This is a genomic window from Tessaracoccus luoxuelianae (genome assembly GCF_054483915.1).
In genome coordinates, this window is record NZ_CM137013.1 from 2,057,902 (window position 1) to 2,284,433 (window position 226,532).

Genomic DNA, 226,532 nt, shown 5'->3' on the forward strand with positions numbered 1-226,532 from the left:
CTTCTCCGTCTCGGGAGTCACGCAGCTCAACGAGGGCTTCACGCCGAAGACCATGACGGTGAAGGCGGTCCGCCCGGACGGCACCGAGGTCGTCTTCGAGGCGGTCGTGCGCATCGACACGCCGGGGGAGCGCGGCTACTACGTCAACGGCGGCATCATGCAGTACGTGCTCCGAAATCTCGCCAGGAGCTGAGCCTGTCGTCGCGCAAACGAGGCGGTCCCCTTCGGGGGTCGCCTCGTTTGCGTCTCCCTGGTCTGGTCGAGGTCTTTACTTCTGTCGGGGGCATGAGATTCAATAGAACACATGTTCGATGATGACGAAATGATCCGGGTCTATGTGCCGCCTGGGTGGCCGGGCACGGTGCGGCCGCCCGGTTCGCAGGGGTGGCTCGCCTCGGCCGAGGGCTATCTTCTGGATTGCTGCCCCGCGGAGTATCGGGGATACCAGCTGCTACGTCGGCATCCGGTGGTACTGGCACGCCTGGCGGGGGAGTTCGTCGCCTCGCAGCTGCTGGCCACCAGGACGGGCCTCACGGGCCTGCGTTCTTCCCTGGCCGGCGTTGTGGACTCGTCCACCGCGGATCAGGCCGCAGCCCTCCTGCAGCAGGAGGAGGCACGGCTCACCCGGGTGGCCAGGGGAGTAGATCTGGTGGAACAGGCGCTCCGGGACGCGCGGTTCGTGCCCAGGCTGTAGCGGTTCGTAGCGGGGGTGCTCTGGTGTTAGGGCCTACTATTGTGCGCATGTCCTTGGTCGAATCGATCCAGAGCCCACGCGATCTTCGTGCGCTCTCCCGGCGGCAGCTCGTTCAGCTCGCCTCCGAGATCCGGTCCTTCCTCATCACGAAGGTGAGCCGGACGGGTGGCCACCTGGGGCCCAACCTCGGCGTCGTTGAGTTGACCATCGCCATCCATCGGGTGTTCGACTCGCCGTCGGACCCCGTCATCTTCGACACGGGCCACCAGAGCTACGTGCACAAGATCCTCACGGGCCGGGCGGCCGGGTTCGACACCTTGCGTCAGCGCGGCGGGCTGTCGGGCTACCCGGAGCCGGCCGAGTCCGAGCACGACTGGGTGGCCAATTCGCACGCGTCCACGGCCCTGTCGTGGGCCGAAGGTCTGGCGAAGGGATTCCGGCTCCGCGGCGAGCAGCGCACGGTGGTTGCCGTGGTGGGCGACGGCGCCCTCACCGGCGGCATGGCCTGGGAGGCGCTCAACAACATCGCGGCCACCCCCGGTCTCCGCCTCGTGGTGGTGGTCAACGACAACGGCCGTTCCTACACCCCAACGGTGGGCGGCCTCGCGAACCACCTCGCAGGGCTCCGCACGGACCAGCGCTACGAGAAGACGCTCAGCCTGATCAAGCGCACTGTGAACCGGATGCCGCTGGTGGGGCGTCCCGTCTATGACCTCATGCACGGCGTGAAGACCGGTATCAAGGACGTTGTCGCCCCGCAGTCGATGTTCTCGGACCTCGGGATCAAGTACATGGGCCCGCTCGACGGCCACGACATCACCTCCCTCACCAATCACCTTGAGCAGGCCCGCCACTTCGGGGGACCGGTTCTTGTCCACTGCGTCACCCGGAAGGGTCGCGGCTTTCAGGCTGCGGAGGAGCATGAGGAAGACAGGTTCCACGCCGTCGGCCGAATCAACGAGATCACCGGCGAGCCGCTGTCGGCCTCAGTGCAGGCCACCTGGACCGACGCCTTCGCCGAGGCGATGGTGCAGGTGGGTCAGCGTCGCCCCGACGTGGTGGCCGTCACAGCTGCGATGCTGTACCCCACGGGGCTCGGCCGGTTCGCCGCGGCCTTCCCGGACCGCACCTTCGACGTCGGCATCGCCGAGCAGCACGCCATCGTGTCAGCGGCCGGCATGGCGCGCTCCGGCCTGCACCCGGTGGTGGCGTTGTATGCCACGTTCCTCAACCGTGCCTTCGATCAGGTGCTCATGGACGCCTCGCTGCACGGTGTGGGCCTCACCATCGCCCTGGACAGGGCGGGTGTCACGGGGACGGACGGCCCGAGCCACAACGGGATGTGGGACATGAGCCTGATGGGCCTCGTGCCAGGGCTGCAGCTGGCGGCTCCGCGGGACCAGGCGCGGCTGGTGGCCGCCATTGACCGGGCCGTCGAGGTCGATGACGCCATCACGGTGGTGCGCTACTCCAAGGAGCGCCTCCCCGACGAGATCGCGGCTGTGGCCCATGTGGGCGAGGGACTGGCCCGCGTTGACATCCTCCGTCGAGCCGAGGGAGCCAGGGTGCTCATCGTCGGTTACGGCCAGTTCGCCGGGATGGGCCTGGGCGTGGCAGAGCGGCTGGGGGACCAGGGAGTGCCCGCCTCGGTTGCCGATCCGCTGTGGGCCCTGCCTGTCAGCCAGGATCTCGTCAGCCTCGCCGCCGGGCACGATCTCGTCGTGACCTTGGAGGACAACCTGGTGGAGGGTGGCGTCGGCCAGAAGCTCCGCTCAAGGCTCGCCGATACCGGCGCCGCCACGCGGGTCCTCACCTTCGGTATCCCGCAGCGCTTCCTTGCCCACGGATCACGCGACGAGGTGCTCGAGGAGATCGGACTGACGGCTGCCAAGACCTCCCTGCAGGTGTTGGGTGTGGTCCTGAGCGGATCAGAGCTGGAGGAGACTGCGGGGCGTCCGGCCTAGCTGTCGAGGGCCTCGGCTATCAGGGGCTCCAGGAAGTCCGCCTGCCAGGGCCTGGCACCCAGACCGATCAGCGCTTCCCGCGTCACGACGCTGTGCTCGAACAGCGCTCCGTGCAGTGCCGCAGGGGGAGCCACCAGACTCGGCTGTAGCCCGCCAAGGTCGCACGCCAACTCGTCGACGGCCGGACGCACCTTGGCCCACCGCTCGGCGGCCTCCGGGTTGATCCGGTCCCAGGTGCGGGGGTGGGGCACGCCGGTGTGCGGTCCGCGCCGGGGTGGGTAAAGGGCTTCCGGCATGGCCCTGACCTCATCCAGCGCCCCCATCCAGTTGGTGAGGAAGCGCTGCCCGGGCTGGGTGCTGAAGCCGGGGAGGGCCTGGGCCTGGGCGCGGGTGGGGACCGCCTCCCTGGCTCGGACGGCCAGTTCCAGGATTGCGGAGTCGTGCAGGATCCAGCCGGGAGGCCGGTCGCGTCGCTGCGCGATGGCGTCGCGCTCCAGCCACAAAGCTCGTGCCACGGCGTATTGCCGGGGCGTGCGAAGGGTGGTGATGCCGGTGAGGCGTCGCCATGGGTCCACCCTCGGTTCCGGCACCGCGGTGAACCGCGTGAGGGCGTCGTCGAATTCCTGGTGCGCCCAGGTGTCGCGGCCGGTGGCGCGGAGTTCATCGCCGAGGATGACGGCGAGTTCAAGCAGGTAGTCCACATCCAACGCTGCGTACGTCAGCCAGGAGTCGGGCAGCGGGCGCTTGGACCAGTTGTCCGCGGAGTGGGCCTTCCGGAGCCGCACCCCGAGTTCCGCGAGGAGGAGCGCGCCCAGGCTGGCACCCGGCTTCGCGAGGAGCCGTGCCGCCAGCTCGGTGTCGAAGAGCTGCGGGGGAATGATGCCGATCTCACGCATGCAGGGCAGGTCCTGGCTTGCGGCATGGATCAGCCAGGTGGCCTCGCCGCAGGCCTCAACCAGGCTGCTGAGGTCCGCCGGCCCGTCGTTCTCGAACGCGATGGGGTCGATCAGCCACGTGCCCGCTCCTTCCCGACGGATCTGGAGCAGATAGGCCTTCGACCAGTAGCGGTGCCCGTGGGCGCGCTCTGTGTCGAACGCGACTGGACCCGTGCCGGCGCTCAGCGCGGCCAGGCACGCAGCGAGGGAGGGCGCGTCCGCGACCACGGGCCGGAGCGGTTCGCGGCTCTGCTCGACGTAGGTCACGAGCGCCGGCCCAGGGGCAGTGTGGCCACGCCGGGGGGAAGGGGCGGCTGGCCCGCCACCTGGCCCACGAGGTCCTCCCATGCGGCAAGGTGGCTCGTCAGCGGGTGCCGGTCGTTCAGCGTGGGGGTCCAGGAACAGCGGAGCTCGACCTCGGCGCGGTCTTCGTCGGCCATCTCCCCGAAGCCCCTCCCGTAGGAAGCCGTGACCGTCCCGGCCAGCGCCTGCGCGAGGCAGCCGCGGCTCTCAACCGCCTCGGTGAACCACGACCATGCAACCTCGGGCAGCAGTGGATCGGTCACCATCTCCATCTCGACGTCGGCGCGGACGTAGGTGACGAGGCGGAAGGTTCCACCCCAGGACTCGTTCCCGGAGGGATCGTGCAGGAGGATGAGTCTCCCCGAGGCTAGGGGCTCGTCTGTGCCGGCGAGTTCGGCCTCGATGGCCACCGAGAAGGGCGCGATCCGCTGAGGGGACCCGATCTCGTCCGTGTTGAACCCGCGCCTCCAGGTCATGGACTCGAGCTCTCGCAGCGCCCGCGCGAACGGCTCCGGGGGGATGGGGGTCACGTTCGCTGGCACGGGTGATAGCCTAGGCCGGGGCGCATCCGATCCAGCGATGGCGCGCCGGGCGCGGTCCCGGCTAGGCGCGCCTGAGGCGCAGGCTGACCGAGTTGATGCAGTAGCGAAGGTCCGTGGGGGTCTCGTAGCCCTCGCCCTCGAAGACGTGGCCGAGGTGTCCGTCGCATGCGGCGCAGCGGACCTCCACCCGGGTCCGCCCGCGGATGGAATCGTCGCGCAGGTAGCGGACCCGTTCTTCGGCCAAGGGGGAGAAGAAGCTGGGCCATCCGCAGTGGGAGTGGAATTTCTCGGTGCTGCGGAAGAGCTCGGCGCCACACCCGCGGCACTCGTAGATGCCCTCATCCTCAGTGTCCGTGTATTCCCCTGTGTAGGCCATCTCGGTGCCGGCCTGGCGCAACACCTTGAACTCCAGCGGCGACAGCTCGGTGCGCCACTGGTCGTCGGTCTTGGACACGGGGGCGACGTAAGGCTCTGTCATGCATCGAGCTTAGGCACCCGAGTCAAGGCTCAGGAGTCGTCGCCGTCCAGGCCGTCGGGTAGGCGCGTTGGGGTCCCGTCGAGCAACTCCATGGCGCCGAAGGCGTAGCGCGCCAGGATGAGCTGGCAAAGGTGTGGGTTGTCCCCGATGGGGGCGGTGACGGCGACGGCGCCGGCCCGCAGCGCGGCCTGCGCGTGGGCGCGGTAGGCGGGCGTGGGAGTGAGATGGAGGCTGCCCACCGCGATGTGTCTCCGGCCCTGCATGCGCAGCGACTGGACGGCCGCAGCGGTTGCCGTTCCGTCTCCGTCCTCGACGGCGAGCTGGACAGGCAACCTGTGGTGGGCGGACCACTGCCGTGCCCTGCGTGCCAGAAGGGAGGAGCCACGCACGTCTCCACCACCCGGGGCGGTGAGGATGAGTCCGTCGATTTCCAGGGCGCCCCCTCGGTGAAGGGCCTCCCGCACCCGTTCGTCGAGGATGTTGAGCACCTCGCCCGCAGGGCCGACGGGGCGGCTCACCGCGAGGTGGATGTCCGAGGAGTGCGAGAAGGTGTCCAACTCCGGGGGGTGCGCAGCGGCGGAGACCAGGTCCAGGGGCACCAGAACGGCCTCCGCCACGTCGTCGGCAACCAGGCTCTTGATGACGTCCTCAAGCCTGGGGGAGACGCCACCCAGCCTGGCGAGGTGGATGCGTAGATCTGGCCGGGCTTCACGGAGGGCGGCAGCAATGGCCTGTAGCGCCTCCGACACCGGCACGTCGTCCGGGCCTTCAGCCACGAGCACGATTGCCGGCGCCGTCATCGACTCTCTCTCATCGGGCCACAGAGCATGGCGGTTCGAGGATCTAGAGTGGGCGATGGCGGTTTCGAACCGCCGACCTCTTCGGTGTGAACGAAGCGCGCTACCACTGCGCCAATCGCCCCTAGCGAAACGGGAGTCTAGTAGAATCTGCGGGAGAACGCGAACCGACCGGCGTCACGACGCACGTTCCGGGTTTCGTGTCGAACCGCAGTGCGGTGGCTGATCGTTTGATCATTTGGCATGCGACAGCGAGCGACAGGCCTTGATAGGCAGGCAATGTCAGGCGACGGGGTCGAGCCTGCGGACGGTGGGTAATCCGGCGGCACGCTCGGCAGCGAGGTCAAAAGCCGACTGCAGGGCCAGCCATGCACGGGCGGTACCAACGCCTGCTCCCTCCAGTCGAACAGCAAGGTTGGGGCTCACGCGGGCATGGCCGTGCAGGACTCGGCTCAACGTCACCCGGGAGATCCCGAGCCGGGACGCGGCCTCCCCAACACTCAGCCCGAGATCGGCCAGCACGTCCTCGCGAAGGATCTCGCCGGGATGGACCGGGGTCCTCATCACCATGTTGTCCACCTCCTGGTCAGTGGTAGTCCTGATAGTCGACGAGTTCGACGTCGCTCTCAACGAAGCGGAACGTCACTCGCCAGTTGCCGTTCACCCAGATCGACCAGTGCCCGGCCAGGTCCCCTGTGAGGGGGTGGGTCCGAAACGACGGGATCGCGAGGTCGTCGGGGGTCTGTGCCACGTCCAGAAGCGACAAGATGCGAAGCAACTTGGGGATGTGAGTCGCTTGAACACCCTTCTTCGAACCGTCGCGATACAGCCGCTCCAGACCCTTGTGCCGGAAGCTGACAATCACAAAAAGCATCGTATCGCGTAGCGCTACGCGATACAAGCCTTGATCCTCATCGTCAACGACCACCCGCGGCAGTTGCGGGCGTTCAGGCGGTGCCCCAAATGTGACTGAACGAAGGGTGTCGCTGATTTGTGTCCTCCCCGGGGGTGCGCTAATGTTTTCTACGCGCCAGCTGCTGCTGTCCCACAAGGGCAAATGCACACAGCGCATGCGGACGTGGCTCAGTTGGTAGAGCATCACCTTGCCAAGGTGAGGGTCGCGAGTTCGAATCTCGTCGTCCGCTCGGAGATGTAGTCTCTCCCAACCCGTTTGGGGAGGGTAATAGCTCCACCAGGTGGAGTGGCCGAGAGGCGAGGCAACGGACTGCAAATCCGTGTACACGGGTTCAAATCCCGTCTCCACCTCGGGCGGTTGGCGCAGTGGTAGCGCGCTTCCCTGACACGGAAGAGGTCGGCGGTTCGAAACCGCCATCGCCCACCAGACTGATTCAGCTCCTCGATCCATGATCGGGGAGCTGATCTGTTTCCGGCGCCTGTTGAGCCTCCACGCAATTGACCGATAAGCTGCATTATGTCACTTTGCCGTGATCGCGCCCCCTCGCACACCCCTTGACACCACTGGTGCATGCGCCGACAGTTGACGGATGCCAGCAGAAGCCGTCACCCGCCCCACCCCAGTGCCCGTCGAGGACTTCCTGGAGACCGTCACAGAGCGACGGCGCAACGAAGCCCACGAGCTCATGTCGATGATGCAGGACATCACCGGTGACAAGCCGACGATGTGGGGCCCGAGCATCATCGGCTTCGGGTCGCAGCACTACCGTTATGACACGGGCAGGGAGGGCGACATGCCCAGGCTGGGCTTCAGCCCCCGCAAGGCGACGCTCACCGTCTACTTCAACGAGGGCTTCGACCGCTACTACAGCGAACACCTGGCGAAGCTTGGCAAGCACAAGACCGGCGTATCGTGCCTCTATCTCACCAAACTCGCCGACGTCGACCTCGCCGTCCTGCGGCAGATGCTTGAGGCCTCCTACGCCCTGGGCGAATCACCGGCGGAGAAGGTGACCACCGTGGACCAGTACGTGGCTGCCGTCCCGGCAGATGCCCGGCCCATGTTCGACGAGCTGAGGGAGTTGGTGAAGGGAGCGCTCCCCCATGCCGACGAGGTGTTCAGCTACGGCATCATCGGCTACAAGCAAGGGAAAGGCCGGGCACAGGTCTTCGTATCCGGGTGGAAGGATCACGTGGCCGTCTATCCGGTCCCTGCGGACCCGGAGCTGGCTTCTGAGCTCGCATCCTACGTACGCGGGAAAGGGACCCTCTGGTTCCCGCTCACTGAGCCGCTCCCCCGTGACCTCATCCTGCGCCTAGTGGCCTCGCTGGCCGGCCCCGCGCCCGAAGGAAACAAGGCCCGCTCATGAGCGGGCCCGACCGCCCCGTCCTGGAGCCGCTGCCGGATGCCGGGTTCCGGCGCATCCTGTGCGTCGTGGCCCACCCCGACGACGTGGAATACGGACTGTCCGCGTGCGTGCATCACTGGGTAGCCCAAGGCGCGGAGGTGGCCTACCTTCTCCTCACCTCCGGTGAGGCGGGCATGCAGCGCCCGCCGGCCGAGGTGGGTCCACTGCGCGCGCTCGAGCAGCGCGCGGCCTGCGACGAAGTGGGCGTCACCGACCTCCAGATCCTCGACCATCCGGACGGCATGCTTGTCTACTCGCTCGATCTCCGCCGCGACGTGGCCCGCGCGATTCGCAGATTCAAGCCCGACGTTGTGGTGACGGGCTCCTGGGACGTGGAGGTGGGATGGGGACTCAACCAGGCAGACCACCGCGTGGCGGGCCTTGTCACCCTGGACGCGGTCCGTGACGCCGACAACACGTGGGTCCACCCCGAACTCGCCGCGGATGAAGGGTTGGCGAAGTGGGCCACCACGTGGCTGCTCGTCTCCGCCGACAACTCCCCCACGCACGGCGCCGTCCTGACCCGCGCCGATGTCGACGCGGGCGTGCGTTCCCTCGAAGCCCACGGCGCCTACCTGGCCGACATCCCGGACCACCCGGCCCCGGCGGACTTCATTCCGGAGATGCTGGCCGCCCAGGGCCGGGCGATGGGCACCGACTTCGCCTGCCTGTTCAGGGCCCACCGACTGACCCGGGACACTGCCTGATCGTCGCTACGCCCGGCCGCGACCACGGGTGTAAGCGAATCGGTCACAGCGACCGCCGCCGTCGCCTAGCTTTGGATGAGGCGCACCTCGCGCGCTGAATCTCTGACAAGGAGTTGTTGATGTTCGATTTCGACGAACTGCTGTCCACCCTCCCGATCGATCAACTGGCTCAGCGTGTCGGGGCGAGCCCGCAAGAGGTGGAGGCCGCAACGCGTAACGCACTCCCCGCACTTCTGATGGGCATGGGCGCCAACACGCGGGATCCTGACGGCGAGGCGTCGTTGGCCTCCGCGATCGGGCAGCACAGCCCTCAGCTCGTCCAGGGGGGCATCAACCTCGACGATGTGGACGAGGCGGACGGCGCCAAGATTGCCCACCACGTCTTCGGCGACAACGAGGAGCAGGTCGTCAACCAGCTGGGCGGCCTCGGCGGCGGCAACGCGTTGATTCAGAAGCTCCTGCCCATCCTCGCCCCCATCGTGATGTCGTGGCTGGCAGGAAAGCTGATGGGCCGTGACGAGGCCCAGGGCCAACCGCAGCAGCAATCGCCGACCGGTGGCGGTGGGCTGGGCGACATCCTGGGCCAGATCCTCGGTGGTGGTGCGGCGGCACCTCAGGCGCAGGCGCCGCGGGCGGAGCCGAGCGCCCAGCCGCAGTTCCGGGTGCCTACAGCAGGACCGGACGATGGCACCCTCCGGATGCCGGAGCCCGAGTCACGGCCCACGCAGACCCAGGCTCAACAGCAGCCGACGGTGCCCGGCGGACTCGGCGGCGGGATCCTCGGCGACATCCTGGGTGGTCTGCTCGGCGGAGGCCGTCGCTGAAACGCGGGTAGACCTCGTGTGCCCTGGGCCCTCCGCCCGGGGCACACCTGCGTCTGACCGCATTGGGCCCATCGTCAGGAGGCGCTCCGCCTCACAAAGCTGCAGCTCACTCGAACGGCGACGGGTCCCCGGCACCCACGCGGTCGACCACCGGCTCGTCGCCGCTCAGATCCACCACGGTTGTGGGCTCGACACCACAATCACCGGAGTCCAGCACCGCATCAATCTGATGGTCGAGCAGTTCCTTGATGCCCCAGCCGTCGGTGAGTGACTCGTCGTGGCCAGGCAGCAGCAGCGTCGACGACAGGAGTGGCGCACCCACTGTCTTGAGCAGGGCCAGGGTGGTGCGGTGATCCGGGATGCGCACACCGACGGTGCGCTTCTTCGGGTGCTGCATCATCTTCGGCACCTCGCGGGACGCCTTGAGGATGAACGTGTAAGGCCCGGGCGTGGCTGCCTTGACGGCGCGGAAAGCCCAGTTGTCCATCTCGACGTAGGCGCCGAGCTTGGCGAACTCGTCGACCACCAGGGTGAAGTGGTGCTTGTCGTCGAGCTGCCTGATCCGTCTGATCCGCTCGATCCCCTGCGCGTTGCCGAGCGCGCACCCCAGAGCGAAGCAGGAGTCCGTCGGGTAGGCGATGAGGCCCCCGCCCTCCAGGATCCTGGCGATCTGCGCCAGTGCCCTGGGTTGCGGGTTGTCTGGATGGACGTCGAAGTACTGGGCCATGGGCCCAGGCTACCGAAACCTCAGAGCACGGCGGCGGAGATGGCATCCACCTCATCGCCGGTGAGATCCAGGTCCATGGCGCCGGCGGAGTCGATGATGGATTCCGGCCGCGAGGCGCCCGGGATCACGATGACATGGTCCCCCAAGGCAAGCTCCCACGCCAGGGTCACCCGCTGAGGAGACACCCCGTGGGCAGCCGCGATCTCCGCCAGGACGGGGAATCGGGAACCGACCGCGGCTGCCCCGCCGCCGGTGCCGCCCAAGGGTGACCAGGGCAGGAATGCGATGCCGTGACGGGCGCAGAAGTCGAGCTCGGACTTGCTGGTGTCATTGAACCGGGGGGAGAACTCGTTCTGGACGGCGGCGAGCTCGCCTGCGCCCAGGACGTCGACGGCGATCTGGATCTCCTCGACGTTGGCGTTCGAGATGCCGATCTCCGCGATCAAGCCCTCCGCCTTGAACGCGGCGAGGGTCTCCATCACGCTCCCATAGACGCGAGTGCGGTCCGGGCGGTGCAGATAGAACAGGTCCAGCTTGTCCACCCCCAGCGTCGCCAGAGCGGACTCCAGCCGGCTGCGAAGATAGTCCGGCGCCGAGTTACGGCCCCAGGTCTCCCCCACGCCGCGCGTGATGCCGGCCTTCGTGGCCACCACGACGTTGCTCACATCGCCGTCGTAGCTGCGCAGCGCGTGGGCGACGATCCGCTCGTTGTGGCCCAGTGCATCCCAACTCGGCGCGTAGATGTCCGCGGTATCGATGAGGGTGACACCGGAGTCCAGGGCGGCGTGGACCGTGGCAATCGCCTGCTCCTCGGAGGGCTTCTCCGGCTTGTCGCTCATGGAGAATGGCATGGCTCCGAGGCCCACCGGGGAGACTGAGAACTGGCCGATACGGCGCTGCTTCGTTGTGGTCATGTCAGTCACTCTACTTCCCGCGCAGGGGGTCCACCGGGGAGGTGCGGGTGGCGGAGACCGCCACCTCACCCGGCATGAACGGGAGGCTGACGTCTCTCATCTCGATGAGGCAGCGGACCTCGGCGCTGACCGTGGCGCGCTCCCCCACGCTCCGACCCACCCCGTCGGCGTCGACGGTGACCCGGGTGTCGCGGCAGACGATGTTGCGCTGCGCCAGCGACGCGCGGGCCGAGTCCAGCGCCGCCGCCCGGGCGCTCGACGTGACCCGCTCCAGGGACGCTGCCCGCGCCGCCGCGGCCGCAGCCGAGCCGACGGCCTGATCCGCGATGGCCACCCGTGCCAGGGTGATGAGGAGGCCGATGAACAGCACCAGCACCGGCAGGATCACCACCGCCTCAACAGAGAGGGCCAACCCCCGCTGCGCACCCCTGCGAGCCTCACCGATCATGACCCGGTCAGCCGCTCGGTCTGCACGGTGACCGCCTTGCTGATCTCGCGGGGCCACACGACGACGACCGCGCGCCCGCGGACCGTGGCCGTGGTGCTCCGGGCGCCGCGGGCGATCTCGACCCGGACGCCGGACAGCGCCCCGTTGTCCGCCACCTCAGCGGCCGCTACCTCCCCGTCGGCCCGGGTCCCGTTGTATGCCGAGGCGACGGCCGCGCCCTGCTGTGCGGCGGCCAGCGCCGTAGCTTCGGCCCAGTACTGCAGCGACCACTGAAGCAGGCTGAACATGATCCCGATGCTGACCGGCAGCAGGACCACAGCCTGGACCGAGCCGCTCAATCCGCGCTCGTTTCGCCGCACTCTCATGGGGACATCGTGCCAAGTGTGGGGGTCATCCGCGAACGCCTGTGGACAACCCCGGTCCTGCGGTGCATCGTCGCCCCAGAGCCGCCGCTCCGGGGCGCGTGCAATAGGGTGGAATCCACACAGAACTCCACGAAAGGACCCTCATGGTCAAGAAGGTAGCCATCCTCACGGCCGGCGGATTCGCCCCCTGCCTTTCCTCCGCCATCGGTGGCCTGATCGAGCGTTACACGCAGGTGGCACCGGAGATCGAGATCATCGCCTACCGCCACGGGTACCAAGGCCTGCTCAAGGGCGAATCCTCGTCGTCGACGACACGGTGCGCGCCAACGCGGCACTTCTGCACAAGTTCGGCGGGTCTCCGGTGGGCAACTCCCGCGTCAAGCTGACCAACGCCAAGGACCTCGTCAAGCGCGGACTGGTCGCGGAGGGGGCCAACCCGCTCCAGGTGGCAGCGGACCGCCTGGTGGCAGACGGCGTAGATGTGCTGCACACCATCGGCGGCGACGACACCAACACCACCGCAGCAGACCTCGCCGCCTACCTCGCCGAACACGACTACGGCCTGACCGTCGTGGGCCTGCCCAAGACCATCGACAACGACGTCATCCCGATCAAGCAGTCCCTAGGCGCGTGGACCGCGGCCGAGCAGGGCGCCGTCTTCGCCAAGAACATCGTCGGTGAACACAACTCCGGCTCACGCATGCTCATCGTCCACGAGGTGATGGGCCGTCACTGCGGGTGGCTCACCGCCGCCACCGCGGCCGAGTACCGCGCCTGGCTGGACACGCAGGAGTGGCTGCCGGAGATCGGACTGTCGCGGGAGGCGTGGGACGTCCACGGCGTCTACGTGCCCGAAGGCGTCATCGACATCGCCAAGGAGGCCGAACGCCTTGGAAAGATCATGGACGAGGTGGGCAACGTCACCATCTTCCTGTCCGAGGGTGCCGGCCTGGACGCCATCGTCGCCGAGATGGAGGGCGCAGGCGAGGAGGTCCCGCGCGATCCGTTCGGGCACGTGAAGCTGGACAAGATCAACCCCGGCGCCTGGTTCGCGTCGAAGTTCGCTGACAAGCTGAACGCGGAGAAGGTCATGATCCAGAAGTCCGGATACTTCTCCCGCTCCGCCGCCGCCAACGACGCGGATCTCGCCCTCATCAAGGAGTGCACAGACCTCGCCGTCGACTCCGCCCTGAAGGGCGAGGCCGGTGTCATCGGCCACGACGAGGAGAACGGTGATGTGCTGAGCGCCATCGCGTTCGACCGGATCAAGGGCGGAAAGCCGTTCGACCTCAACCAGGACTGGTTCAAGGAGATGCTGGCCTCCATCGGCCAGGACTTCCCCACGGTCACCGCCGCCCACTGACCGCCCGCGTGCCGGCCCCGGCATGCTCGTGAACCCGCCGTCCGCACTCCTCCTTCCACCGGGGGCGGGCGGCGGGTCCGGTTCCCCCCCTCGGATGCAGAACGCAACCCAGAGAGGTGTTCCGCTGCTGGGCGGCTGCGTGTACTGTGAGCGCGTGAGCAGGATCGAATCGTTTCGACAGTTTCCCGACGCCGTGTGGTTCGGCGGCGACTACAACCCGGAGCAGTGGCCGTCGAGTGTTCTCGACGAGGACATGGACCTGATGGCCACCGCCCACGTCAACACCGCGACCGTCGGGGTGTTCGCCTGGTCGTCGCTGGAGCCGGCCGAGGGTCGCTACACCTTCGGCTGGCTGGACGATGCCATGGACAGGCTGCACGCGGCGGGCGCGCGGGCAATCCTGGCCACCCCCATCGCCTCTCCCCCGCCCTGGTTCACACGTGCCCACCCGGAGGCGCTGCCGGTCACAGCGGACGGGGTGCGCCTCATCCACGGCAGCCGCGACACCTACAATCCGGCTGCCCCCGCGTACCGAGAGGCGGCGGTGCGGATCACCCGCGTGCTCGCGGAGCGCTACGGCGCGCATCCCGCCCTGGCGATGTGGCACCTGCACAACGAGTACGGAACCCTCTCCCACGGTCCTGTCACCGACGAGGCCTTCCGGGCGTGGCTGCGGAGACGCTACGTCGATCTCGACGCCCTGAACGCGGCCTGGAACACGCCGTTCTGGTCCCAGATCTACAGCGACTGGCAGGACCTCCACACCCCGCAGGCCACCCAGTACCTCCCCAACCCCTCGCACGTCCTCGACTTCCGACGATTCAGCGCCGACGTGTTGCTGGACTGCCTCCGCGACCAGGTGGCCGTCGTGCGGGAGCTCACCCCGGGCGTTCCGACCACCACCAACTTCATGCTCCCCACCTGGAACCACTACGACCAGTGGGCCTTCGCCCGCGAGATCGACGTGGTCTCGATCGATCACTATCTCGACGATGCCGGCCCGGCGGGCGAGACCCACGTGGCCTTCGGCGCGGACCTTGCCCGGTCGTTCGCCGGCGGCAGGCCCTGGCTGCTGATGGAACAGGCGACCAGCCTCATTTACGACTATGCCGGCGGCCGGATGCTCCCCAAGGAGCCGGGCCGGATGCGCAGAAACACCTACCAGTACCTGGCCCGTGGCGCCATGGGCTCCCTGTTCTTCCAGTGGCGCTCCCCCCTGGTGGGCGCCGAGTTCTTTCACTCCGCGATGGTGCCGCACGTGGGCGCGGACTCGCGGATCTTCCGGGAGCTCGCCGAGTTGGGGGCGGAGCTGGAGTCGGTGGCCGAGGCGGTCGCGGATCCTGGGGAAGGTCCCGTCGTCGAGGCACGGGTGGCCATCGTGTGGAGCGCCGACGCCTGGTGGGCTGCCCAGACCCCGGCCCTGCCGTCGGCCGACGTGGAGTTCCTGCCGGCCGTGCGAGGCGTGCACACCGCGCTCTGGGAGCTGGGTGTGGTGGCCGATGTGGTGTCCCCCGATGGGGATCTGTCCGCCTACGACGTGGTCCTGGTGCCCTCCCTGCTCGCCGTCAGCGACGCTCAGGCCTCGGCCTTCGCCCGTCACGTCGAGCAGGGCGGCCACCTCGCCGTGTGGCACTTCGCGGGCTCCACCGACGAGCACCTCCGGGTGCGACAGGGCAGCTACTCGGGTGCGTTCGCTGAGCTAGCGGGTATCAGGGTCGAGGAGCATGTGCCCTTGCCCGACGCGTCGCGGGTCACCCTGTCCGACGGCTCTTCGGGTGGCTCCTGGACCGAGGTGCTCCAGCTGCGGGGCGCCGAGGCAGTGGCGAGCTACACCGCCGATGCCCATCCTGTCATCGGTGCCGGCGCACCGGCCGTCACCCGTCTTGTCCGGCCTGGCGGTGGGCACGTCCACTATGTGTCGACGCGGCTCGAGGCTGCGTCCCTGACAGTGTTCCTGGCGCGGGTCCTCGCGGAGTCGGGCCTGCCCACCGCACCCTACGACGGGCTGGAGCTGGTGCGCCGACGCGCGGGCGGCGCCAGCTACCTCTTCGCCATCAACCACACCGACACCCCCCGGGCAGTGGACGTGTCCGGGCTGAACCTGCTCAGCGGCGAGGAGATCCAGGGCCGGCACACGATCGCAGCGGGCGACGTCGCCGTGGTGCGCGAATCCAATCCCGGCGGTGGCGCAGCATGACCAGCCTGACCTACCGGCATGCCTCCAAGTCCTGGCTGGACCGACTGCCCCTGGGCAATGGGCGCCTGGGCGCGATGGTGGGCGTGGAACCGACCCGGGTGCGCATCGGGCTCAACGAGGCCACCGCCTGGTCAGGCGGGGTCGGCTCAGCGGCCCGGGGATTGGTCGATCCCCTGGACGCGTCCGCCGCTCTGTCCCGCGGCCGCGCCCTGATCGACGCGGACGATCCGGTGGGCGCCGAGGAGGCGCTGCGCCCCCTGCAGCACGGCTACTCGCAGGCCTTCCTGCCGGTGGGGGTAGTGGAAGTGCAGCTCCCCACCGCCGGTGCCGCCGTGACCCGGACCCTGGATCTGACCACCGGCGTCCACACCGCCGCCCTCACCGTCGACGGCGGCACCTGGGAGATGACCACCGCCACCTGCCTGGAGGATGACGTGCTGGTCCACACCGTGCGCTCCAGCACCCCGGGTGAGGTGAGGATCAGCCTGTCGACGCCGCTGAAGGTCGTGTCCACGGAGGTGGCGGCCGACGCCCTCACGCTGGTCGCGGCGCTCCCGGCGGACGTCGCGCCGAGTCACGAGCCCGACTCGCCGGCCCTGACCTGGGACCTGCCAGGCATCGAGCCGCTGCACGCCGTCGTGCGGCTGCGTGTCACCACGGACGGCGAGCCTGCTTCCGACGGGGAGGCCCTCCTGATCCGAGGCGCCACGTCCACGCACGTGGCGGTCGCCTTGGAAACCACCTTCACCAGCGCCACTCGACCACCCGAGGCGCTCCAGGACGCCATCGGCAGGGCAGTCATGCGCGCCACCGCCGTGCCCGACGAGGCCCTACGCCGGCACGTACTCGCCCATGCCGAGCGCGCCCGACGCTTCACGGTGCGCCTGGGCCCTGATTGCGCCTTCGACGGGGCGGCCGCGACCGGGCGGGATCCCGCTGAGCGCCTCCGCGCCGGGGCTGCGGGCGGCGACGTGCCCGCAACCGACCCGGCCCTGGTGGCGCTCCTCCTCGAGTACTGTCGCTACCTGCTGCTCAGCTCCAGCCGCGACGGTTGCCTGCCGGCGAACCTCCAGGGGATCTGGAACGCTGAGCTGCAGCCCCCCTGGTCGTCGGCCTACACGCTCAATATCAACCTGCCTATGAACTACTGGGGCGCCGAGAGCACTGGGGCCTCCGGTAGTCATCGAGCGCTCCTTCCTCTCCTGGAGGCATTGGCGGAGCGCGGGGAGGACACCGCACGTCGCCTCTACGGAGCGCGAGGCTGGGTGGCGCATCACAACTCGGACGCTTGGGCCTACACGCTCCCCACCAACGGCGACGCGTCCTGGTCGCAGTGGGCGATGGGTGGAGCGTGGCTGGTGCGCCAGTTCGACGAACAGCGACGCTTCGGTGGGATGGATGAGGACACGCTGCGGCGCTTCTGGCCCGTTGCCCGCGGCGCCTCGCGGTTCCTGCTGGACTTTCTGCGCCTGGACGCCGACGGGGTGCCCTTCACGAGCCCGTCGACCTCCCCGGAGAACCGCTACCTCCATCAGGGCCGGCCGGCATCGCTGACCCGGTCCTCGGCGATGGACCGCGCCCTGGTCCGGGACGTCCTCCTGCTCACCGCGAAGATCGCGGCCACGTGTGACCCGGAGGATCCGATCGCGCACGAGGCGCGGAAGATGGCCACCCGGATACCGGGGCCCCGGGTCTCGGCGGACGGCACGGTCGCGGAGTGGGGGGAGCCGCGCGAGCAGGAGGATGTGCAGCATCGGCACCTGTCTCACCTGTTCGGCTGGTACCCCGGGGCCGCTGAGCCCGGCCCGGTGGACGCCGCGGCCGCCGCGACACTCGACGCCCGCGGTGACGACTCAACGGGCTGGTCGTTGGCCTGGAAGATCGCGCTGCGCGCGCGCCTGGGCGACGGTGCGGCGGTGGGTCGTCTGCTCAACCTCGTGCTGAGGCCGGCCGACGATGGGGCGGGGATCGCGCACCGAGGTGGGCTCTACCCCAATCTGTTCGCGGCTCATCCCCCATTCCAGATCGACGGCAACCTCGGCTTCCTCGGCGCCTTCGTCGAGTCCCTGCTGCAGAGCCACCGCCCAGGCAGGATCGAGGTGCTGCCGGCGCTCGCCCCAGGCCTCGACGATGGTGCGGTCACCGGCCTGGTTGCGCGTCCCGGGATCCACGTGGACCTGGCCTGGCGGCACCGCCGGCCGACCCGGGTCTCACTCGCGGCGCGTTCACCGCAGCACGCGGGCAGGTACCTCCTTGCCCACTGCGGAGAGGAACTGGACGTCGAGGTGCCGGCACAGGGCCGGGTCCACGTCGACTTCGATCCCGCCCACTAGCGTCCTGGGTTCAGCGACGCCTCAGAGCGACCAGTCGACGCACCAGTGTGGCGAGGGCGGCGCCGAGGCCCAGACCGGTGGCCGCACCCACCCCGTAGCCCAGCGTGGCTCCGATCCGGACGCTCCTGCCTGCTACGTCCTGCCGGACACCTCGCTCAGGGTCCGTCGACAGGGGCGGCAGGGGCTCGGCGCGGCGCAGGTCATCGAGGGTTCGCGTGGCCGCCCACCGACGCGGCGCCCCGGCCGCCCCGGCGGGTCGGGTCTCGTCCACGTCGATGCGGCTCGCCTCAAGGAGGTCCGAGGTGTTGTCGGCCCGTTTGCGGGCGAGCTCGGCCGCCCACACGTCGTGCGTCCCCACCCATGCAGCCGACATGAGGATGATGGTGGCGAGGATGTTGAACACAAGCATCAGCACGATGGTGGAGCCGAAGACGGCGATCGCCGGATTCCGTGAGAACACTCCCACCAGCCGGCCCGCGATCTGCTGGAGCGCGGTGACCGAGACCGCACCGATCAGGGTGCCGGTCAGCCAGGCCTTTGGCGCTGCGGTGGCCCTGGGGAGCACCACAAAGAGGAAGGCGATCAGAATCCAGCTCGCCACCAGGCTCAGCGCGAGCCCCACGGCCTGGAACACGAACCCGATCCCTGGGAGATGGCTCCAGCCGAGCCACTCGATCACCTGCCTGGAAAAGCCGCCGCCGATCGAGGCGACGCCCAGGCTCAGCCCCACCGTCGCGAGCAGACCGACGAAGATGGCCAGGTTGATGGCGAGCTCGACGAAGAAGTTGCCCTTCAAGGCGCCGTCGCTGAACGAGTCGGCCCACATCACCCGCACGGCGCGTTTCAGGTTGCCCACCCAGTTCGAGCCGGAGTAGCCGGCGGTCGCGAGCGCCACGAGTGTGACCGAGGCCCAGTTGGAGAACGCGTCATCGACCACGGCCCTGAGGCTCTTGGCGAGGCTGCTGGTGCCGAGCTCTGCGTCGATGGTCTCCTTGATCTGGTCCAACAGGTCTGGCCGCAGCACGGTGAGCGTCAGGCCCAGCATCGAGAAGGCGAACATGAGGATGGGGACCATGGAGAGCACCGAGAAGTACGTGACTCCTGCGGCGAACTGGGGGCCGAGCCGCTTGTTGTACCGGTCCATCGCTGCCATGCCGTGGGCAACGACGGGGTGGGCGGTCACCTTCTCGATCCAGTCCTTCACGGACCAGACCTTACCCCCGTGCCTCGGACCGTGTGGGTGCTCAGACGACCCGGGCGCGGCGACGCTGTGCCAGCTCGTCGGAGGGATCCGACGGCTCGACGACGGTCGACTCCACGGTGCGCTCCCCCGGCAGGGACGCAAGGGTGCCCTCCAACTCGCGCCACACGCTGCTGACCGAGATCATGAACATGCCCTGACCGCCGCGGGTGAGGTCGAACAGTTCGTTGGCGGAGGTCACCTCGTAGACGCTGAACCCGTCGCTGACGAGGGTGAGTTCGGTGAGGTCGTCGACCCCCCGGGTGTGAAGGTGGTCGATGGCCACCCTGATCTGGTGCAGCGAGATCCCAATGTCGAGGAAGCGCTTCACCACGCGCAGCAGCAGGATGTCGCGGAAGGAGTAGAGACGCTGGGTACCGGAGCCTTCGGCGTTACGGATGGACGGGACTACCAAGCCGGTCCGAGCCCAGTAATCGAGCTGGCGGTAGGTGATTCCTGCCACGCGGTGGGCGATCGGGCCGCGGTAACCGGTGTCACTGGGAACGGGCGCGAAGTCGCCGTCGAAGAGCAGGGCTTGCAGCGGCTCGGCCTCTGGCGTCTCGGTCACGTTCCCTCACTTCCTACGGCGGCGATGGATCATCGACGTGGCTGACGCTAATCGGGCGCGCGGGCACCGGTCCGCGACACGCCCGAGCCGCCCTGAGAAAGTTGCCGGACCGACGACCGCACTCTGGTTGGCGGGACTCGCAGTGCCGCAGCAATCTGGCATCTGACTAGGCATTATTCGTCTTCGAAGTCGTCTGCGCTGACGCTGTCGAGGAACGCGCGGAAGGCCTCGACCTCGTCGGTCTGGGCTGCCTCAACCTCAACCCCTACTTCATCCATCAGCGCTGCAGGGCACTGGATCTCCCATCCCAGTCGCACCGCGATGGCCACGCAGTCGCTCGGCCTGGCGTCGACGACATGCTCGCCCAGGTGAAGTTGCGCCCGGTACACCCCGTCCTTGACGGCGAGGATCTCCACCCTGCCCTGTCCGGGGTCGATGAGTGGGAGCAGTGCCGCGAGGAGGTCGTGAGTCATCGGCCGCGCGGACTCGGGCCCCTCCATTCCGCTGGCGATGGCCGCGGCCTCGATCGTGCCGATCCAGATCGGCAGGCACCGCGAGCCACCGCGCTCCTGCAGCAGCAGGACGGCGGGTTCCTCCGTGGAGACCAGGCGGATGCCGAGCACGTCGAGATGGATCATGGTCACAGCCTACTCAGTGGATCTGGCCGTGGAGCAGGGCCGCGTGTGCCTGCATCACCACTCGATAGAGGTCCGTCACCACGTCCGGCGGCGGTCCCGAGCGGCGCTGATACTGCTCCAGCGCCTGCTCCACCACCGCGGCCTCCATCGCGGCGGCCTGTTGCATCACCCTGAGCTGGCGCAGGTCGATCCCGTAGCCGACGAGCTTCTTGGCGGCGGTGGCGATCGCCACCGCCTCACGTCCATACAGCTGGGACCCGCGGCGGGGTTGGACGATCTTGAGCCGCTCCAGATGGATGAGGGAGGCCTCCCCCAGACCGGACTCGCCCAAGACCTGGCGACGCGTCATGAGGCCGGGGCCCGAGGAGGAGCGCGACGTCTGGCGACGCTCGGCTGCGGGCTCCTCGTCAGCGCTCACCGAGGCCAGGGACTCGGGTTGCTCTCCGCGATCGAGCGCGTCGAGTTCCTCGCGGATGACCTTGAGCGGGAGGTAGCGGTCGCGTTGCGCGCGCAGCACATAGAGCAGCCGGTCCACGTCCTCCTGGCTGAACCTCCGGTAGCCCGAAGGCTGCTGGCGGTCCGGGGAGATCAGGCCTTCCGTCTCGAGATACCTCAGCTTGGATACGGAGATGTCCGGGAATTCGGCCCGGATCATCTCCAGTACGCGGCCGATGGTGCGCGCCGCGCCGGGCATCAGCTCAGACCGGGCTCGCTCAGCGAGATCGTGGCACGGTACTTCCCGATCTGGATCTCGTCGCCCTCGCGCAGCACGGTCCGACCGTCGAGCAGCGTGCGGTTGACGTAGGTGCCGTTCAGGCTTCCCAGGTCTTCCAGGTAGAGCTTCCCGCCGCTGCGGACGAACTTCGCATGGTGGCGCGAGACCGTGATGTCGTCGAGGAAGATGTCCGACTCCGGGTGCCGGCCCACGTTGGTGATGTCGCTGTCGATGAGGAATCGGCTGGAGTCACCGGGGCCGCGGTTGACGACGAGAAGGGCGTTCCCCTCGGCCAGCAACTTGGCCTCGGCGCGCTCCTGCTCGGTGAGTTCGACGCTCGGCCTGTCGTCAGCGGTGACGGGGATCATCGTGGTGGTGTCACCGGTGGGGTCCGTGAGTGGGGCGCCGCAGACACTGCAGAACCGCGCCTCCGACGGGCTTTCAGATCCACACTGTCGGCACTTCATGGGTGGGACTCCTCACTAGGACATCGGTGGGGCGCTGAGCGTACAACGCTACCTGAGGAACTTATCACCCGCTATCAACTGCGTTACCGCGGTCTGGCGAACTCGTTGTCCCCAGGTGCGGCCACGGAGTCGATATCGATGGCATCCAACTGTGTGATCTGGACACGGCCGCCCACCCGGTCGCCCTCGATCTCGCTAACCAGACCCCCACGGAACCGGGCGCCGGCCTCGAGGGTGGCGGGGTCGCCGATCGCCTCGATGACATAGGGCTCCTCCAGCGCGACACCGTCGGCGGTGACCCGTCCCGAGGGGTCGGTGCTGAACCACGAACGCATCACGAGCCGGACGGTGTCGTTGAGCTCGATGACCTCGGCGCCGGCGTCGCGAAGTTCCTCCACGGCGTCCAGGAGCAACTCGGCGCCCACACGGCCCTGCGGGTCCCTGATCTCGATCCGGATCCCTGGGCCGGTCACGGGGATGGTGCCGGCGATGATCTGGGCCTGCTCGAGGCGCCGGGCGGCCTCCAGGCGGGCGGCCTCGTCCCTGTCAGCGCCGCTGAGGAGCTCCGTCCTGGCCTGCTCAAGCTCACGCACCTCGTCCTCCAGCCGACGCGTCTCGACGGTGACGTTGTCCAGCAGCTGGATCAGGTCCGCCTGGCGCACGTTCGCGAACTCGGGCTGGTTGGCCTGGGAGCGAAGGGTGAGCACCACGATGAGGGCGGTGAGAAAGAGGGCAACGCCGGCCACCAACTGGCCCCGGCTGGGCCGGAAGAACGCCCGGAGGTGCCCGGTCGGTTGCTGCCTCGTGGCGCGACGCGCCTTGGTCTCAGGCATGCAGCAGCGCCCGTCGGATCGCGGCGGCGTTGGTGAAGATCCGGATTCCCAGGACGACGACCACTCCTGTCGACAGCTGCGAGCCCACGCCGATCTGGTCCCCGACAAAGACGATCAGCCCTGCGATCACCACGTTGGAGAGGAAGGAGACCAGGAACACCCGATCGGAGAAGATGCCTTCGAGATAGGCCCGGGTCGCGCCGAGGATGGCGTCGAAGGCCGCGACGATGGCAATGGGAAGGTACGGGGCCAGCACGGGAGGCAACGTGGGCTGCAGCAGTAGTCCCACGACCACCCCTGCCACCAGTCCCAAGATCGCAAACACGTCAGTTCTCCTCGTCGGTGCCGGCCGTGGTGGCATAGCGGATGGTCATTCCGGGATCGGCTTCCAGTTGAAGGTCCTCATCGGAGGCTTCGATGTCCATGGTCAGGCCGTAGTTCATGGTGAGGAACTGCCACCACGCCGCGGCGGCCGTCTCGTTGAAGCGGGCCGGGAGGGTGCGGGAGTCGCCAATGGCCTCCACCCGGTAGGGAGGGCTGAGGGAGACGAAGTCCACGGTGATGGCGGCCCCCGCCCCCCGGATGGGGGTCAGCGCACTCATCCGGCGCCCGTTGATGGAGACCGCCTCGGCGCCGGCTTCCCACAGGCCGTTGACCAGGCGGCTGAGGTCGCTGTCGAGCACCAGACCCTGCGACTGGGTGGCTTCGGGGGCATCATCGACGGTGACCACGATGCCGGGACCGCTCACCGGGAGGCTGCCTGCCGACAACTCGGCGTCGGCGAGGCGTTGCCGCTCGACCGGATCTCCCAGCGCACGCTCGCTGAGTTCGCGCACTTCGGCCCCCAACTCAGCTGAGAGGACGGCCAACTCGTCCTGACGGGCCCGAGCGGCCGCCACCCGGTCCAGGAGTTCTGTGCGTTGGGCGGCGATGTCTCCCGCGCCGCGGGTGGTCTGCAGGGCGGCGACCGTGACCAGGACGCTGACCAGGGCGACCGCGATGAGGAGCCGGCTGCGGCTGGGCCTCCGCTCCGTCTGCTGGCGATAACCGGGCTCCAGCGCGTCTGCCTGGATGTCGGTGAGGAGGCTCATGCTGGCGTCGGGACGCCTCACGAAGCGCCCCTGTGCAGCTGCAGCGTGGCGCGGACGTAGAGGAGTCCGGCGGCCCAGTAGACCACCGCGCCGAGCGCGCCGAGGATCCAACCCGCGTAGTGGGCCCAGACAAGGTTCAGGGAGGTGGCGGAGCCGAGCAGAATCAGGGGCAGCGCGAGAAGGAGGAGCATGGTGCCCGCCTTGCCCGCGAGGTTGACGGGAAGCGCCAGCATCCCGTGCCTACGGAGGACCGGTACCAGCGCGGCCAGCATGACGTCCCTGGCGAAGAGGATGAGGAGGAACCACCAGGGCACGATGCCGCGGACCAGGAGCACCGCCACTGCGGCGAGGATGTAGAGCCGATCCGCGATGGGGTCCAATCGGGTGCCCAGCCGGCTCCGCTGCTTGAGCCGACGCGCGAGGTAGCCGTCGAACCAGTCCGTGACGCCGAAGACCGCCAGCATGATGACGGCGGCGAGATCGTGGCCGGCCAGGATCAGCCAGCAGAAGACGGGGATTCCCAGCAACCTGATGAACGACAGCACGTTGGGCACCGTGAGGACGGCTTCGGTGTCCCACTCCTTGACCACTGGCGAGCTGTGCACGTCCTCAGCCTACGTCAGCGCCGGGTGCACCGGCCACGAGTGCGTACGCATCCAGGATCCGGGGACCGACGGCAGGCCAGGTGTAGCGACGGACGAGCGCACCTGCCGCCGTCGGGTCGACGGGTGCGGCGAGGCGGCGACGAAGCGCCACGCGGGCCGAGGCGACGTCGTCGACAGGGAACCAGGACACGAAGCCGGGATGGTCCACCACGTCACGGAACGCGGGCAGGTCCGTGGCCACGACGGCGCAGCCATAGGCCAGCGCTTCCACCAGGATCATGCCGAAGCTCTCCCCGAACCGGTTGGGCGCCACCAGCACGGAGGCTTTCTGCAGCACCAGGGCTTTGGCCGCGTCGTCGAGGCGTCCGAGCTGGCGCACCCGGCCCCCGGACCCCAGCCCCGGACCGATGGCGGCGAAATCGGCCTCGGGTACCTGGTCGGCCAGCGTCGCGAACAGTGGATAGCCCTTGCGTGGCTCGTCCAGCCGGCCCACGAAGACCACCAGTGGCCGACCTCCAGGTTCGCGGGTGTCGGCACGCGGCATCGTCGGCGCCGTGATGGCGTTGGGGATGATCAGGGGCTCGATGCCGGTGACGGCGTGTGCGGTCCTGGCGGCCGCCTCCGAGACCGCAACGGTGACCCGTTCGGGGAGGAGCGCGGCCCTGAGTCGGATCAGCGCGCCCGCCCGGCCCGGATCGAAGGAGGCGTGGTGCGTGACAACCAGGCGCCGCGACGCCCTGGCCGCAGCAAAGGCCGCCCCTGGCGTCAACGGCTCGTGGACGTGGACGACGTCGGAGCCCATCACCGCCTGAGCCGCCACCCGAGCCTGCGCGGGACGGATCGCCAGGTGGGCGACCGAGCCGTTGAACCGGATCCCGTGCGTCGCGCCGAGCAACGTCACCGGGACGCCCCACTCCTGGGCCCGCTCCCCCGGTGCCACCACGACGGGGCGGTGGCCCTCGTTCTGGAGCCAGCGGGCGAGGCCGAGCACGTGGGTGGCCACACCCCCTGGTTCGTCCAGGGAGTAGGGGCAGACGAGCGTCACCCGAAGGCTCACCTGAACATCCGGCGCAACATGAGCCAATTCTCCGGGCTGCGCCGCACGGCGTACGCGAACCGCTCCACGACGCCCTGCATCAATGCCTCAGGGCTGTCGCCGAGGATCGGGTCCGACACCTCCAGGCGGAGCCGGCCACCGTGGAAGCCGGTGGTGACCACCCGCAGGTCTGCGCCGGTGCGGGCTGCGAGCAGTGCGGGCCCGGCCGGCACGCCCACCTCACCGGCCTCTGGCCATGTGACACGGAGGCCGCGCGATGAGAGATCGCGGTCGCTCAGCAGACATACCAGTCGCCCGGCACGGATGTCGTCGGCGAGGGCGTGCATGAGCTCGGGTTGGTCCACGGGGTAGATCGTCATTCCCATGCCCTGCCGGGCGTCACGGAACCGCTCGAAGAGCCCGTCGGGAAGCCGCTCGGCCACGCTGACCACCCGGATGCCGACGCGGGCGGCCCAGGCGCCGGCAAAGTCCCAGGAACCCATGTGCGGCAGAGCCGCCACGAGACCCGGACCAGCGAGCGAGGAGTGGAGTTTGGCCTCATCCCCGGCGGAGATATCGATGACCGCCATGACCTCCTCGTCGGACCACCGCGCCAGACTCAACGACCACAGCAGATTGCGCAGCCAGTTCTCCACGAGCAGGCGACGCTGGGCGCGTGTGGGCTGTCTCCCGTTGGCCCGCTCGATGGTGGCTTCCCAGGAAGCAACTCCTCGGAGCGGCATCAGCGCGGCCACCGGTGCCACGACCCGCGCCAACTTGTCGCCGCATCGGCGCGGGAGCCGGCCACCGACCGCCCAGACCGCGCCGCTGAACCTCACCTCAGGCCCGCCAGGCCTCGGCGAGCAGGGAGCGGGCCTCACCGATGAGTTGCGGCAGCGCCCTGGTCTGCGCCACGATCGGCAGGAAATTCATATCGCCGGACCAGCGCGGCACGATGTGCTGGTGAAGGTGCATGCCGATGCCGGCGCCGGCCACAGCCCCCTGGTTGATACCGATGTTGAACCCGTCCGGCCGGGACACCCGCCGCACCACCGTCATCGCCCGCTGCGTGAGCGCGGCCACGTCCATGGCCTCTTCAGGAGTCAGGTCGGTGTAGTCGGCGACGTGACGGTACGGGCACACGAGGAGGTGGCCGGGCGCGTAGGGGAACAGGTTCATCACCACATAGGCATGCTCGCCGCGCGCCACGACGAGGCCCTCGGCATCGTCGCGGCGCGGTGAGGAGCAGAACGGGCACTCACCCTTGTTGCGTGGCTTGCCATCGCCCTTGATGTAGACCATCCGGTGCGGGGTCCACAGCCGCTGGAAGGCGTCCGGGACCCCGGCGAATTCGTCGCTGGTCTCTGGTTCGGACTCAGGCATCGGCTGTCGGGGAGGTGTTCGATCGCGAGGCGATGAAGTCCACGACGGTGGCCACCGCCTCCGCCACGGGCACGCCGTTGCGCTGAGAGCCGTCCCGGAACCGGAATGACACCGAGCCTGCGTCGCGATCATCGCCACCAGCGATGAGCACGAAGGGAGCCTTCTCCTTGGCCGCGTTGCGGATCTTCTTGCCGAAGCGGTCATCGGAGTCGTCGAAGTCCACCCGGACGCCACTGGCTCGGAGCTGGGCGACAACGCCGCCCAGGTACTCGTCGAACTCCGCGGCCACCGGGATGGCAATCACCTGAACCGGTGAGAGCCACGCCGGGAAGGCGCCGGCGTAGTGCTCGATGAGCACCCCCATGAACCGCTCGATGGAACCGAACTTGGCCGAATGGATCATCACCGGCTGCTGGCGGCTGCCGTCCGGGGCCGTGTATTCGAGCCCGAACCGCTCAGGTTGGTTGAAGTCGTACTGGATGGTCGACATCTGCCAGGTGCGCCCGATGGCGTCCTTGGCCTGGATGGAGATCTTGGGGCCGTAGTAGGCCGCGCCGCCGGGGTCCGCGACGATGGGGAGACCGGACTCGGCCGCGATCTCGTCCAGCACCGCCGTCGCCTCGGCCCACTGCTCGTCCGAGCCGATGAACTTGTCCTTCTTCTTGCCGTCCTCGTCGCGGGTGGAGACCTCCAGCACCGAGTCTGTGAGGCCGAAGTCGTTGAGGAGCGACAGCACGAACTTGAGCAGGTGGCGCACCTCGTCCGGCGCCTGTTCCTTGGCGCAGTAGCTGTGCGAATCATCCTGGGTGATCGACCGCACCCGGGTGAGGCCCTGGATGACGCCGGACTTCTCGTCGCGATAGACGGTGCCGAACTCGAAGAAACGCAGCGGCAGGTCACGGTAGGAGCGTCCGCGGGAGGCGAAGATCAGGTTGTGCATGGGGCAGTTCATCGCCTTGAGGCGGTAGGCCTGGCCCCCCCGGACGACGACACCCTGCTCGTCGCGCTCGGCGTCCTCCAGTAGCGGTGGGAACATGCCGTCGGCGTAGTAGGGCAGGTGTCCGGAGGTGTAGAACAGTTCTTCCTTGGCGATGTGCGGGGTGCCGACGTAGTCGAACCCCTCCTCGATGTGGCGGGCCCGGACGTAGTCCTCCATTTCCCGCTTGATGACGCCGCCGCGGGGGTGGAACAGGGGCAGGCCCGAGCCCACGATTTCGTGGAAGCTGAACAGGTCCAACTCCACACCCAGCTTGCGATGGTCACGCTTGGCTGCCTCCTCCAAGCGGTTCTTGTACGCCTGGAGCGCCTCCTTCGAGGGCCAGGCTGTGCCGTAGACGCGCTGCAGTCCTGCGTTGCGCTGGTCACCGCGCCAGTAGGCGGCAGAGGTGCGGGTCAGCGCCCAACCGTTTCCTAGATAGCCCGTGTGGGGGACGTGGGGTCCGCGGCACAGGTCCTTCCAGGCCACTGAGCCGTCTCGTCGGACGTTGTCGTAAATGGTGAGCTCGCCGGCGCCCACCTCGACGCTGGAGCCGTCCTCGTCCGACGACGAGCCCTTGTCCGCGACCAGTTCCAGCTTGAATGGCTCGGCCGCGAGCTCGGCGCGGGCCTCGTCGTCGGTGACGACTCGGCGGACGAAGCGCTGGCGTTCTTTGACGATCTGGCCCATCTGCTTCTCGATGGACTTGATGTCCTCCGGCGTGAGGGGGGCGGTGGCGAAGTCGTAGTAGAAGCCGTCCGTGATGGGAGGGCCGATGCCGAGCTTGGCGTCCGTGAAGAGGCCCTGCAGCGCCTGCGCGGTGACGTGCCCTGCGGAGTGGCGCAGGATGCTGAGGCCCTCAGGGCTGTCGATCAGCACCGGCTCCACCTCGTCCCCCTCCACCAGTTCGGCGGCCAGATCACGAAGTTCCCCGCTCACCCGCATGGCCACGACGCTGCGGTCATCACCGAACAGGTCCAGGCCCGTGGTAGTGGTGGTCAGCGTCACCTGTTGCGCGTCGTCGTTGCGGCGGATGGTGATGGCTCCACTCATCGGGGCTCCCTCGGGTGTGACGGTCAGTGTGAATCAGGGCCCATTGTGCCCCTCAGCGGCGTGGGCGTCACCTCAGGGGCGGGTCAGGCTCGGAGATCCCAGAAGTCCTCGTGCCGGTGGAGGTACTTGGCGACGAAGGGACAGGTGGGCCTGACCTTGAACCCCGCCTCGCGGGCGTCGTTCAGCGCGAACTCAACGATCCGGTTGCCGTGCCCGTTGCCCCCGTGGCCCGGGTCCACCTCGGTGTGGTGCATGTCCACCACGTCCCCGTCGATCCGGTAGTCGATCAGGCCGATGAGCTCGTGCCCGTGGTGGAGCTCGTAGCGGTTGGCGGCGGCGTTGTTGGTCAACGTGAGGTTCTCCGTCATGGCTCGAGACTACCCCGCCGCGATGACGGCGACCGAGGCCCCGGTCAGCCGGACCAGCTCGTGGGGCGACAGCTCCACATCCAGCCCTCGCCGTCCTCCGGAGACCAGCACGGTGTCGTGGTCCATGGCGGAGGCGTCGACGACGGTACGCAGGCTGCGCTTCTGCCCGAGCGGGCTGATGCCGCCGATGATCATGCCGGTGGAGCGCTCGGCGACGGCCGGAGCTGCCATGGCCAGGCGCTTGACCCCGACGGCGGTGGCGAGGGCCTTGAGGTCGAGGGTGGTGTCGACAGGAACGACCCCCACCACCAAGGCCGCGCCGTCGGAGGCGAGCAGCGTCTTGAACACCCGACGGGCCGGCACCCCGAGGGCGGTCGCGGCCTCGAGCCCGAAGCTGGTGGCCCGGGGATCGTGCACGTACTCATGCACCCGGTAGCTCACCCCGGCCGCGTCAAGCGCCTTCAACGCCGGTGTGGCTCCGTGTGGCTTGGTCATGTGTCCTCCTCCGGGCGGTGCGGATGGCCCCGATCGACGCGGCGATGACGGCGGCCATCGCCAACCACTCGATCGGGTGCAGCAATTCTCCCAGCACCACCCACGCGAACAGTGCCGCCGCTGCCGGTTCGAGGCTCATCAGGATGCCGAACGTGCCGGCCGCGATGCTGCGACGGGCACGCAGCTCCAGGCCGTAGGGGATGACGGTGCTGAGCAGCGCCACGAGCGAGATCACGACGAGCACCCGCGGGTCTCCCAGGGACCCGCCGGCGAGGGCGACGCCAGGACCCGCCAGGGCCGCGGCCCCGATCAGCGATCCGACCGTCAGCCCGCTGGTGCCCTCCCAGCGGCGGCCGAGCGGGCCGGCCAGGACGATGTAGCAGGCCCACAGTCCGCCCGCTCCCAGCGCGAGGGCGATGCCGATGAGGTCGGGCTCCGTCGGGCCTGAGCCCAGCAGCACGACGCCGCCGGCGGCCAGCGCCACCCAGATGAGATCCACCGCCCGCCGCGAGCCCAGCACCGCCAACCCGAGCGGGCCGACGAACTCGAGCGTGACGGCGAGGCCGATCGGGATCCGCGAGATGCTCAGGTAGATGAGGAGGTTCATCCCGGACAGGCACAACCCGTAGCCGGTGGCCACCAGCCAGTCCCCTCGGGACCGGCCCGAGACCCGCGGGCGGGCGATGAGCAGGAACACGAGGCTGGCGATGGCTGCACGCAGGAAGGCGAGCGTGGCGGGGTGTGCCGCGTCGAAGATGCCCTTCGCGAGGGCGGCCCCGAACTGCACCGACGCGATGGCGATCAACACCAGGACGACGGGGTGGATTCGGCTCACCCCGCGACACTATCGGGGCGCGTCTCAGCAGGTGAAGAGCGGGTTACCCGTCGCTACGGTGCCGCCTGCCACGTCGGAGACCGAGTCGGGCTCCGCGTCCATGACGACCACCACCACGGTCCTCGACATCGACGGGTCCGTCACGGAGGCCGGATCCCAGGCCACGATGGGTGTCCCTACCGTCACGTCGCTGCCCTGGTCGGCGAGCACCTCGAAACCCTGGCCGGCCAGCTTGACGGTGTTGATGCCGATGTGGACGAGGATCCCGATCTCCCCTCCCACGAGGAGGATGAAGGCGTGGGGACTGACCTTGAGCAGGGTTCCGTCAGCGGGGGCGACGACGACCTGGCGCCCTCCGTCGGGTTCGATCCCGACGCCCGGGCCTACGGTCTGGGCGCTGAACACGGGGTCCGCCACGTCGGTGATCGCGATGACCTGGCCGGCGCAGGGGGCGAGAATCTGCATCACACATGCTCCTTCGGATGTCGATGTGTTGCGCACCCTATCGCCGCCGGGGCCACGCTGCGCCGACGGGGGGCAACTCCCCTATCCTTGCCCGGAGCGGCTCGGCAGGGCCGGCCCCCCGATCGAGGACGATGGCGATGTACTACGGCGGAGATTACAACCCGGAGCAGTGGCCCGAGGAGGTGTGGCTCGAGGACGCCCGCCTCATGCGTGAGGCGCGGGTGAATCTGGTCAGCGTCGGGATCTTCTCCTGGGCCAGGATCCAGCCCAGCGAGGGCGTGTTCGACTTCGTCTGGCTGGACAGGGTGCTCGACATTCTCCACGCGCACGGGATCGGTGTGTGCCTGGCCACGGCCACGGCCTCGCCGCCGCCGTGGCTGGGCATCAGGTACCCGTCGGCGCTCCCCGAGGACCGTGACGGGTCCCGGTTCTGGCATGGCAGCCGCCAAGCCTATGCCCCCACCTCACCGGACTATCGGCGGCTGGCCGGGGAGTTGGTCGCCGCCATCGCCGAGCGCTACGCGTCGCACCCGGCGGTGCAGTTGTGGCACGTCAACAACGAGTTCGGCTGCCACCTCCCCGCGGACTACTCCGACAACGCAGCCCGCGGCTTCCGCGTGTGGCTGGCCGAGCGCTACGCGGGCATCGAGGATCTCAACCGCGCCTGGGGCACCGCCTTCTGGTCCCAGCGTTACGGATCCTTCGACGAGATCGTCCCCCCGCGCAAGGCGCCCTACAGCCTCAATCCGGCCGGGGTGCTGGACTTCAAGCGCTTCACCTCCGACGCCCTTCTGGACCTGTACCTCATGGAGAAGGGCATCATTCGGGACGCAGGGGCCACGCAGCCCGTGACCACCAACTTCATGGGGGCGTTCGAGCCGCTGGACTACCACCGCTGGGCACCCCATCTGGACGTGATCTCCGACGACAGCTACCCGGATCCCAACGACCCCGACGCGTGGCGCTCGGCGGCATTCACCAGGGATCTGATCCGCTCACTCAAGCCGGACACGCCCTGGATCCTCATGGAGCAGGCGAGCAACGCGGTGAACTGGCGGCCCAGCAATGCGCCCAAGGCGCCCGGTGAGATGTCCGCCCTGAGCATGCAGGCCGTGGCACGTGGGGCGGACGGCGTGATGTTCTTCCAGTGGCGGCAGTCGAGCGCGGGTTCGGAGAAGTTCCACTCCGCGATGCTTCCCCATGCGGGCACGGGAACGCGGACGTGGCGCGAGGTCGTCGGTTTGGGCGCGGCGCTGGAGGAGTTGCCGCCTCTCGGCCGGCTTCGGGCACGGGTGGCGCTGGTCTACGACTGGGAGAACAGGTGGGCGATCGAGCAGCCGGACCATCCGGTGACGCTGGACTATCTGGCCCAGATTCAGCGCTGGCACTCGGCACTTCTCGATCTGGGCGTGCTGGTGGACGTCGTCGACGCGGAGGCGGACCTCGGCCACTACGACACCGTCTTCGCCCCCCTGCTCTACCTGCTCACCGAGCACGCCGCCCAAGGCATACTGTCCGTGCTGGAGCGGGGAGGCACCGTGGTGACGGGGCCCTTCAGTGACATCGTGGACGAACACGACAGGTTCCGTGCCGGTGGCTTCACCACTCTCCTCGGCGAGAGTTTCGGGATGCGCGTGACCGATTTCGGTGCCTTGGCGCTGACTCCGCCTGGCCAGCAGAGCGCACCAGTGGCGGGGTCACTCGGAAGATTCGAGGGCACGCACTGTGCGGAGGAGTTGACGGTGGACACCGCCGAGGTCCTGGCGAGCTTCGAGGGAGGCCGCGCGGACGCCAGGCCGGCCGTCACGATGCGCACGCTGGGCGCGGGGAGGGCCATCTACGTGGCGACCATCCCCGACGACGAGGGCCTGCGCTCCCTTGCGCGCCTGGCTGCCAGGCCCGTGGAGGCCGCCCCGGAGCCCGGCACGGAAGTCGTCCAGCGGGGCGATGTGACCTTCGTCATCGACCACGTCTCCCACTCCGTGACCATCACGTCCCACTGAATCCGGTCAGGGGGCGAACATCTCGTCGACGGCGTCCAGCACCCCGTCCGGGACCGCGGCGGACCCGGCGGCGGCATTCTGCGCCACCTGCTCCACCAGCGTCGCGCCGGCGATCACCGAGGTGATGGACGGCTGGCCGAGCAGCCACTGGACGGTCACCTCCAGCATCGTGTGACCGGCGCGTTCGCACAACCGCCGGTAGCGCTCGAGCAGATCCCAGTCCACGCCCGCCAGCTGGGCGGACTTGATGGAACGCATCCGCCCCTCGCCGCCACCGTCGCGGGTGTACTTGCCCGTGAGGAGTCCGTTGGCCAGCGGGAAGTAGGGGAAGACGCCGAGCCCCAGGTCCACGGCCGCCGGAAGAAGGTCGTTTTCGATGTCGCGGGCCAGAAGCGAGTATTCGTTCTGGGCCGAGACGAAGGACTCGAGGCCCTCCGCCACGGCAATCTCTGCGGCCTCGCGCGCCATGTCCCCGGTGAAGTTGGAGTGCCCGATGAAGCGAACCTTGCCCTCGCCCACCAGGTCCGTCAGGACCTCCAGGGTCTCCTCAATGGGGGTCTCCGGATCCGGGGTGTGCATCTGCAGGAGGTCGATCCAGTCCGTCTGGAGCCGCGACAGGGAGGCCTCGACGGCCGAGCGGACATAGCGCCTCGCGCCCTTCGGGCCCCAAGCCTCGGAGCCGGGCATCGTGAAGTCCTGATGCCCGAATTTGGTGGCCATCACCACCTGATCCCGTTTGCCCCGCAGCGCAACGCCGAGGAACTCCTCGCTGCGTCCCGGGGCACCACCGTAGATGTCAGCGCCGTCGAAGAACGTGACTCCCTGGTCGATGGCTGCGCCGATGACCCGCACGCTCTGCTCAAGGGACTCCGTGGCGGTTCCCGGCCGGGAGAAGTTGTTGCACCCCATCCCGACGACGCTGACCTTCAACCCTGATGTGCCGACGCTGCGTTGCTCCATGGCCCCACCCTAGGCGCTGGTCGGCGGCTACCAGCAGCAGTAGCCTCCGTCGACCAGCAGGTCCGCACCTGTGATGTAGCTGGCTGCGGGACTCAGGAGGAACAGCACCGGACCGGCGATCTCTTCGGGGGTCGCCAACCGGCCCAGGGGTGTGCTGTCGGCGAACTCCAGCACAAGATCGGCCACCTCCGGGCGCTGGTTCATGGGCGTCAGTGTGTAGCCGGGGCTGACCGCGTTGACGCGGATCCCGAGGCCCGCCCACTCGACGGCGAGCGATTTCGTGAGGTGGATGACCGCTGCCTTGCCGGAGTTGTACTGCGCCTGCGTGAGGTTACGGTTGGCGATGTGGCCCGAGATCGAGGCGATGTTGACGATTCCTCCCCCCTCACCGTGTGCCTGCATGGCACGGGCCTGCGCCTGGCATGACCAGAACACGCCGTCGACATTGGTGGCGTAGACCGAGCGCCACTGGTCCGGTGTCAGCTCCAGCGCCGGGGTGCCCGCGCCGATGCCGGCGTTGTTGACGGCGAGGCGGAGCGGGCCCAGGCGCTCCTCCACGGAGGAAACGGCGGGCCCGGCCGCCTCAGGGTCACGGACATCCCACGCGACGGGGACCCCGAGGCCTCCGACGTCGGAGATGAGGCCCAGGGTCTCGGTGAGGCTCTCCTCGGCTCGCGCGCTGCAGGCGACGCGGGCGCCGGCCTCGGCGAGCGCCACGGCGATCGCCTGGCCGATGCCCTTGGAGGCACCGGTGACCAGGGCGACCTGGTCACGCAGGGAGAACGAGACGGTCACGATGTCAGTAGTTGATCATGTGACCGGCGATGCCCTCCACCGCCTCCTTGATGGCCTCCGACAGCGTGGGGTGAGCGTGGATGTTGCGGCTGATGTCTTCCGCCGTGAGGTCGTAGGCCTGCGCGAGCGTGAGCTCGGGCAGCAACTCGGTGACATCCGGGCCGATCATGTGGGCGCCCAGGAGCTCGTTGTAACGGGCGTCCGCGACGATCTTGACGAAGCCGACCCCCTCCCCCAGGCCCCACGCCTTGCCGTTGGCGGCGAAGGGGAACTTGGACACCTTGACGTCGTAGCCCTTGTCCTTGGCCTGCTGCTCGGTGTAGCCGAAGGAGGCGATCTGCGGCTGGCAGTAGGTGGCACGCGGGATCATGTCGTAGTTGATGGGATGGGTCTCCGCGCCGGCGATGGTTTCGGCGGCCACAACGCCCTGCGCCTCGGCGGTGTGGGCCAGCATCATCTTGCCGGTGCAGTCCCCGATGGCGTAGATGTGGGGCACCGAGGTGCGCATGTAGTCGTCGATGGCGATCGCCTTGCGATCCGTCAACGTCACGCCCGTGGCCTCGAGGCCGAAGCCGTCCACCCGGGGGGCGAAACCGATGGCCGAGAGGAACCGGTCAGCCTCCAGGACCTTCTGCTCTCCGCCGGCGGCGGGGCTGACCGTCACCTTGACTCCGGTTCCGGTGTCTTCGATCCCCTCGACCTTGGTGGAGGTCAGGACGGTGACGCCGAGCTTCTTGTATGCCTTGGCCAGCTCGGCGGAGATCTCCGCGTCCTCGGTGGGGACCATCCGGTCCAGGTACTCGACGATGGTCACCTTCGTGCCGAACTGGCTGAGCACGAACGCGAACTCGGTGCCGATGGCGCCCGAGCCGCCGATGATGATCGACCCCGGCACGTCGTCGGCGAGGATCTGCTCCTCGTAGGTCACCACGTTGGCGGAGAGCTGCGTGCCCGGGAGCAGCCGCGTGGTGGCGCCGGCCGCGATGATGGCGTTTGTGAAGGTGAGTGTCTGCTTCTGGCCGTCGTTGCCGGCCACCTCGATCCGGTGGTCGTCAAGGAAGGTGCCCCAGCCGTCGATCTCGGTGATCTTGTTCTTCTTCATCAGGTAGTGGATGCCCTTGGTCATGCGCTCCGAGACCTGACGGCTGCGCTTGAACGCCTTGCCGTAGTTGAAGCTCACCTGCCCCTCGATGCCGAAGGTGTCCGCCTCGTGGGTGAAGATGTGCGCCAGTTCGGCGTTGCGCAGGAGCGACTTGGTGGGGATGCAGCCGATGTTGAGGCACACCCCGCCCCAGTACTGCTTCTCGATCACGGCTACCTTGAGTCCCAGCTGGGAGGCGCGGATGGCGGCCACATAACCGCCGGGGCCGGCACCGAGGACGACGACGTCATATTCAGAGCTCATGGCGCCCACTCTAGTGCCCTGGTGGCACCCCACCGCTGCCCTCTTCTCCAAACCTGTGACGCTATCTCACCCGTGAGATAACCTGACCCGATGAGCGCAACGAGCAAGTCCATCGGACGCATGATCCGCGAGGCCCGCCTCGCCCGGGGATGGTCGCAGCAGAGGCTGGCAGACGAGCTGGGCACCGTCCAGAGCGCGGTCCACCGCATCGAGAACGGGCAGCAGAACCTCTCGCTCAGCATGATCACCCGCCTGGCGGAGGCGCTCGAGATGCCGTTGATCCAGACGGCCACTCAGGGCAACGTGAACTTCGAGATCCAGGGCCCGACAAAGCTGTCGGGCGACATCGACGTGCGGACCAGCAAGAACGCGGCCATGGCCATCCTGTGCGCCAGCCTGCTCAATCAGGGCCGCACGGTCCTGCGGGGCATCGCCAGGATCGAGGAGGTGGACCGCATCAGTGAGGTGCTGACCTCCATCGGGGTGAACCTCACCTGGATCGGCGACAACGACCTGGAGATCATCCGCCCGGCCGAACTCAGGCCGGAGAACATCGACGCCCGGGCCGCCAAGCGCACCCGCAGTATCCTGATGCTGCTGGGACCGCTGATGCACGACTTCGACCAGTTCCTCCTCCCGTACGCGGGCGGCTGCGACCTGGGTGCCCGAACCGTCCATCCGCACATGTCTGCGCTCCACAAGATGGGCCTGACGGTTGAAGCGACCGAGGGCAACTACCACGCCGTCGTCGAGAAGATCCCGGACGGCGAGCGCTCCATCACCCTGATCGAGCGCGGAGACACCGTCACCGAGAACGCCATCATGGCCGCCGCCCGCACCCCCGGAATCACCACGTTGCGCAACGCCTCCGGCAATTACATGGTCCAGGACCTGTGCTTCTACCTCCAGCAGTTGGGCGTCACCATCGAGGGGGTCGGCACCACCACCCTGACCGTCACGGGTCAGGAGCACATCGAGGCCGACGTCGAATACCACATCTCGGAGGACCCGATCGAGGCGATGAGCCTGCTCACCGCCGGAATCGTGACCAGGTCGGAGATCACGGTGCGGCGCTGCCCCATCGAGTTCCTCGAGGTGGAGTTCGCGATCCTGGACGAGATGGGCCAACGCCTGGAACTCTCCGAGGAGTACCGCAGCCGCAACGGCAAGACACGCCTTGTCGACGTGACGGTCAAGCCGTCGGACCTCACCGCCCCCCTGGACAAGATCCACCCGATGCCGTTCCCGGGGCTCAACATCGACAACCTGCCGTTCTTCGCAGTCATCTGCGCCACCGCGACGGGCCAGAGCGTCATCTACGACTGGGTCTACGACAACCGGGCCATCCACCTGAAGAAGCTCTCCGATCTGGGCGCCAACATCCAGCTGATGGACGCACATCGGCTGCTGATCCTGGGCCCCACCAAGTGGCGGGCCCGCGAGGTCGAGTCCCCGCCGGCGCTGCGGCCCGCGGTCTGCCTGTTGCTGGCCGCCCTGGCGGCCCGCGGGACCACGAACCTGATGGACGTCTATGTGATCAACCGGGGTTACGAGGATCTTCCCCAGAGGCTCAACAAGCTGGGCGCGAGCATCAATGTGTTCTGGGGCACGCCGGACACCAACGACTGAGGACTTCGCTCACCCCACGCGACGGGCCTCGAACACGTGCCGCGGGGCCACGATGTCAGACTGCGCATCCACCAGGCGGAGCTCGGGGTGCCCGGCGGTGGTGGTGGCCTCGAGGACCGAGTACACGATCGAGGCCGTGGCACCCAACGCGGCGCCCACATCGCGCGTGCGCAACCAGTGGGCCAGGAACATGGCGGTGGTGAGGTCACCCGATCCGGTGAACTTGCGGTCCAGGACCGGGGTCTCCACCTGCCACGCCCCGTCGGGGCCGACACCGATCATGCGCATGGCGTCCGCGGATGCGTCGGAGCCCACCACCGAGGTCACGACGACCACCTGAGGGCCGCGGGCTCGCAGTTCCGCGATCGCTGTGAGGACGTCCGCGGTGGTGTGCGTGGGATGTCCCGTGAGGAACTCCAGCTCGAACAGGTTGGGAGTCATGATGTCGGCGCGCTGGACCACGTGGTCGCGCCAGAACTCCGGGATCCCGGGCCGGGCATAGAAACCCCGGTCGACGTCGCCCATCACCGGATCCGCGCAGAAGACGGCCCCGGGGCTCTGCGCCTTGATCAGCTCGGCCGTGTCCAGGATGACCTGCCCCACCTCGGGTGTGCCCTGGTAGCCGCACAGCAGCGCGTCGACGACACCGAGGACGCCACGCTCGTCGATTCCCTGCACAACCTCCCACACGTCGGAGGCTGGGATCAGGGGTCCTCGCCACGACCCGTAGCCGGTGTGGTTGGAGAAGTTGACGGTGTAGACAGGCCAGACGTCGACCCCCGCGCGCTGGAGCGGGAAGACTGCGGAGGAGTTTCCGGCGTGGCCGTAGGCGACAGCGGACTGGATGGAGACAACCGTGGTCATTGGCACATCTTTGCACTCGTAGCGAAACCCACAGTCAGGACACTAAACTGCCACGCTATGGCCGGTGTGCACGAGGACTACCTGTCCCCCCAGTTCATCCCGATGGCCCACCGCGGCGGTGCACTGCTGACCGCGAACCTGGGCATCGAGAACACGGTGCGCGCCTTCACCAATGCCGTCGCCCTCGGCTTCCGCTATCTGGAGACCGATGTGCACGCCACCATCGACGGCCACCTCGTCGCGTTCCACGACGATGATGTCTCCCGCGTGACGGATGAGGCCGGCTCGCTGAGGTCCCTGCGGTTGAAGGAGCTGCAGAGCCTGAGGGTGGGCGGACGCGAGCCGATCCCCACGTTGGCCGAGTTGTTCGAGACGTTTCCCTCGTGCAGCTTCAACATCGACATCAAGCATGTGACGGCCGTGGTGCCCCTGGCCGAATGCATCCGCAGACATGGCGCGGAGCGGCGTGTCTGCGTGGGCTCCTTTTCCCGTTCGGCCATCCGCCGGTTCCGGTCGATACTCCCCCAGGTCCCCACGGCGGTGTCCCGCACGGGCGTGGCCGCCATGGCACTGACGGCCGTCATGCTGGGCGGCCCCGTGTTCCAGGTGCCGCTCAACCACCCGGTCGGGCCGGTGATGATGGACATCGTCACACCGCGGAACATCGCCAGAATCCACCGTGCAGGACGGAAGATCCACGTGTGGACCATCGACGAGCCGACTACGATGCACCGTCTGATCGACTGGGGCGTCGACGGCATCGTCACGGATCGGCCGGATTTGCTCAAAGAGGTTCTCCGGGCTCGGGGGATGTGGTCTACTCGATAACGGCTGAGGAACGAATCGGCGCCCCGGTTCGTTGGTGAAGCAGACGAAGGAGGCAAACATGGCTGATCGTGCGCTGCGCGGCATGGGGCTGGGCTCCAAGACGTTCGAAGACGAGCAGGGCATCGAATTCGCCGAGCGCCGGAAGCTGGCGTTCGACTGCCCGAAGGATCACCATTTCACGGTGACCTTCGCCCTGGAAGCGGAACTCCCCACCGAGTGGGAGTGCAAGAAGTGTGGATCGATCGCGGTGCGTTCTGACGGTGTGGTGGGCGAGGAGAAGCAGACCAAACCGGCACGCACCCACTGGGACATGCTGCGGGAGCGTCGCTCGATCCCGGAGCTCGAAGACATCCTCAACGAGCAGCTGACCAAGCTGCGCGAGTCCGACAGGATCTACTGACCCTTTCCCCGATCACGGTCCGCGGGCCGGTCGTCCTCGACGACCTCCCCGCGGATCGTGTCGTTTTCGTTGCTCGACGGGTCGATGACCGGGATCCAGGTCACCGTTTCGGTCACCACGTCGCCTCGGATGACGGTGGGCGCCGCGCCTGAGCGCTGCATCGTCTTGGAGGCCCACCACGCGATGCCCGACCGGATGAAGGGGCGCGTGAACGGCAGCAGCAGAAGCAGTCCGGCCACGTCCGTGAGCAGGCCCGGCACGACGAGCAGCACGCCGCCCATCAGCACCAGCGATGCGTCGGCCAACTGGCCAGATGGCAGCTGCCCAGAGGTCAGCGCCGCTGACAGGGCGCCCCAGGCCTTCCGCCATTCACGCTGAAGGAGGTAGATGCCCAGCACGGTGGTGGCCGAGAGGATGGCCAACGTCCACCAACCGATTTCGCCGGCGACCCACAGGATGGCGGCGATCTCCGCGAAGACGAGGCCGAAGACCGTCAGTCCCATGAGCGCGAGCCGTAGGGCTCCCTTGCGCGGATCCACGGCGCTCACGCGGCCCTTCGGCCGGTGATCGCACGCCTGACGCCCCCGGTGAGCTGACCCAGCCGGTGGTCGATGCCCCAGAGTGTGGTCCGGATCAACGCCTCGATCACGATGCTGCGGCTCATCTTGGAATCCCCGAACTCCCGCTCCACGAATTCGATCGGGACCTCGACGACGGTGAAGCCGGACTTGAGCGCGCGCCAGACCAGGTCGATCTGGAAGCAGTACCCGGCCGAGGCCACCTCGTCGAGGCTGATGCCGCGCAGCGTGGAGGCGCGGTAGGCGTTGAAGCCGCCGGTGGCGTCCTTGACCGGGATACCCAGCCACAACCGCGTCCACAGCGAGCCGCCCTTCGAGATGAACTCGCGCGACTTCGGCCAGTTGACCACAGAGCCGCCCTTGACCCAGCGCGAGCCCTTGACCATGTCCGCGCCCGCGCTGATGGCGCGCAGCAGCCTCGGCAACTCCTCGGGCTGGTGGGAGCCGTCGGCGTCGTGCGAGATCAGCACGCCGAAGCCCTCGTCGAGGCCCCAGTGGAAACCGGCCAGGTAGGCGGCGCCCAGGCCTTCCTTCCCCTTGCGGTGCATCACGTGGATCTGTTCGTCGGCCTCCGCCAGCCGGTCCGCAATAGCTCCGGTGCCGTCCGGGGAGTTGTCGTCCGCGACGAGGATGTGGGCCTGCGGGACGGCCCGGCGGATCCTGGTGGCGATGCTCTCGATGTTCTGTGACTCGTTGTAGGTCGGGATGATCACGAGAACTCGCTCGAGCGCGTCCTGACTGGTCATGGAACACTTCTTTCCTGTTGTGGTGTCTTTGCCATGCTACCGGGCCCCACCTCGGCGCGGCCCCAGGGCGGCGACGATGCCACCGGCGGTTGCTGCCACGGCAACCCACGCCAGCCAGGGGCTGAGCAGCACCGAGAGGTTGACGTTGGTGCGCAGCGGGAGGGAGGTGAGCACGCTGTCCGCCTGGTATTCGGCGGTGACCTCCTGCACGCGCCCACGGGTGTCGACGACCGCGGAGAGCGAGTTGAGTGTGGAGACCGCCACCTCACGGCCCAGTTCCATCGCCCGGACGCGGTTGATGACCAGCTGCTGGTGCGGCTCGAACGTGCCGGCGTAGGTGTTGGTGTTGGACTGCGACACGACCACCTGCGCCCCGTGCCGGACCAGGTCGTAGGAGGTGTCGTCGTAGGCCAGCTCGAAACAGATGATGGTGCCTACCACGAGGTCCGGGAACCGTTCCGTGGGGGCCGACACCACTCCGGGCCCCTCCCCCGGGATCGATTGCCGGCCGATCTGCTCAAGGATCGGGAGCCGGGGCAGCAGGACGTCGCGGAAGGGGATCCATTCGCCGAAGGGAACCAGGTCTCGTTTGTGGTAGACGGCACCCGGACCGGTGTCGGGATGCCACCAGATGCTGGAGGTCTGACGCGAGTCCGGTACCGGCCCGTCGGTGACGGCCCCCACGAAGACGGGCGCCCCAGCCAGCCGCACGGAGAGCTCGACGAGGCCTCGCGTGGCGGCGTCGGCCTCCGGATCCACATCGGTGGCGTTCTCGGGCCACAACACGAAGTCAACCTCGTGGCCGCCCGCGCGGGCCTCGGAAAGCGCGAAGATGGTCTCGCTGAGTGCATTGTTGGTGACGGAGCGGGCGTAGGTGCCAGTGCCCTTCTCGGCCCGGTTGACGGCCGGCTGAACCATGGCCACCGCGACCTCGTCGACCGGCTCGGACTGCGGTACCAGGTGCGCGAGTCCCCCCAGCGTGAACACACCGGCGACCCCCGCCATCGCCACCCTACGCCGGCTGGGCGACGAAACGGCCAGCAGCAGCGCTTGCGCCACCAACGCCACCAGGTAGCCGACCCCGGTGACGCCCACCCAGGCGAGCAGACCCGACATGGGTTGGTCCACCGTCGTGTAGCCGAGCCGCGCCCAGGAGAATCCGCCGAACGGCACCTTGCCGGAGACGAACTCCACCGCCACCCACGCGGCGGGTACCAGGAGCGGCCATGCGCGGAGCTTGAGCAGCCACGACACAGCGAGCGCGAGCACCCCCCACCACAGCGACAGGAACGCCACCAGCGCCACGCCCACCCATACCCCCAGGACGGAGACCCAGGACACGGTCAGCGTGTTCATCGCAAGGCCGGCGAGGTAGCCGAGGCCGAAGGCGGAGCGGGGCCGACGATCCACCATCAGCCAGGTGAACAGAGCCACGCCCACCAGGGTCGCCGGCCAGATCCCCATCGGCGCCTGTCCGGCGCCGGTGAGCAGCCCGGACCCGACGGCCAGCGCCGCGGACACCAGGAACGGCAGCGGCGGGCGGGTGATCACGAGGCCCAAGAGTACCCGGCCCGGGTCTGAGGACACTGTGTCAGGATGGCGGGATGAGCACGTTGATGGCCTTCGACACGTCCTACCTGTACTTCCGGGCGTTCTTCGGGGTGCCCTCCACCTTCCGGGCCCTCGACGGGAGGCCGGTCAACGCGGTGCGGGGCACGCTGGACTTCATCGCGCGTCTCGCCAACCAATACGCCCCTGACAGCCTTGTGTGCGCCTGGGACGACGACTGGCGACCCGACTGGCGGGTGGACCTGCTCCCGAGCTACAAGGCACACCGGGTCGTCCAGTTGGCCGACGGCGAGGCGGAGCTCGTTGACGACGACCTGAGCCGGCAGGTGCCGCTGATCCGCGACTGCCTCGAGTCGTTGGGCATCCCCGTCGTGGGCGTGGCGCAGCACGAGGCCGACGATGTGCTGGCCTCGTTGGCCCGTCAGCATGCGGGCACGAGTCTGGTGGTGACCGGGGACCGCGACCTCTTCCAACTCGTCGACGACCACACGAGCGTTGTCTATGTGGCGCGCGGGGTGGCCAGTCACGAGCTGGTCACGCCGGAGTGGATGGCGGCGAAGTACGCCCTGGCTCCGGAGAGGTATGTGGACTTCGCCGTCCTGCGCGGTGACCCCTCCGACGGGCTCCCTGGGGTCAAGGGCATCGGCGAGAAGAGTGCCACTACGCTCGTGGCCGCTTACCCCTCCCTGGAGGCGATGGTCGCGGCCGCCGTCGACCCGGGCTCAGGCATGTCGCCGTCGGTGCGCTCCAAGCTGTTGGCAGACGTCGACTACCTGGCGAGGGCACGCGAGGTGGTGACGTGCGTCGACACGCTCCCGCTGCCGGACCTCACCCGCTCCCCCGTGGACGATCAGCGGTGGGAGGCGCTGGCCGAGGGCCTGGCGCTCGGCGGCGCCGCGACCCGGATCCGGGCGCTCATCGCTTAGCGTGCAGCACGTAGAGCGACGAGCTGGCCAGCAGGTTGGCCGCCACATTGCCCAGCCGTCGTGCCCTCCCCGAGGCATCCAACGAGATGCGTGAATCGATCACCATGTCCAGCCCGGCGAAGAGTGGTTCCAGGTCCGGCAGCGACGAGTGATGCAGGTTCGGGGTGTCGTACCACTCGAACGGCAGGTCACGCGACATCGGCATGCGCCCCGAAAGCAGCCGCAGCCGGTTGCGCCAGTGGGCGAAGTTGGGCATGGAGACCACTGAATGGACGGCGATCCGGCCGATCTCCTGCAGGACCTCGCGCGGCTTGCGCACGGTCTGCAGCGTGCGCGAGAGGACCACGAAGTCGTAGCTGTCGTCGCCGAACTCCCCCAGTTGCGTGTCGAGGTTGAGCTGGATGACGTCGACGCCGCTGCGCATCGCCGCCACCAGGTTGCCCGGGTCCATGTCGACGCCGGTGCCGGAGCATCCCTTGAGAGTCAGCAGGCGCAGCAACTCGCCGTCCCCGCAGCCGAGATCCAGGACGCGGGAGCCCTCGGGGATCAGCTTCGTGATCAGCCACAGGTCCGGCCGCAGGGTGTTGCTCATCCCAGCTCCTCCGCGGCGCGCTCCAGGTAGGCCCGGACTGTGGCGTGATAGTCGGGCACGTCGAGCAGGAACGAGTCGTGGCCCCACCGGGAGGCGATCTCGCGGAACGAGGTGGGCAGCTTGGCGCCCTCCAGGTGCCTGACGATCCGACGGGAGTGCTCGGTGGAGAATCGCCAGTCCGTGTCGAAGCTCACGATGAGGAAGCGGACCGGATCGTCGATGAGCGCCGCCAGGGCGCCCGGGTCTGCGAAGGGATCGAAGTAGTCCATCACCCGGGTGAGATAGAGGTAGCTGAGGGCGTCGAATCGGGAGAGGAACCGCTCCCCCTGATGCTCGAGGTAGCTCTCGACGGCGAAGTCCACGCCGAAGTTCTTGGCGAGCTGGCCGCGCTGAGCGGTCCGCCCGAACTTCTCCTCGAATCCGGACTCCGACAGGTAGGTGATGTGGGCCATCATCCGCGCCACCGAGAGCCCCTTGCGCGGCGAGGTGCCCGCGGTGAGGAAGCGTCCGTCGAGGAAGTGGGAGTCGCGCATGATCGCCTGCCGCCCGACGGCGGAGAACGCGATGTTCTGGGCGGTGAGGCGCGACGAGGCGGCGAAAATCAGGGCCCGGCCCAGCTCCAACGGATGGGTCATCGCCCACTGCAGCACCTGCATGCCTCCCAGCGAGCCGCCCACGGCGGCGGCGAAGCGTTCGATGCCCAGGTGCCGGGCGAGGCCGCGGTGCACCTCGACGAAGTCCGCCATGTCCAGGAGGGGGAAGTCCAGGCCGTAGGGATCTCCGGTCTCCGGGTTGGTCGACGACGGCCCCGTGGTGCCCTGGCAGCCACCCAGCAGATTGGAGCAGACCACGAACCAGACGTTCGTGTCGATGGGCTTGCCGGGGCCGATCATCGTGTCCCACCAGCCCGGCCGGGTCTCACCCTCGTGATATCCGGCCGCGTGGGCGTCCCCGGTGAGCGCGTGACAGATGTAGACGGCGTTGCTGCGCTCAGCGTTGAGGGTGCCGTATGTCTCGTAGGCCACATCGACGACGCCCAGCGTGGCGCCGCTGCGGAGGATCAGCGGGCGATCCGGGTCGAAGACCCGGATCGACGACGTCTCCACCACGCCGAGGCTGGTTCCGAGGGGGCCGTTCACGCCCCCATTGTTGCGCAACCCGGAGGGGATCAGAGACCGGAGACGCCCATCAGGAGGCCGATCGAGTAGGTGGCGGCCAGGGCGAGCATCCCGCCGGTCACGACTCTGAGCACCGCGCGGCCGGCCGGCGCGCCGCCGAGCTTCGCGCCCACACCGCCCGTGGCGGCGAGGGCCACGAGCACCGCGACCACCGTCACGGGGATGCGCAGCGGGAGGGGGGCCAGGAGGATCGTCAGCAGCGGCAGGATCGCTCCGGCGAGGAACGCCACCGCGGATGCGAGGGCCGCGTGCCAGGGGTTGACGATCTCGTCCTCGGCGAGGTGGAAGCGCTGGGAGAGGTGGGCCTTGACGGCGTGTCCCTCGCCGATCTCCTCCACCACTTTCTCCGCCGTGGCCTTTGTGAGCCCCTGACGCTGATAGGCGGCCACGAGTTCCTCGTCGGCCGCCCGACGATCGGAGGTCAGCAGCGTGCGCAGGGACGCGATCAGCGAGCGCTGCGAATCTGCCGCGCTGGACACGGAGACGTATTCGCCCAACGCCATCGAGATGGCTCCTGCCACCACCGCGGCGACTCCGGCGAGCAGGACGGGCGTGACGGTGTTCGTCGCGGCCGCCACACCCACCACGGTGGCCGAGATGGACACGATGCCGTCGTTGGCTCCGAGGACCCCGGCGCGCAGCCAGTTCAGCCGGCCGGACAGTTCAGCCGACTCGACGGGGTTCGGGGCGACAGTCACACTCATGGCACCATTCGACACCCGTTTCGGCGGCGAGTCCATGCAGGAAAGGCTACCCTGACAAGCACGAGCGCACGTCTAGGAGGACCAATGAGCGACCCGATCACCAGCCCGGACGACGCCGACGTCGTCGACGACAGCGAGCTCTCCCCACGCCAGACCGAGGACCCGGACGGCGGTGAGCACCTGCACTCATCCGACCATTCGATCGCCGAGGAGGACATCGAGGCGGATCGGCGTCACCAGCAGGAGACGCCGACCCAGCCCTAGCGGTCATCTCAGTGGGCTCACCGGTGCAAGGGCAGCCGCCTCAGTGGGTCAGGGATTGCTTGTCAGGTCCAGATACAACCCTTCGAGACGGCCGTCGCCGCTTCGCGGGCGGCCCTCCTCAGGAAGCGATGGGGACGGGCCACGAGGCTTCGCGGGCGGCCCTCCTCAGGGAGCGATGGGGACGGGCCACGAGGCTTCGCGGGCGGCCCTCCTCAGGGAGCGATGGGGACGGGCCACGAGGCTTCGCGGGCGGCCCTCCTCAGGGAGCGATGGGGACGGGCCACGAGGCTTCGCGGGCGGTCCTCCTCAGGCGGCGAACTTGGACGGGTCACGCCGCTAGACAGGCCGCCTTAGCTCGGTCCCTGAGGGTCCCGCGTCGCGAAGCGACCGCAGGACGTCTCGAAGGGTCGAAAACCCGCGGCCAAACGCAAGGGTGAGGGACGGCAGGGCGGCACTGCGCAGCGGTGCCCAACCCAAGGATCACCCAACCGGCATCCCGCCTCAGCAGACCTGACCCCAAAGCCGCCCTGCCGGCCCGCACTCAGGACCTGGCAACGCCACAGGAGGACCGAGTGTGGGGAGACGGGAGACGATGCCCGGGCGGCCTCAACAACCCGACCCCAGATTGACCGGCGGCGATCAGCAAGACCCTGGACAACGGCCGCCCGGGCATCGACTCCCGACTCACCGCACCCGACCACAAGATTCGCGTGAAGGTGGTAGTCACAACCCTTCGAGACAGGCCACGCCGCTTCGCGGGCGGCCCTCCTCAGGGAGCGAAAGAGGGGCACGCCGGTTCGCGGGCGGCCCTCCTCAGGGAGCGAAAGAGGGGCACGCCGCTTCGCGGGCGGCCCTCCTCAGGGAGCGAAGAAAGAGGGGCACGCCGGTTCGCGGGCGGCCCTCCTCAGGGAGCGATGGGGACGGGCCACGCCGCTCCGCGGGCGGCCCTCCTCAGGGAGCGATGGGGACGGGACCCGCCGCTACGCGGACGGCCCTCCTCAGCTCAGGGAGCGGGTAGGGGGAGGGAACGGTACCCGCCCCCACTGCCCGCGGCTCACTCAGATGCGGTCCAACGCCTGGGTGAGATCCTCCAGGATGTCGTCGATGTGTTCGATGCCGACGGACAGCCGCACCATCTCGGCGGGCACGCCCGCGGAGAGAAGCTCCTCGTCGGAGAGCTGCGAGTGGGTGGTCGACGCGTTGTGGATGGCCAGCGACTTCGCGTCGCCGATGTTGGCGAGATGACTGAACAGCTCCAATGCCTCCACCAGTCGGGTGCCGGACTCGCGGCCTCCCTGCACGCCGAACGAGACGAGGCCGCCGAAGCCGCCCTTGAGGACGCGGGTGGCGATCTCGTGGGTGGGGCTGGACTCGAGGCCCGGGTAGTTGACCCAGGACACCTTGGGGTGTGCGGTCAGAAAGTTCGCAACCGCGAGCGCGTTCTCGCTGTGACGCTCCATCCTCAGGTGGAGAGTCTCGATGCCCTGCAGCAGGAGGAACGAGTTCATGGGGGCGATCGCCGCCCCTGTGTTGCGCAGCAGCACGGTCCGCGCCCTGATCACGTACGCGGCGGGGCCGGCCGCGTCGGTCCACACCACTCCGTGATAGGCCGCATCCGGCTGCGTCAGCCCGGGGAAGCGGTCGCTGTGCGCTGCCCAGTCGAAGCGCCCGGAGTCCACCAGCACGCCGCCCAGCGAGGTGCCGTGGCCGCCCAGGTACTTCGTGGCGGAGTGCACTGAGATGTCCACGCCGTGGTCGAACACCCGGGTGAGGTGGGGGGTGGGCACGGTGTTGTCGACGATGAACGGCAGGCCCAGGGCGTGCGCCGCCTCGGACCACGCGTCCAGATCGATGACGTTGAGGGCGGGATTGCCCACCGTCTCGCCGAACACCAGCTTGGTGTGGGCGTCGACGTGCTGGGCCAGGTCCTCCGGCTTGCCCGGATCGACGAAGCGGGCCTCGATGCCGAACTGCTTGAGCGTGTGCGCGAAGAGCGCGTAGGTGCCGCCGTAGAGCGTCGACAGCGCGACGATGTTGTCGCCCGAGTAGGTGAGGTTGAGCACGGCGTAGGTGATCGCGGCGGCGCCGGACGCGGTGGCCAGGGCCCCGACGCCGCCCTCGAGCGCGTTGACACGGGCCTCGAGGACGCTCTGGGTGGGGTTCATCAGGCGGGTGTAGATGTTGCCGGGGCGGGCGAGTGCGAAGAGGTCAGCGGCGTGCTGAGCGTCGTCGAAGACGTAGCTTGTGGTCTGGTAGATCGGCACTGCGCGGGCGTTCGTGGCCGAATCGGCGGTCTCCTGACCGGCGTGGACGGCGAGCGTTTCGGGGCGGTAGGTCATCGGTGACTCCTCGTGGGCCAAGTGTTCTGCCCCCAAAGTAGTGGCCGCGCCAATCTCCTGGGAGGGTGTCCGTTACGCCGTCAGCGCACGGTCGCGGCGCGGAGGATCACCTCGGCCAGGTCTCCGGCTCGGCTGACCTGGGGCCAGTGGCCGGACTCCAGATCCACATAGCCGGCGTGCTGGAGCTTGCGCAGCTCGCTGACGGGGGCGAAGCCCTGTTCGGTCCACGACCGCAGTTCGTCGGCGGAGTACTCGGTGCAGACGTTGACCACGGGGATCCGGTAGCGGCGATCGTCGCTCAGTTCCTGGACGCCCAGGGCGTACTGTCCAGGTGCGGGGGTCATGTAGCCCTCGAGCTCGGCCTTGGCGGACTCGTCGAGGTCTGCGGTGTCAGGCCCGTCGAACGCGGCCCACCCCACGAACGGGAGGACGCCGTCGACCGGCTCGAAACCGTCCAGGATGGGCGATCCGTGTGGGATCGGGAAGCCGCCCACCAGCACCACGCAGCCGACCCTGTCCGGCCGGCGGTCCGCGGCCGCCCAGGCCGCCGCGCACCCGGCGGAGTGGCCGACCAGGATGACGTGGTCCGCGGAGTTGTCGATCTCGGTGACCACAGCCGCCACCAGATCGCCGTAGGTCACCGTGGCCGGGTCCTGTCCGTCGTGGCCCGGCGGGGTCAGGGCCACGACGCGATGGCCCGCCTTCTCGAGGAACGGGACCACCCGGGACCACGACGAGCCGTCCAGCCAGAGGCCGGGAATGAGAATGATGTCCATGGGGCCACCTCCTGCAAGAACGCTAGCCGGGCGGCCGCGGGTCGTGTCGGTTTCTCCGGGATCGGGGGTGCCTCAGCACTCGACGACGTTGACGGCCAGGCCGCCCGTGCTGGTCTCCTTGTATTTGCTGTGCATGTCCAGACCGGTCTGGCGCATCGTCGCGATGACGGCGTCCAAGGAGACGATGTGGCGCCCGTCGCCGTGTAGTGCAAGCCGGGCCGCCGTCACGGCGGTGCTGGCGGCGATGGCGTTGCGCTCGATGCAGGGCACCTGGACCAGCCCGCCGATGGGATCGCAGGTGAGCCCGAGGTGGTGCTCCATCGCGATCTCCGCGGCGTTCTCCACCTGGGGGGCGGTTCCGCCCAGGACGGCGCACAGCCCGGCCGCGGCCATGGCGCACGCGGAACCCACTTCCGCCTGACAGCCCCCTTCCGCCCCGGATATCGAGGCGTTGGCCTTGATCAGGCTTCCGATGGCCGTGGCGGTGAGGAGGAACTGGCGGACCTCGGACGCCCCGGCGGCGGGGTGGGAGTCCAGGAAGTACTGGACCACTGCGGGAATGATCCCCGCCGCGCCGTTGGTGGGGGCGGTCACGACGCGCTCTCCGGAGGCGTTGGCCTCGTTGACCGCCAGCGCGTAGACCTGCAGCCATTCGGCGCCCCGCTGGTGCCCGAGCTCCTCCTTCTCGAGCTGCCGTTGGACCCCAGCCGCGCGGCGCGGGACCCGCAGCGGACCGGGCAGCGTCCCGTGGGCGGTCAGGCCCGCGTCGATGCAGCTCCTCATGGCCGCCCAGACGGAGTCGAGCCCGGCGTCGCTGTCGGGGTCAGGGCGGTGCGCGCGTTCGCATTCGCGGGCCACGTCGGCCACGCCCAGCCCGAACTCGCCGCAGATCCGCATCAGATCCGCGGCCGTCTCGAACGCCACGCCGCCGCCGGCGTCGCTGCCGCCGACGGAGGGCTCGCCCTCCCTGCGGATGAAACCGCCGCCGACCGAGTAGTAGATCTCCTCCAGGACCGGGCCGCCGCCTTGCCCCAGTGCCCTGAGGCTCAGCGCGTTGGCATGCGCCGGCTTGCGGGTCAGCGGCGCGAACCTCACCTCGTCGCGGCGGAAGGGCACCGGGCCGACGCCGGGGATGGCCAGCGGCCCCCCGTCGACGTGGCCGGACCACGCGCGCCGGACAGCGGCCGGGTCGCAGGTCTCCGGCCTCATGCCGAGCAGTCCTGCCACCACCGCGTCGGGTGTGCCGTGCCCGATCCCGGTGGCGCCCAGCGAGCCGTACAGGACCACCTCGAGCCGTGCGACGGAGGCGCCGATCGAAGCGAGGCGGCCCGCGAAGTCCGCGGCAGCGCGCATCGGGCCGACGGTGTGCGAAGACGACGGCCCGATCCCGATCGAGAACATGTCGAGCGCGGAGACGTAACAGCCCCGATCACCCACCAGCGGCTCCCTTCCCCGGTACACCTGTGTGCGGCCAGCCTAACCGCCCGTGGAGTCCTACGTCCGGTCGTAGAAAGTGGGTCCCCCAGCACACCGCATACCCCAACACGTATAGGCTATGTGGACCACCACTTCTTCGGAGGAGCCTCAATGAGGAGACTGGTCATCCTGGGCGGGGGTACCGCCGGCACCATGGTCGCCAACAAGCTGCGCTCTGCCTATCCGCCTGCCGAGCTGCAGATCACCGTCGTCGATCGCGACGACGACCATCATTACCAACCCGGGTACCTGTTCCTGCCCTTCGGGATCTACGACGAGGGCAAGATCGTGCGATCCCGGCACCACTTCATCCCCGATGGGGTGGAGTTGGTGCTGGCGGAGATCGATCGGGTCGACGCTCAGGCCAAGACCGTCCACCTGGCGGACGGCCGCGAGCTGGACTACGACACCCTGGTCATCGCCACCGGAGTGGAGCCGAGACCCGACCTCACCCCGGGCGCGGACGCGGACGACGTCCACCACTTCTACGACCTGCCGCGGTCCCTCGCCCTGGCGGAGGCGTTCAAGGAGTTCCGCGGCGGTCGGCTCGTGGTTCACCTGACGGACATGCCCATCAAGTGCCCTGTCGCCCCGCTCGAGTTCACGTTCCTTGCCGACGCCTACTTCCGTGAGCGGAAGACGCGGAAGAAGGTGGAGATCATCTACGTCACCCCGCTGGACGGCGCCTTCACCAAGCCGATCGCCTCGCGTGAACTGGGCACCATGTTCAAGGATCGCGACATCCGCCTCGAGGCGGACTTCGCCGTCGAGCGGGTGGACACCGAGGCCAAGGAACTGGTCTCGTTCGACGATCGGCACGTCCCCTACGATCTGCTGGTCTCGATCCCGCTGAACTTCGGCGCCGAGTACGTGGCCCGATCCGGGCTGGGCGACGACATGAACCTGGTGCCGTGTGACCAGCAGACCATGCGCTCCCTCGCTCACCCGGACATCTTCGTTCTCGGCGACGGCGGCACACTCCAGACGTCAAAGGCGGGCTCGGTGGCCCACTTCTCCGTGGACGTGTTCATGGAGAACTGGCCCTACTACATCGCCGGCCAGGAGCTGCCCCACCACTTCGACGGGCACGCCAACTGCTTCATCGAGACCGGGCACGGCAAGGGGATGCTGCTGGACTTCAACTACGGCACCCAGCCCTACACGGGCGGGTTCCCACTCCCCGGGGTGGGGCCGATGACGCTCCTGGGCGAGTCCCGTTCCAACCATCTGGCGAAGCTCGCGTTCCGGTTCGTGTACTGGGAGTTCCTGCTGCGCGGGCGCCCGCTCCCCTTCACCACGGACATGCACCTCCTGGGTAAGAACGTGGAGGGCGACGCCTCAGGCACCTCGAACAAGGACCTCTTCCTGAGGGCCCTCGGGAAGCGCGGGCACACCGCTCCTGCCAACAAGGCTCGCAAGTCGACGAAGGCCGTCTCCCGGGCGGCCGCTCCACGCAAGTCGGCGCCGCGCCCGGTGCCGCGCCCCACCGCCCCTGCCAGGGACGCCGCACCGGTGGCCGCGTACGTGCCTGCCAAGGGCGTCGACTCCCCCGCCGACCCCTCGTCGGTGCTGCCCAATCCGATCATCCCCAAGTTCTAAGGAGAATCCACGTGCCCACGACCCGCATCGGCGACAGAGCCATCGACGTCAACGACGAGGGCTTCCTCACCGAGTACAAGCAATGGGACGAGGACCTCGCCCCCATCCTCGCCGGCTACGCCGGCATCGACGAGCTGACGGACGAGCACTGGAAGGTGCTGCATTTCCTGCGGGCCGACTACCCGGCCCGCAAGGAAACCGCGACCCTGCGCCGCGTCGCCAGCGTCGGCGGCTTCGATATGAAGCAGCTGTTCAGGCTGTTCCCCGGCAAACCCGCCAAGAAGATGTCCTACATCGCTGGGCTGCCGAAGCCCAAGGGCTGCGTCTAGGAAGGACTGCCCCATGACCCAAATTTCTGAGACCCCGATCATCCCCGACTTCGGCGGCAGTGCCCGCCCGGCGTCGTCCCCCGCCCCGGCCGACCCGACGGCGAGCCACGCCAAGCCCAAGGTGTCCGACTTCGCGGCACCGTCGTCGGGTGAGGACCGGCCGCGCAAGATCTGCTTCATCGCCTCCAAGGGAAACCTGGACATGGCCTACCCGGCGCTGATCATGGCCAACGCCGCGCTCGGCGAGGGCATCGAGACCCACATCTTCTTCACGTTCTGGGGCTTCGACCTGGTCACCGAGCGCACGATGGACGATCTGAAGTTCACGATGCTCGGCAACACGGCGATGCACCTGCCCATGGCCAAGTCGCTTCCCCTGTGGGCCGGCATGGGAGCCATCCCCGGCATGACCAAGATGTCGACCGCGATGATGAAGAAGCAGCTGAGCGACCTGGAGATCCCCGACGTGCGCGAGATGCTCGACATCATCGTCGCCTCGGGTGGCCACCTGTGGGGCTGCAAGTTGAGCTTCGACATGAACGGCCTCACCCTGGCCGACCTCTACGACGGCGTCGAAGACGTGATCAGCGCCGCTGACTTCATCGAACTGTCAGAGGGCGCTCAGATCATCTTCGTCTAACGCGAGCACGGCGCCTCCCCGCAATTTGCGGGAAGGCGCCGTGGGGGGCTAGGTCAGGCTCAGGTGAAGAAGCTCACGCCGCCCGGACCGACGAGGAGGCCGAGAATGATCAGCACGATGCCCCACACCAGTTGGCTCCGGACGATGGCCAGGATGCCGGCGATGACAAGCACCGCGGCGATGATCCACAAGATGGTTCCCATGTCGTACTCCTTGTTCGTTGAAGGTGGTCGTCAGATCTGATCGCGGGTGTTCCGCAGGTCCGCTGTGGCGGGATCGCCGTGGTGCAGACCCTGGCCCATGTCGTCGCGAAGGTTGTCCCGGAGGGTGCCGTCGTCGCCGGGCGTCGCAGTGGGTGTGTCGGGCAGGACGTCGTGGACGCGGTCCTGGCCCATGTCGTCGCGGAGGTTGTCCCGCAGGGTTCCGTCGTCGCCAGGGCCGTCGGTACGCAGGTCGCCCGGTACGTGATCGGGACGATCCAGACGGGCGTCATCGAGGTCGTGGTGGGCGTGCCCGGCGTCGTCGCTCCGGTGCTGGGCCCTGCCCTCGGCCTCGAGCCGCTCGTTGTCCGTGGCGTCGCCCCACATCTCCTTGGCGCGACCGGCAACCTCGTCTGCGGCCTTGCGCATGCTGTCGTCGATTCCCATGATTTCCCTCCTCAGTTTCTTGAATCGGCTCCACGCGGGTGCGGAGGCCGTCTCACTGTCTTCGTACCCGATACCCGGAGTTTCAAACATCGAAGTTCCCGGCCGGGTGGCCGCTACGCGGCGGCGGGCTCCATCTCGTCGCGGAGTTCCCCGAGGACGCGGGCCAGGATGCGGGAGACCTGCATCTGACTGACCCCGACAAGGCGGCCGATCTCGGCCTGGGGAAGGTCGTCGACGAAGCGGAGATGCAGCACTCGGCGCTCCACGGGGCTGAGTCGGCGCATTGCCGAGTTCAGCGTGATGAGGTCCGGGATGAGGTCGAGGTCGTGGTCGGTGGCAGGAAGCTGTAGCCCGGGCCCGCCATCGTCGGCGCCTGTGGGGGCGTCGAGTGAGATCGGCCGGAATGCCAACGCCAGCGTCTCACGCTCACCAGAAGCCCTGCCGCCGCCTTCGGCTTCGTCAGGACGCAGTTCCTGCAAGCGGCGGGGCGGGCGCACCATCCAGCCGGCGCGGAAATGCCTCTTGATCTCCCCTGTGATGGTGGCCACCGCGAAGGGGACGAAGGCGCCGGCGTCGGGGCGGAAGCGCTGGACCGCACAGATCAGTCCGACGCGGGCCACCTGAATCAGGTCGTCGAGATCGAGTCCGCGGTTGGCGTAGCGCCGAGCCAGTGCCTCGCAGAGGTCCAGGTGCATCACCACCACCTCATCCAGGAGACTCTGACGGGCGGTGGCGGAGGTTTCGGCGCCCAGCTGCCGGAGCAGTTCAAGGGCGCGCTCGTCGCGCTCAATGATTTCTGAGGGCGAGGGGGTGTGGACAGTTGCCATGATTCAACTCACCTTTACGGAAGAGTCGGAGTCGGCACGTGGTTTGAACCGCTCTGTCTGACCTCACCTTGGCACGGCTCGTCGCCATTTGGCAAGCATTTCGGAATGAAAAGTGGCAGTCTCTGCTCATGACAGGTTCGGACATGTTTGCGCAGAAAGTGGTGGTGGCGGGGGCCTCAGGGCTGATCGGGAGGGCCTTGGTCCAGGCCCTCCGGGCAGACGGCGTCCAGGTGACGACGCTGGTGCGGCACGCGCCGCGAAGTTCCGACGAGGCGCAGTGGCTGAGGGGCGAGGAGCGGCTCGATCCCGGCCTGCTCGAGGGTGCCCGCGCCCTCGTGGTGCTCAACGGGGCGAGCATCGGCAGGCTGCCCTGGACGCGGAGCTACCGGCGCACGCTGTGGGAGTCGCGCCTGGGTCCCACGAGGGAAGCGGCCACGGCAGTGAGGGCGGTGGGCCCCGGAGGACCGGCGCTCATCTCCGCCTCGGCAGTGGGCTACTACGGCTCAGTTCCCGGGCGGGTGCTCACCGAGGCGTCTCCTCCTGGCGACACCTTCCTGGCGCGGCTGTGCGTCGCGTGGGAGGCGGAAGCGGCCCTCGCCGGTCCCCACGCCCGGGTGGCCGCCGTGCGGACGGCTCCGCTCGTGCACCCGGAGGCGGTGTTGAAGCCCCTGCTCCTTCTGACCAGGCTGGGGTTGGCTGGGCCCATCGGCCGAGGCACCCAGGTGTGGCCGTGGATCTCCCTCGAGGACGAGGTCCGGGCCATTCGGCACGTGATCGACCACGACCTCGCCGGGCCCGTGAACCTGGTCGGTCCCACGCCCGCCACCGCCAACGACCTGGGGCGGGCGTTGGCGAGGCACCTCAACCGTCCCTTCCTCGTCCCGGTGCCGGAGTTCGCACTCACCACCCTGTTGGGGCGGGACACGGCCGAGTCACTGCTGACCTCGGATGCCGACGTTCGTCCCGAGCGACTCCTGGCCGAAGGGTTCGAGTTCCGGCACCGCACCGTCGAGGAGGCGATCGCGGCCGCCCTCGAGGGGAACTGACCGCTGCCTGTCACCCTTGGCTCCATCCAGCTCAGGAGACCGGCTCCGGCGCCTCCCCCGCGAGCGCGATGTGCAGCGCTGCCCTGGCCTCCGCGAGCGCCAAGTCCGCCCGGCTGTCGGCGAGGTCCATCAGAGTGCCGACGGTGGGCCTGCCCAGGAGGCCCAACTCCTGCCGGGCGATCACGAGGTCCTGCACATCGCCGAAGGCGGAGGTGACCTCCTTCCAGGCGGATGCGCACTCCTCGTCTGCAGCACGGGAACGCGGGAGACCGGCCACCACGTCGTGTGCGTACCGGGCGGCCTTGGCGGCCTTGCGGACGTCGTGCCACAGGCTGACGTCTGCCGGGTGGGCTTGCGCCACCTCGAGGCGGCGTCGGACCCGGTCGTCTGCCCTAGCGGTGAGGCGCCGCAGCTCCGGGGCGGCATCCCTCCTCCCGGACCTCGAGGCCTTCGCCCGCAGCAGGTGACCGATGACGCGCTCGTGCAGCGCGTCCCACCGGGGGGTTGCCATGGCGTTGAGCAGAAGCCCGCGCACGTCGTCGTGGCGCCGAGTCAGGTGCGCACGGATCCGGGTGTGATCCTCCACGCTGAGCTGGACCTCGCCAACCAGATCGTCGATTAGGCTGAGGATGACCTCGGTGTCCCGAGGGCCACCCAGGAGGACCCCGGCCCATCTGAGCTCTCTCACCAGCCCTGGGAGATCCGGTGCTTCGAGGGTCCTGCCGAAGACCGTCAGGACGCTCCGGAGCCGTCTCAGCGCGACCCGTGCCTGGTGGACGGCGTCGTCCTCGTCCGCGGCGAGCGCCGTGTCCAGCGCCTGGAACTGGCCGTAGTGCCGCGTGAGCTCCGCTTGGACGGCGTGTGCGGCGGTGTCGCGGGCGGTGCCCCGGCGGACGCCGGAGGCCAGGGCCAGCTGAGCCTTGGACGCATGCGCCGCGGGCCGTAGGCCTGAACGCAGCAGCAGAGAGGCCACCTCGTCCAAGGTGGATTCAGGTTCACCGGTGGCAAGTTCCACCTCCACTTCGCGCCAGGACTTCGCGCCGTCTGACAGCTCCCCCAGGAGGCCTGATCGGACCCGGTCCACCGCCACCTCCGCCCGAATCCTGCCGCTCTCGCCGAAGAGGTGCGTGATGCGCCTGGTGGTCCGAAGCAGAAGGACCGGCAGGAGCGGATCCTCGCCCACGACGTCGGCCACCGTGGCGCGGAGGGAGGCTGGGACCCTGCACGCGGCTCCAAGAGGGAGGCTGTGCTCGAGCCGGGAACCGTGGGGGCCGGGCGTCTTGAGGTGCCACCCGTCGTCCTCACCGCCCGAGCGCCGCCTGAGGGTGATCCCGGCGCCCGCCAGGGCCCCGCCGGGGGTGTCGAAGTACTCAGCCCTCAACCGAAGCGTGCGCGTCGGCGAAACCGGTCCGAGGAGCCCGAGATCCGGCAGTGCTCCCCCCTCGGGCAGTGAGAACTTGCGCTCCCGCTCGAACGCCGTGCCCGCCTCGTCGCGACCATTCCGCATCAGGCGTCCAGCCTAGTGGCCGGATCGCGCCGGAGTGCCTTGCGTCGCTCATATGCTGGCGGGGTGATCGAGTTTCGCGGCGTCTCCAAGGTCTACCCGGATGGGACGGTCGCGGTCAGGGACTTCTCGCTGACGGTCCCCTCGCATCGCTGCGTCGTGCTCCTCGGCTCCTCTGGCAGCGGCAAGACCACGCTCATGCGCATGGTCAACCGGATGGTGGAGCCCAGCTCGGGCAGTGTCCTGATCGACGACGAGGACGTGCGCAGCGCAGACCCCGTCCGGCTTCGCCGATCCATCGGGTACGTCCTCCAAAGTGGCGGGCTGCTCCCTCACCGCACGGTCGCGGACAACGTGGCCACCGTGCCGATGCTCACCGGCGCCACCCGCCGCGACGCCCGCGCCCGGGCCGTCGGGCTGCTGGAGCGCGTGGGGCTGGACCCGGCGCTGGCCGGGCGCTACCCGTCGCAGCTCTCCGGCGGGCAGCAGCAGCGGGTTGGCGTGGCCAGGGCGCTGGCCTCGGATCCCAACATCATGCTCATGGACGAGCCGTTCGGGGCGGTGGACCCCATCGTGCGGCGGGAGCTGCAGGACGAACTGCTCCGCCTTCAAGCCGAGCTGGGCAAGACCATCGTGTTCGTCACCCACGACGTCGACGAGGCCTTCCGGTTGGGCGACGAGGTGGTCGTGCTGCGGCCGGAGGCCCAGATCGCCCAGCGTGGCACCCCCGTCGAGATCATGCTCTCCCCCGCCGACGACTTCGTCCGGGACTTCATCGGGGCCGACCGCGGGAGCCGCAGCCTCCGGGTGGAAGTGGTGCAGGGCCGCAGTGTCGCGGTGGACGGGGAGGGCCGGGCAGTGGGGATCATCGAGTGACCTGGCTGGTGAACAACTGGACGCAGGTGATCGAGCTGTCGATCGGACACCTGCTGCTCACCGTGCCGGCCGTCCTGATCAGCATCCTCGTAGCGCTTCCCCTCGGGAGGCTGGCCTTCCGCCGCCCCCGCCTCGGGGGACCGCTGCTCGGCGCCGCCAGCCTCCTGTACGCGGTGCCGGCCCTTCCCCTGCTCATCGTCATTCCAGTGATCCTCGGCACCCCGCTCCGCTCGGCGGCCACCATGATCACCGCGCTGAGCGCCTACGGCGTGGCGCTGCTGGTGCGCAGCGTCGCCGACGGTTTCGGCTCGGTCGACGAGCCGGTCCGCGACGCAGCCGTGGCCGTGGGCCACTCCCCGTCGAGCGTCTTCTGGCGGGTGGACCTTCCACTGTCGACGCCGGTCATCCTGGCCGGGGTGCGGGTGATGACCGTGTCGACCGTCGGCCTGGTGACCATCGGGGCCCTGATCGGCGTCCCGAGTCTCGGAACGCTTTTCACCGACGGGTTTCAGCGCGGCATCGTCGCCGAGGTGGGCACCGGCGTCGTGCTCACCGTGCTGCTCGCCCTCCTGCTTGATGGGCTTCTGATCCTGGCCGGCCACGCCCTGACGCCGTGGACCCGTGCCTCGGGCGCCAGACCGCCGGCCGTGGTGGAGGTGCGGCGATGAGTCTCTTCCTTGGGGCCCTGGCATGGTTGGGTGACGCGGCGAACTGGCGCGGCGCAGGAGGGATCCCGGTGAGGGTCGGCGAGCACCTCGCCATCACTGGGGTTGCGGTGGCGTTGGCTGCGCTGGCCGCGGTCCCCGCTGGTGTCGTCGTCGGTCACACGCGGCGCGGGGCGTCCGCCGTGGGCGCCGTCACGGGCGCCGCTCGAGCAATTCCCTCCCTGGGCCTCCTCACACTGTTCGGTCTGTGGTTGGGCATCGGCCTCGAGGCCCCCATCCTCACCCTCGTGGTCCTTGCCGTGCCGTCGCTCCTGGCAGGCGTGTACTCGGGGTTCCACGCCGTCGACCCCTCGGTCCCTGAGGCCGCGTCGGCCATCGGCTTCAGCCCGGCGCAGGTGGTGCTCCGCGTCGAGGCACCACTGGCGCTGCCCGTGATGCTCGGCGGCCTCCGTGCGGCCACCCTCCAGGTGGTGGCCACGGCCACCCTCGCCGCCTACACCTCGAACCACGGCCTGGGGCGGTACCTCTTCGCAGGTCTGAAGACCCGTGACTATGCCCAGATGCTGGGCGGCTCCATCGTGGTGATCGGCCTGGCCCTCATCCTGGAACTGACATTGGCCGCTTGCCAACGCTGGTCCCTCCGCATCGCCGACCCGGCCGGTGCTTCCACCCGTCGATCCACTGCCGCCCACTGATCCCTCAACAAAGGACTCACCCATGGCTCGCTCACTCCCCCGGTTCATCCCCCTCGCACTCGCCGCGACGCTCGTCCTGGCGGGTTGCGCCGCCAGCGACCCCCTGGCCAGCGAATCCGCGTCTCCAAGCGGCGCCTCGTCTCAGAGCGGCCCCATCGTTGTGGGATCTCAGGACTACTACTCCAACGAGATCGTCGCCGAGATCTACGCCCAGGCTCTTGAGGGGGGCGGGTTCGAGGTGGACCGTCAGCTTCGGATCGGGCAGCGGGAGGCCTACCTTCCGGAGATCGAGGCCGGCACCATCGACCTGTTCCCGGAGTACACCGGGCCGCTCCTGCAGTACTGGGCGCCCGACTCCGCGGCGCGACTGTCCGAGGATGTCTTCGCCGAACTGCAGGCGGTTGTCCCCGACGGGCTCCGCGTTCTGGCCCAGTCCGATGCCACAGACCAGGACTCTTACGTTGTGACCCGCGCCTTTGCCGAGGAATGGGAACTGGCCACCATCGCCGATCTCGCCAACGTGACCACACCCCTGACTCTGGGTGCCAACTCGGAGGCGGAGACCCGCCCCAACGGCCCCCTGGGCCTGGCCGAGAAGTACGGCCTGGAGGTGGGCTTCACGCCCATCGAGGACAGCGGCGGCCCGCTCACCGTCAAGGCGCTCCAGGACGGCGACATCCAGCTGGCCATCATCTACACAGCGGACCCCTCCATCGCCCAGAACGACCTGGTCTCGCTGGAGGACAACGAGGGGCTCTTCCTGGCCTCGCACCTGGTGCCGTTGGCCAGCGACGACGTCACCGCCGAGGCGGCCGCCATCATCGACGGCGTGAGCGCGGCCATGAGCCCCGACGAGCTCATCGCCCTCAACGACCGCAGCGTGACCGAGCAGCTTCCGGCCGCTGACATCGCCGCGGACTGGCTGGCGCAGGAGGGTCTCGCCTGACGCCCCCCGTTTCGGCCCCGGTCGATCCGGGCGTTCCCTTCCTGTTACAGGTCCGTTAATCGGCCCGAATGCCTTGTTGGGACCCTCTGGAGCCTCGTATGGTGCTGGTATGGCCTCACCGGACGCATCCGCGCTTCCCACGTCGAACGTGAACGTGGGGCGGGGCGGCCCTCTCGTCGTGGTGGATCACGTCGACAAGCACTTCGGTGCGCTGCACGTCCTCCGCGACATCAACACGGTGGTCCATCGCGGTGAGGTCGTCGTCGTCATCGGTCCGTCGGGCTCAGGGAAGTCGACGCTCTGCCGGGCCATCAACCGGCTCGAGACGATCGACTCCGGCACCATCTCCATCGACGGGAGCCCGTTGCCGGAAGAGGGCAAGGACCTGGCGAGGTTGCGCGCCGACGTCGGCATGGTCTTCCAGTCGTTCAATCTCTTCGCACACAAGACGGTCCTCGAGAACGTCACCCTCGGACCCATCCGGGTACGTGGCATGAGCAAGAAGGACGCCGACGACAAGGCGATGCGGCTCCTCGAACGGGTCGGGGTCGCCGATCAGGCCAAGAAGATGCCGAGCCAGCTCTCCGGCGGTCAGCAACAGCGGGTGGCGATCGCGCGCTCACTTGCGATGGACCCGAAGCTCATCCTCCTTGACGAGCCCACGAGCGCGCTCGACCCGGAGATGATCAACGAGGTACTCGACGTCATGGTCGGCCTCGCTGCTGAGGGGATGACGATGGTGGTCGTCACGCACGAGATGGGTTTCGCGCGCAAGGCCGCCGATCGGGTCCTCTTCATGGCCGACGGCGCCATCGTCGAAGAGGCAACACCGGAGGAGTTCTTCACGAACCCGCGGAGCGATAGGGCGAAGGACTTCCTGTCGAAGATCCTCCATCACTGACCAGACCCGCCCCAGGGCGGAGATCGAACGGCCGCCACCTAGGCGGACCGCACACTAGGAAAGGAAGAGGCATGAGAAGGACGAGAAACTCCCTGATCGCGTTCGCGGCCGCAGGCGCGTTCGCGCTTGCGGGCTGCGCCGGCGGCAGCTCCAGCGAGACCACCTCCCCAGCTGCCGGGACGAGCACGTCAGCGGCGCCCGAGGAGGTGACGTTCGAGGAGGGCACCACGATGGCCGAACTCAACAAGGCCGGCAAGATCACGATCGGCACCAAGTTCGACCAACCGCTGTTCGGCCTGATGGGCCCCTCCGGTGTCCCAGAGGGCTTCGACGTCGAGATCGCGAAGATCATAGCGTCACACCTGGGCATCTCCGAGGAGAACATCGAGTGGGTCGAGACCGTCTCGGCCAACCGCGAGCCGTTCATCGAGAACGGGCAGGTGGACTTCGTCGTGGCGACCTACACCATCAACGACAAGCGCAAGGAGGTCGTGTCCTTCGCCGGTCCGTACTTCATGGCCGGACAGTCGATCCTGGTCCTCGCCGACAATGAGGACATCACCAGCGATGCCGATCTTGTCGGCCAGCCGGTCTGCTCGGTGACCGGCTCCACCCCGGCCGCGAAGCTCGCGGAGATCGGGGCAGAACCCGTGCTCACCGACACCTACTCCAACTGCCTCGAGCCGCTGCGTAACGGCACAGTCGTGGCGGTGTCGACCGACAACGTGATCCTGGCCGGCCTTGCCGCCCAGAACGAGGGCGAGTTCAAGGTGGTCGGGGATCCGTTCACCTCCGAGCCCTACGGCATCGGTCTCGCACTGGAGGACACCGACTTCCGGATGTGGATCAACGACGTGCTCGAGGAGAGCTACGCCGACGGCACCTACGAGGCGGCCTGGAACGAGACGGCCGGCACGGTGCTGGAGTTCGTCGATCCGCCCACCCCGGACCGCTACTGATTCCGCGCTCGGCCCGTCCCGATTCCCCGGGCCGGGCCGAGCCGGGTCCACCGCACTACAACGAAGGGGGAGGCCATGACGCAGCTCTGGTCACTCATGCCGGAGTTCTGGGAGGGACTTCGGGTCACACTGCTGCTGCTCGTGGTCTCGGGTGGGCTCGCGCTCGTGCTCGGCACCGTGATCACGGCGATGAGGATCTCGCCAGTCCCCGTCCTGCGCTGGTTCGCGGCAGCCTGGACCGAGATTGCCCGCAACACTCCCCTCACGCTGGTATTCCTCTTCACCGCGTTCGTGCTGCCGATGCTGGGGGTACGCATTCCGTTCCTTCTGCTGGCCTTCGTCGCCCTCACCTACTACACCTCGCCGTTCGTGGCCGAGGCCCTCCGCTCGGGGATCAACGGCGTGCCGGTCGGTCAGGCGGAGGCGGCACGCAGCATCGGCCTCGGCTTCGGCCAGACGGTGTCGCTGGTCGTCCTGCCGCAGGCGTTCCGCATGACGATTCCCCCCCTGATCAACGTCTACATCGCCTTGACGAAGAACACCTCCGTCGCCGGCGGCTTCTTCGTGGTCGAGCTCTTCGCGACGACTCGCCAACTCGTCAACGACAACGGCAACATCGTCATCCCGATCCTCGTGCTGGCGGCGGCGCTCTACCTCGTGATCACGGTTCCGCTCGGTTTCGCGGCCGTACAACTCGAGAAGCGATGGGTTGTGTCGCGATGAGTGCCACCAGCGTCCTGTTCGACGCCCCCGGACCCCGCGCCCGCCGCGCCTCGCTCATCGGGTCGATCGTGTCGCTGGTGGCCATCGTCGCCGGCGCGGCCTGGATCATCGGCATCCTGGCGGCCCCGCGCCAGTCGGGCGGCATCACGCTGCCAGGGATGTTCGACGCCTCGCGATGGGACATCTTCGTCGATCCGCAGGTGTGGGACTTCATCGGCAACGGCGTCGTCGGCACTCTCCGGGCCGCGGGCGTCGCGGCGGTCGGCGCCGTCGCCCTGGGCGTGGTGTTCTCGCTGATGCGCAGTTCCGTCCTTCCGTGGGTGCGCATTCCGACCGCCGTGATGCTGGAGTTCTTCCGCGGCATGCCGGTGCTGCTGATGATGCTGTTCATCCTGCTGGTGGCCTCGACGGGCGCCTTCTGGGCCGTCGTCATCGCCCTCATCATCTACAACGGCACCCTGATCGGCGAGGCGCTGCGCGCCGGGCTCGCGGCCCTGCCCCGCGGACAGCGTGAGGCGGCGTTGAGCCTTGGCATGCGCGAGTTCCAGTCGAAGATCCTCGTGGAGTTCCCGCAGGCGTTCCGGCAGATGCTGCCGATCATCGTCGCCCAGCTGGTGGTGCTCCTCAAGGACACGTCGCTGGGCTACATCGTCGGTTACAACGAGATCATCCGCAGCAACATGAACAACCTGGCCAGCTTCTTCGGGAACCGCTACCTGTTCTCGCTCTTCATCGTCACCCTGGTGATCTACCTCACGATCAACCTGCTGCTCTCGTGGTTCGCCCGGTGGTTGTCGTGGCGGACGGGCAGCGGGGGTCACCTCCCCAAGGCTGGCGGGGCCGATCCCGGAATCGCCGATCCGACGTCGACGATCCGGCTCGCGCAGGCGAGCGCGATCGCCCGGCAGTCCGAGAGCTGGGAACGCCGCTGATCCCCGTGAGAATGGGTTCTGATCAGCGGAGCCGGCAGAAGGCGTCGACGTGGTTGACCCGCCCGGAGACGATCAGCTCGTCACCGGCCTCGATCACCATCTCCGGCACCGCGTAGATGAAGTCCTGACCAGGGCGCTTGGCGCCCACCACCGTGACCTTGTTGTTCGTGCGGACCAGCGTTTCGCGCAACGTCTTGTCCCAGGTCATTCTCGGTGCCCGCGTGCGGGCGATGGCGAAGCCGTCCTCGAACTCGAAGTAGTCGATCATGTACCCCGACACGGCATGGGCGACGCGCCGTCCGGTGGATGCCTCGGAGTACACGACGTGGTGGGCGCCGATGCGTTCCAGGATCGCCCCGTGCTCGCGGGTGGCGGCGCGGGCCCAGATCTCCTGGACCCCCATCTCGGAGAGCGCAAGGACCGTCATGATGGACAGTTCCACCTTGCTCAGCCCCACGACCGCCTTGTGGATCTGCTCGATGCCGATCTGCTGCAGCGCCTCGCGATCGGAGGGGTCCATCTCGATGACGTGGGCGAAGTCGTCGGCGTGACGGACCGCCTGGGTGTGATCGTCGGTGACCGCGATCAAGGGGACACCCATTTCAGCCAGCGCTTTCGCGGTGGCCGTGCCGAACAGGCCCAGTCCGACGACGAGCACAGTGTCGTCCGTGATCCGACGATCACCCGATCTACCCAACAATTGGCTGCTCCTCTGGGAGGACGTAATGGCGGTGGTGGGTCCGCAGGGCCAGCGCGGCCGCAACCGATACCGTCCCGACCCGCCCCAGGTACATCAACAGCATAAGGACCATCAGGGACTCCGGACGCAGGTGCGGGGTGATGCCGGTGGACACTCCAACCGTTCCGAAGGCCGAGATCGTCTCGAAGAGGACCTGCTGCAGCGTGAACTCGTCATCGACGACGATGAAGAGGGTGGCCAGGGCAACCACTCCGGCGCCGAGCATGACGACGGCGAGGGCCGCGCGCTGCACGGTCGCGGGGATGGCGCGATGACCGACCACCACCTGGTTCTCGCCGCGAAGCTCCGCGACGACGGTGGCAAGGATGATGCCGATGGTGCCGATCTTGATGCCACCCGCGGTGCCGGCCGATCCCCCGCCGACGAACATCAGCAGGTAGTAGAGACCAAGCGTGGTCTCGCTCGCCTGGCCGTAGTCGATGGAGTTGAACCCGGCCGTCCGCGGGAACACCGCACCGGCCAGCACGGCAAGGGCCCGGTCGTCGAACGGCATGGAGCCGATGGTGCGGGGGTTGTTCCATTCGGCGATCCCGAAGACCAGCGCCCCCAGCAGCAGGAGCGAGACGGTGCCCGCCACGGTGAGCCTCGTGTGGGTGCTCCACCCGAGGGCCCGGTTCCCGCGGCGGAAAACCCGGCGCCCCACCTCGAGAAGCACCGGGAACCCGAGGCCTCCCACCACGACGGCGACACAGATCGGCACGATGATGGCGGGATCCCCCACGAAACTCATCAGGTTGTCGCTGTAGAGCGCGAAGCCGGCGTTGTTGAACGCCGAGATGGCGTGGAAGACGCCCTGCCAGGCAGCCGAGGCCCAGCTCTCGGTGTAGGGACGGAACGAGACGGTGAGCACCGCGGCGGTGACGGCCTCTGCCGCCAGCATCACGGCGGCAATCATCTTCGGGATGCGCAGAACCCCTCCGAACCCCGTGCGGAGTTCCTGACCGGCCAACAGTGACCCCTGCAGGGAGATCCGCCCAGTGGCGAGCAGCGTGAGCAGACTCGCCAGCGTAACGATGCCGAAGCCACCCACCTGGATGAGTGCCATGATGATGAACTGCCCGAAAGGGCTCCAGAAGGTGGCGGTGTCCACGGTGGTCAGCCCGGTGATGCAGATCGCCGACACGGCGGTGAACGAGGCGTGCAGGAGAGGCGCCGACTCCCCGGTGGTGGTGGCGGCCGGAAGCATGAGCAGCCCGGTGCCGAGAACGATGGCCAAGAGGTACACGGACGGCACCACACGGGCCGGATGGCCCAGCCACCGAGTGAGCCGCATGGGCCGATCCTAGATCAGTCTGGGGCCGGAATGCCGACATCCTGGGCTCGATGGCCTAAGATCGTAGAACGACCACACAGTGTGGTCCAGAAATAAGAAGGAATGACGTTATGGCCACTGGCACCGTCAAATGGTTCAACTCCGACAAGGGCTACGGCTTCATCGCTCCCGATGACGGCACGGCCGATGTGTTCGCGCACTTCAGCGCGATCGCTGGTGCGGGACACCGCAACCTCGAAGAGAACCAGAAGGTTGAGTACGAGACCGAGCGCGGCCCGAAGGGCCTCCAAGCTGCGAACATCCGCCCCCTCTGAGTGAGGTGCCGGTAGGCATCTCCTAGGGCTTGAGAACCGCGACCCCCCGTCTGGATACAGACGGGGGGTCGCGGCGTTTCCGGGCCAGGTGGGCGGAGGGCAACGCGGTCAGTCCGATCAGTTGCACTGTCTCCTCCTCCCGGTTCACCCGCAGCGGGTGACCTCCCGCCGGATGTACCTCCCGATACTGGTGTCACGCACAACAGAGGGAGCCCCATGACGTCGACCACGACAGCTTCGGCGAAGAGGACGGCCTGGGATGTCATCCTCGGCATCGTCCTCGTCCTGGCAGGCTTCTTCCTGTTGGGCAACGCGGTTTTCGCCACAGCCATCTCCGTGTGGGTCATCGGTTGGACCACCCTGATCTCCGGTGTCGTCCTTCTGGTTGGATCGGTCTTCCGAATAAGGTCCGGCGGATTCTGGTCGGCGGTCCTGGGTGGCGCCATCCTCACCGTGATCGGGCTGTTCGTGCTGCGCAACCCCGTGGTCGGGGCGGTCGCCCTCACCCTCGGCGCTGGAGTGACATTCTTCGTGAGTGGCCTGACCCGGATTGCGTGGGCGTTCGGCACCGAGAAGGGCCGCATCCTGCTCATCATCAGTGGACTGGTGTCCCTGGGACTCGGGTTCTTCGTCCTGCTCAACCTCGGTGCCGCGACACTCACGCTGTTGGGCACGCTGTTGGGCATCCAGACACTCCTGGAGGGCCTGAACCTCATGATGATCGGCAGGGCCCGCCCCGAGGGCAAGAAGGACTGACGATGTCGGTCCTGCCTGGCGGCGCGCCGAAGACACGCTACGAGTTTCTGATCGCCGGCACGGCGCGGACGTGGTGCGCTCCGCCTTTCCCGAACTGACCACGATCCCCGGCCCGCTCGGTGGGGCTGTGCTCTACGGTCCAGTGCGGGACCGCAGCGACCTCGACGGACTGCTTGCGCGCTTCGCCGACCTCGGCCTTCCAGTCGTCGAGAACGACCTCATTGGCGAGGAGAACGTCTTCCCAGCAAAACCCTCGGTGGGAGCCGCGGTCAGCGCGGCCCTCGATCACGCACGGGTGCTCATCGGTGGCGACAACGCCCAGGATCACCCGTCGGATGAGGCCCCGGGAGACTAGCCGAGGCGTAGGCGGGTTCCGGCAAGAAGCCTTCCATGGAGGCCTGATGAACGATCCGGTCAGTGGCCCGCGGCACCATCGCCCCGGGGTCTGGGCCACCGTCCTCGCCGTGTCCATCGCAGTGACGTTAGTGCTGCCGGTTGCCCTGCTTCCTCTGACGCCCGCCGTGCCGCCGCTGGTCTGGGTTCCGCTGCCCGGGGCACAGCTGGCACTCGTCGCGTGGTTGATCGCACGTCGCGCCGTGGTCGAGCCGTCCGCCCTCTGGCGGTGTGTACTCATCGCCTGCGGTGGTCGCCTCATGGGGCAACCGCGGATGTCCCTCATCAACCCCTTCCTCGCCCCGAGTACGGGTGTGGCTGACAAGGTCAACCACACCCGTGGGCTGATCGACTCGTTCAACACGGTCTACCCACAACTGGAGAGAACCTCGACTTCGTGGACCAGGCACCCACTCTGCAGGCGTGGCCGCACCCGTTGGAGCTGGCAGTAGTCAGGCGCCAACTCTGCGTCCACGTGTCTTTCGTCCTCGGCCCGACTGAGGTGATACTGGATCATGCGGGAACGTAGACCCGGTGACTCCTTCGACGATCTGTTCGACGAAGACCTCCACGCTGCGCTGGATGCGGCTGCGGCGGAGCATCATGCGGCACTCACAAGCCATCTGTATGCCGCGCTCAGCCGCGTGTCGAACCGCGGAACGCCCCTGCGCGGCGCCGAGCGCTACGGCTCGGACGGCGCCGTCCGGCTGCGGTTCGCGGACGGGACCACCGTCCTGGCGCGGGGCGACGGGAAGGGCGGCCTCGGCTTCGCAGCCGTCGCTGTCATCCGTGGCTCTGCTGTGTTGTTGACCGACGTCCACGACGACGGGTCCGGCGTGCACGCAGTCCTGGTGTGGGATCGGCGCCATCACGTTGCGATCGAGGTCCTCGGAGGCGACCAACCGGACTGACTCCGGCGATGAAGCTCCCTCAACTGCGAGCGCGTCACACCCGGCTGAGGACCAGGCTGAGGTCCCGACATCTCGCCACGCCCCGAACCGCGCAGGGCCGCGAGCATCTGGTCAGTCCGGCCCGGAGTTGAGCAGTTGGACAAGTCGGGTCGGCACGGGTTGACTGAGGCGGTGCTACGCGGACGCAACCCCATGATCGTGACTCTTCTCGGGCTCCGCGGCAACGGCCGCGCATCGGTCTACACCGAGCCCCTGTGGGGGCTCTCCATGATGCTGGTGTTGCCGTACGCGTCGGTGTTCATGCTGGCCTTGGGGGTGCGCGACGCGCAGATCGGCCTGCTCGCCACCATCTCGATGTTGTCCCAAGTGGTCTTCGGGCTGCTCAGCGGCGTCATCACCGACAAGCTCGGCCGAAGGATGACCACCGCTGTCTTCGACATCATCGCCTGGGCCATCCCCTGCCTGATCTGGGCCTTCGCGCAGAACTTCTGGTGGTTCCTCGTCGCATCCGTGGTCAACGGCGCCTGGCAGGTCACGCAGAACTCGTGGGACTGCCTGCTGGTTGAGGACGTCGACCGCGCCGAGATCCCGAAGGTCTACTCGCTCATCAAGGTCGCGGCCGAGTTCTCCGCCCTGTTCGCGCCCATCGCAGCCGTCCTAGTCTCCGGCCTGGGCCTCGAACTCGCGGTGCGGATCCTCTACCTCAACGCCTTCTTCATCATGTCTATCAAGATCTGGCTCCTGTACCGCTACACGACGGAGACCGCGACGGGAGTTGTCCGCATGGAGCGGACGCGCGGCGTGAGCATCTGGACATCCCTGTCGGAGTATCGGGGCGTCCTCGGGCTCATCCTCCGATCCAAGGGCACGATGTTCTCGCTCAGCATCGCCGCGATCGTGGGCGCCGTCACGCTGGTCAATGCCACGTTCTGGCAGGTGGTGATCAATCAGCGTCTGGGCGTTCCCGACGCGCTGCTGCCGTTCTTCCCGATGGTGCGGTCGCTGCTGTCGGTGCTGTTCTTCTTCACGCTCATCCCCCTGCTCACCCACTCCAAGCACCTGAAGGCGCCGACGCTGATCGGATTCGGCGTCTACTTCGCCGGCCAGGCGCTCCTGGTGGGGATCCCCTCCCCCGACGGCGCGGCCAGCCTCTCAACCTACGCGCTGCTCGGCGTCTGCCTGATCCTGGATGCCTTCGGCGGTGGGATCCTCTTCATGCTGGCCGAGTCGTTGGTGGCGCTTCACGTGGACCAGGCTGAGCGGTCCCGGGTGATGGCCATCCAGCGCACCTGCGTGATGCTGGTCACCGCCCCCTTCGGCTGGATCAGCGGGTGGCTGTCCAGCATGGACCGCAGCTGGCCCTTCGTTCTGACGTCGGCGCTGTTGGTACTCGGCCTTCTCGTCGCCGGGCTCTTCTGGGTGACGACGCACGACGATCTTAACGAAGCCTCTCAACCGGCCTGAGCGGGCCGCGTTCACCCGTCACGGGTGGTTCGGCACTGGGGCGACGGGAGAACGATGACGCCATGATCCCGAACTACAACGAGGCCCGGTGGGTCCCCTGGAGCGCGTTCGCCCTCCTGTGGCTGATGCCGCGCATCCATCCCACCCACTGGTTCGAGCACGGCATCGCCGACTTCGGACAGTCATTGGGCAATGTCGCCACAGGGTTCGTCCTCGTCGACATAGCCGGTCCCGACCACCGCACCCGTCGGCGCGGGCCTAAGTGCGCCCTCGGGTAAGTTCGTCGACGGCTGACTCGACGGGTTGGCGACTCTCTGGCCTGACCACGCGCGCCACCTCTTGGCCGTCCCGCAGAAAGATCAGGGTGGGCCACAGCTTGACGTGGTACGAACGCCCCAAGGGCCGTCCTCTGCCGTCCTCCGCCTTGATGCGTCGGACATGAGGTGCCGCCGCGAGGACCGGTTCGATCACCCGCTCAGCCGCTCGGCAGTAGCCACACCAATTGGTGCCGAACTGGAGAACGGTGAAACCTTCCGACTGGTCGATCTCGTCTCGTGTGGGCTGTGTGGTGCGGTATCCCAGAGTCATCCGTCAAGCGTAGGCGCGATGCCAGGAACGCCAGCGCCGGATCACACACCCTCCGGAGTCGCCTCGGCGATCAGCGTCGCCGGTCGACCCTGTGGCCCCAATCCGCCTGATATCGTCGCCGCCAGCACCTCCTCCGGATCTGGCCGTTTGAACCACGACCTCGCGAAAGAAGACCAGCGTGTCGAACCTTGCCGAACCCGAACGGGAGACAGCCCAGCGAGGCTGGTGGCTGCAGCGTGCAGTGCTCAGCTGGACGCAACTCATCGCACTCGCAGCTCTTGCCGCGGTGGCTGGGGGCGCCGTCGGAGCGGGCTTGGCGGTCCAACTCTCCCCTACCTCGAGAGCGTGCGACATCGTGCGGGTGGCTACCACCGCGCTGCCCTCTGTGGTGACGGTCTTCGTCGAAGGCCAGGGCGGTGCAGGCTCAGGGAGTGGCGCGATCATCAGTGCCGACGGGCTCATCCTCACCAACGACCACGTGATCGCCGCGGCTGCCGACACCGGCACCATCGAGGTCCTTCTCGACAGCGGAGCTCGTCACCCTGCGGAGCTCATCGGAACCGACCCGGTGACGGACCTTGCCGTTCTCCAGATCGAAGGCGACAACCTGCCAACGCTCCGCCTCGCGCCACGCGCGGACCTCAGCGTCGGTCAGCCTGTCGTCGCGCTGGGCGCACCCCTCGGACTCTCGGGGACGGTGACCAGCGGAATCGTCAGCGCGGTCGGTCGGAATGTACCCGCACCGAAGGCAGCCGGGGGCTCCACCGTGTTGGTGGGGTCGATCCAGACCGACGCGTCGATCAACCCCGGGAACTCCGGAGGTCCGCTGGTGACCTGTGAGGGGGATCTGGTCGGCGTCAACACCGCGATCGCGACGGCTCCGAACGTCGACGGAGTGGCCGGAGGCGGCAGCGTGGGCATCGGGTTCGCCGTGCCTGCGAGCATCGCCCAGCGGATCGTTGACCAGATGGTGGCCGACGGCCGCGCGACCCACCCATGGATCGGTGCGCAGACCGCCGAGATCACCCAGGAATCCGCGGACCGATTCGGAACCCAGGCCGGCCTGTTCGTTCAAGCAATCGCCCCCGACGGACCGGCCGCGAGGGCTGGCCTCAGACCCGGCGATGTGATCACCGAGCTCGACGGCGGCGCCGCCACAAGCTTCTCGATCGCATGGCTTCTGGCCACTGCGCAGGTCGGCGACGAGGTGCCAGTGGTCTATCTGCGCGCAGAGTCGCCTCTCCAGGCCACGATCACCCTGACCGAGCAGCCCTGATCCTGGGTCCCGGGGTATGGAAAGGTCCTGCTGCACCCATACGGCCGCGTCGGGATCACCTTCATGAGGGGGCTGGACGGTGTACCCGTTGCTGAAGGTAGGGCAATCCAGGGTGGAGAAAGGCGCTGCTGTCCAGGATGAGCCGTTGACACCCACGATCCATTGCCACAGCCTCGAGCAGGTCCAGCAGCTGGCTTCCGATGGACAACTCTCCCGGACCACGGGGCAGCAGACTCAGCCGCGTCGCCTGCGCCACCGGCCCTGACACCGACATCACGGTCCCACCAACCGGATGCTCCCTTTCGATCACCATCGCCACGACCTCCGACGGCGCAACCGACCACCCTGATCGCCACGCCGGGTAGTCCAGCCGCCGCGATGGGCCACGTCATGAGCCGGGGACGCACCCTGGGCGGGCAGAGGGCCCGGCGGCCTGCCGGTGAGAGAGGGCCGCACCTCCCAGCACCCGACCAGGAAAGGTGCGGTTGACCCGCTGGGTCGAGAACCCGGTCGTGGGATCGGAGGGTCGTGCGCTCATCGGCGCCCTCATGGACCAGAAGTGCGCCGTCATCCAGAACTCGCCGGCCACGCACGCACTTGCTCCTGCCACTGGGCACCCTGCCCGACGGCGACTACCGGCTTGAGATGTCCACCGCGAGACCATGGTTCGACACCCTCGACCCCATCGGGCCCGGGGACGCCTACCTTGACGACGCGGCCATCGAGTGCACGATTCCCGGGTGACAGCCCCCATCCCCCTGGCGATCTGGAGTCAGCTCGTAGGAGACTTCTCCACCCTGAGAGCGCGCAACTCGTGGCTGTCCACCGACAGCACCTGGAGGGTGAAGGCGCGGCCGTCCTCAAGCTCGACCGCCAAGCCATCCGGGGTCGGCTGCCAACGCCCGGCCACCGGGACCGGGCCGTCCCCGGGGGCGTCGTGGATGGCGACGAACGTGCCATCCTCCTCGACGGAGAACCCGGCCACCGAGCGCGACACCGGAGCCCCCTCCCGCGGGATGTAGACGCCGACACCGTCGTGCTCCATGCGAATCGGGCCACGCCAGTCCTGGAACAGGGCGGCCGGGACGTCGGCGTTCCCCGCACGGTAGAAGAACGCGTGACCGAACCGCGACGACCGGACAGCGTGGAAGGGGCAGGTGACCGTTGCGCCGCCGAGCTCATCCTCGACCTCGAGGTAGTGGACATCCGCGGTCCCCCCGCGGATCCCGTGGGTGAAGAGCCGGATCTCCTCGATGGTGACCCTGGCTCCCCCGCGCCGTTGGCCCAGCGCGACGACAGTCACCACCTCCGTGTCCCAGTCGACAGGCTGCCCGGTCGGCGGCTCGCCCTGGAAGAAGTCGAGGAAGGCGGGTTGGTCGCGCAGCACTGTGGCGACGGCCTCCAGGGGCCCGTCGTCGCCCTGGGCCACGCTCGTGAACTCGAGGGGCTCTGTGTCCGGGGTCGGGATGTCCATGAATGCTCCTTCTCCGTGAGGCCGAGGATGGCGCCCACAGTAGCCGGGAGTGCCCGGCTGTGACAGTGGCCTTTGGTCTCTTCCCTTCTCGGAGGGGAATCATTAAAGTCACCACACACTGGAAGCGTCTCAAGCCCACCCAAGGAGCGCCCATGACCGACCTTGACCACCCCGCCCTTTCCGCACTCTCAGCCGCACTCAAGGACGCCGCCAACCTGCTTCGCGTCCCCGTCGACGGAGTGGCACTGGAACGCATGGAGGCCCACGAGTGGCCCGACTCGTGCCTGGGCCTCCCGGAAGACGACGACGCATGCGCAGACGTCGTCACCCCTGGATACCTCATCCATCTGAGCGACGGCTTCACCTACCACGCGGACCAACTGGGCAGCATTCGCCGGGCCCGGAAGCAAGCTCCGCAGCCGGACACCGAGATCAGGCTGCGCTACTCGATCTCGGGTGGGATCACCGGCGGCTCCACGCTCTACGAAACGGACAGCTACCAGCTCTCGGACGCCGAGCAGGACGAGCTCCGCCGCCTGATCACTGAGGCCGATTTCTTCAACGTCGCGAACGTCCTGCCGGAGTCGCCGGTCAACGACGGAATGACTATGCGGCTCTGGATCGCGGTCGGTCGGCGTAGCCATGAGGTGATCCGTGGCGACGGCATCGACGTGGACGACTCCGAGGCCTTCCACGCACTGGTGGAGTGGGCAGCCGTCCGGACGCCTTCGCGCTTCCCGGGCCTCCTCGATAACCTGGGCTGAGCTCACGGCACGGGGGGGATCGCAGTGGAGACGAGCGCGACCTCACACTCCAGGACGCAGTTCGACAGTTCGCTGAGTCCTCTGTCCAGGTGGCCGACTTTCACCAGGTCCGCTGCGGCGTCCCCCGCGCCGTCGGTGAGGAACACCACCAACGACCGCTCAACCGGTGCGTAGCCGACGTCGCCGGCCTCGTAGTGCTTCATCGGATCACCCGCGATGTTGAGCGCCTCCGGCAGTCTGGCGACCTGCGCGGTTCCCATGCGGTCGCTGAAGGACAGGGTGCCCGGGAGCTGGGCGACCATCGACGGCGAGGTGCTCAGTGAGAGGTCCAGAGTCACCTCAGCCCCGCCCGCTGTTGAGCAGGCGGACACGGTCGCGGCGACGGCGGTGAGGGCGAGTGCGGTCAGGATTCGAAGCGTCATAGGACCAGTGAATCGGCGCCGGTAGCGGTTGGGGAGTCCCTGGCGTGACGTGCCCTGGCAGGGTATCCCTCCAGCAGCAGTGTCGGTGGTGTCGACCGGTGGCCTGGAGGGGCCGATGTCGGGAGTGGTCTGCGCCTGCCCGTCGTAGCCCGAGCACGCGTGGCCGCGGCTTCCAGGACTCGGGAGCTTCGACCCGGAGCGTCAAAGCGTACGCTCAGCATCATCGCCAGGGGGCGTTGGTACCGGCTACCGAACGACAGGAACCCTAGGATTCGTGAGGGATGCAACTCCCCGGTGATTGCGGTTAATCACGTTTGACAAGGTGTTTCACTTGTCGGGCTGACAGGATTTGAACCTGCGACCCCTTGACCCCCAGAACGGCCGAAGGGTGCTGACCAGTGCGGGTTCATGCTGTTCCGGAGCGACGACTGTCTCCGCTCGGTTCGCTGGCGGTGCCTCAGTGTCGTGTTGTGTGGAACCGTTTGTGAGAGGTCCTGTGAGAGGGCGCTTCCGTCTGCTCCGCCGCTGCGTAGAAGGGCACTGGTGTCATGGTCGCGTTGCTCGCGCGGACGGTTCATCGCTGGTTCAGCGGTTCACTTCGAACTGTTGTGCGGGACGCGCCACCTTCTCGACGGCGCTTGAAGGTTGGGCGATAGCGTTGTTGCCGGTGTTGGTGATGACCGGCAGCCCACTCCAGGCTCACGGTCGCCAGGATGATCCCGATCAGGGAAGACCGAGCACCTGCTGCTCGGCCCTTGGGAGTTACTGCGATAGCTCGGCGCGGGACCGCGCCGAGCTGCGTGCGAGGCTCAGCGTTCACCGCAGCGCGAACTCAACCCCTGCTCTTGACGAGTCTTCGCCAAGCAGGAGCGATGGGCTCTAGGACAGTTCGTATTCGATCCGGTCGAGAGTCATTCCGCCGCCATTGGCGAAGGCGGATACGGCTTCCTGTCCGCCGTAGCGACCGTAACGGTTGCCTGCGGTATCCCCAGCCAAGAAGTACAACCCGACGTCCTCTGCCAACGGATCGCGTCGGCGGCTCTTGACGAGCATGAAGCCCTTGCCCTTCGCGAGGCGGCGGAGGCGGTTCTCACGGTTCTTGATTTCTCGGTCGGTCATGGCAATCACCCTTCAGGGTCGAAACTAAAGCCCGAATCGATTGATCGGACTCCATGCCAAGCCATGCCTGCCACACCACGCTCAGGCCGGGTCGTTGGTGGGGGCTCACCTCTCCGGCTACACCAGTCTACTCCCCAAATGATTGAACCTGAAGTGGTTCTGCGCCTCTTACGGCGGCAACTTGACGGGCGGATCGTCGAGAGTGGTTGTCCCACGGGTGGTCGTCCTGCGCCACCAACTCGCCTGTTCCGATGCGCTGCGCACCGGCATGCAACGCGATCCAGGGTCAACCTTGGGTCGCACGGGGCGCGGATGAGCCGTCGTCATGGCAGATCGGCGGCGACCAGACCAACGAGGAGGAAGGGGCGAGGCTGCACATCGCGTACAGTGAACGCTTCTCCGGAGGAGATCTGACCTCCGGGGATGGATGAGCTGCCTCAGCCGCGCCGGTCGGCTGCCTAGAGTTGGCTAAGCAGATTCGCCTTCTGGGCCGCGAACTCCTCGTCCGTCAAAACACCTGCAGTGTGAAGTTCCCCCAGTTCCCGGAGCAGAGCGACGACACTCTGCTTCGAGGTTCCCGACGAACCAGGGTCGAGAGCAGGGGGGAACGAATCTCCGGCGAGGGGTTGGTCCCTCGGCGCCGGCGGGTTTGCTCGCTGCTGGTCGATCGCCATCTGCAAGGTGCTCGAGTTCCTCGACATCGCCGCTACCCGAAGCGTGGAACCATCCGGTGACTCGATCGTCAGCGCGCCGCCCGGGAAGCCCCCCGACTGATAGGTCAGCTTCGCGTCGGCCTGTGCCCGGTAGTCAATACGCATGGCGGTGTCGCGAGTGTCGTGCTTGCGGACGACGCGAAGCCACTGGTCGGTCAGGACGACGAGCGTGGACACGGGCAAGAACTTGCCCTGGATCGAGATGCTGCCGGTGCAGACCAACACCGCAGTCTCATTATCGTCGAGCAGGAAGGGCAGCGCCTCCAGCGGCTGGCGGTTGAGCGACACCTCGCCCTCAGAGAGACCAGCGGCGGCCTCCTGGAGCCCGTGCGCCGCTGGCACACCCGGATGCGCCGCCGACGCGACCGCAGACGCAGGCGCGGATTGGGGCTGGTTGCTGCTGGTGAGGATCTTCTCGTTCTGGTGGAGACTCAGCGCATGCCCGCACTGACGGCACGTCTTCGTTGCCAGGAACCCCACCTCGGACATGCCGAGGGTCATGATTCCCGCCATCGCTCGACCTGAGTTCCTGCCGAGGTTGGCAACCTCACTGTTGGTGCATTTCTTGCAGTCCCGACACGCGAGACGTACGTCCTTCTTGCCCACGATGCGCTCCTTTGCTTCACGGTGGTCCCTTCAGGCTACGCCTGCCATTGCGGTCAGACCGGGAATAGAGGGCACCGCCAAGCTTGGTCCAACCCCGTTCGATGGGCAGGGCGGGCGGGCCCAGGCACGCTTCTCGACGGCGCTTGAAGGTTGGGCCGTAACGGCGCTTGAAAAGTGAGCACTCTTCGACGATTGGAGTGTGATCACTATGGAGGACTGGGCACTGATCAGGAGGCTGGCGGCGGAGGGTATGCCGAAAGCGAGGATCGCTGCGAGGTTGGGGATCTCGCGGAACACGGTGGCGAAGGCGATCGTGTCGGATGGGCCGCCGAAGTACGAGCGGAAGCCGAGGCCGACGTCGTTCACGCCGGTCGAGGCGAGGGTGCGGCAGTTGTTGGCTGACACCCCGGACATGCCGGCCACGGTGGTTGCTGAGCGGGTGGGCTGGACGGGGTCGATCCGCTGGTTCCGCGACAACGTGAACCAGCTGCGGGTCGAGCAGCGGCCGGTCGATCCGGCGGATCGGCTGGTGTGGGCTCCTGGGGATGCCGCGCAGTGTGATCTGTGGTTCCCGCCGCGCAAGATCCTCCTCGAGGACGGTTCGCGGACGTTGTTGCCGGTGCTGGTGCTGACCGCGGCTCACTCCAGGTTCACGGTGGCCAGGATGATCCCGACCCGGGTGGTGCTGCTGCGCCCGCGTGATCAGCGGCCAGCGGCCACTGATCTGGGAGCGTTCGTGACACCGCCATCAGAGCATGCCCTATCGCATCATTCGTCCGTGCGCCCTAGTGGGGTCCTGCGTCGCAAGCACTACCGGTTGCCCTTTCGAGCGGTGTGCACAGTATGGATGGTTGGTCCACCCGCCTAAGCCAGCAAGGCTGTTGGACGATCGTGTCGATGTCGCAAACCCTCGCCCAATGATGACAGGGGGTGATGTGTCTGCGGACTTGGGGTAGCAGTGTCACCGTGGCGTCCAGATCGCGTTCGCCTCCACCCGCGCGACCTACAGTGTGGTCCGGGCGACATCCGCCGCCTTCATTCAGGAACTCGATCGACTCCAAGGCGGACTAGGCAGCTCACTCACTCCGGGCGATCACCTACCGAGCGAACGCAGGGAGCGCGTGGGCTCTCACCTCGTTCAAGGTGTCGAAGATGATGTCGAGGTCCTTGCCGGTGAAGACCATGTCCGGCCCGTGGGGTGCGTGGTCGGTGAAGGGTGACTCGTAGAGCCGGCTGGGTTCCATTGCCCCGTTCGCCGTGAGCTCGGTGATGATGAGGTTGATGAAGTCGATCTGTGCGGCGGTGTAGGTGGAGTTGCCCAGGTAGCGGGTGAAGGCCTGAGCAGCTGCCTGACGGTCCAACCCGACCAGGGACCTGACGAACAGACCCAGCCCGTGGGCTTCTTCCTCAGCCCGCTTGATGTCGTCCTCTCCTCCCGCGCCACTGGCCAGCAACAGCTTCTCCAGCTCCGAGAGGTCCGCCGCCGAAAGTTGCAGGTTGCCTCGCAGGCGTCGTAGCGAGGCGTTGTTGTCGTGCTCCGCGAGGTAGGCGCGGGCCTTCGCCTTGAACCTGGCCCAGTTCGTGCCCGCTGCTACCCACGGGAGCACCACGGCGGTCTTCTCCCCGAGTGTGTCCTCGAAGTCCGTGTAGACGATGGCCCGCTTGGTCTTCTCGATGAACTGGACCAGGCCCCGGAGTCGTCGTCGGGCGAGTTCGAGCATGGGCAGGGTGACATCGATCCACCACTCGTCGCTGGCGACTTCGTCGAGCAGTTGCTGCTGGGCGGCAACCGTAGGGATGGCGGTCTGTCCCAGCAGCGCCGTCGCGATCTGTTGAACCTGTTCGCGGAGGCGTTCGGCCAGCAGATTGTCGCCTTCGAGCTGAGCCAGTTGGCGGCGCAGGATCAGCAGGTCGAAGCGTTTAGCCTGTTCATCGTCGTCGCGCACCGCCGATGGCAAGCCCGCCAAGTGCCCGGCGATGTCGGCGGCGGTGTCAGGGGACACCTTCGTCCAGCGTTCCCAGTCGCGGTAGGTCTCAACCCATTGCCTGTGGGGCCGGACGACGAAGTTGTCCAGGTTCATCCCGGACACGATCTCGTGAAGCAGCTTCGCGGTGCCCGACCGCACCCCCGACAGGCTGCTCGTTCCGTCGTCATCCTTGCTGCCGTCGGTGACTTGATGGTGGCCATGCGCGTCGAGCGCGGCGACCAGACCGAGGCGGGTCTCGAAGAGGCGCTGCCACAGCGATTTCTGGAGAGCGCCCTCCGAGGTCGCGCCGTTCTGGCTGAAGTACTCCAGGTTCCCGCAGAAGTCGAACAGGTAGAAGTTGGCCTTGTCCTCCCCGGGCCCGTACAGGTCGGGGCGCAGTCGGGTGCCGCGACCCAGCATCTGCCAGAACTTGGTCTTGGAGCGGATCTGCTTGAAGAACACCAGGTTCACGACCTCCGGCACGTCGATGCCCGTGTCGAGCATGTCCACCGAGAGCGCGATGTGAGGGGCCTTGTCGGGGTCGGAGAAGTCGTCGATGAGGGTCTGGGCGTACTCGGTGGCGTACGTGATGACCTGGGCCAGTTCGCCGCCGTATTCGGGGTAAGCCCGGTCGAAGCGCTGCCGGATGTACTGGGCGTGATGCTGGTTCTTGGCGAAGATGATGGTCTTGCCGATCCGGTCGCCTCCGGCGACTTGGTGGCCGTTAGTCATCAGCGTGGCCAGGACCTTGTCCACGGTGTCGGCGTTGAACAGCCATGAGTTCACCTCTGCGGCGTCCACCTCGTTGGGGATGAGGCCGTCCTCGGACCACTCCAGAGCGTCCCAGGCGTCCTTCTCGTCCTCGGGCAGGTCGTCGTAGTGGATGCCATGGCGCAGAAACTTCAACGGCACCGACACGGTGACGGGCGGGACCAGGAAGCCCTCGGCGACCGCGTCCTCCAGGCTATAGACGGCGGTGGGCACGCCCTCTTCGAGATGGAACAGGCCGTAGGTGTTGCGGTCCACCTCGTCCTTAGGTGTGGCGGTCAGCCCTACCAGGAAGGCGTCGAACCAGTCAAGGATGGCCCCGTACTTCGCGTACAGCGAGCGGTGCGCCTCATCGACAACGACCAGGTCGAAGTAGCCGGGCCCGAACCGCCGCAGCCCCTCCTCGGTTTCGTTGATCAACCCCATCATCGTCGGATAGGTGGAGACGAACACCCGACCGTCAGTGACCTTCTCCGTCACCAGGTTCACGGTGGTCGCCGAGGGAAGGTGGGCCTTGAACGCGTTGACCGCCTGGTTCACCAATGCAACCCGGTCAGCCAGGAACAACACCCGCTTCACCCACCCGGCCCGCATCAACTGATCCACCAGCGCAATGACCGTCCGGGTCTTCCCCGAACCAGTGGCCATCACCAGCAGAGCCCGGCGCTGGCGCGCCTCCAAGGCAGCGTCCACCGCCCGGATCGCGTGCTGCTGGTAGTGCCGCCCGGCGATCTTGGGGTCAACCGTGGCCGAGGCCAGTGGCTTCCGCGCCGTGCGGCGCTGCACCATCAGCGCCAACTCGGCCTTGGTGTAGAAGCCCTGCACCCGCCGGGGAGGGTACCCGGCGGCGTCGTCCCACATCCAGTGCTCGTACCCATCGGCATAGAAGATCACCGGACGCTGGCCGGTCATTGCCTCCAGGCAGTCGGCGTAGAGCTTGGCCTGCTGCTGGCCCACCTGCGCACCCCTACTGGTCCGCTTCGCCTCGACCACCGCCAGCGGAAGCCCGTCATCACCCCACAGGACGTAATCGACATAGCCCTTGCCGCCAGCGGTCGGCATCCCGATTACCTCGAACTCACGATCACGCGGATCGTCCAACGCCCACCCGGCCTCACCGAGAAGTAGATCGATGAAAAGGTCCCGTGTCGCGGCCTCGTCGTAGTCGTGGGTGTCCGGGACACCAGCCTTCGCGGCCTGCGCGGCAGCGATCTGCTCCCTCAGTTGTTCCAGCTCGGCCTCCAGCGCCAGGTTGGTCGCCTTCGCTGCCGCGATGAGCACGTCCTGGTCGTCGAACTTCTTCAGCAGGGCGTTCAGCTCGGCGTTCGTCAGTGGGTTGGCACCAACATCAGCCGCGTTGACCAACGCCGGGTCGAACTTGAGACTCGGCGAAACGGTGGCCGAGTTGGTCGAGTACCGGAACGCCACCCAGTACACAAGGTGGTGAACCTCGCGCAACACCTGCAATGCGCCGTGCTCGAAGACCTTCGCGGAGGCGTGGGTAGCGGCGTTGCCCGCCTTGCGGACAGCGTTCGCCTTCAACACCATGTCCGAACCCAGCAAGTTCCTGAACTCGGGAGCGTTCATCTTCGCCGCTAGATCGTCCTGGTACGGCAACGGCAGCCCAGCAACGTCGTACACGAACCCGACCAACTGCTCCACCACCCGCCGGGCGTAAATCACCGAGGCACGCGGGTCCGAACGCACATACCGCTCCGCCCGCACGCACTCATGGAATAGTTCGGGCCATTCGCCGGCGATGAAGTCGAAGTTGCTCATTCGAACCATCCCCTCCGCCTATCCCACCATCGAGGTGTCAGTCGCTACAGCGAATCCAGAATCGTATGCTCTCCCCTGGAGAGCTTTCACCAGCAGTTGCAGAGACCAGTCGGACTCCTCAAGGTCGTCACGATGAGCACTCACCCGCAGGAGCCGATGTTCGAACCTCTCCTGCGCCGCCATCGGAGGAATCGCCAGAGCAATGTCCTTGACGATGCTTGCATTGAGGTTGGGCAACGTCGCGCCAAGAGCACGACGCTCCAACATGCTCTTCACGCTGGGCTGTCGTAGCGCCGCCCACAGGTATATGGGGCTGGCGTACCCAATGCGAGGTCGAACGATGAGGGATCCGGTTCCGCAGAGCATGCCCGCATGTTCTGGCGCGGCGACAGCACAACGGCCCATTTCACCTCGGCGACCCATCACGACGTCGCCCTCTCTGATGCGATAGAGCGTCAACGTGTCGGCCATATCTGAGGGAATGGAGTAGGAGGGATCCGGTGCGATCAAGCCACCCACGATGTGCATCGGATTGATGAGCGGCACACCGCCTTCGACATAATCCTCGCGATGCAGCAGAGAACCGAACGGTCCGATTTGGATGTCCGCGACCTCCCCGAGGCGCATCAGAGGGTAGCTACCATGCTTGACGGGGTCACCGAACATGTCCAGGAAGACAGCCTGTCCTAGGTCGTCGAGGAGGGCGAGGGTCTGACGACGCTTGGTCCGGAGTGCGTCCGCCTGGTCCAGAATCGTCGCAACGCGCCGCTGCTCAGTCAACGATGGCAAAGGGATCTTCGTGGCAAGAAACTCGCCCCGATTGACGTGCTGCATCGTCGCCCCATGGAGGTGGCGTCTCATGTCGTTGAGTGCCCCGGCGAGCATGTAACCGAGGTAGTCCTTCTCGACCAACCCGTCCTTCGGGAGCACCCGGAATATGTGTTGATTGAGCAGCCCGACCTCAGGCCCTGGCCATACGAAAACTCCAAGAGTGGCAGACCAAGAGACCAACAGGTCACCGGGCTGAACGTGCAGTTTTTCCCCAACCGACCTGCTGGTTCGGTTGAAGGGCTTTTCAGGCGAGGTTAGATTCTGGATACGGATGATCGGTGCTCCGGTCTCCCCCCAGTCTCCCGGCTTGAAGGCCACCCCATTGACGAACTCCGCGACTTCGCCAAGTGGAACCGAAGCTGTCATGCGAGCAGCGCCTTTAGGCTAGCCAGACCCCGGACAATGTCGCCTTCGAGCTCTTCGATGTCGGCGATGATGTCCAGCGGTGCCCGGTGCTCCACCTCGTCGTGGACGACCTCCCGGTACCGGTTGAGGGAAAGGTCGTAGCCCTGAGCGGCGATGTCGGCCTTGGGTACGCAGAAGCTCTGTTCGGTCCGGGCACGGTCCCGTTCCGTGGCGGCGCGCTCGTTCCAGCGAGCGAGGGCGTCCGGCAGGTTATTCTTGTTGTGCTCGTCATTGGTGAGGCGAGTGCTCGGATGGCATCCGAGTTGATCCGCAGCCAGCAGGGGTGTGCGCTTGTCGTCCAAGCTCCAGCCGTCGGCCTGGATGTCGTAGAACCACACGTTGTCGGTGCCGCCGCTGTTGGTCTTGGTGAACACCAGGATGGCCGTGGAAACGCCCGCGTACGGGCGGAACACCCCGGAGGGCAGCTTGATGACGGCGTCGAGCTTCTGGTCCTCCACCAGCGATTTCCGCAGGGTCTTATGCGCGTTGCTGGAGCCGAACAGGACCCCATCAGGGACGATGACAGCTGCCCGACCGCCAGGCTTGAGGAGTCGCACGAATCGGGCCAGGAACAGCAGCTCGGTCTTCTTGGTCTTGACCATGGCCAGGAGTGCCTTCGCGGTGGACTCGTAGTCCAGGCTCCCCGCGAAGGGCGGGTTGGCCAGGATCAACGAGTAGGCCCCCTCATCGACACTGGCATCCTCCGACAAGCTGTCCTTGTAGGAGATGTCGGGATTCTCCACACCGTGCATCAGCATGTTCATCGACCCGATCCGCAGCATCGTGGTGTCGAAGTCGTAGCCGTGGAACGTGCTGTGATGGAAGTGACGGCGCTGTTCACCGTCGGTCATCACCGACGGATGCTCCCGACGCAGGTACTCGGCGGCAACGACAAGGAACCCGGCGGTACCGCAGGCCGGGTCGCAGATCTCGTCGGTCGGAGTCGGCGCGGTGAGCTCCACCATGAGCTGGATGATGTGGCGGGGGGTGCGGAACTGCCCGTTCTGCCCGGCGGAGGCGATCTTCGACAGCATGTACTCGTACAGGTCACCGTTGGTGTCCCGGTCGGCCATCGGCACGTCATCGAGCAGGTCGATCACCCGCGCCAGTAGCGCGGGCGTCGGGATGGTGAAGCGGGCGTCCTTCATGTGGTGGCTGTAGGTGGAGCCGTCCGTGCCCAGCCTGCGCAGAAACGGGAAAACCGCCTCACCGACGAGCTTGTGCATCTCGACCGGTTCCAGGTTCTTGAACTGCGACCAGCGCAGGTGATGCTCTCCCAGGCCGAAGACGGGGTTCTCCACCGGGCGGCCCAAGCGGTTGGCCTTCTTCTCGGCAAGCGTCTGGAGATCATCCAGGCGGCGCATGAAGAGCAGGTAGGTGATCTGCTCCATCACCTCCAGCGGATTCGCGATACCGCCAGACCAGAATGCGTCCCACACCCGGTCGATCTTGCTCTTCAGTGCCCCTGTGATCACCCAGGCAGGCTATCGGGTTCCCTCGGCAGGGTTGGGCCTGGCTCGCGGAATCATCGTGGGCGAAGGCCGTCGTCGGTGGGGAGGGCCTAGTCCTGCCCCCGCAGCTGCTTGCGGAGGGCGTCCAGCTTCGGCACGTCCACCAACAGGACGACGGTGTTTGGTGACGCGCCCGGGCCGCTGACACGGAAGGCGTCAGGAGATGGAGGCCGACCATGTAACGGCATGGTCAAAGGGCGCGCGACCCGCCACCCGTCCGGCCTCAGGGAGACTCCAGACCCTTCTAGGCCAGCCCCATGCCCTTGAGGTAGTTCCTTGCCCAAAGCCAGTCGGTAGGTACTCGATCACGATGCGGGGGAGGTGGGACTGGGCCCCGCGACATTGGGCTTTGGAGCATGACGAGCTCGCACTGGTCCGGTCCGCCGGCCTCACCGTTCAGCGCATCTCAAGGAGCCTCTTCACAAGGAGGTCCTTGGCCTCCTGAGGAGTCATGCTGCGCCGTGGCAGCTCATCCTGGCCCTTCCAGCGCACCACGTTTGCCACTAGTTCGGTAGCGCACTTGACGCGCAGCGACAAGGTCGCGTTATCGTCATCTCGCACTTCCGCGAGGAAGGTCAGCGACTTCTCGGCTTCGGACATTGACCTCACAAGCAGCGTATCGACATCGACAGCGCGCCAGCGGTCGCGTTCTGCGCGCAGGGCCGGGTCCTGCATCCGCCTGTAGATGGTTGCCTTGCTCAGCCCTAGAACTTCACCCGCCTCGCCATATGTGTAGCCGCGCGCCAGCAGCCGAACGAGGTGTTGATCGGCCTTCGTCAGTCGAGCCGGCGTCTCGGCGGCGTCGTCATCCGTCGTCATTGTCATCACGCCTGTTCCCCTCCTTCAACTGTGTTGGGGCCGCGTTGCGCCCAACGGTGATGGGCTCGTGGGATTCATTGGTCAGGTAGAACCGGCAGGTACCCCATGACCCGGGCCGGGGTGCGCCCCGGGCGCAGACGGCAGCGTCCAACACGTATCTCATGAACCACAGCCGGCACGTTCTCATCCATGTCCAAGGGGTCACTTCGGTCCTCTCTTTCAATAGAGACGTGGGGCTGATCGGTGCTCCGGTGTGAGGGAAACTGTGATTTGGCCTGCCCGTTACGCGTTTGACTAGGGCATTCAGGCTGAAACCCCTTGTCCGGGCCTCAAGTGCGGGGCCCGTTCTCGGACCCCGAGGGACGTTGGTGGGGCACCCCTCGGTTCGAGGTGCTCCCCCTTCCCCGGCGTCGCGGCAGAGGTCGAGCACCACCCACTGCGCCATCGCGCGGCGCCATCGCGCGGTCGGGCATCCTCCGATGTCCCCCGATCCGGCTCGTGGATTGTCGGGCAGGGGATTTCGTCGCGCCCGCGAGGATGGGGTCCAATGTCGAATGGGTCCGCTTTCGCGCTCCCCGCGTCGCCTTCTGGTGGCTCCGGGCTCCCGGGCTCCGTCTGGTGCCTCACTGGTGCCCCACTGGGGCCCGGCACCGGTCGGTTTGCCTGGTGCCCGGTGCCCCTCCCTATAGGGGCACCGGTCCAGACACCGAATCACTCCGGTTGCGCTCATGTGACTGGTGCCCCCGGATCGGTGGCCTCAGTGAACGGCCTTACGCTGGTATACACGGTCGAGCCCCGAACGCCCAGCGATGCGCGCATGTATCCTTCCGCCACCAGCAGGTTGGCCGCCGCGATCACCGCGCGCTCCTTGCCGGACACGTTCGCGCGAATCTGCCGAGCGGTGCGATCCGCATCGCCCGGATGGTCCTGAACGTAACGGCTCACCCGCTCCATGAGCAGGGTCGGGCGGAAGGGCGTGGGGCCACCCGCGTCACCGACCGGCAGGAGGGTCAGGTTCACCACGTGCAGACTCGCACCAGCAGCCTCGGCGGCGGTGTCGGCGTCATCGGCCCGCAGATCCATCACTGGGTCAACGTGCAGCTCCGCCACGGTCTGGCTGAGCCGGTAGTTGCCGCCCCGGTCCTTCGCGCACAGAAGCTTGGCGAAGCCCGGCACGCCCCGCGAGAAGGGGCGCACCGTCTTCTGCATGTACTGGGCCCCGTCGATGGCGGCGCGCTTGCGCTGGGAGCCGATGGGCCAGAGTCCGCCGCCATCATCCGACTTCGGCACGTGATCGAGCACCACGACGGCGGGCTCGGATTGGTGGGCGGCCACGCGACGCGCCAGCATCCTGAACCAGCGGGCCACCTCATCGTCGGCATTGGGATTGGCGCCCTCCAAAGAGAGACCTTCGCCCGTGGAGTCGATGACTACGAGCGAGGGACGAACAGCGTCAAGGGTCGCCCACAGTGCTGCCCGGGCCGTCTCCCCTAGACGTTCCTGAGGTGACACATAAGCAAGGTGCCTGCTGATGAGGTAAGGCGGTACCCCCATCTCGAGGAATCGCCCCACGATGCCGACGAGGGAGTCCTCAAGGTCGATATAGACAACCGAGTTTCCTAAGGCGAACTCCTGAGCGGCCGCGACGAGGACGGTCCACGTCTTGCCTGCCCCGGACTCCCCCGCAACACCGTTGACCCTTCCGCGATAGAACAAGGCGGCCTCCACACCCTGCAGCAAGCCAACCGTCGGCACGGGGCGAGGATCGCCACCAGCGACCAGCGCCTTCACCACGGACGAGACGTCCACCGGCCACCACGAGGAGGCCGGCCTCTCCATCTCACCACCAGGTACGGCGAGCCCTAGAGCGTCACGAATGGCATCGGCGGCACGCTTCGCACACTCGACTACCCCGTTAGGATTCGGGTCCGTCAGGAGCGCAGCCAGGGCCGTCCACCCGGTCACGGCCTCGTCGCGGGACAGTCGCATCACTGTCGTCGGAACAGACTCCACGACGCGAGCGTCGGCTCCATCGGCATCATTGGTGACGATGGCCAGGGCCCGGATCACCTTCTCCGCGAGCTGGACCAGCTCGGCGGAATCATGGTTGCAGCGAAGCAGGGCTCCGGCCAGGGCTAGGTAGGCATCGTGACGAGCACCCGGCCCCGGCCACGCCTCCGCCAGAATCGAGACCAAGGCGATGGCGGAAACACGAGAGCGAAGCTCAACTCCGCTCACCGCAGCGGCGGCGTCCCAGTCACCCACAACCTTCTCTGAAGCTGCTCCGCTCCATTCCAGCGGCTCTCCGCTGGGATGAATCGACGGGGGGATCACCGTCTGGTGACCGGAGTCGGCGCGCAGCTCAACCACCGTCGAGCCGTCGGGGCCGGTGAACTTCAAGTACGGCAATTCTTTGCAGTCAGTCAGCCGAAACCACCAGTGAGAATCAGCCGACGACTTCCTGCCGTGCTTCAGCCCCGTCGGCGACAGCAGCATCGGCGCGGCCCGGCGAGCCATCGGCTTGTCGAGATCGACGTCTGCCAGCCCGTCTCCGAGCCGTAAGCCGACGCCACTGCCATCGACCATCGAGGAGAACATCTTCTGGACGTCGGCGGCGTCCAGGTACGTGGTCTGACGCCAACCCGACTGGGCCGGGCGCTTGCTGCCGGGGGCAACTGGCAGCGGCACGCGGCCCTCGGCGTGTAGTCCGAGTGCCGCCACCATTACGGGCGACTCCGAGCTGAGCGTGGCGGCGGTCATGGCTGCATCGCCGCCAACACACCGGTTTGCAGCGAATGCGAAATGACCGCGAGCTGAGCATCGTTCACCAGATCGATCCGCCCCTCGTTCGGTGGCGCCCTTCTGACGAGGGTGGGATCGAAGATCGTCTCGGTCGCTTCGGCGCGCCGCTTCTGCCAGCGTGTGTACCTGCCGGGGGCGTCGTCGCCGTACGCCCGCTCACGCGGGTCAGTTCCCCTCGATGTAGCTGGAACCGCCGCCCCCATCTGAGCGGAAGGGCGGCAGCTGTTGCTGTTCCTGAACATAGGAGTCTCCTAGAGCGTTGCTTCTGTGCAGCAGCTCCGGGCCCTTCTGCCACCGCGAGCGAGCCTGAAAATGTGCGTGCTAGAGGTCTCCTACGAGCTTCCGAAGCGCCGGAACGGGCACGCGGACGCGGCCGCCGAATCGGAGGGTCGGAAGGCCATCGTTCTTGGCGAGCTGGTAGGCGTGCCATCGGCTAAGCCCCAGCAAACCCGCAGCGCTCGGCTCAGTCGCGGACCACACAGGGAGGGTCGCTAGGTGCCTGATTTCGTCCAACGTGGTGATCCGCGCCGGGGGCGGGTTGGTGGTCGCAGTCGGCATGCCATGCTCCTTGTGTGAGTTCGTTGCGCGTGGTTACACCCACAGGGTACGCGTCTTGGGCAGAGTTCCTTGGTCTGATAAACTAGGGAATGTGAAGCCAAAACATCGTAGTTGGTCGGCAGTCCCGTGGAACCGGCAGGAGTGGATCGTCCCGTCACACAATGGACCCCCCATGGATGCGCTCGTCCGGGGTGCAGAGGTGAGCGATCCTGACGCGGGTGTCGCCTACCGAGTGACCATCCGACGTAGCGCGGAGGGTCCCGTCCTCCGAACGCTCGAGATCGAGCCCCGAAATGGCCAACCCATCGACCCTGCGACCCTTCGCCGGGTCCCGGTCGCGACGCTGGCGCAGTACGTCCATGAGTTCTTGATCCTCCTAGAGGAGACGAACGGCGCGGGAGAACTCTTGATGTTCGTGGGGCCAGGAGGTGTCCTTCTCCCCCAAGAGAAGACAAGCCTCAACGCAGAGACCGTCGCCGAGCTACTGCGCCAAGGCCACACACGGCACACGATCGCTGCGAAGGGGTACGCCCTCAGCACGGCCGATGAATGGATCAGGAAAGCTCGCGCCGAGTACGCCGATGATCCGTCGGTCCCGAAGGCCAAGCGGGGCCCGAGGCCCAAGACGAGCAGGTCAAAGGAAGGAAGACAGTGATGAGTCCCTCAGGAAATCGAATCGCACTACCCGACAATCCGCAGCGCGTCTGCGCCTCGTGCGGCGTCGAGCGGCGCAACGTCAGGCGCGGATGGGAGCCCATCACCCGTGCCGGGCTCGTTGTCGGCTGGACGTGCGGGGGGTGCCCGAACGTGAGCGAGCCAATTCGACGTGTCGAGACCAAGGTGGGCGGCGTCCGATTCCGCGTTGTCATGGACACCACCGCCACGGGTGGAAAGCGGCGGCAAGTGACCATGACCTTGAGCACCTTGGAGGAGGCCCGCGCGCGCGTCGAGGAAGTGCGCTCCATCATCGCCAGGGAAGGTCAGTACGCTCCGGTCCCTGCCGATTCTCTAGAGTCGCTCGCAGGCCGCTGGCTGGCCTCCCGAGTCGATGTTCGGGCGATCACAGTCGAGGGATACCGGGGCGCGCTCGCGCCCGTCCTGAGACGGTTGGGGGGCCGGCGAGCCGAGTCCTTGACCCCCGCTGATATGCGTGATCTTGTGTCATGGCTTTCGGGGGGCGGGGGGCGGATCTCCGCCTCACACCCGGAAGGCCGTCCGTTGAGCCCTCGGTCCGTCCGCGCAGCGCTCGTAGCGCTCGGGCAGGTGCTCGATATGGGTGTGGCCGATGGCACCCTAACCCGGAACGTGGCCCGGGGAGTCAAGAGGCCCCGGCAGGCGACTAAGCTCGGCCGGGATCTCGAGCACTGGCAGCCGTCGGTGCTCCCCAAGTTCAGGGCGTTCACCGACCGAGATGGATTAGCGGCGGCGTGGCGGCTTACCCTCTCCGGGCTCACCCGGGCGGATGTGTTGGGCCTCCGATGGTCGGATATCGACCTTGAGGCCGGGACAGTCACGGTTGCGCAGGGGCGTGTGCAGCTACAGGATGGCGGTCAGCGCTCACACGTCGATGAGCCCAAGAGTGCGCAACGGCGGAGGACAGTTCCGGTTGAGGTGATCCACCCCGGCACAGTCGTACTCCTCAAGGCCCTCCGCAGGCAGCAGGCGGCCGACAAGCTGAGGGCGGGCGAGGTCTACATCGATTCGGGTTTCGTGGCAGTTGACGCGCTCGGCCGGCCGGTGCGCCCCGAGTGGTACTCGGACAGGTTTCACGCCTTATGCAGTCAGGCGGGCGTACCAGTGATCCGGCTGCACTCGGTGCGCCACTCATTGGCGTTCTGGCTTCACTCGGTGGGAGTCGCCCCCGCCGATGCGGCAGCGCTGCTCGGTCACACCGTCGAGGTACACCTCAGCACGTACCTCCCAGACTCAGGCTCAGCGGGCATCGCCGCCGCAGCTCGCGCGTTGGGTCGGGCGGTTGCAGCGGCAGAGTGATAGCTGCCGCTGCGCCAGCGCTCGAAAGCAAACCGTACCCGGATCGCCCGGTGGACCGGTGTCTCAGCCTGGAGGGAGTTGTCGCGTTGGGTCGGCGAGGCGAGCCTCAAGGATTCGGTAGGTGACCTTCTCTATGCCTGATGCGAGCAGCCATTCTGTGTGACGTTCAGCGACAATCTCGACCTGCTGAGCCAGCCACTTGCCCAACTGGATCCCAGTGTCCGGATCTGCCTTTAGCTTGACCGTCGAGTTGTCACCAAGTGTGAGTTTCACGGAATCCACGTCGCTCGATGTGTTCAGGTGACCGACGAGCGTCACATTCTTGTCGTCCTTTCGATTGCGATCAACCGCCTCGCGCAGAACCATGCAACCACGTTCACCCAAGCTCGCGCGGCGCCTGTGGCCTGATGCGAGCGAGTGACTCAGTGCGAGCTGATACTCGTTGGCTTCGAGGGCGGTCACCAACTTCGCCAGGTGCGACGCCGTGCGTGCGCCCAAGGGCCGCACCTGTTCAACCACAGCGCCAATGCTCTCGGCGCTGTCCCTCTCCGCCTCGCCTAGCACTTCGAGGAGACGATTCACCGACATCTCCGCGAGGGAGCCGCTCTCCTTGGACTCAACCAGCGTTTCGGTCCCCTCGCGATCCAAATGGAAGACGACCGACCCCGGCCACGCGTTGGTAGTGACACAGAAGCGCGTTGCCTTCTTGACGCCTCCGCTAGGAGTCTTTGACTTCCCCTCCCGGATGAGCGCCGAGCCGATGTTCGTCACGAGACCTTGCACCGCGTGCAGGATCGCGGTCATCGACTCCACCGGAAGACGATGGTCGTCAAGCGTTTGCCCAGCCACGTGGATGAAGAGGTCTGTCCGTGGTCTGGGCGCGGCGCCCCTTACCCAAGAGGTGTGCGCGGCTTGGTCCGCGACATCCCATTCCCATTCCTCGACAGGGGGGTCTCCAGCGCTCTCTAGGATCGAGGCGCGTAAAGCGGCGATGCGCTCAGCAGGAGTAGTCATTGACCATCAACTCCAGGTATCCCCGTCGGGGGATCGAGTCTTCGCGAACGGGCGGGTCCGACTTCATGCCTGTGCGGATGCGGCACCAAAAGTCATCCCAGTACCCCCTCCAGTTGGTGTACTGCCGATGTCCCGGTGCGTCGTAGTTCCATTCTGCGATTGGTCGCCACCGGAGAATGAACGAGTCCAGGCGAAGGCCATGACTCCGTTCCTGGAACGCGTTCACCACTTGCCGGTCTGCATCCGTCCGATGCGTCAAGTCAGTGTTGTTGACGACGAACACCGCATCAATATCACTTGGGTCGATCTTGTTCGAGAAGAACGACCCCCCTAGCCAAACGGCGTGCACAAGGACCGCACCCGACAACAAGCCGAGCCCAGACTCGAACTCATCCCAGAGCTCCTTACGCGTCGTGGATGTAGCGAACTCGGGGGCAGTGACGAAGGCGGCCTCAATCTCGTCCTTTGTCGCGCGGTGACGCCCGATGGGCGGAACGCCCGTAGCCACGTCTAGCAGTGTCACCATCACTCCCTCGTGCTTCCCGTGCTCCGAGACTATACGGCCCCCCTCCGACAGAAGCCGGAGGCCCGACTATCCACGCTTCTCGGGTGGCGAGCTGCTTGCCCACTTGTGAGAGCTCCCTGTGAGAGGCCACAGAGAAGCCCCTTCCCGGTGATAGTCGAGAAGGGGCTTCGTTCCTGCAAGATGCCTTGTGGGCAACACATATGCGGCCAACCTCACACGGTCGGGCTGACAGGATTTGAACCTGCGACCCCTTGACCCCCAGCCATCGGCAGCCGGTCCGCGATGATCCGCTGATGACCGACTCCCCTAGTCAGAAGCCGTTACGGACGACCGAGGATATCGGCGGACAAACGCAAAAGGTGTGCGGAATGGTGTGCGGAATCCGCGACCCCTTGACCGAATCTAACTGTCAGACGAGGAACATCATCGGTTCGACGGTCTCCGTTGCTGCGGCTCTTTCGTGGGCCATGACTGCGGCGACGGCGAGGTCGATCCTGCGGGCAGAGGTCTTGTGTTCCTTGACGATCCGGGTTCCTCGGCTGTCGGTCTTCACGATCGCGTTGCAGACGTGGCGGGCGAGGTCGGGGTCGCCGGAGTGGGTCAGGGCTTGGTTCTGGACGGCCTCGAAGAAGCGGGTCGTCGCGGGGGTCATGCGGGCGGGGGTCTGTGGGAACTCGACGATCGGGAGCCCTTCGGCCTCCAGGACTTGGTAGGTGCGTGCCCAGCGGAACGGGTCGCAGACGATCTCGCGGACCTGCCAGCGGCGACAGGCGGCGCGGATCGTCTCCTCGACGTCGAGGATCGGGACTTGCCACTCCGGGCGGGCTCCGTCAGGTCGCTCCCAGACATGGACGACGTCGATGTGAGGAAGGTCCGCGATCGTGCAGACGACCAGTGCGGTCGCGTCTCCGTTGAAGGAGCCGTCGAAGCCGAGGATGACCTCGGTACCGTCGGGGATCTCGCGGGCGGCCTCGCATGCGCCCCAGGCCGGACGGGGCATCCATGCGTTGTCGTCCTGGACCCACTGGCCGAGGCGGTAGCGGCGGAAGCTGGCGTCGCGGGAGGTCTTCAGGGTGGCTCTGAGTGCGTCGCGGTGAAGGAAGTCGTCGAGGGCCGGGTTCGCGATCGCCCACCCCTCCTCGTCGTCGAGCCTGCAGCCGGCCGGCGCTGCGAACTCGCGGAAGAAGAAGGCGGGGTCGGTGCCTTCGCGGCCGTGACCGACGAGCCTCCACATGATCGAGTCAGCGTCGCCTGCAGGGGTCGAGATCGCCAGCACCAGGGAGCGGTCGCGCTTGCCTGACGCGAGGGAGATCGCCTCCCAGACCGACTCGGTGACGACGTGCAGCTCGTCGACGATCGCGAGGCTCGGATCGTAGCCTTGCAGGGCTCCGGGCTCGGCTGGGAGCGGGTAGAGGGTGGAGTCGGTCTCGGGGACGTACAGGCGGTTCTGGAAGATCTGAGTTTGCTCGAGGAGGCGAGGTTCGAGCTCGACCATGCGTCGGGCGGCGTTGAAGACGATCCGGGCTTGTCGCTCGTCGGAGGCGACGCATAGGACCTGGGCTCCCTCGACCCCGTCGGCGAACAGACCGTACAGGCCGAGGGCCGCGGCGAGGGTGGACTTGCCGTTGCCCCTGGGCAGGCTCAGCAGGCCCTGACGCGGTCGCTGATCGCCGAAGAGCGCCTCGATGATCTCTCGTTGCCAGGGGCGAAGCCGTAGCCTCCTGCGGGCTCCTGTGCCCTTGGGGACGAAGAGGAAGGTCTCACAGAAGGCGATGACGCGGGCAGCTCCGGACTTCGGGAGGCAGGAGAGGTCGAGGGGGCCTGCGGTGATCGCCGCCTTCGGTCCTGCCCTCACCTCACATACCCCCGGGGGTATGTAACTGAAACTTCGACTGTGTGGGTCATCTGGATGCGCCTAGTCAAAGAATCGGCGGAGCTTGCCGCGTCGGTTGTTGCATCCTCGGCAGACGACCTCGACGTCGTCGAGGCTGTGGGCAGGCCAGTGCAGGTGGTCGACAGTGAGGTCGTCCTCGGCTCCGCAGTCGGTGCACCAGGGCTGGATCTCGCGGGCCTGCAGGGACAGGGCTTGCCACGAGGAGCCGTAGCCGCGTGCTGTGGTGCCGGGTCGTGCGTGGTCAGGGCAGCGTGAGCCGGACCTGACGAGCTGCGGGCAGCCGGGCTGGATGCAGGGTCGAGGGGCCATGGTCAGCGCCTCCGAAGCTGGATCGTCATCGAGGCCTTCTGGCGAGAGCGAGCCGAGGCCGGGCGAGGAGCTGGTCGTCGAGGCTGCGGACCGCTTCGACACGGGCTCCGGGGTAGGCGGGGACGCCGACGACGGAGATCTCGGCGAGGCGTGCTCGGACGCGGACGACCTGGGTCCGGTCTGCGTTCCAGCGGTCCTCGGTGGGGACGAAGCCGACGGACAGACCGAGGGGGACGCCGGCCCGGGCGAGGGCCAGGACCTCCTGTCCCTTCCCGCTGTCGGCGACGACGAAGGTCCCGATCAGGCCTCGGTCTTCTTCGGTGAGGTCGACGACGCGGCCGATCGGAAGCTCGGCGTGGGCATGGGCGGCGAGCAGCGGGATCTGGTCGATCTCGACCCCGTCGAAGGCTCCGCGGGCGAAGCTCTCGAAGTAGCGTCCGACGCGGGTCTGGACGCCGTAGGGGACGACGACCCCGACGAGGGTCTTCGCGTCCTCGCGGAGTTCGAGGCCGGAGATCAGTCGGGTCTCAGTCATGGGTCGGTCCTTCGATGGGTGGGAGGTTCTCCAGGGCGCGGACCTCGTCGATCGTGAGGAAGCCGCTGTCGAGTGCGATCTTGTGGGCGGCGTAGCGCTCCGAGGTGGTGGCGCGAAGGAGTGCGTCGGGGTTGAACTTGACGTAGTGGGCACGCGGGAGCAGCTTCGAGAGCGAAGCTTCCAGGCGGACCAGCCACGGCGCGACGCTGTAGCGCATGAAGTCCAGGGCGCGGGCCTCGGTGTTGCTGTAGGTGAGCGAGCCTCCCGAGTCGCCTCCGATCATCTCGGCGGGGACCCCGAAGATCCTCGCGATCTGCGACACGCTGAAGCGCTGCGTCTCGATGAACTGAGACTCCTCGGGGACGACGCTGATCGGTTGGAAGGACAGGCCCTTCGACAGGACGGCGACCCTATGCCGGCCCTCGTGCAGGGAGCGCCAGCGAGCGCCGATCGACTCGGCGGCGTCGGGGGTCAGGTTGACGTCGGCCTGCAGGACGCCGGAGGGGATCGAGCCACCCCCGAAGAACTGTGCCCCGAACTTCTCCGCGGCGATCCCGAGTCCGATCGACTGGCGGGCGTACTCGACCGGGGACAGGCCCGCGACCTGACCGGCGACAGGGTAGGCCCGGCAGTGCCAGACGTCTTCGGCGTCGAAGGCGACCCCGGCGATCCGGTACGTCGTGACCCCGTCGACGCGAGCGATCTGGACCTTGTCGGGGTCGACCAGCTCGATCTGCGACGGAAGCAGAGTCGCTCCGCTGCGGGCGGTGATCAGACCAAAGGCGTTCCCGCGCAGCAGCAACGAGACCATGACCGAGTAGAGCCAGTCATGCCGGGGTTGGCCGGCCGCGGGCTCGACCAGCAGCGGCGGAGTGGTGATCGGCTTCCCATCGCGGTACACGTCGAGCGGGAGTGTGCTGATCGTGTCGGCGAGCAGCCGGACGCACGACCAGACCGCGGACAGCCGCATGGCCTGATCGGGGGTCACGGCGACGCCGGAGTCTGTGGCCGCACCGGGGGCGAGGAACGCGGCCTCGAAGCCGCGTCCCTCCACTCCCAGCAGGCGTGAGAAGAAGCTCACGATCAGGCCCGGACACCCTGGATGCGGACGATCCCAGCAGCGTGCGCTGCGACGACGTCGGCGCGCATGATCGCTCGCAGCTCGGACTGGTCAGAGTTGAACAGTCGGCTCCGGTCGACCTCGACGCGGACATCCTCACGGATGACGGCGACCAGCGAGGCGGGGTCGAAGACGTAGATCGAGGAGCAGTCGGCGTTCGCTCCCTTGGTCTCGGTGATCGAGAGCTGCGAGGAGAGGTAGACCGGGCGGCCGAAGATCTGCCGAGGAGCCGACGCGGTCGCGTCGCTCAGGAGCGGCTTGTTCGAGCCGGCCGCGAGGTCCTTCAGCTTCAGCAGGGTTCCCCAGGTGCGGGGATGCATGGCGATGACCGGATCGCCGGAGTTCGCCGACAGGAGGGTTCCGATCGCGCCCGCGATCGTGTCCAGGTTGGCCGGGACGGAGCCGTCGACACCGAGGGACGAGTCGAGGGTGATCCCGACGACGTTCTTCAGTCCGCGGATCTCGGGGGCCACGCCGGAGCCCTCGAAGAAGCCGAGGTCGAAGGACAGACCGACCGAGCGCACCAGGCCCGCGGATACGGCGTCCAGGAGTGACGGGTTCGAGTCGGAGATCGCCTCGTTGCTGACGGCCTGCAGCGCGGCGAGCTTGCGGACGGTCGCGGTGATGCTCGACGCGGCGGCGTCGGTGCTCACGATCGCGTCGCCTTCAGCGGTCCAGGCCGAGGTCGTGTCGGTCGTCCAGGTGGGGATCACCAGCGAGTCGCGGGTCGTGCGGACGACGCGAACACCGGCCTTCAGCGCGATCGACTGGGCGGACAGCTTGTCGATGAAGTAGCTCGCGTACTCCGACGGCGAGAAGCTCGACGGGGTGCCCGTGGTCAGGGCGCGGATCTCGGTCGCGAGGAGTTCGCCTCCGCGGTTCTCGATCGTCGAAGAGGCACGGACGGTCGCGGCGCGAAGCTCGCGGACCTGATCGGAGAGGAGTTCCTCGATCCGATCGTCGAGGTCGCGCAGCTCGGCGACGCGGGCCTGGTGCTCGGTGCTCTCGTCGGAGGACAGGTCGCGGGCCTCGTCGGCGGCGCGGGTGAGGATGGAATCGACGGCGGCGCGGGTCTCGGTGCGCTTCGCTCGGAGGGTGTCGATCAGGGACATGCGGGGCAGCTCTCTACTAGAGGTTGCCGCCTCACAGAGAGCATAGCACAATACCCCTGGGGGTATACAGGAGACCCCGCCCACAAGGGACGGGGTCTCCGGGGGCGACAGCAGGATCGAGGCGGCAGACTCACCCTGCGGTCGCGGTCTGTGGGGTCAGGCTCCGTTGAGCAACTCGGCGAGTTGGCTGTCCTCGTCGTCGAGGCCGAGCCGGGACGCGTGGATCTTCGCCAGCGGCGCGTAACCCTCGGCGGTGCCGATGCTGACGACGTAGTTCAGACCGTCGTCGAGGAAGTGGCTGGAGATGTTGAGCAGCCGATCAGCGAGGGCCTGAATGAAGCCTTCGAAGGTGCAGCCGATCTCACGGTCGAGCGACTCGCGGACGTGCTCGGACTGACGGGCGACCGCGTCCAGGTAGCAGCGGTGAGCGACCTTCCACGCCGGGTGATCGAGGGACATGTTGGGGGTCTGGATCATGGGAGTCCTTCCGAGGGTCAGGCGACGACAGGGGGATAAGTGGGGGTGTCCGGTGTGTCCGATGTGTCCGGTCCGTCGAACTCAAACCGGACACTCCGGACACTCCGGACAGGCATATAGAGACCTGGCTTCGGCCTGTCGAGCCGACTCGACTCGAAGGCGCGCCTGAGATAGCGACCGGCGTCGTCCTTGGTCATATGGAGGGCAGCCGCGACCTCCTCGGCCCGGACCCCTCCGCGCTGGCCGTTGACGTAGGCGACGAGCTCCGCCATGCGATCACCGAGGCCGGCGGTCTGCTGACTGGTGCCTGCAGCCTCCGCGGCCTCGGCGAGCGTGGTCCCGAGAAGACTCCAGCGACCGGAGTCGTCGAGGGTCAGACCGTAGCTTCCTTCCCTGGCGTCGCGGGAGGTGACGTTGAGGATCGCCGAGGACTCCTCCCTGTCGCGTCGGAGGACCATGATCGTGTCGGCTGCGCCTGCGATCCCGTTGGTCCCAGAGACGGCCTCCAGGAAGTCTGCGGTGTCCGCCTTCCGGGTGTGGTGAATGGCGATCAGGGACGATCCGGGGACTCGGTCGACGACGCTCTTCAGGGCTCCCGTCACGCGGTAGTCGCGCCCGTACTGGGTTTCGTTGGGCATGGCAGGCGGCATGGACTTGCCCAGCGTGTCGAGCATGACCATCGGATGATCGGCGGCGTAGGTCTCGACAAACTCGGAGATCGTGGCCAGAGTTCGGCCCGGCTGCAACTCCGTGATGAAGTGCAGCCGCGAGGGCGGCTCGGTCACTCCGAGAGATCGCAGTCGACCCTGCAGTCGCGTCCTGCCGTCCTCCAGGGCGAGGTACAGGACAGGCCGCTGATCGACTTCGAGCTGATCGAAGGCGAAGCCACCACCAGCAGCCGCGACGCCGAGTCCAAGCGCCATCCAGGACTTCCCGATCTTCGGAGCTGCGACCAGCAGCGACAGGCCCTCGGGAATCAGTCCGGGGACCACGTACTCCACTGGAGGGAAGCTCTGCGCCATGAGCCAGTCCGCCGAGAACATGCCATGCAGAAGCGAGGGCGGCGACTCCTCCTCGTCGAAGTCGCGACTCACCACTGGGCACTCCTGAGTGCCTGGATCCAGGCCCCGGACGTCGCGGCGTCGTCGCACTCGACCGTGATCGAGCCGAGATGACCGCACTCCTCGCGGACCCACACGACCCCCGGCCACGGTGGGCGCTGGCCCTCGGCGACGAGGAGGACGACGTCCACTCCCCTGGGAGCCCAAGAAAGCGACTGCAGACGACGAGTGACCCGCTGGTCGTGGTCCTCGCGGGAGTAGCGGACGAAGAGCTTCGACAGATCGAGACGCACTCGTCCGAAGACCGCTTCAGGCGCTAGAATGGGCTTGGAATTGTGGTTCTCCTGAATCGCCTCGACCTGCCAGTCGGGGCGATTCTTCATGTCCTGGGTCATCGCGCCGAGGCCTCCGTGAGGCTTGCGACGTAGCGCTGAAGCTCCGTCTCGGCGATCAGTGAGCGCCTGCCGATCTTGATCACCCGTAGGCGGCCGGCGGCGATCTCCTCGTAACCCTTCGATCGTCCGATGCCCAGCCGGTTGAAGGAGTCGGTGAGCGAGTGAAGCAGCGGGAGCGTTTCTGCCATGAGTCCTCCTCGGGACCTTGTGTCTTGTGCGATCCGTCGGCGTCCGCCGTGATCTATTGCTAGTTTCGCGTATCCGTGCAACACTTTCCACGTAAGTACGAACCGAGCGGTTGCGCGGTTTCAAGGAAGTGAGGGGCCATGAACGACGACTCGCGTTCGATCAGGGAGCTGTTGCTGGACAAACGCATGGAAGAGGCGGGGCGCGCATCCAACCAGCTCCCCGGCCTCCCCCAGGGCGTGGCCGCGTGGCATGCAAACATCCCGATGGGTGGCGGGAAGTACAAAGTGCTCGACGGGAACGTCTATCCCGAACGCTTCCAGGTGACCTACATCGGGCCGAGTTTCGGCTCGGTCACCATGTCGTTCAGGTGGGACGAGGACCGTCTGGTGTGCCACGGCTGCGAGTTTGCGTCCACCGAGTTGCACACCGAGCTGCGAGCGCGCGATCTCCGTGAGTTCCCCTTCCACGCGCTCTTCGAGGACGCGATCACGCGGGTCGCGCTGGCCGAGGGCCATTGGGCGATGGCAGCCATTGGACCCTTGCCCAGTGAGGCGTCCACCTTCCCGGCGCCACGGGACAGGGTCCTTCCGTCTGTCAACAGGCGGCGCCAGAAGGTAACTTTCGAGAGCCTCCAGCGGGTCGCCGAGATCGTCCGGGCACACCCGAAGGCCTCGTTCGAGCGCGCCGACGCGACGGCGAGCAGGGAAGCCTATGCGGCGATCTGCGACGAGTTCGACCTCGGCTCGATCCGAACCGCCCAACTATGGGTCAAGCGTGCGAAGGATAAGGGGCTCCTGAAATGACGACCGCGGCTAGGCGAGGCAACCACGAGGGCTCGAAGCCCATCCAGCGCAAGGACGGCCGTTGGCAGATCGCGCTGCGGTACATCGACGCGGAGGGACTCTCGAAGAGGACGACGGTAACAGGGAAGACTCAGAAGGAGGTCAGGGACCGGGCGAAGGAGGTTCGCCAGCGACTCGACAAGAATCAGCCGCCCAAGGACGCGAAGGTGACGGTCGCGGCGTTCACTCGAGAGTGGATTGAGTCGACCCTCGAAGCGTCCGAGCGCAAGGAGTCCACCAAGTCGCTCTATCGCACGCTGGCGACGAAGCACATCGCCGGCAACAAGCTGGGTACGGTCCCCCTCGATCGAATGACTCCTCGTCGGATCGAGGCGTGGGTCGCGGATCTCCGTCGATCCGGTCTTTCCCAGTCGTCGATCCGGTCGATCTATACCGTCCTGCGAGCGATCCTCGACACTGCGGTTCGCGACCGGGTGATCGCAGAGAATCCGGCGGCAGTGGTGACGCGACCCAAGGTCGAGCATCATGAAGCGGCGTATCTGACCCCCGACCAGGCGAAGGCACTCCTCGCAGCCTCGGACTCGACGAGGTACCGACCCTTGTTTGAGCTGATGGTGAACACCGGGCTGCGACGGGGCGAGGCCCTCGCGCTGACGTGGGACAGGGTCGACGAGAAGAAGGACCTTCTGAAGGTCGCGGGGACCCTGGCAAGGGTCGGCGGCGACCTGGTCGTGACCGAGCCGAAGACCCAGAAGTCGCGCCGGGTTGTCCCGATGTCGGCGACCGTGCAGGAGCTGATGCGCCAACTACGGCAGCGACAGCGCCTCGAACGTCTTCAGGCGGGCTCACAGTGGCAGCAGACCGACTATGTCTTCACGACTGAGTTCGGACAGCCCAGCGACCCGCGCAACGCGCTGAGAGCCTTGAAGGCGTCCGCAAAGAAGGCCGGACTCCCCTCGACCGTCGGCCTCCACACGCTGCGACACTCCGCGGCCTCGGTGATGTTGAGCAACGGCGTTCCGCTGAAGGTCGTGTCGGAGATCCTGGGCCACTCCTCGATCTCGATCACTGGTGACGTCTACGGGCACGTATCGCCGGAGGTCGCGACGGACGCTCTCGCGACGCTCGGAGCAGCGCTCTCCTGACAAAAGGTGTGCGGAAAAGGTGTGCAGGGCCTGAACAGAACGACGAGAGCCGCCTTCGGATTACCTCCGAAAGCGGCTCTCACTACGTCTTATTCACTTGTCGGGCTGACAGGATTTGAACCTGCGACCCCTTGACCCCCAGTCAAGTGCGCTACCAAGCTGCGCTACAGCCCGCCGTCGCCATCTCTGGCAACTCGCACAGCTTAGCGACTTTGCCGGGACTTGGCACATCGGCCCATCCTGTCAGTTCCGATGCGACGGGCAGCCGTCAGGGATGACGGCTGCCCGCTCGCCTCAAGCAGCCCAGCTCACTCCTCGAAACTGCCCTCCATCGTGATCGCGACACCGGCCAGCGCCTTGGACACGGGGCATTCGGCCTTGGCCGTCGCCGCGAATGAGAGGAACTCGTCCGCAGTCAGCCCGGGCACCCGCCCGACGACCGTGATGTGGCTGCCGGTGATGCCCGTCCCCGGCACGAACGTCACGTCGGCCTTCGTATCCAGGGACGCCGGGGGCGTGTCGTTCTTGGCCAGGATGTTCGACAGCGCCATCGAGAAGCACGTGGCGTGTGCGGCTGCGATGAGCTCTTCTGGGTTGGTGGTCCCTGGGCCAGACTCCGCGCGAGCGCCCCATGCGACGTCGAACGTCGCGAGGCCGGAAGTCACCAATTCGACCTGTCCAGAGCCTTCGAAGAGGCTGCCTTCCCAATGTGCCTGCGCGGTGCTGGTGGTTGCCATGATGGTCTCCTACTGTCGGCCCCGGAGGGGTCAAGTGCGTTGGACCTCCACCCAACCACACCGTCGGCCTCCTCGGGAAGACTCACCAGGACGATCAGACGCGGTCCTTGCGCTTCTCCCGCGCACGGACCTCAACCTGCACGGGTGACCCGACGAAGCCGAAGTCCTCCCGCAACCGGCGCTCGACGAAGCGCTTGTACTGCTCGTCCATGAGCCCGCTCGTGAACAGCACGAACATGGGCGGGCAGTTGTGGGCCTGCGTGCCGAAGAGGATGCGCGGCTGCTTGCCGCCCCGAACCGGGTGCGGGTGCGCAGCGGCGAGCCGGCCGAGGAAGGCGTTCAGCTTGCCGGTGGAGATCCTGGTCTCCCACCCTGCCGCCGCGGCCTCGATGGCCTTGCTCAGCTTGTCCACGTTGCGCCCCGTCAGCGCCGAGATGTTCACGGTGGGCGCCCAGCGCCAACCTGTCAGGTCGCGGTCGATCTCGCGCTCGAGATACTTGCGGCGCTCCTCGTCGGTGAGATCCCACTTGTTGAACGCGATGACCATCGCGCGCCCGGCGTCCTCGATGGAGTTGAGGATGCGCAGGTCCTGGTCCGTGAGCGGCTCGGAGGCGTCGATCACCATGATGCAGACCTCGGCGCGCTCGATGGCCGCCTGGGTGCGGAGGCTGGCGTAGTACTCGTGCCCGCTGGCCTCCTTGACGCGGCGGCGGATGCCGGCCGTGTCGATGAGCCGGTACACCTGCCCGCCCACCTCGACGATCTCGTCGACGGGGTCCACGGTGGTGCCGGAGATGTCCGAGACCACGACCCTCTGCTGGTCGGCCAGCTTGTTCAGCAGGGACGATTTCCCGACGTTGGGCTTTCCGACGATGGCCACCCGACGCGGCCCCGCCTCCTCGACCTCGGCCTCCCGAGGCGCCTCAGGCAGCGCGGCGAGGAGGGCATCGAGAAGATCCCCGGACCCGCGACCGTGCATGGCCGAGACGGGGTAGGGCTCCCCCAGCCCCAGGTTCCACATCGTGGCGGCCATCACCTCGTGGCGTTGATCGTCGACTTTGTTGGCCGCCAGGACCACGGGCTTGTTCGATCTGCGCAGCACGCGGACCACGGCCTCATCCTCGTCGAGGGTGCCGACGTGGGCGTCCACGACGAACAGCACGGCGTCGGCCAACGAGATGGCCAGTTCTGCCTGCTCCGCGATCTGCGCTGCCATGCCCTGGGCGTCGGAAAGCCAACCGCCTGTGTCGACGAGCACGAACTCGCGGCCGTTCCAGTTGGCGTCGTAGGACACACGGTCTCGTGTGACGCCGGGCTGATCCTGCACCACCGCCTCGCGGCGGCCAAGGATGCGGTTGACCAGCATCGACTTGCCGACGTTGGGCCGCCCGACGACGGCAACGATCGGCTTGCGCAGCTCGCTCACAGTGGCTCCTTGGTCTTGGTGCGGACTCTCCATCCTACTGGGAGCCGACAAGAGCGACGATTCGCTCAACCACCTCGTCGGGGCTGAGCCACGTCGAGTCGATCACCGTGACCCCGTCGGCGGCCTCCGTGAAGTTGGCCACCGTCGAGTCGTCGCGGTCCCGGCGGAGCACCTGGTCCGTCACCTCTTCGGCCGTGGCGAGGTCCGCCACCTCGGCCGCGCGGCGCGCCACCCGTGCCGCCGGGTCCGCAACCAGGAGTACCCTCACATCGGCGTCCGGTGCGACGACGGTGGTGATGTCGCGGCCCTCGACGACCATCCGGCCGCCGTGCTCGTCGATGATGCGGCGCATCAGGGAGGTCAGCAGCCGACGGACCTCCAGGTTCGTGGCGATCTGGGACACGGCCGCCGAGATCCGGGGCTCGCGGATCTCGAGCGTCACATCCGTCCCGTCGATGACGAACGTCGGCGCGTCGGGCGACGTCTCCACCACCAGGTCGCAGCCCGCCACCAGCGCCGCGGCTTCCTCGCTCGAGGCGCCGTCAGGGTAGCGGCGCAGATACTCGGTGGTGGCCGCGCGGTACATGGCGCCGGTGTCCAGGTAGCCGAGCCCCAGACGGCCGGCCAGGAGCTTCGCGGTGGTGGACTTCCCCGACCCGCTGGGCCCGTCGATCGCGATCAGCAAGCTCATTGAACGCCTCCCCTAACGGCCCAGCCGGTCCACCCGCGGGCCACGATGTCTGCCCGCAGCTGTTCCGCCATCTCACGCTCCACCGAGATCGACAGGTAGCCCACCTCGCGGACCGGGTCGTGCGTGAGCTCGAAGTCTTCCACGTTGAACCCGGCCTCGCCGATGTCGGTGAACAGCCGACCCAGCGCTCGGGGCTCGTCCGGGATCTCGACGGTGACCGACACCGTGTCCAGCGGGCCGTGGCCGTGCTTACCCACCAGCGAGTGGGCGCCGGCCTGGCCCATCGCCAGGAACTGCTCAAGCTCCTCCGGCTGGTCCAGCACGCCGATGAGGTGGCTCAGGTCCTGCGCCACTTCACTCAGCTCGTGCCGGACCGCGCCCGCGTTCGCGGTGAGGATCTGGCGCCACAGAGCCGGGTCGGAGCCGGCGATGCGCGTGACGTCACGGATCCCCTGCCCCGCCAGCCTCAGGTTCTCCGCCGGCACCTCCCGCAGGTGGCTGGCCGTCAGGATGCTCATCAGATGCGGAACGTGGCTGACCTGCGCCACCGCCTCGTCGTGCGCAGCCGGGGGCATGGTCACCACCAGCGCGCCCACGTCCCGGGCCAGCTGCTCGACGGCGGCCACATCCGCCGGCGCGTTCCCCTCGACGGGGGTCACCACCCAGGTGCGGTCGCGGAACAGGTCTCCCGACGCCGTGAGCGGTCCGGTGAACTGTGAGCCGGCCATCGGATGCGAGCCCACGTAGCGGCGGTGTTCGGGCGCCAGGGTGGCGACGGCGGCGAGGATGGGTGCCTTCACGGACCCGACGTCGGTCACCACCGCGTCAGGAAACTTACCGAGCACCTCGGCCACCAGCGTGGGGATCACTGCGGGCGGGGTGGCCACCACCACGATGTCCGGGTTGTCCGTGGACTCGTCGCTGATGCGTCCGGCGCCGAGCCCAGCGGCAACCAGGGAGTGCGAGGAGACGATGTCCCATAGCATCACGTCGTAGCCGGCACGGGTCAGCGCCAGGCCCAGCGACGACCCCACCAGGCCGGCGCCCAGGATCAGCACCCGCCGCGTCATGCCCTGCCGCCGAGCTCGGCGGGGATGTTCGCCGGCCGGGGGCCCTGATAGTCGGGTCCGTAGGCACCGGGGGCGGGGCGCCGCTTGCGCATCGGCGCCGCGACCCCGGGCGCCAACCGTCGGGAGGTGATGAGGAAGCCGGTATGCCCCGAGGTGCCGTGGCCCGGCCTGATGGCGAGGCCCTCGGCGTGCCAGTCCCGCACCGTGGTCTCGGTGGCGTGCGGCTCGGTGAATCCCCCGTGGGCCCGGAACGTGTCGGCCACCTTGCCGAGCTGGGTGGCTGTCGCCACGTAGCAGGTGAGCACCCCGCCGGCGACGAGGCGCTCCCCCACGGCGTCGATGCACTCCCACGGCGCCAGCATGTCCAGCACCGCACGGTCGATGGGCTCGTCGTCGATGGCCTCCACGAGGTCCCCGACGGTCAGCCGCCAGGCGGGGTGCGGCCCCCCGAGGAAGGCCTCGACGTTGCCGCGGGCCACGTCGGCGAACTGCTGGCGGCGCTCGTAGGAGTGCAGCGAACCCTCAGGCCCGATGGCGCGCAGCAGCGCGATCGACAACGCGCCCGACCCGACGCCTGCCTCCAGTACGCGGGCGCCCGGGTAGATGTCGGTCCACATGAGGATCTGCGCGGCGTCCTTGGGATAGATGACGGCGGCGTCCCGCGGCATCGAGACCATGAACTCACTCATGAGCGGCCGGAACGCCAGATACTGCTGCCCTCCGGCGGAGGTCACCGTGACGCCCTCAGGTCCGCCGATCAGCTCGTCGTGGCTGACGGCACCCTTGGTGGTGTGCCAGACCCCGCCGTCCTTCAGGAGGATCGACTTGCGGCGGCCCTTGCCGTCGGTGAGAGTGACCCGGTCCCCCGCCTTGAGCGGGCCTGTGTTCACGCCGGAAAGGTTCATCTGACTTCCTTCAACTCACGCCACACGCTGGCCAGCTCCGGCCACGTGGTGGTGGTCAGCCCGCGGGAGGAGACATGCATGCGGGGATGCGGCGGCAGGTCCACCATCGACGGGACAGCGTAGACCACCGCACCCGCGGCCAGCGCGGCGGTGGTCCCGGGGACGGAGTCCTCCAGGACCACAGCATCCTCGGCGGCCACGCCCAACCTGGAGGCCGCCGTCAGGTAGCCCTCGGGATGCGGTTTCGCCCGCGACACCTCGTCGACGGTCACGATGACCTCCACGTTGCCGGGCAGCCGCTCGCGGGCCGCCTCCAGGATGATGCGGTCGCTGGCGGTGACGATGGCGCACGGCACGCCCGCGTCGGCCAGCTCGGCCATCAGCTCCCGCGCCCCGGCCATCCACGGCAGGTCGTGGGCGCGGATGTGGGCGGCGATGCGCTCATGGAGCTCCTGCCACACCGAGGCCGCCTCCTCCGGGATTCCCATGTCGTCGGCCATCATCTGCGCGGTGATCATGGCGTGCTGCCCGTGGCAGGCCAGCATCATGTCCTCACCCCACTCGACGCCGTACCCGGCCAGCATCTCGCGCTCTGTGGCGGCCCACAGCGGCTCGGTGTCCACCAGGGTGCCGTCGAAGTCCCAGAGGACCGCCTTCGGCTCAGCCTGCATTGAAGTACTTCGCCTCGGGGTGGTGCACGACGATGGCGTCGGTGGACTGCTCGGGGTGCAGCTGAAGCTCCTCGCTCAGCTCCACGCCGATGCGCGACGGATCGAGCAGCGCCACCAACTTCGCGCGGTCCTCGAGATCCGGGCAGGCGGGGTAGCCGAATGAGTAGCGCGACCCGCGGTACGCCTGGTCCCGGATGGCGGCGGTGATGTCGGGGCTGGCGGCGAAGCCGAGGTCCTCGCGGATGCGGCTGTGCCACAGCTCTGCCAGCGCCTCGGTGAGTTGCACGGAGAGTCCGTGCAGTTCCAGGTAGTCACGGTAGGCGTTGGCCTCGAAGATTCGTTGCGTTGCCTTGGCGACCTCCGCCCCCATGGTGACCAGCTGCATCGCCAGGACGTCCGGGCCGTGGGCGGCGGCCTCCTCCTCGTCGCGGAAGAAGTCCGCCAGGCACAGCCGCTTGTCGCGGCGCTGCCGCGGGAACGTGAACCGGGCCACCTCGCGTGCCGTATCCTCCGGCGACCCGACGATCAGCGTCTCGCCAGCCGAGTGCACCGGGAAGTAGCCGTAGACCACGCCGAAGTTGGCCAGGTTGTCGGTCTTGATCCGGTCCAGCCACATCCGCAGCTGCGGCATGGCCTCGGTCTCGACGAGCTCCTCGTAGGAGGCGCCGTCGCGCAGCGGCTTGAGCCCCCATTGCCCCAGGAACGTGGCCCGGTGGTCCAGCCAGGCTGCCACCTCGGCCAGGGCGATGCCCTTCACCACGCGGGTGCCCCAGAACGGGGGCGTGGGCACGTCGACGCCACGGGCGACCTCCGAGCGGACCCCCAGCTCCGGCTCCACGACCTCCACCAGGGAGGTCTTGGCGTAGCGGCGCTTCCGCGGCGCGGGCAGCGCCGCACCCGGAATGCCCTGTTTGACGGCCATCACGGCGTCCATCAGCGCCAGGCCCTCGAAGGCGTCCTTGGCGTAGCGCACCTCGCCGTCGAACATGTCGCCGAGGTCGTGCTCGACGAAGGTTCTGGTCAGCGCCGCGCCGCCGAGGAGCACCGGGTACTTCTCCGCCAGACCGAGGCGGTTGAGCTCGGCGAGGTTGTCCTTCATCACCAGCGTGGACTTCACCAGGAGCCCGGACATGCCGATCGCGTCCGCCCCGTGCTGCTGGGCGGCCTCGACGATGGCCTGGATGGGCTGCTTGATGCCGATGTTGATCACCGTGTAGCCGTTGTTGCTGACGATGATGTCGACGAGATTCTTGCCGATGTCGTGCACGTCGCCGCGGACCGTCGCCAGCACCAGGGTGCCCTTCCCGGCATCGTCGTCGGCCTTCTCCATGTGGGGCTCGAGATAGGCCACCGACTGCTTCATCACCTCGGCGGACTGCAGCACGAACGGGAGCTGCATCTGGCCGGACCCGAACAGCTCCCCCACCACCTTCATGCCCGCCAGGAGGTCCTCGTTGATGATGTCCAGCGCGGCCTTGCCCTGGAGGGCCTCATCCAGGTCCGCGGCGAGGCCCTTGCCCTCACCATCGATGATGCGGCGCTGCAGCCGCTCGGCCAGCGGGAGCGCGGCCAGCTCGGCGGCACGCGAAGCCCGCACCGAGGCCGCCGTCACGCCCTCGAACAGGTCCAGGAACTTCGTCAGAGGATCGTAGTCACCGTCCCGGCGGTCGTAGACGAGGTCCAGCGCGACCAGGCGCTGCTCCTCAGGGATGCGGTCCATGGGGATGATCTTGGCGCTGTGAACGATGGCCGAGTCCAGGCCGGCGACGACGCACTCGTGCAGGAACACCGAGTTGAGCACCATGCGCGCCGCTGGGTTGAGGCCGAAGGACACGTTGGACACGCCCAAGGTGGTGCGTACCCCGGGATAGCGGCGTTTGAGCTCGGAGATGGCCTCGATGGTCTCAATGCCGTCGCGCCTGGTCTCCTCCTGGCCCGTGGCGATGGGGAACGTGAGGCAGTCGACGAGGATGTCGCCGACGTCCATCCCCCAGTTGCCCACCAGGTCGTCGATGAGGCGGGACGCCACCCGCACCTTCCACTCGGCCGTGCGCGCCTGGCCCTCCTCGTCGATGGTGAGCGCCACCACGGCGGCACCGTGTTCGCGCACCATCGGCATGATGCGCCCGAATCGCGATTCCGGCCCGTCCCCGTCCTCGTAGTTGACCGAGTTGATGATGCTGCGGCCCGCCAGCCGCTCCAACCCGGCCTGGAGGACGGGCGGCTCGGTGGAGTCGAGGACGACCGGAAGGGTCACCGAGGTGGAGAGCCGGGCGGCGAGCACCGCCATGTCGGCGGCACCGTCGCGCCCCACGTAGTCCACGCACAGGTCCAGCACGTGGGCCCCGTCACGGGCCTGCGCCTTCGCGATGTCCACACACTCGTCCCAGTTCTCCGCCAGCATGGCGTCGCGGAACGCCTTGGAGCCGTTGGCGTTGGTGCGCTCCCCGATGCTGAGGTAGCTCGCGTCCTGCGCGAACGGCACCTCGATGTACAGCGACGACGCCGCCCGCTCGGTCTCCGGGTGCCTGGGCACCACCTCGCGGCCGGCGTAACGCTCAGCCAGCAGCCGGATGTGCTCGGGCGTGGTGCCGCAGCAGCCCCCGATCATGGCAAGGCCGAACTCCTCGACGTAGGCCCCGAGTGCGTCGGCCAACCCGTCGGGGCCGAGGGGGTAACGGGCGCCGTCGGCGGTCAACTCCGGGAGCCCGGCGTTGGGCATGGCTCCGATGGCGATGCCGGCGCGCCGCGACAGATGCCTGAGGTGCTCGCTCATCTCCGCCGGGCCGGTGGCACAGTTGAGGCCGATGCAGTCCACGCCCAACGCCTCGAGAGTGGTCAGCGCAGCGCCGATCTCCGAGCCGAGCAGCATGGTGCCGGTGGTCTCGACGGTGACGTTGATCAGGATCGGCAGCTCCACCCCCATCCGCTCGCGCGCGCGCTTGGCGGCGATGACGGCCGCCTTGGCCTGAAGCAGGTCCTGGCAGGTCTCAATCTGCACCGCGTCGATGCCGCCGCGGATCATCGCCTCCACCTGCCGCTGGTAGGCGTCCCGGATGTCGGCGAACGCGATGTGGCCCAGCGTAGGCAGCTTGGTGCCCGGGCCCATGGAGCCGAGCACGAAGCGGGGCCACTCGTCGGTGCTGAACTCGTCCGCGACACCGCGCGCGATCCTGGCCGCAGCCTCAGCCAACTCCTCGAGGCGGTCCACGATGTCGTACTCGGCCAGCGCCGCCAGGTTGGTGCCGAACGAGTTGGTCTCCACCGCGTCCGCGCCGGCCTCGAAGTAGGCGCGGTGCACGGAGGCCACCACATCCGGGCGGGTCACGGACAGGATCTCGTTGCAGCCCTCAAGCCCCAGGAAGTCCTCATCGACGGACAGCTCGCCGAAGGACTGCAGCATGGTCCCCATCGCCCCATCGGCGACTAGGACGCGACGGTTCAACAGGTCAGAGAGGGTTTTCGACACCCGCACAGGCTACCTGCCCCACTGTAGGGTGGAACAATGCAGTTCACGCCGCTGGAGGGTCTTCGGGAGCCAGCCGTCGTCATCGCCTTCTCGGGCTGGAACGACGCGGGCAATGCCGCCAGCGACCTGATGCGCCACCTCATCGACGCCTACCCCGGCACGGACGCGGGCATCATCGACGACGAGCGGTACTACGACTTCCAACACACCCGTCCACTCCTGCAACGCGCGGTGGACGGACCATGGGTGGAGTGGCCCGCCGTGCGGATCCGGGTAGTCCATCACCCCGAGCGCGACATCGTGGTCATGCTGGGTCCCGAGCCCAACCTGCTGTGGCGCACGTTCGCCGCCGAGCTGATCGGGCGGATCAAGCAGATCGAGCCGGAGATCGTCCTGTTCCTCGGCGCGATGCTGAGCGACACCCCCCACTCGCGCCCGCTCCCGGTGGGGCTCTACACCTCGGATCCGATGGTGGAGCGCACCTTCCACATGCAGAACAACGACTACACGGGACCAACCGGGATGATCGGAGTGGCGAGCCAGCTGATGATCCACGAGCGGATTCCCGCGGCGTCCCTGTGGGTCTCGGTGCCGCACTATGTGTCCACACCACCCAACCCCAAGGCCCAGGACGCACTGCTGACCGAGTTGGAGGGCGTCCTCAAGATCTCCGTGGACCACAAGAGCATCCCCGAGGAGGCGGTGCGCTGGTCCTCTGCCGTGGATCAGCTGAGCCAGCAGGACCCGGACATCGCCGAGTACATCGAGCAGCTCGAGGAGGCCCGGGACCAGGAGGAGGTCAAGGAGGCCACCGGCGACACGATCGCGGCCGAGCTGGAGAAGTTCCTCCGACGCCAGATCGAGGACGAGGAGTCCGACGGAGGCTAGGGAACCACTGATCAATCATGTCCTGGCTGCGGCGCACCGGATCGGGCGATCTGACACCCCTCCATCTGGATATGGACGCTAGTGGGCGCAGGCCGCCACAGCGGCCTCGCGCAGCTCGCGCACCATGACGTCGGGATCCGGGGCGCTGTAGACCGCGGACCCGGCGACGAACGTGTCCGCCCCGGCCTCCGCGCAGCGCCCGATCGTCTCGGGGCTGACGCCCCCGTCGACCTGCAGCCAGATGGGTCGATCCCCGATGAGCGCCCGGGTCCGGCGAATCTTGGGCAGCACCACGTCCAGGAACTTCTGTCCCCCGAAGCCAGGCTCCACCGTCATGAGCAGGACCATGTCCACCTCGCCGAGGATGTCGGCGTAGCCCTCGATGGCGGTCGCGGGCTTGAGCGCCATCGAGGCGCGGGCTCCGAGCCGGCGCAGCTCCCGGGCCAAGCGGATGGGCGCCCCTGCGGCCTCGATGTGGAACGTCACGGACTCCGCGCCCGCCTCGGCGTAAGCCGGCGCCCACCGGTCCGGATCCTGGATCATGAGGTGGATGTCCAGCATCTGTCCAGTGACCTTGCGCAGCGCCTCCACCACCGGCAGGCCGATGGTGAGGTTGGGCACGAAGTGGTTGTCCATGACGTCGACGTGGATCATGTCGGCGCCGGGGATCCGGCCGATCTCGACGGCCAGGTTCGCGAAGTCCGCGTTGAGGATGCTGGGCGTGATGCGCATGCCCGACAGCCTATCCTCCGGTCAGCCGCGCAGGAGCGCGAGGTACATCGCGTCGGTGCCGTGCCGGTGCGGCCACAGCTGCACGTCCTCGCCCAGCTCGCAATCCGGCACGCCCGGCAGTGAGTCAGCCGCCCTGAGGCGGCGCACGTGGGGGCGTTCCCGCAACACGTCGTCGACCACCTCGACCGTCTCCGCGCGGTGGGGGGAACACGTGACGTAGGCCACCACCCCACCGGGCACGACGGAGTCAAGCGCGTGCCGCAGCAGCGAGCGCTGAAGCTCGCCCAGGGCAGTGACGTCCTCGGGGCGACGGCGCCAGCGCGATTCCGGGCGGCGCCGCAGCGCTCCCAGTCCGCTGCACGGCACGTCCACCATCACGCGGGCAAACGATCGGCCCCACGCGGGGGCGGTGCCGTCCGCGGCGATGGTGACGTGCCCGGTCGGATAGGCAGACAGCGCCTGGCGCACCAGGCGGGCCCGGTGCTCCTGCGCCTCGCTCGCCAGCAGCCACTCCCCCGCCTCCACGGCCAGCCCGGCCAGCAGTGCGGCCTTGCCGCCCGGGCCGGCGCAGGTGTCCAGCCACGGCCCGACGGGGGCGTCGGTGAGGGCCAGAGCCCACGCCACCAGCTGGGAGCCCTCGTCCTGCACCCCGGCGCGACCCTCGCGGACCGCGGCCTGATCCGCCGGCGCTCCCTGGGCCACGGCACCGAACGGCGAATACCTGGTGGGCGTGGCGCCTTCAAACTCCGCAGGGCTGGCGAGCCCGGGCCGCACCACCAGCGTGGGCCTGGGGTTCACGTTGTTGGCCGCGAGGGCCTCCGGCAACTCCTCGGGGGGCAGGAGGTCGGCATAGGCCTCGACGATCCACCGCGGATGGTGGCCCGTGATGGCCAGTGCCCCGATCTCGTCGGCATCGGCGGACAGCTGCGCGGTCCATTCGTCCAGGCTCCTTGCGGAGATTTTGCGCAGCACCGCGTTGACCACTCCCGTCACACGCTGCCCCACGGTGGAGCGGGCCAGGTCAACGGTGGCCCCGACGGCGGCGTAGCGCTTGATGCCCATCGACAGCACCTGGTGGGCGCCCAGCCTGAGCAGGTCCACCACGGCCGGTTGAAGCGAGGACAGCGGCCGCCCTGCGGCGGCCTCGATGATGGCGTCGTAGGTGCCCATCAGCCGGCAGGTGCCGGCCACGAGTTCCGTGACAAGGGCGGCATCGCGTGAGTCAAGGCCGGCCACAGCGAGCCGCTTGGCCAGGGCGAGGTTGGCGTAGGCGTCCTCGCCGGTGACCTGGCGCAGGACATCGAACGCGACGCGACGGGCGCTCACGCGAGCACCGTGGACTCGACGCCGCCGCGCGCCCAGTCCGCCGCCGGGATCCGGCGCTTCCCGGGGGCCTGGACCTCCAGGAGTTCCAGCGCCACCGAGCCGGTGCCGACGAGGACCCGTCGTTTCGTGGCGGAGAGCTCTCCCGGGCCCAGGGAGGGGGCGTCCGGCGCGGGCGCGGACCGGTACACCTTGAACCGCTGTCCGTCCAGCTCGCACCACGCTCCGGGGTCCGGCGAGCAACCCATGATCAGGCGGTGGATCTCCCTGGCCGGGCGGCTCCAGTCGATCCGCGCCTCCTCGACGCCGATCTTGGGCGCGATCGTGACGCCGTCGGTGAGCTGCGGCGTGGGGGCGAGACCCGCCTGGACGAGGTCCATGGCGGTGACCAGCTGGCGGGCGCCGGTCTCGGCGAGCAACGCCAGGATCTCCCCGGCGGTGCCCTCAGGCATCGGCAGCGACTCCATCAGGTACACGTCCCCGGCATCGAGCTCCTTGACGATCCGGAAGCAGCTGGTCCCGATCTCGTCGTCGCCGGCCATGATTGCCCGCTGCACGGGGGCGGCGCCGCGCCAGCGCGGCAGCAGCGAGAAGTGCAGGTTGACCCAGCCGTGGAGGGGGATCTCGAGCGCGGACTGCGGCAGCAGGGCACCGTAGGCAACCACCGCGCAAGCGTCGGGCGCGATCTCCCGGAGACGGGCCTGGAAGTCCTCGTCTCGCGGATGGCCGGGCTTCAGCACCTCGATGCCCAGCTCCACCGCCCGTGCCGCCACCGGTGAGGCGGTCATCCGCCGCCCGCGACCCGACGGCGCGTCCGGGCGCGTCACCACCGCCACCACGTCGTGATCCGACGCCACCAGTGCGTCCAACGACGCGACCGCCACCTCGGGGGTCCCCGCGAACACGAGCCTCATCTGTCCTCCAACGTCTCAGGGTCGACATGTATGCCGAGCAGCCCACGCTCCTTGCGCGCCGAGCGGATTGCCGCCGCGCTCTTCACCCGGACGGTGAGGTCCCTGGCCCGCTCGACGGGGACCCGCAGCAGCGCCGCCCACCTCTCGGGCCCCACCTCTGTGGGACCGAGGATATCGACTCCTGCCCAGTCGTCGTTGTCCAGGAACTCGCGCACGCCCTCAGGCTCCCCGACGATCCGGGCCAGCTTCACCGCGGGGCTGAGGCCCGCCTCTGCGCGGTCCTCGAGCTCACGCGATGCGAAACCCGCCAGATCTGCCCGCAGCAGCGCCTGCACAGCGGGGTGCGGCGAGGGGCCGACGATGAGAATCGATCCGCCCTCGCGAGGGCCCCGGGCAAGGGCGGCCGCGTTGGCCCATCGCCGCACCGACTCCTCCGGGGCGCGAAGCTCCGCCCGGTTGAGTGCCACCTCGGCGTCCAGGATCAGCACACCCGCGTAGCCGGTGGGAGCGATCGGCTCGGCTCCTGGCGTCGACACCACGATGGCGGGTTCGTCCGGGGCCTCGTCGCGGATCCGATCGGCCGAGCTGTTGAGCGCCAACACGCCGGGGAAAGCCCGGGCCAGTTCCTCGGCAGTCCTCGCGGCCCCGGGCAGCGGGGTGCGGAGAGCCGACGTGTGGCAGTGGGGGCAGGACCAGCGCACAGGCGTGTGCCCGCACAGCGCACACTCCGGCACGCCTCGCCGCCGCTCCCGCATCGGCCCCCCGCACTTGTCGCAGACGGCGCGGTTGAAGCAGCGGGCACAGCTCAGCGCCCCGGCGTAGCCGCTCATCGGCACCTGCACGAGCACGGGCCCCTGCGCGAGATGGTCGCGGAGGAAGCGGAAGGCCACGGACGGGATCCTCAGCCGGGCCGCCGACGGGTCGCGCTCCCGGTCCTCCTCGGCCACCACCCGCACAGGCGTGGAGACGCGCCGCGCCTGCGCCGGGGGCAACGAGAGCTCCCGCAGCCAGCCCCGTTCCACAAGCGCCTGCGCGTCGGTGGAGCGGCCGTGACCGGCGATCAGCAGGGCGGGCCCCTGACGGGCGGAGCGGACGACGGCGACGGCCCGGGTGTGCGGATGGGGGGCCCGAGGCTCGGCGTGGGCGTCGTTGCCGTCGTCGACCACCACCAGCAGGCCGAGGTCACGCATGGGCGCGTAGACGGCGCTGCGGGTGCCTACCATGATGCGCGCCTCCCCCCTGGACGCTGCCAGGAAGGCGCGATACCGGGCGGATCGCCCACTCTCCGCGGCGAGCGTGCCGACGGAGCCGTGCCCGAACACCGTGCGCAGGCGGGCGGCCGCCACCGCGAGTTCGCGCATGGTGGGGACCACCACCAGGGCCGAACGGCCGGAGCGCAGGGTGGCGTCGACGGCCTCCGTCACCCCACCGACCAGGTCTCCCACCCCGCCGAAGACGGCCGCCACCTGCCACAGCACCCTCGGCGAGCGGCCCTCCGCGAGCGCCTCCAGCAGGGCCTGTCCGTCGGGGTACCCGGGCAGCACCGTGGCCTGCTCCAATGGCTTGGGCTCGGACCAGGCGCGCTGGGGGGCCTTCTCGGTGGCGGCGTGGCGCGGGGGGATGGCCAGCCGTGCCGCGTCAGGCCAGGTGCCCGCGTAGTGGTCCGCGACGGCGCGGATCAGCCCGTAGACCTCGGGCGTCACGATGGGCTCGGAGGAGACCACCTTGCCCAGTTTCGCCAAGGTGGACACCTCGGACTCGTCGACCAGCTCGATGAGCCACCCGTCCCGGGTGGTGCCGGCGAACGGCACCTTGACCCGCGACCCGGGCACGGCCGCCTCCGCGAGCGCCTCGGGTACCTCGTAGTCGAAGAGCCGGTCCAGGTGGGCCAGCGGCACGTCGACGGCGACCCGCGCCACCCGCGGGGGCATGGTCAGCCCTTGACGGCTGCGGCCAGGGCCGCTGCGCGGTCCGTGCGCTCCCACGTGGCGGTGGGGAGTTCGCGCCCGAAGTGGCCGTAGACGGTGACGTTGCTGTAGATGGGGCGCAACAGGTCCAGGTCCCGCACGATCGCGCCGGGGCGAAGGTCGAAGGTGGCCAGCACCGCGTCGCGGATCTGCTCCTCGGGCACTACGGAGGTGCCGAAGGTGTCCAGGTAGAAGCCGACGGGGTGAGCGGTGCCGATCGCGTAGGCGACCTGCACCTCACAACGCCCGGCCAGCCCCGCGGCCACCACGTTCTTGGCCACCCAGCGCATTGCGTAGGAGGCCGAGCGGTCCACCTTGGAGGGGTCCTTCCCGGAGAAGGCGCCGCCGCCGTGACGGGCCATGCCGCCATAGGTGTCGACGATGATCTTGCGCCCTGTCAGGCCAGCGTCGCCCATGGGGCCACCGATGACGAACTTGCCGGTGGGGTTGACCAGAACCCGCCGCGGGGCGTGGAAGCCGTAGCGCTGCAGCACCGGCTCGATGACCTCGCGGGTGATGTCCGGCTGGATGCGCTCGAGGCTGACGTCCGCGCTGTGCTGGGAGGAGACCACCACTGTGTCGATGCCCACCGGGCGGCCGTCGTCGCCGTACTCGACGGTGACCTGCGTCTTGCCGTCCGGGCGCAGGTAGTCCAGCACGCCAGTCTTGCGGACCTCGGTGAGCCGCTCGGCGAGGCGATGGGCCAGATCGATGGGCAGCGGCATGAGGGTGGGGGTCTCTGTGCAGGCGAACCCGAACATCAGCCCCTGGTCGCCGGCTCCCTGGAGGCTGATCAGGTCCTGCTCGGCTCCGGTGCGGTGCTCGAAGGCGTCGTCGACGCCCTGGGCGATGTCCGGCGACTGCGCCCCGATTGCCACCGACACACCACAGGAGGCGCCGTCGAACCCCTTGCGCGAGGAGTCGTAGCCGATGTCGAGGATCCGCTGCCGGGCCAGTCCGGCCACGTCCACGTAGCCGGTGGTGGAGACCTCGCCCGCCAGGACGACGAGTCCGGTGGTGACGAGGGTCTCCACAGCGACGCGGGCGACGGGATCCTGCTCGAGCAACGCGTCGAGGACGGCGTCGGAGATGGAGTCCGCGATCTTGTCGGGATGACCCTCGGTCACCGATTCGGAGGTGAACAGACGGCTCATGCGAGCACTCCTAGCGCGGCGACAAGCCGCATCGTGGGGTTGTCAACGGCGGCAACAAGCCGCCCCCTGGAGGTGGGACGTTCGGTCAGGACGCGGAGTCGGGCTCCGGCGCGGTGTCGGCGAAGGGATCCACGAACGAGAACGCCGGATCCGCCTCTGCGGTGCGGGCGGCCTCGGCCTCGGCCTCGGGATCGATCTGGGTGAACTGCAGCATGCCCTCGTTCATCTCACGCAGGGCGATGGACAGCGGCTTCTCCTCCGGCGCGGCGGCGACCATGGGGCCGACATTCTCGAGCAGGCCCTCGCCGAGCTGCGAGTAGTAGGCGTTGATCTGCCGGGCGCGCTTGGCCGCGAACAGGACGAGCCGGTACTTGGAGTCGATATTCTCCAGCAGCGAATCGATCGGCGGGTAGGTGATGCCTTCTGGCTGACTGTTCAAGGTGTTCCTTCTGAAAGAGTGCGGCCCGATCACAGGCCCATCAAGCTTACCAAAGCCGCCACGGTTTCCTCGATCTCGGTGTTTTCGATCACGACATCGGCCTCCGCCTGGGCCTCCAGCTCCAGTTTGGCTGTGTTCAGCCTACGCTCCTGGGCCGCCTCGTCCTCTGTGCCGCGCCCGCGCAGCCGGGATACCAGCTCGTCCCAGGTGGGCGGGGTGAGGAACACAAGCCGGGCCGACGGGAGGTTTCGTTTGACCTGGCGGGCGCCTTGGAGGTCGATCTCCAGGACGACGGGGCGGCCGGCCGCGACGGCCTCGACCACCGGCCGGCGAGGAGTCCCGTAGTAGTGCGTGCCGTGAACCACGGCCCACTCCAGCAGTTCGCCCGCCTCGATCAGCCGCCGGAACTCGTCCTCGTCGACGAAGTGGTAGCTGACGCCGTCGGTCTCGCCTGCTCTGGGCGGGCGCGTGGTCAGGGAAACCGAGTAGAACAGCTCCGGGTGCAGGGCCCGCAGCCGAGCGCACACTGTGCCCTTGCCGACCGCGCTCGGGCCGGAGATCACCCAGACATTCGCAGCGCCACTCACCCGCCCGAGCTTAGGGCAGCCGAGCGTTACTTGAACAACTCGTTGAGGCGGTCCACCTGGTGCCGGCCGAGGCCGCGGATGCGGCGGTTGGGAGCGATCTGGAGGTTCTCCATGATTTCCGAGGCGCGGGTGATTCCCACTCGGGGCATGGCGCGGAGCAGGTCCACCACCTTGATGCGGGAGAGCGTGTCGTCACCCACCGACTTGTTCAGGGCCTCTGTGAAGGAGACCGTGCCGGTCTTCACCTGCTCCTTCAGCTCGGCGCGTGCACGCCTGGCCTGGGTGGCCGCCTCTCGGGCAGCTTCGAGCTGAGCACTGCTCAATTGAGGAATCGCCATCGGAAGTCCCCTTCACGTCAATGACCTTGACAACCCCAGTTTGGGGCCCTCCGTGAAATGTACCGCGCAGCGGCTCGCCGCGACGCGAAATTGCCGACGAATCAGGTCAGCGCGGCGGTCGATTCGAGCAGCCGCTCAAGGCGCCCGGACAGGGCCGCCTCCCCCGCTCCGATGACCTCGCGGCTCGCCGTCGGCAGCACGTGGCCGAGCGCCCGCCCGAACGTGGACCGCAGCCCCTCGATGGTGCCCCCCTGTGCGCCGATGCCGGGCACCAGGATGGAGGCGTTGAAGTGGTCCAGGCGGCAGCCGAGCTCTGCATGGGTGCCCCCGACCACCAGCCCCACCGCGTGGTCTGCCGCGGGGTTGAGCCCCGCGACCGTGTCCACCACGTGCTGGGCGACGCTGACATCCCCGCTGCGCGCCAGCTGGATGGGTGCCCCGTCGGGGTTGGACGTGCGGGCCAGCACGTAGAGCCCCTGACCGCCGGCGACGGCGGCGTCGATGGCCGGCCGAAGCGCGCCCACCCCCAGATAGGGGTTCAGCGTGATCGCGTCGGCGCGGGTGGGGGCGTCGTCACCGAGGAACGCGGCGGCGTAGCCGGCCATGGATGATCCGATATCGCCACGCTTGACATCAAGGATGCTGAGCGCCCCGGCGTCGCGGATGTCGCTGAGCACCCGCTCCAGGACCGCGACCCCGCGCGATCCGAACGCCTCGAAGAACGCCGACTGCGGCTTGAACACCGCCACCCGTCCGCCGAGGACCGCCACGATCCCGCGCGCGCAGCGCTCCAGGCCGGACAGGTCGTGCGGCAGGCCCCAGGCATCCAGGACGCTGGGCATCGGGTCGATCCCGACGCACAGCCGGCCGCGCTCGGCGGTGGCGGCGGCGAGGCTGGCGGCATAGGTCACTGTGTGGTCCTCTCCAGTTGCTGCAGGGCGCGCACGAGCGCCACGCCCTCGTAGATGAACCCGGTGTACAGCTGCAGGAGGGTGGCCCCGGCGTCAAACATGCGGGCCCCGTCGCGCGGGCTCATCACCCCGCCGACTCCCATCACCGGGAGCGCCGTCGACGAGGCCAGCCGCTGGACGAAGCCGAGCGCCTTGGCGGTCAGTGGTGCGCCGCTGAGGCCTCCCGCCTCGCGAGCCAGGTGGGCGTCCTCCGGGGCGAGGCTGTCGCGGGCCAGCGTGGTGTTGGTGGCGATGACTCCGGCGGCAGCTGAGTCGTTGAGCACGGCCAGGGTCTCGGTGAGGTCCGGGCCGGTGAGGTCCGGTGCCAGCTTGACGAAGATCGGAACCGGGCGCGCGGGATCCAGCACGGCCGCCTCGTCGGTCAATGCCCGCAGGAGTGCCGACAGCTCGGTGGCGGCCTGCAGGCTGCGCAGCCCCGGCGTGTTGGGGCTGGAGACGTTGACGGCCACGTAATCGGCGAGCGGGGCCAGGAGCCGCAACGAGGAGAGGTAGTCGTCGACGGCGTGGTCCAGCTCGACCACCTTTGACTTGCCGATCGAGATCCCCAACGGGATCCCCAGCGCCCCGTTGCCGCGCGCCACGCCTTTGGCGCGGAGGGTGTCCGCCAGCGCCGCGGCCCCGTGGTTGTTGAAGCCCATCCGGTTGACGATCCCGCGCGACGCCACCGCCCGGAAGACCCGGGGCTTCGGGTTGCCCGGCTGGGGCAGCGCTGTGACGGTGCCGAGCTCGGCGAATCCGAACCCCAACCAGGACCATGCCTGGGCGGCCGCACCGTCCTTGTCCAGGCCGGCCGCCACGCCGACCCGGTTGGGGAACCTGACGCCGGACACCGTCACGGGATCCGCGACGGTGGCGCGCCGGCCGGCGGGCACCCGGGCGAGCAGGGCGATCATGTCCTCGTGGACCCGCTCCGGGTCCCCTCCCGCGTAGCGGAACAGCCCCGCCCGGAGGGCGTGGTAGCCGACACGAAGCGCCCGCGTGCCCGGCGAGGTCACCTGCGGGCCCAGTCCTGCAGCGAGCGGACGTCCACCTCGCCGCGCTGGAGCGCCTCAATGCCCTGGGTGGCGGCGGCCAGGCCCGGGACGGTGGTGACGACAGGAACGTCCGCGAGCACCGCGGCTGTGCGGATGAGGTAACCGTCCTCACGTGTGCTGGCGCCCGAGGAGGAGCCCTCCGGGGTGTTGAAGATGAGGTCGATCCCGCCGGAGGTGATCAGGTCGACGATGCTCGGCCTGTCGTCGCCCTCGATCATCTCGGAGAGCTTGAGCACCTCTTCGGCGGCCACGCCGTTGCGGCGCAGCACCGAGGCGGTGCCTTTGGTGGCGAGCACCTGGAAGCCCAGGTCCACCAGCCGCTTGATGGGCCAGATCGCGTGACGCTTGTCGCGGTCCGCGATCGAAACGAACAGCTTCCCGGAGGTGGGCAGCGGACCGCCACCCGCGTCCTGCGACTTCGCGTAGGCGGTGCCGAAGTTGTCCGACAGGCCCATCACCTCACCGGTGGAGCGCATCTCGGGGCCGAGCAGCGTGTCGACGAAAGCGCCCGTGGCGGTGCGGAAGCGGTTGAACGGCATCACGGCCTCCTTGACCGCGATGGGGGCGCCTGGCAGGGGCGTGGACCCGTCCCCCTCTGCCCTGAGCTTCCCGTCGGCCCTCAGCTCGGCGATGGTGCGGCCGAGCATGATGAGGGCCGCCGCCTTCGCCAGCGCCGTGTTGGTGGCCTTGGACACGAACGGCACCGTGCGCGACGCGCGGGGATTGGCCTCCAACACGTAGAGGGTGTCGGCGTGCAGAGCGAACTGGATGTTGAGCAGGCCGCGCACCCCTACGCCGTCGGCGATGGCGAGGGTGTGGTGCCGGATCTGGTCGATGATCGCGTCGCCCAGCGTGATCGGGGGCAGCGCGCAGGCGGAGTCCCCGGAATGGATGCCCGCCTCCTCGATGTGCTCCATGATGCCGCCGATGTACAGCTCGGTGCCGTCGTAGAGTGCGTCGACGTCGATCTCCACGGCGTCGTCCAGGAAGCGGTCCACCAGGACCGGCTGGTTCTCGTTGACGTCGGTGGCCTTGTCGATGTAGCTCTCGAGCGCGTCGTCGGAATAGACGATCTGCATGCCGCGGCCGCCCAGCACGTAGCTGGGCCGCACCAGAACCGGGTAGCCGATCTCTCCGGCGATGGCCTTGGCCTCCTCAGCAGTGGTGGCCATGCCGTGCTTCGGGGCGGCGAGCCCGGCCCGCGCCAGCACCCGCCCGAACGCGCCCCGCTCCTCAGCCAGGTGGATGGCCTCCGGGGAGGTGCCCACGATCGGCACCCCGGCGTCCTTGAGGGTCTGGGCCAGCTTGAGCGGCGTCTGCCCGCCGAGCTGGCAGATGACGCCCGCCACCGGGCCGGCCTTCAGCTCCGCGTGGTAGATCTCCAGCACGTCCTCGGCGGTCAGCGGCTCGAAGTAGAGGCGGTCCGAGGTGTCGTAGTCGGTCGAGACCGTCTCCGGGTTGCAGTTGACCATCACCGTCTCGTAGCCGGCCTCGCGGAGCGCCATGGTGGCGTGCACGCACGAGTAGTCGAACTCGATGCCCTGGCCGATGCGGTTGGGGCCGGAGCCCAGGATGAGCACCGCCTCCTTGGTGCGGGGCGGCACCTCCGTCTCCTCGTCGTAGGAGGAGTACATGTAGGGGGTCGAGGCCGCGAACTCGGCCGCGCAGGTGTCCACCGATTTGTAGACGGGCCGGATACCCAACGCCCAGCGGACACCGCGCACCACCTCGGTGCTGAGGTTGCGCAGCGAGGCCACTTGGGGATCGGAGAGGCCGTGGCGCTTGGCGTAGCGCAGCACCTCCGGGGTGAGCTCGGGCGCCGCCTGCACCTCGCGGGCCACGTCCAGGATGAGGGCCATCTGGTCCAGGAACCATGGGTCGATCTTCGTGGCCGTGAACACCTGCTCCACGCTGGCACCGGCGCGGAGGGCCTGCATGACGAGCTGGATGCGGCCGTCGGTGGGCTTCGATGCGAGCGCGAGCAGCTCGTCGACCTCCCGCAGGGGGGCGGTGAAGTCGAATGGCGCCGTGGGGTCCTCCAGGGACCGCAGGGCCTTGCCCAGCGCCTCGGTGAAGTTGCGGCCGATGCCCATCGCCTCGCCCACGGACTTCATGTGGGTAGTGAGGATGGGGTCTGCCGCCGGGAACTTCTCGAACGCGAACCGGGGCATCTTGACGATGACGTAGTCCAGGCTGGGCTCGAAGCTGGCGGGCGTTTCGAGGGTGATGTCGTTGGGGATCTCGTCGAGGGTGTAACCCACCGCGACCTTGGCCGCGATCTTGGCGATCGGGAAGCCGGTGGCCTTCGACGCCAAGGCCGAGGAGCGCGACACCCGAGGGTTCATCTCGATCACGATCATGCGTCCGTCGTCGGGGTTGACGGCGAACTGGATGTTGCAGCCGCCCGTGTCCACCCCGACGGCGCGGATCACGCCGATGGCCACGTCGCGCATGCGCTGATACTCGCGGTCCGTCAGCGTCATCGCCGGCGCCACGGTGATGGAGTCGCCGGTGTGGACGCCCATCGGGTCGAAGTTCTCGATCGAGCAGATGATCACGACGTTGTCGGCCTTGTCGCGCATCACCTCCAGCTCGTACTCCTTCCACCCGAGGATGGACTCCTCGATGAGGACCTCCGTCACCGGCGAGGCCGACAGGCCTGCGCCGGCGATCTGGCGCAGCTCCGACTCGTCGTGGGCGAAGCCCGAGCCGACGCCGCCCATGGTGAAGCTGGGTCGCACCACGACCGGGTAGCCGAGCACCTCGGCGGCGGCCAGCACCTCGTCCATCGAGTGGCAGATCTGCGACTTGGCCACCTCCGGCACACCGCCGGGGATGTCGGTCATCGAGACGACGATCTCCTTGAACCGCTCGCGGTCCTCGCCCTTCTGGATGGCGTCGATCGAGGCGCCGATCAGCTCCACGCCGTACCTGGCCAGCACCCCGTTGTCGTGCAGCGACACGGCGGTGTTGAGCGCGGTCTGGCCGCCTAGAGTGGCCAGCACCGCGTCCGGGCGCTCCTTGGCGATGACCCTCTCGACGAACTCCGGCGTGATGGGCTCGACGTAGGTGGCGTCGGCGAAGTCCGGGTCAGTCATGATGGTGGCCGGGTTGGAGTTGACCAGGATGACGCGGAACCCCTCCTCGCGCAGTACCCGGCAGGCCTGCGTGCCGGAATAGTCGAACTCACAGGCCTGCCCGATGACGATCGGGCCGGAGCCGATGACGAGGATCGAGGAGATGTCGGTGCGACGGGGCATCAGGCGTCCTTTGCTTTCATGACGTCGACGAAACGGTCGAAGAGGTAGTTGGCGTCGTGCGGGCCGGCGGCGGCCTCGGGGTGGTACTGCACGGAGAAGGCCGTCAGGCGGCCGTCGCGGTGCAGCTCAAGGCCCTCCACCACATCGTCGTTGAGGCACACGTGGCTGACCGTGGCCTGGCCGTAGGGCGTTTCCGCAGCCCCCTCCAGGGGCGCGTCGACGGCGAAGCCGTGGTTGTGCGCCGTGACCTCGACCTTCCCCGTGGTGCGGTCCATCACGGGCTGGTTGATGCCGCGGTGGCCGAACTTCAGCTTGTAGGTGCCCAGCCCGAGGGCGCGCCCGAACAGCTGATTACCGAAGCAGATGCCGAAGTACGGGATGCCGGCGTCGAGAACCTGCCGCAGCACGGAGACCGGCCCGTCAGCGGTGGCGGGATCGCCTGGGCCGTTGGAGAAGAAGACGCCATCGGGGTTGAGGGCGCGGATCTGCTCGAAGGTGGTGTGTGCCGGCACGACGTGGACGTCCAGACCCCGGGCCGCGAGCTGCACCGGCGTCATGGACTTGATGCCCAGGTCAACCGCCACGACGGTGAACCGGCGCTGCCCCACCGCGGGGACCAGGTAGGGCTCAGCCGTGGTGACGTCCGCGGTGAGGTCGCGGCCCGCCATCTGCGGCTGCTGCACCACCCGGGCGAGCAGCTCGCCGGCGTCGGCCGTCAGGGTGGAGATGCCCACGCGCATGGCGCCGCGGTCGCGGATGTGGCGGGTCAGCGCACGGGTGTCGATGTCACTGATGCCGACGACCCGCTGGGCGTCGAGCTCAGCGTCGAGGCTGCGCCGCGACCGCCAGTTGGAGGGACGCGGCGACGGGTCGCGCACGATGTATCCGGCCACCCAGATGCGGCCCGACTCGTCGTCCTCGTCGTTCCACCCGGTGTTGCCGATGTGGGGGGCGGTGGCGAGCACCACCTGTCCCCGGTAGCTGGGATCGGTCAGGGTCTCCTGGTAGCCGGACATGCCGGTCGAGAAGACCAGCTCGCCGAAGGTCTCACCAGTGGCGCCGAAGGACCGGCCACGAAACACGCGCCCATCCTCCAATACCAGAATCGCAGGAAGGGAACTCATGCGCACCTCGCTTGTTAGTCAGTTCGTGGTCGGCTTGGCCGCCAGGGCCGTGGAGAGCAGGCCGTTGAGGAAGGCCGGTGATTCGTCGGTGGACAGGTCCCCCGCGAGGCGGACGGCCTCCGAGATGACCGCCGCCGGCGGGACGTCCGAGTAGTCGAGTTCGTAGATGGCGATCCGGGCCAGGTTACGGTCCACGGCCGGCATCCGTTCAAGAGGCCATCCGTCGGAGGTGCACTGCGAGATCCTCCGGTCGATGTCACGCAGGTGTTCGGCGACGCCCAGGACGATCCGGGTGGTGAGCTCGCGCGTCACCCCGCCGGAGAGTGACCGCTGTTCGGTGAACGTTTCGGCCAGCGAGTCCCCGCGCAGCTCCGCCTGGAACAGGATGTCCAGGGCAGCCTTGCGGGCCTTCGTCTGGGCCGTGTAGTGGGGCGCCGTGACCACTAGGAGCTGACGCGGCCCTGGTAGGAGCCGTCTCGGGTGTCAACCTTGATGCGCTCGCCGGTGGTGATGAACAGCGGCACCTGGATGACCTTGCCGGTCTCCAGCGTGGCGGGCTTGGTGCCACCGGTGGAGCGGTCCCCCTGCAGGCCGGGCTCGGTGTAGGTGACCTCGAGCTCGACGGCGGCCGGCAGCTCCACGAACAGGGGGGTGCCCTCGTGGGTGGCGACGACGGCCGTCTGGTTCTCCAGCAGGTAGTCCTTGGCCTCGCCCAGCGTCTCCACGGAGACGTGGAACTGCTCGAATGAGGTGTTGTCCATGAAGACGTAGTCATCACCGTCCAGATACAGGTACTGCATCTCGCGGCGGTCCACGGTGGCGGTGTCGACCTTGGTGTCGGAGTTGAACGTCCGGTCGATGATCTTGCCGGTCATCACGTGCTTGAGCTTCGAACGCACCACCGTGTTGCCCTTGCCCGGCTTGTGGTGCTGGAACCACAGCACCTGCCACAGCTGACCGTCGAGGTCGAGCACCATTCCGTTCTTCAGGTCGTTGGTTGACGCCATGCAGGGGTCTCCTTCGCGGGTTCTTCGGGGGCTGTCAGGCCAACGCGGAAGTCTACCCGACGCCGCTGGGATGTTCCCCATCGTGCCCGAGGGTCGAGAGGATGGCCACCACCTCGTCGCGGGTGGTCTCGGCGTGGGTCCGGCCGTCGGCCCCCATCGCCCGCCGCCCGAAGTAGGCCTCCCCGCCGTCGTGGCGCATGTCGCCGATGGTGCGCAACGTCACCCGTCCCTCGCGCTTCGCCCGTCCCCACGAGGACAACGGGGCAGTGGGCCACCGCCCGGAGAAGGCGACCGAACCGATCAACTGCACGCGGTCCTGGGCGCCGATGAGGTGCCACAGGTGCTCGATCCGGTCCAGGCCGGGTTCGTCGCCGAAGACACCTCCGATCGAGATCACCGACACGGGGACCCCGGCTCGGCTGAGGAACCAGGCCGCCCCGAGCGACATCTGGGCGCCGCCGGAGTAGCCGACAAGGACCACCGGCCGACCGCTGCCTGGCCGGTAGCCGTGGCGTTGCAACGACCGCCAGATCTCCTGCGCAAGCCCGATGTTGTGTGCTGGGCCGTAGCGCGGGTCCGCGGAGATCAGCACGTACAGCACGTTGCGCAGGTTGATCAGGAAGTGGAGGATCCTGATCCGACGCGCGCGGCGCCCGTGGTCCAGCCAAGACCAAAGCCGCACCGTGGTGCGCTGCAGCAGGCCCCGGTTGTCCACGGAATAGGGGAAGACGTCCGAGACCACGGTGACTTCGGGGAGCGCCTCGTCCAGGGTGACCAGCCAGGAGCTTTCGCGATCCAGGAGCCGGTTGCCGCCCACATCGCCGATCCCCGACAGGTAGACAAGATGCGCACGCGCCCCGTCCTCGGCGGGCACGATCTCGCGGGGCAACTCCTCGAACGTGCGCCTCAGCTCCGCCTCGCCCCTGTCGGCCCACCACCGCGCGGACTCGAGCGGCGACAGCAGGGCGAGCACCACGAGTGCGATCAGCAGGATCCCGACCACCCACTCGATCACGGCCTGCCCCCGTCGGCTTCGATCGGCATCAGCGGGGTGCCGGCCAGGATGTCGCGGGAGGTCACCATGGTGGGTCGCCCGGTGGCGAGCGTCCAGAGCTTCGACCCCAGCCAGCTCACCGGCGCCTTGAGCAACCGAGACGCCATCTGCATGATGATCCACCCCGCCAGGCTCACTCCCAGCGCCAGCGGCAGCCTGATGTCGAAGGCGGCGCTCACCCCGACGACCAGCACCAGGTAGCCCCACGCCTCCAGCGCGCGGCCGATGAACAGCCCGACGTGCGGGAGCGCCGTGACCACGGCGAACACCTGTGGGGCCAGGGACAGCAGCCCGACGATGACCAGGGGCACGAACGGCAGCGGGCGGCCCAGGACCAGGCTGGCGACGACCCAGGTGATGGAGACCTGCAGGAGCCGCAGCGTCGCCAGCACGGTGGCGTTGAGCAGGAGGGTGGACAGCAGCCGGAGGCCGCCGATGCGGTTGAGCGTCAGGACCGCGCTGTAGCCCAGCATCGTCGACAGGCCCGCCAATGCCGCGACTCCGATCGCGGCCCATGCGCCGGCCCCGGCGAGGCCGGCCGGGCTCAGCGTGAGCGCCGCGGTCAGGGCATCCAGGACGTCGACCATGGGTTCAGCCGAGCTCGCGGTAGGCGGCGCTGAGCACGTCCTCGGGCGGGTCGTCGATGATCCTGGGACTGCCCAGCGCCTCCAGGCCCACCAGGCGGAGCCGCGAGCCCCGGGCCTTCTTGTCGAGGCTCATCAGCTCGCGCAGCCTCGGGTAGGCGTCGGGCTGGTAGCGCAGCGGGAGGCCGAGGCCGCCGAGCAGCTCGTCGTGCAGGCCCACGGCCTCCGCGGGCAGGCCGAGGATCTCCCGCGACACCCGCCCCACCCACGCCATGCCCACGCTGATCGCGTCGCCGTGCCGCCAGGAGAAGTGCGCGTGCGCCTCGATGGCGTGCCCGAGGGTGTGGCCGTAGTTGAGCGCCTCCCGGCCGACGCTGGCCCCCGTCGAGGTGGCCTCGCGGAAGTCGACGGCCACGACGGTGGCCTTCACCGCGACCGCGCGCTCCACCAGCTCGGCGAAGCGCGCGCCGGCGACGTCGGCGCTGTCGGCCAGGTCCTCGGAGGCGAGCTCCAGGATGCGGGCATCGGCGATGAAGCCACACTTGACCACTTCGGCGAGGCCGGCTCGGACGTCGCGGGAGGGGAGGGTGTCCAGCAGGGCCAGGTCGCACAGAACGGCGCGCGGCTCGTAGAAGGACCCCACAAGGTTCTTACCCGCGCCGAGGTTGATCCCGGTCTTCCCGCCGACGGCGGCGTCCACCATCGCCAGCACGGTCGTCGGCACGCTCACGTAGGCCACGCCGCGCAGCCAGGTGGCGGCGACGAATCCCGCCAGGTCCGTGGTGGTGCCGCCGCCCACTCCGACGATGAGGTCGTTGCGGGTGAGTCCGGCCGCAGCCACCGCGTCCCAGCATCTGGCCAGTACTTCGGGTGTCTTGGCCCGCTCCGCGTCCGGGACCTCGATCAGGGTGACCGGAACCTCGAGGCGGAGCGCGATGTCCCGGGCGGTGGCGGAGACGGACGGTGCGTGGATCAGCGCCACGCGGTCCGCGTCGCGTAGCAGGCCTGGCAGCCGGTCGACGGCGCCGCGTTCGATGTGCACGTCGTAGGGGCCCAGCGCGGAATCGACGCGGACGCTCACGGGGCACCCCGCTCCGCGGCCAGGGTGTCTGCCAGCTCGGAGCTTCCGCGGCCGTCGGTGTCGAGGATCTGGGTGGCGAGCGCCTCGTAGACGGGGGTGCGCTCGCGCAGCAGCTCGATCAACCTGCCGCGCACGTTGCCGAGAAGGAGCGGCCGGACCGTGTTCATGCCCACGCGCCTGGTGGCCTGGCCGATGGAGACCTTGAGCCAGATCACGTCGTGCCCGTCGAGTGCCTGGCGGATGGCCGGGTTCATCACCGCTCCCCCGCCCAGCGCGATCACGTCGTAGGTCTGGAGCAGCTCAAGGGTGGCGTCCTGCTCGAGCGCACGGAAGTGCGCCTCGCCCTCGTCGGCGAAGATCTCCGCCACGGGCTTGCCCACGACGTCCTCGATGCGCTGGTCCACGTCGACGAACGTCTTCCCGAGCTTCTTGGCCAGGCGTCGACCAACCGTGGACTTGCCGGCGCCGGGAGCGCCGATGAGCACGATGGTCATCGGTCGATCCTGAGCCCGCGCGCCGCGACATCGGCCAGGTAGCCGTCGGCGTTGCGGCGGGTCTCACCCACCGAGTCCCCGCCGAACTTCTCCAGCACCGCCTCGGCGAGGACCAGTGCCACCATCGCCTCGGCGACCACCCCCGCCGCGGGGACGGCGCAGACGTCGGAGCGCTGGTGGTGCGCGGCGGCGGCCTCGCCGGTGGAGGTGTCGATGGTGCGCAGGGCCCTGGGCACGGTGGCGATGGGCTTCATGGCGGCCCGCACCCGCAGCACCTCGCCTGTGGACATGCCGCCCTCCGTGCCGCCGGAGTGGTGGGTGGCTCGCTGGATTCCGTCCGCGCCCGGCAGGATCTCGTCGTGGGCGGCCGAGCCCCGGCGGCGCGCCAGGCCGAAGCCGTCGCCCAGCTCGACTCCCTTGATGGCCTGGATGCCCATCAGCGCGCCGGCGAGGCGCGCGTCGAGGCGGCGGTCTCCCTGGGAGTGCGAGCCCAGGCCTGGGGGCAGCCCCCAGGCCACCACCTCCACCACGCCGCCGAGGGTGTCGCCGTCGCGGTGGCACGCCTCCACCTCTGCCAGCATCGCCTGGGCGGCCTCCGGGTCGAAGCAGCGCGTGGGGTCCGCGTCGATCGCGGCCAGATCCGATGCGGTGGGCAGGTCGGCACGGGTGGCCCGGACGGGGCCGAGTTCGACGACGTGGCTCAGCACCTCGATGCCCAGCGCCTGGCGCAGGAAGGCCTGGGCGACGGTGCCGAGCGCCACCCGCGCCGCGGTCTCCCGTGCGGAGGCGCGTTCGAGGATGGGCCGGGCCTCGTCGAAGTCGTACTTCTGCATGCCCGCGAGGTCCGCGTGCCCGGGGCGGGGCCGGGTGAGCGGGGCGTTGCGGGCCAGGGCCGCGAGTTCGTCGGCGTCCACCTCACCGGGGGCCATCACCTGCTGCCACTTGGGCCACTCGGTGTTGCCGACCATGATGGCGATCGGTGAGCCCATCGTCTCCCCGTGGCGGAAGCCTCCCAGGAGGGTCACCTCGTCCGCCTCGAACTTCATCCGGGCACCCCGGCCCACTCCGAGCCGGCGGCGGGCCAGGTTCGTGGAGATCTCGTCGACGCCCACGCGCACGTGGGCGGGGATGCCCTCCATGGTCGCGATGAGCGCTTGGCCGTGGGACTCGCCGGCGGTGAGGTAACGAAGCATGCGCGCCATTGTGTCAGAGACCGGCGCGGCGCCTCAGTTCCTGCTCGGCGGCGGACCGGCACGCCTCGAAGCTCACGCGGGCGCCGGTCAGGAGGAAGAACTGGTCCACCGCCTGACCCGCCAACAGGTCCAGACCGTTCAACGCGACGCGTCCTGCCGTGGCGGCCGCCTCACCCAGGGGCGTCGGCCATGGGTCGTAGACAGCGTCGAAAATCACCTTCGCCGCCCCGGCCAGGGCGGGGGCGTGCGGCCTCGTGGCGGCGGCGGGGATGGTGTTGGCGAGCAGATCCACATCGACGGGGGCCTCGTCCAGGCCGTGTACCTCGGCGAAGACCCCCAGGGTGGCAGCCAGTTCCAGGATCCCGGCGGCGCGCTCCGGGCGTCTGGCCAGGATCCGCACCTCCCGGATGCCGAGCCCGGCCAGCGCCAGGAGGATCGAGCGGGCGGTGGCGCCGTTGCCGAGGATGGCTGCCGTGGTGGGCGAGTCCAGCCCATGCGCACGCCACGCGCGGACGAAGCCGGGCACGTCGGTGTTGAACACCCGCGCACCCTCGCCGCCGAAAACGATCGTGTTGCCCGCGCCCAGCAGCCGGGTGGGCTCGTCGGCCTCCCCGAAGGCGAGGATGGCCTCCTTGTGCGGGGCGGTCACGCTCAGGCCCGCCCAGACCGGATCCTGGATCCGCGCCCGGACGAAGCCGTCAAGCTCCGCGGGGGGAACGCTGTAGGCCTCGTAGGCCCACACCAGTGAGTTCGCTTCATAGCCGGCGCGGTGGATGGCCGGCGAGAGCGAGTGCCCGGCCGGATCCCCGATCACCCCGCAGCGTCTCCTCAGCATCGGCCCGTGTTGGCCTGACACCACGCCTGGAAGAGCGCGACGTTGGCGTTGTGCTCCTCGAGCGTGTCCGCGAAGCGGGTCTCGCCCGTGTCCAGGTCCACCGTCACGAAGAACAGGGAGGCGATGTCTGCCGGGGCCAGCGCCGCCTCCAAAGCCGTCTGGCCAGGGTTGCTGATCGGTCCCGGCGGGAGGCCGGTGTTGAGGTAGGTGTTGTAGGGCGACTCGGTGGCCCGGTCCTCGGCCGTGGTGGTGACCCGGCCGGACTTCCCCACCGCGTAATGGACGGTGGAGTCCATCTGAAGCGGCATTCCCTGCTCCAGGCGGTTGTAGATGACGGCCGCCACCTTCGGCTGATCCTCAGCCTGGTTGACCTCGCTGGCGATGATCGAGGCGATGGTCACCACGCTGAGGGGTTCCACCGCCATCTCGGCAGCGCGTCCCTCCAGGCTGATCGCCTCGGCGATGACGTTGAACTGCTTCACCTGACTGGCGAGGATGGCCGCCGCCTGAGGTGGCTCCTGCACCGCGTAGGTCGAGGGGAAGAGGAAACCCTCCAGCCTTCCAGCGGCATAGGCAGGGAGCGGGAAGGCGCTGGTGTCCGTGGCCGCCGCGGTGAGCTCTTCCGCGGTGAGCCCCGTCTTCTCGGTGATGTAGGAGATCTGTTCGAGGGTCGTGGTTCCCTCCGGCAGCGTCACCATCAGGCGCTGCTGGTTGGCTGGATCCAGCAGCATGTCGAACGCGGTCTGGGCAGGCAGCTGCGTCTTCAGGTTGAAGCGGCCTGCCTGCAGCTGGTTCGACTCGCCGCTGCGCTGGGCCACCTGCCGGAAGGTGCGGGTGGACTTCACCACGTCCGCCTCCACCAGGAGGTCGCCGATCTGGGTGATGGTGGCACCGCTGGGGATGACGACCTGCACCGGCTCCAGGCCCTCGCCGAGGTAGTCGTCCTCGGTGCGCCAGGCGATGTAGGCGTCGTTGACCTTGTCGTAGACGAACCAGCCGCCGCCCACCAGGACCGCGAGCGACAGCAGCACGGCGAACGCGCTGCGGCCGTAGTAACCGATCTTGCGCCAGTTCAGCGCGCTGTCGTTGTCGACCAAACGTGGGCTCACGATTCCTCCTCCAGCGCGGGCTCCCCGACCGGTGCCCCCTGGCGCTCCTCGGCGTCGATGGCCCTCTGGAGGATCTCGACGGCCGCGGCCTGATCGATCACGCTGCGCTGGTGCTTGGCCCGGCGGCCCGCGCTCCCCAGACTACGTGATGCCGACACCGTGCTCATCCGCTCGTCGACGAGCAGCACCGGGATGGGAGAGACCGCCGCGGCCAAGGCTGCTGCCTTCGCCGAGACGTACTCGGCGGCCAGGGCGTGAGTCCCGGCGAGCGTCAGCGGAAGCCCGATGTAGACAACGTCGGCGTCGTGCTCGGCGATCAGGGCCGCGAGCCTGCGCAACTCGTCGGGACCGGCGACGACCGTCTCGACGGGATAGGCGAAGGAGGTGCGCCGGTTGCTGGCCGCCACACCGATCCGTGCCTTGCCCCAGTCGATGCCCAGCCTGGCGCCCTCAGGCACGCGTCTCCAGGGCTCGCCGCACAGCGGCGATCGCCTCGGGGGCCGCCGACGGGTTCGTGCCGCCGCCCTGGGCGAGGTCGTCCTTGCCGCCGCCCTTACCGCCCAGCGCCGCGCACGCGACTCCGATCAGCTGGCCGGCCCGCAGCCCGAGTCCGCGCGCCGCGTCGTTGGTGGCGACGATGGCGCTCGGCTTGTCAGTCCCGCCCACGAGCGCCACCACCGCGGCGGCCGAACCCAGGCGTTCGCGCAGGTCCAGCGTCAGGGTGCGCAGGTCCGCGCCCGCGACACCGGGCACCTCGAGTCCGAGGAACCGCACGCCGGCGACGTCCTGCACGCGCTCGGCCAGCGACGACGCGGTGGCAAGCAGGCGCTCCGAGTTGAGAGCGGCGATGTGCTTCTCCGCCTCCTTCAGCTGGGCGACGAGGCGCTCCACCCTCCCGACGAGCTGGTCAGGCTGAACCCGCAGGGTGTCGGTCAGCTGCGAGACCAGCGCCCGCTCGGCCGCGAACTTCGCGAACGCGTCGTGGGCCACCAGGGCCTCCACCCGCCGGACACCCGAGCCGATCGAGGACTCGGTGAGGAGGTTGAGCACGCCGATCTCGGCTGTGGTGGCCACGTGGGTGCCGCCGCACAGCTCACGCGACCATGGGCCGGAGAGCTCCACCATGCGCACCATCGGGGGGTACTTCTCGCCGAACATGGCCATGGCGCCCAGCGCCTTGGCCTGCTCCAGCGGCATCTGCTGCGCTGTGACGGCGAAGTTGTCCGCGATGGCCTGGTTGGCGCGGGCCTCCACCTCGGACTTCAGCTGCTCGGAGAGCCCCTTGGCCGAGGAGAAGTCGAAGCGCATGTAGCCGGGCTTGTTGTAGGACCCGGCCTGGGTGGCGGTGGGGCCGACCAGCTCCCGCAGCGCCGCGTGCACGATGTGGGTGGCCGTGTGGGCCTGGCTGGCGCCGTGCCTGGCTGCGGCGTCGACCCGCGCGTCCGCGGCGGAGCCGAGGGTGAGTTCCCCGAAGACCTCCACGCGGTGCACCGTCAACCCGGGCACCGGCTTCTGGACGTCGAGCACCTCGAGGGTGAAGCCCTCGCCGACAATGGTGCCGCGGTCCGCGTCCTGGCCTCCGGCCTCAGCGTAGAAGGGGGTCTCCTCCAGCACGATCTCGACGGTGGTGCCGTCGAGGGCCCTGTCAGCGGCGGTCCCGTCCGCGATGATGCCACGGATGCGGGTGGACACGTCCAGGTCTGTGTAGCCGAGGAACGGAACCTCGCCGCGGTCGCGCTGCGCCCGGTACGCGTCCATGGAGGTGGCCGCGCCCTTCTTGGCCTTCGCGTCGGCCCGAGCGCGTTCCTTCTGCTCTTTCATGAGCTCGTCGAACTTCGCCCGGTCCACGTTCAGGCCCTGTTCGGAGGCCATCTCCATGGTCAGATCGATCGGGAAGCCGTAGGTGTCGTGCAGCTGGAACGCCTGGGGCCCGGCCAGCGACGACGCCGCGCGTCCCTTGGCCTCGGCGACCGCCGTGTCGAACATGACCGTGCCGGCTTGGAGGGTGCGGCGGAAGGACTCCTCCTCCGCTGCCGCGGCCTGGGACACGCGGGTCCAGTTCTCGTCGATTTCGGGGTAGGAGACGCGCATGAGATCCCGCGACACCGGCAGCAGCTCACCCAACACTGGATCGCCGACGCCGAGGAGGCGCATGGAGCGGATCACCCGGCGCAGCAGGCGGCGAAGCACGTAGCCGCGCGCCTCGTTGCCGGGGGTGACGCCGTCGGTCATCAACATGAGGGAGGACCGCACGTGGTCCGCCACCACGCGGAAGCGCACGTCGTCTGCCGGGTCCGCGCCGTAAGCGCGCCCGGAGAGCTCGGCGGCCTTGGCGATGACCGGGAACACCTCGTCGATCTCGTACATGTTGGCCACCCCCTGCTTGAGGAGGGCGACGCGCTCAAGGCCGGAGCCGGTGTCGATGTTCTGGCTGGGCAGGGGCCGGAGGACGTCGAAGTCGTCCTTCTTGCGCACCGCGGAGAGCTCCTCCTGCTGGAAGACGAGATTCCAGATCTCGAGGAAGCGGTCCTCGTCCGCCTCGGGCCCGCCGTCGGCGCCGAAGGCCGGTCCGCGATCGATGTAGATCTCGGAGCAGGGCCCACCGGGGCCGGGGACGCCCATGTGCCAGTAGTTGTCCTTCAGGCCACGCTCCTGGATGTGCTCGCGGGGCACGCCCACCTGCTGCCAGAGGTCGATGGTCTCCTGATCGCCGTAGAGCGCGGTCACCCACACCTTGTCCGGGTCGAAGCCCCAGCAGCCGTCGGCCTCGGAACCTGTGACCAGCTCCCAGGCGTAGTTGATGGCGCCTTCCTTGAAGTAGTCGCCGAACGCGAAGTTGCCCAGCATCTGGAAGAACGTGCCGTGTCGGGTGGTCTTGCCCACCTCGTCGATGTCCAGCGTCCGGACGCACTTCTGCGACGACACGGCCCGCTTGAACGGTGCAGGCTCGTCCCCGAGGAAGTACGGCTTGAAGGGAACCATGCCTGCGTTGACGAACAGCAGCGTGGGGTCGTTGTAGAGCAGCGACGCGCTGGGCACCACCGTGTGGCCGTTCGCGGCGAAGAAGTCGACGAAACGGCTCCGGATCTCGGAGGTCTTCATTGAGGGGTCCCTTGAGTGGTCAGTGGGTGGTGGCGGGGATGTTGAGCTCGTGGCGGAGCTCGGCCTCGCGCTGGGACATGGCGGTGCGGAATGTCCCCATGAAGTCACCGAAGCTTGCTGCGGCTTCGTGACCCTTTTCGACGACCTGCTCCTGGACGCCCTTGGGGGTCAGCCGATGGAGCAGTTCTTTGCCGCGGAGCATCAGGAAGACGGCCAGCCCGGCGCCGACGATGATCCAGAACAGGCGGCTCATTTCTTCTTCCGTCCATGGAAGGCCTTGCGGATGCCGTAGCTGAAGGCAGCTGTCTTGACGAGCGGGCCGCCGAGGGTGGCCGCGAACAGGGTGGACATCTGGGCGGCGTTCTCGGTGACCACCGTGGCGTGACCGGAGGCCTTGCTCACGTCGTCGGTCACCAGGCTGAGCTTGGCGAGCTCCTCGTTGGTGGCCACGACGGTGCCCTTGAGCTCCTGCAGGATGGGCACCGAGTTGTGGCCGACGTCGCGCACCGTCAGGCGCGCCTCGTCCAGCACGCGGCTCAGCTTGAGCAGCGGCACGGCCAACAGTGCCACCAGCACGCACAGCGCGATCGCGGCGATCAGAGCGGCGATGTCTCCAACGGTCATGGTCCTGTCCTCCTTGGATCTACGGACGGCGTAACTCTAGCCGACGGCTCTCCCGCCAGCAGCCCGCGCAGCAGCGAGACGCGCTCAGCGATGGCGGCCTCCTGGCCGTGGGCCGTGGGCCGGTAGTACTCGGTGCCCTCAAGGTCCTCGGGCAGGTAGGCCTGGGCGACGACGCCGTGCGGGAAGTCGTGCGGGTAGCGGTAGCCCTGGCCGTGGCCCAGCTTCTCCGCACCGGCGTAGTGGGCGTCGCGGAGGTGGGCGGGGACGAGCCCGCCCTTGCCGCGCCTGACGTCTGCGATGGCCTCGTCGAGAGCGAGATAGGCCGCGTTGGACTTCGGCGCGGTGGCCGCCGCGACCGTGGCGTGCGCCAGGGTGATCCGAGCCTCCGGCATCCCCAGCAGCTGCACGGACTGGGCGGCCGCCACACACGTCTGCAGCACCCCCGAGGCGGCCATGCCGATGTCCTCCGAGGCGGAGATCATCAGCCGCCTCGCGATGAAGCGGGGGTCCTCGCCGGCCTCCAGCATGCGGGCCAGGTAGTGCAGCGCCGCGTCGACGTCCGAGCCCCTGATGGACTTGATGAACGCCGAGATGATGTCGTAGTGCTGGTCCCCGTCGCGGTCGTAGCGCACGGCCGCCCTGTCCGCGGAGGACTCGACGGCGGCCTCGTCGATCTCCTCTCGTCCCAGGGCGACAGCGGCCGCGGCGGACTCCTCCAGGTAGGTCAACGCGCGCCGCGCGTCACCGCCGGAGAGCCGGAGGATGAGGTCCCTGCCCTCGCCGGTCAACACGAACGGCTCCCCCGAGGCGCGACGGAGCCCGCGCTCGTCGGTCAACGCCCGATCGAGCAACGCGCCCAGGTCTGCGGCGGTGAGTGGCTGGAGCCGCAGCAGCAGCGAACGCGACAGCAGCGGCGAGATGACCGAGAACGAGGGGTTCTCAGTGGTGGCGGCGATCAGGGTGACCAGCCGGTTCTCCACCGCCGGCAACAGCACGTCCTGTTGCGCCTTGGAGAAGCGGTGCACCTCGTCGACGAACAGCACCGTGGCGTGCCCACGGGCCAGCTCCCGGCGGGCGGTCTCCAGCTCGGCGCGGACCTCCTTGATGCCTGCGGTGACGGCGGACAGTTCGACGAAGCGGCGGTTCGTGGCCTGAGAGACCACCGAGGCGATGGTCGTCTTCCCCACCCCGGGGGGCCCCCACAGGAACACCGACATCGGCTGCCCGTCGGCCAGCCGCCTCAGCGGCGAGCCCGCAGCGAGGAGCTGCTGCTGCCCGACGATCTCGTCCAGGGTCCGTGGCCGCAGCCGCACGGCGAGCGGCGCCTGCGGGTTGGTGGCGTCGCTCAGCGAGCCGCCCCGCGTGGGCGGGGTGGGGTCCGGGTTGCCGAAAAGGTCGAAGCTCATCGCCCGCCACTCTAGCCCGGCCGAGTTTGTTTGAATCCCAAACCATCCTAGGATGATCCGTTGTGGCTTCCCACCTCGGCAACACATTCTCGCGACGTCGTCGCATAGCGATCATCGTCACCCTCGGCATGCTGACGGGCCTCGGTCCGTTCACCATCGACCTCTATCTTCCCGCCTTCCCGGCGCTCAAAACTGACCTCGGGATCTCCGACGCGCAGGTCCAGCTGACCCTGTCGGCCACCACGCTGGGGTTCGCCACCGGGCAGCTGCTGGTCGGCCCCCTCAGTGACCGACTGGGCCGGCGACTCCCTCTCATCGTCTGCTCGATCCTGCACGTGGTGTCCTCCGTGCTGGTGGCGGTGGCTCCCAGCATCGAGTTCCTCACGGCCATGCGGCTGCTGCAGGGCGTGGGCGCGGCGGGTGGCGCGGTGGTGGCGATGGCGATGGCACGCGACCTGTTCAGCGGGCGCCCGCTCGTGGTGATGCTGTCGAGACTTGCCCTGATCTCCGGCCTTGCGCCGATCGTCGCGCCCATCGTCGGCTCCTGGATGGTCAGCTTCACGGACTGGCGGGGAGTGTTCTGGGGGCTCGCGGCCTACGGCTCCGTCGTGATCGTGCTCATCGTCGTGATGACGGTGGAGACGCGGCCGCCGTCGGAGCGGGCCCGCGGTGGGCTGAAGCCGGTCGGCCTGGCCTTCCGGGCGGTGTTCGCCGACCGGATGGCGCTGGGAGCCATCCTCGTGGCGGCATTCTCCTTCGGCGCGCTGTTCTCCTACGTGGCCAGCTCGTCGGTGCTCCTGCAGGAGGTGTACGGCCTCTCCCCGAGAGGCTTCGGCACGGTCTTCGCGATCTGCTCCTTCGGCGTCTTCGTCGGCGTCCAACTCGGCAGCCGGCTGGCGCAGCGCTGGGGTCCGCAGTGGGTGCTGGTCCTGGCCACGTCGTTGATGGTGACGTCGGGTGTCGCGGTGCTGGTGGTTGACGCCGCGAACGTCGGCTTCGTGCCCCTGGTGCCCGCGCTGTGGATCCTGACCTTCGGGTTCGGCCTGTCCGCGCCCTGTGGGCAGATCCTCCTGCTGCACAACCATCGCCAGCACTCCGGGACTGCAGCCTCCCTGATGGGTGCCGTCACTCAGGTGGTCGGGTCGACGGTGGGCCCGCTGATCGGGCTGTTCGCGATGACCAGCGCCGTGCCGATGGGCATGGGGATCCTGATCTGCGCGCTGCTGGCCACCTCCGCGCTGTGGCTCGTCCTTCGCCCGCGCAGCGTCCCCAACATCCTCGGCGGCTGACCGAATTCCTGTCGGGTCACGCCGGTCCTGAAACTCAACTGGGTCCTGCTACACCCTCGCGTCGACGCGGGCTGCGCCGCTTCGCGGCTCGGCCCGGCTCAACCCAAGTCGACGCGGGCTGCGCCGCTTCGCGGCTCGGCCCGGCTCAACCCGCGGGAGAGCCGCAGATGAGGGCGCGACTCGTGGGGGCGGCTCGGCGCAGTGATGCCCAGCCCGACGATCGCCCAACTGGCGTCCCGCTTGGACGAACTTGCGCCAGGGCCGCCCTGACGAGGCGCACCCGGACCGGGCCGCGCCACCGCCGAACCAGTGCGGGGAGGCGCAAGCCGATGCCCGGGCGGCCTCAACCACCCGAGCCCCGCGAGGCCAGAGCAGCAGCAAGATCCGTCGATCGCGGCCGCCCGGGCATCGGCTTTCGACTCCGCGCATCGAAAGACCGAGCCCGAGACGGTTTGGGTGGTCAAAGACCCCAGGGGCGCTGCGTCGACCGCGGCCGCCCGGGCATCGACTCGCGGTCCGCGCACCGGAGCGTCGCTGTCAGGCAGTGACGCCCTTCGCCTCGGGCTTCGCGTCGACTCCCGCTTCCTTGCGCTGCTGCACGGAGATCGGGGCCGGCGCCTGGGTCAGCGGGTCGAAGCCGCCGCCGCTCTTCGGGAACGCGATGACGTCACGGATCGAGTCCGACCTGCTGAGCAGCGCGACGATCCGGTCCCAGCCGAAGGCGATTCCACCGTGCGGCGGCGCACCGAACTGGAAGGCGTCGAGGAGGAAGCCGAACTTCTCCTGGGCCTCCTCGGCGCCGATGCCCATCACCTTGAACACGCGCTCCTGCACGTCACGGCGATGGATACGGATCGACCCTCCGCCGATCTCGTTGCCGTTGCACACGATGTCGTAGGCGTAGGCCAACGCCTCGCCGGGGGCCGTGTCGAACGTGTCCAGGTGCTCCGGCTTGGGGGAGGTGAAGGCGTGGTGGACCGCCGTCCAGGCGCCCTCACCCACCGCGACATCACCCTCTGCCTTCGCATCGGAGGTTGGCTTGAACAGCGGCGCGTCAACCACCCACAGGAAGCTCCAGGCATCCGCGTCGATGAGTCCGCAGCGCTCACCGATCTCGTTGCGGGCTGCACCGAGCAGCGCCTGGGATGCGGCCCGGGCGCCGGCGGCGAAGAAGATGCAGTCCCCCGGCTTGGCGCCGGTCTTCTCCGCGAGCCCGGCGCGCTCCGCGTCGGAGAGGTTCTTCGCGACGGGCCCGCCCAGCTCGCCGTTCTCGTCGAGGGTGACGTAGGCCAGGCCCTTGGCGCCGCGCTGCTTGGCCCATTCCTGCCAGGCGTCGAAGGTGCGGCGGGGCTGCGAGCCGCCGCCGGGCATCACGATGGCGCCCACGTAGGGGGCCTGGAACACGCGGAAGGTGGTGTCGGCGAAGTACTGGGTGAGCTCCGTGAGCTCGAGGTCGAAGCGGAGGTCCGGCTTGTCGGAGCCGTACCGGTCCATGGAGTCCAGGTAGGTGATCCGCGGGAACGGAGTCTCCAGCTCCGCCCCGATCAGCGCCCAGATCTCCTTGATGAGGGCCTCGCCCAGCTCGATCACGTCGTCCTGGTCCACGAAGCTCATCTCGACGTCGAGCTGGGTGAACTCCGGCTGGCGGTCGGCGCGGAAGTCCTCGTCGCGGTAGCAGCGCGCGATCTGGTAGTAGCGCTCCATGCCCGCCACCATGAGCAACTGCTTGAACAGCTGGGGGGACTGCGGGAGCGCGTACCAGGATCCGGGCGCCAGGCGGGCGGGGACGATGAAGTCGCGGGCGCCCTCGGGGGTGGAGCGGGTGAGGGTGGGGGTTTCGATCTCGACGAAGTCGCGATCCCCCAGAACGCGCCGCGCGGCCTTGTTGACCTCGGAGCGCAGCCGGATGGCCGCACCCGGGGCCGGACGGCGGAGGTCCAGGTAGCGGTACTTCAGCCTGGCCTCCTCGCCGACGGTGACCCGCTCGTCGATCTGGAACGGCAGCGGAGCCGACGTGTTGAGGACCTCGAGCTCGGTGATGGCCACCTCGATCTCGCCGGTGGGGAGGTCCGGGTTGTTGTTGCCCTCGGGGCGGATCTCGACGACGCCGGTGACCTTGATGCAGTACTCGTTGCGCAGGTCATGGGCGCCGGTGGCCTCGAGGAGTTCGTCGCGGATGACCACCTGGACGCGCCCGGAGGCGTCGCGCAGGTCGATGAAGGCCAGACCGCCGTGGTCGCGGCGCTTGGCCACCCATCCGGCGAGTACGACCTGGTTTCCTGCGTGCCCGGCGCGGAGCGCCCCTGCGTCGTGGGTGCGGATCACGGTATTCCTCTCGTTGCGCTGCATAGACAGTGCAGCTGGCCCCGACATCGTAACGGCTCGCCGCCCGGGCCCGGTACCTGGTGAGGCCCGGTTCAGTCCTCCGGGGCCCCGACTGAGGGCCGGAGGTCCTCCAGGGGTGGCTGCCACGTGTCCGGCGAGGCGGCCACCTGTGCGCCGGTGCGGATGTCCTTGACGGAGTCCTCGTAGCCGGCGCCGAACCACACGAACGGGATGCCCCTGCGCTCGGCGAAGCGGATCTGCTTGCCGAACTTGTCCGCCTTCGGGGCGACCTCCACCGCGATCCCCCGCGACCTCAGCAGCGCCGCGACCGCGATGGCCCGCTCACGCGACTCCTCGTCGTCGACGGCGACCAGGACCGCGCTCGGCACGCTGCGCGAGGAGACGAGCCGTCCCTTGCCGATCAGCGGGACGAGTATGCGGGTGATGCCGAAGGAGTAGCCGACGCCGGGGAAGGTCACCTTGCCGTCGCTGGCGAGCGAGTCGTAGCGGCCGCCGGAGGCGACGGAGCCGAGCCTCTCGGAGCCCACCAGGAACGTCTCGTAGACGGTGCCGGTGTAGTAGTCCAGCCCGCGGGCGATCTTGAGGTCGGCGACGACGCGGTCGGGCACGGACCGGCGCGCCACACGGACCAGGGCGGAGAGCTCCTCCAGGCCGACCTCCAGGAGCTCGTGCGTCACGCCGAGGGCGCGCACATCGTCGACGAAGGACTCGTCGCTGGCGGAGATGCCCGCCAGGGCGACGCAGGCGCGGGCCTGGGCCTCGGAGAGACCCACCTCGGCCGTCAGCAGCTCCGCGACGGCCGCAGGCCCGATCTTGTCGTACTTGTCCACCCGCTGCAGCACGGCAGCGGTGTCCTCGATCCCCAGGCCCAGGTAGAAGCCCTCGGAGAGCTTCCGGTTGTTGACGTGGAGGGAGACCGGCGGGAGGCCGAGGTCTCGGTGCAGCTTCTCGAAGACGTCGACGGCCACCAGCGGGATCTCGACGTCGTGGTGCGCCGCGAGCGCGTCCTGCCCCACGATGTCGATGTCCGCCTGGGTGAACTCGCGGTACCGGCCCTCCTGCGGGCGCTCCCCGCGCCACACCTTCTGCACCTGGTAGCGGCGGAACGGGAACGCCAGGTGGCCGGCGTTCTCCAGCACGTAGCGCGCGAAGGGGACGGTGAGATCGAAGTGAAGGCCCAACTCGTCGGCGTCGCCGGCCTCGGCGTGGAGCCGGCGCACCACGTAGATCTCCTTCTCGATCTCTCCCTTGCGGGCCAGCTGCGCCAGCGGTTCGACGGCGCGGGTCTCGATGGGCGCGAAGCCGTGCAGTTCGAAGGTGCTGGTCACGACGTCGAGGACGCGGTTCTCGATGATCCGTCCGGAGGGGAGGAACTCGGGGTAACCGCTGAGCGGCTTGGGGCGGGACACAGGGTTCCTCACAAGGGGTTCGGCTGCAGGAAGGGGTTCGAGTTGAGCTCCTGGCCGATGCTGGTGGGCTGGCCGTGGCCGGGCAGCAGCGGCGTCTCGGCCGGGAAGTGCGTGGCGATGCGCCGAAGCGACTCGCGCATCTCCGACATGCTACCGCCGGGCAGGTCGGTGCGCCCGATCGTGCCCGCGAACAGCACGTCGCCGGTGAACACCACGGAGGTGCGCGCGGACGTGAACTCCAGGAGGGTGGAGCCCGACGTGTGGCCGGGGGCCGGGAACGGTGTCACCAGGATCCGCGCCAGCGTGATCGGGCCCTCGAAGTCACGCACGTCGGCCACGGGCGGCAGCGTGTCCGAGCCGGTGAGCTGACGCATGAGCTGACCCCCCTGGGCACCGAGGCCGTCGCCTGGCCGTACCAGCAGGTGCTGATCGGCCTTCGCCAGGTACAGAGGAATGCTCCAGTGGGACGCCAGGAGGTGCGCGTCTCCAACGTGGTCCAGATGGCCGTGGGTGGCCACCAGCGCCACCGGACTCAGCCCACGTTCGGCCACTGCCGCCAGCACCGGCTCGGCCGCCGTGATGCCCGGATCGACGATGATGCACTCCGCCGTGTCCTCGTGCGGCGAGACGAGATAACAGTTGGACTGCCAGGGCGACACCTGGATGGGCTGGATGAGCACGACGACACCCTATACGGCTAGATTGGGCCCATGAGCGAATCGCAAGCGCCCTCCGATTTTGGCCGTGTCGATGCCGACGGCACGGTCTACGTCCGCGTGGGTGACACCGAACGAAGTGTCGGGCAGATCCCCGACTCCACCCCTGATGAAGCCATGGCGTTCTACGTTCGGCGCTTCCAGAATCTGGCCGCGGAGGTGGGCCTCCTCGAATCGCGGGTGGCCGCCCAGGCCATGTCTCCGGAGGAGGCGCGCTCCGCGATCGGCACCGCACGCACGAACGTGACCGGGGCCAACGCCGTCGGGAACCTGGAGGCCCTGATCCGCCGCCTCGACGCCCTGCTGGAGGTGCTCCCGGCCCAGATCGAGGCCAGGAAGGCGCAGCGTGCGGAGCAGAACTCCGTCACGGTGGCCGCCAAGGAGGCCATGGTCGAGGAGGCCGAGAAGCTGGCTGAGGGTGACGACTGGCGCGGCGGCGTGGACAGGTTCCGCGTGCTGCTCGAGGAGTGGAAGGCCCTCCCCCGTGTGGACCGCGCCACGGACAACGAGCTGTGGCACCGCTTCTCCTCCGCCCGCACGCAGTACACGCGCCGACGCAAGACCCACTTCGGCGAGCTGAACCAGCGCCGCGACGGGGCGAAGGAGGCCAAGGAGGCCATCATCGCCGAGGCCGAGCCGCTGGCCACCTCAACGGACTGGGGCGCCACGTCGGCCGCGTTCCGCGACCTGATGCAGCGCTGGAAGGCAGCCGGGAGCGCCCGCCGCGCCGAGGACGACGCCCTCTGGGCGAAGTTCCGCGCCATCCAGGACTCCTTCTTCGACGCGCGCACGGCGGCGCAGAGCGCCGTCGACGGCGAGCAGGCGGAGAATCTCGCGGCCCGGTTGGCGTTGGTCGAGCAGGCGGAGAAGGACCTGGAGGGTGTCACGGACGTGGAGGCCGCCAAGACCATCCACCGGGACTTCCTGGCCAAGCTCAACCTGCTCGGTCACGTGCCGCGGAACGCGATGCGCGACCTGGACGCCCGGGTGCGTGCGCTCGGGGACAAGATGGCCACGATGGAGGCCGACGAGTGGCGCCGGACGGATCCGGAGGCGCGCAGGCGAGCCCAGGACACCGTCGCCATGTTCGAGGCGCAGATCGCCAAGCTCGAGAAGGACCTGGCCGCGGCCGAGTCCAAGGGCGACGCGAAGCGGGCCAAGGACGCCAAGCAGTCCATCGAGACGTACCAGAGCTGGCTGGAGCAGGCCCGCGAGACCCTCGCGGACTTCACGGGCTAACCGGCCACCCGATACACGTCGTAGACACCCGGGACCCGGCGCACCTGACGGATCACATGCTGCAGGTGCGTCGGATCTGCCGATTCAAACGTCATCCGGCCGCTGAACTGGCGCTGCTTATTGGTGGTGATGTTGACCGCGAGGATGTCGACGTGCTGCTCGGACAGCACCGACGAGACGTCCGACAGGAGACGTGCCCTGTCGATTCCCTCGATCTGGATGGTCACCAGGAAACTCGCACCCTGCTCGTGGCCGGACCACGCAACGTCGACGATGCGCTCCGGCTCCTTCATCAGCGCAGGCACGTTGGAACAGTCCGCGCGGTGCACGGAGACCCCCTCGCTGCGGGTGACGAATCCGATGATCTCGTCCCCGGGCAACGGATAGCAGCACTTGGCGAACTTCGCGGCAACCGAGCTGTCGCCGTCGACCAGGATATGCGCGCCGTCGCGCACCGGGCGTCTGCGCTGCCGCACCACGACGTCCTCGGTGACCGTGTCTACGGTCTCCTCCTCGCCACCGTGCAGCACGATGAGCTTCTCCACCACGCCCTGGGAGCCGAGGTGCCCCTCCCCGATGGCCGCGTACAGGTTGGGAACGTCCTTGAGGCCCAGCTCGTTGGCCACGGCCGTCAGGTTCTCCAGCGTCAGGAGGCGCTGCATCGGGATGCCGGTGCGGCGCAGGTCCTTGGCCAGCGCATCCTTGCCCTGCTCGATCGCCACGTCGCGGCGCTCGCGCGAGAAGTGCGCCTTGATCTTCTGCCGGGCGCGGCTGGAGACGACGAAGCCAAGCCAGTCACGGCTCGGGCCCGCACCCTCGGCCTTCGAGGTGAGGATCTCTACCTTGTCGCCCTGGGCCAGCCGTGTGCTGAGCGCGACCAGCCGGCCGTTGACGCGCGCGCCGATGCACCGGTAACCCACCTCGGTGTGGACGGCGAACGCGAAGTCCACGGGCGTGGCACCCAGCGGCAGGGCGATCACCTCGCCCTTGGGCGTGAAGACGTAGATCTCGTCGGAGTTGATCTCGAACATCACCGAGTCGAGGAACTCGCTGGGGTCCTCGGTCTCCTTCGACATCACGCCAAGCTGGTGCATGGCGCGCAGGCCGGCCTCCTCAGGCGTGACGCCCTCGCGGAGGTCCGCCTTGTACTTCCAGTGCGCCGCGACGCCGTACTCGGCACGACGGTGCATCTCGTGGGTGCGGATCTGCAGCTCGACGGGCTCGTTGTTGGCGCCCAGCACGGTGGTGTGGAGCGACTGGTACAGGTTGAACTTCGGCCCGGCGATGTAGTCCTTGAACCGGCCGGGGATGGGCTTCCACGCCGCATGCGCCACCCCGAGCACCGCGTAGCAGGTGGCGGTGTCCTGGACGAGGACCCGCAGCCCGATGAGATCGTAGATCTCCTTGAAGTCGCGGCCGCGAACCATCATCTTCTGGTAGATCGAGTAGTAGTGCTTGGGCCGGCCGTAGACGGTGGCGGTGATCTTCGCCTCGCTGAGCAGATTCTGGAACTCGGCGATCAGTTCCCTCAGGTACCGCTCGCGGTAGGGGGCCTGCTGGGCCACCATGTCCACGATCTCCGAATAGACCTTGGGCTCGATGACGGAGAACGACAGGTCCTCCAGTTCCCACTTGATGGTGTTCATGCCCAGCCGGTGGGCGAGGGGGGCGAAGATGTTGAGCGTCTCGGTGGCGATCCGGACCTGCTTGTCCGGCCTCAGGAAGCCGATCGTGCGCATGTTGTGCAGCCGGTCAGCCAGCTTGATCACCAGGACCCGCACCTCCTCGGAGGTGGCCATGATCATCTTGCGGATCGTCTCGGCCTTGGCCGTCTCCCCGTAGGTCAGCTTGTCCAGCTTCGTGACGCCGTCGACCATCCGCGCGACTTCGTCGGAGAAGTCCAGGCGCAGCTGCTCCAGCGAATAGGGCGTGTCCTCGACGGTGTCGTGCAGGAGCGCGGCAACCAGCACCGGTTCGGTCATCCCGAGCTCGGCCAGGATGGTGGCCACGGCCAGCGGGTGGGTGATGTACGGGTCCCCCGACTTCCGCTTCTGCCCCTCGTGGCACTGATCGGCCACCCGGTAGGCGCGCTCGATCACGTCGAGATCCGCCTTGGGATGGTTGGACTTCACGATCCTGAACAGCGGGTCCAGCACGGCGGACTTGGAGCGCACCGCGCCGAGACGGGCCAGCCTGTGCCGCATCCGCAACCGCGGCTGCTCGGGGCCGGTCACCAGCCGCGACACGCCGGTCAGCGAATCCTCTGACATGGGTCGCCTCCCTTCGCGCCGCTAAAGCCCAATCGTAGCCGCCTACTCGTCGTAGGGGCGCGACAGCAGCCCGTGTGAATCCTTGGCCGGCGGCTGCGCGCGACGCACGACGATCAGCTCGTCCCCGATCTCGATCTTGGTGGCCGTCTGATCGTAGAAGCGGCGCAGGGTTCCGTTGCGGATGATGCCGATGACGCGTTCACCCTGCACGGCCGACGGCGGCTGCCCGGCCTCCTGCGGCTCGGCCAGCCTCTGGTGAACCTCGAGACCCTCGGCCCCGGTGAGCATGTCCTGCATGATGGTGCCCAGCTCTGGTCCGATGGCCGAGAGCCCGAGGAGCCGGCCGACGGTCTCGGAGCTGGTCACCACCGACGACGCACCTGACTGCCGCACCAGCGGGACGTTCTCGTGCTCGCGCACCGCGACGACCACGCCTGCGGTGGGGTTGAGTTGCCGGACGGTGAGCGTGGCCAGGATGGCTGTGTCGTCGCGGTCCAGGGAGATGATGACCTGCTTGGCCTTGCTGATCTCGGCACGGCGCAGCAGCTCACGGCGGGTGGCGTCGCCCTGGAACGCGGCGAGCCCGTCGAAGTTGGCGTCAGCCACAGCGCTGGCGTGCGCGTCGATGACCAGAATCTTGTCCGCGGCCTCACCGTGGCGGCGCAGCGTGTTGACGGCGCTGCGGCCCTTGGTGCCGTAACCGATCACGACGACGTGGTTGCGCATCTTCCTCCTCCAGAACGTGTCTTTGATGCTCCGGCTCCCCTCCTTCGTCAGCACCTCGATGGTGGTGCCGACGAGGAGGACGAGGAAGCCGATGCGCAGCGGGGTGACCACGAGCACGTTGATCAGGCGGGCATGCGCAGCGAACGGCGTGATGTCACCGTAGCCCGTGGTTGTCAGCGTGACAGTGGAGTAGTACAGCGCGTCCAGCAGGGACACGCCGTCGGCAGCGGTGTTGTCGGCGTAGCTGTCGCGGTCCAGCCACACGATCATCGTGCTGACCATCAGGAGCAGCAGCGCCAGCAGTGCCCGCCGTGCGAGCTCCTTGAACGGCGAGGAGGTGATCCGCGGCAGGCTGACCAGCGACAGCACCCCGCCCCGTCCGCCGGGCTCCAACTTGGCCATGGCTCAGACTGTCAGGACTGCGGTGAGATTGTCGATCCCCAGCTCAGCGAGCCGTTGGCGACCCCCCAGGAAGCTCAGTTCCATCAGGACGCTGACGTGCACCAGCTCGGCGCCCATCTGCTTCACCAGGGCGGCTGTGGCCCCCACAGTGCCGCCGGTGGCGAGGACGTCGTCGACCACCAGCACCCGCGCCCCCTCCCGGATGGCGTCGCGGTGCATCGACAGGGTCTCGAACCCGTACTCCAGCTCGAAGGACTCGGAGATGGTCTCGCCGGGCAGCTTGCCGGGCTTGCGCACCGGGACGAAGCCGGCGCCCAGCGCCAGCGCGACGGGTGCGGCGAAGATGAACCCGCGCGCCTCCATGCCGACCACCACGTCGATACCGCGCGGCGCCGTGGTGACGAGCTCGGTGACCGCCGCCTGGAACCCCTGCGGGGACGCCAGCAGCGGAGTGATGTCCTTGAACACCACACCGGGGCGTGGGAAGTCCGGCACGTCGGAGATCAGTCCGCCCACCAGCTCGCGGCGCTTGGCGGATTCGTTGACGATCATCGCTTGCCCTTCCGCTCCGCACGGGACCCGCCGGTGCGCCTCTGCTGACGCACGCCGGCGGCCAGGAATGCCTCGCCGTCGACGAGGGCCATCGGCTCTGCTGCGGCGTCCAACTGCTGCTTGTGTGCGCCGGCGCGCTGCGCGGCGCGGGCCTTGCGACGGGCCAGCTGCTCACGGTGCTCCACCATGACCGGTTCGCGTTCCCGCAGCCACGCCAGCACGGGCATGGCGATGAACAGCGACGAGTAGGCGCCGGCGATCATGCCGATGAGCAGCGCGAGGCCGAGATCGGCCAGGGGCCCGCTCTGCAGCGTGGCGCCGGCGATGAACAGGGCCAGGACGGGCAGCACGCCGATCACGGTGGTGTTGAGCGAGCGCACCAGGACCTGGTTCACGGCCAGGTTGGCCTGCTCCGAGTAGGTGTGGCTCGTGTGCTCGATGCCCTTGACGTTCTCGCGGATCTTGTCGAACACCACGACGGTGTCGTACAGCGAGTAGGCGAGGATGGTCAGCACGCCGATCACCGTCGACGGGGTGACGGTGAAGCCCACCGCCGCGTAGACACCCACCGTGACGAGAAGGTCGTGGAAGACGGCCACCACCGCGGCCACGGACATCTTCCAGTCCCGGAAGTAGACGGCGATCAGCGCCATCACCAGCACGATGAACACCACCAGCGCGATGGTGCCCTGGCGGGTGATCTGCTCACCCCAGGAGCCGCTGATCGCGTTGTAGGTGACGTCGTTGACCGGCGAACCCGCGATGCGGGCCACCTCGGCGCGAACGACGTTGGTCTCGTCGGGGCTGAGCGCCCGGGTCTGCACGCGGATCGCGTCCTCGCCGAGGGCGAAGACCTGCGGGGCAAGGTCCTTGACGGCGACGTCGGCCATCTGCGCGCGCACCTCGTCGACGGTGCCCTGCTGGATGCTCATCGGGGCCTGGAAGTCGGTGCCCCCGCTGAACTCGATGCCGAGGGTGAGACCGCGCAACACGAGCAGCAGCAGGGAGACGCCGATGATGACGGCCGACACGATGAACCACAGGCGCCGGTGCTTGATGAAGTCGTAGCTGGTCTGGCCCGTGTAGAGCCGCTCGGCGATCCCGAGCTTCCTGGTGGACATCAGGCCTCCTGCGGGACGGTTGGGGCGGCGGCCGTGGCGCGCCTGGTGCGGCGCCCGAGCAGGGAGTCCCGGGTGACGCCCATGCGGTGGGCGTCGAGCCCGGACCACTTGTGACCCTCCCCGAAGAACTTCGTGCGGCTGAGCAGTTCGACCAGGGGCTTGGTGAAGAAGAACACCACGGCCAGGTCGATGAGCGTGGTGAGGCCGAGCGTGAACGCGAAGCCCTTGACCGCGCCGACGGCCAGGACGAACAGCACCACGGCCGAGAGGAGCGACACCGCGTCGGAGATGACGATGGTGCCGCGCGCCTTCGCCCAACCGGCCGAGAGTGCGGACTTGAGACTGCGCCCCTCCCGGATCTCGTCGCGGATCCGCTCGAAGTAGATGATGAACGAGTCGGCGGTGACGGCGATGCCGACGATGGCACCTGCGATGCCGGGAAGGTTGAGCGCGAAGCCCATCACGGAACCCAGTAGCACCATCATCGCGTAGGTGGCCGAGGCCGCCACCGCGAGCGAGAGCACCACGACGATGCCCATGCCCCGGTAGTAGAGGAAGCTGTAGAGCATGACCACGAGGAGCCCGATCATGCCGGCGATGATGCCGACCCGGAGCTGCTCGCCGCCCAGCGTGGCCGAGACGGTCTCCACCTGGGACGGCTCGAAGGACAGCGGGAGGGAGCCGTACTTCAGCACGTTGGCCAGGCCGGCAGCCGACTCTGCGGTGAACCCGCCGCGGATGATCGCGTCACCGTTGGTGATCCGGCTCTCGGCCGTGGCCGCCGACTCGACCTTGCCGTCGAGGACGATCGCGAACATGTTGCGCGGTTCGGCTGCACCCACCAGGGCGCCCGTCAGCTCAGACATGCTGGCGGTGCCCTCGGCGTCGAAGCTGAGCGTCACCGCGTACTGCAACTCGCCTTGCGGAATCCCGAACGAGGCGGTGGACAGGTCCTGACCACGCACCGCGACGGGGGCCAGGAGGTACTTCTGAAAGCCCTCCGTGTCACAGGCCACTTGGGAGGTCAGCGGATCGTCGGCCACCTCGTCGCCGCACGTGAAGTCCAGGAACGCCTGGTACTCGGCCTCCGTAGGCTCAAAAGCGAGCACCTCGGCGATGGGCAGCTGATCCACCGGCTCGCCGTCCGGGCCGGGCGACGGGGAGGGCGTGGGGCTGGGGGCGGGTTCGGGGAGACCTGGCAGCGGCGACTCGGACGGGTCCGGAGAGGCCGACGGGTCCGTGCCGGTGCCCGCGGCCACCTGGAGCACGGGGCGGAACTCGAGCTGGGCGGTGGCTCCCACGAGCTGGACCAGATCGTCGCGCTCGACGTTGGGCGCCGAGACAACGATGTTGCGCTCGCCCTGGATGACCACTGAGGCCTCACCGACACCGAGGCCGTCGACGCGCTGCTGCATGATGTCGCGGGCCAACTCGAGCGACTCCATGGGCACTGCGTCGTTCGTGGCCGTCAGGGTGATCGTCTGCCCGCCCTTGAGGTCAAGGCCGAGCTTCGGGGTCCACGTGTTGGTGGCCGCCATGATGGTGTAGAGACCCGCGATGATGAGCAGGAAGACAGTGAGGACGACGCCGGGGCGCCCCCTCTTCGCTGAGGTGGCCACCGTTACTTGGTGTCCTCCGCACGCGGCTCCGCGGTGCGATCCTGGAAGAACGTGTCATCGGCTGAAGCACCGTTGTCGACGGGGGTGGCCGCGTCGTCGGAGGGCGTCTCGGCCAGGGCCGGGGTGAGGTCCGCGTCGTCGCCGATGACGTCGTCGCCCTCGGCGGCCTCATCGGTGAATTCGAACTCTTCGTCCTCAGGCAGGACCTTGCGCGCCACGTTGCCCTTCAGCACCGTGACCTCGACCCCAGGGGCGAGCTCGATGATCAGTTGACGCTCACCGACGTAGGCGACGGTCCCGAACATGCCCGAGGTGAGGAGGACGCGTTCACCGACGCTGAGCCCTGACTGCATCTCCTGGTGCTGCTTGGCGCGCTTCTGCTGCGGGCGGATCATGAGGAAGTACATGACCGCGAACAGCGCGATCATCATGAGGATGAGGTCCATAGTTCGTTTCACTCCGTACGTGGGTAAGCCATCGATCAGGATAGCGGTGCCTGCAAGGATAACCGCGCCGAGGCGCGTCAGGCCCCATCGTCGGTCGGCGTGGCCCCAGCCAGCATCTGGTGGACGCCGTCGAGGATCTCCACCGGGCGATAGGGGAACTGTGTCATCGAGGAGGTGGTGGAGATGCCGGTGAGCACCAGCACCGTGTGCAGGCCCGCCTCCATGCCCGCGACGATATCAGTGTCCATCCGGTCCCCGATCATGCCCGTCTCCTCGGAGTGGGCACCGATCTTGTTCAACGCGGAGCGGAACATCATCGGATTGGGCTTGCCCACCACGTAGGGCTCGCGGCCGGTGGCCTTGGTGATCAGCGCCGCCACCGCGCCGGTGGCCGGGACCACCCCCGAGGGCGTCGGCCCCGTCGCGTCGGGGTTGGTGGCGATGAACCGCGCCCCGCCGTCGATGAGCCGGATGGCGGTGGTGATGGCCTCGAACGAGTAGGTGCGGGTGTCGCCGATGACGACGAAGTCCGGGGCCCGGTCGGAGAGGACCATGCCGGCGTCGTGGAGGGCGGTCGACAGGCCTGCCTCCCCCACCATGAAGCAGGTCCCGCCGGGCTTCTGCTCGGCGAGGAACTTGGCGGTGGCCATGGCCGAGGTCCAGATCCTCTCCTCCGGCACGTTGAGGCCCGAATCCCTGAGGCGCGCGGAGAGGTCCCGCGGCGTGTAGGTGGCGTTGTTGGTGAGTACCAGGAACGGGGTCCCCGATGACACCCAGTGGTCGATGAGCTCCTGCGCGCCCGGCAGCGCCCGGTTGTCGTGCACCAGCACGCCGTCCATGTCCGTGAGCCAGGCCTTGATGTCCGCACGCGTCCGCATGGCAGAAAGGCTACCGGTCCGCGGCCGCGGCACGGCGTGGCCCGTCCCCACCGCTCCCTGAGGAGGGCCGCCCGCGAAGCGGCGTGGACCGTCCCCACCGCTCCCTGAGGAGGGCCGCCCGCGAAGCGGCGTGGCCCGTCCCCACCGCTCCCTGAGGAGGGCCGCCCGCGAAGCGGCGTGGCCCGTCCCCACCGCTCCCTGAGGAGGCGCGCCGCCGAAGGCGCGGGTGCCGTCTCGAAGGGTCGTGACTACCACCTTCACGCCAATCTCGTTGTCGGGTGCGGGGAGCCGTGAGTCGATGCCCGGGCGGCCATTGTCAAACGTCTTGCTGCCGGGTGCTGGTCCGGTCGGTGGTCGCGTTGTGGAGGCCGCCCGGGCATCGTCTCCCGTCTCCCCGCACTCGTTCCCCCTGTGGCGTTGACTTGTCCCGGTGCGGGCCGGCAGGGCGGCGTCGGGGTCGGGTCCGCTTGGGCGGGATGCCGGTTGGGTGACCGTCGGGTTGGGCACCGCTGCGCAGTGCCGCCCTGCCGTCCCCCACCCTTGCTGTCAGCTGAGGGTTTTCGACCCTTCGAGACTCCCACGGTCGCTTCGCGACGCGGGACCCTCAGGGACCGAGCTTTCGCTCCCTGAGGAGGGCCGCCCGCGAAGCGGCGTGGACCGTCCCCACCGCTCCCTGAGGAGGGCCGCCCGCGAAGCGGCGTGGACCGTCTCGAAGGGTCGCAACTCAAGCTGACAAGCATATGTGCCCACTCGATGGGCCACTGCTACACCCTTGGTGGACTACTTGACCCTGGTGAATTCACGGAGAGGACCGCTAGTCGAACAGGGCGGGGTTGGCCGAGGGCACCGACATGCCGAGGTGGGCGTAGGCAGCCCGGGTGGCGACGCGGCCGCGGGGGGTGCGCACCATGAGTCCTTCCCGGATGAGGAACGGCTCGGCCACCTCCGCGATGGTCTCGATCTCCTCCCCCACGCTGAGCGCCAGCGTGGAGAGCCCGACGGGGCCGCCGTCGAACAGGCGGCACAACGCCACGAGGACCGAGCGGTCCAGCCGGTCCAGGCCGCGCTCGTCCACCTCATAGAGTTCCAGCGCAGCCCGCGCGACGGAGCGGTCCACGTCCGGGTGACCCTTGACCTGCGCGAAGTCCCGCACCCGCCTCAGCAGACGGTTGGAGATCCGCGGCGTGCCGCGGGAGCGGGTCGCGATCTCCCGGCGCGCGGCGTCGTCGATCCGCACCCCGAGCTTCCCTGCCGAGCCCGCGACGATTCCCTCCAGGTCTTCTGAGGCGTAGAAGTCCAGCTGCGCGGTGAACCCGAACCGATCCCGGAGAGGCCCGGGAAGGAGCCCCGCACGGGTGGTGGCTCCCACGAGGGTGAACGGCGGCAGCTCGATGGGGATGGCCGTGGCGCCGGGCCCTTTGCCGACGATCACGTCCACGCGGAAGTCCTCCATGGCCAGGTACAGCAGTTCCTCGGCGGGGCGGGACAGCCGGTGGATCTCGTCGAGAAAGAGCACCTCACCCTCGTCCAGACCGGACAGGATCGCGGCGAGGTCGCCCGCGTGCTGGATGGCTGGGCCTGAGGAGATCCGCAGCCCGGTACCGAGCTCGGCCGCGATGATCATGGCCAGGGTGGTCTTCCCCAGGCCGGGGGGGCCGGACAGCAGGACGTGGTCCGGGGCGCTGCCGCGGTGGCGCGCGGCGTCCAGGACCAGCGCCAGCTGCTCCCGCACCCGCGGTTGGCCTTCGAACTCCGCCAGCCGCTTGGGGCGCAGGGCCGCCTCGTAGTCGCGGTCCTCGAAGTCTGCCGTCGGGTCCACCTCCGTGTGGTCCATCACCGCCTCGCCAGCGAGTTGAGGGCGGCGCGCAACAGCTTCGCCACCCCGATCCCGGGATCTGACTCGACGAGGTGGGCGACGTTGTCACAAGCCGCCTCGGCGTCCCGCGACGACCATCCGAGGCCCTGGAGGCCCTCGCTGACCTGCGCGCGCCACGCGTCTGTGTCCGCCGGGCCGGAGGCGTCGCCGGCGGGCGTGTCCGCCAGGACCATCACCCTGTCCTTCAGCTCGATGACCAGTTTCTGCGCGCCCTTGAGCCCGATGCCGGGCACCGCGCACAGGCGCTTGAGGTCCTCCGTCAGCACCGCGCGCCGGAGCTCGCCCGGGGTGAGCACCGACACGATGGCCAGGGCCAACTTCGGACCGACCCCGGTGGCCGTCTGGGCCAGCTCGAAGGCCTGCCGCTCCCCCTCCTCGCCGAAGGCGAACAGCGTCATCGAGTCTTCCCGCACCACGAGAGTGGTGTGCAGGGTGGCGCGCTCCCCCACGCGGAGCCCGGCGGCGGTCTGAGGGGTGGTGAGCACCCGGTAGCCGACGCCGCCGACGTCGAGGACGCCGAAGGTGGCGCCGGCCGACAGGACGGTGCCGGTGAGGAGGGCGATCATCGGGTCCCCTTGGCTGCCGCGACTGCCGCGGCGTAACGGTTGGTGGCGCCCCCGCGCCAGGCGTGGCACACCGCCACGGCCAGGGCATCCGCGGCGTCGGCCGGCCTGGGCGGCTCGGTGAGCCTCAGGATGCGGGTGATCATGAGGGCCACCTGTGCCTTGTCGGCGGAGCCGGAGCCGGTGACGGCGGCCTTCACCTCCGAGGGCGTGTGGAAGGTCACGGGCAGGCCGCGGCGGGCGCCGTTGAGCGCCGCGACACCGGCGGCCTGCGCCGTATCCATGGCGGAGTTGACGTTGTGCTGGGAGAAGACGCGCTCGATGGCCACCGCCTCCGGCGCGTAGTCGTCGAACCAGCCCGCCAGGCCTGCTTCGAGCGCCAGCAGGCGCTGCGCGATGTCCAGCCCGACAGGCGTGCGCACCACCCCCACGGCCACCAGCCGCGGCGGTTTCCCGACTGTGCCGTCGACGATCCCTATGCCGCAGCGGGTGAGGCCGGGGTCGATGCCGATGATGCGCATGCCCGGCGGATCAGTCCTCGGCCTCGAGGGCCTCGGCGACCTCGGGGGTCACGTCGAGGTTGGTGAAGACGTTCTGCACGTCGTCGGAGTCGTCGAGGGCGTCCATGATGCGGAACACCTTCTGCGCCACGTCGAGGGAGTCGACCTCCTGGTCGAAGGACGGCACGAACTGCACCTCGGAGGAGTCGTAGTCCAGCCCCGCCGCCTCGATGGCCTTGCGGACCTCGACGGTGTCGTTGGGGTCGCAGACCGCCTCCCACACGTCGCCGTCGTCGTCGACCTCCTCGACTCCGGCCTCCAGCGCCGCCTCGAGCAGGTCGTCCTCCGAGATGTCCCTTCCGCCCTGCTGCTTGGGAACGGTCACCACGCCCTTCCGGGCGAACAGGCGCTGCACCGAGCCGACGTCTGCCATGGTGCCGCCGTTGCGGGTGACCGCCACGCGCACGTCCGAGGCCGAGCGGTTGCGGTTGTCGGTGAGGCATTCGATGAGGATCGCCACGCCTGCCGGGCCGTAGGCCTCGTACATGATGGTCTCGTAGTCCGCGCCCCCGGACTCGGCGCCGGAGCCGCGCTTGACGGCGCGGTCGATGTTGTCGTTGGGCACCGACGACTTCTTGGCCTTCTGGACCGCGTCGTAGAGGGTGGGGTTACCGGCGAGGTCACCGCCGCCCAGCCGGGCCGCGACCTCGATGTTCTTGATCAGCTTGGCGAACAGCTTGCCCCGCTTGGCGTCAATGACCGCCTTCTTGTGCTTGGTCGTCGCCCACTTGGAATGGCCGCTCATCCTTGTCCCACCTTCTTGCGCTCCGTCGTCTGTACTGGCCGACAGCCTATCGCGGGCTCAGGGAACCACCTTCGTGAGGAGTGCCACCGCGTCGCGTGTCGTCCAGCTGAGCTCCGCGGAGAGCCGCTGCACGCCCACCCCGTCCGGGGTGTCGATGCCGATGCCGGCCTCGTGGCAGCCGGCTTCCCGCATCGCCTGCAGGCAGCGACCCATCAGGGCCAGGGAGATCTTGTGGCCGCGGTGCTCCGGGTGGACCCCGAAACGCTCGATCCAGCCCACAGGGGCCCCATCGTCGTCGGTGTCCGCCACGCCGCTCATGGCGTACCCCACCACCTGGCCATCGACGCTGGCCAGGAACGACCAGTCCGGGCGGAAGTCCGGATCGTGGAGACGCGCCGCCCACACGTCCGTGGTGACCTCATGGCCCATGCCGTTGAAGCACAGGTTGTGCAACTGCCGTACCCCTTCGGAGTGCATGGGGGTGAAGGCCTCCAGCTGCACGTCCTCGAGTGCCGGTGACGCGACGGGCCGGGTGAGGTCGCGGTGGAGATCGTAGTAGTAGCGCTCGATCGTGAAGCCGAGGCTGTGGGCCACGCGCTCGAGGCCGGGGCGCCCGAGTTCCGCGTAGCAGCCCAGCCACAGCGGCTGACCGGGCCGGAACTCGTCCCGCCACGCGGCGGCGTGAGTGACCTGCCAGTGCAGCAGCGCGGTGCCGATGTGCAGGTGCCGGTGGGTGGGGTGAACTCCGCCCATGAGGTACATGCGCAGCGGGTCCGTCTCGGCGATGTAGGCCACCGCGTAGGCCGAGAGGGACTGGTAGGCGTCGTAGCCGCCGACGGCGTGCGCCACCTGCAGGTTGCGCTGCGTGATCGATGCCGCCACGCCGGACAGCACCGAATCTTCCAAGGCGTCGAGCTGGCTGCGGAAATGATCGAGATCGGCAGCGTCGTCCGGGCCGAGGAGTCGCCACGCGAGGTGCGGCTCCACATAGACGTCCATTCCCCGCGCTACCGCCAGATCCTGTGCTCGGGGGCCGGCTTGGGTGCGGCCTGGTCCCAGAGCCTGCGCCAACGCGGCGCGGACAGGGTGGTGCCCGAGCTGGCTCCGCCGCGGCGGCGCTGCACCGTCCACCACGACAGATCGCCCTCGTGGACGAGCTCCTCGACGCGGGCCTGCACCTCGGCCGTGGCCTCGGCGAGGGAGCGTCCCCGGGTGTAGAGGGGGGCGCCGAAGCGGATGGAGACCTTCGGCCGGCTGCGGAGCGCCAGCTTCAGGATGTCCTGAAGCTTGAACGTGCCGACGATGCCGACCGGCACGATGGGCACGTTGTGCTGGTTGGCCAGTGCCGCGGGGACGGTTGAGAACTCGCCGACAAGGCGGCGCTTGACGGGCTCGTCGGCGAACACCACCACGTTGCGCCCGCCCGCGATCGCCCGAGACGGGGCGATCATCGTCGGCCGCACCCTTGACGGGAGGGCGAAGCGGAGCAGGTGGTAGTCCATCGCACCCTGCTCGTTGGCGGCGAACACGACTGGCGGCTGAAGGCCGGCGACGCTGTCGGCTGAGACCAGCTCGATGTCGAGGCGAAGGTTCAGCAGCCTCAGCATCAGGTGTCGCCCAGACAGGGCGGCGCGGAGGCTGAGTCTGTCGCGGGCCACGGGGGGCCGCGGGGGCGCGCCCGCGGGTGTGCCGGTGTGCAGCATCCCGGACGCGATCTGCCTCAGGTCACGGGGCCAGGTCAGCTTGGGCCGCTGGCGTCCGCGCCCGCTCTGCGCCCAGGACGGGAGCAGGCGGCTCATCGCACATCGCCCAGCGCGAGCCCGGGACTGCGCAGCACCGTGATGGAAGGGGCGCGTCCCACGGTGTTCGACGCGATCTCGAGGGCGTCAGCGTAGGTGGTCGCGCTGCGGTGCCCGAGGATCGCGGCGCTGCGCCGGTCCCCGCCCACCCAGATCACGTCGGAGAACCGCTCAGCCGCCCGGGCGGTGGCGTACCAGCGGTGGAACACGTGCAGCGGGTGCTCGGCGAACTGCTTGCGGTACAGGTCCAGGTACCACTCGTCGTCGATGGCGCGCGCCTCGTAGGTGGCGGCGATCTCGGCCGGGTCCGTGGTCTGCGGCAGCACCGTCGCGAAGAAGTCGGCGGCCGCGGACTGACGGCGGTTCGAGAACCGCCTCCGCAGCGGATGGAACGCGATCAGCGCCCCTCCCTCGCGGGCGTAGGGGGTGCCCAGGTGGGTTCCCGCCCGGGTCACCAGGGCGTGGTGCGCCGCGCCGAGCGGGGAACCCACCGGGTCGCCCTCATCGAAGGAGGCGCCCCAGACCGATGTGACCAGGACATCCGCCTGCCCCTTCACCTCGACAGCGTTGGCCGCCTTCCACACCAGGCGTGAGTCCGCCATCACGCGCTGGTAGTCACCGCTGAGGACGTCGACGATGGCGTAATCGGCTCGCGGGTTGCCGTGTAGCAGTTGGGCGCCCTGTCGCGGCAGGGCCGCGACGATCTGGCGGGCGCTGGCCAGCGACAGCTTGTCGGCCAGGTTCCACTCCCATTCGCGGCGGGAGGCGAAGCGCAGTGACCGGCCCAGCAGGGGCTGCCCGAGCACCGCAACCACGGCGAAGGTGCGGATCTTCCCGTGCACCAGCGACTCGACGCCGGCGCAGTACCGATCCTCGCTCTGCGCCCCCGCGAGCCGGTTGATCGTCTCCACGTCCACCAGACCAGAGACGAACGGGCACCGCTCCCCCGAGTCCGCCCGGGCTGAGACCAGCACCACGAGGTCCGAGGAGGCGACCCGGCGATTGAACTTCACCGGGACCCCGTCCACGTCGCCGAGGTGCACCAGGTCCGGCGAGGTGACGTCGTGGCTGCTGACCAGCCCGTCCGGCAGGAAGGAGGTGGCCACGCGGTCGCCCAGCACCTCGGTGACGGCGGCCGCATTCCACTTCTGCTTGAGGCCGGTGGCGATCACCAGCTCCACGTCGTCGACCCCCACCCGGGCGGCCGTCTCGAGGACGCGCTCGACGAGGGTGCGGCGGACCTCGAACTCGGGGCGGGGCAGCGGGCTGTCGGAGTCCACCACGACGATGGTCAGGCGGGTGTCAGGCTTGAGCTGCGAGGCCAGCGGGTCGGCGCCGAGCGGAGCGGCCAGGGCCGAATCCACCAGCGCCACCGGGTCCGTGGAGGGCGCGGCGTCGGCGGGGTAGATCACCCTGGTGCCCAGCCCCAGGCGCTCCAGGCGCAGATCAGAGCCGGCCATGGTGAGCAGCGGCGGGGTCTGGTCGTCCACCTCGAGGACAAATCCGGGTCGAGACATCAGTCTTCCTTTCCGTTCACGACATCCTCCAGCGGGGCAGCGGAGACATGGCAGGCCACTCGACGATGGACCAGCCCTTGGCCTTTGCCGCTCGCATGAGGCCGATATCGGGGCTGACCGCCACCGGGTTGCCCACGGTGGTGAGCATGGGGAGGTCCACGTGGCTGTCTGCGTATCCGTAGCACTGCGTGAGATCGATGTCGTGCAGCGACGCGTAGTGCGTGAGCCAGGCCGAGCGGGACTCGCCCACCATGGGCGGTCCGCTGAGGAACCCGGTGCAGCGGCCGTTCTCGTCAGTGGCCAGTTCGGCCGCCACGATGGTGTCGAACAGGCCCTCGAACGGGCGGGTGAGGGGCCGGATCACGCCGGTCATCAGGATGGTCGTGTGGCCGGCGTCGCGGTGCTCGCGGATGCGCCGGATGGCGTCCGGGGACATCCGGTCCAGGATGAGGGGCGCCAGCTTCTCGTCGACGAACTGCTCCAGCGCCGCCAGGTCCGCCCCGGCGTAGCGGCGGTAGATGGAACGCAGGAAAACGCCCCGGTCACGTCGCTCAGCGCCCAGGTAGACGGGCAGCTGGGCGGTGACCCGGGCCACCTCCAGCGCCCGTCTCATCGGGGAGAGCTCGGGCAGGCGCGCCCACAGATAGGTCTCGACGACGTTGGTGGCCATGACGGTGCCGTCCAGGTCGAAGGCCGCCACCACGGTGCCCGGCTCCGCCGGCTTCAGCTCCCTGAAGGTGGCCGATCGGGCCTGCCGGCGCTTCCGGGCCGCCTCGAGTCGGCGCACAGGGTCCGTGATGGCCGGGATGTGCACCTCCTCCATGTAGTGCGTCCAGGTGTAGGAGGCCGAGTCGAACCCGAAGATGTCCAAGTCCTGAGGGTGCAGGGAGTTGTGCAGCGCAAGGGCGGCGTCGTCGACGAAGTGCAGCTCGGACTGCAGGTACTCGCCGTACAGGGTGAGGTACTTGCTGAGGAAGTCCAGCTGCTTGGCGGACTTGTCCAGCTGGGTGGCCCAGGCCCGGGTTGACTTTCCGCGCGGCGCGAAGCTGAGCAGCTTGTTGGCCGCCGTCACGCCCTTGCCCGCGACCCACATGAACTTCTCGATGGGTTCGGCGCCGGGGAAGGTCCAGGTGGCCAGCGGCGTCGAGCCCTGGCCGAACGTGTAGGGGTGAGCCTCGAAGTAGCTGCGGACGTGCTCGTAGACCCCGCGGAAGGTGAGCGGGTTCCTGGCCCCGGAGCTGCCGTGGTAGTACTCCGGCCGGCCCACCTCTGGGGTGGTGGCGCAAACCGCGACGATGCCGTTGACGATGAAATCGCAGGGGATGATGTCGATGACCGCATCCGGGGAGGCCGGGAACTCAGGCAGCTGACCCCGGCCGTAGGCCAGGATCAACGGCTCCGCCATCTTGAACCCCTCGATCCAGCCCGGATAGGGGTGCTTCAGGGAGGACTCAACGATGGCGGGACGGTAGATGGAGATCCGGAAATCCTGCCCCAGGTCCGCCACCACCCGCTCCCCCAGCGCCTTGGCGAAGGTGTAGACGTCGGTCCAGCCCAGGGAACGGGCTCGCTCGGTGCCGGCCTGGACCAGCTCGGTCTTGACCCACTCCTGGCGGCGCCGCTCGGTGTCGCGGGAGGTGGTCAGGTAGCCGGCCTTCGCGTGGAGCGCCTCGGCCTCCCTGCGGAGCTTCGTCAGCTGCCCCGCCTCGCGGGAGCGGGCCTCGATGTGCTCCTTCATCGCCATCGCCGCGACAGTCTCAGCCTCGTAGTCCACGTCGTGGACGTGCGCTGCCTCGGGGATGGCGCCGCGCCGACGACCCGCGGTGTAGGCGGTCGAGACGTGCACGTAGTGGGGCACCTTGACCAGCGTGCCGTCTTCGTCCGAGCAGGCCTCGCGCAGCTTCGTCAGGAGGGCCTTGGTGCCGATGACGTTGGTCATGAAGGCCTGGTCGATGGGCGGATCGAAGGACACGTCGCCCGCGCAGTGCAGGAGCACGTCGAGGTCGCGCGGGAGGTCCGGCACGTTGGGCAGGTCACCCTCGATGACGGAGACCCGCTCTGCCATCAGCTTCTCGACGCCGCCGGCAGCCTCGACGATGGGCTTGAAGATCTTCTTGCCCAGGAGGCCGACGACGCGCTGCTCGGCCGTGACCGAGCCTTTCCGGCGCACCAGGACGGCGGTGGTGGTGTCCGGGCATTCGGTGAGCACCTTCCACAGGAGCTGCTCGCCGATGAACCCGGTGACGCCGGTCATCACGATCTTCTTGCCGGCGAGCAGGTCCGCGATCCGGCCGTTCAGCAGCGGCGGGACGTGCACGCGGGCCGAGTTGACCTCGCCGAACGTACTCGCGGGTGGCTTGGGCATCAGAGGTCTCCTTCGGCCACGGCGAGTGCCTCCTCGATGGTGAACCGGCCGAGGTAGAGGGCCGTGCCGATGATGGCGCCCTCGATCCCGCGGTCCACGAGGCCGCGCAGAGCCCGGAGGTTCTCCAGCGTGGCGATCCCGCCGGAGGCGATCACCTTCTGGCCGCTGCGCTGCGCGACGGCGGTGAGCAGTTCGATGTTGGGGCCGGTGAGCATGCCGTCGGAGTTGACGTCGGTGACGACGAACCGCTCACATCCGGCGGCGACGAGCCGGTCCAGAGTCTCGGGCCAGGGGCCCCCCTCTGTGGTCCAGCCGCGGGCGGCGAGGTTCTCGCCGCGCACGTCGAGGCCGATGGCGACCCGGTCCCCGTACTGGCCGATGATCCGCTCGCACCATTGGGGGTTCTCCAGGGCAGCGGTGCCGATGTTGACCCGCCTGGCGCCGGTGGACAGCGCCCGCTCAAGGGACTCGTCGTCGCGGATCCCGCCGGACAGCTCGACGTTCATCTCGAGGCTGCCGACGATGGAGCGCAGCAGCTCAGCGTTGCTGCCGCGGCCGAAGGCGGCGTCCAGGTCCACGAGGTGCAGCCATTCGGCTCCCCCGTGCTGCCATCTGAGGGCAGCGGCGAGGGGGTCGCCGAACTCCTTCTGTGACCCCGCGATCCCCTGCACGAGCTGGACGGCCTGGCCGTCCTGCACGTCGACGGCTGGCAACAGCTGCAACTTCTCCACGACGCCCAACCCTAGCTGAAACGGGGCTACCAGGACCCGAGCCAGTTCGCGATGAGCCGCGCACCGGCGGCCCCGGACTTCTCAGGATGGAACTGGGTGGAGCTCACCGGCCCCTGCTCGACGGCGGCCACGAACGTGGCGTCCTCGTGGCGGGAGAGCGTCACCAGCGCGTCCGGGGGCGGTGCGATCGCCGCGTAGCTGTGCACGAAGTAGAAGCGCTCCGCCGCCAACCCGTCGAAGAGCACGCTGCCCTCCGGCGGGGTCACGGTGTTCCAGCCCATGTGCGGCAGCCGGTGGGCGTCCAGTTCCACGACCCGTCCGTGGAACAGCCCAAGCCCTGGCGTGTCGACCCCGTGCTCGGTGCCGCCGTCGAACAGGACCTGGTGACCCACGCAGATGCCGAACAGTGGCCGTCCGGCCTCCACCCACCCGGAGATGAGCTCGACGCCCCCGGCGGCCCGCAGCCCCGCCATGCAGGCCGCGAAGGCGCCCACACCGGGCACGACGAGCGCGTCCTGGCGGCGCAGCTCTGCCAGGTCCGAGGTCACGACGAGGTCCGCGCCCGCGTTGGCGAACGCGCGGGCGGCCGAATGCAGGTTGCCCGAGCCGTAGTCGAGCAGACCCACCCGGCGGCTCAGAGCGCGCCCTTGGTGCTGGGAATGCCCTGGACCCGAGGGTCCAGCTCCACGGCGTCGCGCAGGGCGCGGGCCAGGGCCTTGAACTGGGCCTCGACGATGTGGTGGGGGTCACGGCCGGACAGCAGCCGCAGGTGGACGCAGAGGCCTGCGTTGAGGGCCAGCGCCTCCACCACGTGGTAGGTCATGGAGCCGGCGTAGGGCACTCCCGAGCCGCCGATCTGTGCGTACACCTGTCCGTCCGGCTCTCCGGAGCACACCACGTACGGGCGGCCGGCCACGTCGACGACGCAGTCCGCCACCGCCTCGTCGAGGGGCACCACGGCGTGCCCGAAGCGACGGATGCCGGACTTGTCCCCCAGCGCCTGCTTCAGCGCCTGGCCGAGGCAGATGGCGGTGTCCTCGATGGTGTGGTGCCCGTCGATGTGCAGGTCTCCCGTGGCCTCGACGGTGAGGTCGATGAGGGAGTGCTTGGACAGGGCGGTCAACATGTGGTCGTAGAACCCCACGCCGGTGCTGATGCTGGAGGCTCCTGTGCCGTCCAGGTCCACGGTGACCGTGATCCTCGATTCGCTGGTGGAGCGTTCGACGGTGGCGGTGCGGGTCACAGCGTGGTCCCTTCGATGGGTGGATTCAGGTCCTCCAGCGCGTCGCGGAGGGTGGCCATCTCGGTCGGCGTGCCCGCCGAGACGCGTAGGAAGCCGGCGGGTCCGGTCTCGCGGATCAGGATGCCACGGTCCAGCAGGTCCTGCCAGACCCGGTGCCGGTCCGCGAACCGCCCGACGAGGGTGAAGTTGGCCTCGGAGTCGATCACCGCGTAGCCGCGGCCCCTCGCCCAGGCCTCGAAGCCGCGGGCCTCCGCGGCCAGCTGACGCACCTGGGCCAGTAGCTCGTCTGCGTGGGCCAGCGCCACCCTGGCCACCGCCTGCGTCTGCGCGCTCAGGTGGTAGGGCAGCCGGACGATCCGGCACGCGTCGACGATGGCCGACGCCGCAGCCAGGTACCCCACGCGCCCGCCGGCCAGGGCGAAGGCCTTCGACATGGTCCGCGACACCACCATCCGGGGATGCCTGTCCAGCAGCTCCAGCGCCGACGGCTTGGCCGAGAACTCCTGGTAGGCCTCGTCGATCACCACGATGGCCTCGGTGCCCGAGCAGATCTCGTCGATCACCTCCACCGGCACCACGGTGCCGGTGGGGTTGTTGGGGGTGGCGATGATCACGACGGTGGGCTCCGTCTCGCGGACAGCGTCGAGGACGAGGTCCGCGGTGAGCGTGAAGTCCGGGTGCCGGGGCACGGTGACGTACTCGGTGCAGGTGTTGCGGGCGTACTCGGGGTACATCGAGTAGGTGGGGGTGAACGCCAGCACGCGGCGCCCCGGTCCGCCGAAGGCGGTGAGCAGGTGCGCCATGATCTCGTTGGACCCGTTGGCGGCCCAGATCCGCTCCGCCGTCAGCCCGTGCCCGAGGTAGGCCGCGAGATCCTCGCGCAGCGCGAGCGCCTCACGGTCCGGGTACCGGTTGAGGGTGCCGGCCGCGGTGACGATGGCCGCGGCCATCTCGTGGCGGATCAGCGGGGAGGGCGGGTACGGGTTCTCGTTGACGTTGAGCACCACGGGGACGTCCAGCTGCGGGGCACCGTAAGGCTCCTGGCCCACCAGGTCCGCCCGCAATGGCAGATCCTCCAGCGTGATCACTGCGGCCTCCGCACGGTGATGGCGTTGGCGTGCCCGGGCAGGTCCTCGGCCAGCGCGAAGCGCTCAACCCCGTCGGCGATCGCCAGCAGCGCCTCGGCCGTATAGCCGATGACGTGGACCGTCTTGATGAACGACCGCACGGTCAGCCCCGACGAGTGGCAGGCGCAGCCCGCAGTCGGCAGCACGTGGGTGGAGCCGGCCGAGTAGTCGCCCAGCGACACCGGCGCGTAGTCGCCGACGAAGATCGCGCCCGCGTTGCGGATCCTGTTGGCCACGGCCTCCGCGTTCTCGGTCTGGATCTCGAGGTGCTCGGCGGCGTAGGCGTCCGCCACGGCGACGGCCTGATCGATGTCGCGGACCATCACGACCGCCGACTGCTGGCCGCCGAGAGCGGTGCGGACCCGCTCCACGTGCCTGGTGGCGGCCACCTGCACCGCCAGCTCCTCCTGCACCCGCTGCGCAAGCTCCGCCGAGTCCGTGATGAGGACCGACGCCGCGATGGGGTCGTGCTCAGCCTGCGAGATGAGGTCCGCGGCCACGAACGCCGGGGTGGCGGTGTGGTCGGCGATGATGGCGATCTCGGTGGGGCCGGCCTCGGAGTCGATGCCCACCAGCCCGCGCACCAGGCGCTTGGCGGCCACCACGTAGATGTTGCCGGGGCCGGTGATGAGGGAGACGGGCTCGCAGAGCCCCGCGACGCCGTGCGCGAACATGGCGATGGCCTGCGCCCCGCCCACGGCGTAGACCTCCTCCACGCCGAGGATGTGACACAGGGCGAGGATGTTGGGGTGCGGGAGGCCGCCGAAGTCCTTCTGCGGCGGGGAGGCAACCGCGATCGACGCGACGCCCGCCACCTGGGCCGGCACCACGTTCATGATGACGCTGGAGGACAGGGGCGCGAGACCTCCGGGCACGTAGAGCCCCACCCGATCGACGGGGATGTTGCGCAACCCCACCCGGGCGCCCGCGGCCAGCAGCGCAGGGGCCGGGTTGCCGTCGAGTTCCAGCGCCTCGGCCACGTGGCGGCGGCGCCGGATGGCCTCGGCGAACGCGGCGGCCAGCTCCGGGTCCAGCTCCTCGGCCGCCCTGGCCAGCGCCTCCGCCGGCACCCTGAGGTGGGTGGGGTCCACCCCGTCGAAGCGCTGGGAGAACTCGCGCAGCGCGTCCTCACCGCGATGGGCCACGGCCTCGACGATGGGAGCCACGACGGAGACCGCGGCCTCCACGTCGAATTGGCCACGCGGAAGGTGGTCACGGTAGGCGTCGTTGACGCCGGTCAGGTCAAGAACTCGCAGCACGCTGCCCAAGTCTAGACCGTGCCGACGGGCTCCTCCGTGGGCCGGTCCACGCGGGGCTCCGGCCAGAAGGCGGCCATCAGCATGATGGGCGTGATAGCCGCGAAGGGCGCCACCAGCAGCGCCGACATCGACCGCAACGCCAGGTCCACGCGTACCACGTCGCCGGCCTGGGCGGCGGCGAGCCGGTCAACGAAACCGGATTCGCCCACGAGCAGCCCTGTCTGCCACGCCGTGAGGGCTGCCGCCAGCGCCGCGATCAGCGGGACAGCGATCACCACCCAGCCCTTGGGGTGCAGAATCACCCAGCCGACGGCCCCCAGGACAAGCCCGACAACGCCGGTGAGCACCGTGAACGTGACGTCCGCAGCCACCATCGCCGTCTGGCTGCGCTCGTTGATCGAGGCCGTCATGTCGTTGTTGATGGTGAAGGCGGGCAGCGGGGACAGCGAGGACCACAGCAGGCCTGCGATCACGCCCAGCGCCACCGCCGCGGCGAGGTAGGCCGCGACGCGCCAGGCGGTGCTGTCCCACAGCTCCGACAACCTGCCCCGGCGGGAGATGACCAGCACATCCTCGGCCATCAGTCCTGCCTTCCGACGCCGACGCAGCTGGGCCCGAGGACCGCCTTCAGGTCCGCGAACAGCGCCGAGGTGAGCTCCACCCGGAAACCGTCGCCCAACCTGAAGGTTTTGACCTGGTCTCCGGTGCGCAGCTGCAGGTGCACCTCCGCGGCCCCCGGGTACTGGGCGAGGATCTCCTTGATCCGGGCCACCACGCCGGGGGTGCAGCGCACGGCCGGGAGCGTCAGGGCCAGCGGCCCGACGTTGCCCTCCGCGCTGACGTGGGGCGAGACGAGGTGCTGGGCGCGCATCCGGCCGCGGTCCTCGCCGGATTCCACCGTGCCCTCCACCGCGACAATCGTGTCCGGCGCGAGGTGGGCGGCCACCTGGTCGTAGACGCGGGGGAAGACCGTCACCTCGATGGAGCTGGTCAGATCCTCCAGCACCACCTGCGCCCAGATGTTGCCGGCCTTGTTCACCCGACGGTTCACCGAGGTGATGAGGCCGCACAGCTTGGTCTGCCCGCGGAAGCCCTCGCCTGCGGCCGCTGACGCGATGGGGCGGTCACTGTTGGCCTGCAGCACGTGTTCGAGGCCGTTGAGGGGGTGGTCCGAGACGTAGAGGCCCAGCATCTCCCGCTCGAAGGCGAGCCTGGTGCGACGGTCCCATTCGTCGACCTGCGGCACCTGGGCGTGCAGGGCGGGGCCGGATGAGTCGTCGGGGAGGCTCAGTCCGAAGTCGAAGCCGTCCTGGCCGTTCTCGGCGTTGCGCTTGACGTCGATGATGGAGTCGACGGCGGTCTCGAAGATGCCCATCAGCGCGCGCCGAGCGTGGCCGAGTTCGTCGAAGGCCCCCGCCTTGATCAGCGACTCGATGGTGCGCTTGTTGCACATCAGCAGCGGGGACTTGTCCAGGAAGTCGTGGAAGTCCGTGGCCGGGCCCTTCCGCTGGCGCTCGACGATCCAGGCGCTGACAACCTTGTCGCCCACGTTGCGGACCGCGCCGAGGCCGAACCGGATGTGGTCACCCACGGGGGTGAACGCGGACTCGGAGGAGTTGACGTCCGGCGGCAGGACCTGGATGCCCATCCGGCGGCACTCGGCGAGGTAGAGGCCGGACTTGTCCTTGTCGTCGCGGACGGACTGCAGCAGGGCGGCCATGTACTCGACGGGGTGGTTGGCCTTCAGCCACGCCGTCCAGTAGGAGACCAGGCCGTAGGCGGCGGAGTGTGCCTTGTTGAACGCGTAGTCCGAGAACGGCAGCAGGATGTCCCACACGGTGCGGACCGCGTCCTGCGAGTAGCCCCGCTCCTGCATCCCGCCGGAGAAGATCTCGTACTGGGCGTCCAGTTCGGACTTCTTCTTCTTGCCCATGGCGCGGCGCAGCATGTCCGCGCTGCCGAGCGAGTATCCGGCCAGCTGCTGGGCGATGGCCATCACCTGCTCCTGATACACGATCAGGCCGTAGGTCTCCCCCAGGATGGGCTCCAGCGCCTCGGCGAGCTCCGGATGGATGGGCTCCACCGGCTCGCGGCCGGTCTTGCGACGCGCGTACTTGTTGTGCGAGTCGGCGCCCATGGGGCCGGGTCGGTACAGGGCGCCCACGGCGGAGATGTCCTCGAAGCAGTCCGGCTGCATCTGGCGCAGCAGGGCCCGCATGGGTCCGCCGTCGAGCTGGAACACCCCCAGCGTGTCTCCGGCCTGGAGCAGCGCGTAGGTGGCCGGGTCGTCGAGGGTGAGGGTGTCGAGGTCCACGTCGATGCCCTTGTTGAGCTTGACGTTGCGCACCGCGTCGTCGAGCACCGTGAGGTTGCGCAGGCCCAGGAAGTCCATCTTGATCAGCCCGAGGGACTCGCAGCCGGGGTAGTCGAACTGGGTGATGATGGCCCCGTCGGCCTCCCGCTTCATGAGCGGGATGATGTCGATCAGCGGGGAGGCGGACATGATGACACCGGCGGCGTGCACGCCCCACTGGCGTTTCAGCCCCTCCAGCCCCATGGCTGTGTCCACGACGGTGCGCACGTCCGGGGAGCCCTGGTACAGCTCGCGGAACTCGCTGCCCTCGTTGTAGCGCTTGTGGTTCTCGTTGAACAGGTCCGCCAGCGGGACCCCCTTGCCCATCACGTCGGCGGGCATGGCCTTGGTGATCTGCTCGCCGATGGCGAAGGGCATGTCCAGCACGCGCGCGGCGTCCTTGACGGCGGCCTTGGCCTTGATGGAGCCGTAGGTGACGATCTGCGCCACCTTGTCCGAGCCGTACTTCTCGGTGACGTAGGCGATCACCTCGCCGCGGCGGCGGTCGTCGAAGTCGATGTCGAAGTCCGGCATGGAGACGCGCTCGGGGTTGAGGAAGCGCTCGAACAGAAGACCGTGCTCGATGGGGTCCAGGTCTGTGATGCGCATCGCGTAGGCCACCATGGAGCCTGCGCCCGAGCCTCGGCCGGGGCCGACACGGACCCCGTTCTTCTTCGCCCAGTTGATGAAGTCCGCCACCACCAGGAAGTAGCCGGTGAAGCCCATCTGCGTGATGATGCCCATCTCGAAGTGCGCCCGGTCCGCGACCTCGGCGGACACTCCCCCGGGATAGCGCGCGGCGAGCCCGCGCTGGACCTCCTTGAGGAACCAGGTGTCCTCGGTCTCCCCCTCGGGGCAGGGGAACTTCGGCATGTAGGTGCCGGAGCCCTCGTCGAAGGTGGTCTCGATGCGTTCGGCGATGGCCAGCGTGTTGTCGCAAGCCTCGGGCAGTTCGTGGAAGAGGGCGCGCATCTCCGCGGGCGACTTCATGTAGTAGCCGTTGCCGTCGAACTTGAACCTGTCCGTCTGCGCCTTGCGGGAGCCCGCGGAGACGCACAGCAGCGTGTCGTGGGCGTCGGCGTCGTCGGCGTGGACGTAGTGCGAGTCGTTGGTGGCCACCAGCGGCAGCCGCAGGTCCTTGGCGAGCCTGAGCAGGTCGTGCCGGACCCGGGTCTCGATCTCCAGCCCGTGATCCATCAGCTCGACGAAGAAGTTGCCCTCGCCGAAGATGTCGCGGAACTCGGCGGCGGTGGCGAGCGCGTTGTCGTACTGGCCGAGCCGCAGGAACGTCTGCACCTCCCCTGAGGGGCAGCCGGTGGTGGCGATGAGGCCCTTCCCGTACAGGTTGAGCAGTTCCCGGTCCGCGCGCGGCTTGTAGAAGAACCCCTCCAGCGAGCTGCGTGTGCTGAGCCGGAAGAGGTTGTGCATGCCTTCCTGGTTGGAGGCCCACATCGTCATGTGGGTGTAGGCGCCCTTGGAGGCCACGTCGTCGCCGGTCCCGTCTCCGAACTGGACCCGCTTGCGCTCGGAGCGGTGGGTGCGGGGAGTGAGGTAGGCCTCGAGCCCGATGATGGGCTTGACGGCGAATTCCTTCGAAGCCTTGTAGAACTCGTAGGCGCCGAACAGGTTGCCGTGGTCCGTGATGGCCAGCGCCGTCATGCCGAGCTTCTCGGCCTGCTTGAACATGTCCTTGACGCGGGCGGCGCCGTCGAGCATGGAGAACTCGGAGTGGTTGTGGAGGTGAACGAAGGTATCGGCCATCTGTCATCTCCTCCATCCGTCAGCGGGCGACGGGACCCCACCATACTCGCCCCTGGCCGCGCCGGCCCTGTGGCGCGGCCGGTGGGTCACGCCACCGCCCCCAGCACCTGCACGGCGACGATCTTGGCGATGATCCCCAACGCGAACAGGGCGGCGTAGCCCGCGTCGAGACGCCCGTCGCTGACCCGTGAGGTGGCGAACGACAGGATGGCCGGCTGGCCGATGTAACCCGCGAAGCCCCCGGCGGCGCGAGGGGCGCTGAGCCCCAGGAACCTGGCGCCCGCGAGGAAGACGACGGCGGAGAACGCGACGATGATGGCCGCCAGGAGCCCGGCCCGGAGCCCGGTGGCGGTGAGCGCCTGGTCGGCGAACAGCGGCCCCGAGGCCAGGCCGACGCTGGCGAGGAACAGCAGCAGGCCCAGTTGCCGGATGGTGAGGTTGACGGTGAGCGGCATGGCCCAGATCAGCGGGCCGGTGCGGTGGGTGGCGCCCAGCACCATGCCCACCAGGAGAGGTCCGGCTGCGGAGCCGAGGGAGAACACGGCCTCTCCGGGCATGGGGACCGCGATCGTGCCGATCAGCAGGCCGGCCACCAGCCCCAGGCCGAGCGCGAGGGCATCCACCTCTGCGACTCGTCGCTCGGAGTCCCCCAGGAACGTCGACAGGTCGTCCAACTCCTCCTGGGGTGCCACCGCCAGGACCCGGTCGCCGAGCTGCAGGACGAGGTCGTCACGGGCGAGGAGATCCGAGTCGCCGCGGCGCACCCGGGTGATCACCGCCCCGAAGCGCCCCGGGAGGTTGAGCTGCGCCACGGTACGCCCCGCCACCGACGGCGAGGACACCACGAACCGCGTGAAGTCCACGAAGGCGCGGTCGTCGGTCAGCTCCCGGGACAGCCGGTGCCCGAGGTAGGCGATCGCCTCCTCAACGGCGGCCGGTGCGCCCACCACGAGCACCTCGTCCCCGGCCTGCAGGTCCTCACCGGGGGCCAGGACCCGGGTGCGGGCGTCGCGGACGAGGTAGCTCATCTTGATGCTCTCGTCCGCCCAGCCGGGCACGCCCCGCTGGGAGGTGGGCCTCTTGACGTGCACGGACTCGGCCACGATGGCGTCGGCCGAGGCGGGCGCCGGGTCGTTCCGGCCGGGCCACTTCCGTCCCACCACGAGCGCCACCACGACGATGGCCAGGATCACGCCCACCGGGTAGCCGAGGGCGTAGCCGACGGCGGCGTCGGGGCTGCCGGTGGCTGCGGTGGCGGCGGCGAGTGCCGGAGTCGAGGTGAGCGCGCCCGCGATGAGCCCGGCCACCATGCCGGTGCCGAGGCCCAGCCAGGAGCCGATCATCGAGGCTAGGGCCGTCACGGCGGCAATGGCCGCCACCGCGAGGATCATCAGCGGGAGTTGGCGCCGGAGGTCTGAGAAGAAGGTCTCCCCCGCCGCGATGCCCACGGTGTAGACGAACAGGGCGAGCCCGAGTGTGGAGATCAGGGCCAGTCCGTCGCCGAGCGCGGGGTCAAGCGCGCCCACGGCGAGGCCGACGAACAAGGCCCCCGCGGCGCCGAGCTTGAGGGGCCCGAAGGGAATCATGCCGAACGCGGCGCCCAACGCCACGACCAGCATGATGGTCAGCAGGGGCGACGACGCGAGCAGGCCCAGCACGGTGACTCCTCCCCCGCCCGTTCACTCGTCCGGGCAGTCAGCAGGCTAGCGCTTCACGAAACGCGGGCGGCTCAGGGCTCGTTCAACCAGGTGAGGTGCGAGCCGTCCTCCACGATGTGGTGGACCAGCTCCGCGTTGAACTCAGCGCCGTACTCGGCCGTGATGTGTGCCTGGAAGGCGTCGTCGTCGCGGTACTGCTCGAAGACGAACCAGCGGCGCGGGTGGTCCTCCCGGGTGAACGGGAGGAACACCACGTTGCCGGGCTCCTGGCGGACCTTCTCGGTGAGGCCAGCCATCAACTCGGCGACCCGATCCTCGTGTCCGGGCAGCGCGGTGAACTCGGCGAACAGTGTCTTCATCTGCCGAGCCTATCCCTGTGGGACCCTCCCGGTGCGAGACAGCCCCATCGGCCTGACGCAGGACACCAATGGTCGTCTCCGCTGGCTTGTCGGGGGTTCAGGTCCAAAGGGTCCCGCTCCCGAGCGCAAGGGTGGGGGACGGCAGGGCGGCACTGCGCAGCGGTGCCCAACCCGACGACCACCCAACCGGCATCCCGCCCAAGCAGACCCACCCCCAACGCCGCCCCGCCGGCCCACACCCGGAGCAGACAACGCCACAAGCCAGACGAGTGCGGGGAGAAACGCGTGAAGGTGATAGTCACGACCCTTCGAGACGGCACCCGCGCCTTCGGCGGCGCGCCTCCTCAGGGAGCGATGGGGACAGGCCACGCCGCTACGCGGGCGGCCCTCCTCAGGGAGCGATGGGGACAGGCCACGCCGCTCCGCGGGCGGCCCCACCTCAGGGACCGAAACCCCGACTGACAATCGAAGATGACCGCTAGACCAGCAGCTGGCGCTCCTGGGGCCCGATCGGCCGTGGGAGCTTCGACGAGCCGCTGAGGTGCTCGTCGACGCCCTGCGCGCAGGACCGACCCTCCGCGATCGCCCACACGATCAGCGACTGCCCGCGGCCCGCGTCGCCGCACACGAACACGTGCTCCACGCTGGTGCGGTACTTGTCATCGCGCACGATGTTGCCGCGGGGATCGAGCTCCACCCCGAGCTCCTCGACCAGGCCGGTCTGCTGGGGCCCGGTGAACCCCATCGCCAGCAGCACCAACTGGGCCGGGATGTGCCGCTCGGTGCCCTCGACCGGCACGAAGCGGCCGGCGTCGAAGCGGACCTCGACGATGTCCAGGCCGGCGACCCGGCCCTGGTCGTCGCCCACGAACCGGTTGGTGGACACGGAGTACACCCGGTCCCCGGCCTCCTCGTGCGCCGAGGTGATCTTGAACGTCATCGGGTAGGTGGGCCACGGCTGGCCCGCGGGGCGGTCCCCCGGGGGCATGGGCAGGATCTCAAGCTGGGTGATGGATCGTGCGCCCTGCCGGGTGGAGGTGCCGAGGCAGTCGGCGCCGGTGTCACCGCCGCCGATGATCACCACGTCCTTGCCCTCGGCGGTGATCTGGTCCGCCACCTCTTCGCCGAGCGCGGCGCGGTTGGCCTGGGGCAGGAACTCCATGGCCTGATGGATGCCTGCGAGCTCGCGCCCGGGGACGGGCAGGTCGCGGGGAACGGTGGAGCCGACGGCGAGCACCACGGCCTCGTAGCGGTCCAGGAGTTCCTTGCCCGTGATGTCGACGCCCACGTTGACGCCGGTCTTGAACTGGGTCCCTTCCAGCACCATCTGCTTGAGGCGGCGGTTGAGGACGGCCTTCTCCATCTTGAACTCGGGGATGCCGTACCGCAGCAGGCCGCCGATGGCGTCGGCACGCTCGTAGACCACGACGGTGTGCCCGGCGCGGGTCAGCTGCTGCGCCGCGGCGAGGCCGGCCGGCCCGGAGCCGACGACGGCCACCGTCTTGGCGGTGTGCCACTCAGGCTGTTGCGGGAAGACGCGGGAGTCCTCCCACGCCTTGTCGATGATGGCCACCTCGACGTTCTTGATGGTCACCGCGTCCATGTTGATCGCCACCACGCAGGCCGTCTCGCAGGGCGCCGGGCAGAGGCGGCCGGTGAACTCCGGGAAGTTGTTGGTGGCGTGCAGCCGGTCCAGCGCGGCCTGCCACTCGTCGCGCCAGACCAGGTCGTTCCACTCGGGGATGAGGTTGCCCAGCGGGCAGCCGTTGTGGCAGAACGGGATGCCGCAGTCCATGCAGCGGCCGGCCTGCTGGGAGATGATCGGCAGGAGGGCCTTGCCCGGGGTGCCCGGGTAGACCTCCTTCCAGTCGTGCACGCGCTCCTCCACGGGGCGACGCTCGGCCACCTGCCGTGGCGTGGTCATGAAACCCTTGGGATCAGCCATGAGCGGCCTCCATCATCAGTGTGGTGGTGTCCTCGTCGGACAGCCCGTCGGAGACGGACTGGGCCTTGACGGCCATGATGCGGGCGAAGTCGCGCGGTTGCACCTTCGTGAAGCGGAGGCGCAGGTCCTCGTCGCTGAGCTGGAGCAGCTCGTCGGCGACCAGGGAGCCTGTCTCGGCGCGGTGCTCGTCCATCAGCTCCCGGATCCGTGCCACGTCCTCAGGCTCCGGGTCGACCGGGTCCGCCAACTCGGTGTTGAGGCGCAGCGGGTTCAGATCCAGCACCCAGGCCACGCCACCGGACATGCCGGCGGCGAAGTTGCGGCCGGTGGGCCCGATGACGAGGACCTCGCCGCCGGTCATGTACTCGCAGCCGTGGTCCCCCACGCCCTCGACGACGGCGGTGGCCCCGGAGTTGCGCACGCAGAAGCGCTCGCCCACCAGGCCGCGCAGGAACATAGCCCCTGAGGTGGCGCCGTAGCCGATGACGTTGCCTGCGACGATCTGCTCGGCGGGGTCGAAGCGCACCCCCTGCGGCGGGGTGACGACGAGGCGTCCGCCCGAGAGTCCCTTGCCGAAGTAGTCGTTGGAGTCACCGATGAGCCGCAGCGTGATGCCGCGGGGCAGGAAGGCGCCGAAGCTCTGGCCGCCGGTGCCGGTGAGCGTGAACTCGATGGTGCCTGGCTCCAGGCCCTTGCCCTCGGTGGCCTTGGTCACCTCGTGGCCCAGCATGGTGCCGACGGTGCGGTCCACGTTGCGCACCGGCAACGACTGGCGCACCTGCTCGCCGCGGGCGAGCGCGGGCTCCGACAGCCGGATCAGCTCGACATCCAGCTTCGAGTCCAGGCCGTGGTCCTGGACCGTGGTGCAGTGGCGCTGCGTGCCCTCGGGGACGTCGATCTGCGTAAGGATGGGCGAGAGGTTGAGGCCGTGGGTCTTCCAGTGGCCAACCGCCTTGCCGACGTCCAGCAGGTCCGCCCGTCCGACGGCCTCTTCGAGGGAGCGCAGCCCGAGGGAGGCGAGCAGCTCGCGCACCTCGCGCGCCATGAACATGAAGAAGTTGACCACGTGGTCCGGGTCCCCGTGGAACTTGCCCCGGAGGAACGGGTTCTGCGTGGCCACACCCACCGGGCAGGTGTCCTTGTGGCAGACGCGCATCATGATGCAGCCGGCCACCACGAGGGGCGCAGTCGCGAACCCGAACTCCTCGGCGCCGAGCAGCGCTGCGATGAGCACGTCCCGGCCGGTCTTGAGCTGGCCGTCGCACTGGACGACGATGCGGTCACGCAGCCCGTTGAGCAGCAGCGTCTGCTGCGTCTCGGCCAGGCCGAGCTCCCACGGGGCGCCGGCGTGCTTGAGCGAGGTCAGGGGCGCCGCGCCGGTGCCGCCGTCGTGGCCGGAGATCAGCACCACGTCCGCCTTGGCCTTGCTGACGCCCGCCGCGACCGTGCCGACGCCGATCTCGGAGACCAGCTTGACGTGCACCCGCGCCGAGGGGTTGGCGCACTTGAGGTCGTGGATCAGCTGCTTGAGGTCCTCGATGGAGTAGATGTCGTGGTGCGGCGGCGGGGAGATGAGGCCCACGCCGGGCGTCGAGTGACGCGTCTTGGCCACCCACGGGTAGACCTTCGGGCCGGGCAGCTGGCCGCCCTCGCCAGGCTTGGCGCCCTGGGCCATCTTGATCTGGATGTCGTCGGCGTAGGTGAGGTACTCCGAGGTCACGCCGAAGCGGCCGGAGGCCACCTGCTTGATGGCGGAGCGGCGGGCCGGGTCGTGGAGCCGCTCCGGGTCCTCGCCGCCCTCGCCGGTATTGGACTTGCCGCCGATGCGGTTCATCGCGACGGCGAGGGTCTGGTGGGCCTCCATGGAGATGGAGCCGTAGCTCATGGCGCCGGTGGAGAACCGCCTGACGATGCTCTCGACGGGCTCCACCTCGTCGATGCTGATCGGCTCTGTGGGCTTGAAGTCCATCAGAGAGCGCAGCGTCATGATCCGCGAGGAGTTGTCGTTGACCAGCGAGGTGTAGCGCTGGAACATCGTGTAGTCGCCGGTGGAGGTGGCGTGCTGGAGGCGGAAGACCGTCTCCGGGTCGAACAGGTGCGGCTCACCCTCGCGGCGCCACTGGTACTCGCCGCCCACCAGGAGGTTGCGGTGCGCGAGCGGGATGCCATCCGTGGGGTAGGCGGTCGTGTGCCGGGCCTGGATCTCGTCTGCCAGCTGGCCCAGGCCGAGGCCTCCGAGCCGGCTCGTGGTGCCGGTGAAATAGCGGTCCACCACGTCCTGGCTGAGGCCGACGCACTCGAAGATCTGCGCGCCGGTGTACGAGGCGATGGTGGAGACGCCCATCTTGCTCATCACCTTCAGCACGCCCTTGGACAGCGCCTTGGCGACGTTGGCGATGGCCTTCTCGGCGCTCACCTCGACGTACATCTCCCGGCGGGCCAGGTCCTCCGCGGACTCGAACACCAGGTACGGATTGATGGCGGCGGCTCCGAAGCCGATCAGGAGCGCCATGTGGTGAACCTCGCGCACGTCGCCGGCCTCCACCACGAGGCCCACCTGGGTGCGGGTCTTCTCCCGCACCAGGTGATGGTGCACGGCCGCGGTGAGCAGCAGCGACGGGATGGGCGCCAGCTGGGCGGTGGCGTGCCGGTCCGACAGGACGATCGCGCGGGCTCCGCCGCGGATGGCCGCGGACACCTCGTGGCAGATCTCCTCGATCTTCTTCTCCAGCGCCCTGCCGCCGCCGGCCACCTTGTACAGGCCGTGCACCACGTGGGTGCCGTACCCGGGCAGTTCGCCGTCCTTGTTGAGGCGCACGATCTTGGCCAGCTGCTCGGAATCCAGGACCGGCCGGTTCATGGTGAGCTGCCTGGCCGCCTCCGGGGTGGGCTCCAGCAGGTTGCGCTCGGGTCCGATCTTGGTGGTCAGCGAGGTGACGAGCTCCTCGCGGATCGCGTCCAGCGGCGGGTTGGTCACCTGCGCGAACAGCTGCTTGAAGTAGTCGAAGATCAGCCGCGGCCGGCTACTCAGCACCGCGATCGGCGAGTCCGTGCCCATGGAGCCGATCGGCTCGGTGCCGGTGTTGGCCATGGGGGCGATGATGAGGCGGAGTTCCTCTTCGGTGTAGCCGAACACCTGCTGGCGGCGGATCACGGAGGCGTGGGAGTGCACGATGTGCGCACGACCCGGAAGGGCGTCGAGCTCGATCTTGTTCTCCGCCACCCACTTCTCGTAGGGGTGCTCAGCGGCGAGCGAGCCCTTCACCTCGTCGTCGGAGAGGATCGTGTGCTTCTCCAGGTCCACCAGGAGCATGCGGCCCGGCTGGAGGCGCCCCTTGCGGATCACGTCTCCGGCCTCGATGGGCAGCACTCCGGCCTCCGAGGCGAACACCACGAGTCCGTCGGCGGTCTCCCAGAAGCGTCCCGGGCGCAGGCCGTTGCGGTCCAGGCAGCCACCGATGATGGTGCCGTCGGTGAACGTCATGCAGGCGGGCCCGTCCCAGGGCTCCATGATCATCGAGTGGTACTCGTAGAACGCGCGGCGCTGCGGGTCCATCTCGGCGTGGCCCTCCCACGCCTCGGGGATCATCATGAGGACGGCGTGCGGCAGGGAGCGCCCGCCGAGGTGCAGCAGCTCGAGCACCTCGTCGAACGAGGCCGAATCCGAGCCGTCGGGGGTGCAGATCGGGAACAGCTTCTCCAGGGTTCCGGGGAACTTGTCCGACGTGAGCAGCGCCTCCCTGGCGCGCATCCAGTTGCGGTTGCCGCGCACGGTATTGATCTCGCCGTTGTGGGCGATCATGCGGTAAGGGTGCGCCAGCTCCCAGGCCGGGAACGTGTTGGTGGAGAAGCGTGAGTGGACCAGGGCAAGCGCTGACTCGATCCGCTCGTCGTGAAGCTCCGGGAACACCTCCTCCAGCTGCGCGGTGGTGAGCATGCCCTTGTAGACCAGTGTCCGCGCCGACAGCGAGGCGAAGTAGAGGCCTGTCTCGTGCTGGGCGCGGCGGCGAAGGACGTAGGCCACCCGGTCCAGGTCGATCCCCGTCTGCCCCTCGCGGCCTGCCACGATCAGGTGCTCGAAGCGTGGCATCGCGCCGATCGAGATGGGCGAGAGCGTCGAGGTCTCCACGGGCACCTCACGCCAGGCGAGCACGTCGAGCTCCAGCTCCCCGGCGATCGCCTCGACGGCGGCCTTGACCTCGGCGCGTCGCGCGTCGTCGGTGGGCAGGAAGGCCAGGCCGACGGCGTACTCGCCGGCCTCCGGCAGGTGGACCCCCGCCACGGCACGCAGGAACCGGTCCGGGACCTGGATCAGGATGCCGGCGCCGTCACCGGCTGCCTCGTCGGCGCCGGTGGCGCCGCGGTGGTCCAGATTGCGCAGAGCCTCGAGCCCCTGGGCCACGATCCGGTGCCGGGGCACGCCGTCGAGTTGGGCCACGAAGGCGACACCGCAGGCGTCGTGCTCGTAGGACGGGTCGTAGAGACCCACCTTTTCGCGGTGCGGGAACACGCTCTGAGCCATCTACTGGTCCTCCTCGAAGTCATTCAGGACATGCTGCGGCCGGGCCACAGCGAGGAAACAGTATGCGGGCGGCCTGCGCCGAGCAACTGAATCCATGCCCGGTGGCAGAGCGTAAGGCAATTGTTACCTGGCCGAAACATCAGTCCAGAATGAGCGAGTCGTGGCCTGAGCGCACGGCGACGATCCCCGCCCCGAGGTCCACGCGGAACTCGGCCGCGCCCTCGGCGGAGGAGCAGCGGTAGACCAGCTCGGTGTTGCTTCGGTGGAGAACCTCCAGTGAGGCCGTGGCCAGCCAGGGGTGACGACGGCGGAACGCGATCGCGGCCTGATAGCGGCGGTGGAGGGGCTCACCCAGCGCGGACAGCTCGTCGGGCGTGGCGGGCAGCGGCGGGCGGACCTCGTCGTCGCCATGCCAGGCCTCGGTCTTCGTGCCGGTGAATCCCTGCTCGTCGCCGTAGTAGACGCTGGGCATGCCGGGCAGCGTCATCAGGATGGTCGCCGCGAGGCCGGCCCGCTGGGCGCCCACGGTGGTGGCGATGCGGGTGACGTCGTGGTTGCCGACGAAGATCTGGGGCAGGAACTCGGCGCAGAACACGGCGTGACGCTCAAACGCGTGAGCCAGCTCCCAGAGGTTCTCGTCCTTGAGCGAGCTCCAGATCGCCTTCCACAGCTCGTACTGGGTCAGCGAGTCCAGCGTCGATTCGCGGACGAAGGCGGAGTAGTCGCCGTGGATGACCTCGCCGAGGAGGACGGCGTCAGGGAACTCGGCCCGGACGCGCTCGGCGACGTCGCGCCAGAATCGGGTGGGGACGGCGTAGGCCACGTCCAGGCGCCATCCGGCGATGCCGCGCCGGAGCCAGTGGAGCATGGCGTCGGCGACCAGGTCCAGGACCGCCGGATTGTCGTGATTGAGCTCCACGAGGGAGTCGTGCCCCTCCCAGCCCTTGGGGTGGCCGTTCTCCTGACGGATCAGCTCCGGGCGCTCGGCCACCAGCGGGTGTTCACGGGCAACATGGTTGAACACCCCGTCGAGCATGACGTTGATCCCGCGGGCGCGGGCTCCGGCGATCAAGCGGTCGAAGTCTGCGTCGTCGCCCAGCCGGGAATCGATGCGGAAGTGGTCCAGCGTGTCGTAACCGTGGGAGACCGACGCGAACACAGGACCGAGCAGGAGCCCGTTGCAGCCGAGCTCGACGAGGTAGTCCAGCCATCCCTCCAGCCGGGTCAGCCGGTGCGCGGGATCGCCATGCTCGTTTCGGATCGGCGCCCCCGTCGCTCCCAGGGGATAGACCTGCCACCAGATCGCGTGCTCCATCAGGCCCATGCGGGGTCCTCCTCGTCGGCTCTGCCCCAGGCTACTCCCAGCGCCCGTCAGGCGGCGATCAGGCGCTCGAAGTCGTCCTTCATCTCACCGGCCGACAGCCCGTTCCACACCACTCGCATCAGGCGGTCCTCGCCGAAGCCCAGCACGTAGGTGCCGTGGTCCACCTCGTAGCCGCCTGAGGGCAGCTGCTTGCCCTCGGCGATGTCGATGCCGAGGCTCATCGCGGCGGGCATGATGTCCTCCAGCGGGCCGCTGAGGCCAACAAACGAGTCATCCACGCGCGCCAGGTACTCCCGGAGCACCTCGGGGGTGTCGCGGGCGGGGTCCGTGGTGACCACGATGAGGGTGATGTCGTCGATGAGGTCCTCGGGGAGGCGACGCTTGGCGGTGGCCATGTCCGCCATGATCCCCGGGCACACGTCGGGGCAGTTGGTGTAGCCGAAGAACAGCGCCACCGCGCTGGTGGTGGGCCCCGTGGCCAGGTTGTAAGGCTGCCCGAACTGGTCGGTCAGCGTCACGTCAGGAAGCGGGTTGCCGCCGTCGGCCAGCATGGTTCCGTTCCACTCACTCTGGCCCATGTTGACGCTGGCCACGGGCCCCTCGTCGGGGGTGCAGCCGGCCAGGAGCCCCACCGCGCCGACGCCGAGGAGTCCGCGCCGAGAGATCACCGGCGGGCCCTCTCGACGCCACCGGCGAGCTCGTCGGCGAGCCTGCGGAGGCGGCCGAGGTCTGTCTGCAGGTCCAGCCCGTCGGAGTCCAGGCACTTCAGGAGGGCCGATCCCACGATGACCAGGTCCGCGTAGCGACCCACCTCGGCAGCCTGGTCCCCGTTCGAGACGCCCAGGCCGATGCCGATGGGGAGCCCCTGGTCCACGGCCCGGGCCCGGGCCGTGATGATGGGGGCCGCGTCCGAGGTGGCGGTGCGGGTGCCGGTGACGCCCATCACGCTGGAGGCGTAGACCCAGCCGCGACACGACGCCATGGTGAGCGCGATCCGCTCCTCCGTCGACGACGGCGCGATCAGGAACACCCGGTCCAGGCCGTAGTTGTCCGTGGCCTCATGCCATTCCGGGCAGTCGTCCGGCGGCAGGTCCGGGGTGATCACACCTGCCCCGCCGGCGGCGGCGAGGTCGCGGGCGAACGCGTCAGGGCCGTAGGCCTCGATGAGGTTCCAGTACGTCATCACCATGGGCGTGGCGGTTGTCTGCGCCACGGCTTCGACGGCGAGGAACGCGTCGCGGGTGCGCACGCCCCTGGCGCGGGCCTTGGCGGTGGCGTGCTGGATGACCAGACCGTCCATCAGCGGGTCCGAGTACGGCATGCCGATCTCGACGATGTCCACCCCGCGACCCTCGACGCCCTCGGTGATGGCCTTCACCGCGGTGATCGAATCCGCGACACTCGGGTACCCCACCGGCAGGTACCCCACCAGCGCCGGGCGTCCCGCGTCCAGTGCGCGGGCGACGACCTGGCCGGAGATTCCGAGCCGGTCAGCGTCTGTGAACTGGCTCATTCCATGCCCCCGACGGTCTGGTCCGGCTGGCCCGACAACCCGAAGTACTCGAACGCCGTGGCCACGTCCTTGTCCCCGCGACCCGACAGGTTCACCAGGATCGTGGGGCGGGCCGACGGGTCCTCCTCCGCAATCCTCAGACCCAGCCGTCGGGCTCCCGCCAGGGCGTGGGCGGACTCGATGGCCGGGATGATGCCCTCGGTGCGGCTCAGCAGCCGGAAGGCGTCCATGGCCTCGTCGTCGGTGATGCCCTCGTAGACCGCGCGCCCGGTGTCGGCCAGCCAGGCGTGCTCCGGCCCGACTCCTGGGTAGTCCAGCCCGGCGGAGATGGAGTGCGACTCGATGGTCTGCCCGTCCTCGTCCTGCAGGACGTAGGTGCGGGCGCCGTGCAGCACGCCCGGGGTGCCCGCGACGATGGTGGCCGCGTGCCTGCCCGTCGCGATTCCCTCCCCCTCGGCCTCGAAGCCGTAGAGCTTGACGTTCTCGTCGGGGATGAAGTCGAAGAACATGCCGATGGCGTTGGAGCCGCCGCCCACACACGCCGCGACATAGTCGGGCAGGGCGCCGTGGTCGTCCAACATCTGCTGGCGCGCCTCGGTGGAGATGATCCGCTGCAGCTCGCGCACCATGTACGGGAACGGGTGCGGTCCGCCGACGGTGCCGATCAGGTAGTGCGTGGACTCGACGGTGGTGACCCAGTCCCGCATCGCCTCGTTCATGGCGTCCTTCAGCGTCCGCGAGCCTGACGCCACGGCGTACACCTCGGCGCCGAGCAGCTGCATGCGCGCCACGTTGAGGGCCTGGCGCTTGGTGTCCACCTCGCCCATGTAGACGCGACACTCCAGCCCCAGCAGCGCGGCCGCGGTGGCGGTGGCCACGCCGTGCTGGCCGGCGCCGGTCTCGGCGATCACGCGGGTCTTGCCCATCCGCTTGGTGAGCAGCGCCTGACCGAGCACGTTGTTGATCTTGTGCGCGCCGGTGTGGTTGAGGTCCTCGCGCTTGAGCAGGATGCGGGCGTTGCCGCACAGCTTGGAGAAGTTCTCCGCCTCCGAGATGGGGGTGGGGCGCCCCGAGTAGTCGCGCTGGAGGCGGGCGAGTTCGGCGTGGTAGGCGGGATCCGCCTGCGCCGCGTCGAACGCGACGGTGAGCTCGGTCAGCGCCGCCTGCAGCGCCTCGGGCACGAATCGGCCGCCGAAGCGTCCGAAGTGGCCCCTGTCATCTGGCACGCTCATGCGTCCTGCCTTTCTGCTGCGGACCTGAAGTCCGCGATGGCCCGGGAGGGGTCGCCGTGCTTGACGAGCGCCTCCCCCACGAGGATCACGTCTGCGCCGGCCGCCGCGACGGCGGCCACGTCGTCGGTGGTGAGGATGCCGGATTCCGCGACCCTGACAGCCGTGCCGCCGATCCGCTCCGCCAACGCGCCGAAGGTGGACAGGTCCACCTCCAGGGTCTTGAGGTTGCGGTTGTTGACGCCGATCAGCTGGAAGCCGAGCGCAAGCGCCCGGTCCACCTCGTCGACGGTGTGGGTCTCGACGAGCGCCGTCATGCCGAGCTCGTGGGTGAGGGCGCCGAATCTGGCGAGCTCCTCATCGGTGAGCGCCGCGACGATCAGCAGCACCAGGTCCGCCCCGTGGGCGCGGGCCTCGTGGAACTGGTACTCCTCCACCATGAAGTCCTTGCGGAGCACGGGGATGCCGACGGCGGCTCGGACCGCCTCGAGGTCTGCCAGGCTGCCGCCGAACCGCCGCTGCTCGGTGAGGACCGAGATGGCCGCGGCGCCGCCCGCCTCGTACGAGGCGGCCAGCGCTGCCGGGTCCGCGATATCCGCGAGGTCACCCTTCGACGGAGACTTTCGCTTGACCTCAGCGATCACGGCCATCCCGGGCGCACGGAACCGGGGCATGGGGTCCAGAGCGGGCGCGGCCTGCTCGGCCGCGCGCATCACGTCAGCCAGGGGGGTTCGCGCCCTGCGCTGCTCGAGGTCTAGCCGGACTCCGGCGATGATGTCGTCCAGGACGGTCACGGCTGCCCGTAGCCCATGGCTTTCATGACCAGGGCGAGCACGGCGGCGATGGCCACGATGACCCCGCCAGTGATCACGAGCGCCCAGTGCGGGCCCATGAGGGATCCCGCGGCCGCGATGATGAAGCCGAGGGCGGCGATGCCCGAGGCGGCCCAGGCCATGGGGCTCTTGCCGTGGTGGTAGTACTGCGGAGTGCGCGCCATTGCCGTGAGCCTTTCGTCGCTTCAGGTATGCGCCGAGACTACCGTGCGTCCCCAGCGCGGTGCACGTCCTGCTCGTCGGTGGGATCGGCCCCGGAATCCATCGCGGCCCACAGGTCGACGGGGTGCGCGCCGTCCGCGCGGCGGCGGGTCACCCAGCCCGGCCCCCACCACACCATGCCGAGCAGGGCGATGGCGGAGGCCGCGAATCCGGCCAGCGACACCCACTGCCCGGCCTGACCCGCCCACCCGGCGGCCGCGACCGCCAGGGCGGTGAGGGCCACGCCCAGGAACCGCAGCTGGAGCCCGCGCAGCATCAGCGAGAGCCCGAGGCCCGCCGCCAGCGCCCATCCGAGGGAGGCAACCCCGCTGCCAGCGGCCTGCGCCGAGAACCCCGCGGTCAGCGCGCCGGCCAGCGCCAGCAGCGTGACGGCCCACCGTCCGGTCACGCCGTGCCCATCGCCTCTGCCCGCGCGAGCGCCGTGATGACGGCCTGCGCCTTGTGACGGCATTCGGCGTCCTCGGTCTCCGGGACCGAATCGGCGACGATGCCCGCCCCCGCCTGGACGTGGGCCACGCCGTCGGACAGGACAGCGGTGCGGATGGCGATGGCCACGTCCGAGTTGCCGGCGAAGTCGAAGTAGCCCACCACGCCGCCGTAGAGCCCCCGCCGCGACACCTCCAGCCTGTCGATGATCTCCATGGCGCGCACCTTCGGCGCCCCGGACAGGGTGCCGGCGGGAAAGCAGGCCAGGACCGCGTCGAGGGCGCTGCGCCCGTAGGCCAGGCGCCCGGAGACCGCGGCCTCCAGATGCATGATGTGGCTGTAGCGATGGATGTTCATGAACTCGTGCACGGTGACGCTGCCGGGCTTGCAGATCCGGCCGAGGTCGTTTCGGCCCAGGTCCACCAGCATGAGGTGCTCGGCCCTCTCCTTGGGGTCCGCCAGGAGCTCCTCGCCCAGCCTGCGGTCCTCCTCCGGGGTGGCGCCGCGCGGCCTGGAGCCGGCGATGGGACGGGTGGTGACCACGGAGTCCTGCACGGTGACCAGCGCCTCGGGGCTGGAGCCCACGACGTCGAAGCCGGGCAGGCGCAGCAGGTAGAGGTAGGGGCTGGGGTTGGTGAGCCGCAGCGCCCGGTAGACCTCCAACGCGTCGGCGGTGATGGGGATGTCGAAGCGCTGGGACACCACGATCTGGAACGCCTCGCCGGCGCGGATCTCCTCCTTTGCCTCCTCCACCATGGCCATGTACTCCTCGGAGGTGCGCTGGCGCGTGATCGCCAGCGTGGCCGGCTCTCCCTCCTGCGCCGCGAACGACGGGCGGGGCGCGCGCACCGCTTCGGCCATGGCCTCCACCGCTGCCACGGCCCCGTAGTAGGCCCGCTCCACCCCTTCGTCTGTGCCGTCGAAGTTGATGGCGTTGGCGATCAGCCACAGCTCACCGCGGTGGTGGTCGAACACGGCCAGCTCGCTGGTGAGCATCATCACCAGCTCGGGCAGCTCGAGGTCGTCGACGGTGGTGTCGGGCAGGCGCTCCAGCCGGCGCACCACGTCGTAGCCGAGGTAGCCCACCATGCCGGCGTGGAACGGGGGCAGCCCCTCGACGACGGGGGTGGCCAGCTGCTGCAGGGTGGTGCGCAGCGCGGTCAGGGGGTCGCCGTCGCCGATGCCGGCCAGCGGGTGCCCCACCCAGTGCGCCTTGCCGTCCAGCTCGGTGAGGGTGGCGGCCGTCCTGACACCGACGAACGAGTAGCGCGACCAGACGCCGGCCTCCGCGGACTCGAACAGGAAGGTGCCCTCGCGCGCCCCGCACAGGGCCTGGTAGACGGCCACGGGGGTCAGGTCGTCGGCCAGGAGCTTGGCGTAGACGCTGATCACCCGCCGGTCCTCGGCGAGCCTGGTGAACTCCGAGATGGTGGGCGCGATCCGCATCACAGGTCCTCCGCTGTCAGGGGGGTGAAGAAGCAGGTCCGGTTGCCGGTGTGACAGGCGGCGCCACTCTGGTGGACGCGCAGCAGGAGTGCGTCGCCGTCGCAGTCCAGCGCGACGGACACCACCTGCTGGGTGTGCCCTGAGGTGAGGCCCTTCTCCCACAGTTCCTGCCGCGAGCGGGACCAGTACGTGGCGCGGCCCGTGGCCAGCGTGAGGCGCAACGACTCCTCGTTCATCCAGGCCAGCATGAGGACCTCGCCGGTGTCGGCGTCCTGGGCGACGGCGGGGATCAGTCCGTCCTGGTTGTACACGATGGTGCCAGTCATGGAGCACATTGTGCCCTGCCTAAGCTTGAGCCCATGACCTTCGCCCAGCGGCAGCGCTCCGCCCTCGTCTCCCTCCTCCGCGGCCTCGGCCCGTTCGCCCCCACCAAGTGCGGCGGCTGGCAGACGCAGGACCTCGCCTCCCACCTCTACGTCCGTGAACACCGGCCGGCCGCACTGCCGGGCATCGGCATTCCGCGCTTCGCGCCGCTGACCGAACGCATCCAGCGGGAATCGCTGCACAGCCTCGGCTATCCGGCCCTGCTGGATGCACTGGAGCAGCCGGCCTGGTTCATGCGGCCGATCGACAAGCTCGTCAACACCTCCGAGCTGTTCATCCACCACGAGGACGTGCTGCGCGCCAACGGCGGCTCGCAGGTGCTCACCCCGGCGGAGCAGCAGGAGCTGTGGCCGGTGGCGCGGATGCTGGCCCACAAGGCGCAGGCGGGCTACCGGGGGCGCGTTCTTCTGACCCGGACCGACACCGCGCAACAAATCGCCATGGGCACGGGTAATCGCCCGATCCATGTCTCCGGGCTTCCGTCGGAGCTGGTTCTGCTGCTCAGCGGGCGTGAGGCGGACGTCACTGTCGGCGGCGAACCCGCCGCGCTGGAGGCCTGGCGGGAGGCGCTCTCCGGCCTCTGAGGAAGCCGGTCCTTCCACTGTGGGCCCTCAGCGGAGACACTGAGGTATCAGGAGGGCGGCCGTCGGCTCTTGTCCGGTGACGTCCGTTTCAACCGTCCCCGGAGGAGTACCAGTGTCACCGTCACAGCCCTGCATCCTCGACGCCCCGCCATCCCCCCGCCAGCGCGCGTCCTATGCGCCCCAGCCGTACTACGTGCCGCTGCCCTACTACGTCCCGATGCCCTACTACGTGCCGATGCCGTTCCACGGCTCGGCGCGGACGGGGGCCCCTCGGCTGGTGGTGACGACGGCCCCTTCGGCCGGTCGGGCGCCATGACCTCGGCGGAGTCGCTGTCCAGCCGGGCTGCCGAGGCCTTCCGCGGCTACCGCGAGGGCGACTCGTCGCGCCTCGCGGATCTGGTGGAGCTGCTCACCCCACCGCTGTGGGCTGTGGCGCGCTCGTCAGGGCTCAGCCACTCCCAGGCAGAGGACGTGGTCCAGTCCTCCTGGCTGGCGCTGGTGCGCAGCGCCGGATCGATCGCCGAGCCGCAGGCGGTGTTCGCGTGGCTGCTCACCACCACCCGCAGGGAGGCGTGGCGCCTGGCCCGCGTACCGCCGGAGGTTGAGCTGCCCGAGTCCACCGTCGCCCCCGAACCCACGCCCGAGGTCATCGCCGAGTCCGAGGACCTCAACCGGCGGCTGTGGACCCACATCCACGCGCTGAGCCCGCGCTGCCAGGCCCTGCTGCGCGTCATCGCCTACTCCACCAGACCCGACTACGCCACCATTTCCGCCGCGCTCGGCATGCCTGTCGGCTCCATCGGCCCCACCCGGGGGCGATGCCTGGCCACGCTGCGCCGCTCGCTGGCCTCCGATCCCGCCTGGAGCCCTGCATGAGCCCTCACGACGACGCCCTCCGGCCGCTCGACGCCGGCGACGATGACCTGATCGCCGCCGTCGCCGCCGCCCAGGCCCGGTTCGATCCGCCGCCGGTCGGACTGGCGGAACGGGTCTCGTTCGCGGTGTCGCTGGAGCTGATGGACGCCGAGCTCGCCTCCCTGAGCCAGCAGGACCGGGCGGGCGCCAGGGGGCTGGACCCCGCGGTGACCGACACGCTCACGTTCACCGCCTCCAGCCTGAGCCTGATGGTGGTCCTCAGCGAGACCGACGGCGGGGTCCGGGTGGACGGCTGGGTCACCGGCGGTGGGGTGAGTGTGGAGGCCAGGACTGCCGACTCGATAGACCTGCAGGTCTCGGACGCCACGGGGCGGCTGACCTGGCCGCTGGTGCCGCACGGCCAGCTGCGCTTCCTCATCCGCCCGGGCCGCCCGGACCAGCGGCCCGTCGTCACTCCCACCATCGAGGTGTAGGTGACCCGGTCCGCGCAGGAGCTCTACGACTCGGCCCGTGCGACGCTCGCGGAGCATCGCACGGCAGAGGGGGCTGCGCTGTTGGCGCGGGCGGCGGCCGCCTGCGACGCCTCGGAGGTCGAGTTGGCGCTCCGGATCCGGATCTCGTCCGCCTGGGTCACGTTCGAGGAGCGGGGCACCTCGCCGGCGTTGGAGGAGCTGCGCGCCGCGGCCGCCGAAGCCCTCGCCCAGGGACTCCCCCAGATCGCCTGCGCCGCGGACGTCCAGGCAGGGACTCTCCTGGCCCGAGCCGGGGACCGGCCGGCGGCCTGGCGCGCGCTGGCCGGCCTGGACGAGGACTTCCTTCCGCCGCCTGACCGGATGCGGCTGCTGCTCAACCGCGGCACCATCGCCTCCGAGCTGCAGCGCTTCGAGGAGGCCGCCGCCGACCTGACGTCCGCGGCGGCGCTGGCCGACGAGCTGGGCGTGGCGCCGGTGTCGTTCATGGCCCGGCACAACCTGGGCTGGATCCGGTTTCTGCGCGGGGATCTTCCCGCCGCGCTTCGCCACATGCACGACGCGGACGCCCTGAGCGTCACCCTGGACCGCTCCGTCGCCCGACAGGACCGCGCACGAGCCCTGATGGAGGCGGGCCTGGTGTCCGAGGCCTACGACCTCCTGCTCCTGGCACGCGCCGGCCAGCCCGGGGCGCAGCAGGCTTCCGAGGTGGACCTTGACCTGGCCAGGTGCGCCCTCCTGCTCGGCCGCTCGGACGAGGCGCTGACCCGCAGCCGTGCCGCGGCCCAGGTGTTCCGACGGCGGGGCGAGCCGGGCTGGCACCGTCGGGCCGTGCTCTGCCAGCTGATGTCGCGGCCGCGCCTGTCCGCGGCCCGGGCGCTGTGGGAGGCGGCGAGCGCCGACGGCGACCGGTTCGTGGCGGCCCAGGCCGCGGCGGCCGGGCTGCGCGCTGCCTCCGGGCGGCCGGCAGAGGTCGCGGACCTGATCCCGGACGTCGTGTGGCTGTCGCGCTCGCCGGTGGTCTCGCTGCGGCTGGCCGGATTGGTGGCGCTGGCCACCGCCGCCTCCCGGCGGGGGGACGACGAGGAGGCACGGCGGGTGCTGAGGCGGGCCAACGCCACCCTGGTGCACGCCCAGCTGGGCCTGGCCAGCCTGGACCTGCGCACCGCGACCGCCCTGCACGGCGAGGCTGCGGCGGCTCTGGACCTGGAGCTCGCCGACTCGAGGGGCCCGTCGGCCGTGGTGGAGGCGGCGGAGCGGTGGCGGGCCGCCACCCGGCCCACGCCGCGGCTGAGGGCGGGACCGGACCAGCGGGTGCAGGAGGCCGCCTCCGAGCTGCGCCGCCTTCGCGCCGCGTTCGACCCCGGGGCAGCCGACGCAGAGGAGGCCGCGCGCGCCGTCGTCGGGGCCGAGCGGGAGCTCCGGGCGCTCACCTGGGGGGCCGTGACGAAACCGCCCCCCACCGTCGTCGTTCTCCGTGCGGCCACGCTGCGCAGCGCCGCCGAGGAGCAGGGATGCAGCCTCGTGGTGACGCTCCGCTGGGGCGACGAGCTGAGGGCCGTCGTGCTGGGCGACGGCCCGGATCGCACCATCAGCCTCGGGTCGGCCGAGCTGGCAGCCGAGTTGGTGGAGGCCGCCAGGGCGGACCTCACGGCGCGCGCGAACATGCATCCGGCGCACCCGCTGGCCGGGGCTGTCGCGGCGTCGCTGGCGGCGCGCCTGGCCGCGCTGGGGGACCTGGTGGCGGCGCCGCTGGCTGGCCTTCCCGGGCAGCTCGTGGTGGTGCCCACCCGCGTCCTGTCAGGGGTGCCGTGGCTGGCCCTGCCCCAGTTGCGCGGCCGCGCCGTCACGGTGGCACCCACCGCGTCGAGTTGGGCGAGCTCGGGCCGGGTGGTGCACCGGCCGCGGGTCAGCGTGCTGACCGGCCCCGGACTGCCGTTCGCGGCGGAGGAGCGGCAGTCCGTCGCGGGGTGCTGGCCGTTGGTGCAGACGACCAACCTCAGCGACGCGCTGGCGGGCGACGACCTGGTCCACGTGGCCGCGCACGGCGAGCATCGCGGCGACAACCCTCAGTTCTCCAGCCTCCTGCTGGCCGGCGGTCCTGTGTTCGCGCACGAGCTGGAGGGCCTGGAGGTGCGGGCCAGCCATGTGGTGCTGTCCGCCTGCGAGGTGGGGCGCGCCACCCATCGGCCCGGCGATCAGCCGCTGGGTCTCACCGCGACACTGCTGTCGGCCGGAGCCTCCTGCGTGGTGGCCCCCGTCGCGCCGATCGGCGACCAGCTGGCCGCCGCCGTGATGGCCGCCTACCACGCCGAGCTCTGTGGCGGCGCCGACGCCGCCACCGCGCTGGCCCGCGCCACCGTCGACGACGCGAGCGCGGGCACCTTCGTGTGCTTCGGCGCTCCGTGGCGCGCCACCGTCTGACGTATCACCGGGCCGCCCGCGGGCTCCTGTGTCTGTGACGGTGCAGTGCGCATCGGAGACTCGACGAGGAAGGCGCAACCATGGTCCAGGCAATGGGTCCCACCTACGCCGGCGGCACCCAACCCATCACCAAGGACGGGTACGACGTGCTCTACCTGCCCGACGTCAACAACCACGAGCTGATCGCCCAGGGCGAGGCCCCGGTCTTCTACTACGTGCCCAACCGGATCCGGATGGCCCGCAAGGACGGCCCGGACAAGGGCGACTACCTGTTCAACCTGGTGCGCTTCTCCGGCACCGGCGGCGAGGGCGTGATCGGCGGCGGCGGAGACGTGGCCGGCGGCATCATGACGTTCTCGGTGACGGGCGCGCTCCCCGAGCAGACCAGGCGGCAGGCCGAGGCGGACATCACCGCCAAGATGAGCACCAGTACCGACGCGTTCTGGGGCATCAAGAACGCCCGCAAGCCTCCGATGTTCCGGCCCGCGGTGATCGCGCAGACCATCACGTCGGTGTCCAACATGTCGCCCACCCCCACCGGGTTCCCGACGGCGGACCAGCCCACCCGCGGCGGCCGCACCCGGGGGTTCCGCACCGTCGGCATGCCCGGCAACCGGGCGCTGACCCGGGACCCGGAGCCCGGCGCCACCCCGGCCAGGGACAACAACCTGGACCCGTGGTACTGCATGATGCAGGGCCAGGGCAGCGGCTCCATCGACCCCACCGGCACGCACGCCTTCTCGGGCCTGCTGGGGGTCTACCCGGCCAACATCGCGTGGGCGGCGTTCCACGGCACGGCCAGCCCGCTGATCGTGATCCAGAACTACAAGCTGAAGGTCTGGTCACCGGTGTGCACCATCAAGATCGACGGCAACTGGGACTCGGTGTTCACGCACTTCTCGGCCGCGGCGTCGGGCCGCTACCTGTGGGCCAAGGTGGACGCGCAGGCCGAGTTCAACAACATGCGCAAGTCCGGGGCCATCAAGGTCGACGTGAAGGTGGACACGACGCTGCCGGGCGCCGACGAGATCGCGCGGAAGATGGACGAGCGCTCGGATCTGGTGTTCAACAAGTTCATGGAGATGGCGCAGAAGACCATCTTCGAGCAGCCGCAGCCCAAGGTTGACGCCGCGCAGGCGTCCTCGGGCGGCTCGTTCTGGTCGCCGTGGGGGGTTGGGCTGTCGCTGAAGTACCGCCGCGACGAGAGCCACCTGGACCTCCACTACGAGGAGACCAGGCAGTTCGCCTATCTGCAGGACCACACGATCTCCAGCTCGCTGGCCGGGATGGGTGACGAGATCAAGGGCGATCCCGAGGCCGAGCGCAAGTACTTCCTCACCGTCTACCTGGACGACTGGCCGCAGCGGCTGGCGCGCGTGGTCCGCCCCGTGGCGAGCTGGGAGGACAAGACGGTGCAGTTCATGTCGGTTCAGATCGGCTATCCCAACACCGGCGGCGAGCTCAACTGGCAGGGACACAGCTTCTCCGGTGCGGACGGCAACGACCCCACGTGGAAGTTCCAGACCGCCAAGAAGGTGGCCGGCGACGTCAACAACCCGCCCTCGGGCTGGACGCCGGACCTCACCTACGTCAAGCGCAAGGTCCACCTGGCCGAGCCGCCCAGTGAGGCTCTGGATCCGTTCCACCGGGTGCAGATCGAGCGCAACGTGATCGACCTGGACCCGGAGCCCAACGGGACCCTGCTCAACGACACCACGCTCGAGGTCCGCGCCGACAACGCAGGCCGGGTGGCGGTGGGTCCCATCGGCCTGGGCGTGATGCTGGAGGACCGCTCGCAGACCGTCGAGGTGGTGCTGGAGGCCACCGATGCGGACTACAAGCCGATCGGGCTGGCGCCCGTGCGTTTCCGGTGGGGCTTCGAGGACGTGGACGAGGACCGCAGCTGGACGATCTTCTCCGGCGACCCGCAGTTGCTGCCCTACTACCGCTACCAGGTCACGGCCACCGTCAAGGGCACCCTGTTCCGCAAGGGGCAGACGTGGACCGGGCCATGGGTCACGGCCAACGGCAACGGCCCGCTGATCGTCGAGGTGCCCGCCCCGGACGCCGACGGCGTGGTGACGCGCTCCCTGTCCGACGACCGGGTCCGCCGCCTGCGCGAGCTTGCCACCCCGTCGACCCGCGAGGTGGTTGCTGCCGCAGCTGCCACCGCCGTCGGGTACGACGCCGAGGAGTACGCCGCGGAGGGCTACTCCCCGGAGGCCCACGAGACGGAGGCCGAGCCGGTGAGGCGGTCGGCTGGAGGCACGCCCACCTCGTTCCTGTCCTACCCGTTGTGAGGTCTGGCCATGGCCAGCATCGCCGAGATCCGGCGCGACCCCTCCGGCGCGCCGGCGTGCTCGGTCACGTTCCTCCTCAGCCGGAGGCCGGCGCCCCACGAGCCCATAGCGGGCCTGGTGATGACGGCGACGCTTGCCCTGGACCTCCGCTGCACGCTGGATGACCTCGCCTGGGTGGAGTTCACGCTGCAGGTGGCCGAGCCGGTGCGCGCAGAGTCGCGGGGTCCGTTCGGGGCGGCGGCGCTGGCCGCCACCTTCGCCGGCGACGATGCCCGCGGGCTCCTCGCGGCGCTGGCGGGCGGCGGCGGGGGCCCGGACCTGGTGATCCGGGCCCGGCGGACCGACGGCATGTCGGGGCAGTGGCGGCGGCCGGTGGCCGACCTCATCGTTCCCCTCCTCGGGGCCGCCCCCGATCGGGTGGTGCACCTGGTCACCGCCGAGGGCGGCGTCGTGGGGGACGTCTTTCCCGCACGCAGCACCAGGACCAGAGGCCCCGGCCGTGAGCTGCTGATGCTGCGCCGGAACGAGGCGGTCCCCCTGATGCAGGTCATCCGCCCGCAGCCCGCCGTGATCCGGCCGCTCCTGGCCGAGAATCTGGTGTTGTCCACGCCCCTGGCGCCCCAGGAGACCGGGCCGGTGCTGGACGGCAGGCCGTTGTTGGCGGACCGGCGGGGCGAGGACCGCTGGTACCTGCCCGAGATCGTGCTCGACGTCCCCGCCCCGGGACAGGACCCGGACTCCTCTCCCTTCCGGTTCGATCTGGCGCAGGTCGGGCATCAGGCCGACGGCTCCCCCGCGCTGGAGGCCACCGTGGTGGTGACCCTGCTCGCCCGCCCCTCCGCCGCCACACTCGCACCCTGGGAGAGCGGGGGAAGGCCTCCGCTGAAGCCTGTGCCGTGCGTGCCGCAGGTGGGGCTGCACCTGCCCTTCCGGGACGACGACGGCGCCGCCCGCACCGAGCTGGTCACCGCGAACTCGGCGGTGGTGAGCGGGGTGCTCGGCGAGGTCGGCTCGAGAATCACCGCCACCTTCGTGCTGCAGAACAACTGGGCCCGCCTCGCCTACGGTGCGCTGTCGACGCCGGGGTTCCAGGCGGAGCCCGCCGTCGTCGAGGTGGGTCTGGCGCACAGCGGCTGGCGGGCGGAGCGGACGCCGTCGAGGCTCACCGTGGACCGTCTCACCGCGCCGAAGCTGATGGCGCTGCGGCGCCGCGACGACGCCACCCGGACGATCGCGGCCACTCAGCTGCTTGCCATGGCCAAGGCGGAGATCCGCCTGACGCCGGCGATCGCCCTCGAGAAGTTCGACCTGGCGCAGCTTGGCGTGATCAGGCACGCGAAGGTGAGCGCCACCGCCACCACCAGGCTCCCTGCCCTTCTGCCGTGCGCCGACCACCCGCAGCTGTACCGACAGCGCGCCGGCGACGGATGGGAGGCCGTCGGCTGCCGGCCTGCTCTCCGCCTGGGCGAGACGCAGTACCGGCCGTGGCAGCCGGAACCGGTCACGGTCGCCGGCGTCAGGGTCTTCCGTTCGTTGACCCAGCCGGGCAGGTTCCTGGTCATCCCCGAGAACTACGCCGTGGGCCGCTACCCGGCCGAAGACCCTGACCGGGCCTATGAGCCCACGCTGCTGCTCACCTCCACCATCGACGTGGACAACCCGGCCAACATCCGCTGCGTGCTGGCCGCAGCGCTGGAGCCCGAGCCGGACGCGGCGGACTTCGCTCTCCTCGCCGGTGAGCTCCGCCAGCGCCTCGGCCGACCGGTCGAGCTCGTCGGCCCGTGGCAGGCGGGGGTGGCACCCGAGGTGAGTTGGGCGGTGCCGGGCTCGGACCGCGCGGACTGCGTACCCATCGACACCGGCTTCACCTTCATGCTGACCACCGACATTCCCGGCCTGCTCACGCTGAGGACCCTGCTGCAGCGCGGCGGGCTCGTGGGCTCCGCCCGTTACGCCATTCCCGGCGGCGACAGCGCGGTGAGCACCCTGCGGCTGGACCTGAGCCGCGTCGTCGGACCGGCCGGGGGCCCGGTCACCGCGGAGCGGACGGGGGACGAGGTGCGGCTGACCAACCGGCTGGACCGGCGCGTGGCGGTCAACCGGGTGGTGGCCGACGGCGCCGTCGTGGCCACGCCGTCGCTGCTCCTCACCGCCGGGCAGCAGGCCACAGTGCCCCTGCCGCCGGGGACGGTGGGTCTGCTTGCGTTGGACCACACCGTCGAGCCCGGCACCGAGAGCCTCGACGAGACCCGCAGCTACATCGAGGACCTCCACCTGGGCGTCACGTTCGTGGCCACCGGGGACCTGACGGGTGTCGCGGGGTTGGAGGTGGCGGCCACGTTGCTGGGCGCCGCCGCGGACCCGGTGACTCTCACCCACGCCCAGCGCCAGGCAGAGCGTCAGTTCGTCCTCCCGCTGACCACCTATGCCACCGATCCCGCCGTGAGGTTCACCGTCACCGCGGTGGGCACCGACGGCACCCGCACCGCGGCGCCGCCTGTCGACTGGCCGGTGCGCACCCGTGGCGTGCTCGTCCCCCTCTCCACCCCCGTTCCGCAGTGAACCACGCACCATCCGAAAGGACACTTCCATGACCGGTTACTCGCTCCACGTCGGACTCAACGTGGTAGACACCTCCAGCTACATCCCGGCGCCCACCGTGCTCGCGGGGTGCGTCAACGACGCCAACGACATGGAGGCCCTTGCCTCCGGGGAGGGGTTCCGCACCCGGAAGCTGCTCGATGCGCAGGCCACCTCCACAGCGCTGCTCAGCGCCCTGGACAGCTTGGCCAACACCGCCGTCGACGGGGACATCGCGTTCGTCAGCTTCTCGGGCCACGGCGGCCAGATCCGTGACAACACCGGCGACGAGGACGACGGGCTCGACGAAACCTGGTGCCTGTACGACAGGCAGGTCCTCGACGACGAGCTGTACCTCAAGTGGTCCCAGTTCCGCTCCGGGGTGCGGATCGTGGTGCTGTCCGACTCCTGCCACTCGGGCACCGTGGCGCGCAGCATCCTGGCCATCGCCACCCGCGAAGCGCTGCTGCGCAACCCGCTGGGCGAGGAGTACTGGCCCACGGATGTGCACGTGCCGAGGCTGCAGCCGCGCATGATGGCGCCGAGTGTCGCGGCGGCCGACTCGGCACGCCGCCGGGAGCTGTACGCCGTGGCCAAGACTGTCGCGGGGAGCACGCGGAGCACGGACATCGCGGCGGAGCTGATCCTCATCTCCGGTTGCCAGGACAACCAGCTGTCCAGCGACGGGGACGTCAACGGACTGTTCACCGAGACGCTGCTGCGGGTGTGGGCAAATGCGTCGTTCTCGGGCGATTACCGCTCGTTCCACTCGGCGATCGTGCGCAGGATGCCGATGGATCAGACGCCCAACTTCTACACCGTCGGCACGGTGTCGGCGGCGTTCCAGGCGCAGCGGCCCTTCACCCTCACCGCCCCGGCGGCCTCGGTGCCGGTGGATCCGGGCGGCTGGGGCGAGCCCGGCCCGGGGACGTCGCGGCGGACGCTGCGCCAGGGCGACAGCGGGGAGGACGTGCGCTACCTGCAGCAGCTGCTGGTCGACGGGGGCGCCTGGCTGAGCGTGGACGGACAGTTCGGCCCGGCCACGGCCAACGCGGTGCGCGGCTTCCAGAGCTCGCACGGGCTGACGGTCGACGGGGTGGTCGGCCCGGCCACGTGGGCGGCCCTTGAGGGCGGCTCGGGCGGCGGCTCAGGAGGCTCGGGCGGTTGGGAGGAGCCCAGCGGCGGCAACTCCGGAGGCGGCAACTCTGGCGGGTGGAACGGTGGGTGGAGTGATCCGTCCGGCGGCTCCGGCAACCAGGGCGGTGGCGGCAGCGGCGGTGGAGGCTGGGGCGACCCCTCGGGGGGCTCAGGCAACCAGGGCGGCGGTACTCAGACCCAGACCCGGCCGACGCTGCGTCGCGGGTCCACTGGTGAGCACGTGAAGTACCTGCAGCAGCGGCTGTCCGACCACGGCTATTGGCTCACCGCGGACGGCCAGTTCGGCCCGGGAACCGAGTCCCAGGTGCGAAGTTTCCAGCGCAGCAACGGCCTGTCGGCCGACGGCGTCGTGGGCCAGCAGACGTGGGCCGCCCTGGGCTGATCTTCGATCCCTGAGGAGCCCCACCGCCGAAGGCGCGTGGGCGTCTCGAAGGGTCGAATCGTGACCTGACAAGCAGTCTCGCTCCAACGTAGCGTCACAACCCTTCGAGACGGCCGACGGTCGCTCCGCGACGCCGACCTCCTCAGGGACCGGGAAGGTCAGCCGGCGAGCAGCGTGAACACCGTCTTCGACCGAGGCTCCACCTGCACACGGTTGGCCACCTCGGCCCATGCCTTGTAGTGGTCGGTCGTCTTGTGGGCAGCCAGGTCGTCCTCCGACCGATACGCCTCCACCAGCACGAAGCGGGTGGGGTCGTCGGCCTGCTGGAGCACGTCGAAGGTGAGGCAACCCGGTTCCTCCAGCGACGCACGACTGTTGACGACGCACGCCTCGGCGAACTCGTCCTCAGCTCCGGGTCCCACGGTGACGTAGGCATGGAACAGGTACATCAGCCCTCCTCAGGACAGCTTCGACAGAATCAGTTCGCGGACCATCCCCGCGTCGGCCTGGCCCCTCATGGCCTTCATCACCTGGCCGATGAGGGCACCCGCGGCCTGGACCTTGCCATCGCGGATCTTCGCCGCGACATCCGGGTTCGCCGCGATCACCTCGTCGACGGCGACGCTCAGGGCGCCCTCGTCGGAGACCACCGCGAGCCCGCGGGCCGCGACGACCTCGGCGGGTTCGCCCTCGCCGGCGAGCACGCCCTCGATCACCTGGCGGGCCAGCTTGTCGTTGACCTTGCCCGCGTCGACGAGCCCCTGGACCGCCGCCACCTGGGCGGGCGTGATGGCCAGCTCCTCCAGCTCGACGCCGGCCTCGTTGGCCCGACGCGCCAGCTCGGTGACCCACCACTTCCTGGCCGCGCCCGGGGAGGCGCCCGCCTCCACCGTCGCCTCGACGAGCGCGAGCGCACCGGCGGCCTCGATGTTACCGAAGTCGACGTCGCTGAACCCCCACTGCTCCTGCAGGCGCGCCCGGTGTTCGGCGGGCGGCTCGGGCAGCGTGGCGCGCAGCTCCTCCACCCACTCGCGCGAGGGGGCGATGGGCATCAGGTCCGGCTCGGCGAAGTAGCGGTAGTCCTCCGCCTCCTCCTTGGAGCGCCCCGGCGAGGTGGTGCCAGTGGCCTCGTGGAAGTGGCGGGTCTCCTGCTTCACGCGACCTCCGCCATCGAGGATGGCGGCCTGGCGGGTCATCTCGTAGCGGATGGCGCGCTCGACGGAACGCAGCGAGTTGACGTTCTTGGTCTCGGTGCGGGTGCCCAGCACGTCGGAGCCGATGGGCATGAGCGAGATGTTGGCGTCGCAGCGCAGCGACCCCTGCTCCATCCGGACGTCGGAGACGCCCAGTGAGCGCAGCAGCTCGCGCAGGTGGGCAACGTAGGCCTTCGCCACCTCAGGCGCCTTCTCCCCCGCCCCGCGGACGGGCCGGGTGACGATCTCGATCAGCGGCACGCCGGCGCGGTTGTAGTCGATCAGCGAGTGGCTCGCGCCGTGGATGCGGCCGGTGGCGCCACCCATGTGGAGGGCCTTCCCGGCGTCCTCCTCCATGTGCGCGCGCTCGATCTCCACCCGATAGGTCTTGCCGTCCAGCTCCAAGTCCACGTAGCCGTCGAACGCGATGGGCTCGTCGTACTGGGAGGTCTGGAAGTTCTTGGTCATGTCGGGGTAGAAGTAGTTCTTCCGGGCCATCCGGCACCACTGGGCGATCTCGCAGTTGAGCGCGAGCCCGATCCGGATGGCGGATTCCACCGCCTTGCCGTTGATCACAGGCAGCGAGCCGGGTAGGCCGAGGCAAACCGGGCACACCTGGGTGTTGGGCTCGCCGCCGAACTCGACGGTGCAGCCACAGAACATCTTGGAGTTGGTGTTGAGCTCCACGTGCACCTCGAGCCCGAGGACGGGCTCGTAGCGGGTGAGGAGGTCGTCGTAGTCCACCGTCTCGCTCATGCGGACACCGCCTTCTCGCCGTCGGACATTCTGCTCAGGAGCGGGGCGCCCCATTGGGCTTCGAGCGCCCGCTCGACGACGCCGCCCACCCGGTACAGCCGGGGGTCCTCCATGGGCGGGGCCATCACCTGAAGGCCCACCGGGAGCCCGTCGTCGCTGAGCCCGATCGGGAACGAGGCGGACGCGTTGCCGGCCATATTGGACGGGATGGTGCACAGGTCCGCCATGTACATGCTCATCGGGTCCGCCATGCGCTCGCCGATCTTGAACGCGACGGTGGGCGTCGTGGGCGAGACGAGGACGTCGCAGGCCTCGAAGGCCTTGTCGAAGTCCTGTTGGATGAGGGTGCGGACGCGCTGCGCGGAGCCGTAGTAGGCGTCGTAGTAGCCGGCCGAGAGGGCGTAGGTGCCGATGATGATCCGGCGCTTGGCCTCCTTGCCGAAGCCGGCGTCGCGGGAGATGTTCATGACCTCCTCGGCTCCGCGGGTGCCGTCGTCGCCGACGCGCAGGCCGTAGCGCATGCCGTCGAAGCGGGCGAGGTTGCTGGAGAGCTCGGCGGGCTGGATGAGGTAGTACGCGGGCAGCGCGTAGCTGAACGCGGGGCAGGACACCTCCACCACCTCGGCGCCGGCTGCGCGCAGGAGCTCCACGGCCTCGGCGAACCGGTCCAGGACGCCCTGCTCGTAGCCCTCCCCGCCGAGCTCCTTCACCACGCCGACGCGAACGCCGGTGAGGTCAGGGGCGACAGCGGCGCCGGCGAGGTCGCCGACGGGCTGGTTGATCGAGGCCGAATCGTGCGGGTCGTAGCCGCCGATGACCTGCTGCAGCATCGCGGCGTCGAGGGCGGTGCGTGCGCAGGGGCCGGGCTGGTCCAGGCTGGAGGCCATGGCCACCAGGCCGTAGCGCGACACTCCCCCGTAGGTGGGCTTCACGCCGACGGTGCCGGTGACTGAGCCCGGCTGGCGGATGGAGCCGCCGGTGTCCGATCCCACGGCCAGCGGCACCATGAACGACGCCACGGCCGCGGCCGAGCCGCCGCCGGAGCCGCCGGGGATGCGCTCGGTGTCCCACGGGTTGCGGGTGGGGCCGAAGTAGGAGGTCTCCGTCGAGGACCCCATCGCGAATTCGTCCATGTTGGTCTTGCCGACGATGACCAGCCCGGCCTCGCGGAGGCGCGTGACGACGGTGGCGTCGTAGGGCGGGACCCAGCCCTCCAGCATGTGGGAGCCGCAGGTGGTGGGGTGGTCGGTGGTGCAGAAGTTGTCCTTGACGCCGATCGGGATCCCTGCGAGGGGGCCCAGCTCTTCGCCTGCGGCGCGGCGGGCGTCGATGGCTTTGGCCTGCTCGAGGGCGAAGTCGGGGTCGACGGAGAGGAAGACGTTGAGGGTGTCGTTGAGCTCGTCGATGCGCTGGAGGCAGGCTCGGGTGAGGTCCTCGGAGGTGAGGGCGCCGTCGGCGAGGAGCGCCGCGAGCTCGTGGGCGGGCTTGGTGAGGATCGGGTTCATGCTCACTCCTCCCCCAGGATCTGCGGGACGCGGAAGCGGCCGTCCTCGCTGTCGGGGGCGCCGGAGAGCGCCTGCTGCTGGGTGAGCGACGGGGTGGTCACGTCGTCGCGGAACACGTTGGTGAGCGGCATGGCGTGGGTGGCCATGGGTACGTCGGGGCCGGCGACCTCGGAGACGCTGCGGACGGACTCGAGGATGACGTTGAGCTCGGGCGCCAGGTCCTGGCACTCCTGGGGGGTGAGCTGGATGCGGGCCAGCGCGCCCAGCCGGGCCACGTCGTCGGCGGTGATACCCACGGTGCTCCTTCAGGTCGACGGGTGCCGCGGCGGCGGCTCGCCCCATCTTAGGACCCAGCGGCGTCGCGGTGTCCGCCCGCCAATTCGCCCGCTACCCCCGCTGGTTGAGCCCGCCGCGGCGCGGAGCGCCCGCAGCGGCGTCGAAACCTCCTGCACCCGGTGCAGGGACCCGAACCCCGTCAGTCGCGAGGCGGTACCACAGGGCCGGTGGAGTTGATCATCTCGAGCATCCTCGAGCGCTCCGTGGTGTAGCGCAGGGTGGTGCCGTCTGGGAGCTTGAGCTGGTCGCCGTCTGCGAGTGTCGCGGTGAAGGTCTCCTTGCCCTGGCGACCCTTGATCCGGATGGAGGTGTCCTTGCCCGGCTTGGCCTTGACCGTGAGCCCGCCGCGCTGGGTGCTGGAGGAGGGGCCGGTGACGAGGAACTCGTCCACCACCTCGCCCTCCTTGGTGACGAGCGCGAGTGAGCCGTCGAGCTGTGGCATGCGCTTGCGAATGGCGCCGACGATCAGGGCGACGATGGCCACGGCCGCGATGGCTGCAATCGTGGCGGGGATGGCCCAGGAGGGCAGGGCGGCGAGGGGGCTGGGCTCCCCTGCGCCGTTGGCATCCGGGGCCACTGAGGCCTCCGCCGACGAAGACGCCACCGCCTCCGCGGCGATGGTGAGCTGGATGGGGGCCGAGGTGGCGGTGAGTTCCTGCCCCAGCCCGAGGGGCGCGAGTTGCGCCTGCCAGGGGGACGTGACTGTCGCGGTGACAGCGACGGCGGCGTCCGTGCCGGGCGGCAGCGCCAGCGTGATGGTGCTCGTCTGCTGCTGCCCGGGCGTGAGGTCGAGTGTCGCGGGCTCCATGCCGACGGCGGCGCCCTCGATGGCAGGCGTCAGCTGGATGGCGGCCACGCTGGTGGGGAGGTTACTGGTGGTGGAGGTCCAGGTGGCGGTGAGTGTCGCGGTGGCGCCGTCGACGGTGGGCTCGCTCAGGGTCACGGTGACCGGCTGCTCGAGATCCGGGGCCAGCACCTCGCCGACGCGGAAGCGGGTGATCTCGTCGGTGAGGCCGGAGAGGAAGCCGACGATGTCGTCCGGGGTGGCCACCTGCGCGTTGGGGAACACCTGGGTGAGCAGACCGGCGTCTGACTCGGGACCGAGCGACAGCGCGAAGGCGCCCACCTGGCGGTCCGCGGTGGCCTCGTTGGCGCGGGTGCGGAGGTCTGCCCAGGCGGGCGCGTCGGCGGTGACGAAGTCGGAGTCTTCTGCCGCATCGAGTTCGCCGTCGGTGAGGAGCACGAACGCGGCCACCTCGGAGGCGCCGTCGCGGTTGAGAGCATCGACGCCCTCGTTGATGGCGGCGCCGATGTCGGTCTGGTCGCCGGTGGGTTCGTCGGGCAGGGCGCCCAGGAGTGTGTTCGTACTTGGGGCGTCGCCATCGAAGACCGTCTGGGCGCCGTCGTCGAACGTGATGAGGGTGACGTGGTCGTCCGGCGTGAGTGAATCCGCGAGGCCGGAGAGCGCGTCGCGGGCGCGCCCCCAGCGTCCCTCCTCCTGCATGGAGAGGGAGGTGTCGACGATGAGGATGTAGTCGGTGGCCTGGTCCTCGATGCCGAGTGTCGCGGCGATGGCGTCAAGATTTTCTTCGGCAGCCGCAGGGAGCGCCCCTACTACAGCCAATAGTAGTCCGACAAGGACCGCGACCGACGCCCTGGCTCCCTGCACATCTCCCCCGAACTTGCATCTGCTGTCCATCGCACGCTACACGCGCGGTCATGAAGTTGACGAACGGCCAACCGGGCCTTAACTTTAGCCCACGGGGGACGCAGTGAGTTGTACCCCTTTGGGGACCTGATTCATCTCCCCTGGCCTTCATCAAGAAAGGGGGCAACCGCCATGGTTGCACTGTACGCCCACCTCACCGCCCTCCTCCACGTCGTCGGTAACCGCTTCGCCGACAAGACCAAGGGCGCCACCGCCGTCGAGTACGGCATCATGGTCGCCCTGATCGCAGTCGTCATCATCGCCGCGGTGGCCGCTATCGGCACCCAGCTTGACGTGAAGTTCACCGAAGTTCTGACGAAGATCGGCGGAGCGAAGGCCCCCTAACCCTCCTTCAGCAGTCGGACGAAACCTGTCAGGGCCGACCCACCGGGCGGCCCTGACAACATCAGTGAGGCAGGAATGACTGGCAGGCACCGAGGGTCAGCGGCAGTGGAGTTCGCGCTCGTGCTGCTACCTCTCTGTGTTCTTCTTCTGGGGATCATGGACGGGGGATATTACCTCTACCTCAGAGCCTCCGCGGCTGGTGCGGCCCGCGAAGGTGTCCGCGTGATGGCGATCTACAATGACCGGTCTGCGGCCGAGGCTGCGGCTCTGAACGCCTTTCCGGGTGGCTCTGTGGACACTCCGGCAGAAGTGGTCGTCCCAGACTCATGCAAAGCCGGGCAACCAGTAGCAGTCACTCTCCGCTACAGCAACGGTTCGATTTCTGGCTTCTTCCCAATTCCGGAAATTGTAGAAAGTAGTGTCATGCGATGCGGGGGATAACGAATGAGCGCGGCGCGGTCGCCGTCATCGTCGGCATTCTGATGGTTGCGCTTGTGGGATTTGCTGCCATAGCAGTGGATGTGGGAGCACTTTGGTTGGACAGGAAAGAACTCCAGAACGCAGCAGACGCCGCAGCGCTCGCATTGGCGCAGACGTGCGCTGATGATGGCAAGTGCATCGACGGTTCCGCAGATATCGACCAGCTGGATATAGCGGCAGAATACGCGCGCATGAACACCTCCGACGAGACAAGTAAGGCTGAAATCCGCGATGATCAGATATCAGTGACTTACTGGACCGATACGGAGATCAGTAAAACAACAAATTCGGTCACGGTCACTGTCGCGAGTACCCGGACCCATTGGTTCGCTCCTGTGCTCGAACAGGATTCAAAATCAGATGTCCTAGCATCAGCTACCGCATCATGGAGCGTAATGGGAGGTGGAGCCACACTACCTTTCACTGTTTCCCTGACGTGCTTCGAACAACTACTCGAGAGCGGGAAGACGATCAAATTCGACTTTCAGGAGCCAAGTGGGCCCTCCGGATCAGATAAGAAATCAGAGGAGCCAGACGAGCCGGAGACGTTCGAATGCGGCTACTCCGATCCCACGATCGTCCCAGGGGGATTCGGGTTCCTCACTCCGACGATCACGGAGGAATGTCTAGCCGAGACCTCTGCAGACTCCACGGTGGTCGGTGGGAACGGCGACACCCTGAAGGACTTCAAGAACTGTATTCCGCTATTTGCTGACGGCGCACTGGTCGGCATCGAGGTGCTAATTCCCCTGTTCGACGCTGTCGAGGAACTCCCGGGGCCGGACCTCTTTCATATTGCCGCATACGCCAAGCTCAAGATCACCAGTTACTGCATAGATCCCGGCAAAGGCGGATGGTTTGGTGGCCCCGGGGTGAAGTGCAATTCGGGTGGGGGCAGCGATGGGCAATTCCTCGCCGGTGAATGGATCGAGACCAAGCCCGTGCTCGATGCGGAGCTTGGCGGAGGATCGATGGGCGTTAAAGCCGTCAAACTGACAGCCTGAGCCAAGCAGCAGACTTGAGATAGAGACCTATGAGAAGACGTGTCATCGCTGCGATCGCAGCCACCCTACTTGCCGTCCTTGGCGCCGCATTGCTCGGAGCATATATAGTGGGTGCCGACGAACGAGCGCTTGCTAGGCTTGAGCCTACTGCTGTTTTGGTCGTCACTCAAGACATCCCGGCCGGCTCCCCCATCACTTTGGGAGAGAACGTCGAGACCCGCGAGATTCCACTGGCCGCAGTGGTGCCGGGTGCCTTGACGACACCGGAACCGGTCACCGGACAGGTGGCAATCGCCGCGCTCTATCCCGGAGAGCAGGTGTTGTCCAACCGTTTCGTGGCGCCTGAGGATCTGACCGGAGACCAAGTGGTGGTTCCAGAGCAGCTGGTTCAGGTCACGGTATCCCTCGGCCCTGAGCGCGTGATCGGTGGCAGGCTGACAGCCGGCGACACGGTCGGCGTGCTCCTCTCAGTGACTGATCCCGCCGCCAGCACTCAGACGATTCTCCACCGCGTCCTGGTCACCCGCGTGCAGGATGCTCAGCAAGGTTCCGGCGAGACGGAGGAAGGCGAGGATGCCACTCCACCCGGCGCTCAGTACATCACGGTGGCGGTGTCGGCACCCGACGCAGAGCGAGTGGTGTGGGCCGCCGAGCACGGCACCATCTGGCTGACCCTGGAGCGGGAGACCTCGCTCGTCGAGGGCACCAGGCAGGTCACCCTGGAGAATGTGGCCTCATGAGCGCTGTTCTCCTGGTTGCCCGCTCCCCCCGCATCGTTGATCACGTGACTCTCGCCACCGGTGGTCAGCTGGCCGTCCTGACGGGCGAGGACGCCGATGCACTAGCTCGCGCCCTGGGTTCAGCTCCTCCTCCGGAACTGCTGATGCTCGAGACCGGCTTCGATCCCCAGGGGGCCTTAGCCGTGGCATCGTGGGCGCGAGAGCGGTTCGGCGCCGCCGTGGTCCTGATCACCGACGACGCCGAGGGCCTGGCGCTGGCCGCCATGCGCGCAGGCGTCAGGGACATGCTCTCGCCGGACGCTTCACCTGAAGAGATCCGCGACGCCATCGCGCGAAACCGACGAGCTCCTGTGGTGAACACCACCCAGGGCGAACACAGGGGCCAGATCGTCACCGTCGCGTCCCCGAAGGGCGGCGTGGGGAAGACGACTGTGGCCACCAACCTTGCCGTCGGCCTCGCTCAGCTGGCGCCCGAGCGGGTTGTGCTCGTGGACCTGGACCTCCACTTCGGCGACGTGGCCAGCGCTTTGAACCTGACGCCCATCTACTCGCTGCCAGATGCGACCCGCCCGGCTGCGGCCGGTGATGCACTTGCGCTCAAGAGCTATCTCACCCGTCACGAGACGGGCCTGTGGGTAGTCCCCGGTTCAGACTCCCCCGCCGCCGCCGACAGCGTCACACCAGAGGATGCGACCGCACTCCTGAAGGCGCTCGCCCAGTCATTCGACTTCGTCGTGGTGGACACCGCGCCCGGGTTGACCGAGCACACTCTCGCTGCGCTGGACCTCACTGGCGAGTTGGTGCTGGTGACCGGACTCGACGTGCCCGGCATCCGCGGGCTCCGCAAGGAGATCGAGACCCTGAGCCAGCTGGCCCTCCTCCTGGAGGCGCGCCACGTGGTGATCAACTTCGCCGACTCATCGCGCGGCCTAAGCATCGCCGACGTTGAGGCCACCATCAACGCCAAGGTGGACGTGACGTTGCCGTCGGCCAAGCTGGTGCCGATCTCGGTCAACCAGGGTATTCCGCTCCTGCAGACCCGGGGCAAGGATCCCATCTCGCGGCAGCTCTCCGGTCTGGTAGATCGGATCGCAAAGCGACCGGCCCAGGAGAAACAGCGGGCCGGCCTGTTCAGTCGGGGTAAGGCGGTGCCCGATGGGGCTCGCTGACCGGCTCCGGGCCGCGCGCGCTGACGGGTCCGACGCGGTGACTGCACCCGCGACCAGCCCGGAGTCGCCCACCGACGCCCCGTTGGCTCCCCCCGTCACACCGGCAGGACCGGGATTCGCGGCTCCGGGGCAGAGGGTCCTGCAGGAATCACCGGCAGGGCCGTCGCTGGCCCAGCGGGTGGTGCAGACGCCGCGGACTAACCAGGACGCCATGCGGGCGCTGAAGGACCGCACCACCACCACGCTGTACGAGCGGCTTGGCAACAGGCTCTCCGACGCGTCCATCACGGACGACGCTTTACAGAAGCTGGTGCAGCAGGAGCTCACCTCGATCATCGAGGGCGAGAGCCTGGCCATGACCGGCAGCGAGCGGCGTCGGCTGCTCGAAGAGATCCAGGCCGACGTGCTGGGTCTGGGCCCTATCGAGGGTCTCCTGGCCGACCCATCAGTCACCGAGGTGATGGTCAACGGCCCCGACAAGGTCTACGTGGAACACGCCGGACGCCTCTACCGCTCGGACGTCACCTTCCGCGACGAGGCACACGTACGCCAGATCATCGACCGCATCGTCGGGCGCATTGGCCGGCGGATCGACGAGTCCTCTCCCCTTGTCGACGCACGCCTCGAGGACGGCTCGCGCGTCAACGCCATCATCCCGCCCCTGGCCTTCAGCGGCTCCACCCTTACCATTCGCAAGTTCAGCCACGATGCGCTGAGCATTCCGGATCTCATCCGGCTGGACACGCTCTCGCCGGAGATCGCCGAGCTGCTGCACGCCTGTGTCAAGGCCCGGCTCAACATCATCATCAGCGGCGGTACCGGCACCGGCAAGACCACGCTGCTCAACGTGGTGTCCTCGTTCATCCCCGACGGGGAGCGGATCATCTCGATCGAGGATGCCGTTGAGCTCCAGCTGCAGCAGGACCATGTGGTTCGTTTGGAGTCCCGCCCCCCGAACATCGAGGGCAAGGGTGAGGTGAGCATCCGGGAGCTGGTGCGCAATGCCCTGCGCATGCGCCCCGACCGGATCATCGTCGGTGAGGTGCGTGGCGCGGAGGCGCTGGACATGCTGCAGGCCATGAACACCGGCCACGACGGCTCGCTCTCCACCATCCACGCCAACTCGCCTCGTGATGCACTCGCGCGCCTGGAGACGCTTGTGCTGATGGCGGGCATGGAACTGCCCCTGCGCGCCATCCGCGAGCAGGTGGCCAGCTCTGTTGACCTCATCGTCCAACTCGCCCGGCTCCGCGACGGCACGCGGCGCGTCGTGGCGGTCACCGAGGTGCACGGCATGGAGGGCCAGACAGTGACCCTGCAGGACGTGTTCCTCTTCGACTACTCGGCAGGGCTCGACCGTGACGGGCGCTTTCTCGGCCACGTTGTACCCACCGGAGTACGCCCGCAGTTCACCGACCGTTTCGCGGACCTCGGGATTCAGCTGTCTTCGAGGGTGTTCGGCGCGGGGCTTGGGATGCGCTGATGCTGGGCTTTGACTCCCCCATGCTGGCAGCAGCCTCTCTGGCCATCGGCCTCGCCTTCGTCGTAGTCATGCTGCTGTGGCTGAAACCCAACACACGCGAGGTGCCACTTCACCGGCGCCGGCCCGTGTCTCACCGGAGCCGCAGTGCCGTCGCAGGGCTCGCAGACGCCGCCACCCGGGGCGTCGACCGTCTCCTCGCTGGCCGCAGGCTCACGTTGACCGAGCGGCTCGACGTGGCCGGCATCGCAACTCCGGCAGCACAGTTGGTGGTGATCGTGCTCTGCGCCTGCATCGCGGCCGTGGCCCTCGGCCTACTTCTTGGCTCGCTCGCCGCTGGGTTCATCATTGCCTTTCTGATCCCGCTGGTGGTTGCGGCCGCTGTGGTCGTCAGGACAGAGCGGCGCCGCACGGCGTTCGCCTTCCAGCTGGATGAGACCGCTCAAATGTTGGCTGGAAGCCTGCGTTCGGGCTACTCGTTCACTCAGTCGATGAGCATGGTGGGACGCGAGGCGGCGTCACCCACAGCCGAGGAGTTCGCCAGGATCAGTAACGAGCTCCGCGTGGGGAGACCACTGTCCGAGGCGATGGGTCACACCGCTGACAGGATGAAGAGCGAGGACTTCAGCTGGATCTCGCAGGCAGTCGCCATCAACCGCGAGGTGGGCGGCAACCTCGCAGATGTGCTTGATGGCGTGTCACACACCATCCGGGAACGTGCGCAGCTTCGTCGCCAAGTCGCAGCGCTCAGCGCGGAAGGTCGGCTCTCGGCGATCGTCCTGATCGGGCTCCCGTTCGTCATCATCGCGCTACTCATGATCGTCAACCCCGGATACCTCTCGTCCCTCCTAACCCATCCTGTGGGGTGGCTCATGTTGGGCACCGCGGTGATCCTCCTCGCCGTCGGAGCCTTCTGGCTGCACAAGACCGTTCAGATCAAGTTCTAGAGCGATGACCACCACCGTGATCGCATCGATCGCCACCTTCGCCGCCGGTCTTGGAGTCCTTTTCTGGCTCTTGCTGGCCGGGCCCGATCAGGTCCGCAGCAGGGCGCTTGACAACCTCAACCGGGGCACTGCGACAGATGTGGCTCGCCCCCGGCAGCATCAGGGGCATCTGAGTTTCGGGCGGTTCATCGACACCCCATTCCGCCGTGGACGCATGGAGCGTGCCATCGCAAAGGCGGGGTTCCCGGGGGGCTGGACGGTGGACCAACTGCTGTCCATCAAGGTGTTGGGGGCACTTCTCACCGCAATCCTGATGTTCCTCCTGTGGATGGCGTCGCGATCCCTCGTCATAGCGATCCTCGGAGCCGCATTGGCGGTCGGTGTCTACTTCCTTCCCGACCTGCTCCTGCTGAATACGTACCAGAAGCGTCGCGAGCAGGTGGACTTGGAGCTCGCCGACACCCTCGACCAGATGAGCATCGCAGTTCAGGCTGGGCTCGGATTCGACGCGGCCATGCTCCGTGTCGCACGCAATGGAACTGGGGTACTGGCCCAGGAGTTGGTCAGGACCATGCAGGACATCCAGGTGGGGCAGAGTAGGCGAAACGCATACGAGGAGTTGGCCGGACGCACGGGCTCGATCTCACTTCGACGATTCGTCCGCACTGTTATCCAGGCTGAATCGTATGGCATCCCCCTTGCCGATGTACTGACCGCTCAAGCCGACGAGATGCGTATCGCTCGCCGGCAGCGGGCGGAGCGGAAGGCCATGGAGATCCCCGTCAAGGTGGTGTTTCCACTCATCCTGTGCATCCTTCCTGTCATATTCATCGTGATTCTTGGGCCGGCCGCAATCTCCATCATGGAGAATCTCTTCCCTGCAATGGGGTGAGCTCTGTGAGAGATTTGCTCTTGGAAAGCTGCACATGCGGGCTGCAAGGACTGGCGTGACTCTCCTTGTCGTCGGGGTCGTCCTTGTACCGGCGATTATCGCCCCTCTTGTGACCGGCTACCTATCACCTTCGGCCCAACGTTGGCTGTCCGTAGCCTTTGCCCTCACGACGTCAACCTGGGCGGCGATAGCTGTAAACCCCTCCGCGTTACCCGCGTTCGCGGTCCTCGCGGCAGCGTGGGGTGCCGCCACCGCCGTCGATCTCGCCGAACATCGCCTACCTGACGCACTCACGCTGATCCCAATCCCCCTGTTCTTCGCCCTCCAAGTACCGTGGGCTGTGTTGGAGGGCGGATGGGGAAGGCTAGGCTCAGCGCTCCTGGGCTCGCTGCTCACCGCGGCCATTCTCTTCGTGCTCGCCTACATCAACCCGAGTGGCTTCGGCCTCGGAGACGTGAAACTCGGCCTCACCACCGGTGCGGCGCTCGGTTGGTTCGGGATCGGAACTGCGCTGCTGGGGGTCGCGGCGGCGTTCATCCTCATGGCCGTCATCAGCGGACTTCTGCTCGCCACCGAGAAGATCAAACGCGAAGCCGAGATCGCCTTCGGCCCATTCATGATCCTGGGCGTTCTCGTTACCCCCTGGGCCGGGTCACTCCTAGGCTGGTGAACGCCCCGAGTCACGCACCGGTAAGGATCAGGTAGAACATCCGGCCGAGGAAGAACAGCCCCACCGCGATGGCAACCACCACGAAGGGGACGACCAGCCGCTGGACCTTCTTGAGCCGCGTGCTCGGTACCCCCGTCGGACCCCATGGTCCTCGCCCCACCTGCGCCCGCACGGGCACGTTGTCGTTCAGGTTGAGGTCGGAGAAGATGCGCACGAGCCCAGCTTAGGCGAGCGTCGGCGCGCTACCCACGGGCCAGCTGCTCCTCCACCAGGGCCGCTGCCTTCCGCAGCGCCTCGAGCTGTGGGATCACGTCCTCCCGACGCCAACCGGAGAGGCCGCACGCCGTGCCGAGTGTGAGGCCTTGCAGCGAGTCCACCTGAATCGCTCGGAGCACCCGCAGGGAGGCCCTGACGAGTTCGTCGACGGTCTGCGGCCCTCGTGCGGTGTCGACGACGCCGAGGATGAGCCCGCGGCCCTCGTCGCGCCACTGCGCCAACTCGTCGAGGTCCACCAGCGCAGCGTCCACCGACGCCCCAGCGAACCCAGCCCGCCGCGACACCTCCAGCCACCGCCCAGGCGCACAGCAATGCAGCCAGGCGCCACCGGCCAGCGGACGCAACGCCTCCACCAGCGCGGGCATGTCCACCCGACGATGGCGCGAGAACCCGCTCGCCGTGGGCACGCGCCCCTCGGCCACCGCCATCATCGACGGCTCGTCCACCTGCACCCACAAGGTGGCACCCGGCACCCGCCGCGACACCTCCGCCCGCAACCGCGACACAGCCTCAACCTGCGCCTGGGCCAACTCTCGCCGGGCTCCGTGATCGGCCAGGAGACGGTCGCCCATGGGCCGCTCGACGGAGGACGCCAGCGTCCATGGGCCGGGCACGGCCACCTTCAGCACGCCGTCGAAGCCCTGGAGAAGCTCCTCAGTGTCGTCAAGGTCCTGGCGCCACTGAGCGTGAGCCCGACGATGCTCAGCCCCCGAGTTCGGCACCAGACGCCAGCCGGCAGGCTGCACGTCGAATCCAAGCCCCGAGATGAGCCCCAGCGCACGTCCGATCATGTCCGACCCCACACCGCGCTCCGGCAGCTCCGGCAGCGGCAGCACCTCGGGCAGGGTCTCAGCCATGGCCGCCAACGCCCCCCTGAAGTCCGTCCCCGGCAGCGAGCCCGCAGCGGTGATCAGCATCAGCGGGCCTCGGCGATCACGGCGCTGCCCACCACGCGGTCACCGTCATAGACCACCACGGTCTGACCCGGCGCCACGCCGTGACCGGGCTCCTCCAACAGCACGGACAGGGCGCCGTCGACGGCCGCGATGGTCGCATCCTGCGGCGTCCCGTGCGCCCGGTACTGCGCCTGCCCCCGCCAGGGACCGTCGACGGCCTCCGCGGTCCACGAGGGTCGGATCCCCGTCAACTGGGTGACGGCCAGGTCCTCCCGCGACCCCACCACGACGGTGTTGCCCACCGGCTCGATCCGCAGCACGTAGCGCGGCTCCCCTGATGGTGCAGGCACCCTCAGGTCCAAGCCCTTGCGCTGGCCAACGGTGTAGCGGTGCGTCCCGCGGTGCTCCCCCAGCACTGCACCGTCGCCGTCGACGATGGGGCCGGGTGCGTCGTCGAGGTACCGGCCGAGGAAACCCTGGGTGTCGCCGTCGGCGATGAAGCAGATGTCGTGGCTGTCCGGCTTCTTCGCCACACCCAGCCCGAGCGCCTGCGCCTCGGCGCGCACAACCGGCTTCTCCACGTCGTTGAGCGGGAATGTGCAGCGCCGGAGCTGGTCCTGAGTGAGCATGCCGAGCACGTAGGACTGATCCTTCGCGGCGTCGGCCGCGCGGTGCAGGGAGACGGCGCCATCGTCGTGGCGCCTCAGGTCCGCGTAGTGGCCCGTGGCGACGGCGTCAAAGCCTAGTGCGATGCCGCGGTCCAGCACCGCCGCGAACTTGATCTTCTCGTTGCAGCGCAGGCAGGGGTTGGGCGTGCGGCCGGCTCGATACTCGGCGACGAAGTCCTCCACGACAGCCTCGTGGAACTCCTCGGCGAAGTCCCACACGTAGAAGGGGATGTCCAGCTTGTCCGCCACGCGGCGCGCGTCGTGGGAGTCCTCCAGCGAACAGCACCCCCGCGCCCCCGATCGGTAGGACGCGGGGTTCTTGGACAGGGCGAGGTGCACGCCGGTGACTTCGTGGCCCTCGGCCACCAGGCGCGCGGCAGCGACGGCGGAGTCCACCCCGCCCGACATGGCAACCAACACCCGCACGTGGCGCTCCTCTGCTCAGCAGTGCTCCACTGTACCGATCCGCATGTCAGACCTGCACAGTCCGTCACGATCCCCCGTATTGACTCTCGGCCTGGGTCTCTGTTCGCGACGCGAGTCAGCCGCGCCGCAAGACGGTCACGATCGAGGAGAAGTTGTCCGTCCAGACCACTCGTCGATCGTCGATCGAGCGCCATTTGTCGTCGGCAAGCAGGCTGTCGAGCTTCGCCCCATCCGCCGAAAGCGCGACCCACTCGCTGAGCGTCGCGCCGGTCTCGTCGTCCAGCTCGCCACGCCCAAGGACAGCCTCCCAACCCAGCGTGTCTGCACCGGCCGCCACAACTGGCTCAAGGTCGAAGACTCGACTGCTCACGTGCACTAGCAGCAGTCCGTCCTCCTTCAGGACCCTGCCGTAGGACTCGAAGGCATCCTGCGTCAGCAGGTGCACGGGAATGGCGTCAGAGGTGAAAGCGTCCAGAACCACCATGTCGTATGAGGCGTCGCGTTGTTCCTCGATCCGCAGCCGACCGTCGCCAACGACGAAGTCGACGGCCGCAAGGCTCTCGGAGAGGAAGGTAAAGAGGTCGGGGTTCGACGCGACCTCGATCACGTCCGGGTCGATCTCGAAGAAGGTGAGCCGCTGATCCGGCTCCCCGTAGGCCGCGAGCGTTCCGACACCCAGCCCAACGGCGGCGATGTCCGAGGCGCCCTCCAAGACCGAGTAGGCGTCCCCCACCGGTCCGCCGCGCGCGTAGTACGTCGACGGCTCCGAACGGCGCTCGCCCAACGCCTGCTGACCGTGCAGCGTTGTGCCGTGCGAGAAGAGGCGCCACCCGTCGCGTTCCCTGACCGTGTAAGCCCCGTAGAAGGATCGGTCGCGGACCAAGATCTCGCCACCGGTCAGTGACGGGATGAGCAGAAACACCAGGGCGGCCACCATTGTGGCCAGCGGTCGCCGACTGAACAGCACACCGGCGGCGATCCATCCCACGGGCACCACCGACACCAGCCACGGCTGCCATCCGATCGACCTAGCACCGCCGACGGAGAGCACTAGAAGGATCGCGAGGGTGCCCCCGACCTCGAGAAAGCGGACAAAGGCGGGGTGGTAGCGACGACTGAGCACACCCAACGATGGCCTCGTCTGTGGCAGGGCCAAGACAATCGTGGCCACCAGGATCAGCGGGTACTCCCACACCGCGTTGAACAGCAGGGGCGCCACCACGCCGTTCAGCAGGCCACCCAGCGCCCCACCCACCGCCACGACGATGTAGTAGAACGTGAGGTGGGCTGTTGGCGGGCGCCGAGATGCCAGCATCGCGTGGGCGGTGGACGATGCGACGGCCAGAACCGCCAGGTTCAGCACGATCAGGAGCCAGATCGGCAGCCCACCCGAGGGGAACCACGCCAGGAGTGCCACCACGGCCGCCGCTGCCGAAGCCACCTGCCATCGCGGGCTGACGTGCCTCGAGGACCGGGCGAAGGCTACGACGAATGTCGCGAGGTAAATGGAAAGGGGCACCACCCACAGCAGGGGCACGGCTGCGACGTCCGTGGAGATGTGCGCAGTCACCCCCAACATGAGACTGGAGGGGATGAAGGCCAAAGCGAGCCAGATGAGCACCTGCCGGGCTGGGATCCGCTCGCGAGCGGATGCCACGGCAAGCTCCTTCTGAGCGCGAATCGGCAGGTGAGGCGACCTGTTCACGAGTGCAACCGCCCCGGAGCCAATCATCAGCACCATGAATACCCCGTACCCGAATGACCACCCCAGGCGCTGCTGATCGAGCGTCAACAACGGCTCCACCACGAAGGGGTAGGCCAGCAACCCCACAAAGCTGCCCAGGTTGCTGGTGGCGAAAAGAAAGTACGGGTCCTCTGCGCGATGACCGACGGTCCAGGAGTACCAACGCTGCAACAGCGGGCCGGTCGTGGACACCACTGCAAAAGGCAGGCCGATCGTCAGCGCCAAGATCCAGAGCAGCCGCAGGATTGGGGACGCATCGGTTGGCGGTCCGCCACCGGCCAAGGCGACGGGAAGGACCATCAGTGGCAACAGGACGAGCCCCACGTGCAGAAGTGGCTGCAGACGGGGACCGAGCTTCTGTGTGCTGATGTGCGCGTAGATGTAGCCGATCAGAAGCACTACCTGGAAGAAGAGGCTGCTGGTACTCCACACCGTCGCCGACCCGCCAAACTGGGGTAGCACGAGGCGTGCCACCATCGGCTGCACCACGAAGAGGAGTGAGGCACCCACGAATGAGGTGGCAGCGAAGAGTGCTGTGACCCACCAAGAGCCCCTGCTCGCGGAGCCGACGGCTTCGGTGTCGGGGCTCACTACCGCCGAGGCGTCCGCCGTCATCGCCGACCGTCCCCGGTGGGAGCTCCATCAAGGAGTGACAGGGCAGCGTCCAGCGCGCCGTCGGGGTAGAACGGAAGGCCTTCGCCGCCCAGGGTGTCCAACCGGTGCCACGCGACGATGCTCTCGTCGTCAATCACTTTCACCCTTGTGTCGAGCGGCCACGCCTCGAGGGCAGGACACTCCACGGAGAAGATGTGCACAATCTCATGGCCAGCTCGGCCAAGGAACGTGAAGATGTTCTCGGTGACGCCCAACAACTCAGCTGCCGTCACTGCGACACCCAACTCCTCCAAGAACTCACGCAACAACGCCTCGATGGCACGCTCACCGAACTCGATGCCCCCACCGATCGCACGCACAAAGGGAGGCTCGCCGTCGGCCCCACCGAATTCCTGCACGAGAACGTGACCATCGCGGACGGGCAGACCGACGGCGAGGTTGCGGATCCGTGAGTCTGCTTGTTCCATGCCGGGAGCGTAGACCTGAAGTCGGGAGCCCACAGTGCCATTCCACCAGAGCCAGGACTCCCGCTTCGGACTACTACCAGCCCATCTCCGTGATGACGGACTGAAAGAGCGCATTCACCTGGGTCCCCAAGACGGTCACCGCCGTGACAATGACTGCTGCGATGAGGCTGGCCATGATCGCGTACTCCACCGCGGTCGCGCCGCGCTCGGATGAGATCCCAACCGGGACTACTTCCATGGGCTCGGAAGCGCCAGTCTCTGCGTCGATCACACCAAGCTCCCCCATCAAGACCACTCGTGAACGGGAGTCTAGCCGTGATAGTAGGGATTCTCTGGAGTCATGTCATCGCTGATGCACAGCGGAGAACGCGAGCTGATCGCTCGGGTGTGGGCCGGCAGGGTGGTATGGCGTCGGGATGCCCAACCCGAGGATCACCCAGCTGGCCTCCCGCCTGAGCAGACCTGAGCCGGGCAGCCCTGACGGCACACGCCCGGATTGGGAACGCCACAGGCGATCGAGTGCGGGGAGGCGGGAGACGAGGCACGGGCGGCCTCACCATTTGACCACAGGCCAGTCGCTGCGCACGGAGAGACCGTTGCCGACGGCCGCCCGTGACTCGGCTCACGGCTGCCGGCACCACCGCTGGGGCGGGTCAGCGGACGGGTTGCGTCACGACCCTTCGAGACAGCCGACGGTCGCTTCGCGACGCCGGCCTCCTCAGGGAGCGATGGAGACAGCCGACGGTCGCTTCGCGACGCCGGCCTCCTCAGGGAGCGGTGGGGACAGCCGACGGTCGCTTCGCGACGCCGGCCTCCTCAGGGAGCGAACGTGGGGTCAGAAGGCGGAGCGGGCGACGCTCAAGGCCTCCGGGAGGACCTCCACCAGCCGCGAGATGTCGGACGACGTCGTGGTCCAACCCAACGAGAAGCGCAACGACTGCGTCGCCTCGTCGGACGTCCGCCCCATCGCCAGCAGCACCTCGCTGGGCTGATGCACCCCCGCGCGACACGCACTCCCCACCGACGCCGCGATCCCCCGCTGGTCCAGCAGGAACAGCAGGTCGTCGGCGCGCACGCCGTCGAAGGTCACGTTGACGATGTGCGGCGCGCCTCCCGGCAGGGGTCCACTCGGCACGCCCGTACCCGCCGGCCGAGGCCAGCTGTTCAACCGCCCGCCAGCAGCCACGCACACCTCCGCCACGCGATCCCGCAGCCCAGAAACCCGCGACACTTCAGCCCCCAACTCCCCCACCGCGACACTCGCCGCCCGCGCGAACGCCGCCGCCAACGCCACGGGCTGGGTCCCGGACCGCACCTCGCGCTCCTGCCCACCGCCCAGCCCGACGGCGGACGGCACCACCCCACGACGCGCCAGCAGCGCCCCCACGCCCACGGGCCCACCGATCTTGTGTGCCGACACACTCATCAGATCCGCTCCACTGGCCCCGAAATCCACCGGCAGATGCCCCAACGCCTGCACCGCATCCGTGTGCATCCACGCCCCCACCGCCCCAGCCAACTCCCCCACCTCCGAAACGGGCTGCACAACCCCCGTCTCGTTGTTCACCCACATCACCGACACCACCGCAACGGCCTCGTCGAGCATCGCCTCGAGAACGCCCAGCGACACCACGCCCTCCCGCGACACCGGCAAGACCTCAGCCCCCCGCGACACCGCCCCGAGCACCGCCGGATGCTCAACGGCCGACACAAGGCACCGCCCCCGACCCCGCGACCGTCCCGCCTCCCAACCCCCCAGCACCGCGATCGTGTCCGCCTCAGACCCCCCTGACGTGAACACAACCTCCGTCGGGTGCGCGCCCACCGCAGCCGCCAACTCCTCGCGCGCCTCCTCCAACCGGCGCCGGGCGCGCTGCCCCGGCCGGTGCAACGACGAGGCGTTTCCCACCAGTCCCGATGCTTCGACGAAGGCCTCAAGCGCCTCAGGGCGCAGCGGGGAGGTGGCGGCATGGTCGAGATAGACGGACTCCACGGCTCCCCCTCGTTCGGGCCCCGCACGCGCGACTCCCGAGAGTCCATGCTAGCCAGGCGGCGACGACGGCAAACCCCCCAGCGAAGTGGAGTTTGTGCCAGAAAGTGGCACAATGGGGCGCTGTCGAAAAAAACGATTCCAGGAAGCTACCGATGACATCCCTCACCCCGCCTGATTCGAGCGCCCTCGGCGCCCGGATCACCGCCCATGGCGTGCGCTTCGGCCTGTGGGCCCCGCGTGCCACCGGGGTCGAGCTGGCGCTCATCGATCCTCTCAATCAGCAGCACAACATCGAGATGTCCCGCGACGATGAGGGCATCTGGACCGTCGAGGTGCCCGGCGTGGACGCCGAGCAGCATTATGGCTTCCGCGTGCACGGGCCGTGGGACCCGTCGTCGGGCAGCCGATTCAATCCCGCCAGGCTCCTGCTGGACCCCTACGCGCGCGCCATCAGCGGCGGGGTGGACTTCCGCGGCCCCATCCTGGACCACATCCCCGGCAGCCCCTTCAGCATCTCCACCCGGGACTCCTTCGGGGCGGTGCCGCTGAGCGTGGTGGTGGCGGACACGCCCCCGCCCAAGCCCATCGCACGCCGTCGTCCCATGTCGGAGACCATCCTCTACGAGGCGCACCTGCGCGGCTTCACCAAGCTGCACCCGCAGGTCCCCGAGCACCTCCGCGGCTCATATCTGGCGCTGGCGGACCCGTCGGTCCTCGAGTACCTGACCGGCCTGGGCATCACCGCCATCCAGCTGCTGCCCGTGCATCACTTCGTCTCGGAGCCGTTCGTGGCCACCAAGGGGCTGCGCAACTACTGGGGCTACAACTCGCTCGGTTTCTTCGCCCCGCACGCCTACTACGCCACCCGCGGCACCGTCGGAAACCAGGTGGCCGACTTCAAGCAGATGGTCAGCGCGCTGCACGAGGCCGGCATCGAGGTGATCCTCGACGTGGTCTACAACCACACCGGCGAGGGCGGCCACGAGGGGCCCACGCTGTCCATGCGCGGCCTGGACCACGACGCCTACTACCGACTCACCAACGACCGCCGGGACGACTACGACGTCACGGGCTGCGGCAACTCGGTCAACACCTCGCACCCCATGGTGCTGCAGCTGGTGCTGGATTCGATGCGCTACTGGGTTACCGAGATGGGCGTCGACGGGTTCCGCTTCGATCTGGCCACCACGCTGATCCGCGACGAGCAGCACCACGTGGACCACAATCACGCGTTCAAGCGGCTGGTCGAGTCCGATCCCGCCTTCGAGGGCATCAAGATGATCGCCGAGCCGTGGGACATCGGCCCGTACGGCTACCAGGTGGGCGCCTGGGGCCCCGGCTGGTACGAGTGGAACGACCGCTTCCGGGATCACATCCGCGACTACTGGCGCGGCGCCGTGCACGGCGTCCAGGAACTCGCCACGCGCCTGGCCGGCTCCCCGGACATCTTCGATCAACCGGGCCGCGCACCGCAGTCGAGCATCAACTTCATCACCGCCCACGACGGTTTTACCCTCCGGGACCTGGTGAGCTACGACGTCAAGCACAACCTGGACAACGGCGAGGCCAACCGCGACGGCTCGGACAACAACCGCTCCTGGAACCACGGCTGGGAGGGCGAGACTGAGGACCCGGAGATCAACGCGCTGCGCCGTCGCCAGGTGCTGAACCTGATGGCCACCCAGCTGCTGGCCGCCGGCACCCCCATGCTCACCGCGGGCGACGAGTTCGGCCGCACCCAGAAGGGCAACAACAACGCCTACTGCCAGGACTCCCCCCTCTCATGGGTCAGCTGGGACATCCCGTTCGAGTGGCTCCAGGTACAGAGCCGCATCGCCGCCCTGATCAAGCTCCGTCAGAGCCACCCGGTGCTCCGCCCGGTGGACTTCGCCTACCACACCGAGATCATCACCGAGCACAGCGAGAACCTGCAGCGCGTGGACCTCACCTGGATGGACGGCGAGTTCGGCGAGATGAGCCACGACGCCTGGCACGACGGCGGCCGCCGCCTGCTCGGCATGTACGTCTCGGACGAGCGCGAGGCGTTCCTCACCTGGTTCAACTCGGGCGCTGCCCCGGTGCCGCTGACGCTGCCCACCCTTCCGTGGGGCTACGGCTACGAGATCGTGTGGCACAGCGCCGAGTCCTACGAGCTGCCCGGAGGCGTCCTGCCGGCCCTGGCCGAGATGACCATGCCGGCCCGGTCCGTGGTGCTGATGCGGGTCCAGGTGCCCACCAGCACCCGCGAGCTGCTCGCACTGCAGGCGGAGGCCGAGCCGTCGTCGCTGGATCTGCTCTCCTGAACGGTGCATGCAGGGCGCCCCGCCAGCTAGGCTGACGGGCGTGAGTGCGGATTACCCAACCATGTCCCTCAAGCGCATCGTCCGGACCGACGGCGGCCTCGGCCGCATCCCGGTCACCGGCGCTTCCCCCGTGATCGAGGGCGGGGTCTACCCCGTCAAGTCAGTCGTCCATGAACGGCTGCTGATTCAGGCCAACGTGTTCCGGGAGGGTCACGACTCGGTCAACGCGTCGGTGATCCTGACCTCTCCGGGCGGCACCCAGCGCCGCATCGACATGAAGCAGGTCGAGCCCAAGGGCCTCGACATCTGGCAGGCGTACGTCCGGATGGCCGCCGAGGGCGACTGGACCTACCGCATCGAGGGCTGGAGCGACCCGTGGGGCACCTGGCGCCACCACGCCGAGGCGAAGCTGCCGGTGTCCATGGACGTGGAGCTGGTGTGCCTGGAGGGCCGCGACCTCCTCACCCGCTCCGCGCAGCAGGCCGATTCGATGCGCGTCCCCGGGGCCGCCAACCTGCTCCGCGCCGCCGCGGAGACAGTCAACCCGGAGACCGACGTCGAGGAGATGCTGGAGCTCATCACGTCTGCGCCCATCACCCGGGCGATGGCCCGCTTCGGCCCCCGCGAGCTCGTCTCGCCCACCGCCGAGTTCCCCATCCGCGTGGAGCGCCGCCGGGCCCTCTACTCGTCGTGGTACGAGTTCTTCCCCCGCTCGCAGGGCGCCTGGCAGGACGGCGACGGCCACTGGCACTCCGGCACGTTCAACTCCTCGCACGAGCGCCTCGAGGCCGCCGCCGCGATGGGCTTCAACGTGGTCTACCTGCCACCCATCCACCCCATCGGCACCGCGTTCCGCAAGGGCAGGAACAACACGCTGAACCCCGGCCCGGAGGATCCCGGCTCGCCGTGGGCCATCGGATCCCCCGACGGCGGCCACGACGCGATCCACCCGGACCTGGGCGACTTCGACGACTTCGACGCCTTCGTGTCCAAGGCCCGCTCGCTGGGCCTGGAGATCGCCCTCGACCTGGCGCTGCAGGCCTCCCCGGACCACCCGTGGGTGGTGGAGCACCCGGAGTGGTTCAGCACCCGCCTCGACGGCACCATCGCCTACGCGGAGAACCCGCCGAAGAAGTACCAGGACATCTATCCCATCAACTTCGACAACGACCCCGTGGGCATCTACTACGAGGTGCTGCGGATCGTGCGGTTCTGGATCGACCACGGGGTCTCCATCTTCCGCGTCGACAACCCGCACACCAAGCCTGTGGAGTTCTGGGACTGGCTGATGGAGCGCATCCACGAGACCAACCCGGAGGTCATCTTCCTCGCCGAGGCATTCACCCGCCCGCAGATGATGGCGGCGCTCGGGAAGGTGGGCTTCCAGCAGAGCTACACCTACTTCACGTGGCGCAACCTCAAGTGGGAGCTCACCGAGTACCTCACGGAGCTGTCGCAGGAGATGGCGTCCTATTACCGGCCCAACTTCTTCGTCAACACCCCGGACATCAACCCGTTCTTCCTGCAGTCGGGCAATCACGCGGCGTTCTCCATCCGCGCCATCCTCGCCGCGACGATGTCGCCCACGTGGGGCGTCTACTCCGGCTTCGAGCTCTTCGAACATGAGGCGCTGGCCCCGGGCAAGGAGGAATACCTCAACTCGGAGAAGTTCGAGTACCGCCCGCGTGACTTCAACGCCCAGCCCAACCTCAACCTGCTGCTCGGCAAGCTCAACCAGATCCGCGACACGCACCCCGCCCTCCAGCAGCTGCGCGACATCCACTTCCACCACGCGCCCCACGATTCGGTGATCGTCTTCTCCAAGAACGACGGCACGGACACGGTGCTGGTGGTGTGCTCGCTGGACCCGGACAACACGGTGTCCTCGGACATCATGCTGGACTTCGGCGCGCTCGGCGTCAACGGGCAGGGCAGCGTGCGGGTGGTCGACGAGCTCACCGGCGAGGAGTACGTCTGGGGTGAGCGGTCCTGGGTGCAGCTGTGGCCCGGGAAGCCGGCGCACATCTTCCACGTGGTGGCTGAGTGAGCACGGAGTTGCAGCAGCAGCTCTGGGACCTGGCGCTCAGCTCGCGCTGGTTCTCGGGGCGCAGCGGCCGCCCGGTCGGCGTCGAGCTCGGCCCGTGGGCCGGGCCGGCGCTGCGTCCCGCGCTGCTCGTCGTCGAGTTCGACGACGGCCACCAGGAGCGCTTCCACGTCCCGCTTCTCTACCGCGACGGTGAGCCCACCGACGCCTGCGACGAGGGCGGCGTCCTGCTGCGCGCCCTCCACGACGAGGCCCCCGGCTTCGAGCGGTACCGGGCGGTGGCGCCCGGGCTGCCCGCCCGTCGCTACGCGGGCGAACAGTCCAACACCTCGGTCTTCTTCGGCGACGAGCTGCTGGTCAAGGTGTTCCGGCGCGTTGAGCCCGGCCGCTCGGTGGACGTGGAGCTGCACGCCGCGCTGGCGGGCACCGGCGTGGTGGCGGAGCTGTACGGGGCGTGGACCTGGGACGGCACAGACCTGGCGGTCTTCCTCGAGGCCTTGCCGGAGCCCACCGACGGCTACGTGCTGGCCTGCGAGTACGCCACCGAGGGCCGCAGCTTCGCCGAGCACTCCCATGCCCTGGGCGAGGCGCTGGCCACGGTGCACAGGGTCCTCGCCGAACGGCTGGCCACGGCCACCGTCGACGGCGCCGCCCTGGCCGCTGATTGCCGCCGTCGCTTCGCCGCGGTGGTCGCCGAGGTGGATGCGGTGGCGCCCTACGCGGACGCCGCGGAGGCGGTCTTCGCCGCCATCGACCACGCCCGCCTGCCCGCGCAGCGCGTGCACGGGGACTGCCACCTGGGCCAGGTGCTGCTCAGCGAGGGCCGGTGGCGCTACGTGGACTTCGAGGGCGAACCCCTCAAGTCCATGGAGGAGCGCCGGCTCCCCGATTCGCCGCTGCGTGACGTGGCCGGGATGCTGCGCTCGTTCGCTTACGCCCGCGCCGCCGGCGGCGCCTCCGCCGGATGGCTGGCCGAGTGCCGATCCGCATTCCTGCGCGGCTACGGCATCGACGCGGACGCCGGGGACCCGGTGCTGGCCGCCTACGAGACGGACAAGGCAGGATACGAGGCCGTCTACGAGGCCCGGTTCCGCCCGCACCTGCTGCAGGTCCCCCTCCAGCACCTCGAATCGTTGATAACGATCCCATAACCCGCACCCGCGGAACCCCCGCGGTGCGGCCTCAGTCCGCCCGCGGCGACGCTCGGCACGCTAGATTGGCGCGCAAACGACATCGCTTCGAAGGAGTCAAGAAAATGGCGCACGACCGCTTCGGTGGACTTACCGGTTGGGACTTCGAAGGGTTCCATGGTGGTGGAGACACCGAGCTGTGGAAGCGCCTCGGCAGCGAGGTGGTCACAGTCGAGGACGACGAGAGGGGCACCGTCACCGGGGTGCGTTTCGCCCTGTGGGCCCCCAACGCCAAGTCCGTCTCCATCATCGGGGACTTCAACTGGTGGACCGGCGACGCGATGGAGCTGATCCCCGGCTCCGGCGTCTGGGGCGCGTTCATCGAGGGCCTCGACGAGGGCACCCTGTACAAGTTCCGCATCGAGACCCAGGACGGCCGCTGGATCGAGAAGGTCGATCCGATGGCCAAGTTCAGCGAGCAGGCGCCGGCCAACGCGTCGATCGTCTACGAGTCGAAGTACGTGTGGGACGACGACGAGTGGATCGCCAAGCGACGCGCCTCCCAGGCCCACGCCGAGCCGATGAGCGTCTACGAGGTGCACCTGGGCGGCTGGCGCAAGGGCAAGAGCTACCTCGATCTGGCCGAGGAGCTCGTCAGCTACGTCAAGTGGCAGGGCTACACCCACGTCGAGTTCATGCCGCTGTCGGAGCACCCGTTCGAGCCCAGCTGGGGCTACCAGGTCTCCGGCTACTTCTCCCCCACGTCGCGTTTCGGCAAGCCGGATGATCTCCGCTACCTCGTCGACAGGCTTCACCAGGCCGGCATCGGCGTGATCATGGACTGGGTGCCCGGCCACTTCCCCAAGGACGACTGGGCGCTCGGCCGCTTCGACGGCACCGCCCTGTACGAGCACGCGGACCCGCGCCAGGGCGAGCACCAGGACTGGGGCACCTACATCTTCAACTACGGCCGCAACGAGGTGAAGAGCTTCCTCATCTCCAACGCGCTGTACTGGATCCAGGAGTTCCACATCGACGGCCTGCGGGTGGACGCCGTCGCCTCCATGCTGTACCTGGACTACTCCCGCGAAGAGGGCGAATGGGTGCCCAACCAGTTCGGCGGCCGCGAAAACCTCGAGGCCATCGACTTCCTGCGCTACTGCAACCGTCACCTCTACGAGCGCGAGCCCGGCGTGCTGATGATCGCGGAGGAGTCCACCAGCTTCGCCGGCGTCACCAAACCCGTCCACGAGGGCGGCCTCGGCTTCGGCTTCAAGTGGAACATGGGCTGGATGAACGACACGCTGCGCTACCTGCAGCTGGACCCGGTCTACCGCCAGTACGAGCACAACCTGCTCACCTTCGCCATGGTCTACGCCTACTCGGAGAACTTCGTGCTGCCGATCAGCCACGACGAGGTGGTCCACGGCAAGGGATCCATGATCAACAAGGTCCCGCAGGACGACTGGCGCAAGTTCGCCACCCTGCGCGCCTACTACTCCTTCATGTGGAGCTTCCCCGGCAAGCAGCTGATCTTCATGGGCTGCGAGTTCGGACAGCGGCCCGAGTTCAGCGAGTCCGTCTCCCTCGAATGGTGGGTCAGCGAGCTGTGGGGCCACGGCGGCCTGCAGCGTCTCTTCCGGGACCTCAACCACATCTACAAGTCGAACCGCCCCCTCTACGAGCTGGACAGCTCGCCGAAGGGCTTCAGCTGGATCAACGCCGACGACGCGGGCCGCAACGCCCTCTCCTGGGTGCGCCACGACGAGGACTACAACCACATCGCGTGCGTGACGAACTTCTCCCCGGAGCCGCTGCGCGACTACGAGATCGGACTTCCCGCCGCCGGTGCGTGGGAGGAGATCCTCAACACGGATTCGCCCACCTACGACGGGTCCGGCGAGTTCGGCAACCTCGGCGAGGTCACCGCCTACGACGAGCCCTGGGGCCACTTCCCCGCCCGCGCACGCGTCACCGTGCCCCCGCTGGGCTCCATCTGGCTGCGTCGGCAGGCCGACTGACCCGTCTCCCCGGTGGGTGCCCCCGTGTCGCGTGGCGCGGGACCCACCGGGTACGGTCGTGACGTGAGCGACTTCAAGGTGTCGGTGGACATCGTCGGCGGCGTCGGCACCCTGCGGTGGGCCGAGCAGGAGGTCGACGTGGACACACTGCGCCGCGCGCTCTCACTGGCCGCCGACGACGCCATCCTCGCGCACGAGCTGCGCCGGTTGCAGGTGGAGTTGCCCGAGTGGGACACGGCCGCGCGGGTGGCCCTCCACCGCTGCGGCTTCCGCCTGGAGGGGCGGCTGCGCTCCGCCGTCGAGCCAGAACCAGGCGTCTTCCGCGACATCCTCATCTACTCGCGCCTCGCCGTGGACACGGTCTACGGCCCGCACGGGTTCTCCGGGGTCCTGGACTCGATCCTTCCCACCAAGCGGGTGATCTCCCACGCCCTGTTCCGCGACGAGCAGGGCCTGGTGCTCCTGCTCGAGACCTCCTACAAGGAGGACTGGGAGCTCCCCGGCGGCGTGGTGGAGCCGCACGAGACGCCCCGCGCCGGGGGCGAGCGGGAGACGATGGAGGAGTTGGGCATCGAGGTCACGTTCGGGCAGCCGCTGCTGACCGACTGGATGCCGCCCTACCTTGGGTGGTCGGACGCGGTGGAGTTCATCTTCGACGGCGGGGTCCTGGCGCCGGAGGTCGCGGCCGAGCTGGGCACCGACGACCGGGAGATCCGCGCCATCCACTGGGTGGAGCCTGAGGACGTGCACCGCCACGTGACGGACCTGTCCGCGCGCAGGATCGCCCTGATGCTGACGGGCTTTCGCGGGATGACCGAGAACGGCCACCCGGTCCCCTGAGGACTCGCGAACTTCGCTGGCTGAGGTTCGAGGAGCGCAGCGACGAGACTCGAAGCCTAGAAAGCGCAACGTCGTCCGCTCAAGTCTCTCAGGCTTCGAGGCCGCTCCGCGGCACCTCAGCCAACGGGGGGGAACAATGGGGCTATGCCCCTCGCGACCCGCGACGTCACCCTCCTTCCCTCCGACGAGGTGGCCCTCGCCCTGAGCGTGGACCCGTCGGTGGGGCTGAGCCCCGCCGAGGTGGCCGCCCGCCAGGACCTGTACGGGCGCAACGAGCTGCGGGCCACTCCCCCAGAGCGGGCCTGGCGCCGGTTCCTGCGCCAGTTCGCCGACCCCCTCATCTACCTCCTGCTGGCCGCCATCGTCATCTCGATCATCGCCTGGGTGGTGGAGGGCGGCACCGGGCTACCTGTGGACACGATCGTCATCGCGGTCATCGTGGTGGCCAACGCCGTCATCGGCTTCGTCCAGGAGAATCGGGCCGAACGGGCCGTCGCCGCCCTGGCCGGCATGACCGCCACCCGCGCCACCGTGCTGCGCGACGGACTCCTCGCCTCCGTCCCCTCCGCGGAGCTGGTCCCCGGGGACGTGCTCGTCCTCGCCGAGGGCGACGCCGTGGGCGCGGACTCCCGCCTCCTCACCGCCACGTCCCTCCTCACGCAGGAGGCCTCGTTGACCGGCGAATCGGAGGCCACCCAGAAGGACCCGGCCGCCCTCCCGGAGCCCGCGGCCATCGGCGACCGCCGCAACATGGTGTTCAAGGGCACCTCCGTGGCCCGCGGCGTGGGCCGCGCGGTGGTCACCACCACCGGCATGGACACCGAAATGGGGCGCATCGCCACCCTGCTGGACGAGACCCAGGCCGAGCCCAGCCCGCTGCAGGCGGAGATCGGCAGGATCTCCCAGACGCTGGGACTGCTGGTGGTCGGGATAGCCGTGGTGGTGATGCTCACCACCGCCCTGGTCAACCGGGTCAACACACTCGAGGGCGCCGTCGAGATCCTGCTGATGGGCGTCTCGCTGGCCGTGGCCGCCGTCCCGGAGGGCCTGCCCGCGATCCTGTCGCTCGTGCTCGCCATCGGGGTGCAGGCCATGGCGCGCCGCAACGCGGTGATGAAGGACCTCCACTCGGTGGAGACGCTGGGGTCGGTCTCCGTGATCTGCTCGGACAAGACCGGCACCCTCACCCGCAACGAGATGACGCTGCGCGAGGTGGTGACGGCCTCCGGCAGGGTCACCCTCGGCGGCACCGGGTACACGCCGGTGGGCGAGGTGCTGGTGGAGGGCGACGTCGACCGC

The 226,532-nt window shown here is 68.7% G+C and carries 216 protein-coding genes, 5 tRNA genes and 2 pseudogenes (2 of these 223 only partly in view); 71 read left to right on the top strand and 152 right to left on the bottom strand.

What is annotated here, in order from left to right; translation table 11 throughout:
* The 3 genes from ACX1D1_RS09220 to dxs form a co-directional block, all read left to right on the top strand.
* A protein-coding gene (locus ACX1D1_RS09220; protein ID WP_459054356.1) for an aconitate hydratase crosses the window boundary here: on the top strand, window positions 1–193 show its end. 2,627 nt of this gene lie to the left of the window's left edge; 193 of the gene's 2,820 nt are visible here — the last part of the coding sequence; the start codon falls outside the window, past its left edge; it ends in the stop codon at window positions 191–193.
* A gap of 111 nt (window positions 194–304) precedes the next feature.
* Window positions 305–694, top strand: a complete 390-nt coding sequence (locus tag ACX1D1_RS09225) for a hypothetical protein (protein ID WP_182799745.1) — start codon at window positions 305–307, stop codon at window positions 692–694.
* Between the two features lie 47 nt (window positions 695–741).
* Window positions 742–2,658 carry a 1-deoxy-D-xylulose-5-phosphate synthase gene (dxs, locus tag ACX1D1_RS09230; RefSeq protein ID WP_182782837.1) on the top strand — a complete coding sequence of 639 codons (1,917 nt, stop codon included), beginning with the start codon at window positions 742–744 and terminating at the stop codon, window positions 2,656–2,658.
* Here dxs and ACX1D1_RS09235 read toward each other — a convergent pair.
* The 7 genes from ACX1D1_RS09235 to ACX1D1_RS09265 all read right to left on the bottom strand — a co-directional run bounded on the left by ACX1D1_RS09235 (window position 2,655) and on the right by ACX1D1_RS09265 (window position 6,812).
* A complete protein-coding gene (locus ACX1D1_RS09235) occupies window positions 2,655–3,860 on the bottom strand; it encodes an HRDC domain-containing protein (RefSeq protein ID WP_459054357.1) in 1,206 nt (401 codons plus the stop codon). The genes dxs and ACX1D1_RS09235 overlap by 4 nt on opposite strands.
* A complete protein-coding gene (locus ACX1D1_RS09240; RefSeq protein WP_459054358.1) occupies window positions 3,857–4,438 on the bottom strand; it encodes a DUF3000 domain-containing protein in 582 nt (193 codons plus the stop codon). Before ACX1D1_RS09240 ends, ACX1D1_RS09235 begins: the two co-directional genes overlap by 4 nt.
* Window positions 4,439–4,499: 61 nt before the next feature.
* On the bottom strand, window positions 4,500–4,916 hold the full coding sequence (msrB, locus tag ACX1D1_RS09245; RefSeq protein ID WP_182782835.1) for a peptide-methionine (R)-S-oxide reductase MsrB: 417 nt from the start codon (window positions 4,914–4,916) through the stop codon (window positions 4,500–4,502).
* A gap of 29 nt (window positions 4,917–4,945) precedes the next feature.
* Window positions 4,946–5,716, bottom strand: coding sequence for a sirohydrochlorin chelatase (locus ACX1D1_RS09250; protein ID WP_182782834.1), 771 nt, complete (start codon window positions 5,714–5,716; stop codon window positions 4,946–4,948).
* A 49-nt stretch (window positions 5,717–5,765) separates the two neighbouring features.
* Window positions 5,766–5,837: transfer RNA gene (locus tag ACX1D1_RS09255), tRNA-Val, on the bottom strand.
* Window positions 5,838–5,995: 158 nt separating this feature from the next.
* Window positions 5,996–6,283, bottom strand: a complete 288-nt coding sequence (locus ACX1D1_RS09260) for a HigA family addiction module antitoxin (protein ID WP_459054359.1) — start codon at window positions 6,281–6,283, stop codon at window positions 5,996–5,998.
* A gap of 16 nt (window positions 6,284–6,299) precedes the next feature.
* On the bottom strand, window positions 6,300–6,812 hold the full coding sequence (locus tag ACX1D1_RS09265; protein ID WP_459056573.1) for a type II toxin-antitoxin system RelE/ParE family toxin: 513 nt from the start codon (window positions 6,810–6,812) through the stop codon (window positions 6,300–6,302).
* Between ACX1D1_RS09265 and ACX1D1_RS09270 the strand changes: the two genes are divergently transcribed.
* The 6 genes from ACX1D1_RS09270 to ACX1D1_RS09295 all read left to right on the top strand — a co-directional run bounded on the left by ACX1D1_RS09270 (window position 6,786) and on the right by ACX1D1_RS09295 (window position 9,568).
* A tRNA-Gly gene (locus tag ACX1D1_RS09270) sits at window positions 6,786–6,858 on the top strand. The genes ACX1D1_RS09265 and ACX1D1_RS09270 overlap by 27 nt on opposite strands.
* A gap of 50 nt (window positions 6,859–6,908) precedes the next feature.
* Window positions 6,909–6,979: transfer RNA gene (locus ACX1D1_RS09275), tRNA-Cys, on the top strand.
* A 1-nt stretch (window position 6,980) separates the two neighbouring features.
* Window positions 6,981–7,055: transfer RNA gene (locus tag ACX1D1_RS09280), tRNA-Val, on the top strand.
* 163 nt (window positions 7,056–7,218) lie between these two features.
* Window positions 7,219–7,998 carry a DUF1801 domain-containing protein gene (locus ACX1D1_RS09285; protein WP_182799973.1) on the top strand — a complete coding sequence of 260 codons (780 nt, stop codon included), beginning with the start codon at window positions 7,219–7,221 and terminating at the stop codon, window positions 7,996–7,998.
* Window positions 7,995–8,744, top strand: coding sequence for a PIG-L deacetylase family protein (locus tag ACX1D1_RS09290; RefSeq protein WP_182782827.1), 750 nt, complete (start codon window positions 7,995–7,997; stop codon window positions 8,742–8,744). Before ACX1D1_RS09285 ends, ACX1D1_RS09290 begins: the two co-directional genes overlap by 4 nt.
* 119 nt (window positions 8,745–8,863) lie before the next feature.
* Window positions 8,864–9,568 carry a DUF937 domain-containing protein gene (locus tag ACX1D1_RS09295; RefSeq protein ID WP_182799972.1) on the top strand — a complete coding sequence of 235 codons (705 nt, stop codon included), beginning with the start codon at window positions 8,864–8,866 and terminating at the stop codon, window positions 9,566–9,568.
* 106 nt (window positions 9,569–9,674) lie between these two features.
* Here ACX1D1_RS09295 and ACX1D1_RS09300 read toward each other — a convergent pair whose 3' ends face one another.
* From ACX1D1_RS09300 to ACX1D1_RS09315, 4 genes are read right to left on the bottom strand one after another with little or no spacing between them, the layout of a single operon-like run.
* Window positions 9,675–10,295 carry an L-threonylcarbamoyladenylate synthase gene (locus tag ACX1D1_RS09300; RefSeq protein WP_182782825.1) on the bottom strand — a complete coding sequence of 207 codons (621 nt, stop codon included), beginning with the start codon at window positions 10,293–10,295 and terminating at the stop codon, window positions 9,675–9,677.
* Window positions 10,296–10,315: 20 nt separating this feature from the next.
* Window positions 10,316–11,209 carry an aldo/keto reductase gene (locus ACX1D1_RS09305; protein ID WP_459054360.1) on the bottom strand — a complete coding sequence of 298 codons (894 nt, stop codon included), beginning with the start codon at window positions 11,207–11,209 and terminating at the stop codon, window positions 10,316–10,318.
* A 10-nt stretch (window positions 11,210–11,219) separates the two neighbouring features.
* The gene (locus ACX1D1_RS09310; protein WP_182782823.1) at window positions 11,220–11,657 is read right to left on the bottom strand and encodes a TadE/TadG family type IV pilus assembly protein; all 438 of its coding nucleotides are present in this window, start codon (window positions 11,655–11,657) and stop codon (window positions 11,220–11,222) included.
* Window positions 11,654–12,022: a pilus assembly protein gene (locus ACX1D1_RS09315; protein WP_182782822.1), complete on the bottom strand. Its 369-nt coding sequence runs from the start codon at window positions 12,020–12,022 to the stop codon at window positions 11,654–11,656. The genes ACX1D1_RS09310 and ACX1D1_RS09315 overlap by 4 nt, the downstream gene beginning before the upstream one ends.
* Before the next feature lie 143 nt (window positions 12,023–12,165).
* Between ACX1D1_RS09315 and ACX1D1_RS09320 the strand changes: the two are divergent.
* From ACX1D1_RS09320 to ACX1D1_RS09330, 3 genes and pseudogenes are all read left to right on the top strand, one after another.
* A pseudogene (locus ACX1D1_RS09320) lies at window positions 12,166–13,385 on the top strand (pyrophosphate--fructose-6-phosphate 1-phosphotransferase).
* 154 nt (window positions 13,386–13,539) lie between these two features.
* Window positions 13,540–15,582, top strand: coding sequence for a beta-galactosidase (locus ACX1D1_RS09325; protein WP_459054361.1), 2,043 nt, complete (start codon window positions 13,540–13,542; stop codon window positions 15,580–15,582).
* Window positions 15,579–17,915, top strand: a complete 2,337-nt coding sequence (locus ACX1D1_RS09330) for a glycosyl hydrolase family 95 catalytic domain-containing protein (RefSeq protein ID WP_459054362.1) — start codon at window positions 15,579–15,581, stop codon at window positions 17,913–17,915. The genes ACX1D1_RS09325 and ACX1D1_RS09330 overlap by 4 nt, the downstream gene beginning before the upstream one ends.
* A 10-nt stretch (window positions 17,916–17,925) precedes the next feature.
* On the opposite strand, the gene ACX1D1_RS09335 is transcribed toward ACX1D1_RS09330, so the two are convergent.
* From ACX1D1_RS09335 to ACX1D1_RS09415, 17 genes are all read right to left on the bottom strand, one after another.
* Window positions 17,926–19,119 carry a YhjD/YihY/BrkB family envelope integrity protein gene (locus ACX1D1_RS09335; RefSeq protein WP_182799969.1) on the bottom strand — a complete coding sequence of 398 codons (1,194 nt, stop codon included), beginning with the start codon at window positions 19,117–19,119 and terminating at the stop codon, window positions 17,926–17,928.
* A 40-nt stretch (window positions 19,120–19,159) separates the two neighbouring features.
* Window positions 19,160–19,723, bottom strand: coding sequence for a MerR family transcriptional regulator (locus ACX1D1_RS09340; protein WP_182782817.1), 564 nt, complete (start codon window positions 19,721–19,723; stop codon window positions 19,160–19,162).
* A gap of 173 nt (window positions 19,724–19,896) precedes the next feature.
* Window positions 19,897–20,361: a bifunctional nuclease family protein gene (locus ACX1D1_RS09345; protein WP_459054363.1), complete on the bottom strand. Its 465-nt coding sequence runs from the start codon at window positions 20,359–20,361 to the stop codon at window positions 19,897–19,899.
* 13 nt (window positions 20,362–20,374) lie between these two features.
* Window positions 20,375–21,055, bottom strand: a complete 681-nt coding sequence (gene ftsR, locus ACX1D1_RS09350) for a transcriptional regulator FtsR (RefSeq protein WP_459054364.1) — start codon at window positions 21,053–21,055, stop codon at window positions 20,375–20,377.
* A complete protein-coding gene (locus ACX1D1_RS09355; protein WP_459054365.1) occupies window positions 21,055–21,543 on the bottom strand; it encodes a double zinc ribbon and FHA domain-containing protein in 489 nt (162 codons plus the stop codon). Before ACX1D1_RS09355 ends, ftsR begins: the two co-directional genes overlap by 1 nt.
* Window positions 21,544–21,626: 83 nt before the next feature.
* Window positions 21,627–22,376 (bottom strand): DUF881 domain-containing protein, encoded by a 750-nt coding sequence (locus ACX1D1_RS09360; protein WP_182782813.1) that lies wholly within the window; start codon window positions 22,374–22,376, stop codon window positions 21,627–21,629.
* Complete coding sequence (locus ACX1D1_RS09365) at window positions 22,369–22,701, bottom strand: small basic family protein (protein WP_182782812.1); 333 nt, start codon at window positions 22,699–22,701, stop codon at window positions 22,369–22,371. Before ACX1D1_RS09365 ends, ACX1D1_RS09360 begins: the two co-directional genes overlap by 8 nt.
* A 1-nt stretch (window position 22,702) precedes the next feature.
* Window positions 22,703–23,488, bottom strand: a complete 786-nt coding sequence (locus ACX1D1_RS09370; RefSeq protein WP_182782811.1) for a DUF881 domain-containing protein — start codon at window positions 23,486–23,488, stop codon at window positions 22,703–22,705.
* Window positions 23,485–24,072 carry a CDP-alcohol phosphatidyltransferase family protein gene (locus ACX1D1_RS09375; protein ID WP_370585731.1) on the bottom strand — a complete coding sequence of 196 codons (588 nt, stop codon included), beginning with the start codon at window positions 24,070–24,072 and terminating at the stop codon, window positions 23,485–23,487. Before ACX1D1_RS09375 ends, ACX1D1_RS09370 begins: the two co-directional genes overlap by 4 nt.
* A 4-nt stretch (window positions 24,073–24,076) precedes the next feature.
* Entirely contained in the window at window positions 24,077–25,129 is a 1,053-nt protein-coding gene (locus ACX1D1_RS09380) for a glycosyltransferase family 4 protein (RefSeq protein ID WP_182782810.1), read from the bottom strand.
* Window positions 25,126–25,872 (bottom strand): LpxL/LpxP family acyltransferase, encoded by a 747-nt coding sequence (locus ACX1D1_RS09385; RefSeq protein ID WP_370586110.1) that lies wholly within the window; start codon window positions 25,870–25,872, stop codon window positions 25,126–25,128. The genes ACX1D1_RS09380 and ACX1D1_RS09385 overlap by 4 nt, the downstream gene beginning before the upstream one ends.
* A 76-nt stretch (window positions 25,873–25,948) precedes the next feature.
* A complete protein-coding gene (locus ACX1D1_RS09390) occupies window positions 25,949–26,491 on the bottom strand; it encodes an HIT family protein (RefSeq protein WP_182799964.1) in 543 nt (180 codons plus the stop codon).
* Window positions 26,484–28,520: a threonine--tRNA ligase gene (gene thrS / locus ACX1D1_RS09395; RefSeq protein ID WP_459054366.1), complete on the bottom strand. Its 2,037-nt coding sequence runs from the start codon at window positions 28,518–28,520 to the stop codon at window positions 26,484–26,486. The genes ACX1D1_RS09390 and thrS overlap by 8 nt, the downstream gene beginning before the upstream one ends.
* An 83-nt stretch (window positions 28,521–28,603) precedes the next feature.
* Complete coding sequence (locus ACX1D1_RS09400; protein WP_182782806.1) at window positions 28,604–28,888, bottom strand: GNAT family N-acetyltransferase; 285 nt, start codon at window positions 28,886–28,888, stop codon at window positions 28,604–28,606.
* A gap of 9 nt (window positions 28,889–28,897) precedes the next feature.
* Window positions 28,898–29,383, bottom strand: coding sequence for a Cys-tRNA(Pro) deacylase (gene ybaK / locus ACX1D1_RS09405; RefSeq protein WP_182782805.1), 486 nt, complete (start codon window positions 29,381–29,383; stop codon window positions 28,898–28,900).
* Window positions 29,340–30,218, bottom strand: a complete 879-nt coding sequence (locus ACX1D1_RS09410; protein ID WP_182782804.1) for an EamA family transporter — start codon at window positions 30,216–30,218, stop codon at window positions 29,340–29,342. Before ACX1D1_RS09410 ends, ybaK begins: the two co-directional genes overlap by 44 nt.
* Window positions 30,219–30,242: 24 nt before the next feature.
* Window positions 30,243–30,683 (bottom strand): PTS sugar transporter subunit IIA, encoded by a 441-nt coding sequence (locus ACX1D1_RS09415; RefSeq protein WP_220489313.1) that lies wholly within the window; start codon window positions 30,681–30,683, stop codon window positions 30,243–30,245.
* 137 nt (window positions 30,684–30,820) lie between these two features.
* On the opposite strand from ACX1D1_RS09415, the gene ACX1D1_RS09420 reads away from it, so the two are divergent.
* Window positions 30,821–32,686, top strand: a complete 1,866-nt coding sequence (locus ACX1D1_RS09420; protein WP_220490937.1) for a beta-galactosidase — start codon at window positions 30,821–30,823, stop codon at window positions 32,684–32,686.
* 6 nt (window positions 32,687–32,692) lie between these two features.
* Here ACX1D1_RS09420 and ACX1D1_RS09425 read toward each other — a convergent pair whose 3' ends face one another.
* Genes ACX1D1_RS09425 through lpdA form a run of 3 tightly spaced genes read right to left on the bottom strand, consistent with a single transcriptional unit; the run spans window position 32,693 to window position 35,846 of the window.
* Window positions 32,693–33,646: an aldo/keto reductase gene (locus tag ACX1D1_RS09425; protein WP_459054367.1), complete on the bottom strand. Its 954-nt coding sequence runs from the start codon at window positions 33,644–33,646 to the stop codon at window positions 32,693–32,695.
* A gap of 27 nt (window positions 33,647–33,673) precedes the next feature.
* Window positions 33,674–34,441: a glucose 1-dehydrogenase gene (locus ACX1D1_RS09430; RefSeq protein ID WP_220489312.1), complete on the bottom strand. Its 768-nt coding sequence runs from the start codon at window positions 34,439–34,441 to the stop codon at window positions 33,674–33,676.
* 4 nt (window positions 34,442–34,445) lie between these two features.
* The gene (gene lpdA, locus ACX1D1_RS09435) at window positions 34,446–35,846 is read right to left on the bottom strand and encodes a dihydrolipoyl dehydrogenase (protein ID WP_182782801.1); all 1,401 of its coding nucleotides are present in this window, start codon (window positions 35,844–35,846) and stop codon (window positions 34,446–34,448) included.
* A gap of 90 nt (window positions 35,847–35,936) precedes the next feature.
* Here lpdA and relB point away from each other — a divergent pair, with 90 nt between their 5' ends.
* The gene (gene relB, locus ACX1D1_RS09440) at window positions 35,937–37,475 is read left to right on the top strand and encodes a type II toxin-antitoxin system RelB family anti-toxin (protein WP_459054368.1); all 1,539 of its coding nucleotides are present in this window, start codon (window positions 35,937–35,939) and stop codon (window positions 37,473–37,475) included.
* 9 nt (window positions 37,476–37,484) lie between these two features.
* Here relB and pdxY read toward each other — a convergent pair whose 3' ends face one another.
* Entirely contained in the window at window positions 37,485–38,339 is an 855-nt protein-coding gene (gene pdxY, locus ACX1D1_RS09445; protein WP_459054369.1) for a pyridoxal kinase PdxY, read from the bottom strand.
* 57 nt (window positions 38,340–38,396) lie between these two features.
* Between pdxY and ACX1D1_RS09450 the strand changes: the two genes are divergently transcribed.
* Complete coding sequence (locus ACX1D1_RS09450) at window positions 38,397–39,167, top strand: glycerophosphodiester phosphodiesterase family protein (protein WP_182782798.1); 771 nt, start codon at window positions 38,397–38,399, stop codon at window positions 39,165–39,167.
* 58 nt (window positions 39,168–39,225) lie between these two features.
* Window positions 39,226–39,567, top strand: a complete 342-nt coding sequence (locus ACX1D1_RS09455) for an RNA polymerase-binding protein RbpA (RefSeq protein WP_182782797.1) — start codon at window positions 39,226–39,228, stop codon at window positions 39,565–39,567.
* On the opposite strand, the gene ACX1D1_RS09460 is transcribed toward ACX1D1_RS09455, so the two are convergent.
* Genes ACX1D1_RS09460 through lnt form a run of 3 tightly spaced genes read right to left on the bottom strand, consistent with a single transcriptional unit; the run spans window position 39,561 to window position 42,442 of the window.
* Window positions 39,561–40,070 carry an FxsA family protein gene (locus ACX1D1_RS09460; RefSeq protein WP_255422228.1) on the bottom strand — a complete coding sequence of 170 codons (510 nt, stop codon included), beginning with the start codon at window positions 40,068–40,070 and terminating at the stop codon, window positions 39,561–39,563. The genes ACX1D1_RS09455 and ACX1D1_RS09460 overlap by 7 nt on opposite strands.
* A gap of 41 nt (window positions 40,071–40,111) precedes the next feature.
* Window positions 40,112–40,891, bottom strand: coding sequence for a polyprenol monophosphomannose synthase (locus ACX1D1_RS09465; protein WP_459054370.1), 780 nt, complete (start codon window positions 40,889–40,891; stop codon window positions 40,112–40,114).
* A 36-nt stretch (window positions 40,892–40,927) separates the two neighbouring features.
* A complete protein-coding gene (gene lnt / locus ACX1D1_RS09470) occupies window positions 40,928–42,442 on the bottom strand; it encodes an apolipoprotein N-acyltransferase (protein ID WP_459054371.1) in 1,515 nt (504 codons plus the stop codon).
* A gap of 53 nt (window positions 42,443–42,495) precedes the next feature.
* Here lnt and ACX1D1_RS09475 point away from each other — a divergent pair, with 53 nt between their 5' ends.
* Window positions 42,496–43,386 (top strand): 5'-3' exonuclease, encoded by an 891-nt coding sequence (locus ACX1D1_RS09475; RefSeq protein ID WP_459054372.1) that lies wholly within the window; start codon window positions 42,496–42,498, stop codon window positions 43,384–43,386.
* Here the strand turns inward: ACX1D1_RS09475 and metW are convergent.
* Genes metW through ACX1D1_RS09490 form a run of 3 tightly spaced genes read right to left on the bottom strand, consistent with a single transcriptional unit; the run spans window position 43,376 to window position 45,860 of the window.
* On the bottom strand, window positions 43,376–43,978 hold the full coding sequence (gene metW / locus ACX1D1_RS09480; RefSeq protein WP_459054373.1) for a methionine biosynthesis protein MetW: 603 nt from the start codon (window positions 43,976–43,978) through the stop codon (window positions 43,376–43,378). The genes ACX1D1_RS09475 and metW overlap by 11 nt on opposite strands.
* Window positions 43,975–45,117: a homoserine O-acetyltransferase MetX gene (metX, locus tag ACX1D1_RS09485; protein ID WP_459054374.1), complete on the bottom strand. Its 1,143-nt coding sequence runs from the start codon at window positions 45,115–45,117 to the stop codon at window positions 43,975–43,977. Before metX ends, metW begins: the two co-directional genes overlap by 4 nt.
* 29 nt (window positions 45,118–45,146) lie before the next feature.
* The gene (locus tag ACX1D1_RS09490) at window positions 45,147–45,860 is read right to left on the bottom strand and encodes a VIT1/CCC1 transporter family protein (protein ID WP_459054375.1); all 714 of its coding nucleotides are present in this window, start codon (window positions 45,858–45,860) and stop codon (window positions 45,147–45,149) included.
* A gap of 84 nt (window positions 45,861–45,944) precedes the next feature.
* On the opposite strand from ACX1D1_RS09490, the gene ACX1D1_RS09495 reads away from it, so the two are divergent.
* Window positions 45,945–46,124, top strand: coding sequence for a hypothetical protein (locus ACX1D1_RS09495; RefSeq protein WP_459054376.1), 180 nt, complete (start codon window positions 45,945–45,947; stop codon window positions 46,122–46,124).
* 1,058 nt (window positions 46,125–47,182) lie between these two features.
* Here ACX1D1_RS09495 and ACX1D1_RS09500 read toward each other — a convergent pair.
* The 3 genes from ACX1D1_RS09500 to ACX1D1_RS09510 form a co-directional block, all read right to left on the bottom strand.
* On the bottom strand, window positions 47,183–48,463 hold the full coding sequence (locus ACX1D1_RS09500; RefSeq protein ID WP_459054377.1) for an O-acetylhomoserine aminocarboxypropyltransferase/cysteine synthase family protein: 1,281 nt from the start codon (window positions 48,461–48,463) through the stop codon (window positions 47,183–47,185).
* 80 nt (window positions 48,464–48,543) lie between these two features.
* Window positions 48,544–49,239, bottom strand: coding sequence for an alpha/beta hydrolase (locus tag ACX1D1_RS09505; protein WP_459054378.1), 696 nt, complete (start codon window positions 49,237–49,239; stop codon window positions 48,544–48,546).
* A gap of 72 nt (window positions 49,240–49,311) precedes the next feature.
* Window positions 49,312–50,676 carry an L-serine ammonia-lyase gene (locus ACX1D1_RS09510; protein WP_459054379.1) on the bottom strand — a complete coding sequence of 455 codons (1,365 nt, stop codon included), beginning with the start codon at window positions 50,674–50,676 and terminating at the stop codon, window positions 49,312–49,314.
* A 150-nt stretch (window positions 50,677–50,826) separates the two neighbouring features.
* Here ACX1D1_RS09510 and sqr point away from each other — a divergent pair, with 150 nt between their 5' ends.
* From sqr to ACX1D1_RS09525, 3 genes are read left to right on the top strand one after another with little or no spacing between them, the layout of a single operon-like run.
* Window positions 50,827–52,314: a type III sulfide quinone reductase, selenoprotein subtype gene (sqr, locus tag ACX1D1_RS09515; protein WP_459054380.1), complete on the top strand. Its 1,488-nt coding sequence runs from the start codon at window positions 50,827–50,829 to the stop codon at window positions 52,312–52,314.
* 11 nt (window positions 52,315–52,325) lie between these two features.
* Window positions 52,326–52,643: a TusE/DsrC/DsvC family sulfur relay protein gene (locus tag ACX1D1_RS09520; RefSeq protein ID WP_182782786.1), complete on the top strand. Its 318-nt coding sequence runs from the start codon at window positions 52,326–52,328 to the stop codon at window positions 52,641–52,643.
* Window positions 52,644–52,656: 13 nt separating this feature from the next.
* Window positions 52,657–53,283, top strand: coding sequence for a DsrE/DsrF/DrsH-like family protein (locus ACX1D1_RS09525; RefSeq protein WP_459054381.1), 627 nt, complete (start codon window positions 52,657–52,659; stop codon window positions 53,281–53,283).
* A 59-nt stretch (window positions 53,284–53,342) separates the two neighbouring features.
* On the opposite strand, the gene ACX1D1_RS09530 is transcribed toward ACX1D1_RS09525, so the two are convergent.
* The 3 genes from ACX1D1_RS09530 to ACX1D1_RS09540 all read right to left on the bottom strand — a co-directional run bounded on the left by ACX1D1_RS09530 (window position 53,343) and on the right by ACX1D1_RS09540 (window position 54,757).
* Window positions 53,343–53,486 carry a GPGG-motif small membrane protein gene (locus ACX1D1_RS09530; protein ID WP_182782784.1) on the bottom strand — a complete coding sequence of 48 codons (144 nt, stop codon included), beginning with the start codon at window positions 53,484–53,486 and terminating at the stop codon, window positions 53,343–53,345.
* 30 nt (window positions 53,487–53,516) lie between these two features.
* Window positions 53,517–53,930 (bottom strand): CsbD family protein, encoded by a 414-nt coding sequence (locus ACX1D1_RS09535; RefSeq protein ID WP_459054382.1) that lies wholly within the window; start codon window positions 53,928–53,930, stop codon window positions 53,517–53,519.
* Window positions 53,931–54,043: 113 nt separating this feature from the next.
* Complete coding sequence (locus tag ACX1D1_RS09540; protein WP_459054383.1) at window positions 54,044–54,757, bottom strand: sigma-70 family RNA polymerase sigma factor; 714 nt, start codon at window positions 54,755–54,757, stop codon at window positions 54,044–54,046.
* Window positions 54,758–54,900: 143 nt separating this feature from the next.
* Between ACX1D1_RS09540 and ACX1D1_RS09545 the strand changes: the two genes are divergently transcribed.
* Window positions 54,901–55,803: a TIGR01777 family oxidoreductase gene (locus ACX1D1_RS09545; RefSeq protein WP_459054384.1), complete on the top strand. Its 903-nt coding sequence runs from the start codon at window positions 54,901–54,903 to the stop codon at window positions 55,801–55,803.
* 31 nt (window positions 55,804–55,834) lie between these two features.
* Here ACX1D1_RS09545 and ACX1D1_RS09550 read toward each other — a convergent pair whose 3' ends face one another.
* On the bottom strand, window positions 55,835–57,310 hold the full coding sequence (locus ACX1D1_RS09550) for a CYTH and CHAD domain-containing protein (RefSeq protein ID WP_459054385.1): 1,476 nt from the start codon (window positions 57,308–57,310) through the stop codon (window positions 55,835–55,837).
* Window positions 57,311–57,373: 63 nt separating this feature from the next.
* Here ACX1D1_RS09550 and ACX1D1_RS09555 point away from each other — a divergent pair, with 63 nt between their 5' ends.
* The 8 genes from ACX1D1_RS09555 to ACX1D1_RS09590 all read left to right on the top strand — a co-directional run bounded on the left by ACX1D1_RS09555 (window position 57,374) and on the right by ACX1D1_RS09590 (window position 64,004).
* Complete coding sequence (locus ACX1D1_RS09555; RefSeq protein WP_459054386.1) at window positions 57,374–58,183, top strand: ABC transporter ATP-binding protein; 810 nt, start codon at window positions 57,374–57,376, stop codon at window positions 58,181–58,183.
* Window positions 58,180–58,851: an ABC transporter permease gene (locus ACX1D1_RS09560; protein ID WP_459054388.1), complete on the top strand. Its 672-nt coding sequence runs from the start codon at window positions 58,180–58,182 to the stop codon at window positions 58,849–58,851. Before ACX1D1_RS09555 ends, ACX1D1_RS09560 begins: the two co-directional genes overlap by 4 nt.
* On the top strand, window positions 58,848–59,543 hold the full coding sequence (locus tag ACX1D1_RS09565; protein ID WP_459054389.1) for an ABC transporter permease: 696 nt from the start codon (window positions 58,848–58,850) through the stop codon (window positions 59,541–59,543). Before ACX1D1_RS09560 ends, ACX1D1_RS09565 begins: the two co-directional genes overlap by 4 nt.
* A gap of 22 nt (window positions 59,544–59,565) precedes the next feature.
* On the top strand, window positions 59,566–60,489 hold the full coding sequence (locus ACX1D1_RS09570; protein WP_459054391.1) for an ABC transporter substrate-binding protein: 924 nt from the start codon (window positions 59,566–59,568) through the stop codon (window positions 60,487–60,489).
* A gap of 109 nt (window positions 60,490–60,598) precedes the next feature.
* Window positions 60,599–61,390, top strand: a complete 792-nt coding sequence (locus ACX1D1_RS09575) for an amino acid ABC transporter ATP-binding protein (protein WP_459054392.1) — start codon at window positions 60,599–60,601, stop codon at window positions 61,388–61,390.
* Window positions 61,391–61,461: 71 nt separating this feature from the next.
* Complete coding sequence (locus tag ACX1D1_RS09580) at window positions 61,462–62,349, top strand: glutamate ABC transporter substrate-binding protein (protein ID WP_459054393.1); 888 nt, start codon at window positions 61,462–61,464, stop codon at window positions 62,347–62,349.
* 75 nt (window positions 62,350–62,424) lie between these two features.
* Window positions 62,425–63,072: an amino acid ABC transporter permease gene (locus tag ACX1D1_RS09585; protein ID WP_459054394.1), complete on the top strand. Its 648-nt coding sequence runs from the start codon at window positions 62,425–62,427 to the stop codon at window positions 63,070–63,072.
* Entirely contained in the window at window positions 63,069–64,004 is a 936-nt protein-coding gene (locus ACX1D1_RS09590) for an amino acid ABC transporter permease (RefSeq protein WP_459054395.1), read from the top strand. Before ACX1D1_RS09585 ends, ACX1D1_RS09590 begins: the two co-directional genes overlap by 4 nt.
* A gap of 22 nt (window positions 64,005–64,026) precedes the next feature.
* Here the strand turns inward: ACX1D1_RS09590 and ACX1D1_RS09595 are convergent, their stop codons facing one another.
* Both ACX1D1_RS09595 and ACX1D1_RS09600 read right to left on the bottom strand, forming a co-directional pair.
* Window positions 64,027–64,701, bottom strand: a complete 675-nt coding sequence (locus tag ACX1D1_RS09595) for a potassium channel family protein (protein WP_459054397.1) — start codon at window positions 64,699–64,701, stop codon at window positions 64,027–64,029.
* The gene (locus ACX1D1_RS09600; protein ID WP_459054398.1) at window positions 64,694–66,037 is read right to left on the bottom strand and encodes a TrkH family potassium uptake protein; all 1,344 of its coding nucleotides are present in this window, start codon (window positions 66,035–66,037) and stop codon (window positions 64,694–64,696) included. Before ACX1D1_RS09600 ends, ACX1D1_RS09595 begins: the two co-directional genes overlap by 8 nt.
* Before the next feature lie 110 nt (window positions 66,038–66,147).
* Here ACX1D1_RS09600 and ACX1D1_RS09605 point away from each other — a divergent pair, with 110 nt between their 5' ends.
* From ACX1D1_RS09605 to ACX1D1_RS09635, 7 genes are all read left to right on the top strand, one after another.
* Window positions 66,148–66,351 carry a cold-shock protein gene (locus ACX1D1_RS09605; protein ID WP_182782770.1) on the top strand — a complete coding sequence of 68 codons (204 nt, stop codon included), beginning with the start codon at window positions 66,148–66,150 and terminating at the stop codon, window positions 66,349–66,351.
* A gap of 216 nt (window positions 66,352–66,567) precedes the next feature.
* Entirely contained in the window at window positions 66,568–67,107 is a 540-nt protein-coding gene (locus ACX1D1_RS09610) for an HdeD family acid-resistance protein (RefSeq protein ID WP_459054399.1), read from the top strand.
* A 70-nt stretch (window positions 67,108–67,177) separates the two neighbouring features.
* Window positions 67,178–67,462 carry a DUF8691 family protein gene (locus ACX1D1_RS09615; RefSeq protein WP_459054400.1) on the top strand — a complete coding sequence of 95 codons (285 nt, stop codon included), beginning with the start codon at window positions 67,178–67,180 and terminating at the stop codon, window positions 67,460–67,462.
* A 46-nt stretch (window positions 67,463–67,508) separates the two neighbouring features.
* Window positions 67,509–67,952 carry a hypothetical protein gene (locus tag ACX1D1_RS09620; RefSeq protein WP_459054401.1) on the top strand — a complete coding sequence of 148 codons (444 nt, stop codon included), beginning with the start codon at window positions 67,509–67,511 and terminating at the stop codon, window positions 67,950–67,952.
* Window positions 67,953–68,015: 63 nt separating this feature from the next.
* Complete coding sequence (locus ACX1D1_RS09625; protein WP_459054402.1) at window positions 68,016–68,411, top strand: hypothetical protein; 396 nt, start codon at window positions 68,016–68,018, stop codon at window positions 68,409–68,411.
* A gap of 192 nt (window positions 68,412–68,603) precedes the next feature.
* A complete protein-coding gene (locus ACX1D1_RS09630) occupies window positions 68,604–69,875 on the top strand; it encodes an MFS transporter (RefSeq protein WP_459054403.1) in 1,272 nt (423 codons plus the stop codon).
* 62 nt (window positions 69,876–69,937) lie between these two features.
* Complete coding sequence (locus ACX1D1_RS09635) at window positions 69,938–70,153, top strand: hypothetical protein (RefSeq protein WP_459054404.1); 216 nt, start codon at window positions 69,938–69,940, stop codon at window positions 70,151–70,153.
* Here ACX1D1_RS09635 and ACX1D1_RS09640 read toward each other — a convergent pair.
* Window positions 70,134–70,463 carry a thioredoxin family protein gene (locus ACX1D1_RS09640; protein ID WP_459054405.1) on the bottom strand — a complete coding sequence of 110 codons (330 nt, stop codon included), beginning with the start codon at window positions 70,461–70,463 and terminating at the stop codon, window positions 70,134–70,136. The two genes, ACX1D1_RS09635 and ACX1D1_RS09640, sit on opposite strands and share 20 nt — an antisense overlap.
* A 178-nt stretch (window positions 70,464–70,641) precedes the next feature.
* Between ACX1D1_RS09640 and ACX1D1_RS09645 the strand changes: the two genes are divergently transcribed.
* Both ACX1D1_RS09645 and ACX1D1_RS09650 read left to right on the top strand, forming a co-directional pair.
* Complete coding sequence (locus ACX1D1_RS09645) at window positions 70,642–71,739, top strand: S1C family serine protease (protein ID WP_459054406.1); 1,098 nt, start codon at window positions 70,642–70,644, stop codon at window positions 71,737–71,739.
* A 597-nt stretch (window positions 71,740–72,336) separates the two neighbouring features.
* The gene (locus ACX1D1_RS09650) at window positions 72,337–72,483 is read left to right on the top strand and encodes a hypothetical protein (RefSeq protein ID WP_459054407.1); all 147 of its coding nucleotides are present in this window, start codon (window positions 72,337–72,339) and stop codon (window positions 72,481–72,483) included.
* Between the two features lie 28 nt (window positions 72,484–72,511).
* Here the strand turns inward: ACX1D1_RS09650 and ACX1D1_RS09655 are convergent, their stop codons facing one another.
* The gene (locus tag ACX1D1_RS09655; protein WP_459054408.1) at window positions 72,512–73,213 is read right to left on the bottom strand and encodes a hypothetical protein; all 702 of its coding nucleotides are present in this window, start codon (window positions 73,211–73,213) and stop codon (window positions 72,512–72,514) included.
* Window positions 73,214–73,365: 152 nt separating this feature from the next.
* Here ACX1D1_RS09655 and ACX1D1_RS09660 point away from each other — a divergent pair, with 152 nt between their 5' ends.
* Complete coding sequence (locus ACX1D1_RS09660) at window positions 73,366–73,977, top strand: DUF8738 domain-containing protein (RefSeq protein ID WP_459054409.1); 612 nt, start codon at window positions 73,366–73,368, stop codon at window positions 73,975–73,977.
* A gap of 2 nt (window positions 73,978–73,979) precedes the next feature.
* On the opposite strand, the gene ACX1D1_RS09665 is transcribed toward ACX1D1_RS09660, so the two are convergent.
* The 3 genes from ACX1D1_RS09665 to ACX1D1_RS09675 form a co-directional block, all read right to left on the bottom strand.
* On the bottom strand, window positions 73,980–74,399 hold the full coding sequence (locus ACX1D1_RS09665) for a cyclophilin-like fold protein (RefSeq protein ID WP_459054410.1): 420 nt from the start codon (window positions 74,397–74,399) through the stop codon (window positions 73,980–73,982).
* 879 nt (window positions 74,400–75,278) lie between these two features.
* Window positions 75,279–75,518 (bottom strand): hypothetical protein, encoded by a 240-nt coding sequence (locus ACX1D1_RS09670; protein WP_459054411.1) that lies wholly within the window; start codon window positions 75,516–75,518, stop codon window positions 75,279–75,281.
* A 458-nt stretch (window positions 75,519–75,976) separates the two neighbouring features.
* Complete coding sequence (locus tag ACX1D1_RS09675; protein ID WP_459054412.1) at window positions 75,977–76,837, bottom strand: SHOCT domain-containing protein; 861 nt, start codon at window positions 76,835–76,837, stop codon at window positions 75,977–75,979.
* Window positions 76,838–77,045: 208 nt separating this feature from the next.
* Between ACX1D1_RS09675 and ACX1D1_RS09680 the strand changes: the two genes are divergently transcribed.
* Entirely contained in the window at window positions 77,046–77,705 is a 660-nt protein-coding gene (locus ACX1D1_RS09680) for a helix-turn-helix domain-containing protein (protein ID WP_459056574.1), read from the top strand.
* 229 nt (window positions 77,706–77,934) lie between these two features.
* On the opposite strand, the gene ACX1D1_RS09685 is transcribed toward ACX1D1_RS09680, so the two are convergent.
* From ACX1D1_RS09685 to ACX1D1_RS09710, 6 genes are all read right to left on the bottom strand, one after another.
* Window positions 77,935–81,351 carry a DEAD/DEAH box helicase family protein gene (locus ACX1D1_RS09685; protein ID WP_459054413.1) on the bottom strand — a complete coding sequence of 1,139 codons (3,417 nt, stop codon included), beginning with the start codon at window positions 81,349–81,351 and terminating at the stop codon, window positions 77,935–77,937.
* Between the two features lie 18 nt (window positions 81,352–81,369).
* The gene (locus ACX1D1_RS09690) at window positions 81,370–82,548 is read right to left on the bottom strand and encodes a restriction endonuclease subunit S (RefSeq protein WP_459054414.1); all 1,179 of its coding nucleotides are present in this window, start codon (window positions 82,546–82,548) and stop codon (window positions 81,370–81,372) included.
* On the bottom strand, window positions 82,545–84,062 hold the full coding sequence (locus ACX1D1_RS09695; RefSeq protein WP_459054415.1) for a type I restriction-modification system subunit M: 1,518 nt from the start codon (window positions 84,060–84,062) through the stop codon (window positions 82,545–82,547). Before ACX1D1_RS09695 ends, ACX1D1_RS09690 begins: the two co-directional genes overlap by 4 nt.
* A 432-nt stretch (window positions 84,063–84,494) precedes the next feature.
* Window positions 84,495–84,926, bottom strand: a complete 432-nt coding sequence (locus ACX1D1_RS09700; RefSeq protein WP_459054416.1) for a hypothetical protein — start codon at window positions 84,924–84,926, stop codon at window positions 84,495–84,497.
* Window positions 84,927–85,643: 717 nt separating this feature from the next.
* Window positions 85,644–87,677 carry a bifunctional DNA primase/polymerase gene (locus tag ACX1D1_RS09705; protein WP_459054417.1) on the bottom strand — a complete coding sequence of 678 codons (2,034 nt, stop codon included), beginning with the start codon at window positions 87,675–87,677 and terminating at the stop codon, window positions 85,644–85,646.
* Window positions 87,674–87,961, bottom strand: coding sequence for a hypothetical protein (locus tag ACX1D1_RS09710; protein WP_459054418.1), 288 nt, complete (start codon window positions 87,959–87,961; stop codon window positions 87,674–87,676). The genes ACX1D1_RS09705 and ACX1D1_RS09710 overlap by 4 nt, the downstream gene beginning before the upstream one ends.
* A 488-nt stretch (window positions 87,962–88,449) precedes the next feature.
* Here ACX1D1_RS09710 and ACX1D1_RS09715 point away from each other — a divergent pair, with 488 nt between their 5' ends.
* Window positions 88,450–88,932: a hypothetical protein gene (locus ACX1D1_RS09715; RefSeq protein ID WP_459054419.1), complete on the top strand. Its 483-nt coding sequence runs from the start codon at window positions 88,450–88,452 to the stop codon at window positions 88,930–88,932.
* A 152-nt stretch (window positions 88,933–89,084) separates the two neighbouring features.
* The gene (locus ACX1D1_RS09720; RefSeq protein ID WP_459054421.1) at window positions 89,085–90,269 is read left to right on the top strand and encodes a site-specific integrase; all 1,185 of its coding nucleotides are present in this window, start codon (window positions 89,085–89,087) and stop codon (window positions 90,267–90,269) included.
* Window positions 90,270–90,332: 63 nt separating this feature from the next.
* Here the strand turns inward: ACX1D1_RS09720 and ACX1D1_RS09725 are convergent, their stop codons facing one another.
* From ACX1D1_RS09725 to ACX1D1_RS09775, 11 genes are all read right to left on the bottom strand, one after another.
* Window positions 90,333–91,082, bottom strand: a complete 750-nt coding sequence (locus tag ACX1D1_RS09725; protein ID WP_459054422.1) for a hypothetical protein — start codon at window positions 91,080–91,082, stop codon at window positions 90,333–90,335.
* Window positions 91,083–91,266: 184 nt separating this feature from the next.
* Complete coding sequence (locus ACX1D1_RS09730; RefSeq protein WP_459056575.1) at window positions 91,267–91,809, bottom strand: DUF6932 family protein; 543 nt, start codon at window positions 91,807–91,809, stop codon at window positions 91,267–91,269.
* A 409-nt stretch (window positions 91,810–92,218) separates the two neighbouring features.
* Complete coding sequence (locus ACX1D1_RS09735) at window positions 92,219–93,664, bottom strand: terminase TerL endonuclease subunit (protein ID WP_459054423.1); 1,446 nt, start codon at window positions 93,662–93,664, stop codon at window positions 92,219–92,221.
* A 60-nt stretch (window positions 93,665–93,724) separates the two neighbouring features.
* Complete coding sequence (locus ACX1D1_RS09740) at window positions 93,725–94,012, bottom strand: hypothetical protein (RefSeq protein WP_459054424.1); 288 nt, start codon at window positions 94,010–94,012, stop codon at window positions 93,725–93,727.
* A gap of 25 nt (window positions 94,013–94,037) precedes the next feature.
* Window positions 94,038–94,547, bottom strand: coding sequence for an HK97 family phage prohead protease (locus tag ACX1D1_RS09745; RefSeq protein ID WP_459054426.1), 510 nt, complete (start codon window positions 94,545–94,547; stop codon window positions 94,038–94,040).
* A complete protein-coding gene (locus tag ACX1D1_RS09750; protein ID WP_459054427.1) occupies window positions 94,540–95,628 on the bottom strand; it encodes a phage portal protein in 1,089 nt (362 codons plus the stop codon). Before ACX1D1_RS09750 ends, ACX1D1_RS09745 begins: the two co-directional genes overlap by 8 nt.
* A 2-nt stretch (window positions 95,629–95,630) precedes the next feature.
* Window positions 95,631–96,779 carry a phage major capsid protein gene (locus ACX1D1_RS09755; protein WP_459054429.1) on the bottom strand — a complete coding sequence of 383 codons (1,149 nt, stop codon included), beginning with the start codon at window positions 96,777–96,779 and terminating at the stop codon, window positions 95,631–95,633.
* Between the two features lie 156 nt (window positions 96,780–96,935).
* The gene (locus ACX1D1_RS09760) at window positions 96,936–97,256 is read right to left on the bottom strand and encodes a hypothetical protein (protein WP_459054431.1); all 321 of its coding nucleotides are present in this window, start codon (window positions 97,254–97,256) and stop codon (window positions 96,936–96,938) included.
* A gap of 17 nt (window positions 97,257–97,273) precedes the next feature.
* On the bottom strand, window positions 97,274–98,353 hold the full coding sequence (locus ACX1D1_RS09765) for an AAA family ATPase (protein WP_459054433.1): 1,080 nt from the start codon (window positions 98,351–98,353) through the stop codon (window positions 97,274–97,276).
* Window positions 98,347–98,700, bottom strand: coding sequence for a hypothetical protein (locus ACX1D1_RS09770; RefSeq protein ID WP_459054434.1), 354 nt, complete (start codon window positions 98,698–98,700; stop codon window positions 98,347–98,349). The genes ACX1D1_RS09765 and ACX1D1_RS09770 overlap by 7 nt, the downstream gene beginning before the upstream one ends.
* Window positions 98,701–98,708: 8 nt before the next feature.
* Entirely contained in the window at window positions 98,709–98,900 is a 192-nt protein-coding gene (locus ACX1D1_RS09775) for an excisionase family DNA-binding protein (RefSeq protein WP_459054435.1), read from the bottom strand.
* A 138-nt stretch (window positions 98,901–99,038) separates the two neighbouring features.
* On the opposite strand from ACX1D1_RS09775, the gene ACX1D1_RS09780 reads away from it, so the two are divergent.
* Entirely contained in the window at window positions 99,039–99,704 is a 666-nt protein-coding gene (locus ACX1D1_RS09780; RefSeq protein WP_459054436.1) for a hypothetical protein, read from the top strand.
* Window positions 99,701–100,849, top strand: coding sequence for a tyrosine-type recombinase/integrase (locus tag ACX1D1_RS09785; RefSeq protein ID WP_459054437.1), 1,149 nt, complete (start codon window positions 99,701–99,703; stop codon window positions 100,847–100,849). The genes ACX1D1_RS09780 and ACX1D1_RS09785 overlap by 4 nt, the downstream gene beginning before the upstream one ends.
* A gap of 100 nt (window positions 100,850–100,949) precedes the next feature.
* Here the strand turns inward: ACX1D1_RS09785 and ACX1D1_RS09790 are convergent.
* The 7 genes and pseudogenes from ACX1D1_RS09790 to metH all read right to left on the bottom strand — a co-directional run bounded on the left by ACX1D1_RS09790 (window position 100,950) and on the right by metH (window position 109,761).
* Window positions 100,950–101,023: transfer RNA gene (locus tag ACX1D1_RS09790), tRNA-Pro, on the bottom strand.
* 134 nt (window positions 101,024–101,157) lie between these two features.
* The gene (locus tag ACX1D1_RS09795; RefSeq protein WP_459054438.1) at window positions 101,158–101,586 is read right to left on the bottom strand and encodes an OsmC family peroxiredoxin; all 429 of its coding nucleotides are present in this window, start codon (window positions 101,584–101,586) and stop codon (window positions 101,158–101,160) included.
* Window positions 101,587–101,680: 94 nt separating this feature from the next.
* The gene (gene der / locus ACX1D1_RS09800; protein ID WP_459054439.1) at window positions 101,681–103,012 is read right to left on the bottom strand and encodes a ribosome biogenesis GTPase Der; all 1,332 of its coding nucleotides are present in this window, start codon (window positions 103,010–103,012) and stop codon (window positions 101,681–101,683) included.
* A gap of 34 nt (window positions 103,013–103,046) precedes the next feature.
* Window positions 103,047–103,703 carry a (d)CMP kinase gene (gene cmk / locus ACX1D1_RS09805; protein WP_459054440.1) on the bottom strand — a complete coding sequence of 219 codons (657 nt, stop codon included), beginning with the start codon at window positions 103,701–103,703 and terminating at the stop codon, window positions 103,047–103,049.
* Window positions 103,700–104,773: a prephenate dehydrogenase gene (locus ACX1D1_RS09810; RefSeq protein WP_459054441.1), complete on the bottom strand. Its 1,074-nt coding sequence runs from the start codon at window positions 104,771–104,773 to the stop codon at window positions 103,700–103,702. Before ACX1D1_RS09810 ends, cmk begins: the two co-directional genes overlap by 4 nt.
* Window positions 104,770–106,349, bottom strand: a pseudogene (locus ACX1D1_RS09815) (HAD-IA family hydrolase). The gene ACX1D1_RS09810 and the pseudogene ACX1D1_RS09815 overlap by 4 nt, the downstream one beginning before the upstream one ends.
* Window positions 106,339–109,761 carry a methionine synthase gene (gene metH, locus ACX1D1_RS09820; RefSeq protein WP_459056576.1) on the bottom strand — a complete coding sequence of 1,141 codons (3,423 nt, stop codon included), beginning with the start codon at window positions 109,759–109,761 and terminating at the stop codon, window positions 106,339–106,341. Before metH ends, ACX1D1_RS09815 begins: the two are co-directional and overlap by 11 nt.
* Before the next feature lie 93 nt (window positions 109,762–109,854).
* Here metH and ACX1D1_RS09825 point away from each other — a divergent pair, with 93 nt between their 5' ends.
* On the top strand, window positions 109,855–110,706 hold the full coding sequence (locus ACX1D1_RS09825; protein WP_182799923.1) for a proteasome assembly chaperone family protein: 852 nt from the start codon (window positions 109,855–109,857) through the stop codon (window positions 110,704–110,706).
* Window positions 110,707–110,784: 78 nt separating this feature from the next.
* Here ACX1D1_RS09825 and rpe read toward each other — a convergent pair whose 3' ends face one another.
* The 26 genes from rpe to ACX1D1_RS09955 form a co-directional block, all read right to left on the bottom strand.
* Window positions 110,785–111,438: a ribulose-phosphate 3-epimerase gene (gene rpe / locus ACX1D1_RS09830; protein ID WP_182799922.1), complete on the bottom strand. Its 654-nt coding sequence runs from the start codon at window positions 111,436–111,438 to the stop codon at window positions 110,785–110,787.
* A 21-nt stretch (window positions 111,439–111,459) separates the two neighbouring features.
* The gene (locus tag ACX1D1_RS09835; RefSeq protein ID WP_459054443.1) at window positions 111,460–112,764 is read right to left on the bottom strand and encodes an RsmB/NOP family class I SAM-dependent RNA methyltransferase; all 1,305 of its coding nucleotides are present in this window, start codon (window positions 112,762–112,764) and stop codon (window positions 111,460–111,462) included.
* Window positions 112,761–113,675: a methionyl-tRNA formyltransferase gene (gene fmt / locus ACX1D1_RS09840; protein WP_459054445.1), complete on the bottom strand. Its 915-nt coding sequence runs from the start codon at window positions 113,673–113,675 to the stop codon at window positions 112,761–112,763. The genes ACX1D1_RS09835 and fmt overlap by 4 nt, the downstream gene beginning before the upstream one ends.
* Window positions 113,672–115,606 (bottom strand): primosomal protein N' family DNA-binding protein, encoded by a 1,935-nt coding sequence (locus ACX1D1_RS09845; protein WP_459054446.1) that lies wholly within the window; start codon window positions 115,604–115,606, stop codon window positions 113,672–113,674. Before ACX1D1_RS09845 ends, fmt begins: the two co-directional genes overlap by 4 nt.
* A gap of 2 nt (window positions 115,607–115,608) precedes the next feature.
* Window positions 115,609–116,796 (bottom strand): methionine adenosyltransferase, encoded by a 1,188-nt coding sequence (gene metK, locus ACX1D1_RS09850; RefSeq protein WP_182782712.1) that lies wholly within the window; start codon window positions 116,794–116,796, stop codon window positions 115,609–115,611.
* A gap of 85 nt (window positions 116,797–116,881) precedes the next feature.
* On the bottom strand, window positions 116,882–117,235 hold the full coding sequence (gene rpoZ / locus ACX1D1_RS09855; protein ID WP_220489309.1) for a DNA-directed RNA polymerase subunit omega: 354 nt from the start codon (window positions 117,233–117,235) through the stop codon (window positions 116,882–116,884).
* 29 nt (window positions 117,236–117,264) lie between these two features.
* Window positions 117,265–117,822, bottom strand: coding sequence for a guanylate kinase (gmk, locus tag ACX1D1_RS09860; protein WP_459054447.1), 558 nt, complete (start codon window positions 117,820–117,822; stop codon window positions 117,265–117,267).
* A 26-nt stretch (window positions 117,823–117,848) separates the two neighbouring features.
* A complete protein-coding gene (mihF, locus tag ACX1D1_RS09865) occupies window positions 117,849–118,160 on the bottom strand; it encodes an integration host factor, actinobacterial type (protein WP_459054448.1) in 312 nt (103 codons plus the stop codon).
* Window positions 118,161–118,261: 101 nt separating this feature from the next.
* Window positions 118,262–119,071 (bottom strand): orotidine-5'-phosphate decarboxylase, encoded by an 810-nt coding sequence (pyrF, locus tag ACX1D1_RS09870; RefSeq protein ID WP_459054449.1) that lies wholly within the window; start codon window positions 119,069–119,071, stop codon window positions 118,262–118,264.
* On the bottom strand, window positions 119,068–120,126 hold the full coding sequence (locus tag ACX1D1_RS09875; RefSeq protein ID WP_182782708.1) for a quinone-dependent dihydroorotate dehydrogenase: 1,059 nt from the start codon (window positions 120,124–120,126) through the stop codon (window positions 119,068–119,070). The genes pyrF and ACX1D1_RS09875 overlap by 4 nt, the downstream gene beginning before the upstream one ends.
* Complete coding sequence (gene carB, locus ACX1D1_RS09880) at window positions 120,123–123,425, bottom strand: carbamoyl-phosphate synthase large subunit (protein WP_459054450.1); 3,303 nt, start codon at window positions 123,423–123,425, stop codon at window positions 120,123–120,125. The genes ACX1D1_RS09875 and carB overlap by 4 nt, the downstream gene beginning before the upstream one ends.
* Entirely contained in the window at window positions 123,425–124,549 is a 1,125-nt protein-coding gene (gene carA / locus ACX1D1_RS09885; RefSeq protein WP_182782706.1) for a glutamine-hydrolyzing carbamoyl-phosphate synthase small subunit, read from the bottom strand. Before carA ends, carB begins: the two co-directional genes overlap by 1 nt.
* Window positions 124,550–124,567: 18 nt before the next feature.
* Window positions 124,568–124,993, bottom strand: coding sequence for a transcription antitermination factor NusB (gene nusB / locus ACX1D1_RS09890; RefSeq protein WP_182782705.1), 426 nt, complete (start codon window positions 124,991–124,993; stop codon window positions 124,568–124,570).
* A complete protein-coding gene (gene efp / locus ACX1D1_RS09895; RefSeq protein WP_182799914.1) occupies window positions 124,993–125,556 on the bottom strand; it encodes an elongation factor P in 564 nt (187 codons plus the stop codon). The genes nusB and efp overlap by 1 nt, the downstream gene beginning before the upstream one ends.
* A 52-nt stretch (window positions 125,557–125,608) precedes the next feature.
* Window positions 125,609–126,571, bottom strand: coding sequence for a hypothetical protein (locus tag ACX1D1_RS09900; RefSeq protein ID WP_182782703.1), 963 nt, complete (start codon window positions 126,569–126,571; stop codon window positions 125,609–125,611).
* Window positions 126,568–127,197, bottom strand: coding sequence for a hypothetical protein (locus ACX1D1_RS09905; protein ID WP_182782702.1), 630 nt, complete (start codon window positions 127,195–127,197; stop codon window positions 126,568–126,570). Before ACX1D1_RS09905 ends, ACX1D1_RS09900 begins: the two co-directional genes overlap by 4 nt.
* A 4-nt stretch (window positions 127,198–127,201) precedes the next feature.
* Window positions 127,202–128,275, bottom strand: coding sequence for a 3-dehydroquinate synthase (aroB, locus tag ACX1D1_RS09910; protein WP_459054451.1), 1,074 nt, complete (start codon window positions 128,273–128,275; stop codon window positions 127,202–127,204).
* Window positions 128,272–128,769, bottom strand: coding sequence for a shikimate kinase (locus ACX1D1_RS09915; protein ID WP_459054452.1), 498 nt, complete (start codon window positions 128,767–128,769; stop codon window positions 128,272–128,274). The genes aroB and ACX1D1_RS09915 overlap by 4 nt, the downstream gene beginning before the upstream one ends.
* A complete protein-coding gene (gene aroC, locus ACX1D1_RS09920) occupies window positions 128,766–129,962 on the bottom strand; it encodes a chorismate synthase (protein ID WP_182799911.1) in 1,197 nt (398 codons plus the stop codon). The genes ACX1D1_RS09915 and aroC overlap by 4 nt, the downstream gene beginning before the upstream one ends.
* Before the next feature lie 13 nt (window positions 129,963–129,975).
* Window positions 129,976–130,797 carry a shikimate dehydrogenase family protein gene (locus ACX1D1_RS09925; protein ID WP_182782698.1) on the bottom strand — a complete coding sequence of 274 codons (822 nt, stop codon included), beginning with the start codon at window positions 130,795–130,797 and terminating at the stop codon, window positions 129,976–129,978.
* Window positions 130,791–131,906 (bottom strand): endolytic transglycosylase MltG, encoded by a 1,116-nt coding sequence (gene mltG / locus ACX1D1_RS09930; protein WP_182782697.1) that lies wholly within the window; start codon window positions 131,904–131,906, stop codon window positions 130,791–130,793. The genes ACX1D1_RS09925 and mltG overlap by 7 nt, the downstream gene beginning before the upstream one ends.
* Window positions 131,903–132,364, bottom strand: coding sequence for a Holliday junction resolvase RuvX (ruvX, locus tag ACX1D1_RS09935; RefSeq protein ID WP_459054453.1), 462 nt, complete (start codon window positions 132,362–132,364; stop codon window positions 131,903–131,905). Before ruvX ends, mltG begins: the two co-directional genes overlap by 4 nt.
* Window positions 132,357–135,008: an alanine--tRNA ligase gene (alaS, locus tag ACX1D1_RS09940; RefSeq protein WP_459054454.1), complete on the bottom strand. Its 2,652-nt coding sequence runs from the start codon at window positions 135,006–135,008 to the stop codon at window positions 132,357–132,359. Before alaS ends, ruvX begins: the two co-directional genes overlap by 8 nt.
* A gap of 19 nt (window positions 135,009–135,027) precedes the next feature.
* Entirely contained in the window at window positions 135,028–135,261 is a 234-nt protein-coding gene (locus ACX1D1_RS09945; RefSeq protein WP_182782694.1) for a twin-arginine translocase TatA/TatE family subunit, read from the bottom strand.
* Window positions 135,258–135,632 (bottom strand): DUF948 domain-containing protein, encoded by a 375-nt coding sequence (locus ACX1D1_RS09950; RefSeq protein ID WP_459054455.1) that lies wholly within the window; start codon window positions 135,630–135,632, stop codon window positions 135,258–135,260. The genes ACX1D1_RS09945 and ACX1D1_RS09950 overlap by 4 nt, the downstream gene beginning before the upstream one ends.
* Window positions 135,629–137,038 (bottom strand): replication-associated recombination protein A, encoded by a 1,410-nt coding sequence (locus ACX1D1_RS09955; protein ID WP_182799907.1) that lies wholly within the window; start codon window positions 137,036–137,038, stop codon window positions 135,629–135,631. The genes ACX1D1_RS09950 and ACX1D1_RS09955 overlap by 4 nt, the downstream gene beginning before the upstream one ends.
* A 62-nt stretch (window positions 137,039–137,100) precedes the next feature.
* On the opposite strand from ACX1D1_RS09955, the gene ACX1D1_RS09960 reads away from it, so the two are divergent.
* Window positions 137,101–138,327, top strand: coding sequence for a multidrug effflux MFS transporter (locus tag ACX1D1_RS09960; protein ID WP_459054456.1), 1,227 nt, complete (start codon window positions 137,101–137,103; stop codon window positions 138,325–138,327).
* Window positions 138,328–138,864: 537 nt separating this feature from the next.
* Here the strand turns inward: ACX1D1_RS09960 and aspS are convergent.
* The 3 genes from aspS to ACX1D1_RS09975 form a co-directional block, all read right to left on the bottom strand.
* Window positions 138,865–140,652, bottom strand: coding sequence for an aspartate--tRNA ligase (aspS, locus tag ACX1D1_RS09965; RefSeq protein ID WP_459054457.1), 1,788 nt, complete (start codon window positions 140,650–140,652; stop codon window positions 138,865–138,867).
* Between the two features lie 92 nt (window positions 140,653–140,744).
* Window positions 140,745–142,082, bottom strand: a complete 1,338-nt coding sequence (gene hisS / locus ACX1D1_RS09970; RefSeq protein WP_459054458.1) for a histidine--tRNA ligase — start codon at window positions 142,080–142,082, stop codon at window positions 140,745–140,747.
* Window positions 142,083–142,090: 8 nt separating this feature from the next.
* Entirely contained in the window at window positions 142,091–142,762 is a 672-nt protein-coding gene (locus ACX1D1_RS09975) for an MBL fold metallo-hydrolase (RefSeq protein WP_459054459.1), read from the bottom strand.
* Window positions 142,763–142,792: 30 nt separating this feature from the next.
* On the opposite strand from ACX1D1_RS09975, the gene ACX1D1_RS09980 reads away from it, so the two are divergent.
* Window positions 142,793–144,037: a DUF349 domain-containing protein gene (locus ACX1D1_RS09980; RefSeq protein ID WP_459054460.1), complete on the top strand. Its 1,245-nt coding sequence runs from the start codon at window positions 142,793–142,795 to the stop codon at window positions 144,035–144,037.
* On the opposite strand, the gene ACX1D1_RS09985 is transcribed toward ACX1D1_RS09980, so the two are convergent.
* The 35 genes from ACX1D1_RS09985 to hisI all read right to left on the bottom strand — a co-directional run bounded on the left by ACX1D1_RS09985 (window position 144,034) and on the right by hisI (window position 185,753).
* The gene (locus ACX1D1_RS09985) at window positions 144,034–146,307 is read right to left on the bottom strand and encodes a RelA/SpoT family protein (protein WP_459054461.1); all 2,274 of its coding nucleotides are present in this window, start codon (window positions 146,305–146,307) and stop codon (window positions 144,034–144,036) included. The two genes, ACX1D1_RS09980 and ACX1D1_RS09985, sit on opposite strands and share 4 nt — an antisense overlap.
* Before the next feature lie 42 nt (window positions 146,308–146,349).
* Entirely contained in the window at window positions 146,350–147,435 is a 1,086-nt protein-coding gene (locus ACX1D1_RS09990) for a potassium channel family protein (protein WP_182782685.1), read from the bottom strand.
* Window positions 147,436–147,438: 3 nt separating this feature from the next.
* On the bottom strand, window positions 147,439–147,987 hold the full coding sequence (locus ACX1D1_RS09995) for an adenine phosphoribosyltransferase (protein ID WP_459054462.1): 549 nt from the start codon (window positions 147,985–147,987) through the stop codon (window positions 147,439–147,441).
* Complete coding sequence (gene secF, locus ACX1D1_RS10000) at window positions 147,984–149,108, bottom strand: protein translocase subunit SecF (RefSeq protein WP_459054463.1); 1,125 nt, start codon at window positions 149,106–149,108, stop codon at window positions 147,984–147,986. Before secF ends, ACX1D1_RS09995 begins: the two co-directional genes overlap by 4 nt.
* Window positions 149,108–150,727 carry a protein translocase subunit SecD gene (secD, locus tag ACX1D1_RS10005; protein ID WP_459054464.1) on the bottom strand — a complete coding sequence of 540 codons (1,620 nt, stop codon included), beginning with the start codon at window positions 150,725–150,727 and terminating at the stop codon, window positions 149,108–149,110. The genes secF and secD overlap by 1 nt, the downstream gene beginning before the upstream one ends.
* A 2-nt stretch (window positions 150,728–150,729) precedes the next feature.
* Window positions 150,730–151,173, bottom strand: coding sequence for a preprotein translocase subunit YajC (gene yajC, locus ACX1D1_RS10010; protein ID WP_459054465.1), 444 nt, complete (start codon window positions 151,171–151,173; stop codon window positions 150,730–150,732).
* A gap of 77 nt (window positions 151,174–151,250) precedes the next feature.
* Entirely contained in the window at window positions 151,251–152,051 is an 801-nt protein-coding gene (locus tag ACX1D1_RS10015) for an HAD-IIA family hydrolase (RefSeq protein ID WP_182782681.1), read from the bottom strand.
* 814 nt (window positions 152,052–152,865) lie between these two features.
* Window positions 152,866–153,885, bottom strand: coding sequence for a Holliday junction branch migration DNA helicase RuvB (ruvB, locus tag ACX1D1_RS10020; protein ID WP_182782680.1), 1,020 nt, complete (start codon window positions 153,883–153,885; stop codon window positions 152,866–152,868).
* Window positions 153,885–154,493: a Holliday junction branch migration protein RuvA gene (ruvA, locus tag ACX1D1_RS10025; protein WP_182799899.1), complete on the bottom strand. Its 609-nt coding sequence runs from the start codon at window positions 154,491–154,493 to the stop codon at window positions 153,885–153,887. Before ruvA ends, ruvB begins: the two co-directional genes overlap by 1 nt.
* Complete coding sequence (ruvC, locus tag ACX1D1_RS10030) at window positions 154,490–155,002, bottom strand: crossover junction endodeoxyribonuclease RuvC (protein WP_370585752.1); 513 nt, start codon at window positions 155,000–155,002, stop codon at window positions 154,490–154,492. Before ruvC ends, ruvA begins: the two co-directional genes overlap by 4 nt.
* A gap of 19 nt (window positions 155,003–155,021) precedes the next feature.
* A complete protein-coding gene (locus ACX1D1_RS10035; RefSeq protein WP_182782677.1) occupies window positions 155,022–155,795 on the bottom strand; it encodes a YebC/PmpR family DNA-binding transcriptional regulator in 774 nt (257 codons plus the stop codon).
* Between the two features lie 57 nt (window positions 155,796–155,852).
* Window positions 155,853–156,794 carry a GNAT family N-acetyltransferase gene (locus tag ACX1D1_RS10040; RefSeq protein ID WP_182799898.1) on the bottom strand — a complete coding sequence of 314 codons (942 nt, stop codon included), beginning with the start codon at window positions 156,792–156,794 and terminating at the stop codon, window positions 155,853–155,855.
* An 8-nt stretch (window positions 156,795–156,802) separates the two neighbouring features.
* Window positions 156,803–157,594 carry a lysophospholipid acyltransferase family protein gene (locus tag ACX1D1_RS10045; RefSeq protein WP_182782675.1) on the bottom strand — a complete coding sequence of 264 codons (792 nt, stop codon included), beginning with the start codon at window positions 157,592–157,594 and terminating at the stop codon, window positions 156,803–156,805.
* Window positions 157,591–159,111 carry a lactate racemase domain-containing protein gene (locus ACX1D1_RS10050; RefSeq protein WP_459054466.1) on the bottom strand — a complete coding sequence of 507 codons (1,521 nt, stop codon included), beginning with the start codon at window positions 159,109–159,111 and terminating at the stop codon, window positions 157,591–157,593. The genes ACX1D1_RS10045 and ACX1D1_RS10050 overlap by 4 nt, the downstream gene beginning before the upstream one ends.
* A gap of 16 nt (window positions 159,112–159,127) precedes the next feature.
* Window positions 159,128–161,476, bottom strand: coding sequence for an HAD-IB family hydrolase (locus tag ACX1D1_RS10055; protein WP_182782673.1), 2,349 nt, complete (start codon window positions 161,474–161,476; stop codon window positions 159,128–159,130).
* The gene (priA, locus tag ACX1D1_RS10060) at window positions 161,476–162,207 is read right to left on the bottom strand and encodes a bifunctional 1-(5-phosphoribosyl)-5-((5-phosphoribosylamino)methylideneamino)imidazole-4-carboxamide isomerase/phosphoribosylanthranilate isomerase PriA (RefSeq protein WP_182782672.1); all 732 of its coding nucleotides are present in this window, start codon (window positions 162,205–162,207) and stop codon (window positions 161,476–161,478) included. The genes ACX1D1_RS10055 and priA overlap by 1 nt, the downstream gene beginning before the upstream one ends.
* Before the next feature lie 26 nt (window positions 162,208–162,233).
* Window positions 162,234–162,833: an imidazole glycerol phosphate synthase subunit HisH gene (gene hisH, locus ACX1D1_RS10065; RefSeq protein WP_459054467.1), complete on the bottom strand. Its 600-nt coding sequence runs from the start codon at window positions 162,831–162,833 to the stop codon at window positions 162,234–162,236.
* A gap of 8 nt (window positions 162,834–162,841) precedes the next feature.
* Window positions 162,842–163,450, bottom strand: coding sequence for an imidazoleglycerol-phosphate dehydratase HisB (gene hisB, locus ACX1D1_RS10070; protein ID WP_182782670.1), 609 nt, complete (start codon window positions 163,448–163,450; stop codon window positions 162,842–162,844).
* Window positions 163,447–164,538, bottom strand: a complete 1,092-nt coding sequence (locus ACX1D1_RS10075; protein ID WP_459054468.1) for a histidinol-phosphate transaminase — start codon at window positions 164,536–164,538, stop codon at window positions 163,447–163,449. The genes hisB and ACX1D1_RS10075 overlap by 4 nt, the downstream gene beginning before the upstream one ends.
* Entirely contained in the window at window positions 164,535–165,836 is a 1,302-nt protein-coding gene (gene hisD / locus ACX1D1_RS10080; protein ID WP_459054469.1) for a histidinol dehydrogenase, read from the bottom strand. The genes ACX1D1_RS10075 and hisD overlap by 4 nt, the downstream gene beginning before the upstream one ends.
* Before the next feature lie 11 nt (window positions 165,837–165,847).
* Complete coding sequence (locus ACX1D1_RS10085) at window positions 165,848–166,417, bottom strand: hypothetical protein (protein WP_182782667.1); 570 nt, start codon at window positions 166,415–166,417, stop codon at window positions 165,848–165,850.
* Complete coding sequence (dnaE, locus tag ACX1D1_RS10090) at window positions 166,417–169,950, bottom strand: DNA polymerase III subunit alpha (RefSeq protein ID WP_459054470.1); 3,534 nt, start codon at window positions 169,948–169,950, stop codon at window positions 166,417–166,419. The genes ACX1D1_RS10085 and dnaE overlap by 1 nt, the downstream gene beginning before the upstream one ends.
* 86 nt (window positions 169,951–170,036) lie before the next feature.
* Entirely contained in the window at window positions 170,037–171,569 is a 1,533-nt protein-coding gene (locus ACX1D1_RS10095; protein WP_459056577.1) for an aspartate:alanine exchanger family transporter, read from the bottom strand.
* A 110-nt stretch (window positions 171,570–171,679) separates the two neighbouring features.
* Complete coding sequence (locus tag ACX1D1_RS10100) at window positions 171,680–171,967, bottom strand: putative quinol monooxygenase (protein ID WP_459054471.1); 288 nt, start codon at window positions 171,965–171,967, stop codon at window positions 171,680–171,682.
* Window positions 171,968–172,445: 478 nt separating this feature from the next.
* Window positions 172,446–173,912 (bottom strand): glutamate synthase subunit beta, encoded by a 1,467-nt coding sequence (gltD, locus tag ACX1D1_RS10105; RefSeq protein ID WP_459054472.1) that lies wholly within the window; start codon window positions 173,910–173,912, stop codon window positions 172,446–172,448.
* Window positions 173,905–178,434 carry a glutamate synthase large subunit gene (gene gltB / locus ACX1D1_RS10110; RefSeq protein ID WP_459054473.1) on the bottom strand — a complete coding sequence of 1,510 codons (4,530 nt, stop codon included), beginning with the start codon at window positions 178,432–178,434 and terminating at the stop codon, window positions 173,905–173,907. The genes gltD and gltB overlap by 8 nt, the downstream gene beginning before the upstream one ends.
* Window positions 178,435–178,573: 139 nt before the next feature.
* A complete protein-coding gene (locus tag ACX1D1_RS10115; RefSeq protein WP_459054474.1) occupies window positions 178,574–179,758 on the bottom strand; it encodes an alpha-amylase family protein in 1,185 nt (394 codons plus the stop codon).
* A gap of 47 nt (window positions 179,759–179,805) precedes the next feature.
* Entirely contained in the window at window positions 179,806–180,426 is a 621-nt protein-coding gene (locus ACX1D1_RS10120; protein WP_459054475.1) for an SCO family protein, read from the bottom strand.
* Complete coding sequence (gene trpA, locus ACX1D1_RS10125) at window positions 180,423–181,271, bottom strand: tryptophan synthase subunit alpha (protein ID WP_182782660.1); 849 nt, start codon at window positions 181,269–181,271, stop codon at window positions 180,423–180,425. Before trpA ends, ACX1D1_RS10120 begins: the two co-directional genes overlap by 4 nt.
* Window positions 181,268–182,503: a tryptophan synthase subunit beta gene (gene trpB, locus ACX1D1_RS10130; RefSeq protein WP_459054476.1), complete on the bottom strand. Its 1,236-nt coding sequence runs from the start codon at window positions 182,501–182,503 to the stop codon at window positions 181,268–181,270. The genes trpA and trpB overlap by 4 nt, the downstream gene beginning before the upstream one ends.
* Window positions 182,500–183,294, bottom strand: coding sequence for an indole-3-glycerol phosphate synthase TrpC (gene trpC / locus ACX1D1_RS10135; protein ID WP_459054477.1), 795 nt, complete (start codon window positions 183,292–183,294; stop codon window positions 182,500–182,502). Before trpC ends, trpB begins: the two co-directional genes overlap by 4 nt.
* Window positions 183,291–183,497, bottom strand: coding sequence for an HGxxPAAW family protein (locus tag ACX1D1_RS10140; RefSeq protein WP_182782657.1), 207 nt, complete (start codon window positions 183,495–183,497; stop codon window positions 183,291–183,293). Before ACX1D1_RS10140 ends, trpC begins: the two co-directional genes overlap by 4 nt.
* Window positions 183,498–183,535: 38 nt before the next feature.
* Window positions 183,536–183,943, bottom strand: a complete 408-nt coding sequence (locus ACX1D1_RS10145) for a hypothetical protein (RefSeq protein WP_459054478.1) — start codon at window positions 183,941–183,943, stop codon at window positions 183,536–183,538.
* Window positions 183,940–185,427 carry an anthranilate synthase component I gene (locus ACX1D1_RS10150; protein WP_459054479.1) on the bottom strand — a complete coding sequence of 496 codons (1,488 nt, stop codon included), beginning with the start codon at window positions 185,425–185,427 and terminating at the stop codon, window positions 183,940–183,942. The genes ACX1D1_RS10145 and ACX1D1_RS10150 overlap by 4 nt, the downstream gene beginning before the upstream one ends.
* A complete protein-coding gene (gene hisI / locus ACX1D1_RS10155) occupies window positions 185,427–185,753 on the bottom strand; it encodes a phosphoribosyl-AMP cyclohydrolase (RefSeq protein WP_255422194.1) in 327 nt (108 codons plus the stop codon). The genes ACX1D1_RS10150 and hisI overlap by 1 nt, the downstream gene beginning before the upstream one ends.
* 33 nt (window positions 185,754–185,786) lie before the next feature.
* Here hisI and ACX1D1_RS10160 point away from each other — a divergent pair, with 33 nt between their 5' ends.
* The 8 genes from ACX1D1_RS10160 (at window position 185,787) to ACX1D1_RS10195 (ending at window position 196,585) form a co-directional block, all read left to right on the top strand.
* A complete protein-coding gene (locus tag ACX1D1_RS10160) occupies window positions 185,787–186,395 on the top strand; it encodes a TIGR03085 family metal-binding protein (RefSeq protein ID WP_459054480.1) in 609 nt (202 codons plus the stop codon).
* Window positions 186,396–186,507: 112 nt separating this feature from the next.
* Entirely contained in the window at window positions 186,508–186,711 is a 204-nt protein-coding gene (locus tag ACX1D1_RS10165; RefSeq protein WP_459054481.1) for a hypothetical protein, read from the top strand.
* Window positions 186,708–187,271, top strand: a complete 564-nt coding sequence (locus tag ACX1D1_RS10170) for an RNA polymerase sigma factor (protein ID WP_459054482.1) — start codon at window positions 186,708–186,710, stop codon at window positions 187,269–187,271. Before ACX1D1_RS10165 ends, ACX1D1_RS10170 begins: the two co-directional genes overlap by 4 nt.
* The gene (locus ACX1D1_RS10175; RefSeq protein WP_459054483.1) at window positions 187,268–187,744 is read left to right on the top strand and encodes a hypothetical protein; all 477 of its coding nucleotides are present in this window, start codon (window positions 187,268–187,270) and stop codon (window positions 187,742–187,744) included. The genes ACX1D1_RS10170 and ACX1D1_RS10175 overlap by 4 nt, the downstream gene beginning before the upstream one ends.
* A complete protein-coding gene (locus tag ACX1D1_RS10180) occupies window positions 187,745–190,165 on the top strand; it encodes a CHAT domain-containing protein (RefSeq protein WP_459054484.1) in 2,421 nt (806 codons plus the stop codon).
* A gap of 80 nt (window positions 190,166–190,245) precedes the next feature.
* Window positions 190,246–192,465 carry a hypothetical protein gene (locus tag ACX1D1_RS10185; RefSeq protein ID WP_459054485.1) on the top strand — a complete coding sequence of 740 codons (2,220 nt, stop codon included), beginning with the start codon at window positions 190,246–190,248 and terminating at the stop codon, window positions 192,463–192,465.
* Window positions 192,466–192,474: 9 nt separating this feature from the next.
* Window positions 192,475–195,027, top strand: coding sequence for a hypothetical protein (locus ACX1D1_RS10190; RefSeq protein WP_459054486.1), 2,553 nt, complete (start codon window positions 192,475–192,477; stop codon window positions 195,025–195,027).
* A 28-nt stretch (window positions 195,028–195,055) separates the two neighbouring features.
* Window positions 195,056–196,585, top strand: a complete 1,530-nt coding sequence (locus ACX1D1_RS10195) for a peptidoglycan-binding protein (RefSeq protein ID WP_459054487.1) — start codon at window positions 195,056–195,058, stop codon at window positions 196,583–196,585.
* Window positions 196,586–196,743: 158 nt separating this feature from the next.
* Here ACX1D1_RS10195 and ACX1D1_RS10200 read toward each other — a convergent pair whose 3' ends face one another.
* The 5 genes from ACX1D1_RS10200 to ACX1D1_RS10220 all read right to left on the bottom strand — a co-directional run bounded on the left by ACX1D1_RS10200 (window position 196,744) and on the right by ACX1D1_RS10220 (window position 202,074).
* Window positions 196,744–197,034: a putative quinol monooxygenase gene (locus ACX1D1_RS10200; protein ID WP_459054488.1), complete on the bottom strand. Its 291-nt coding sequence runs from the start codon at window positions 197,032–197,034 to the stop codon at window positions 196,744–196,746.
* Between the two features lie 9 nt (window positions 197,035–197,043).
* Window positions 197,044–198,534, bottom strand: coding sequence for an Asp-tRNA(Asn)/Glu-tRNA(Gln) amidotransferase subunit GatB (gene gatB / locus ACX1D1_RS10205; RefSeq protein ID WP_459054489.1), 1,491 nt, complete (start codon window positions 198,532–198,534; stop codon window positions 197,044–197,046).
* A complete protein-coding gene (gene gatA / locus ACX1D1_RS10210; RefSeq protein WP_459054490.1) occupies window positions 198,531–200,039 on the bottom strand; it encodes an Asp-tRNA(Asn)/Glu-tRNA(Gln) amidotransferase subunit GatA in 1,509 nt (502 codons plus the stop codon). Before gatA ends, gatB begins: the two co-directional genes overlap by 4 nt.
* A 2-nt stretch (window positions 200,040–200,041) precedes the next feature.
* Complete coding sequence (gene gatC, locus ACX1D1_RS10215; protein WP_182799872.1) at window positions 200,042–200,335, bottom strand: Asp-tRNA(Asn)/Glu-tRNA(Gln) amidotransferase subunit GatC; 294 nt, start codon at window positions 200,333–200,335, stop codon at window positions 200,042–200,044.
* Between the two features lie 179 nt (window positions 200,336–200,514).
* Entirely contained in the window at window positions 200,515–202,074 is a 1,560-nt protein-coding gene (locus tag ACX1D1_RS10220) for a vWA domain-containing protein (protein ID WP_459054491.1), read from the bottom strand.
* 141 nt (window positions 202,075–202,215) lie between these two features.
* On the opposite strand from ACX1D1_RS10220, the gene ACX1D1_RS10225 reads away from it, so the two are divergent.
* From ACX1D1_RS10225 to ACX1D1_RS10265, 9 genes are all read left to right on the top strand, one after another.
* Window positions 202,216–202,428 carry a Flp family type IVb pilin gene (locus ACX1D1_RS10225; RefSeq protein ID WP_459054492.1) on the top strand — a complete coding sequence of 71 codons (213 nt, stop codon included), beginning with the start codon at window positions 202,216–202,218 and terminating at the stop codon, window positions 202,426–202,428.
* A gap of 75 nt (window positions 202,429–202,503) precedes the next feature.
* Complete coding sequence (locus tag ACX1D1_RS10230; RefSeq protein WP_459054493.1) at window positions 202,504–202,869, top strand: TadE/TadG family type IV pilus assembly protein; 366 nt, start codon at window positions 202,504–202,506, stop codon at window positions 202,867–202,869.
* Entirely contained in the window at window positions 202,857–203,912 is a 1,056-nt protein-coding gene (locus tag ACX1D1_RS10235; protein WP_459054494.1) for a pilus assembly protein TadG-related protein, read from the top strand. Before ACX1D1_RS10230 ends, ACX1D1_RS10235 begins: the two co-directional genes overlap by 13 nt.
* 29 nt (window positions 203,913–203,941) lie before the next feature.
* A complete protein-coding gene (gene cpaB, locus ACX1D1_RS10240) occupies window positions 203,942–204,652 on the top strand; it encodes a Flp pilus assembly protein CpaB (RefSeq protein ID WP_459054495.1) in 711 nt (236 codons plus the stop codon).
* Window positions 204,649–205,821, top strand: a complete 1,173-nt coding sequence (locus tag ACX1D1_RS10245; RefSeq protein WP_459054496.1) for a CpaE/TadZ family protein — start codon at window positions 204,649–204,651, stop codon at window positions 205,819–205,821. Before cpaB ends, ACX1D1_RS10245 begins: the two co-directional genes overlap by 4 nt.
* Entirely contained in the window at window positions 205,808–207,304 is a 1,497-nt protein-coding gene (locus tag ACX1D1_RS10250; protein ID WP_459054497.1) for a TadA family conjugal transfer-associated ATPase, read from the top strand. Before ACX1D1_RS10245 ends, ACX1D1_RS10250 begins: the two co-directional genes overlap by 14 nt.
* The gene (locus tag ACX1D1_RS10255; protein WP_459054498.1) at window positions 207,304–208,248 is read left to right on the top strand and encodes a type II secretion system F family protein; all 945 of its coding nucleotides are present in this window, start codon (window positions 207,304–207,306) and stop codon (window positions 208,246–208,248) included. The genes ACX1D1_RS10250 and ACX1D1_RS10255 overlap by 1 nt, the downstream gene beginning before the upstream one ends.
* Before the next feature lie 4 nt (window positions 208,249–208,252).
* Window positions 208,253–209,140: a type II secretion system F family protein gene (locus tag ACX1D1_RS10260; RefSeq protein ID WP_459054499.1), complete on the top strand. Its 888-nt coding sequence runs from the start codon at window positions 208,253–208,255 to the stop codon at window positions 209,138–209,140.
* A 55-nt stretch (window positions 209,141–209,195) separates the two neighbouring features.
* On the top strand, window positions 209,196–209,810 hold the full coding sequence (locus ACX1D1_RS10265; RefSeq protein ID WP_459054500.1) for a prepilin peptidase: 615 nt from the start codon (window positions 209,196–209,198) through the stop codon (window positions 209,808–209,810).
* Window positions 209,811–209,820: 10 nt separating this feature from the next.
* On the opposite strand, the gene ACX1D1_RS10270 is transcribed toward ACX1D1_RS10265, so the two are convergent.
* The 7 genes from ACX1D1_RS10270 to ACX1D1_RS10300 form a co-directional block, all read right to left on the bottom strand.
* Window positions 209,821–210,024, bottom strand: coding sequence for a hypothetical protein (locus ACX1D1_RS10270; RefSeq protein ID WP_459054501.1), 204 nt, complete (start codon window positions 210,022–210,024; stop codon window positions 209,821–209,823).
* A gap of 28 nt (window positions 210,025–210,052) precedes the next feature.
* A complete protein-coding gene (locus ACX1D1_RS10275) occupies window positions 210,053–211,003 on the bottom strand; it encodes a uroporphyrinogen decarboxylase/cobalamine-independent methonine synthase family protein (protein WP_459054502.1) in 951 nt (316 codons plus the stop codon).
* Window positions 211,003–212,076 (bottom strand): tRNA 2-thiouridine(34) synthase MnmA, encoded by a 1,074-nt coding sequence (gene mnmA, locus ACX1D1_RS10280; protein WP_459054503.1) that lies wholly within the window; start codon window positions 212,074–212,076, stop codon window positions 211,003–211,005. Before mnmA ends, ACX1D1_RS10275 begins: the two co-directional genes overlap by 1 nt.
* Window positions 212,077–212,191: 115 nt before the next feature.
* Entirely contained in the window at window positions 212,192–214,330 is a 2,139-nt protein-coding gene (locus tag ACX1D1_RS10285) for a spermidine synthase (protein WP_459054504.1), read from the bottom strand.
* A 101-nt stretch (window positions 214,331–214,431) separates the two neighbouring features.
* Complete coding sequence (locus ACX1D1_RS10290; protein ID WP_459054505.1) at window positions 214,432–214,902, bottom strand: NUDIX hydrolase; 471 nt, start codon at window positions 214,900–214,902, stop codon at window positions 214,432–214,434.
* A gap of 73 nt (window positions 214,903–214,975) precedes the next feature.
* Window positions 214,976–215,173, bottom strand: a complete 198-nt coding sequence (locus ACX1D1_RS10295) for a Flp family type IVb pilin (protein ID WP_459054506.1) — start codon at window positions 215,171–215,173, stop codon at window positions 214,976–214,978.
* Between the two features lie 564 nt (window positions 215,174–215,737).
* Window positions 215,738–216,895 carry a cysteine desulfurase family protein gene (locus ACX1D1_RS10300; protein WP_459054507.1) on the bottom strand — a complete coding sequence of 386 codons (1,158 nt, stop codon included), beginning with the start codon at window positions 216,893–216,895 and terminating at the stop codon, window positions 215,738–215,740.
* Between the two features lie 152 nt (window positions 216,896–217,047).
* Here ACX1D1_RS10300 and glgX point away from each other — a divergent pair, with 152 nt between their 5' ends.
* The 6 genes from glgX to ACX1D1_RS10330 all read left to right on the top strand — a co-directional run.
* Window positions 217,048–219,198: a glycogen debranching protein GlgX gene (gene glgX / locus ACX1D1_RS10305; RefSeq protein WP_459054508.1), complete on the top strand. Its 2,151-nt coding sequence runs from the start codon at window positions 217,048–217,050 to the stop codon at window positions 219,196–219,198.
* Between the two features lie 61 nt (window positions 219,199–219,259).
* Window positions 219,260–221,245: an alpha-1,4-glucan--maltose-1-phosphate maltosyltransferase gene (locus ACX1D1_RS10310; RefSeq protein WP_459056578.1), complete on the top strand. Its 1,986-nt coding sequence runs from the start codon at window positions 219,260–219,262 to the stop codon at window positions 221,243–221,245.
* The gene (locus tag ACX1D1_RS10315) at window positions 221,242–222,393 is read left to right on the top strand and encodes a phosphotransferase (protein WP_459054509.1); all 1,152 of its coding nucleotides are present in this window, start codon (window positions 221,242–221,244) and stop codon (window positions 222,391–222,393) included. Before ACX1D1_RS10310 ends, ACX1D1_RS10315 begins: the two co-directional genes overlap by 4 nt.
* Window positions 222,394–222,497: 104 nt before the next feature.
* Window positions 222,498–224,393, top strand: a complete 1,896-nt coding sequence (gene glgB, locus ACX1D1_RS10320; protein WP_182799862.1) for a 1,4-alpha-glucan branching protein GlgB — start codon at window positions 222,498–222,500, stop codon at window positions 224,391–224,393.
* Between the two features lie 63 nt (window positions 224,394–224,456).
* Window positions 224,457–225,233 carry an NUDIX hydrolase gene (locus ACX1D1_RS10325; protein ID WP_459054510.1) on the top strand — a complete coding sequence of 259 codons (777 nt, stop codon included), beginning with the start codon at window positions 224,457–224,459 and terminating at the stop codon, window positions 225,231–225,233.
* A 144-nt stretch (window positions 225,234–225,377) separates the two neighbouring features.
* On the top strand, window positions 225,378–226,532 hold the start of the coding sequence (locus ACX1D1_RS10330; RefSeq protein ID WP_459054511.1) for a cation-translocating P-type ATPase. It continues 1,641 nt past the right edge of the window; 1,155 of the gene's 2,796 nt are visible here — the first part of the coding sequence; it begins with the start codon at window positions 225,378–225,380; its stop codon lies off the right edge, out of view.

Excerpts from the sequence above, each read along its gene's own strand:
- dxs (WP_182782837.1), top strand. The coding sequence starts at position 742 with ATGTCCTTGGTCGAATCGATCCAGAGCCCACGCGATCTTCGTGCGCTC.
- efp (WP_182799914.1), bottom strand. The coding sequence starts at position 125,556 with ATGGCGTCAACCAACGACCTGAAGAACGGAATGGTGCTCGACCTCGAC.
- gatB (WP_459054489.1), bottom strand. The coding sequence starts at position 198,534 with ATGAGCGAGACGGTGGACTACGACGACCTCCTCACCCGCTACGAGCCC.
- ACX1D1_RS09635 (WP_459054404.1), top strand. The coding sequence starts at position 69,938 with ATGATCCCGAACTACAACGAGGCCCGGTGGGTCCCCTGGAGCGCGTTC.
- ACX1D1_RS09500 (WP_459054377.1), bottom strand. The coding sequence starts at position 48,463 with ATGACCTACCGCCCCGAAACGCTCGCCGTCCACGCCGGTCAGGAGACC.
- ACX1D1_RS09680 (WP_459056574.1), top strand. The coding sequence starts at position 77,046 with ATGGAGGACTGGGCACTGATCAGGAGGCTGGCGGCGGAGGGTATGCCG.
- lpdA (WP_182782801.1), bottom strand. The coding sequence starts at position 35,846 with ATGAGCTCTGAATATGACGTCGTCGTCCTCGGTGCCGGCCCCGGCGGT.
- metH (WP_459056576.1), bottom strand. The coding sequence starts at position 109,761 with ATGGGGACCATGCTGCAGTCCTTCGGCGAGCTGTCCGTCGATGAGGAC.
- ACX1D1_RS09260 (WP_459054359.1), bottom strand. The coding sequence starts at position 6,283 with ATGGTGATGAGGACCCCGGTCCATCCCGGCGAGATCCTTCGCGAGGAC.
- ACX1D1_RS09545 (WP_459054384.1), top strand. The coding sequence starts at position 54,901 with ATGTTTGCGCAGAAAGTGGTGGTGGCGGGGGCCTCAGGGCTGATCGGG.
- ACX1D1_RS10050 (WP_459054466.1), bottom strand. The coding sequence starts at position 159,111 with ATGTCTCGACCCGGATTTGTCCTCGAGGTGGACGACCAGACCCCGCCG.
- cpaB (WP_459054495.1), top strand. The coding sequence starts at position 203,942 with ATGAGAAGACGTGTCATCGCTGCGATCGCAGCCACCCTACTTGCCGTC.
- ACX1D1_RS09740 (WP_459054424.1), bottom strand. The coding sequence starts at position 94,012 with ATGGCCCCTCGACCCTGCATCCAGCCCGGCTGCCCGCAGCTCGTCAGG.
- ACX1D1_RS10175 (WP_459054483.1), top strand. The coding sequence starts at position 187,268 with ATGAGCCCTCACGACGACGCCCTCCGGCCGCTCGACGCCGGCGACGAT.
- ACX1D1_RS10195 (WP_459054487.1), top strand. The coding sequence starts at position 195,056 with ATGACCGGTTACTCGCTCCACGTCGGACTCAACGTGGTAGACACCTCC.
- mihF (WP_459054448.1), bottom strand. The coding sequence starts at position 118,160 with ATGGCGATTCCTCAATTGAGCAGTGCTCAGCTCGAAGCTGCCCGAGAG.
- ACX1D1_RS09360 (WP_182782813.1), bottom strand. The coding sequence starts at position 22,376 with ATGCCTGAGACCAAGGCGCGTCGCGCCACGAGGCAGCAACCGACCGGG.
- ACX1D1_RS09505 (WP_459054378.1), bottom strand. The coding sequence starts at position 49,239 with ATGGACATCATTCTCATTCCCGGCCTCTGGCTGGACGGCTCGTCGTGG.
- ACX1D1_RS09575 (WP_459054392.1), top strand. The coding sequence starts at position 60,599 with ATGGCCTCACCGGACGCATCCGCGCTTCCCACGTCGAACGTGAACGTG.
- ACX1D1_RS09465 (WP_459054370.1), bottom strand. The coding sequence starts at position 40,891 with ATGACCAGTCAGGACGCGCTCGAGCGAGTTCTCGTGATCATCCCGACC.
- thrS (WP_459054366.1), bottom strand. The coding sequence starts at position 28,520 with ATGAGTGGAGCCATCACCATCCGCCGCAACGACGACGCGCAACAGGTG.
- ACX1D1_RS09775 (WP_459054435.1), bottom strand. The coding sequence starts at position 98,900 with ATGGCAGAAACGCTCCCGCTGCTTCACTCGCTCACCGACTCCTTCAAC.
- ACX1D1_RS10085 (WP_182782667.1), bottom strand. The coding sequence starts at position 166,417 with ATGGCCGAGGATGTGCTGGTCATCTCCCGCCGGGGCAGGTTGTCGGAG.
- ACX1D1_RS09760 (WP_459054431.1), bottom strand. The coding sequence starts at position 97,256 with ATGATCCAGACCCCCAACATGTCCCTCGATCACCCGGCGTGGAAGGTC.
- ACX1D1_RS09265 (WP_459056573.1), bottom strand. The coding sequence starts at position 6,812 with ATGCTCTACCAACTGAGCCACGTCCGCATGCGCTGTGTGCATTTGCCC.
- ACX1D1_RS09420 (WP_220490937.1), top strand. The coding sequence starts at position 30,821 with ATGTACTACGGCGGAGATTACAACCCGGAGCAGTGGCCCGAGGAGGTG.
- ACX1D1_RS09330 (WP_459054362.1), top strand. The coding sequence starts at position 15,579 with ATGACCAGCCTGACCTACCGGCATGCCTCCAAGTCCTGGCTGGACCGA.
- ACX1D1_RS09605 (WP_182782770.1), top strand. The coding sequence starts at position 66,148 with ATGGCCACTGGCACCGTCAAATGGTTCAACTCCGACAAGGGCTACGGC.
- ACX1D1_RS09950 (WP_459054455.1), bottom strand. The coding sequence starts at position 135,632 with ATGACCGTTGGAGACATCGCCGCTCTGATCGCCGCGATCGCGCTGTGC.
- ACX1D1_RS09290 (WP_182782827.1), top strand. The coding sequence starts at position 7,995 with ATGAGCGGGCCCGACCGCCCCGTCCTGGAGCCGCTGCCGGATGCCGGG.
- ACX1D1_RS09425 (WP_459054367.1), bottom strand. The coding sequence starts at position 33,646 with ATGGAGCAACGCAGCGTCGGCACATCAGGGTTGAAGGTCAGCGTCGTC.
- cmk (WP_459054440.1), bottom strand. The coding sequence starts at position 103,703 with ATGAGCTTGCTGATCGCGATCGACGGGCCCAGCGGGTCGGGGAAGTCC.
- ACX1D1_RS09620 (WP_459054401.1), top strand. The coding sequence starts at position 67,509 with ATGAACGATCCGGTCAGTGGCCCGCGGCACCATCGCCCCGGGGTCTGG.
- ACX1D1_RS09460 (WP_255422228.1), bottom strand. The coding sequence starts at position 40,070 with ATGGGACTGACGGTCTTCGGCCTCGTCTTCGCGGAGATCGCCGCCATC.
- ACX1D1_RS10170 (WP_459054482.1), top strand. The coding sequence starts at position 186,708 with ATGACCTCGGCGGAGTCGCTGTCCAGCCGGGCTGCCGAGGCCTTCCGC.
- ACX1D1_RS09535 (WP_459054382.1), bottom strand. The coding sequence starts at position 53,930 with ATGGGAATCGACGACAGCATGCGCAAGGCCGCAGACGAGGTTGCCGGT.
- ACX1D1_RS09530 (WP_182782784.1), bottom strand. The coding sequence starts at position 53,486 with ATGGGAACCATCTTGTGGATCATCGCCGCGGTGCTTGTCATCGCCGGC.
- ACX1D1_RS09770 (WP_459054434.1), bottom strand. The coding sequence starts at position 98,700 with ATGAAGAATCGCCCCGACTGGCAGGTCGAGGCGATTCAGGAGAACCAC.
- ACX1D1_RS09660 (WP_459054409.1), top strand. The coding sequence starts at position 73,366 with ATGACCGACCTTGACCACCCCGCCCTTTCCGCACTCTCAGCCGCACTC.
- ACX1D1_RS09495 (WP_459054376.1), top strand. The coding sequence starts at position 45,945 with ATGAGCGACCCGATCACCAGCCCGGACGACGCCGACGTCGTCGACGAC.
- ACX1D1_RS10250 (WP_459054497.1), top strand. The coding sequence starts at position 205,808 with ATGGGGCTCGCTGACCGGCTCCGGGCCGCGCGCGCTGACGGGTCCGAC.
- ACX1D1_RS10310 (WP_459056578.1), top strand. The coding sequence starts at position 219,260 with ATGTCCCTCAAGCGCATCGTCCGGACCGACGGCGGCCTCGGCCGCATC.
- ACX1D1_RS09690 (WP_459054414.1), bottom strand. The coding sequence starts at position 82,548 with ATGACAGCTTCGGTTCCACTTGGCGAAGTCGCGGAGTTCGTCAATGGG.
- pdxY (WP_459054369.1), bottom strand. The coding sequence starts at position 38,339 with ATGACCACGGTTGTCTCCATCCAGTCCGCTGTCGCCTACGGCCACGCC.
- ACX1D1_RS09755 (WP_459054429.1), bottom strand. The coding sequence starts at position 96,779 with ATGTCCCTGATCGACACCCTCCGAGCGAAGCGCACCGAGACCCGCGCC.
- gltB (WP_459054473.1), bottom strand. The coding sequence starts at position 178,434 with ATGGCTCAGAGCGTGTTCCCGCACCGCGAAAAGGTGGGTCTCTACGAC.
- ACX1D1_RS10255 (WP_459054498.1), top strand. The coding sequence starts at position 207,304 with ATGCTGGGCTTTGACTCCCCCATGCTGGCAGCAGCCTCTCTGGCCATC.
- ACX1D1_RS09710 (WP_459054418.1), bottom strand. The coding sequence starts at position 87,961 with ATGTTCAGGAACAGCAACAGCTGCCGCCCTTCCGCTCAGATGGGGGCG.
- ACX1D1_RS09600 (WP_459054398.1), bottom strand. The coding sequence starts at position 66,037 with ATGCGGCTCACTCGGTGGCTGGGCCATCCGGCCCGTGTGGTGCCGTCC.
- ruvB (WP_182782680.1), bottom strand. The coding sequence starts at position 153,885 with ATGGACCACACGGAGGTGGACCCGACGGCAGACTTCGAGGACCGCGAC.
- ACX1D1_RS09715 (WP_459054419.1), top strand. The coding sequence starts at position 88,450 with ATGGATGCGCTCGTCCGGGGTGCAGAGGTGAGCGATCCTGACGCGGGT.
- ACX1D1_RS10260 (WP_459054499.1), top strand. The coding sequence starts at position 208,253 with ATGACCACCACCGTGATCGCATCGATCGCCACCTTCGCCGCCGGTCTT.
- ACX1D1_RS10140 (WP_182782657.1), bottom strand. The coding sequence starts at position 183,497 with ATGGCGCGCACTCCGCAGTACTACCACCACGGCAAGAGCCCCATGGCC.
- ACX1D1_RS09475 (WP_459054372.1), top strand. The coding sequence starts at position 42,496 with ATGAGCACGTTGATGGCCTTCGACACGTCCTACCTGTACTTCCGGGCG.
- ACX1D1_RS09945 (WP_182782694.1), bottom strand. The coding sequence starts at position 135,261 with ATGAGCCGCCTGTTCTGGATCATCGTCGGCGCCGGGCTGGCCGTCTTC.
- ACX1D1_RS09745 (WP_459054426.1), bottom strand. The coding sequence starts at position 94,547 with ATGACTGAGACCCGACTGATCTCCGGCCTCGAACTCCGCGAGGACGCG.
- ACX1D1_RS09355 (WP_459054365.1), bottom strand. The coding sequence starts at position 21,543 with ATGAAGTGCCGACAGTGTGGATCTGAAAGCCCGTCGGAGGCGCGGTTC.
- ACX1D1_RS09610 (WP_459054399.1), top strand. The coding sequence starts at position 66,568 with ATGACGTCGACCACGACAGCTTCGGCGAAGAGGACGGCCTGGGATGTC.
- ACX1D1_RS10150 (WP_459054479.1), bottom strand. The coding sequence starts at position 185,427 with ATGCGGATCGCGCCCACCATCTCGGAGTTCACCAGGCTCGCCGAGGAC.
- ACX1D1_RS09305 (WP_459054360.1), bottom strand. The coding sequence starts at position 11,209 with ATGACCACAACGAAGCAGCGCCGTATCGGCCAGTTCTCAGTCTCCCCG.
- ACX1D1_RS09490 (WP_459054375.1), bottom strand. The coding sequence starts at position 45,860 with ATGAGTGTGACTGTCGCCCCGAACCCCGTCGAGTCGGCTGAACTGTCC.
- ACX1D1_RS09985 (WP_459054461.1), bottom strand. The coding sequence starts at position 146,307 with ATGTCAGAGGATTCGCTGACCGGCGTGTCGCGGCTGGTGACCGGCCCC.
- ybaK (WP_182782805.1), bottom strand. The coding sequence starts at position 29,383 with ATGACCAAGCCACACGGAGCCACACCGGCGTTGAAGGCGCTTGACGCG.
- ACX1D1_RS10035 (WP_182782677.1), bottom strand. The coding sequence starts at position 155,795 with ATGAGCGGCCATTCCAAGTGGGCGACGACCAAGCACAAGAAGGCGGTC.
- ftsR (WP_459054364.1), bottom strand. The coding sequence starts at position 21,055 with ATGCCCGGCGCGGCGCGCACCATCGGCCGCGTACTGGAGATGATCCGG.
- ACX1D1_RS10290 (WP_459054505.1), bottom strand. The coding sequence starts at position 214,902 with ATGGAACAAGCAGACTCACGGATCCGCAACCTCGCCGTCGGTCTGCCC.
- gltD (WP_459054472.1), bottom strand. The coding sequence starts at position 173,912 with ATGGCTGATCCCAAGGGTTTCATGACCACGCCACGGCAGGTGGCCGAG.
- ACX1D1_RS10045 (WP_182782675.1), bottom strand. The coding sequence starts at position 157,594 with ATGAGCCGCCTGCTCCCGTCCTGGGCGCAGAGCGGGCGCGGACGCCAG.
- glgB (WP_182799862.1), top strand. The coding sequence starts at position 222,498 with ATGGCGCACGACCGCTTCGGTGGACTTACCGGTTGGGACTTCGAAGGG.
- ACX1D1_RS09455 (WP_182782797.1), top strand. The coding sequence starts at position 39,226 with ATGGCTGATCGTGCGCTGCGCGGCATGGGGCTGGGCTCCAAGACGTTC.
- ACX1D1_RS09580 (WP_459054393.1), top strand. The coding sequence starts at position 61,462 with ATGAGAAGGACGAGAAACTCCCTGATCGCGTTCGCGGCCGCAGGCGCG.
- ACX1D1_RS09995 (WP_459054462.1), bottom strand. The coding sequence starts at position 147,987 with ATGATCGTCAACGAATCCGCCAAGCGCCGCGAGCTGGTGGGCGGACTG.
- ACX1D1_RS09980 (WP_459054460.1), top strand. The coding sequence starts at position 142,793 with ATGAGCGAATCGCAAGCGCCCTCCGATTTTGGCCGTGTCGATGCCGAC.
- ACX1D1_RS09525 (WP_459054381.1), top strand. The coding sequence starts at position 52,657 with ATGACCCAAATTTCTGAGACCCCGATCATCCCCGACTTCGGCGGCAGT.
- ACX1D1_RS09570 (WP_459054391.1), top strand. The coding sequence starts at position 59,566 with ATGGCTCGCTCACTCCCCCGGTTCATCCCCCTCGCACTCGCCGCGACG.
- hisI (WP_255422194.1), bottom strand. The coding sequence starts at position 185,753 with ATGACTGGCACCATCGTGTACAACCAGGACGGACTGATCCCCGCCGTC.
- ACX1D1_RS09565 (WP_459054389.1), top strand. The coding sequence starts at position 58,848 with ATGAGTCTCTTCCTTGGGGCCCTGGCATGGTTGGGTGACGCGGCGAAC.
- ACX1D1_RS09630 (WP_459054403.1), top strand. The coding sequence starts at position 68,604 with ATGATCGTGACTCTTCTCGGGCTCCGCGGCAACGGCCGCGCATCGGTC.
- ACX1D1_RS10230 (WP_459054493.1), top strand. The coding sequence starts at position 202,504 with ATGACTGGCAGGCACCGAGGGTCAGCGGCAGTGGAGTTCGCGCTCGTG.
- ACX1D1_RS09990 (WP_182782685.1), bottom strand. The coding sequence starts at position 147,435 with ATGGCCAAGTTGGAGCCCGGCGGACGGGGCGGGGTGCTGTCGCTGGTC.
- ACX1D1_RS10040 (WP_182799898.1), bottom strand. The coding sequence starts at position 156,794 with ATGGACGTCTATGTGGAGCCGCACCTCGCGTGGCGACTCCTCGGCCCG.
- ACX1D1_RS09540 (WP_459054383.1), bottom strand. The coding sequence starts at position 54,757 with ATGGCAACTGTCCACACCCCCTCGCCCTCAGAAATCATTGAGCGCGAC.
- ACX1D1_RS09300 (WP_182782825.1), bottom strand. The coding sequence starts at position 10,295 with ATGGCCCAGTACTTCGACGTCCATCCAGACAACCCGCAACCCAGGGCA.
- trpB (WP_459054476.1), bottom strand. The coding sequence starts at position 182,503 with ATGAGCGTGCCAGATGACAGGGGCCACTTCGGACGCTTCGGCGGCCGA.
- ACX1D1_RS10220 (WP_459054491.1), bottom strand. The coding sequence starts at position 202,074 with ATGGACAGCAGATGCAAGTTCGGGGGAGATGTGCAGGGAGCCAGGGCG.
- rpe (WP_182799922.1), bottom strand. The coding sequence starts at position 111,438 with ATGCGCATCACGCCCAGCATCCTCAACGCGGACTTCGCGAACCTGGCC.
- ACX1D1_RS10190 (WP_459054486.1), top strand. The coding sequence starts at position 192,475 with ATGGCCAGCATCGCCGAGATCCGGCGCGACCCCTCCGGCGCGCCGGCG.
- ACX1D1_RS10245 (WP_459054496.1), top strand. The coding sequence starts at position 204,649 with ATGAGCGCTGTTCTCCTGGTTGCCCGCTCCCCCCGCATCGTTGATCAC.
- ACX1D1_RS09795 (WP_459054438.1), bottom strand. The coding sequence starts at position 101,586 with ATGGCAACCACCAGCACCGCGCAGGCACATTGGGAAGGCAGCCTCTTC.
- ACX1D1_RS10100 (WP_459054471.1), bottom strand. The coding sequence starts at position 171,967 with ATGAAGACACTGTTCGCCGAGTTCACCGCGCTGCCCGGACACGAGGAT.
- secF (WP_459054463.1), bottom strand. The coding sequence starts at position 149,108 with ATGTCCACCAGGAAGCTCGGGATCGCCGAGCGGCTCTACACGGGCCAG.
- carB (WP_459054450.1), bottom strand. The coding sequence starts at position 123,425 with ATGCCCCGTCGCACCGACATCTCCTCGATCCTCGTCATCGGCTCCGGC.
- ACX1D1_RS10200 (WP_459054488.1), bottom strand. The coding sequence starts at position 197,034 with ATGTACCTGTTCCATGCCTACGTCACCGTGGGACCCGGAGCTGAGGAC.
- ACX1D1_RS09925 (WP_182782698.1), bottom strand. The coding sequence starts at position 130,797 with ATGCTGAGGAGACGCTGCGGGGTGATCGGGGATCCGGCCGGGCACTCG.
- ACX1D1_RS09685 (WP_459054413.1), bottom strand. The coding sequence starts at position 81,351 with ATGAGCAACTTCGACTTCATCGCCGGCGAATGGCCCGAACTATTCCAT.
- trpA (WP_182782660.1), bottom strand. The coding sequence starts at position 181,271 with ATGAGCCAGTTCACAGACGCTGACCGGCTCGGAATCTCCGGCCAGGTC.
- ACX1D1_RS09845 (WP_459054446.1), bottom strand. The coding sequence starts at position 115,606 with ATGCCCCCGCGGGTGGCGCGGGTCGCCGTCGACGTGCCGCTGGCCCAC.
- ACX1D1_RS09415 (WP_220489313.1), bottom strand. The coding sequence starts at position 30,683 with ATGCAGATTCTCGCCCCCTGCGCCGGCCAGGTCATCGCGATCACCGAC.
- ACX1D1_RS09250 (WP_182782834.1), bottom strand. The coding sequence starts at position 5,716 with ATGACGGCGCCGGCAATCGTGCTCGTGGCTGAAGGCCCGGACGACGTG.
- ACX1D1_RS10235 (WP_459054494.1), top strand. The coding sequence starts at position 202,857 with ATGCGGGGGATAACGAATGAGCGCGGCGCGGTCGCCGTCATCGTCGGC.
- fmt (WP_459054445.1), bottom strand. The coding sequence starts at position 113,675 with ATGAGGCTCGTGTTCGCGGGGACCCCCGAGGTGGCGGTCGCGTCGTTG.
- ACX1D1_RS10275 (WP_459054502.1), bottom strand. The coding sequence starts at position 211,003 with ATGCTGATCACCGCTGCGGGCTCGCTGCCGGGGACGGACTTCAGGGGG.
- carA (WP_182782706.1), bottom strand. The coding sequence starts at position 124,549 with ATGAGTTCCCTTCCTGCGATTCTGGTATTGGAGGATGGGCGCGTGTTT.
- ACX1D1_RS09785 (WP_459054437.1), top strand. The coding sequence starts at position 99,701 with ATGACGACCGCGGCTAGGCGAGGCAACCACGAGGGCTCGAAGCCCATC.
- dnaE (WP_459054470.1), bottom strand. The coding sequence starts at position 169,950 with ATGGCCGATACCTTCGTTCACCTCCACAACCACTCCGAGTTCTCCATG.
- metW (WP_459054373.1), bottom strand. The coding sequence starts at position 43,978 with ATGAGCAACACCCTGCGGCCGGACCTGTGGCTGATCACGAAGCTGATC.
- alaS (WP_459054454.1), bottom strand. The coding sequence starts at position 135,008 with ATGAAGACCTCCGAGATCCGGAGCCGTTTCGTCGACTTCTTCGCCGCG.
- ACX1D1_RS09915 (WP_459054452.1), bottom strand. The coding sequence starts at position 128,769 with ATGACCATCGTGCTCATCGGCGCTCCCGGCGCCGGCAAGTCCACGGTT.
- ACX1D1_RS09905 (WP_182782702.1), bottom strand. The coding sequence starts at position 127,197 with ATGGTCGACGTCCTGGATGCCCTGACCGCGGCGCTCACGCTGAGCCCG.
- ACX1D1_RS09640 (WP_459054405.1), bottom strand. The coding sequence starts at position 70,463 with ATGACTCTGGGATACCGCACCACACAGCCCACACGAGACGAGATCGAC.
- ACX1D1_RS09345 (WP_459054363.1), bottom strand. The coding sequence starts at position 20,361 with ATGATCCATCTCGACGTGCTCGGCATCCGCCTGGTCTCCACGGAGGAA.
- metK (WP_182782712.1), bottom strand. The coding sequence starts at position 116,796 with ATGAGCCGTCTGTTCACCTCCGAATCGGTGACCGAGGGTCATCCCGAC.
- ACX1D1_RS10160 (WP_459054480.1), top strand. The coding sequence starts at position 185,787 with ATGACCTTCGCCCAGCGGCAGCGCTCCGCCCTCGTCTCCCTCCTCCGC.
- ACX1D1_RS10185 (WP_459054485.1), top strand. The coding sequence starts at position 190,246 with ATGGTCCAGGCAATGGGTCCCACCTACGCCGGCGGCACCCAACCCATC.
- ACX1D1_RS09625 (WP_459054402.1), top strand. The coding sequence starts at position 68,016 with ATGCGGGAACGTAGACCCGGTGACTCCTTCGACGATCTGTTCGACGAA.
- ACX1D1_RS09315 (WP_182782822.1), bottom strand. The coding sequence starts at position 12,022 with ATGAGAGTGCGGCGAAACGAGCGCGGATTGAGCGGCTCGGTCCAGGCT.
- ACX1D1_RS09450 (WP_182782798.1), top strand. The coding sequence starts at position 38,397 with ATGGCCGGTGTGCACGAGGACTACCTGTCCCCCCAGTTCATCCCGATG.
- gatA (WP_459054490.1), bottom strand. The coding sequence starts at position 200,039 with ATGAACCCGATCCTCACCAAGCCCGCCCACGAGCTCGCGGCGCTCCTC.
- relB (WP_459054368.1), top strand. The coding sequence starts at position 35,937 with ATGAGCGCAACGAGCAAGTCCATCGGACGCATGATCCGCGAGGCCCGC.
- ACX1D1_RS09390 (WP_182799964.1), bottom strand. The coding sequence starts at position 26,491 with ATGCCTGAGTCCGAACCAGAGACCAGCGACGAATTCGCCGGGGTCCCG.
- ACX1D1_RS09810 (WP_459054441.1), bottom strand. The coding sequence starts at position 104,773 with ATGACGCGGCGGGTGCTGATCCTGGGCGCCGGCCTGGTGGGGTCGTCG.
- ACX1D1_RS09400 (WP_182782806.1), bottom strand. The coding sequence starts at position 28,888 with ATGACGGAGAACCTCACGTTGACCAACAACGCCGCCGCCAACCGCTAC.
- sqr (WP_459054380.1), top strand. The coding sequence starts at position 50,827 with ATGAGGAGACTGGTCATCCTGGGCGGGGGTACCGCCGGCACCATGGTC.
- ACX1D1_RS09705 (WP_459054417.1), bottom strand. The coding sequence starts at position 87,677 with ATGACCGCCGCCACGCTCAGCTCGGAGTCGCCCGTAATGGTGGCGGCA.
- ACX1D1_RS09655 (WP_459054408.1), bottom strand. The coding sequence starts at position 73,213 with ATGGACATCCCGACCCCGGACACAGAGCCCCTCGAGTTCACGAGCGTG.
- ACX1D1_RS09955 (WP_182799907.1), bottom strand. The coding sequence starts at position 137,038 with ATGAGCTTCGACCTTTTCGGCAACCCGGACCCCACCCCGCCCACGCGG.
- msrB (WP_182782835.1), bottom strand. The coding sequence starts at position 4,916 with ATGACAGAGCCTTACGTCGCCCCCGTGTCCAAGACCGACGACCAGTGG.
- aroC (WP_182799911.1), bottom strand. The coding sequence starts at position 129,962 with ATGCTTCGTTACCTCACCGCCGGCGAGTCCCACGGCCAAGCGCTCATC.
- ACX1D1_RS09665 (WP_459054410.1), bottom strand. The coding sequence starts at position 74,399 with ATGACGCTTCGAATCCTGACCGCACTCGCCCTCACCGCCGTCGCCGCG.
- ACX1D1_RS09310 (WP_182782823.1), bottom strand. The coding sequence starts at position 11,657 with ATGATCGGTGAGGCTCGCAGGGGTGCGCAGCGGGGGTTGGCCCTCTCT.
- ACX1D1_RS09225 (WP_182799745.1), top strand. The coding sequence starts at position 305 with ATGTTCGATGATGACGAAATGATCCGGGTCTATGTGCCGCCTGGGTGG.
- ACX1D1_RS09295 (WP_182799972.1), top strand. The coding sequence starts at position 8,864 with ATGTTCGATTTCGACGAACTGCTGTCCACCCTCCCGATCGATCAACTG.
- ACX1D1_RS09285 (WP_182799973.1), top strand. The coding sequence starts at position 7,219 with ATGCCAGCAGAAGCCGTCACCCGCCCCACCCCAGTGCCCGTCGAGGAC.
- ACX1D1_RS09825 (WP_182799923.1), top strand. The coding sequence starts at position 109,855 with ATGCAGTTCACGCCGCTGGAGGGTCTTCGGGAGCCAGCCGTCGTCATC.
- ACX1D1_RS10095 (WP_459056577.1), bottom strand. The coding sequence starts at position 171,569 with ATGCTGGTCGTGGCGTTGGGCGCCGCGTTCGGCATGATTCCCTTCGGG.
- ACX1D1_RS09780 (WP_459054436.1), top strand. The coding sequence starts at position 99,039 with ATGAACGACGACTCGCGTTCGATCAGGGAGCTGTTGCTGGACAAACGC.
- ACX1D1_RS10055 (WP_182782673.1), bottom strand. The coding sequence starts at position 161,476 with ATGCCCAAGCCACCCGCGAGTACGTTCGGCGAGGTCAACTCGGCCCGC.
- ACX1D1_RS09550 (WP_459054385.1), bottom strand. The coding sequence starts at position 57,310 with ATGCGGAATGGTCGCGACGAGGCGGGCACGGCGTTCGAGCGGGAGCGC.
- glgX (WP_459054508.1), top strand. The coding sequence starts at position 217,048 with ATGACATCCCTCACCCCGCCTGATTCGAGCGCCCTCGGCGCCCGGATC.
- ACX1D1_RS10115 (WP_459054474.1), bottom strand. The coding sequence starts at position 179,758 with ATGGGCCTGATGGAGCACGCGATCTGGTGGCAGGTCTATCCCCTGGGA.
- ACX1D1_RS10225 (WP_459054492.1), top strand. The coding sequence starts at position 202,216 with ATGGTTGCACTGTACGCCCACCTCACCGCCCTCCTCCACGTCGTCGGT.
- ACX1D1_RS09730 (WP_459056575.1), bottom strand. The coding sequence starts at position 91,809 with ATGGTGACACTGCTAGACGTGGCTACGGGCGTTCCGCCCATCGGGCGT.
- ruvA (WP_182799899.1), bottom strand. The coding sequence starts at position 154,493 with ATGATCGCCCTCCTCACCGGCACCGTCCTGTCGGCCGGCGCCACCTTC.
- ACX1D1_RS10015 (WP_182782681.1), bottom strand. The coding sequence starts at position 152,051 with ATGCGGACGCGTGCGGACATCAAGGCCTGGCTCACGGACATGGACGGC.
- ACX1D1_RS09590 (WP_459054395.1), top strand. The coding sequence starts at position 63,069 with ATGAGTGCCACCAGCGTCCTGTTCGACGCCCCCGGACCCCGCGCCCGC.
- ACX1D1_RS09670 (WP_459054411.1), bottom strand. The coding sequence starts at position 75,518 with ATGACCGACCGAGAAATCAAGAACCGTGAGAACCGCCTCCGCCGCCTC.
- ACX1D1_RS09585 (WP_459054394.1), top strand. The coding sequence starts at position 62,425 with ATGACGCAGCTCTGGTCACTCATGCCGGAGTTCTGGGAGGGACTTCGG.
- yajC (WP_459054465.1), bottom strand. The coding sequence starts at position 151,173 with ATGGACCTCATCCTCATGATGATCGCGCTGTTCGCGGTCATGTACTTC.